We start from the raw sequence: 225,857 nt of genomic DNA, 5'->3' as shown, positions 1-225,857 counted from the left end.
CAGCTCGCGCAGAGCTTCGACACGCTGTCGCAGACGCTGTCCGGCACGCCCGACTCCGTCAAGGGCGCGCTGTCGGGCCTGCAGCAGCTGTCGGACACCATCGCCAAACGCGACAGCCAGCTGTCCCAGCTGCTCGCGAACACCCGCCAGATCAGCCAGACGCTGGCCGACCGCGACGCCGAGCTGACCAAGCTGCTCGCGGACGGCAACCAGCTGCTGGACGAGATCGCCAAGCGGGAGCAGGCGATCTCCACGCTGCTGACCGGCTCACAGGAGCTGTCCAGGCAGCTCAAGGGCCTCATCGACGACAACGACAAGCAGCTGACCCCCGTGCTGGACTCGCTCGACCAGCTCACCTCGATGCTCCAGCGCAACCAGGACTCGCTCGCGCAGGGCATCGCGCGCTTCGCGCCCTACATCCGGGTGTTCACCAACACCGTCGGCAACGGGCACTGGTTCGACAACTACATCTGCGGGCTGCTGCTGCCGTCGATCGGCCCGCTGAACCAGGAGGGGTGCAACCAGAAATGACGGACACCCGCTTCGGACAGTCGCTCGCGCGCGGCGTCGCCATCGCGTGCGTGCTGGGGCTCGTCGTCGCCGGGGTGCTGTGGTGGACCCTCAAGGACGCCAACAAGAAGCACCTCACCGCGTACTTCCCGAGCGCCGTCGGCCTCTACGTCGGCAACAGCGTGCGTGTGCTCGGCGTCGAAATGGGCACGATCACGAGCGTCCAGCCGATGGGCAACGAGGTGCGCGTCGACATGGAGTACGACCGGTCGGTCGCGATCCCGGCCGACGCGCAGGCCGCGATCATCGCGCCCTCCCTGGTCAGCGACCGGTACGTGCAGCTCGCGCCCGCCTACACCGGCGGGAAGGTCATCGCCGAGGGCGCCACGATCCCGCTCGACCGCACCGCGGTGCCGATCGAGGTCGACGACCTGTACGCGAGCCTCAACAAGATCAGCCAGGACCTCGGGCCCAACGGCCTCAACGCCAACGGCTCGCTGTCGGACCTGCTGACCACGCTGGCGAAGAACTTCGACGGCAACGGCCAGTCCCTGCACGACACGATTACCAAGCTGAGCCAGCTGTCCACCACGTTGTCCGGCAACAAAAACGACCTGTTCGCGACGATCACCAACCTCGCGGACTTCTCGCAGACGCTGGCGAACAGCGACACCCAGGTGCGGCAGTTCGAGTCGAAGCTGGCCGACGTCAGCGGCTACCTGGCGGGGGAGAAGGACAACCTCGCCGCGACGGTGCAGCAGCTCGGCACGACGCTGGGCATGGTGCAGCAGTTCATCGACTCCCACCACGACAAGCTGCGCACCAACGTGGACAACCTGGCGAGCGTGACGAAGGTGCTCGTCGACCAGCGCAGCGCGCTCGCGCAGATCCTCGACGTCGCACCGGTCGGCCTCGGCAACGTGATCAACGCGTACAACGGTTCCTCGGGCACGCTCGACGCGCGGCCGAACCTCAACGAGCTGACCCAGCCGCCGCTGGTGATGATCTGCGGGCTCCTCAAGCAGGCCGGGCAGGTCGGTCCCGCGATCGGCCAGCTGTGCGACCCGGTCGCCGGGATCCTCGATGGCACGCTGAAGCTGCCGTCGCTGGCGCAGACGGCGTACGCGCTGCAGCACGGCGAACTGCTGCCGCTGCCGCTGCCGTTCGTCGACCTGGTCGGATCGGGGGCGTCGCAGTGAAGCGCTTCGCACTCCTCGCCACGGGTGTGGCCGCCACGCTGACCCTCACCGGCTGCGGGTTCGGCGGGATCTACGACGTCCCGCTGCCGGGCGGCGCCGACCTCGGCGAGCACCCGTACACGGTGAAGGCCCAGTTCCAGGACGTGCTGGACCTCGTGCCCAAGTCCGGCGTGAAGGTCAACGAGGTCGCCGTCGGCCGCGTCGAGTCGATCGGGCTCACACCGGACGGCTGGCACGCCGAGGTGACCATGCAGATCAACGGCGACGTCAAGCTGCCCGCCAACGCACTGGCCAACATCCGCCAGTCGAGCCTGCTCGGCGAGAAGTACGTCGAGCTGTCCTCGCCCGGTGAGGACCTCGCGCAGGGCACGCTCGCGGACAACGCCGAGATCCCGCTCGCGCGCACCAACCGCAGCGTCGACGTGGAGGAGGTGCTCGGCGCGCTGTCGATGCTGCTCAACGGCGGCGGGGTCGAGCAGCTCAACACCATCACCAAGGAGCTCAACTCCGCGACCGAGGGCCGCGAGCCCGACATCCGCAACCTGCTCGACAACGCCAACCAGCTGGTCACGACGCTGGACAAGCAGTCGGGCGACATCACCCGCGCGCTGGACGGGCTCAACCGGCTGTCGGCCACCCTCGTCACGCAGAAGGACCGGCTCGCGGGCGCGATCGACAACCTCGGCCCCGGGCTCGCCGTGCTGGAGCAGCAGCGCACCCAGCTCGTCACGATGCTGCAGGCGCTGCAGAACCTGTCCGGCGTCACGGTCGACACGATCAACAAGAGCCAGGAGGACCTGGTCGCGGACCTGCGGGCGCTGCTGCCGACGCTGCAGAAGCTCGGCGAGGCGGGCGCGGACCTGCCGAAGTCGCTGGAGCTGCTGCTGACCTACCCGTTCACCGACTCGGCGGTGCAGGGCGCGAAGGGCGACTACTTCAACCTGTACGCGAAGATCGACCTGAACCTGCAGAACGTGCTGCAGAACCTCGGCCGCAGCCGGGACAACCCGCTGTCCGGGATCCTGCCGCAGAACCTCGCCGGCGGTAGCCCCTCGTCGGGCAACGCGCCGCTGCCGCTGCCACTCGACCTGGGCACGTCGTCCGGTACCACGGGTACGAGCGGTACCACCGGGAACACGGGCAGCAGCCAGCAGTCGCAGGGCGGCCTCGCCGGTCTCTTCGGCCTGCTGTCGGGAGGGGGTGCCTGATGCTGGTCCGCAGCACGAAGATCAAGCTCGTCGCGTTCCTGGTGATCTCGGTCGTCGCGGTGGTGTACGCGCTGATCCGCTTCGCCGGCCTTGGCCAGGTGTTCGGGCAGGAGGGGTACACGGTCAAGCTCGAACTCAACTCCTCGGGCGGGATCTTCACCGGAGCCGAGGTCACCTACCGCGGCTACAACATCGGGAAGGTCGGGCAGCTGCGCCTCACCGCGAGCGGGCTGGAGGCCGACCTGAACATCGACCCCAGCGCCCCCGACGTGCCCGCCGACCTGCAGGCCGTGATCGCCGACCGGTCCGCCGTCGGTGAGCAGTTCGTCGACCTCCGGCCCACCGGCACCGGCGGGCCGTACCTGCGGGCCGGCTCGGTCATCCCGGCGGAGAAGACCAAGACGCCGATCGCGACCGAACAGGTGATCGGCGACCTCGACGCGCTCGCCCGGTCGGTGCCCACCGACGCGCTGCGAACCGTCGTCGACGAGTCGTACAACGCCTTCAACGGCACCGGTGGCGACCTGCAGGTGCTGCTGGACACCCTGCGTGACTTCACGAAGTCCGCGCAGGAGAACCTGCCCCAGACCGTGCAGCTGCTCGACGCCGGCGGCAAGGTGCTCGACACCCAGAACGCCGAGGCGTCGAACATGGCCGAGTTCAGCCGCAACCTCAACCAGCTGTCGGCCACGCTCAAGTCCTCGGACGGGGACCTGCGCAAGCTGATCGAGGCCGCGCCGGGTGCGGCGCAGTCGCTCAACCAGCTCGTCACGGACACCGGCCCCGGTCTCGGTGCGCTGTTCGCGAACCTGCTCACCACGTCCAACCTGCTGCTGACCAGGCAGAACGGCATCGAGCAGGTGCTGGTGAGCTACCCGGTGCTGGCCGTGGGCGCCCGGTCCGTGGTGCCCGGCGACGGCACGGCGCACCTCGGGCTCGTGCTGAACCTGTTCGACCCGCCGGCGTGCACCAAGGGCTACCAGGACCCGGGCAAGTACCGGACGGGCGCGGACACGACCCCGCGCCAGCCGGACTGGAACGCCTACTGCGCCGAGCCGACCGGCAGCCCGATCGACGTCCGCGGCTCGCAGAACGCGCCCTACAACGGCGTGCCGGTGATCCCCACCGACCAGCAGGTCGCCGCCAACGCCGACCGGCCGGAGCAGCAGCTCGCCGAGCTGGCGGGTACGCCGGGGGTCGCGGGCTCGCCCGCGGTGTCCATCACCAGCCTGTCCTCCCTGCTCGGCCTGCCCGGCTGACCGGAACCGCACACCCGCTGTCTACTCTGGAGAGATATGAGTTCCGAGGACCAGGAGGCACCCGAGACCGGCGCCGAGGAGACCGGCGAGCCGGCCTCGCGGGACGCCGTGCCGGCCCGCTACCTGCTGTGGGGCTCGGCGGCGCTGGCCGCCGCGGCCCTGATCGTGGCCGCGGTCTTCGGCATCCAGTGGTGGTCGGCCTCCGGGGACGACGACGTCGCGCTCGCCAAGGCCCGTGACGACGTGAGCAGGCAGGGCGCGGTCGCGGTGAAGGCGTTCACCGAGCTGGACTACACGAACCCGGACGCCTACTTCCAGCGGCAGCTGGACGTTTCGACCCCGGAGTACCAGACCCAGATCAAGAACACCGAGCAGACCTACCGGCAGGCGATGACCGACGCCAAGACCAAGGTCACCACGACGGTGCAGGACATCGGCGTGGAGGAGCTCGACAACCACCAGGGCAAGGCCAGCTTCCTGGCGGCCATCGTCACGCAGGTCACCAAGGAGGGGCAGCAGCCGGTCGCCAAGCCGCTGCGGCTCGAGGTGCAGCTGACCAGGGTCGGGCAGGACTGGAAGGTGTCCCAGATCGGTTCGGTGCCGCTCGTGAGCAGCGGGCAGTAGGCAGGACCAGCAGGAACGGAGTTCGTAGTGCCATCCAGCAACCCCGGCCGTCCGCAGCCGGTGCGGCGACCCAAGGTGGCGGGCCTGCGTCGTCCTTCGCCGACCCCGCGCCCGCAGCAGGACACGCCCGAGCCCGAGGTGACGGGGCAGGAGGAGCAGGTCCGGCCCAGCCCGCGCCCGAAGGCGCGTGACGAGGGCGAGCCGAAGCCCGCCGACTACGCGCAGGCCGAGGCGGCCGTCGCGGAGCCGGAGGAACCCGAGGAACCCGAGCCCGCGCGCCGGAGCCGCAACCCGTTCGTCGTCGCCGGTGCGCTGTTCGGGCTGGCGATCGTGCTGGCCGGGTTCGCGGCGTGGTTCCGGATCGAGGACAACCGCCTGGAGGCCGTGACGGCCAACACCGCGCTGGTGGACGTGGCCCGCACCGCCCAGGTCAACCAGGCCGCCACGAACGCGGCCGAGACGCTGTTCTCCTACGACTTCAACGACATCGCGAAGACCCAGAACGCGGCGAAGGACCTGCTGATCACCGACGAGGTCCGCGCCAGGTACAACTCGCTCATGGGCGAGGTGCAGCGCCTCGCGCCGCAGCAGAAGATCGTCGTCACGGTGAAGGTGACCCGCAGCGCGGTGATCAGCCTGGAGGGCGACCGCGCGAGGGTCATGGTGTTCGTCGACCAGACCGCGACGCGCACCGACCAGAACCAGACCTCCAGCGGCAGCGCCCAGCTGTGGATGAACCTGCAGGACGTCGACGGCAAGTGGAAGGTGTCCTCGCTGGACACCTACAACTCCGAGAACCCCGCGGCGACCAGCCCGGCCCCGAGCACCTCGCCGGCACCCCCGTCACCCTCGCGCTGACGGCGGAACCGCGCCGCGCGCCGCCGCGTCGGTGATCATCGGGGCTCCGCCCGGGGCCCCGTCACCGACGAGGGGAACCTGAATGCGCACTCGCGTGCTGGGAATGCTGGGAGCGGCCGTCTTCGCCGCGGGCTTCACGGTGGTGGGGGTGGCCGCACCGGCCGCCAGTGCCGACGACTGCCGGTACCAGGCGGCGGAGTCGATCAAGATCCGCACCGCTCCGCGGACCAGCGCCACGGCCGTCGGGCTGCTGACGAAGGGCACGCACGTGTGCGTGCAGTCACTGGTCACCGGCGGCGGCTACACGGCGTGCGGCCGCACCGACGACCGCTGGATGAAGCTCGGCACCAACCGCTACGTGGCGGCCATGTGCCTCGACTTCACCGGCTGAGCCACCCCTTGCCGTGCGCCGCGTCCCGACGCGGCGCACGGCCCCGGACGGGGGCACCGGTCCTGCCCCGAACGGCCCTCGTGAGGCGTCGAATCCGCGCCCCGGGTCCCGGTCGCACCCCGCCGCCGCGTGCCGGGCGTCCCGCGAACCCGCAGCTCACCGCGACGACCTCACCCCCTGTGCACATGCCGACCACATTGCGCCAACCGGCGGGTTGAGGGCGTGGCATCTTGACTGAACGGCGCCGGGGGGTCACGCTTACTGGCGACGGCGACGCCCTGCGGGAGGGCGAGGCTGGGAGGCATACCTGAAGACGGTGTGATCGAGATCTGGGCCCCATCGGGAGCGCCCCTCGACAGAACACGTCATTCGGGCTAGACTGCTTCTTTGCGCTGCCCTCTTTCAGGCTGCCCGGGCACGGCAGTTAGGATAGTGGGCACCACGGCACCCTTGACAGTCGCAATAGTTGACGCTATGGCGGCTGCTCACCGCTCATTGTCCCCGGAAGGACGCATCTTGGCAGTCTCTCCCGCGAACCAGGCCACTGCTGCGACCACCTCTGCTGTATCCGACCCGAACCCGACGGGAATCCCCGGAGCCCCGAAGCGCGTCTCCTTCGCGAAGATCCGCGAACCGCTCGCCACGCCCAATCTGCTCGACGTGCAGATCCAGTCGTTCCAGTGGTTCACCGGTGACGAGAAGTGGTTCCAGCGCCGGGTCGAAGAGGGCGAGGAGAACCCGGTCGGCGGCCTCGAAGAGGTCTTGAACGAGATCTCACCCATCGAGGACTTCCAGGGCTCGATGTCGCTGTCCTTCTCCGACCCGCGCTTCGACGAGGTCAAGGCCTCCGTTGAGGAGTGCAAGGACAAGGACATGACCTACGCGGCTCCGCTGTTCGTCACGGCGGAGTTCGTCAACAACAACACCGGCGAGATCAAGAGCCAGACGGTCTTCATGGGTGACTTCCCCGTGATGACCGACAAGGGCACCTTCATCATCAACGGCACCGAGCGTGTCGTGGTGTCCCAGCTCGTCCGCTCGCCCGGCGTCTACTTCGACCAGGCGATCGACAAGACGACCGACAAGGACGTCTTCAGCGTCAAGATCATCCCGAGCCGCGGTGCCTGGCTGGAGTTCGACGTCGACAAGCGCGACACCGTCGGTGTCCGCATCGACCGCAAGCGCCGTCAGCCCGTCACCGTGCTGCTGAAGGCCCTCGGCTGGTCCACCGAGCAGATCCGCGAGCGCTTCTCGTTCTCCGAGACCCTGCTCGCGACGCTCGAGAAGGACCACACGGCCGGCACCGACGAGGCGCTGCTCGACATCTACCGCAAGCTGCGCCCGGGCGAGCCGCCGACGAAGGAGAGCGCCCAGGCCCTGCTGGAGAACCTGTTCTTCAAGGACAAGCGCTACGACCTGGCCAAGGTCGGCCGCTACAAGGTCAACAAGAAGCTGGGTCTCGACCTGCCGTACGAGACCGGCACGCTGACCGAAGAGGACATCGTCACCACCATCGAGTACCTGGTCCGGCTGCACGCCGGCGAGGACAAGATGGAGATCAACGGCCAGACCATCCCGGTCGAGGTCGACGACATCGACCACTTCGGCAACCGGCGCCTGCGCACCGTGGGTGAGCTGATCCAGAACCAGATCCGGGTCGGCCTCTCCCGCATGGAGCGCGTGGTCAAGGAGCGGATGACCACCCAGGACGTCGAGGCGATCACGCCGCAGACCCTGATCAACATCCGCCCCGTCGTGGCGGCGATCAAGGAGTTCTTCGGCACCTCGCAGCTGTCGCAGTTCATGGACCAGAACAACCCGCTGTCGGGCCTGACCCACAAGCGCCGCCTCTCGGCGCTCGGCCCCGGTGGTCTGTCCCGTGAGCGCGCCGGCATGGAGGTCCGCGACGTCCACCCGTCGCACTACGGCCGCATGTGCCCGATCGAGACGCCGGAAGGCCCGAACATCGGCCTCATCGGCTCGCTGTGCTCCTACGCGCGGGTCAACCCGTTCGGCTTCATCGAGACGCCGTACCGCAAGGTCGTCGAGGGCCGGGTCACCGACCAGATCGACTACCTGACGGCCGACGAGGAGGACCGGTTCGTCAAGGCGCAGGCCAACGCGCCGCTGACCGACGACGGCCACTTCGCCGAGGACCGCGTGCTGGTCCGCCGGAAGGGCGGCGAGGTCGAGCTGATCGACCCGATGGACGTGGACTACATGGACGTGTCGCCGCGCCAGATGGTGTCGGTCGCCACGGCGATGATCCCGTTCCTCGAGCACGACGACGCCAACCGCGCGCTGATGGGTGCGAACATGCAGCGCCAGGCCGTGCCGCTGCTGCGCAACTCGGCGCCGCTGGTCGGCACCGGCATGGAGCTGCGTGCCGCGATCGACGCCGGTGACGTGATCGTCGCCGAGCAGGCCGGTGTGGTGGAGGAGCTCTCCGCCGACCTGATCACGATCATGCACGACGACGGCACGCGGAAGAGCTACGGGCTGTACAAGTTCCGCCGCACCAACCACGGCACGTGCTTCAACCACCGGCCGATCGTCAACGAGGGCGACCGGGTCGAGGCGGGCCAGGTCATCGCGGACGGGCCGTCCACCGAGAACGGCGAGATGGCGCTGGGCAAGAACCTGCTCGTCGCGATCATGCCGTGGGAGGGCCACAACTACGAGGACGCGATCATCCTCTCCGAGCGGCTCGTGCAGGACGACGTGCTCACCTCGATCCACATCGAGGAGCACGAGATCGACGCGCGCGACACCAAGCTCGGTGCCGAGGAGATCACCCGGGACATCCCGAACGTCTCCGAAGAGGTGCTGGCCGACCTGGACGAGCGCGGCATCATCCGCATCGGTGCCGAGGTCCGCGACGGCGACATCCTGGTCGGCAAGGTCACGCCGAAGGGCGAGACCGAGCTGACCCCGGAGGAGCGCCTGCTCCGCGCGATCTTCGGCGAGAAGGCCCGCGAGGTCCGCGACACCTCGCTGAAGGTGCCGCACGGCGAGACCGGCAAGGTCATCGGCATCCGCGTGTTCTCCCGCGAGGACGACGACGAGCTGCCCCCGGGCGTCAACGAGCTGGTCCGCGTCTACGTGGCCCAGAAGCGGAAGATCCAGCCGGGCGACAAGCTCGCCGGCCGGCACGGCAACAAGGGTGTCATCGGCAAGATCCTGCCGGTCGAGGACATGCCGTTCATGGAGGACGGCACCCCGGTCGACATCGTGCTGAACACCCACGGTGTGCCGCGACGCATGAACATCGGCCAGATCCTCGAGCTGCACCTGGGCTGGCTGGCGTCGCAGGGCTGGAAGGTCGAGGGCAACCCCGAGTGGGCGCAGAACCTGCCCGAGGAGCTCTACGACGTCGACCCCGGCACCAACACCGCGACCCCGGTGTTCGACGGCGCGAAGGAGGAGGAGCTGACGGGCCTGCTGGCCTCGACCAAGCCGAACCGCGACGGTGAGCGCCTGGTCCAGCCGGACGGCAAGGCGGTGCTGCTGGACGGACGTTCCGGCGAGCCGTTCCCGTACCCGGTGGCGGTCGGCTACATGTACATCCTCAAGCTGCACCACCTGGTCGACGACAAGATCCACGCCCGGTCCACCGGCCCGTACTCGATGATCACCCAGCAGCCGCTGGGTGGTAAGGCGCAGTTCGGTGGCCAGCGCTTCGGTGAGATGGAGTGCTGGGCGATGCAGGCCTACGGCGCCGCCTACACGCTGCAGGAGCTGCTGACGATCAAGTCGGACGACGTGGTCGGCCGCGTGAAGGTGTACGAGGCGATCGTCAAGGGCGAGAACATCCCGGACCCGGGGATCCCGGAGTCGTTCAAGGTGCTGTTGAAGGAGCTGCAGTCGCTCTGCCTCAACGTGGAGGTCCTGTCCTCCGACGGTGCGGCGATCGAGATGCGCGACTCCGACGACGAGGACCTCGAGCGCGCCGCGGCGAACCTCGGCATCAACCTGTCCCGCAACGAGTCGCCCTCGGTGGACGACATCGCGCAATGACCCAGCCGCCTGGGGCGGGAGACACCTCCCGCGTCTCCCGCCCCAGGTAGCCGACCCCTCTAGCCACATCTACCCCAAGGGGATGCAAGGACGTGCTGGACGTCAATTTCTTCGATGAGCTCCGGATCGGCCTGGCCACCGCGGATGACATCCGCCAGTGGTCCTTCGGCGAGGTGAAGAAGCCGGAGACCATCAACTACCGCACGCTCAAGCCCGAGAAGGACGGCCTCTTCTGCGAGAAGATCTTCGGCCCCACCCGGGACTGGGAGTGCTACTGCGGTAAGTACAAGCGGGTCCGCTTCAAGGGCATCATCTGCGAGCGCTGCGGTGTCGAGGTCACCCGTGCCAAGGTGCGCCGTGAGCGGATGGGCCACATCGAGCTGGCCGCCCCGGTCACCCACATCTGGTACTTCAAGGGCGTGCCGTCGCGGCTGGGCTACCTGCTCGACCTGGCCCCGAAGGACCTCGAGAAGATCATCTACTTCGCGGCCTACGTGATCACCGGGGTGAACACGGAGCTGCGGCACAACGACCTGCCGACGCTCGAGAACGAGATCGGGGTCGAGCGCAAGAACATCGAGACCAAGCGCGACGCCGACATCGAGGCGCGGGCGCAGAAGCTCGAGGCCGACCTGGCGCAGCTCGAGGCCGAGGGCGCCAAGTCCGACGTGCGCCGCAAGGTCAAGGAGGGCGGCGAGCGTGAGATGCGCCAGCTCCGCGACCGGGCCCAGCGCGAGCTGGACCGGCTCGAGGAGATCTGGACGACCTTCACCAAGCTCGAGCCGCGGCAGCTGATCGCGGACGAGATGCTCTACCGCGAGCTGTACGACCGCTACGGCGAGTACTTCACCGGCGGCATGGGCGCGGAGGCCATCCAGAAGCTGGCCACCGAGTTCGACGTCAACGCCGAGGCCGAGAGCCTGCGCGAGACGATCCGCAGCGGCAAGGGGCAGAAGAAGCTCCGCGCCCTCAAGCGGCTCAAGGTCGTGGCGGCCTTCCAGGCCACCGGCAACGACCCGCGTGGCATGGTGCTCGACGCCGTCCCGGTGATCCCGCCGGACCTGCGCCCGATGGTGCAGCTCGACGGTGGCCGGTTCGCCACGTCCGACCTGAACGACCTGTACCGCCGGGTCATCAACCGGAACAACCGCCTCAAGAGGCTGATCGACCTCGGCGCGCCCGAGATCATCGTCAACAACGAGAAGCGGATGCTGCAGGAGGCCGTCGACGCGCTGTTCGACAACGGCCGCCGCGGCCGTCCGGTCACCGGCCCTGGCAACCGGCCGCTGAAGTCGCTGTCCGACCTGCTCAAGGGCAAGCAGGGCCGGTTCCGCCAGAACCTGCTCGGCAAGCGCGTCGACTACTCGGGCCGTTCGGTCATCATCGTCGGCCCGCAGCTGAAGCTGCACCAGTGCGGTCTGCCCAAGGACATGGCGCTGGAGCTGTTCAAGCCGTTCGTGATGAAGCGGCTGGTCGACCTGAACCACGCGCAGAACATCAAGTCCGCGAAGCGGATGGTCGAGCGGGCCCGCCCGGCCGTGTGGGACGTGCTGGAAGAGGTCATCACCGGGCACCCGGTGCTGCTCAACCGCGCGCCGACGCTGCACCGCCTCGGTATCCAGGCCTTCGAGCCGCAGCTGGTCGAGGGCAAGGCCATCCAGCTGCACCCGCTGGTCTGCGAGGCGTTCAACGCGGACTTCGACGGTGACCAGATGGCGGTGCACCTGCCGCTGTCGGCCGAGGCGCAGGCCGAGGCCCGGATCCTGATGCTGTCGGCGAACAACATCCTGTCGCCGGCGTCGGGCCGCCCGCTCGCCATGCCGCGTCTGGACATGGTCACGGGTCTGTTCCACCTGACGCGTCTCGACGAGAACGCGACCGGTGCCGGGCAGGCGTACTCCTCGCCGGCCGAGGCGATCATGGCCTTCGACCGCAAGGCGCTGGGTCTGCACGCCCCGATCAAGATCCGGATCAACGACCGGCAGCCGGGCAAGGAGGACGCCGCCAAGCTCGCCGAGTCCGGCTGGGAGCCCGGTCAGCCGTGGCTGGCCGAGACCACCCTGGGCCGGGTGCTGTTCAACGAGCTGCTGCCCGCGGACTACCCGTTCGTGAACGAGCCGATGCCGAAGAAGCGGCAGGCCGCGATCGTGAACGACCTCGCGGAGCGGTACTCGATGACGCAGGTGGCGCAGACCCTGGACCGGCTCAAGGACGCCGGCTTCTACTGGGCGACGCGGTCCGGCGTGACGGTGTCGATCACCGACGTCGTGGTGCCCAAGGAGAAGAAGGAGATCCTCGACCAGTACGAGGCCAAGGCCGACCAGGTCGAGAAGCGCTACCAGCGCGGTCAGCTCTCGCACGCCGAGCGCAACAACGAGCTGGTCAAGGTGTGGAGCCAGGCGACCGACGACGTCGCCAAGGTCATGGAGGACGCCTTCCCCGAGGACAACCCGATCTCGATGATCGTGAAGTCCGGTGCGGCGGGCAACATGACCCAGGTCCGGTCGCTCGCCGGGATGCGTGGTCTGGTGTCGAACCCGAAGGGTGAGTACATCCCGCGCCCCATCAAGGCGAACTTCCGCGAGGGCCTGTCGGTGGCCGAGTACTTCATCGCCACCCACGGTGCCCGGAAGGGTCTGGCCGACACCGCGCTGCGGACCGCCGACTCGGGTTACCTGACCCGTCGTCTGGTGGACGTCTCGCAGGACGTCATCGTCCGCGAGGTCGACTGCGGTACCCGCCGCGGCATCAACATGCCGATCGGTGAGGACCTCGGCGACGGCCGGATCGTGCGTGCCCAGCACGTCGAGACCAGCGCCTACGCCCGCACCCTTGCCACGGACGCCAAGGACGCCCAGGGCAACGTCGTGCTCAACGCCGGCGACGACCTCGGCGACCCGGCCATCGAGAAGCTGCTGTCCAGCGGCATCACGACGGTCAAGGTCCGCAGCGTGCTGACCTGCGAGTCGGCCGTCGGGGTGTGTGCGACCTGCTACGGCCGCTCGATGGCGACCGGCAAGCTGGTGGACGTGGGTGAGGCCGTCGGTATCGTCGCCGCCCAGTCGATCGGTGAGCCGGGTACGCAGCTGACGATGCGTACGTTCCACCAGGGTGGTGTCGCCGGTGACGACATCACGACGGGTCTGCCGCGTGTCACGGAGCTGTTCGAGGCCCGTGTGCCGAAGGGCAAGGCGCCGATCGCCGACGTCGATGGCCGCGTGCGCATCGAGGAGAGTGAGCGGTTCTGGAAGATCACGCTGATCCCGGACGACGGCAGCGAGGAGATCGTCTTCGACAAGCTGTCGAAGCGCCAGCGCCTCGCGAACACGCCGACCGGCCCGCTGGCGGACGGTGACCACGTCGCCGTCGGGCAGCCGCTGCTCGAGGGCACGCCGGACCCGCACGAGGTCCTGCGGGTCATGGGGCCGCGTGAGGCGCAGATGCACCTGGTGGACGAGGTCCAGAAGGTGTACCGGGCGCAGGGTGTGTCGATCCACGACAAGCACATCGAGGTCATCGTCCGGCAGATGCTGCGCCGGGTGACGATCATCGACTCCGGTTCGACGGACTTCCTGCCGGGCGAGCTGCCCGAGCGGACGAAGTTCGAGGCGACGAACCGGCAGGTCGTGGCCGAGGGCGGGCAGCCGGCCTCGGGTCGTCCGGTGCTGATGGGTATCACGAAGGCCTCGCTGACCACGGACTCGTGGCTGTCGGCGGCGTCGTTCCAGGAGACCACGCGGGTGCTGACCGATGCGGCGATCAACGGCCGCAGCGACAAGCTCGTGGGCCTCAAGGAGAACGTGATCATCGGTAAGCTGATCCCGGCCGGTACGGGCATCAACCGCTACCGCAACATCCAGGTGCAGCCGACCGAGGAGGCCAGGGTGGCGGCGTACGCCATCCCGTCCTACGACGACGGCTACTACACCCCGGACGTGTTCGGCAGCGGCACGGGTGCCGCCGTCCCGCTGGACGACTACGACTTCGGTCGCGACTTCCGCTGATCCTGTCGTAACGCGAAGCCCCCGGTTCCTGCGAAGGAGCCGGGGGCTTCGCTTTTTTACGCCCGGCGGGCGCCGGGGATGCGGTCGAGGAGCCCGAGGATGGCGTCGACGGTGGTGAGCAGGGTTCGCGGGTCGATGCGGGTGGGCCAGGTGGTGTACAGCAGTCCCGCCTCGAACGTGAGGCCCCACGGCAGGCGGCCGATGTTCTGGGAGAGCCAGTCGAGCGCCTCTGGGGTGAGCGGTGCGTCGGCGGGATCACTCGCGAACGCGACCCAGTCCGTGCTGGCGGGGTGCGGGAGGTCTACTTCCAGCCAAGGGCCTTCTCTGACCGTCGCGGGCGCTTCTCGCACCGGCTTGCCGCCGAAGGCCAGAACGCTGCCCGGTTTCACCGGGCGGCCGAGGAAGTCCGTGTGCAAGCGGCGGTGGAGTTTCATCGGCGGCAGTGGGCCGGTGGCCACGTCGATGCGGTGTTCGTAGGACGTGATCGTGCCGTTGGAGACGGCCTTACGCATCGAGGCCTCGCTGACCCGGACCGGCCAGCCGCCGTGCCGGAAGTCCAGGGCCGTCTCGAAGCGTGGCTTCCGCACGGTGCCCAGCCAGTTGATCAGGCCTGGAGTGTCGGCCTTGAATGGCGGCTGAAGTGCGGCGGACCACGCCGTGGCCTCCTCTCGTCCGGCCACCGCACCGCCGAGGGAGGCGGCGAGGGTGGCCAGCGCGTCGGCCTGCTCACGGTTCTCGCGCTGTTCCTTGCGGCGGAACCACCAGAACAAGGAGCCAAGCGGCAGCACGAGGAGAACCAGCACCGCCAGCGCGGCCCGCAGCTCGAACTCACCCACGATCAGATGTCCAGGTAGCCCTCGGTCTCACCCTTGGACTGGTCGTCTCCGACGTTGTCGACCTCCGCGGCCTTCTGCCCGCCGCTGATGTTCCGCAGCGGTTTGTCGATCCCCGCGTTCTGGCCCTTGCCCAGCCCGGCCTCCGACACCGCTGTATCGCGCGTCGTGTTCCACAGGGACTTGCCGATGCCGTCCTGCAGCCTGCCGCCGAGCAGGCCGTCCTTGCTCCACAGCTTCGTCAGCGCCGACTTGTCGCCCAGGCCCTTGCTGGCGTCGGCGAAGACGCTGCCGACCTGCTTGTTGACCATCGCCCGCTGGAAGGCCGTGCGCACGTTGCCGACCCGCGTGGCGAGGTTGCGCAGGAAGGCCATGATCTTGTCGAGGAACTCCCGCAGCTTCGCGATGATCCGCGACACCCGGCTGCCGGTCTGCGCCGCACGCACCCCGGTCGCCGTACCGGCCGCCGCCGTGGAGGCCCCGAAGCTGGGGATCGCGGCCGCGAGCGCGGGGATCCAGATCATGATCAGCCAGGTGATCAGCTCGGTGAGGATCGCCTTGATGAAGTCCTCGATCACGGTCATGATCATGCTGGAGATCTGGAGCATCCGCGCCAGCTCGCCCGCCTGCCCGGCGACGCCCTCGATGCCGTTCGCGAACTCGCCCAGCTTCGTGCTCGCCGCCTCGGCCGCGGGGCCGCCCCAGCTCGTCACCGAGTCCGCCAGCTCCTGCTCGAACCGATTGCCGAGGTCGGCGACACCCTTGCCGATCGCGTTGAAGTTCTCCGCCGCCTGCGACAGCGCGGGCCCGTCGCCGCTGACGAAGTGGATCGCGTCCTCCAGCGGCTGCACCACGCTGATCAGGAAGTTCAGCCCCTGCCCGACGAGCCAGCCGATCGGGTCGGTCGCGATGCCGTACGCGCTGGTGCCGACCGCGCCGAGCAGCGCCGTGCCCTCGGAGGCCAGGTTCGACACCTCGGAACCGTCGGCGCCGTCGCTGAACTTGCCGATCGCGTCCTTGGTCTTGAGGTAGTTCCCGTAGAAGGGGATGGCCTCCTGGACCTTCTGGCCCGTGTCCTTCTCCCCGGTGGTGATCTCGACACCACCGGCCTTCGTCTTGGTCTCAGCCATCGCGGTGCCCCTACCGGTTCTCGATCTCGATCTTCAGGCCGTCGAGGAGCTTCTTCACGGCGTCCTCCTGGGCCTGGTAGCCCTCGGCGGCGCCGCGGAACTTCTCCGCGCCCGACTGCAGCCCCTCCTGCAGGTCGCCGAACAGGTCGTTCAGGTCGCCCAGCATCTGCGTGTACTGGTTCTTCACGAACAGGCCGACCACGCCCCACGACTTGTCACCCACGTCGGCCTTGCCGACCAGGCCGGCGATCTCGCCCGCGGTGCCGTGCTGCGCGTCGAGCTTGCCGGCGTACTGCCGCAGCTCGTCGGCGTTGACGTCGAAGCCCACCGGAGTCCTCCTCGTCCTCGTCTTCCCCGTTCGACCACGCGGAGGCCGACTTGGTTCCGGACAAAGTACCTAATCGCGGCGTGACCAGGGGGAGTCTCATCCCCGGCGCCCGTTCTCGGTAGCGTGTCCGAGGAGGGGTTCACACCAGCGGAACGAGGAGGGCGCTGTGAACACTGACGAGAACGGGAGCCCGCAGGAGGCTCCGTCGACAGGGCGCCACGCGGCGCCCGAGGGGGCACCACGGCACCCCGCGATCGACCTGTCCCGGGACCCGAACCCCGGCAAGCCGGACCACGCGAAGCCGGACGAGGACTGAGGAGCGGAGGGCCCCGGACGCGAAGTCCGGGGCCCTCCGCTCACACCGGTTCCTCGCTCCGTTTCCGTTCCCGGAGCGCGAAGGCCATCAGGGCCCCGCCCGCGGCGAGACCGAAGGCCCCGAACCCGACGATCACCCAGGCGGCGGAGGTGGTCTCGATCATCACCGTCGGCCACAGCCGGGAAAGGGTGACCCGGATGGTGTCGCCCTCCTTCGGCAGCGGGGTCAGCGACATCCAGGCGCTGTCCTCGAGGTGCTCGACCTTCCCGTCGAGGACGTAGTCCCCGTCGATGGTGTCGGTGAAGCCGCGGCGGTCGCCGGGCCGCGCGTCCCGGTCGATCACCTCGGTGACCTTCAGCTCTACGGGCTGGGCGAGGCCCGTGAGGTGCATGAGCCCATCGGCGGTGGCGACCGTGCCGGGCAGCAGGCAGGCCAGCGCGAACGCGCCGATCAGGACGACGTGCCAGACCGGCTCCGTCTTCCCGCGCCGTTCCCGCAGCTTGCCGAGGCGCAGCCCGACGAAGCACACCACGAATGGCAGGAACACGAACAGGAAGACGAACATGAACACGCCGCCGGCCAGTCCACCCGACAGGGCGGCGGGCAGCAGCCACGACGTCGTGGTGACGGTGCTGACGAGCCCGGCCGAGATCCGCAGCGCGACCCCGAAGCGACGGCGTCCGCGCGACCCCGTGCGGTAGAGCCGCATCCCGGCGGCCTGCAGCACGGCGGCCAGCACGTACCCGCAGACGGCGACGACGAAGTGTTCGAGGACGCTCACGCCGCCGCCTCCGCGAGCTTGTCCAACGCGCGCACCAGCCGCCGCCGGGACAGGTGCCCGAACCAGCTCACCGACCGCATCCCCGCGTCGGACTGCACCACGTCACCGGTGTCCAGCAGCTTCCGGTTCCGCGCCCACTCGACGAAGTCCGGGTAGAACGCCATCGGGTCCCCGTTGAGCACCCTGCCGCGCCGCTCCGCGTTGAAGCCCGAGAACGGCTGGTCGGACACGGCCATGGTGACGACGGAGTAGTACCGCACCCGCCGGCGCGGCACCTGGCCGGGCAGCCGCCGCAGCCAGTACGTCACCGAGACCTCGACCCCGTGCACGGGCCGCCCGGCGTGGGTGCCGACGAACTCGCACAGCATGCCCGGCAGCGGGGTTTCCCAGTCCTGGCTGCCGTCGCCGGGCAGCTCGTCCTCCGCCTCGTACCCGGTGAACCGCCCGCGTGCCCGCCAGCCGCGCTCGCGGGCGAACGCGGGCAGCACGACGAGCCGGAACACGACGGGCCCGAGGACGGCCCACAGGGCCCACACCAGCAGCGGGACCACCACGACCAGGCCGGCGACGGCGCTCGCGTCGAAGGTCATCGGTCAGAAGTCCAGGTTCTCTTTGGTTTCCTCCGTCGAGGCCTCCTCGCCGGTGTCCCCGTACTCGACGGCCTTGCTGACGCCGTCGAAGTACCCGGGGACCTTCGACGGCTTGACCTGGTCCTTCGCGGTGTCGACGACGTTGTTCCGCAGCGACTTGCCGAGCCCGTCGGTGACGCGGCTGCCCACCATGCCCTCGGCCGAGTCGTACAGCCGGGCCGACCGGCTCGCGGTGCGGCCCGCGGCCTGCGCCGACTCGACCTCCAGGTGTGCGAGGCTCGCGTTCATCTTCTTGGTGTCCATGACCCGGCTGAAGTTCGTCCTCAGGTTCGTCATGAAGGACTTCAGGTTCGCCAGGACCTGGCGGATCTTGTCCAGCAGCTGCTGCAGCTTGCTGACCTGCCGCGTCGCGCGCGAGCCGGTCTGCGCCGCCCGCACGCCGGTCGCGGCGCCGGCCGCCGCCGTGGACCCGCCGCACGTCGGCACCGCGGCCGCGAGCGCGGGGATCCAGATCATGATCAGCCAGGTGATCAGCTCGGTGAGCAGGCCTTTGATGAACTCCTCGATGACTGTCATGATCATGCTGGAGATCTGCAGCAGCTGCGCGATGTCGCCGGCCTTCGCGGCCACCCCGTCGATCCCGCCGGCGAACTGGCCCAGCTTGTCCGCCGCGGTCTCGGCGGCCTGGCCCTCCCACTTGGCCAGCGCCTCCTGCGCGTGCCGGCCGAACTGCTCGCCGAAGTCGGCGAGGCCCTGCCCGATGTTGCCGAAGTTGCCCGCGGCGCGGGACAGCTCCTCACCGTCGCCGCTGACGAAGTGGATGGCGTCCTGCAGCGGCTGGCAGATGGCGATCAGGAAGTCGAGGCCCTTGCCGACGAGCCAGCCGATCGGGTCGGTGGCGATCTCCGTGACGTCCATGCACGACTGCACGAACCCGCCGCCCTCCGCGGCGACGCTGCGGACGTCCTCGAAGCTGACGCTGCCGTCGGCCAGCGCGTCCTTGCCGGCCTGGAACACCTTCCAGCCATCACCCGCGATGGGGATCGACTCGACGACCTGGTCGCCGTAGCTCTTCTCGTCCTCGATCTCGATGGAACCCAGTGGGTCCGACACGACTGCCCCCTCAGGCGTTCAGGTCCCTGACGACGACGTCGTCGAGTTGTTTCACGATGTCGGCCAGGCTCTGTTTGTGCTCGTCGTCCTTGTCCCGGTACGCCTTGGCCGCGCCGCCGATCTTGTCCGAGGCCGACTCGAGGCCGTCCTCCATCTCCTTCAGCAGGTCCTTGAGGTCGTTCAGCATGTCGGAGTACTTCTGCTTCACGAACAGCCCGACGATGCCCCACGACTTGTCGCTGACGTCGGTCTCGCCGACCTGCTCGGTGACCTTCGCGACGGCCTCCTTGTTGCCCTTGAGGTCGCCCGAGTACTTCGTCAGCGCGGCGATGTCGACCGCGTACCCGTCCTTCGGCGCCATCACTGGTCCTCGTTGTCGTAGAGGTTGAGGTAGCCGCCGCCCTCAGGCCGCTGCTGGGACCGCGGCGGCGGGGGAGGGGTCTGCTGCTGGTCGCGGCGCAGGAAGTTCTCCTGCGAGAAGTCGTCGGGCTCGGGCGCGGGGCGCTGCGGCCGCGGGCGCGGCCCCGCCGCGGGCGGTGCGGGCGGCTGCGGGGGCATCGGCGGGCGGCCCGCGGGCGGGGGCGGCGGTGGCACGGCGGGCCGGCCGGCGGGCGGGGGCGGCGGCGTGTCCTGCTGCGCGAGGGTGGCCTTCAGCTCCTCCGGCGTGGTGCCGAACAGCTGGGCCTGCGTCTCCAGCACCTGGTCGGTGAGGTGCATGTCGTCGCCGATGGCCTCCTCGACGATCCCCGCCTGCCGCCGCGCGGCCTCGGCGACCGCCTGCCGGAGGGTGGTCATCAGCGTGGCGGACAGCGCCTGCGGCGACTGGCGCAGCGCGAGGTCGGTCAGCCGGATGTCCTTGATCGCCCCCGACGGGCCGGCGACCACGGTCACGGCCCGGTCGGGTGAGGTGGCGACCGCCTCCAGCGCCGCCAGCTCCTGCTGCATCTGCCCGATGCTCGCGAACTGGTCGTCGACGCGCTTGAGCTTCGCCTGGAACTGTTCGAACTGGGCGACGAGCTGGTCGAACTCGGCTGACACGAGGGGACCTCCCCGGTTTGGACGACTTGAGCGGCCCCATCCTGACCGAACGAGGACCGCCGGTGGGCCGAACGGCGCAATTGACCATAAAGGCCACTCGACCGGGCCATGCGGGCGGGAATGACCTGGGCCCGGGGCGCGTTGTAACCCACGCGGGTGGCCTGCGGCTCCCCGTGTCGAAGCGCCCACACCCGCGGGTGGATCGGCTAGGGTGGAACGACGAGCCCCCGCGCCCGTTCCCCGCGTCCCGAAGCCACCCCCGATGTGACCGGTCTCGGACGGGGCGGGTATCTTTGACGACTGTGCCCGGCACGTGCTGGGCCGCTCTGCGTGCCGTCAGGCCTCGTCAGGGTGTTCCGACACCCCGGCAGGCGCCGCGGTGAAGCGGAGCTCCGCGGAAATCCGAGGAAACGTTATCGGCCGCAAGGCCTAGACGCGGGCCGACACGCCCGACCTCGGGGGCCGGGGACGGAAGACGGAACAAGCAAGACGCGACAGAAAGCTGGTCCATTGCCCACGATCCAGCAGCTGGTCCGCAAGGGCCGCCAGGACAAGGCTGCCAAGCAGAAGACCGCGGCGCTCAAGGGGAGCCCGCAGCGGCGTGGCGTGTGCACCCGCGTGTACACCACCACCCCGAAGAAGCCGAACTCGGCGCTGCGCAAGGTCGCGCGTGTGAAGCTGACCAGCGGCATCGAGGTCACCGCCTACATTCCCGGCGAGGGCCACAACCTGCAGGAGCACTCGATGGTGCTCGTGCGTGGTGGTCGTGTGAAGGACCTCCCCGGCGTCCGCTACAAGATCATCCGCGGTTCCCTGGACACCCAGGGCGTGAAGAACCGCAAGCAGGCGCGCAGCCGGTACGGCGCGAAGAAGGAGAAGAGCTGATGCCCCGCAAGGGACCGGCCCCGAAGCGGCCGTTGATCTCCGACCCGGTCTACGGCTCCCCGCTGGTCACCCAGCTGGTGAACAAGGTGCTGACCGACGGGAAGCGGTCGCTGGCCGAGCGGATCGTGTACGGCGCGCTGGAAGGCGCCCGCGAGAAGACCGGCACCGACCCGGTCGTCACCCTCAAGCGCGCGCTCGACAACGTCAAGCCCGCGATCGAGGTGAAGAGCCGCCGCGTCGGTGGTGCCACCTACCAGGTGCCGATCGAGGTCAAGCCCGGCCGCTCGACCACCCTTGCGCTGCGCTGGATCGTCGCCTTCTCCCGGCAGCGTCGTGAGAAGACCATGATCGAGCGCCTGCAGAACGAGCTGCTCGACGCGAGCAACGGCCTCGGGGCCAGCGTGAAGCGCCGCGAGGACACCCACAAGATGGCCGAGTCCAACAAGGCGTTCGCCCACTACCGGTGGTGAACGCAGCCCGGCTGCCGACGAAAGCCTGGCCGGGCCCCACGCTTCTAGACAGGGGATTTGTGCAGTGGCACGCGAAGTGCTGACCGACCTGAACAAGGTCCGCAACATCGGCATCATGGCCCACATCGACGCCGGTAAGACCACCACCACCGAGCGGATCCTGTTCTACACCGGGATCAACTACAAGATCGGCGAGGTGCACGACGGCGCCGCGACGATGGACTGGATGGAGGAGGAGCAGAAGCGGGGTATCACCATCACCTCGGCTGCGACCACCACCTTCTGGAACGACTACCAGATCAACCTGATCGACACGCCCGGTCACGTCGACTTCACCGTCGAGGTGGAGCGCAACCTGCGCGTGCTCGACGGTGCCGTCGCGGTGTTCGACGGCAAGGAAGGTGTCGAGCCCCAGTCCGAGCAGGTCTGGCGCCAGGCCGACAAGTACGACGTCCCGCGCATCTGCTTCGTCAACAAGATGGACAAGCTGGGCGCGGACTTCTACTTCACCGTCCGCACCATCTCCGACCGCCTGGGTGTCCGGCCGCTGCCCATCCAGCTGCCGATCGGCGCCGAGAACGAGTTCGAGGGTGTCATCGACCTGGTCCGGATGAAGGCCCTGGTCTGGCGCGGTGAGGTCAAGAAGGGTGACGACTACACCGTCGAGGACATCCCGGCCGAGCTCGCCGACCGCGCCGCGGAGTACCGCGAGAAGCTGGTCGAGGCCGTCGCCGAGACCGACGACACGCTGATGGAGAAGTTCCTCGAGGGCGAGGAGCTGACGGAGGCCGAGATCAAGGCCGGTATCCGCAAGCTCGTCATCACCCGCGAGGCGTTCCCGGTGCTCGCCGGTTCCGCGTTCAAGAACAAGGGCGTGCAGCCCATGCTCGACGCGGTGATCGACTACCTGCCGTCGCCGCTGGACGTGCCGGACGTCGAGGGCACGCTGCCCGACGGCGAGACCCCGGCCTCCCGCAAGGCGTCGACCTCGGAGCCGTTCTCCGCGCTCGCGTTCAAGATCGCCGCGCACCCGTTCTTCGGCAAGCTCACCTACATCCGGGTCTACTCGGGCAAGGTTTCCGCGGGCGCCCAGGTCATCAACTCGACCAAGGAGCGCAAGGAGCGCATCGGGAAGATCTTCCAGATGCACTCCAACAAGGAAAACCCGATGGACGAGGCCCAGGCCGGCCACATCTACGCGGTCATCGGCCTCAAGGACACCACCACGGGTGACACCTTGAGCGACCCGCAGCACCCCATCGTGCTCGAGTCGATGACCTTCCCGGAGCCGGTCATCAAGGTGGCCATCGAGCCGAAGACGAAGGCCGACCAGGAGAAGCTCTCCAACGCGATCCAGAAGCTCGCCGAGGAGGACCCGACCTTCCGGGTCAGCCAGGACGAGGAGACCGGCCAGACGATCATCGAGGGTATGGGCGAGCTGCACCTCGAGGTGCTGGTGAACCGCATGAAGTCCGACTACAAGGTCGAGGCGAACATCGGTAAGCCGCAGGTCGCCTACCGCGAGACGATCCGCAACGCGGTCGAGAAGTACGAGTACACGCACAAGAAGCAGACCGGTGGCTCCGGTCAGTTCGCGAAGGTGATCATCGCGCTGGAGCCGCTCGCGACTACGGACGGTGCTCTCTACGAGTTCGACAACAAGGTCACGGGTGGCCGCATCCCCCGGGAGTACATCCCCTCGGTGGACGCGGGTGCCCAGGACGCCATGCAGTACGGCGTGCTGGCCGGATACCCGCTCGTCGGGTTGAAGGTGACCCTGTTGGACGGTGCGTACCACGAGGTCGACTCTTCGGAAATGGCCTTCAAGATCGCCGGTTCGATGGCGCTCAAGGAGGCCGCGAGGAAGGCCCACCCGGTACTGCTGGAGCCGATGATGGCGGTCGAGGTGACCACGCCCGAGGACTACATGGGTGACGTCATCGGTGACCTCAACTCCCGCCGTGGCCAGATCCAGGCCATGGAGGAGCGGGCGGGCACCCGCGTCGTGAAGGCGCTGGTTCCGCTCTCGGAGATGTTCGGGTATGTCGGTGACCTGCGGTCTCGCACCCAGGGTCGCGCGAACTACACGATGACCTTCGACTCCTACGCCGAGGTTCCGGCGAACGTCGCGAAGGAGATCATCGCGAAGGCGACGGGGGAGTAATCCCTTAAGCACCCAACGCGGGCGCCGTCGGGGGACTCCCCTAAGGTCCGCACAACGAACCAGATCGAGTCGCTGTCCGACTAAGCCACGTCGGCCGGTGAGCAAGCAACAGTCCAGGAGGACATTCCAGTGGCGAAGGCGAAGTTCGAGCGGAGCAAGCCGCACGTCAACATCGGAACCATCGGTCACGTCGACCACGGGAAGACCACTCTGACCGCGGCGATCACCAAGGTTCTGCACGACAAGTACCCGGACCTGAACGAGTCCCGGGCGTTCGACCAGATCGACAACGCGCCGGAAGAGAAGCAGCGCGGTATCACGATCAACATCTCGCACGTCGAGTACCAGACCGAGAAGCGCCACTACGCGCACGTGGACGCCCCCGGTCACGCGGACTACATCAAGAACATGATCACCGGTGCCGCCCAGATGGACGGCGCGATCCTGGTGGTCGCCGCGACCGACGGCCCGATGCCGCAGACCCGTGAGCACGTGCTGCTCGCCCGCCAGGTCGGTGTGCCCTACATCGTCGTGGCGCTGAACAAGGCCGACATGGTCGACGACGAGGAGATCCTCGAGCTCGTCGAGCTGGAGGTCCGCGAGCTGCTGTCCTCGCAGGAGTTCCCCGGCGACGACGCCCCCGTGGTCAAGGTCTCCGGCCTCAAGGCCCTCGAGGGTGACCCGAAGTGGGCGGAGTCGGTCCTGGAGCTCATGCAGGCCGTCGACGACAACGTGCCGGACCCGGTGCGTGACCTCGACAAGCCCTTCCTGATGCCGATCGAGGACGTCTTCACCATCACCGGCCGCGGCACCGTCGTGACCGGTCGTGTGGAGCGCGGCCAGATCAACGTCAACGAAGAGGTCGAGATCGTCGGCATCAAGGAGAAGTCGCAGAAGACGACTGTCACCGGTGTCGAGATGTTCCGCAAGCTGCTCGACTCGGGCCAGGCCGGTGACAACGTCGGCCTGCTGCTGCGTGGCATCAAGCGTGAGGACGTCGAGCGCGGCCAGGTCGTCGTGAAGCCCGGCACCACGACTCCGCACACGGAGTTCGAGGGTTCGGTCTACATCCTGTCCAAGGACGAGGGTGGCCGTCACACGCCGTTCTTCAACAACTACCGCCCGCAGTTCTACTTCCGCACCACCGACGTGACCGGCGTCGTGACCCTCCCCGAGGGCACCGAGATGGTCATGCCGGGCGACAACACCGAGATCAAGGTGCAGCTGATCCAGCCGGTCGCCATGGACGAGGGTCTGCGGTTCGCCATCCGTGAGGGTGGCCGGACCGTCGGCGCGGGCCAGGTCACCAAGATCATCAAGTGATTCCCTCCCGGCCCCGGGGCGCTTATAGCACCCCGGGGCCGGGTTGCGAAATCACGTGTGCGACACTATTCGGGTTGCTCGTCGCAGGGCGGCCGATTCTCGTTGAGGATCCGGCCGCCCTTGCGTGAGCGGCCTGGGGCCGGCTAGCCCGGCGAAGACTCAGACCAACCGGCACGACAACTCTTCCTACGGGATCAGTCTGCGTTCGGCAGGGCGACACGCCCGACCGCGTGGACCGGGCGAAAGCCAGTTGACGTGCGGAAATAGCGGCACAAGACGGTAAGGACGAGCTGCAACCATGGCGGGACAGAAGATCCGCATCAGGCTCAAGGCCTATGACCACGAGGCGATCGACGCCAGCGCGCGCAAGATCGTGGAGACGGTGACGCGCACCGGAGCCTCGGTCGTCGGACCTGTGCCGCTGCCCACCGAGAAGAACGTTTACTGCGTCATCCGCTCGCCGCACAAGTACAAGGACTCGCGCGAGCACTTCGAGATGCGCACGCACAAGCGTCTGATCGACATCCTCGACCCGACGCCGAAGACGGTCGACGCGCTCATGCGCATCGACCTGCCGGCGAGCGTCGACGTCAACATCCAGTAAGCGTTGGGCGAGCGGCGGAGATAAGAGACTCATGTCTGACAGGGAAGTGAAGGGCATCCTGGGCACCAAGCTCGGCATGACCCAGGTCTTCGGCGAGGACAACCGGATCATCCCGGTGACCGTCGTGCAGGCCGGGCCGAATGTCGTCACCCAGGTGCGCACCAAGGACAACGACGGTTACGAGGCCGTGCAGCTGGCGTTCGGCGCCATCGACCCGCGCAAGGTCAACAAGCCGCGCACCGGGCACTTCGACAAGGCCGGCGTGACCCCGCGCCGCCACCTCGTCGAGCTGCGCACGGCCGACGCCGGCAGCTACGAGGTCGGCCAGGAGATCACCGCCGAGGTGTTCTCCGCCGGTTCGCGCGTCGACGTCACCGGCACCAGCAAGGGCAAGGGCTACGCCGGTGTCATGAAGCGCCACGGCTTCAAGGGCCAGGGCGCGAGCCACGGTAACCAGGCCAAGCACCGCGCGCCGGGCTCGATCGGTGGCTGCGCCACCCCGGGCCGCGTGTTCAAGGGGCTGCGCATGGCCGGCCGGATGGGTGGCGTCCGCACCACGACGCAGGGCCTGACCGTGCACGACGTGCGCGCCGAGGACGGCCTGCTGCTCATCAAGGGTGCCGTTCCCGGCCCCAAGGGCAGCCTCGTGTTCGTCAAGACCGCCGCGAAGGGTGGTGCGACCGCATGACCGCGACGATCGAGCTGAAGACCCCCGAGGGCAGCGCTCAGGGCACCGTCGAGCTCCCCGCGGAGATCTTCGACGTGCAGGCCAACGTGCCGCTGATGCACCAGGTCGTGGTGGCCCAGCAGGCCGCCGCCCGCCAGGGCACGCACGACACCAAGACCCGCGGTGAGGTCTCCGGTGGCGGCAAGAAGCCGTACCGGCAGAAGGGCACCGGCCGCGCCCGCCAGGGTTCGACCCGTGCGCCGCAGTTCGCCGGTGGTGGCACCGTCCACGGCCCCACGCCGCGCGACTACGCCCAGCGCACCCCGAAGAAGATGAAGGCCGCCGCCCTGCGTGGCGCCCTCTCCGACCGGGCGCGCGCGGGCCAGGTGCACGTGGTGACCGAGCTGGTGACCGGCGAGAAGCCGTCCACCAAGGCGGCGCTGAAGACGCTGGCCGCGGTGACGCAGGCCAAGCGCATCCTCGTGGTGCTGCACCGCGGCGACGACGTGGCGTGGCTGTCGGCCCGCAACCTGCCGAACGTGCACCTGCTCTGGTTCGACCAGCTGAACACGTACGACGTGCTGGTCAACGACGACGTGGTGTTCACGAAGGCCGCGTACGACGCCTTCGTCGAGGGCCCCGCGAAGGGCAAGTCCGTCAAGGCGTCCGCGACGTCGAGCGAGCTGGAAGGGAGTGACCAGTGAGCAGCGTGGCGATTCCCGACCCGCGTGACATCCTGCTCGCGCCGGTGATCTCCGAGAAGTCCTACGGGCTGCTCGAGGACCACAAGTACACGTTCATCGTCCGGCCGGACGCCAACAAGACCCAGATCAAGATCGCGGTCGAGCAGGTCTTCGGCGTCAAGGTGGTCAGCGTGAACACGCTGAACCGGACCGGCAAGCGCAAGCGGACCCGCACTGGCTTTGGCAAGCGCAAGGACACCAAGCGCGCCATCGTGACGCTGTCCGCCGAGAGCAAGCCGATCGAGATCTTCGGCGGACCCGCCGCGTAAGGGACGGAAGCTGTCATGGGTATTCGTAAGTACAAGCCGACGACCCCGGGCCGTCGTGGCTCGAGCGTCTCGGACTTCGCCGAGATCACCCGGTCGACCCCGGAGAAGTCGCTGCTGCGCCCGCTGAGCAAGAGCGGTGGCCGCAACGCCTCCGGCAAGATCACCACCCGGCACAAGGGCGGCGGTCACAAGCGTGCGTACCGGCTGATCGACTTCCGGCGCAACGACAAGGACGGCATCCCGGCCAAGGTCGCGCACATCGAGTACGACCCGAACCGGTCCGCCCGCATCGCGCTACTGCACTACGTCGACGGCGAGAAGCGCTACATCATCGCCCCCGACAAGCTCCGCCAGGGCGACACGGTGGAGTCCGGCCCGCGTGCCGACATCAAGCCGGGCAACAACCTGCCGCTGCGCAACATCCCGGTCGGCACCGTGGTGCACGCGATCGAGCTCCGTCCCGGTGGCGGCGCGAAGATCGCCCGCTCCGCCGGTGCCCGCGTGCAGCTCGTCGCCAAGGACGGCCCGTACGCCCAGCTGCGGATGCCCTCGGGCGAAATCCGCAACGTGGACGTGCGCAACCGCGCCACCGTCGGCGAGGTCGGCAACTCCGAGCACCAGAACATCAACTGGGGCAAGGCGGGCCGCAACCGCTGGCGTGGCAAGCGCCCGACCGTCCGTGGTGTCGTGATGAACCCGGTCGACCACCCGCACGGTGGTGGTGAGGGCAAGACGTCCGGTGGTCGCCACCCGGTGAACCCGAACGGCAAGCCCGAGGGCCGCACGCGTCGCCGCAAGCCGTCCGACCAACTGATCGTCCGCCGCCGGCGTACCGGCAAGAAGCGCTGAGCAGGGAGGTAGAAGCACATGCCGCGCAGCCTGAAGAAGGGCCCGTTCGTGGACGACCACCTGCTCAAGAAGGTGGACGCGCTCAACGAGTCCGGTAAGAAGACGGTGATCAAGACGTGGTCCCGCCGGTCCACGATCATCCCCGACATGCTGGGGCACACGATCGCCGTGCACGACGGCCGCAAGCACGTCCCGGTGTTCGTCACCGAGGCGATGGTGGGTCACAAGCTGGGCGAGTTCGCCCCGACGCGGACCTTCAAGGGCCACATCAAGGACGACCGCAAGTCGCGCCGCCGCTGAGCGCGCACCGAGAAGAGGAACTAACGAATGAGTGCCCAGACTGACGCTACGGCCGAGGCTTTGCCGACGGCTTACGCGCGGGCTCGCTTCGTCCGGGACTCGCCGATGAAGGTGCGCCGGGTGATCGAGCTGATCAAGGGTCGCAACGCCCAGGAGGCGCTGGCGATCCTGCGGTTCGCCCCGCAGGCGGCGAGCCAGCCGGTGGCGAAGGTGCTCGCGAGCGCCATCGCCAACGCGGAGAACAACCTGGACCTGGACCCCGAGACGCTGTGGGTGAAGAACGCCTACGCCGACGAGGGCCCGACGCTCAAGCGCATCCGCCCGCGGGCCCAGGGCCGCGCGTACCGGATCCGCAAGCGGACCAGCCACATCACGGTCGAGGTCGAGTCCCGGCCTGAGAAGAAGAGCGGTAAGAAGAAGGGTGGCCGGTAGTGGGCCAGAAGATCAACCCGCACGGCTTCCGGCTCGGGATCACCACGGACTGGAAGTCCCGCTGGTACGCCGACAAGCAGTACGCGGAGTACGTGGCCGAGGACGTCAAGATCCGCAAGCTGCTGTCCACCGGCATGGAGCGCGCCGGCATCTCCAAGGTCGAGATCGAGCGCACCCGTGACCGCGTCCGCGTCGACATCCACACCGCCCGGCCCGGCATCGTCATCGGCCGCCGCGGCGCGGAGGCCGACCGGATCCGCGGCGCGCTGGAGAAGCTGACCGGCAAGCAGGTCCAGCTGAACATCCTCGAGGTCAAGAACCCCGAGGCCGACGCCCAGCTCGTCGCGCAGAGCGTCGCGGAGCAGCTGTCCAACCGCGTGGCGTTCCGCCGTGCGATGCGGAAGGCGATCCAGACCTCGATGCGCTCGCCGCAGGTCAAGGGCATCCGCGTGCAGTGCGGTGGCCGCCTCGGCGGTGCCGAGATGTCGCGCTCGGAGCACTACCGCGACGGCCGCGTGCCGCTGCACACGCTGCGTGCCGACATCGACTACGGCTTCTTCGAGGCCCGCACCACCTTCGGCCGCATCGGCGTCAAGGTGTGGATCTACAAGGGCGACATCGTCGGTGGCCTGAAGGCCAAGAACGAGCGGGACGCCGCCGCGGCCGCCGAGCGCGCGCCGCGTCGCGACCGTCCGTCCCGTCCGCGCCGCTCCGGCGCGTCGGGCACCACGCCGACCTCCACCGAGGCCGGCCGGGCCGCGGCTCAGGAGCGCAGCGGTGGCGCCAAGACTGACATGGACGTCGCGACCAGCGAGGCCCCTGCGCAGGGCAAGCCGGACGCGGCCGAGAAGACGGAGGGCTGAGGCGTGCTCGTCCCACGCAAGGTCAAGCACCGCAAGCAGCACCACCCGAAGCGCACCGGTGCCGCCAGTGGCGGCACGAAGGTGACCTTCGGCGAGTACGGCATTCAGGCGCTTGAACCCGCTTACGTGACCAACCGGCAGATCGAGTCCGCTCGTATCGCCATGACCCGGCACATCAAGCGTGGCGGCAAGATCTGGATCAACATCTTCCCGGACCGCCCGCTGACCAAGAAGCCCGCCGAAACCCGCATGGGTTCCGGTAAGGGTTCGCCGGAGTGGTGGGTCGCCAACGTCAAGCCGGGCCGCGTCATGTTCGAGATGAGCTTCCCGAACGAGGCGACCGCCCGCGAGGCGCTCCGCCGCGCGATCCACAAGCTGCCGATGAAGTGCCGAATCGTGACCCGTGAAGGTGGTGAGTTCTGATGGCGAAAGCCGGAGTCGCTCCCTCGGAGCTGCGTGAGCTCACCAACGAGGAGCTGGTGCTGCGTCTGAAGGAGGCCAAGGAGGAGCTGTTCAACCTCCGCTTCCAGATGGCCACCGGGCAGCTGGACAACAACCGTCGGCTGCGCACCGTGCGCACCGACATCGCGCGGATCTACACGATCATGCGCGAGCGGGAGCTGGGCCTGTCGGTCGCTCCCGACGGTGAGAACGAGGAAGGTGCGGCATGAGCGAGACCGAACAGCTCGCGGCGCAGCCGGTGCAGAAGCGGGACTCGGGTCGTAACTACCGCAAGGTTCGCGAGGGTTACGTCGTCTCGGACAAGATGGACAAGACCATCGTGGTCGAGCTCGAGGACCGCAAGAAGCACCCGAAGTACCCGAAGGTCGTCCGCACCACCAGCAAGGTGAAGGCGCACGACGAGGAGAACAGCGCCGGCATCGGCGACCGCGTGATTCTCATGGAGACCCGCCCGCTGTCGGCCACCAAGCGGTGGCGGCTCGTGCGGATCGTGGAGAAGGCCAAGTAAGTAGGGGTTCGCGCCCCTATCCGTTCCGCCAGGCTCGCGCGAGCGAGAACCGGCGAGACATACAGGAGTTGACGTGATCCAGCAGGAGTCGCGGCTGCGAGTCGCCGACAACACGGGTGCCAAGGAGATCCTCTGCATCCGCGTGCTCGGTGGATCGGGGCGGCGCTACGCGGGCATCGGCGACATCATCGTCGCCACCGTTAAGGACGCCATCCCGGCTGCCGGGGTGAAGAAGGGTGACGTGGTCAAGGCCGTCGTCGTCCGCACGGTGAAGGAGCGGCGTCGCCCGGACGGCTCCTACATCCGGTTCGACGAGAACGCCGCGGTGCTCATCAAGAACGACAACGAGCCGCGGGGTACCCGCATCTTCGGCCCGGTCGGCCGTGAGCTGCGCGACCGCAAGTTCATGAAGATCATCTCGCTGGCTCCGGAGGTGCTCTGACATGAAGGTCAAGAAGGGTGACACGGTCGTCGTCATCTCGGGCAAGGACAAGGGCGCCAAGGGCAAGGTCATCCAGGCCTACCCGGACCGCCAGCGCGTGCTGGTCGAGGGCGTGAACCGGATCAAGAAGCACACCCGGATCACCCAGACCCAGCGCGGCGCCCAGTCCGGCGGCATCGTCACGCAGGAAGCGCCCATCCACGTCTCGAACGTGATGGTCGTGGACTCGGACGGCAAGCCGACCCGGGTGGGCTACCGCATCGGCGAGGACGGCAAGAAGGTTCGCATCTCGCGCCGGACCGGTAAGGACATCTGATGACGACCGCAGAGAAGATCCAGCCGCGGTTGAAGACCCGCTACCGCGAGCAGATCAAGAACGAGCTCCAGCAGGAGTTCACCTACGCCAACGTGCACCAGATCCCGGGCGTGGTGAAGGTCGTCGTCAACATGGGTGTCGGCGACGCCGCGCGGGACAGCAAGCTCATCGAGGGCGCCGTCCGCGACCTGACGCTCATCACCGGGCAGAAGCCCGAGGTGCGCAGGGCGCGCAAGTCCATCGCGCAGTTCAAGCTGCGCGAGGGTCAGCCGATCGGCGCCCGCGTGACGCTGCGCGGTGACCGCATGTGGGAGTTCCTGGACCGGCTGCTGAGCATCGCGCTGCCGCGCATCCGGGACTTCCGCGGGCTTTCGCCCAAGCAGTTCGACGGCAACGGCAACTACACGTTCGGTCTCAACGAGCAGTCGATGTTCCACGAGATCGACCCCGACTCCATCGACCGCCCCCGCGGCATGGACGTCACCGTTGTCACCACCGCTACCACCGATGACGAGGGCCGCGCGCTGCTCCGCAAGCTCGGCTTCCCGTTCAAGGAGGCGTAAGCCATGGCCAAGAAGGCTCTCATCGCCAAGGCCGCGCGCAAGCCGAAGTTCAAGGTGCGCGCCTACACCCGCTGCAACCGCTGCGGCCGGCCGCACTCGGTCTTCCGCAAGTTCGGCCTGTGCCGGGTGTGCCTGCGCGAGATGGCGCACGCGGGCGAACTGCCGGGCGTGTCCAAGTCCAGCTGGTAATACCGGAATCAGGCTCCCACTTCGCCACAGGCCCTCGCGATCGTCGGGGGAACCAGGCGAGAAAGGTTGACAGGTCACCATGACGATGACCGACCCCATCGCAGACTTCTTGACTCGTCTGCGCAACGCCAACTCGGCGTACCACGACGAGGTCGTGCTGCCCCACTCGAAGCTCAAGCAGAACATCGCGGAGATCCTCAAGCGCGAGGGTTACATCGCGGGTTACCGCTCCGAGCCGGGTGAGAAGCACAAGAACCTCGTCGTCGAACTGAAGTACGGCCGCAACCGCGAGCGCAGCATCGCGGGTCTGCGCCGTGTGTCGAAGCCTGGTTTGCGGGTGTACGCCAAGTCGACCGAGCTGCCCAGCGTGCTCGGCGGCCTCGGCATCGCGATCATCTCGACGTCGGGCGGTCTCCAGACCGACCGGCAGGCCAAGCGCAACGGAGTGGGCGGGGAAGTCCTCGCCTACGTCTGGTGAGGAAGGGAGTTCAGGCATGTCGCGTATCGGAAAGCTGCCGATTCCCGTCCCGGCCGGGGTCGAGGTGACCATCGACGGCCAGACCATCTCGGTCAAGGGCCCCAAGGGCACGCTGTCGCACACCATCGCCGAGCCGATCACCGTCGAGCGCGGTGAGGACGGCGTCCTGCAGGTCAAGCGCCCCGACGACGAGCGGGAGAGCAAGGCGCTGCACGGTCTCACCCGGACCCTGGTGAACAACCTGGTGGTCGGCGTGACCGAGGGCTACGAGAAGAAGCTCGAAATCCACGGCGTCGGTTACCGCGTGCAGGCCAAGGGCAAGGACCTCGAGTTCGCCCTCGGCTACAGCCACCCGGTGCTGATCGAGGCCCCGGACGGCATCACCTTCAAGGTGGAGACCCCGACCCGGTTCTCGGTGTCCGGCATCGACAAGCAGAAGGTCGGCCAGACGGCCGCGGTGATCCGTCGCCTGCGTCGCCCTGACCCGTACAAGGGCAAGGGGCTGCGTTACGAGGGTGAGCGCATCCGTCGCAAGGTCGGAAAGACGGGTAAGTGATCATGAGCGAAACTGCTACGAAGCGGAAGCCGATCGGCAAGGACGTGTCGACCCGGCGCCGCGTCGCGAAGACGCGCCGTCACTTCCGGCTCCGCAAGAAGATCAGCGGCACCGCGCAGCGCCCGCGGATGTCGGTGAAGCGGTCCTCCCGGCACATCTACGTCCAGGTGATCGACGACCTGACGGGCCACACGCTGGCCGCGGCGTCCACCATGGAGGCGGACGTGCGCGCGCTGGAGGGCGACAAGAAGGCCAAGGCCGCCAAGGTCGGCGAGCTGGTGGCCGCCCGCGCCAAGAACGCGGGCATCTCGGGTGTCGTCTTCGACCACGGTGGCAACGGCTACCACGGTCGCATCGCGGCGCTCGCCGACGCCGCCCGCGAGGGTGGGTTGGAGTTCTAGTGATGCACAACCTCGAGAACGGAAGGAACGCCTGATGCCGGGACGTACACGGCAATTCGGCGGCGGACAGGGCGGACCGGGTGGCCAGGGCGGCAACGACCGCGGCGACCGTCGTGACCGCAGGGACCGCCGCGACGGTGGCCGTGGCGGGGCCGGCCAGGAGAAGACCCCGCACCTCGAAAAGGTCGTGACGATCAACCGCGTCGCCAAGGTCGTCAAGGGTGGTCGTCGCTTCAGCTTCACCGCTCTCGTCGTCGTCGGTGACGGTGACGGCCAGGTCGGCGTCGGCTACGGCAAGGCCAAGGAGGTGCCCGCGGCGATCGCCAAGGGTGTCGAGGAGGCGAAGAAGAACTTCTTCCGCGTGCCTCGGATCGCCGGCACCATCCCGCACCCGGTCCAGGGTGAGGACGCCGCCGGTGTGGTCCTGCTCCGCCCCGCCAGCTCCGGTACCGGTGTCATCGCCGGTGGCCCGGTGCGTGCGGTGCTGGAGTGCGCGGGTGTGCACGACGTGCTGTCGAAGTCCCTGGGCTCCGACAACGCGATCAACATCGTGCACGCGACCGTGGCGGCGCTGAAGGCCCTGCAGCGTCCGGAGGAGGTGGCGGCCCGCCGTGGCCTGCCGCTCGAGGACGTGGCGCCGGCTCGCATGCTCCGCCAGCGCGCGGGACAGGGGGTCTGACATGGCTCAGCTGAAGGTCACCCAGGTCAAGAGCAAGATCGGCACCAAGCGGAACCACCGGGACTCGCTGCGGACCCTCGGTCTGCGCAAGATCCGGCAGTCCGTGGTGCGGGAGGACACTCCTGAGGTGCGTGGCCTGATCCACACGGTCCGCCACCTCGTGAGCGTCGAGGAGGTCCAGTCATGACCGCCATCAAGATCCACCACCTCCGGCCGGCTCCTGGCGCCAAGCGCGACAAGATCCGCGTCGGCCGTGGTGAGGGCTCGAAGGGCAAGACCGCGGGCCGCGGTACCAAGGGCACCAAGGCCCGGAAGAACGTGCCCGCCGGGTTCGAGGGTGGGCAGATGCCCATCCACATGCGGCTGCCGAAGCTGCGTGGCTTCAAGAACCGGTTCCGCACGGAGTACCAGCCGGTGAACGTGGGCGACATCGCCCGCGTGTTCACCGACGGTGGCAGCGTGTCGAAGGAGGACCTGGCCGCCCGCGGTCTCGTCCGCAAGGGCAAGCTGGTGAAGGTGCTGGGCAACGGCGACGTCAGCGTCAAGCTGGACGTCACCGCCGACGCCTTCTCCAACTCGGCCAAGGAGAAGCTCGAAGCCGCGGGTGGTTCCGCCACCACGGCCTGACGCTTTCCCCCAGGAACGGCCCGCCGGATCACCGGCGGGCCGTTTCGCCGTTTTCGTGACCTCAGCCTGTCACCATCGACGGATGGCGGCTGGGGAGCTGGAACAGCCCGGCTGGGACCGGCGACGGCTGCTGGGCGCCCTGCTGTGCCTGGTCGCCTCGGTCGCGGCCTTCACCGCGCCGTTCCTCACGCTCTACTCGTCCGGGGTGCTGTCGGTCACCGGCTGGGGCGCGGAGCCCTCCTCCACCGGGGTGGCCCGCAACGGTTTCCCCCTCGCCGTCGCGGGCGCTCTGCTGGCCGTGGCGGCCCTGTTCGCCGTCGTCGCGGCTCCCCGCCCGGCTCCCGCCGTCGTGCGCTGGGCCGCCGTGCTCGCCGCCGCTGTCGCCGCGGCCTTCCTGGCCGGGGTGCTGGTCACCGCCGCCGCGCAGACCGTGCGGGCGACGCCGGGGCCGGGGTTCTGGCTCGTGCTGGCGGCGGCCGTGCTGGCACTCGCGGGGACCGTACTGGCCGCTCTGCCCGCCGAAGGTCGGGTAAAGGCCACCTGACGTGTAGCGCCACCCTGCGTGGCTGTTAGAGTCGGCAGCACGCTGCGGGACAAGTCTGTCCTGGAGCGCTCCTGGCTTGCCCAGGAGGTTGTGTTCCCGCCGGCCCCGTGCCGGCCAAGCCGATCGCCGGCGACAAGCGCCGGCGACGCCGAGGAGGTCCCCCGCGTGCTCAGCGCCTTCCGCTCGGCTCTCGCCACGCCGGACCTGCGCAAGAAGATCCTGTTCACGCTGTTGATCGTGGCCGTCTACCGGATCGGTGCGGTCACTCCGGCGCCCGGGGTCTCCTACCCGAACGTGCAGACGTGCGGTGCGCAGGCCGACTCATCGGGCATCTACTCGCTGCTGAACCTGTTCAGCGGCGGTGCGCTCCTGCAGCTGTCGATCTTCTCGACCGGCATCATGCCGTACATCACCGCGAGCATCATCATCCAGCTGCTCACGGTGGTGATCCCGCGGTTCGAGGAGCTGAAGAAGGAAGGCCAGTCCGGCCAGAACAAGCTGACGCAGTACACCCGGTACCTGACGATCGCGCTGGCGATCCTGCAGGCGACCGGTGTGGTGGCGCTCGCCGACCGCGGTCAGCTGTTCCCGAACTGCACCGAGTCGATCATCCCGGACAACAGCATCTTCTCGCTGGCGATCATCGTCATCACCATGACCGCCGGTACCGCCGTGATGATGTGGCTGGGCGAGCTGATCACCGAGCGCGGCGTCGGCAACGGCATGTCCGTGCTGATCTTCCTGAACATCGCGGCCCGCATCCCCGCCGAGGGCATGAACATCCTGAACAGCCAGGGTGGCCTCGTGTTCGCGCTGGTGTGCGTGTTCGGCCTCGTCATCATCGCGAGCGTCATCTTCGTCGAGCAGGGCCAGCGCCGGATCCCCGTGCAGTACGCCAAGCGCATGATCGGCAGGCGGATGTACGGCGGGACGTCGACCTACCTGCCGATCAAGGTCAACCAGGCCGGTGTCATCCCGGTCATCTTCGCCTCTTCGCTGCTGTACCTGCCCGACCTCATCAGCCGGCTCATCGGCAACCCCACGAGCGCGTCGGGCTGGCAGGTTTTCCTGCAGAACTACGTGGTCAACCAGGGCAGCTGGGTGCACATCCTGCTGTACTTCGCCCTGATCATCTTCTTCACGTACTTCTACATCACGATCACGTTCAACGTGGACGAGCGTGCGGAGGAGATGAAGAAGTTCGGCGGCTTCATCCCGGGCATCCGCCCGGGCAGGCCGACGGCCGAGTACCTGAGCTTCGTGCTGGGCCGGATCACCCTGCCGGGGTCGATCTACCTCGGCATCATCGCGATCCTGCCGAACTTCTTCCTGTCGATGACCCAGCAGGGGAACAACCAGAGCTTCCCGTTCGGGGGGACGGCTGTGCTGATCATGGTCGGTGTCGGTCTCGACACCGTCAAGCAGATCGAAAGCCAGCTGATGCAGCGTAACTACGAAGGGTTCTTGCGATGACTCGCCTGGTTCTTGTCGGTCCCCCAGGAGCGGGGAAGGGTACCCAGGCGACGGCGCTCTCGCAGAAGCTCTCCGTGCCGCACATCTCGACGGGTGAGCTGTTCCGCGCCCACGTCTCCGAGCGCACCCCGCTCGGCGAGGAGGCCAAGCGCTACCTGGACTCGGGCGAGCTGGTGCCGGACAAGGTGACCAACGAGATGGTGCGTGAGCGCCTCGCCGAGGCCGACACGAAGGCCGGTTTCCTGCTCGACGGTTTCCCGCGCAACACCAAGCAGGCCGAGGTGCTGGGCGAGCTGCTCGCCGAGTCGGACCAGGCGCTCGACGCGGTCATCCAGCTCGAGGTGCCCGAGGACGTCGTCGTGGCCCGGCTGCTGTCGCGCGGCCGCACGGACGACACCGAGGAGGTCATCCGGCGGCGCCAGCAGGTGTACCTGTCGGAGACGGCTCCGCTGCTGGAGTACTACGCGGACATCCTGATCAAGGTCGACGGCGTCGGCGACGTCGACGAGGTCTCGGGCCGCGTGCTCGCGGCGTTGCGCGAGCGGCAGTGAGCCGGGAAGCGGTCGGATTTTGAGGTTGCGGAAGCGCAGCTCGATCGAGCTGAAGAGCCCCGGTGAGCTGCAGGCGATGCGTGCCGCCGGGCTCGTCGTGCGGCGCTCGCTGGGGCTGCTGGCGGAGGCCGCGAAGCCGGGTGTGAGCACGGGTGAGCTCGACGAGCTGGCCGAGCAGACGATCCGGGAGGCCGGGGCGGTGCCCTCGTTCAAGGGCTACCACGGCTTCCCGGGCTCGATCTGCGCGTCGGTGAACGAGCAGATCGTCCACGGCATCCCCTCGCCGCAGACGGTGCTCGCCGATGGCGACCTCATCTCGATCGACTGCGGCGCGATCCTCGACGGCTGGCACGGCGACTCGGCCGTGACGCTGGCCATCGGCGAGGTCTCGGAGGCCGACCGCAAGCTGTCGGCGGCCACCGAGGCCGCCATGTGGGCCGGGATCAAGGCGGCCGTGGCCGGCGCGAAGCTGACCGACATCTCGTTCGCGGTGCAGAGCGCCGCCGACGCCGCCTCGGTGGCCGACGGGGTGTCCTACGGGCAGATCGTGGAGTACGGCGGGCACGGCATCGGCCGTGAGATGCACATGGACCCGTTCCTGCCCAACGTCGGCAAGCCGGGCAAGGGCCCGCGGCTGGAGGTCGGCATGGCGCTGGCCATCGAGCCCATGCTGACCGGCGGCACCAGCGAGACCGTCGAGCTGGAGGACGGCTGGACGGTCGTCACCGCCGACGGTTCGCGCGCCGCCCACTGGGAGCACACGGTCGCCATCACCGGCGACGGCCCCTGGGTGCTGACCGGCCCCGAAGAGGCCTGACCGACCGCGCCGGCGGCCTCGAGTGGCCGCCTGGTGGCGAGACGCTTAACACACCTCCCCCCGCCTCGCACGACGCGACACGGGGTGCGTACACTGTCTAGTCGGCGTACTCATCACGCCGGGTCCAGCGTGCTCGTGAAACTTTTTGCGGCTTTGGAGTCGGGGTGGCGTGTGTGCCGGCACCACCAAGGCAGGCATTCGGTGCTCAACCAATATCACGAAACGCGGAGGACATGGCTAAGAAAGACGGGGCCATCGAGGTCGAGGGTCGCGTGGTCGAGCCACTCCCCAACGCGATGTTTCGAGTCGAGTTGGAGAACGGCCACAAGGTCCTGGCGCACATCAGCGGCAAGATGCGGCAGCACTACATCCGCATCCTGCCGGAGGACCGGGTCGTCGTGGAGCTTTCGCCCTACGACTTGTCCCGTGGTCGCATCGTCTACCGCTACAAGTGATGACGGTGAGCAACGCATAAGGAAGCAGGAGACGTGAAGGTTCAGCCGAGCGTCAAGAAGATCTGCGACAAGTGCAAGGTGATCCGCCGCCACGGCCGGATCATGGTGATCTGCGAGAACCTGCGGCACAAGCAGCGTCAGGGCTGATCGCGCGCACTCCGCGCAGGGCGGATTGACAGCGAGATAACCCTCCCCGCGCCTGCGGGACCGCGGACAGCGGTTCCGCCCACCCCCGGATTCCAGGCCGGGGCCGGGACACCAGCCGCGCAAGCGGGTGGCACGACAGCGAGTCGGTCCCGGAACCGGGCGGGGAGAAACCTGGAGCGGAAGAAACCACTGAAGGAGCACCAGCCGACATGGCACGACTCGCCGGCGTAGACCTCCCCCGCGAAAAGCGGTTGGAGATCGCGCTGACCTACATCTACGGGATCGGCCGTACCCGGTCCAAGGAGCTGATCGCGGCCGCGGCCCTGAACCCGGACACCCGGGTGCGGGACCTGACCGACGACGACCTCGTCAAGCTCCGCGACTACATCGAAGAGAACTACAAGGTCGAGGGTGACCTCCGCCGCGAGGTGAACGCCGACATCCGGCGCAAGATCGAGATCGGCACCTACCAGGGTCTGCGGTGGCGCCGCGGGCTGCCGGTCCGCGGTCAGCGGACCAAGACCAACGCCCGTACCCGCAAGGGCCCGAAGAAGACGGTCGCCGGCAAGAAGAAGGCTGGCAAGAAGTGAGCGTCCAGGGCAGGAAGGTCGTGCGGATGGGCGGTCAGCGCCTGGTCCGCACGTCGTGCGTGTCGCCGAAGGCTCTCTACGCCCGTCCGATGGCCCTCCGCCAGCTGTACACCGACGCCGGTTCGCTGATCCGGCGCGGCCAGCAGGAGGCCCGCATCGCCGCCGCCGCGGCTGCCGCCGAGCAGCCCGAAAACTCGCGCTAAGAGGAGAAACACCCCCACATGCCACCGAAGTCTCGTACCGCCGGGGCCAAGAAGGTCCGGCGGAAGGAAAAGAAGAACGTCGCGCACGGTCACGCGCACATCAAGAGCACGTTCAACAACACCATCGTGTCGATCACCGACCCGACCGGCGCCGTGATCTCGTGGGCGTCGTCCGGGCACGTCGGGTTCAAGGGCTCCCGCAAGTCCACCCCGTTCGCCGCCCAGATGGCCGCCGAGAACGCCGCCCGCAAGGCCGCCGAGCACGGCATGAAGAAGGTCGACGTGTTCGTCAAGGGCCCGGGCTCCGGCCGTGAGACGGCGATCCGCTCGCTGCAGGCCGCCGGGCTCGAGGTCGGCACCATCCAGGACGTGACCCCGCAGCCCCACAACGGCTGCCGCCCGCCCAAGCGGCGCCGGGTCTGAGGAACGGGGAGGAGTAAGAACACATGGCTCGCTACACCGGCCCCGCGACTCGTATCTCGCGGCGTCTCAAGGTCGACCTCATCGGCGGCGACCAGGCTTTCGAGCGTCGCCCCTACCCGCCCGGCCAGCACGGCCGCGGCCGGGTCAAGGAGTCCGAGTACCTGCTCCAGCTGCAGGAGAAGCAGAAGGCTCGCCACACCTACGGCATCCTCGAGCGGCAGTTCAGCCGCTACTACAAGGAGGCTGCGCGCCGTCAGGGCAAGACCGGTGAGAACCTGCTGCAGATCCTCGAGTCCCGGCTGGACAACGTGATCTACCGCGCCGGCATCGCCCGCACGCGCCGTCAGGCGCGCCAGCTGGTCAGCCACGGGCACTTCCTGGTCAACGGCCAGAAGGTGAACATCCCCAGCTACCAGGTGGAGAAGTGGGACATCATCGATGTCCGGCCGAAGTCGCTGCAGATGCTGCCCTTCGTGGCCGCCAAGGAGGAGTTCGGGCAGCGCCCCGTCCCCGCCTGGCTGCAGGTCGTGCCGTCCAACCTCCGTGTCCTGGTGCACCAGCTCCCCGAGCGGGCCCAGATCGAGGTTCCGGTGCAGGAACAGCTGATCGTCGAGTTCTACTCGAAGTGATCGACGGCGGGGGCCGCATCCCGGCGGCCCCCGCTTCGCCACCCCTTTCGGCGTCATATGGCGGGCGCCGGCAGGAAAGGAAACCCAGAAAGTGCTGATTTCACAGCGACCGGCCCTCGGCGAGGAGCCGATCAACGAGACCCGGTCCCGGTTCACCATCGAGCCGCTGGAGCCGGGCTTCGGCTACACCCTCGGCAACTCGCTGCGGCGCACGCTGCTGTCGTCCATCCCGGGCGCGGCGGTCACCAGCATCCGCATCGACGGGGTGCTGCACGAGTTCACCACCGTCCCCGGGGTGAAGGAAGACGTCACCGACATCATCCTGAACCTCAAGGAGCTCGTCGTCTCCTCCGAGGAGGACGAGCCGGTCACCATGTACCTGCGCAAGCAGGGCCCTGGTGAGGTCACCGCGGCCGACATCGTGCCGCCGGCCGGTGTCACCGTGCACAACCCCGATCTGCACATCGCCTCGCTGAACGGCAAGGGCAAGCTGGAGATCGAGCTGGTCGTCGAGCGCGGCCGCGGCTACGTGCCCGCCCTGCAGAACAAGCAGGCGGGTGCGGAGATCGGCCGGATCCCGGTCGACTCGATCTACTCGCCGGTCCTCAAGGTCACCTACAAGGTCGAGGCGACCCGTGTCGAGCAGCGCACCGACTTCGACAAGCTGATCCTGGACGTGGAGACCAAGCCGTCGATCACGCCCCGGGACGCCGTCGCTTCGGCGGGCAAGACGCTGGTGGAGCTGTTCGGTCTCGCCCGCGAGCTGAACGTCGACGCGGAGGGCATCGAGATCGGCCCGTCGCCGCAGGAGGCGGACACCATCGCCGCCTACGCGATGCCGATCGAGGACCTGGACCTGACCGTCCGGTCGTACAACTGCCTCAAGCGCGAGGGCATCCACACGGTGGGCGAGCTGGTTTCGCGCAGCGAGGCCGACCTGCTGGACATCCGCAACTTCGGCGCCAAGTCGATCGACGAGGTCAAGCTGAAGCTGGTCGGTCTGGGCCTGTCCCTCAAGGACAGCCCGCCCGGGTTCGACCCGACCGCTGCCGCCGCCAGCTACGACGGTGAGGGCTGGTCCTCGCCCGAGGGTGTCGACGGCATTTCCGACGCTGGCCACGACGACGGCCAGGACTACGCAGAGACGGAGCAGCTGTAGGCGGTTGACGGCTGGTCCACTGTGGACCAGCCGCCGTCGTCAGCTGTGAAGCTGAACGAGGAGAAGCAATGCCCACCCCCACGAAGGGCCCCCGTCTCGGTGGATCGCCGGCCCACGAGCGGCTGATTCTGGCGAACCTGGCCACGTCGCTCTTCGAGCACGGCAAGATCACCACCACCGAGGCCAAGGCTCGCCGGGTCCGTCCGCTCGCCGAGAAGCTGATCACCAAGGCGAAGCGCGGCGACCTGCACAACCGGCGCCAGATCCAGCGGGTCATCCGCGACAAGGATGTGGTGCACAAGCTGATCGCCGAGATCGGCCCGTTCTTCGAGGACCGTCCGGGCGGCTACGTCCGGATCACCAAGACGATCCCGCGCAAGGGCGACAACGCCCCGATGGCGGTCATCGAACTGGTGTCGGAGAAGACGGTGACGTCGGAGGCCGAGCGCGCCCGCAAGAGCCGCTTCGCCAAGGACGAGGCCAAGACCGAGGCTCCCGCCGAGACCACGGACGCCGCCGAGGTCGCCGACCAGGACGCCGAGGCCCCGGCTTCGGCGACCAAGGAGGCCACCGCGGAGCCCGCCGAGGGCGCGGCGGAGGAGACCCCGCAGGCCGAGGCGAAGTCCGAGGAGGCTGCCGAGGAGTCCGCGGACGAGTCCAAGAAGGACGAGTCCTGACGACCGGATCCCCGCGACGCGACGAGCCCGCTTTCCCCACCGGGGAGGGCGGGCTCGTTCGTCTGCGCCTGGACGTCAGCTACGACGGCACGGACTTCTCCGGCTGGGCGCGGCAGCCAGGCCGCCGCACCGTACAGGGGCTGCTGGAAGACGCGCTGGCGAAGCAGCCGCCGGGTGCGGAGGTGCCGCGTTCGGTCGTGGTTGCCGGGCGGACGGACGCGGGGGTGCACGCCACGGGTCAGGTCGTGCACGTCGACGTCGTCCCGTTGCGCGGGCCGTCCGGGCGGCTGCCGGTGGACGAGCACGGGATCCCGGACCTGGAGCGGATGTGCCACCGCTGGAACCGGTACCTGCCGGGTGACGTCCGGGTGCTGTCCGCGCGCGTGGCGCCTGCCGGGTTCGACGCGCGCTTCTCGGCGGTGCGCAGGCACTACCGTTACCGGGTCTCAGACGCTCGTTGGGGCGTGGATCCGTTGCTGCGGCGGGACACACTGGCCTGGGGGCGTCCGCTGTCCGTGACGGCGCTGAACGAGGCGTCAGAGGCTTTGCTGGGGCTGCGGGACTTCGCGTCGTTCTGCAAGTTCCGCGAGGGCAGCACGACGATCCGGGAGCTGCAGCAGTTCGCGTGGCAGCGGCTCGACGCGCACCTCATCGAAGCCCGCGTGTCCGCGGACGCGTTCTGCCACTCGATGGTCCGCAGCCTGGTCGGTGCCCTGCTGCTGGTCGGCGACGGCCGTCGCCCCATCGGCTGGCCCGCCGAGGTGCTGCGCAGCAAGACGCGGGACAGCGCCGTCGCCCCGGCACACGGCCTCACGCTGATCGGCGTGGACTACCCGCCGGACGACGAGCTGGCGGCGCGAGCCGAGCAGACCCGCGCCCTCCGCCAGCCCACGGAAGCTTCCTAGCCCCGCTCAGTCGCCGCGGCGGACGGGGCCGAGGAGCTGCTGCTCCTTGGCCGTCGTGACGAGCCGGAGCGGCCGCCACAGGTTCGCGCCCAGCGCGACCACCTGGTCGTCCTTCAGCGTGGTCAGCTGCCGCATCATCTGCGGCGGCAGCCGCCAGATGCGTGCGGCCAGCTCGGCCTGGCCCACGGGCAGCCGCTGCATCAGCACGATGTCCGCCGCGTTCGCGATCGTCGTCGCCTGCGGGTGCAGGTACGGCAGCACGTACACGGTCGTCTGCCAGGGGGAGCGCGGCGGGAACAGGTCCTGCGGCGTCGGGCCGCCGTCCGTCACCACGAGCAGCGGCGCGTCCTCCGACGGCCGCGGCAGCTCGACGGGCGACAGGCGGCGGATCTGCGCCAGCGGCGAGGGCTGCCCGTTCGGGCCGGTGCCCGCGGCCTTCGGCAGCACCTGCCACGCGGCGGGACGCCCGGTCGCGATGACCACCCACGCACCCACCGCCATGGCCCGCAACGCCACCTGCCGGGCGAGGTACAGCCCGCCGACGAGCACGATGCGCGTCGGCACCGCCCGCAGCGCCGAGATCGTCAGGGGTTCCCCGTTGAGCCCGGAACCGACCACGATGCCGCCGCGGTCGCCGGAGGGGCTGATCGCGTCCAGCAGTTTCGGGTCCACGGTGAACTCCGGGGCCACCCCGTTGTTCCGCCCCGGATCACGCAGTCGCAGGCTCACGCCGTTCCTCCCATCGGCAGGGTCGCCGCCAGGCCCTCGATCTGCAGGCCCCGTAACGGCGTCAGCGACACGCCCACCTTGTCGGCCAAAGTGGACAGCCGGTCGTCGGCCGCGTCGAGCTCACGCGGGTTGCGCGCGCTCATCCGGACGACGCCACGCAGCCCGATCTGGCCCTCGTCGTCGGCGGGGGAGATCGACAGCGCGACGGTCGCCGACAGCGCACGCACGCTCGTCAACGCGTTGAGGCTGTTGGTGATCCGGCCCTTCGGCCAGCTCGTGATCGCGTAGCTGGCGTGCCCGATGCCGGCGGCGGTGACGCTCGTCCAGTGCTCCCGCATGCTCGTCCGCGCGTCGCTGCCGGCGACGGCGGTGAGCTCCGCGGCGGAGATCCCGGCCCGCAGCAGCTCGTCCGGGTCCAGCGGCCGCGTCGGCACGCCCTGCGACTCGAGTGCGTTGCGCACCCGGGACAGGGCACCGATCAGCGCCCGGTGCGCACCGACGACGCCGCCCCCGCGTTCCCGCACCGCCGTGGGGCAGCGACGGGGGTCGAGCCGGATGGCGACCCACGTCGTGCGCCGCGCGGCGGCGGGCAGCGGGCCCAGGACCTCCATGTAGGACGTCAGCGCGGGCGACTCGGACGGCAGCGCGGCGCTGCCCGGGTACGTGTGCCAGATGACCTGGATGGAGTCGAGCACGACGCCGCGGTCCTCCAGCGTGGACGCGAGCGCCGACAGCGGGAGGCTCGGCGCGCCACCGGCCTGGGTGATCAACGCGGGGGTGGGCTCGACGAGCAGCACGGCGGTCCAGGTGCCGTCGTGCCAGGCGAGGCCGACCTGCTGGCGTTCGTGGTCGATGCTGTGGGCCACGACGAGGTCCGGGACGACGAGCCGCAGCAGGCTGACGCGGGCGTCCTCGGGGCCGGTGACCGCCTCGTCCTGGTTGGGTTCCACGTTCGGCGGGGGCGGGGTCGCCACCCGGTCGTGTGAGCGGAACGAGTAGCGCAGCGTCAGGCCGAACCACTGCGTGAACCACTTGCCACGCCACCGGATGATCGCGACGAGCAGCGCCGCGCCGACCACCCCGACGGCGACGTACAGCATCGAGGTGTTGATCGCGAGCAGGACCAGCCCGATCGCGAGCCCCACCTCGAGCACGACGAGGTTCGCGACGGGGAACGGGCCGAGGCTCGCGTTGGCGCGCCGGGGCCGCGCGGGCGGCGCGACGGGCGCCGGAGTGGCGCCGCCGGAGGGCGGGCCCTGCCGTCCAGGGGGAGGACCGCCGGGGCCACCGCCACCGGGTCCACCGGGGCCGCCGGGGCCCCCGCCGCCGGGGCCGCCAGGTCCACCGCCGCCAGGTCCACCCGGGCCGCCGGGGCCACCACCCCCGGGGCCACCAGGCCCGCCTGGACCACCGGGGCCGCCACCGCCCGGACCACCCGGGCCGCCGGGACCGCCGGGACCGCCAGGCCCGGGGCCACCAGGCCCACCGGGTCGACCGCTACCGGGCCCGCCAGGACCCCCCGGACCGCCGGGCACAGGGCCCACAGGCCCGCCGGGCACAGGACCGCCGGGCCCGGGAGCGGGCACGCCGGGCCCACCCGGTCCGGGCACACCCGGCCCGCCCGGGCCGGTGGGGACGAGGGGCGGCTGGCCCGGCCTTCCGTGCCGGGGCGGCGGACCCGCCGGGCGCCGGGGCGGCGGCGAGCCAGGAGGCCCACCCGGTCGTGGCGGCGTGGTGACGGACATCCGCGCTTTCTCTTCCCCTCGTCGTACTGCTGCCGAAAGCGAACCCGACCCTAGCGCGGTCGGCCCAGCTCCAGTTGCCCGAAACCCGCACCAGTACGGTTCTCCTACGGTTATCCTGCGGAACCGTACCGCGACTCGGGGAGCTGTAGGTCCAGAATGCCGTCAACACCGACAACCAAATCTCAGGTCCAGGCGTACCGCTTCGTGCTGCGCCGGATGCAGTCGGCCCTGGTACGGCGTGACTCGGTCATGCTGCACGACCCGATGCGCACGCACGGGCGCGCGACGATCGTCGGGTTCATCCTCGGGCTGCTCGGCATCGTCGGGTTCGTGATCTACGGCCTGATCAGCCCGTCCCCCGCGGTCCCGGATTCGGGCATCGTGATCGGGAAGGACTCCGGCACCATCTACGTGGTTTCGGGCAACCCCAAGTCGCTGACGCCCACGTTCAACCTCGCCTCGGCGCGGCTGCTGCTGCTCGCCCAGTCCAAGGGTGCGGCGGGGCAGGTCGTGGAACCGACTGTGGTACCGGACAATTCCCTGAAGGACATCCCGCACAACCGCCGCACCGGCATCGTGGACGGGCCGCAGTTGCTGCCGACCGCGGACCAGCGCATCAGCGACGCGTGGGGCGTCTGCGACAACCTGATCATCAACACCAAGCTGCCGGAGTCGCTCCAGCTGCAGCAGGCCGGGCGGGAGACCACCGTCTTCGCGGGGGTTTCCGATCTGGGCAAGGAACTCGCGCTCGACTCGGCGGTGTACGCCAAGGCGGACAACGGGAAGTACTACCTGATCTACCGCCTGCCCAACAACCCGAACGACCCCAACGCCAACACCGTCCGCGCGCAGGTCGACCCGAACGACCCCGCGGTCGCGTCGCTGTTCCGGCTCGCCACTCCGGCCCGGCAGATGTCGATCGGCCTGCTGGGCGCGATCCCGGAGGTGCCGAGGCTCACCGCTCCCACGATTCCGGGACTGGGCACCGGGTCGAACTTCCCGCAACTGGCCGGTGAAGGTCTGCGGAACGGCAGTGTGTTCGCGGTGAACAGCGTGACCGGGGCGCGGGACGTGTACGTGCTGCTGCCGACCGGCATCCAGAAGGTCGAACCCGCGGTCGGCGACCTGATCCGCGCCGCGCAGTCCAGCAGCCGCGACATCCCCGAGGTCAGCCCCAACGAGATCAACGGCATCCACCAGATCCAGCCGGCCGACCCGGACGCGCTGCCGGTGACCACCATGCCGTCGGTGGTCCCGACCATCCTCGACCCGACGAAGTTCCCGTCGACGTGTCTGAGTTGGACGGTCGTGAACAACCAGCCGCACACGGTCGTCTCGGTCGGGGAGACGCTGCCCAAGCCCGCCGACGCCAAGCTGATCGACATCGGCAAGCCCGACCCGGACGGGCTCAAGATCGACCACTTCTACATGCCGCCGGGCCGCGCCGCGGTGGTCCAGTCCGCGACGGGGGCGGACTCGTTCGGCAAGGGCCCGATGAGCCTGGTGACCGACAACGGCCTGCGGTACGGCATCCCGGACGCCAACACGCTCAAGGCGCTGGGGCTCGACAACCCGGCTCCGCGCCCCGCGCCCGAGACGATCCTGAAGCTGCTGCCCGCGGGCACGTCCCTCAACGTCAGCGACGCACAGCGCAGTTACGACGACATCCCGGTGAGCCCCAACGCCGGCACGTTCCCGACGCAGCAGGGTGACGCGGCCGCGGGCAGCGGCCAGTCCAACGGCGGGAACTGACCGAACGCGCGACGACAACGGGCCCGGCAGCCAGGGAGGCTGCCGGGCCCGTTGTTCGTGAGGGAGGTTCAGACCGGTACAAGCCGGACCGGCGACCCGGGTGAGGTAGCCGCCGGGCGCTGTTCTTCGCGCGATCCGGGCCGCATGCGGACGGGCACGGCGACCTCGCGATCGAGGCTGCCGGGCCCGTTCCCGCCGGAGGACTACCTACTGCGCCGGGCGGTTGCGCCGGATGGTGTGGACCACGAACAACGTGATCAGCAGGACGAGGATCCCGCCGCCGGTGCCGGCGAGCGCCACCGCCGCGGGCGTCCAGTTCCTGTGCGCCGCGGGCGGCAGACCGGACGGCAGCTGCTCTGCCCGCGCGGGCGTGATGCCTTCCTCCGAGGGCACGATCGCGGTCAGCGCCGCCACCGGGTTCACCACGCCGAAGCCGATGTAGTTGTCCCGGCCGCCGGGCGCACCGGGGTGCTGCGCGGTCGCCTCGATGCGGTGCATGACCTGCCGCGCGTTCAGGTTCGGGTACTGCGCCCGCACCAGCGCCGCGACCCCGGCGACGTACGGCGCCGCGAAGCTCGTGCCCTGGATGTCCTGCAGCTTCCCGTCTTCGACGACCTGGTTCGCCAGCGCGCTCGTGCCCTTCGACGGGTCGAGCGAGGTGATCTTCGTGCCCGGCGCGGCCACGCTCACCCACGGCCCGTTCATGCTGAACGACGCCACCCCGCCGGTCTCGTCGATCGCTGCGACCGAGAGCACGTCGTCGGCGAACCACGGCGGGCTCACGATCGACTGGGGCCGGTTCGGGTCGGGCTGGTTGTTCTGCTTGCAGCTCTCCGAGGTGTTCCCCGCGGCAGCGACGACCACGACGTCCTTCACCGTCACGGCGTAGTGGATCGCGGCCTGCAGCTCCCGCTCACCCGAGTTGATCGTGCCGTCGGCCGGACGGCAGTTGTCCACCGACATGTTGATGACGTCGACGCCGAGGTTCGCGGCCCGCACGACCGCCTGCGCCAGCGTGTGCGTGTTCCCCGCGCCCTGCCCCTGTTCACGGCTGCCGCCGCCGGTCTGCCCGCCACCACCGGAGCCCGAGGGCTGGCTGGGCTGCGAGTAGTTCTGGCTGGACTGCCGGATGGACACGATCTGCGCGTCCGGCGCGACGCCCTTGAAACCCGTGTCCGCCGGGGTGTTCGCGGCGATGATGCCGGCGACCTCGGTGCCGTGGCCGTCGCAGTCCTCGAGGCCCTGGTTGGCGGCGTTGACGTAGTCGCCGCCGCCCTGCACCGGGAACCGGAAGTACGGGTGCTCCGTGACGCCGGTGTCGATGACCGCGACCTTCATGCCGCCACCCGCGCTGCCGCGGGCGGAGACCGCGAGCTTCTGCGCCTGCTCGATCTGCAGGTACTGCTGGCCCCACGGCTTTTCCCGCAGCACGATGTTGTTGTCGAGGTCGCGCGTCACGCACTCCTTCGACTTCTGGTACGGGATGTCGCTCTGCTGCCCGTTGCCGTCACCCGGCGGCGAGACGCTCACCGGCGGCGGCGCCCACGGCTGCCCGGCGGTGGCAGGCGTCTCCTGCGCGGACGCGCTCAGCGGGCCGAAGACCCCGAGGGCCCCCGCCAGGAGCACGACCGCGGACCGGCCGGGAACCCCCAAGGTACGCACGGAACCCCTCTCAGCCGAACGAGACGTGGCGCAGCGTCGTGTACAGGTCCATTACCGCGAGCGCGAGCGGCAGCACCGTCGCGATGCAGATCGCCTCGAACACCTCGACCGTCCGCCGCAGCGGCGGCGAGAAGCGCTGGTTCGGGAAGATCACGCCGACGACGAGCGAGCCCGCCGCGACGAGCACCAGCGCCCCGAAGACCCACATCAGCCGTCCGGTCGGGCTCTGCGTGAAGATCCAGCCGATCAGGATCCCCGCGCCCGACACCATGCCGGTGGTCAGCAGGGCAACGGCCTGCGCGCCGTTGGCGTAGGACCGGGCGCGCAGCAGCAGGACCAGCGTCGCCACCACCGCGGTGATGATGCCGAAGACACCAGGGGCGGCCGCGGTGATGATCGCCGCCACCGCCGTCGCGCTGCCGCAACCGATGAGCAGGCCGGTCATGTAGTTGTGCGCCACCGCGGTGCGCCGCTCGATGGCGGTGTAGTCCGGGTAGGAATCGTCCTCTTTGAGCTCCTCCGCCGTGCCCGGCACGTGCGGCAGCGGGAGTTTCGCCAGCCAGATCGTGGCCCTCGGCAGCACCGAGATCGCCGCCAGCGACACCGCCGCGGTCCCCGCCGCGATGCCGGGCGCGGGGTGCGCGATGAGGGTGGCGACGGTGAACGCCAGCACGCCGATGACCCCGGCGGTGGCGGCCGCGATGAACGTCGTGATGCCCGCGCCCATGACCAGGATCGCGACGGCTGCGAGGATCACCACGAGACCGCTGCCCAGCAACAGGTTCGCCCGCAGGGTCAGCCCCGGCACCGCGTAGAACCCCGCGACGAACGCGAACGGCAGCCCGCCCGCGGCGGCGATCACGACGCCCGTGCTCTCGGCCTGGTAGGCGTTGGCGATGGTGGCGCCGACCGCGAGGCACGCGATGGCGGCGACCCCGGCGGCGACGGCGGTGGCCAGCCCGTTGCCGCCGAACAGCGGGCCCGCGGTGAACAGGGCCACGGCGGCGGTGATCAGCGCGAGCCCGCCCGCGATGTGGCCGATGCGCTGCGCGGTCTCCTTCGTCCACGGCCGGAAGCTGTCCGGGTCGGCGTCGGCGATCGCGTCCACGACGTCGTCGTACAGCGGCGGGGGCGGGTTCTCGTTGCGGCGGCGCAGCTGGAGCAGCTCACCGTCCACAACGCCCAGTGAGGCGAGGGTGCGGCTGGGGTCCAGCGGGGCGTCGCCGAGCTTGGCCAGCGCCCAGCCGCCGTGGCGGGCGCCGCCGTCGGGCGACGTCTCCTTCGCCATCTCCAGCAGCATCGGCAGCAGGTCGGCGACCGCGACGTCGGCAGGCAGTGCGACGTCGATCCGGGTGCGCGGTGCGACCACCGTGACCCTGCTGAATACCGTCGTGCCCGTTGCCACGTGCGTGCCCCCTAAGAAAGAGAATGGTGCGGGCTACTTATACCCGGCCGGCGCCGCTGCTCGTACCCCGCCACCCGCCGGAGAAGTCCCGGACTGTCGGTGGCCGGTCCTAGTATGGGCGCACCTGGGGTCGCCGTGGGGCGTTTTCAGCGGAAACGGGTCCGGTTCGCGCGGTATCGCCCCGCCGGAGGGCCGGGGTTCGCTAACGTGTGGGACGGCCCTGGACCTGGCAGGAAGTCCGGGCGTCGAGTTGAAGAGGGGTCCTTCGGTGAGCACGCTGCAGTTCCGGAAAACGCCGCGCATGGCGGCGCCGCGCCCACCGGGTGGAGAGGTGCACCTCGAACCGCCGCCCGAGGTGCCGCGCACGATCCCGGGCAACATCGTGCAGAAGATGATGCCCGTCGTCATGATCGTGGCCACGATGGGCATGGTCGTGCTGCTGTTCACCACCGGCGGCTCGGCGGCCCGCAACCCGCTGACCCTGATGTTCCCGCTGATGATGGTCATGTCGATGGGCGGCATGTTCGCCGGCGGCGGGAAGTCCGGCGGGGCCAAGAAGGCCGAGATGAACGAGGACCGCAAGGACTACCTGCGGTACCTCGGCCAGATGCGTGAGCGCGCCCGCGAGGCGATGGCGGAGCAGCGCGCGTCGCTGGAGTGGGTGCACCCGGACCCGCAGGCGCTGTGGTCGCTGGCCGCGAGTCGCCGGATGTGGGAGCGCCGCCAGAACGACCAGGACTTCCTGCACCTGCGCGTGGGCCGCAGCTCGCACCGGCTGGCGACGCGGCTGGTGCCGCCGCAGACCGGCCCGGTCGACGAGCTGGAGCCGATCGCGACGCTGGCGCTGCGCCGGTTCGTGCGCGCGCACTCGATCGTGCCGGACCTGCCGACGCAGATCACGTTGCGCGGGTTCGCCGCGGTGAGCCTGCAGGGCGACCGCGAGCTGACGCGCGGGCTGACGCGCGCGATGCTGGCACAGCTGGTCACGTTCCACAGCTGTGACGACGTGCTGATCGCCGTCGCCACCGCGGGCCGGGCGAAGGCCGAGTGGGAGTGGGCGAAGTGGCTGCCGCACGTGCAGCACCCGGAGTTGTCCGACGGCATCGGCCAGATGCGGATGATGGCGGGGTCGCTCGCGCAGATCGAGCAGTGGCTGGACGCCGAGCTGCGGGACCGGCCGCGGTTCTCGCGCAACGCGACGCCCAACCCGGACCAGCCGCACGTGGTGATCGTGATCGACGACGCGGAGGTCACGCGTGAGGAGCAGATCATCCTGGAGGAGGGGCTGGTCGGGGTCACGCTGATCGACCTGTCCGACTCGCTGGGCAACCTGGCCGCCCGCCGTGGTCTGCGGCTGGTGGTGGAGGAGACGCGGGTCGGCGCGCGCAGCGCGGGTGGCGTGGAGTGGTTCGGCAAGCCGGACTTCCTGAGCGTGGTCGAGGCGGAAGCGCTGGCCCGCAAGATTTCGCCCTATCGGGTCGGTTCCGCGGCCGAAGAGGCCAGTTCGGACGAACCGCTGCTGTCGAACCCGACGTTGCTGGAGCTGCTGGGGATCCCCGGCGACCCGATGACGTTCGACGTGCAGCAGGCGTGGCGGCCGCGGCCGGTGCGCGACCGCTACCGCGTGCCCTTCGGGGTCGGCGAGTTCGGGCAGCCGGTGGAGCTGGACATCAAGGAAGCCGCGATGGAGGGCATGGGCCCGCACGGCCTGTGCATCGGGGCGACCGGTTCCGGTAAGTCGGAGTTCCTGCGCACGCTCGTCCTGGGACTGCTGGCCACGCACTCGTCCACCACGTTGAACATGATCCTGGTGGACTTCAAGGGTGGCGCGACGTTCCTCGGTCTGGACAAGGCGCCGCACGTCGCCGCGACGATCACCAACCTGGCCGGCGACCTGACACTGGTCGACCGCATGAAGGACGCGATCGCCGGCGAGGTCGCCCGGCGCCAGGAGGTGCTGGCGAAGGGCAACTACAAGAACGTCTGGGACTACGAGAAGGCGCGGGAGAACGGCGCCGACCTCGACCCGCTGCCGGCGTTGTTCATCTGCATCGACGAGTTCTCCGAGATGCTGACGGCGAAGCCGGACTTCATCGACATCTTCCTCCAGATCGGCCGTGTCGGCCGGTCGCTGCAGATGCACATGCTGCTGGCCTCGCAGCGCCTGGAGGAGGGCAAGCTGCGTGGTCTGGACACGTTCCTGTCCTACCGGATCGGTCTGAAGACGTTCTCCGCGGCGGAGTCCCGCGCGGCGATCGGCGTGCCGGACGCGTTCGAGCTGCCGTCGATCCCGGGTTCGGGCTACCTCAAGTACGACACGTCGACGATGGTGCGGTTCAAGGCGTCCTACGTGTCCGGTCCGTACCGGCCGGCCGGCATCAAGACGGCGGGCCCGGTGTCCACGGTGGTGCGCGCGGACAAACGCCCGCAGCTGTTCGTGCCCGACTTCGTGGAGTTGCCGCCGGAGCCGGAACCCGAGCCGGAGCCCGTCGCGGCGGCGCCGGTGAAGGAGTCCGACGAGGCCACCGAGCCCACCGAGCTGGAGGTGATCGTCGACCGGCTGGTCGGGCAGGGCCCGCCCGCGCACGAGGTGTGGCTGCCGCCGCTGGACGAGCCGAACTCGCTGGACACCTTGCTGCCCAACCTGAACCCGACCGAGGACCGCGGCCTGTCGCCGGTCGGCTTCTTCGGCAACGGGAAGCTGCAGGTGCCGATCGGGATCGTGGACCGGCCCTTCGAGCAGCGGCGTGACCCGCTGTGGGCGGACTTCTCCGGTGCGGCGGGGCACGGTGTCGTGGTGGGCGGTCCGCAGTCGGGCAAGTCGACGCTGCTGCGGACGCTGATCATGTCGCTGTCGCTGGCGAACACCCCGGAGGAGGTGCAGTTCTACTGCGTCGACCTCGGTGGTGGCACGCTCGCCGGGCTCTCCGGCCTGCCGCACGTCGGCGGGGTCGCGGTCGCGCGGCGCGAGCCGGACAAGGCCCGCCGCATCATCGCCGAGCTGAACACCCTCGCGAACGAGCGCGAAGGCCGGTTCGGGGCGATGGGCATCGACTCGATGGCCGACTTCCGCAACCGCAAGCGCCGCGGTGAGATCACCGCGGAGCAGGACCCGTTCGGTGACGCGTTCCTGATCGTGGACGGCTGGCGTGCCATCCGTGACGACTTCGAGGAGCTGGAGCCGCAGATCACCGCGCTCGCGCAGCGCGGTCTGGCGTACGGCATCCACGTGATCATCTCCGCGAACCGGTGGGCCGACATCCGCCCCGCGATCAAGGACATGCTGGGTACCCGGTTCGAGCTGCGGCTGGGTGACCCGAGCGAGTCCGACATCGACCGCCGGGTCGCGGTGAACGTGCCCGAAGGCCGCCCCGGCCGCGGGCTGACGCGGGACCGGCTGCACATGCTCACCGGGCTGCCGCGCATCGACGGCAGCAGTGACACCGAAACGCTCGCGCAGGGTGTGGCGGACGCGGTGGGCAAGATCGCCTCGGCGTGGCAGGGGCGGATCGCGCCGCAGGTGCGGCTGCTGCCCGAAACCATCACGTACGACGAGATCCTGTCGATGGACAAGCAGCGGCACACGAAGCTGGTCCCGATCGGCATCAACGAGGACGAGCTGGCGCCGGTGTACCTGGACTTCGACGCCGACCCGCACTTCCTCGCCTTCGCCGACGGCGAGTCCGGCAAGACGAACCTGCTGCGGCAGATCGCCCGCGGGATCACCGAGCGCTACACCGCCAAGGAAGCCGTCATCGTGCTGGTGGACTACCGGCGCACCATGCTCGGCTTCATCGAGGGCGCGCACCTGCTCGGGTACGCGGTGTCGTCGAACCAGCTCGAAGGGATGATCAAGGACATCCACGGGTCGATGACCCGCCGGCTGCCGGGTCCCGACGTCACGCAGGAGCAGCTGCGCAACCGGTCCTGGTGGAAGGGGCCGGAGCTGTTCGTCCTGGTCGACGACTACGACCTGGTGGCCACCCAGACCAGCAACCCGCTCAAGCCGCTGTCGGAGTTCCTCGCGCAGGCCAAGGACGTCGGCCTGCACCTGGTCGTCGTGCGGCGCACGGGTGGCGCGTCGCGGGCGTCGTACGACCCGATCATCGGCAAGCTGAAGGAGATCGCGGCGCCGGGCATCGTGATGAACGGCAGCAAGGACGAAGGCCAGCTGCTGGGCAACGTCAAGCCGGGCCCGATGCCGCCCGGCCGCGGCATCCTGGTCAGCCGCAAGGTCGGCAAGCAGCTCATGCAGGTGTCGTGGATCCAGCCGGAGTGAGCCCCGCGGCCCCGACCGCGCAGCCGCGCCCAGCGCCCGCCCCCGTGCGGCCGCTGGGCGTCGGCCGTGCCGGGGTGGCTCTCCGGTGTGGAGGTGGGCGGTGACGCTCCGGGTCGCGGTCGATTTCGGGACCTCCAGCACGTGCGTCGTGGCGGCGCTCAACGGGCGTGAGCCGCAGGTCGCCGTCATCGACGGGCATCCGTTGATGTCCTCGGCCGTCTACGCCGCGGCCGACGGCACGCTGTTCGTCGGGCAGGAGGCCGAGCGCCAGGCGGCGGTGGACCCGTCCCGCTACGAGCCCCACCCGAAGCGCCGGATCGACGAGGGCGAGCTGCTGCTCGGCGACACGGTCCTGCGGGTGACCGACGTGGTCCGGGCCGTCCTGTCCCGTGCGGTGTCCGAAGCCCGGCGCCTGGCGAGCGGTGCCGAGGTCGACCTGCTCGTGCTGACCCACCCCGCCGACTGGGGCGCGGTGCGCACGCGCCTGCTGCGGCAGGCCGCCGGCGGGCTCGCCCGCGAGGTCACCCTCGTGCCGGAACCCGTGGCGGCGGCGGTGTTCCACGCCGCGACGTTCCCGCCGCTGGAGGTCAACCGCGACCGCACGGTGGAGATGAGCAAACGGCCGGGGGAGACGCTGGCCGTGCTCGACCTGGGCGGCGGGACGGTCGACGTGAGCGTCGTCAGCCGTCCCCCGGCGAACGGCAACCGCGGCCGGTTCCAGGTGCTCGCGACCCGGGGCGATCCGAGTTTCGGCGGCGCGGACGTGGACCAGGCACTGCTGGAACACGTCGGGAGCCTGGTGTCCTCGGCGGACCCGGCCGCCTGGCGGGAGCTCGTGGAGGGCCGCGAGCTGGTGGACCGGCGCCGCCGCCGGGTGTTGCGGCAGGACGTGCGGGGCGCCAAGGAAACGCTCTCCCGGCACGCGTACACCGACATCCCGCTGCCCCCGCCGTTCCCCGACGCGCACGTGACGCGTGAGGACCTGGAAAAGCTGATCGCCGCACCGTTGAGCCGCACGGTCGAGCTGACGTGCGCCGCGATCGAGGAGGCGGGGTTGCGGCCGAAGCAGCTCACCGCGATCTTCCTCGTCGGCGGGTCTAGCCGGATCCCGATGATCTCCCGGCTCGTGCACGAACGCACCGGGGTCGTACCGACCACTTTGGACCAACCGGAAACCGTCGTGGCCCGCGGTGCGCTGCTCGCCGTCCGGCAGGAGCCGGCACGCCCGCCCGCGCCGCGCCCGCTGGCAGAGCAGCGCACGGAACTCGTGCGGGGGCCGAACGCGCCGCGTCCCGGGTTCGCCTCGCGGCCGCCGGTGCGCCCGCCCGCCGCGTTCGCCCCGCCCCGCCCGCCGGCGCCGCCGGTGTCGCCGCCGCACGGCATCCCGGCCGCGCAGGCCCCGGAAGCGCCACGCCGCAAGCGGAAGCTCCTGTGGCTCGGCGGCGGCGCGGTGGTCGTCGTCGCGGCCGTGGTGGCGGGGTTGCTGGTGTGGCTGGGCGGCGGGGACGAGCCGCCGCAGGGCAAGGTCGTCGCGCAGTACCACTACCAGTTCTCCGCGCCGCAGGACTGGACGCAGACCGGCGGGCAGCCGCAGTTCCGCGAGACGCTGATCAAACCGGCCGACGCCACCACGCAGAACGACGCGATTTCGGTGCAGGAGTACGAACTCGCCTACGACGCGACGGCGGATCCCCGCCAGCTCGCGGACAACCTGCGGAAGCAGGCCGAACAGGCGGGGGATGAGTACTCCGGTTTCGACGCCGCCGCGACGTTCGGCGGGCGCCAGGTCATCTACTACCGGCAGGCGGGGAAGTTCGGCCCGATCGACTGGTACGTGCTCGCGCAGGGGCGCGTCCAGGTGAACGTCGCGTGCCAGTACGCCGGCCAGCAGGTGCACGATCGGGTGGCGGCGGCGTGCGACCAGGTCGTGCGCTCACTGCAGATCACCGGTTAGCAGCTGCGAATCCGCGCTGTTTTCCGAGGTGGGGGACGGTTTTCCGAATCGGTTGCCCGTTCGGGCATTCACTCTCGCAACTACTTCGGGGCAATCCGCGACAAGCGGGAACCGATTCTGGCAAGGTCTTCGTCGTAGGTTCGTACCCACCAAGCAGTACGGACAAACCACGAGCGAAGGGGGCACCCTCTCATGGCAGGCGGTTTCACTGGGGATCCGGCACAGTTCGCGGACGCCCACACGAAGGTGAACGAGACCAAGCTTCAGATGGACCAGAACCTGAAGCAGCTGGCGAGCAACATCGAGGCCACGCGCGCGGGCTGGGACGGTCCGGCGGCCAAGGTTTTCCAGCAGGTCATGGACGCTTTCGGGGAGAAGTCCATGAAGCTGAACGACGCGCTCGAGCACATCGCCGAGATGCTGAAGTCCTCCGGTGTCCAGTACGAGACGCAGGACCAGGACGTGCAGCAGCAGATCAGCTCGCTGCAGGCCGCCCTCGAAGGCCTGTAAGTCGTTTCCGGAAATCCACAGAACTTTTTAGACTCGGAGGGAAGAAATGCCTGACGGCGCCATGAAGGTCGATTACGCCACGATTCACCAGGCGGCGGACGACTGCAAGAAGACCGGTGGGGAGATCGAGTCGCTGTTCGACAAGCTCAAGTCGGACATCGCCCCGCTGACCGACAGCTGGACCGGTGACGCGCAGGAAGCGTGGCGCCAGCGCCAGGACGAGTGGAACCGCGCGCTCGAGGACATGAAGGGCCTGCTGGCTCGCATCGCGACCGCGCTGCCGCAGATCGCCGACGGTTACCAGTCCACGGACCAGGGCATCACCAAGATGTTCGGCGGCTGACCTTTCCGGTCTGTCCGAAAAAGGGTCCCGGTATCGCACCGGGACCCTTTTTTCGTGCTCTATTTCGGCGCGCCGACCTCGTACTGGGCTTCGTCGTTGAGCACCCGCACGGTGATCTTCTTCGGCTGCCCCGCGACGGTGGCGGAACAGTCGAACGTCGTTCCGGTGCGGACCGGCTGGTCCTCGGGGCAGCTCACGTTCGCGACGTCACGCTCGCCGAAGTCGTCGCGCAGCACGCGGGCGACACCGTCCTGAACGGACTGCCGGTCCAGCGTGGGCCCGTCGAACACCCCGAGCCCCCACGCCGCCCCCGCACCCCCGGCCACCACGAGCACGACGACCGCCCCGATGAGCCACGGCTTGCGGGAACGGCGGGTCTTCGGCTCGAACGCGCCGAAGCCCCCGTACGTCGCCCCCGGCACCCCGTACTGCGCCGCGGGCGGTGTGGGCGGTGCGGAGGGGTAGGCCGGGGCTGGGGCGGTGGGCTGGGGTCCGGTGGCGTGGGCTTGCTGGCCGGTGAAGGGCTGGGCTGGCTGGCTTCCGAAGGGCTGGACCGGCTGGGGTCCGGTGGCGTGCGCCGGGTGCGGCCCGGAGGGCTGGGCTTGCGGGCCGGTGAGGTGCTGGACCGGCTGGGGTCCGGTGGCGTGCGCCGGTTGCGGCCCGGAGTGCTGCGCTTGCGGACCAGTGAAGGGCTGGACCGGCTGGGGGCCGGAGGCCTGCACGGGGTGCGATCCCGGGGGCTGTGCCGGTCGGGCACCGGTTGCGTTTCCCGGCTGCGTCCAGGGCTGTGCCGGAGGAGGCCAACCCTGGGAAGTCCATCCTTGCCGAGGGTCCGGCTGCCCCGGCCATCCAGGGCCGCCGGGTGCTCGTCCCTGCCACGGTCCGGCGGGCTGGCCTGACGGGGGAGCGGCGAACGGTGCGCTCTGCTGCGTCGTCGCTCCGCCGGGCTGCCACCACCCTGCCTGGCGAATGGGCGGCTGTCCGGTCGGAGGCGCCGACGGCACGGCCTGCGCGGACCCCGGCTGCCCCTGCTGAGTTCCCGACGCCACGCTGAACCCCGGCTGGTGGCCCGGCGCCACGTCACCTCCCGTCCGCCCCGACCCGACGGCCGGTGCGGCTTCGGCCGCAAACTGACCCGGCGCCGCTCCGGGGGCGGAACCTTCCTCCTGCCGCACCGCGCCTTCCGGCTCCGATGCTGCCGCCCTCTGCGGCTCCGGCGTTGCCGCGCCGGGCGCCGCACTCGGCACCGACCCCGCCCGCTCCGCCGCTACCGTGCCCGGCGCTGTCCCGCCCGGCTCCGCTGCCGCGCCTGGCCGCGGCATCGCGCTCTCCGGCTCCGGCGCTACCGCGCCCGGCTCCGCTGCCCTGCCGGGCACCGCGCCCTCCGGCGCTGTCGCGCCCCGCTCCGCGCCCTTCGGCCGCGCCCCATCCCCGGGCAACCGCTCCTCCGCCATCCGCCTCACCGGCCCTGGATCTCGCCCATGCGGGCGTAGAAGTCGCTCACCGCGGTGCTGTCCGCGAGGACCGTCACATCGGCCGGGTCCGGGGGCTTCGGCAGGTCGTTCTCCGTCGGGGTGCCGTCTAGGCGGTAGTGCGTCCTCAGCTCGACCTCGTGCCCGCCGCCCGCCACGGTGCCCTCCAGCCGCAGCTCCGCCAGCTTCCCCCGCGCGTCGATCACGATCCGGGCCCGCAGGGTCTGCGCCTTCATCTCCGGCCCGATCTGGTCGAGGATCGACTCCGGGAACACCACCACCCGGTTCTGCAGCACTGCGTCGAGCGTCACATCCGCCGTCAGCTCGACCCCGCCGTCCGCCTTGCTCGTCGCCGTCTTGGCCCGGCCCTGGTCGACCGAGTCGGACACCGCCCCCAGCAGCTTGCACACCCCCTGCCCGCCGGCCCAGAAGCACTCGTTCAAATCACCCGCCGTATACGGCATCGACACCCAGTGTGTGGGCGCGAGGCTCGCGTACACCGGCCCCAGCAGCATGTACTCCACGGGACTGTTCGCCGGGTGGTACATGTCCAGGTACTCGTTGGAGTCGAGGTTCGAGTGGTTCTTCGCGAGCCTCGCCGGCGGATCACCGAGCTGCACGGCGCTCACGGTGCTGTTGATCTTCTTCGTGTCGAACCGGGCGAACGTGTCGAGCACGCTCTTGCGGCTGTCGGTCCCGTCGAGCCGGTCGGCGAGCTTGTCGAGCGTCGACGAGAACTTGGCGCTCACGTAGGCCGCGGCCTCGGCGCCGTTGGGCACCGCGGTCCCCGCCTTCGCGCCACCGCACGCGCTCACGAGCAGCGCCACCGCCGCCACGAGAGCGGCCATCTTCGTCCTCGGTGGGCAGGCGGTCACCGGCTCACAGTAGTATGGGCCAGGCTCGGGTACCCCCGCTTTCCAGAGCACCGGAGTGAGGGGGTATCTTCATATGTCGTTGTGCGCTGCGGCGCTATAAGCGCTCGGCCCGCACTCGACCCCACACGCAAGTTGACGACGAGGTAGACCCTTGCCCACGTACAGCCCCAAGCCTGGCGATGTCACCCGTGCCTGGCACGTGATCGACGCCGAGAATGTCGTGCTCGGCCGGCTCGCGACCGAGGTCGCCACGCTGCTGCGCGGCAAGCACAAGCCGACCTTTGCCCCTCATGTGGACACCGGTGACTTCGTCATCATCGTGAACGCCGAGAAGGTCGCTCTCACCGGTAACAAGCGCGAGCAGAAGTTCGCGTACCGGCACAGCGGCTACCCCGGTGGTCTGCGCAAGCGCTCGTTCGGCGAGCTGCTGGACACCCGGCCCGAGCGGCTGCTGGAGAAGGTCGTCAAGGGCATGCTGCCGAAGAACAAGCTCGGCCGCGCGCAGGCGAAGAAGCTCAAGGTCTACGCAGGCCCGGAGCACCCGCACAGCGCCCAGCAGCCGCAGCCGTACGAGATCACCAAGATCGCGCAGGTCGCCCAGTGAGTGAGGAAACGTTCGTGACCAGCACCGAGACCGAGGCCACGGACGTCGAGGCCCCCGAGGCCGTCGACGGCGTCGTGACCAGCGAGACCCCGGCCGCCCCGCGCCCGTCGCGCGCCGCCGGCGGGTCCGCCCAGACGGTCGGCCGCCGCAAGGAGGCCGTCGTCCGCGTGCGGCTCGTCCCCGGCACCGGCGAGTTCAAGCTCAACGGCCGCAGCCTCGAGGAGTACTTCCCCAACAAGGTGCACCAGCAGCTCATCCGTGAGCCCCTGGTGACCGTCGACAAGCCGGACTCGTTCGACATCTTCGGCAACCTCAAGGGTGGCGGCATCTCCGGCCAGGCCGGTGCGCTGCGCCTGGCGATCGCCCGCGCGCTCGTCGAGGTCGACGCCGACGACCGGCCCGCGCTGAAGAAGGCTGGCTTCCTGACCCGGGACGCCCGGGCCACCGAGCGCAAGAAGTACGGCCTCAAGAAGGCCCGCAAGGCTCCGCAGTACAGCAAGCGCTGATTGCCGCTGCCTCCGCGAAGGCGCCCGTCCACACCAGGATGGGCGCCTTCGTTGTTTTCCGCGCCGGCGACGTCAGGTCCCGGCCCTCGCGCAGGTCCGGTGGGGCAGAAGGCACTCCCCACGGCACTGCCCGAGCCAGGGGTTAACGTCGGAAGCGGGGGCGCTAGGTTGTCCGCGTCGCACAGAGGTTCGAGGAGAGAAAACACATGGCTCGCCTGTTCGGCACCGACGGGGTTCGTGGTCTCGCGAACGGGGACCTGACGCCGGAACTGGCGCTCTCCGTCGCGGCCAGCGCCGCCAGGGTGCTCGCCGCGCACGACCGCTCGCACCGCCCCGTCGCCGTCGTCGGCCGGGACCCGCGGGCGAGCGGCGAGATGCTGGAGGCGGCCGTCGTCGCGGGGCTCGCCTCCGCGGGCGCCGACGTGCTGCGGGTCGGCGTGCAGCCGACGCCCGCCGTGGCGCACCTCGTGGGCGCGCTGGACGCCGACCTCGGCGTGATGATCTCCGCGTCGCACAACCCCATGCCCGACAACGGGATCAAGCTGTTCGCCGCGGGCGGGCACAAGCTGCCCGACGGCATCGAGGACGAGATCGAGGCGGGCCTGTCCGGCAACGGCAGCCGCCCCACCGGCGCCGGGATCGGCCGCGTCACCGACGTGCCCGACGCGCTCGACCGCTACACCCAGCACCTGCTCGACTCCCTGCCGCACCCGCTGACCGGGCTGCGGATCGTGGTCGACTGCGCCAACGGCGCCGCCTCCTTCGCCGCGCCCGAGGTGTACCGCAAGGCCGGGGCCGAGGTGGTCGCGATCTCCGCGGAGCCCGACGGCATCAACATCAACGAGGACTGCGGCTCCACGCACATGGACAAGCTGCAGGCCGCCGTCCGCGAGCACGGCGCGGACCTCGGCATCGCGCACGACGGCGACGCCGACCGCTGCCTCGCCGTCGACGCCTCCGGCGAGCTCGTCGACGGGGACCAGATCATGGCCGTCCTCGCGCTCGCGATGGCCGAGGCGGGTGAGCTGACGCACGGCACCCTCGTCGCGACCGTGATGAGCAACCTGGGCCTGCACCTGGCGATGCGCGAACACGGCGTGCAGCTGCGCACCACCGCCGTCGGTGACCGCTACGTGCTGGAGGAGCTGCGGGCCGGCGGGTTCGCGCTGGGCGGCGAGCAGTCCGGGCACGTCGTGTTCCCCGCGCTCGCCACCACCGGCGACGGCCTGCTGACCGCGCTGCGCCTGATGAGCAGGGTCGCCGCCACCGGGAAGCCGCTCGCCGACCTGGCGTCGGTCATGCGGCGGCTGCCGCAGGTCCTGATCAACGTGCGCGTCGCGGACAAGGCGGCCGTGGTGAACTCGGACGCGGTCCGTGACGCCGTGCAGGCCGTCGAGACCGAGCTGGGTGAGCAGGGCCGCGTGCTGCTGCGGCAGTCCGGCACCGAGCAGCTGGTGCGGGTCATGGTCGAGGCGCCGACGCACGACGTCGCGCAGACCGCCGCCGACCGGCTCGCCGGCGTGGTTTCGTCAGTTTCCTAGCCGCACCACAGCCCGTTCGAGGCCGTGGAACACCGGGTGTGTGCTGTATTCCACTTCACGCACCCGGTGCCCGGGCCGCAGGACCCGCGCGAGCGCGGACAGCGCCACGTCGGCTTCGGCGAGCGCGACACCCGCGCCGGGGCAGGTGTGCGGACCGGCGCCGAACGGCAGGCCGTCGTCGAGCCGGACGGCGACCGTCTGCCCGGCACGCACCGGGTGCCCGGCCAGCTCGACGTCCTCCGTGGGCCGCCGGTAGACCAGCCGGGCCGGGACGATTTCGTTCGCGAGCGACCGCGCGTCCTCCGGCCGGCGTTCCACGACGAGCCGCAACCCGGCCAGCGCCAGGAAGTTCCGCGAGTTCTCGAACGCCGCGTGCGCCAGCACCACCGGGGTGACGAGGCGCTCCTCCTCGGTCACGTCCGCCTCCGGCAACACCCCGGCACGCGCGAAGAACATCGCCAGCCGCAACGCCGCGGTGTCGGCGGCACCGCCCCGGCCGAACCACGCGTCGAGGTTCGCCGTCACGGCCTCGATGTCGTCGATCACCCGCGGCGGCAGGTCGACCCCCAGCACCACGGCCGTCACCGCAGCGGCGACGGGGCGCGCGAAGTCCGCGACGAGGTCGAACTCGTCGCCGAGCCCACCGGCGATGCCCTCGATCCGTGCACGCACGTCCGGCGGCAGCGGTTCGGCGCGCGCGATCATGCCACGCACCACCTCGCGCAGCCGCGTGTGCGCGGGGCCGTCCATGAACAGCAGGTTCGCCTGCGCCGAGCCCGGGTTCGAGCTGAGTGCGGAACTTCGCAGAGCGGCCAGACAGGCGGCCCGCGTGCTCAGTACCGTGTGGTCATGTGCCATGGCGGATCCCACGGTAGAACGCGATGACCGTGCCCGAGGACGTTTTGCGCGGCTCACTGCTCGATCGGCTGTTCGCGAAGGCTGGGGACGACCGGCCGGTGTTCACGTTCCTCGACTACCGGGGCGGCGGTGAGCACAGCCTGACGTGGGCGCAGCTCGCCGAACGCGTGCGGGTGGTGGCGCACCGGCTGCGGGAGATCGCGGAGCCGGGTGACCGCGTCGCGATCGTCGCGCCGCAGGACCTCACGTATCCGGTGGCGTTCTACGGCGTGCTCGCCGCCGGGATGGTGGCGGTGCCGCTGTTCGACCCGTCGCTGCGCGCCCACCGCGGCAGGCTGCTCGGCGCGCTGGAGGACTGCGGGGCGGAGGTCTGGCTGACGTCGTCGTCCACGCTCGAGCGCGTGCGGGAACTCGGCGAGCCGCGGCACCTGCTGGCGGTCGACGAGCTGGACGGTCCCGGCGCCGATCCGGTCCCCGTCGACCCCGAAGCGCCCGCGTACCTGCAGTACACCTCCGGCTCCACGCGGAAACCCGCCGGGGCGATCATCCCGCACCGGGCCGTGGTCGCGAGCTGCTGGCAGGCGAGCCTGGCGTACGAAGTGGACAGTGGGACGACGTGTGCGGGCTGGATCCCGTTCTTCCACGACATGGGGCTCGTCCAGCTGGTGTGCCTGCCGGTGTTCCTGGGGTCGCGGTCGGTGTTCATGGCGCCCGTGGAGTTCGTGCGGCGGCCCGAGCGGTGGCTGCGGCAGCTGTCGGACTACCCCGACGTCTTCACCGCCGCGCCGAACTTCGCCTACGACCTGGCCGTCGAGGCGGCGCCCCGCGAAGGTCTGGACCTGTCGGGTGTGCGGATCGCGCTCAACGGAGCCGAAACCGTGCGCCCGCAGACCGTCGAGGAGTTCCAGAAGGCGTTCGGGCCGTACGGGTTCCGCCGCGAGGCGCACCGTCCGTCGTACGGTCTCGCCGAAGCCACGGTGTACGTGACGAGCGCCGGTCCCGAAGGGCCGACGATCACCGCGTTCGACCGCGACGCACTCGCGGAGGGACGGGCGGTCGAAGTGGGGCCGGACTTCCCGCAGCGGCGGGAGCTGGTGTCCGTGGGCAGGCCGGTGGGGCAGCTGGTCCGGATCGTCCACGACGGGCGCGTGCAGCCGGACGGGGTGCTGGGCGAGGTGTGGGTGCACGGTCCCCACGTCGCGGCCGGGTACTGGCGGCGCGAGAACGACGCGTTCGGCAACCACCTCGAAGGGCTCGACGGGTGGCTGCGGACGGGGGACCTCGGCGTGCTGCACCGCGGCGACCTGTACCTCACCGGGCGGCTCAAGGACCTCATCGTCATCGACGGCCGCAACCACTACCCGCAGGACATCGAGGGCACAGTGGCGCAGGCGCATCCCGCGATCCGCCGGGACCGCGTCGCCGCGTTCGCCGTCGAGGACGACCGCGGTGAAGGTGTCGCCGTCGTGGCGGAGCGGGTGCGGGACGCGGAGCCGGACGAGGCGGAGGTGGCGCGGGCGGTGCGGCGCGCGGTGTCGCAGGAGCACGACCTCGCCCTGCGTGCGTTCCACCTGGTCGGGCCCGGTGAGCTGCCGCGCACTTCCAGCGGGAAGGTGTCCAGGTCGGCGGCCAGGGCGCAGTACGGTGGTCCCCATGTCTGATCACGTCGCCGAGGTCCGCAAGCTCGTGTGCGACACCTTCCTGCTCGACCCCGAACGCGTGCGGCCGGACACCCCGCTGGAGGAGCTGGGCATCGACTCCAAGGGGCGCATCCGGCTGCTCGCCACGCTGGAGGTCTTCTTCGAGGTCACCATCGACCTCGACGAGCGCGACCAGCTGACCGACGTCGAGTCCGTCGCGCGGATCCTGACCGAGGCACTGCGGAACAAACCAGGTGAAACGGCTGCGCGGTGACGCGGCGGGTGAGTACATTCTTTGCACGGGCAACGGCACCGCGCGCCGGGGACGTGCGTCGGAACTGCCGTAAGCACACCTGGTGAGGGGGACTCGGACATGAGCGGCGGCTACACCGCGAGCACCGACGCGATGGCCTCGGCGTCGAAGAAGATCACGCAGGTGGCCGAGGACCTGCCGGACAAGAACACCGACCTCGCCAGCTCGCCCGTGACGGCGCAGGGCTTCGGCCAGGCCCACGGCGACCACGCCCAGAAGTACACCACCGGCGTGCAGACCCTGTGGCAGGCCGTGAGCGGGTACAGCAACACGCTCAACGCGTTCGGCGCCAACATCGGCTCCGGCGGCCGCAGCTACGCCGAGAACGACCACGCGCAGGGCAACGCGATCTCGAATGCGGGGACCGTCTGATGGCCAAGAAGTGGTCCGAGGTCAAGGCGCTGCTCGACGACCCGAGCGTGCCGCCCGAGCAGAAGACGATGCTGATCAGCGCGTGGCAGCAGGAGAACCAGGCGCCGCTGTTCGAGGGCATGCCGTCGTCCTCCACGAAGGAGGAGCGTGACGAGGCGGCGCGGTACGCGGAGGCGTACAACGCGACCCCGATGCTCGGGTTCCAGGGCACCGACGCGGCCTACGACGCCGCGAAGAAGGCCGGGGACCAGGCGAGCTACAACGAGCGTGAAGAAAAGAAGGCCGTCGACGAGGGCAAGACGCAGCTCGACGGCAAGCAGGCGCCCGCGCCGGGCGGCACCGGCACCAAGACGTCGGACGAGCTGTTCGACGCGGCCGAGCCCGCGCTCAAGGTGTTCCAGACCTTCGGCTCGCTGCTCGCGAAGATCCCGGACGACTGCCGGGGCAACACGCGGCCGCTGGACTTCAACAACGACATCAAGAAGCGCTTCGACGAGCAGCGCGGCATCAGCTTCGAGAACTTCCTCGCCGACGCCGACCACTTCAAGACCGGTGCCACCACGGTGGACCAGGCCGTCAAGGACACCGGCACCACGCTGAGCACCCTGTTCCAGACGTGGAGCGGTGCGGGCGCGGACGCCGCGTCGGACCACTACAACGACCAGATCCTGCCCAAGGCGAACAAGCTGGCGCAGACCCTCGAGGACGCGCACGAGGCGACCACGACGGCGGTGCACACTGTCTTCCAGCTGTGCAAGGGCAAGGCCGACGCGGTCGTCGCGATGTACACCGACCAGGTCGGCAAGGCCGACTACAACATGGCGCAGAAGGTCGTCGCGGTCGCGAACGGCGAGCACGCCGAGAAGGACGACCTGAAGGCGATCGCCGGCTGGATGGACGTCAACTTCGGCACCAACCTCGTCGAGACGCTCAACGACGACGGCTGCTGCGACGACGACGACATCAAGAAGCAGGGCCAGGACCTGGCCAAGCAGTGGGTCCAGAACCAGTTCAACCCGGACATGTGGGACCGGCTGTACAAGGGGTTCGACAAGACCTGCAAGGACACGCTGGACCTGGTGAACCAGGCCTACGACGCCCTCGACGACGTCATGGGCAAGATCAAGAACGAGTTCGAGGGCGCCAAGCAGCCCACCGGTGAGACGAAGCCGAGCGGTACCGGCGACCACAACGGGAACACCGGTGGCGGCGGCACCGGGACCGGTGGTGGGGGAACGGGAAGCGGCGGTGGCGGGAGCACGACGCCGCCGTCCGCCACGGTGCCGTCCACACCGTCGACACCGTCCACACCGGACCCGTCGGCGACCGCGGACGCGGCGAAGCAGGAGGCGCAGCAGGGGATCAACCCGTACACGGGCAAGCCGATGGAGGTCGACCCGGAGACCGGCGAGCCGTACCCGATCGACCCGAAGACGGGCGAGGCGATCAAGGACGCGGGCGACGAGCCGGAGACGCTGACCGTCGAGCAGGGCGACAAGAAGATCGAGATGTCCGAGCCGGGCGCCGACGGCAAGATGGGCATCTCGGTCGACGACGGCACCGGGAAGCCGAAGGACTACCAGCTCGACTGGGGCGACGGCAAGGAAACCGGGACCGGGCAGCCGTCTTTCGGCCCGCAGGGTCCTGGTGTGGCGCCGGGTCAGCCGGGGCCGGACGGCGCGTACCGGCCGGGGCCCGACGGCAAGATCCACATCGAGGACGGCAACCTCAAGATCACCGCGGAACGTCCGGAGGGGCCGGACGGCCCGACCGTCGTCACGATCGACGACGGCACCGGCGAGCCGACGAAGTACACCCTCGGCGAGGAGAAGCCGGGGGCGGAGAGCCTGGTCGGGAAGGACGACGGCTCGGCGCCACGGCCCGTCAGCGGCGACGTGCCGCAGGGTTCGGGTGCTTCCGTCGGTGGTGGTGCTTCCGTCGGCGGTGCGCACTCGGACGTCTCGATCCAGCCTGCCGCGGCTTCGGGTCCCGTGCCGGACGGCGGTTTCGGTGGCGGGCAGTCGGACGTTTCGATCCAGCCTGCGGCGGCTTCGGGACCTGTGCCGGACGGCGCGGGTGGTTTCGAGCAGACGGTGCCCGCCACGAGCGAGCCGATCGGTGCCGGGGTCGCGGGCGTGACGAGCGGTGGTTCGCTGGGTGACGCGTCCTCGCTGGCGCCGGGGGAGCAGACCGGTGCGTCGATGCAGCAGCACGCGGTGCCCGGGGTGCAGCCGATCGGGACCGAGGCGCTGGCGACGCAGCAGCAGGGCGGCGGTGCCGGTGGTGCGGCTGGGTCCGGTGGGCTCGGCAGCCTGGGTTCGCTGGGCGGCATGATGGGTGGCATGGGTGCCGCCGGCGGTGGTGGTGGTGAGGACCAGGAGCGCAGTTCCCGGGCGTACCGCATCGACGGCGGGATCTTCAACTCCGGTGGGGCGGGCGGCCGCATCAGCGGTTCGCTCGACGACGAGGGCGACCGGTCGGTCACCCAGCGGTAGGGCCGCGGGACGAGGAGGGGCGCATGGTCTCGGACGAGATCCGGCGGTTGAAGGCCAGGATGGACGGCCTGGTCCGCGAGCAGGCGGACCGGCGGGCGTTGCTGGACCGGCAGGGGCAGGAGATCCAGGCCCGGTCGCAGGAGTACATGACCAAGCAGGTGAAGGCGGCGGAGCGGTACGTCCAGCACCGCCGCGAGCTGGGCAGGCGGGAGCGCGAGGCCGGGGGCTGGGCCACCGAGAAGGCGCTGGGGGACAAGAGCACGGAGATGAAGTTCGGCCCGCAGGAGGACGACTTCGGCCCGGCGGGAACCGAGTCCTTCACCCCGCGCCAGCCACCCCCCGCCGACCCGCAGCCACGCCGAGGCCGCCACTCCCGAGACGACTTCGACGAGGACGACCTGTCCAACCGCAGCTGGCTGCGCTGACGCCCTTCGCCGGGGCGGTGGGGTTGGTGGGGCCTTGGGGTGGCCGGTTGTCGTGGCTGGCGCTGTGTCGTGGCTGGCCTGGCAGGGGGAGGCTTGGGGCCGGTTGCCGTGGTGGCTCGCCGACGCACCGCTGCGGTCGAGACGGGGAGTGCGCCTGCACCTGGCACATCCCCGGCCACCTGGCACATCTCGGCGGCTTCGCGTGCGGAATCCGCTGCCAGGTCACCGGCGCTGCCTTGTGCAGCAACCGGTCACTCGCTCAGCGCCCGGCCGCCGTGCAGCGCCCGGGCGGTCGCTCAGCATCAGCCACCCCGGACCGCGCCCGGCCGCGCCCCTCAGCCCGCGGTCGCGCGGCACCCGCTCCGCAGTGGCCTCCGGCCGCGCCGGGCCAGCCGCGCCGCTCAGCCCGCGGCCGCGCCGCGCCCGGCAACCCACGGCGCCCGGCCATCCTCGCAGCTCCCGACCGCGCAGCACTCCGCGGCGCCCGGCCGCCTCCGCGGCGCGCACCGGAGCACTCGGCCGCTGTGCAGCGCCCGGCTGCTCAGCTCGCCTCCAGCGGCTCAGCCTGCGGCCGCACCGCTCAGCCCGCGGCCGCGCCGCCCCGCTCCGCAGTGGCCTCTGGCCGCGCCCAGCCAGCCGCGCCGCCCAGCCGCACCGCTGAGCCTGCGGCCGCGCCGCCCGCGGCCGCAGGCCCGCCGCCCAGCCGCGCTGCTCAGCCTGCCTCCGGCCGCTGAGCCGCGGCCGCGCCGCACCCGGCCGCGCCGGGCCCCGCCCCGCCCGAGGGTCAGGCCGCCGCGTCCAGACTCGGGTCGAAATCGATCGTGGCGCGTTTGAGGTCTGTGGTCAGCAGCGGGCGCCACTTGTCGGTGCCTGTGAGGTGCGTCAGGAAGAACGCCGTGAACAGCACGCGCACCAGGCGCTGCGTGCGCCGTTGCGGTTTGCCCTGCAGCAGCCGCTGGCTCCAGTGGCTGCCCTCCGTCACCGCGAGGTGTGTCGACTTGTCGAGAATCCTGAGTTGCACCGGGCCGCCCCAGGCCTTGGCGATCGCTTCGGCGTTGCCCGTTGCCGGGGTCACCAGATCACCCTTCGCGGCGAGGTGCAGGCCCGGGACGGTCAGCTTCCGCGCCGCCTCCGTCGCGGGTGGCAGGGTCTGCGCGGCGGCGAACGTGGCCACCGCCTTCACCCTCTCGTCCCCGGCCGCGGCCAGCACCGCGGCGCCACCACCGACCGAGTGCCCCGCCAGCCCCAGCTTCGCCGGGTCGACGCTGATACCACCCGGCCCCAGCCGCACACCGGTCACGATGTCCAGCGTGGACCGCAGATCCGCGGCGAACATCCGGTGCGACGGCAGCGGCCCGCGCTGCGTCGCCGGGGCCGCCGCGACGATGCCCCAGCTCGCCAGGTGGCTCAGCAACTCCCGGTACCGCCCGGGCGGCTGCAGCCACCCGTGTCCGAACGCGACGCCCGGCAGGCCGAGACCGCTCCGCGGGGTGAACACCACACCGGGCAGCCCGGCGAGCGCGAGGTTGCCGCGCACCACGTCGTGCGGCCCCGGGTGCGACAGCTCCTCGAGCAGTTCCTTCGGCTTGCTGGCCATGGCCTGAAGAATAGGCCAGCCCCGCCCCCGCCCCCAGCCGAGGCGCCACGCGCGCCAGTACCCTCGTCCGGGTGTGTGGAATCGTGGGTTATGTCGGGCACCGCCCGGCGCTCGACGTCGTACTGGGCGGGCTCCGGCGAATGGAGTACCGGGGTTACGACTCCGCCGGGGTCGCCGTGCTCGACGGGGCCGGCGCGCTGACCGTCGAACGCAAGGCCGGCCGCCTCGCCAACCTGGAACAGCAGCTCGACGCCACCGGTCGCGAACGGTTCGCGGGCACGGCCGGGATGGGCCACACGCGCTGGGCGACGCACGGCGCACCCGTGGACCGCAACTCCCACCCCCACCGGGACACGAGCGGCCGCGTCGCCGTGGTGCACAACGGGATCATCGAGAACTTCGCCGTCCTGCGCGCGGAGCTGGAGGCCGACGGGGTCGAGCTGACCAGCGACACCGACACCGAGACCACCGCCCACCTGATCGCCCGCGCCTACGCCGACGGCCCCACCGCGGGTGACCTGCCCGCGAGCGTGCGGACCGTGTGTCGCCGCCTCGAAGGCGCGTTCACCCTGGTCGTCACGCACGCCGACGAGCCGGATCTGATCGTCGCCGCGCGCCGGTCCTCCCCGCTGGTGGTCGGCGTCGGCGAGGGGGAGACGTTCGTCGCCTCCGACGTGGCCGCGTTCATCGAGCACACGCGCGAGGCCGTCGAGCTGGGGCAGGACCAGCTGGTCGCGATCACCCGCGACGGCTACGAGGTCACCGACTTCGCCGGGGAACCCGCGCAGGCCAAGCCCTTCACGGTGGCGTGGGACCTGTCGGCCGCCGAGAAGGGCGGCCACGACTACTTCATGCTCAAGGAGATCGAGGAGCAGCCGGAGGCGCTCGCCAACACGCTGCGCGGGCACTTCGACGGCGGCCGCATCGTGCTCGACGAGCAGCGCCTGACCGACCAGGACCTGCGTGACGTGGACAAGGTGTTCGTCGTCGCGTGCGGCACCGCCTACCACTCCGGGCTGATCGCGAAGTACGCCATCGAGCACTGGACGCGGCTGCCCGTCGAGGTCGAGCTGGCGAGCGAGTTCCGCTACCGCGACCCGGTGCTGGACCGCGACACCCTCGTCGTCGCGATCTCGCAGTCCGGCGAGACGGCCGACACGCTGGAGGCGGTGCGGCACGCGCGCGGGCAGAAGGCGCGGGTGCTCGCGATCTGCAACACCAACGGCGCGCAGATCCCGCGTGAGTCCGACGCGGTGCTCTACACCCACGCCGGCCCGGAGGTCGGCGTCGCGGCGACGAAGACGTTCACCTCGCAGGTCGCGGCGAACTACCTGGTGGGCCTCGCGCTCGCGCAGGCCCGCGGCACGAAGTACCCGGACGAGGTCGCCCGCGAGTTCGCCGAGCTGGAGGCGATGCCCGCCGCCGTCCACAAAGTACTGTCCACTGTGGAGGACGTGCGGGCGCTGGGTCGCCGGATCGCGGATTCGAAGGCCGTGTTGTTCCTGGGCAGGCACGTCGGTTTCCCGGTGGCGCTGGAAGGTGCGCTCAAGCTCAAGGAGCTGGCGTACATGCACGCGGAGGGTTTCGCGGCGGGCGAGCTCAAGCACGGGCCGATCGCGCTGATCGAGGAGGGCCTGCCGGTCGTCGTGGTGATGCCCTCGCCGAAGGGGCGCGCGACGCTGCACGCGAAGCTGGTGTCGAACATCAGCGAGATCCAGGCGCGGGGTGCCCGCACGATCGTCATCGCCGAGGAGGGCGACGACACCGTGCGCCCGTTCGCGGACGAGCTGATCGAGGTGCCCGCCGTGCCGACGCTGTTGCAGCCGCTGGTGTCGAGCGTGCCGTTGCAGGTGCTGGCCGCCGAGATCGCCCGTGCGCGTGGTTACGACGTGGACAAGCCGCGGAACCTGGCGAAGTCGGTGACCGTGGAGTAAGACGGGGCGGGTGCAAGGCATCTGGACCACCGACCGAATCCGCAAGGCCGAAGAACGCCTGCTGGCGAAGACCCCGGAGGGCGCGCTCATGCAGCGCGCCGCCTTCGGTGTCGCCGTGCAGGCGGTGAACATGCTGGAGGCGCACACCGGCCGCGTCGCCGCGAGTCGCGTCGCGTTGCTCGTCGGCGCGGGGAACAACGGCGGTGACGCGCTGTGGGCGGGGAAGTTCCTGCGCCGCCACGGAGTTGCCGTCACGGCAGTGCTGCTCAACCCGGAGAAGGCGCACGCCGCCGGGCTCGCCGGGCTCCGCCGGGCAGGCGGGCGGACCGTCAGCCTCGACGCGGCACCGGCCGTGCTCGAAGCGGCGGACCTGGTGATCGACGGCATCGTCGGGTTGCAGGCACGCGGCCCGCTGCGGGAGAACGCCGCGGGCCTGCTCGACCACATCAGCGCGCCGGTGCTCGCGGTGGACCTGCCCAGCGGGGTCGACCCCGACCACGGGACGGTCGACGGCCCGGCGATCACCGCGGCGCGCACGGTGACGTTCGGCGCGCGCAAACCCGTGCACGTCCTCAACCCCGAGCGCTGCGGCGAGGTCGTGCTGATCGACATCGGGCTGGGGCCGGAGCTGGGTGCCCCCGATCTCCAGCAGCTGGACGCGGTGGACGTCGGCGCCGCCTGGCCGGTGCCGGGGCCGCGGGACGACAAGTACAGCCAGGGTGTCACGGGCGTCGCCGCCGGTTCGGCGACCTACCCGGGTGCGGCGGTGCTCGCGACCGGCTCGGCCGTGCTCGCGACCTCCGGCATGGTGCGCTACGCCGGTCCGGCGGCGGACGTCGTGCGGTCCCGCTGGCCGGAGGTCGTCGCCACGGGCTCGGTGACCGACGCGGGCCGCGTGCAGGCGTGGGTCGTCGGGCCGGGGATCGGCACCGGGAACGAGGGGCGCCGGGTGCTGGAGCACGTGCTCGCCGCCGGGGTGCCGGTGTGTGCGGACGCCGACGCCACGACGTTGATCGCCCAGCAGCCGAACGTGCTCGACGCGCGGGACCCCGGCACGCCGTTGGTGCTGACGCCGCACGCGGGTGAATTCGAGCGGCTCACGGGTGCCCCGCCCGGGGAAGACCGGGTGGCCGCGGTCAAGGCGGCGGCCCGCCGTTTCGACGCGGTCGTGCTGCTCAAGGGCAACACCACGCTGATCGCCGCTCCCGACGGGCGGGTGCTGGCGAACGTCGCGCGGGGGTCCTGGCTGGCGACCGCGGGTTCCGGTGACGTGCTGTCCGGGCTCGTCGGCGCACTGCTCGCGAGCGGGCTGGACCCGTGGCTCGCGGCGGGGGCGGCGGCGTATGTGCATTCGCTGGCCGCGGACCTCGCGGCGCGAGGGGTGCCGGTGTCCGCGAGCGGGGTCCTGGCCGCGATCCCGGACGCCGTCCGGCACGTGCGCAGCCTCGGAGTTGTGTGAGGTATCCGAGAAGTTATCGAGTTATGTGTTAACAACCCGGGTTTCCTCTGGTAGGAATGGGCTGCCAAGCTCACACGGAGGACTCGATGACAAGAGCGCCCCAATGGCGGGGTCTCAGCAGGCGCAGCGTGCTCGCGGGCGCGCTCGCCGGTGGCGCCGCCCTCGCGCTGAGTGCCTGCGGAACGCGCCAGGACGCCGTGCGCCTCGCCACGGACGACCGCTGGAAGCAGTTCGCGGGCACCACCATCAACCTGGTTTCGGAGAACACCGCCCCGACCGAGGCGATCGCCGCGAACCTCAGGCCCTTCACCGAACTCACCGGCATCAAGGTCAACATCCTGATGCTGGAACTGACCGCGCTCGCCCAGAAGGTCGCGCTCGACCTGGCCGGCGGCGAGTCGCAGTACCACGTGATCTACGCCGACCCGTACCAGGTGCTGGCGCCGTACTCGAAGGGCCTCGTCGACCTGCGGGAGCTCGCGAGCAGGCCCGACCTGCCGCAGCTGCCGGGCGGCTGGGGTGACTTCATCCCGACGCAGCTCGACGCGACCGGCCGCTTCGGCGACCACGACAAGGTCTTCGCCGTGCCCTACGACTGCCCGACGATGATCTGGCAGTACCGCGCGGACCTGTTCGAAAAGCACCACGACCGGATGGCCGACGACCTGGGCTTCGACCCGACGCCGTCCGCCGAGCGGACCTGGGAGGAGTACTTCCGGATCGCGAAGTGGTTCAACGAGAAGACCGACGACGTGCAGTACGGCGCGGGCCACCAGGCCAAGCAGCACGACTCGCTGATGTGCGACTTCTCGAACGTGCTGTGGTCCTACGGCGGCGACTACTTCGACAACGGCAAGGAGATCGGCCTCTACGGCACGACCGATCCCGGCGCCTGCCGCCTGAACAGCGACGCCGCCATCGAGGCCGCCGAGTTCTACCAGCGGCTCATCTCGATCTCCGACCCGTCGTCGAAGACGTGGGACTGGAACGGCCTCGCGCCCGCGCTGCAGTCCGGGCGCATCGCGATGAGCCCGAACTGGCACGAGTACGCCGCCGCGAACGAGCAGGCGATGCCGGGCAAGTTCGGCTACGCGCCGATGCCGCGTGGTCCCGTGCGCAGCGCGAACCACTTCGGTGGCACGGGGATCGGCATCAACGCCAACACCCTGCCGAACGAGCGTGCCGCCGCCTGGCTGTTCGTGCTGTGGGCGACCTCGCCCGAGACGCAGCTGTCCAACCTCAAGAGCGAGGCGGGCGGCGGCACCCCGACGCGGCAGTCGGTGTACGACATGCCGGAGGTCAAGGCCGCGGAGCACCGCCCGTCCGCGATGCCGAACATCCTGACGGCGCCCGCGGTTTCCCAGGCGTGGGAGGCCGACAAGATCGGGCTGCGGCCCAAGATCCCGATGTGGAACGAGTGCGACACGGCGATCTACACGCAGCTGTCGAAGATGCTCGCCGGGGACGCCTCGCCCGCCGACACGATGCGTGAGACGGCGAAGCGGATCGACCGGATCACGGCGAGGGGGTGGGCCGCGTGAGCCTGACACTGGAAGCGCCGAAGACCGAGAAGCAGGCCGGCACGCGGAAAGCCGGGCCGCGCAAGCGGTTCGGCTTCCACGGCGGGATGATGACGCCGGGGCTGCTGCTGCTCGCGGTGCTGTCGTTCGTGCCGCTGTTCACCATCATCGCGATGAGCTTCTCCCGCGTGCACCTGCTCGGCGGGGTGGTCTTCGAGAACGTCGGCTTCACCTACTGGGCAAGGCTTTTCTCCGACCTCGACGTGTGGGCGCAGTGGCTGCGCACGATCGTCTACTTCGTCCTCACGGTCGGGCTGGAGCTGGTGCTGGGCGTGCTGCTCGCGCTGTGCCTGTGGAAGGTCGTGCGGGCCCGCAACCTCGTGCTGACCCTGTTGCTGCTGCCCATGTTCGTCGCGCCGGTGATCGTCGGCCTGCTGGGCCGGTTCCTCACCGACTCGACGTTCGGGCTCTACAGCTGGGTGCTCGGCCTGCTCGGCTACCACGGCGACATCCTCGGTGGCAGCACGTCGGCGTTCCTCGCGGTCGCGGCGATGGACATCTGGGAGTGGACGCCGCTGATCACGCTCATCGTGCTCGCCGGGCTCACGTCCGTGCCGCAGAGCGTGCGCGAGGCGGCGTCGCTCGACGGCGCGAACGGCTGGCAGTCGCTGCGGCACGTGCTGCTGCCGTCGATCTCCGGGGTGCTGCTCGTCGCACTGCTGATCCGCTCGATGGACGCGATCCGCTACTTCGACATCATCTCCGTCACCACCAACGGCGGCCCCGCCGACGCCACGAAGACCGTGCCGATCCGGTTGTACGAAACGGCTTTCCGGTTCTTCGACTTCGGCTACGCCGCCGTGATCGGGCTCGTCATGCTCGTGGTCACCATCGTGATCGCGCGCGTGTTCGTGCGGGTGCTGGACAAGAAGGGACTCACGCGATGACCGTGGTGAGCGCGATCGACCGGTCCCCGCGCCGGGTCCGGATCAGCACGAAGCTCGTGCTGACGATCGGTCTGTTGTGGACACTCGTACCGCTGGCGTGGATGCTGCTGTCGTCGTTCAAGAACTCGACGGACGTCACGTCGGCGAGCCCGAAGGTGCTGTTCGCCCCGACGTTCGACAACTACCGGAAGTTGTTCAGCGGGGCCAACAACCTCGGCAACTACATCCTGCACAGCGTGCTCGCGTCGGGCATCTCCTCGGTGCTCGCGGTGGCGCTCGGCGCCCTCGCGGGCTACGGGCTGGCCGGCACGAAGATGCGCGGCAAGAAGCACGTCGCGTTCTGGATCATCTCCACCCGCATGGCGCCGATCGCCGTCGTGGTGCTGCCGCTGTTCCTGCTGTTCCGCGCGGCGGACCTGATCGACAGCGTGCCGGGCCTGATCATCGCCTACCTCAGCTTCAACCTGCCGTTCGCGATCTGGCTGATGAGCGCGTTCTTCGCCGAGGTGCCGGCGTCGGTGGAGGAGTCGGCGCTGGTCGCGGGCTGCACGCGCTGGCAGGCGTTCTGGCACGTCGTGCTGCCGCTGACGAAGGCGGGCCTGGTCACCACGTTCGTGCTGTGCCTGGTGTTCTCGTGGAACGACTACGCGTTCGCGCTCGTGTTCGGCGGGCCGCATTCGCAGACCCTGCCGATCGCGGCGGACCAGCTGGTGACGCAGTCGGGCATCGACTGGGGCCAGCTGACCGCGATCGGTTCTATCGTGGTGCTACCGATGATCGTCGCCGGGCTCGCCGTCCGGAAGTGGCTGGTGACGGGACTGACCCTGGGAGCGGTGACTGGTGAGTGAGGGCATGAAGGTCTCGGTTCTGCACGGCGTGCACGACGTGCGCACCGAACAGCGGCCGGTGCCGGAGCCGGGCCCGGACGAGGTGCTGATCAAGGTGCTGTCCGTGGGCACCTGCGGCTCGGACGTGCACTACTACGAGCACGGGCGGATCGGCGACTTCGTGGTCGAGCAGCCGCTGGTCCTCGGCCACGAGCCCAGCGGTGTGGTGGTCAAGACCGGCAGCGCGGCGAGGCTGCACGAGGTGGGGCAGCGCGTCGCGCTGGAGCCGGGCGTGCCCTGTTCGGTGTGCGAGCAGTGCAAGGCCGGCCGCTACAACCTGTGCCCGCGCATGCGGTTCTTCGGCACCCCGCCCATCGACGGCGCGTTCTGCGAGTACGTGGTGCTGCGCGAGGACTTCGCGCACCCGGTGCCGGACTCGCTGAGCGACGACGCCGCCGGGCTGCTGGAACCGCTGTCGGTGGGCGTGTGGGCCAACCGGAAGTCGCGCGTCGGACCGGGCAGCCGGGTGCTGATCACCGGCGCCGGCCCGATCGGGCTCGTCGCGACGCAGACGGCGCGCGCGTTCGGCGCGAGCGAGGTCGTGGTGACCGACGTGAACCCGCGGCGGCTGGAGGTCGCGAAGGAGCTGGGCGCGACGGGCACGATCGACGTGTCGCGGGAGAACCTCGCCGAGGCCGACTTCGAGCCGGACGTGCTGCTGGAGTGCTCCGGCGTGCCGGCCGCCGCCGGGCAGGCCATCCGCAAGGTCGGCAGGGCGGGCCGGATCGTGCTGGTCGGCATGGGCGGCGACGAGATCCCGCTGCCGCTGGCCCACGTGCAGAACTTCGAGATCGAAGTGACCGGTACCTTCCGGTACGCCAACACCTGGCCGACGGCGATCGCGCTCGCCGGGGCCGGTGAGGTGGACCTGGACCGGCTGGTGACCCACCGGTTCGGGCTCGACCAGGTCGAAGAGGCCCTGACGATCGCCGGGAAGGACGACTCGGTGATCAAGGCCGTCGTGCTGCCCCAGGAAGGTCGCGTTGGCTAGAACCCGCCCGTCGGACGCCGAAGTCGAGCAGCGCCGCCAGGACATCCTGCGGCACGTGATCGACTCCGGCGAGGTGCGGATCGACCGGTTGCCGGAGCGGTTCGGGGTCAGCCTGATGACCATCCACCGCGATCTGGACGACCTGGCCGAACGGCGGCTGCTGCGCAAACTGCGCGGCAAGGTGGCCGCGTACCCCGCGCTGACGATGGAGACGGCGAAACGTTTCCGTGAAGGTCTGAACCTGCCGTGCAAGGAGGCGCTGGGCGACGCCGCGGTGCGCGAGGTGCGGGCGGGGCAGACGGTGTTCGTCGACGACTCGACGACGTTGTTCCCGCTCGTGCGGCGGTTCGCGGGCGTCGAGCAGCTGGTGGTGATCACCAACTCGCTGGAGATCGCCCGCATCCTCGGCGAGTCCGGCGAGTCCGGGAGCGTCGAGATCCTGCTGCTGGGCGGCCGCTACACCGAGTTCGACTCGTGCATCGGGCCGGACACCATCGAGGCGCTCGGCCGGATGCGCGCCGACGTCGGGTTCGTGTCCGCCACAGCGGTCGCGGGCGGACGTCTGTACCACCCCGACCGCGACTACGCCTCGCTCAAACGAGCGGCGCTGGCCGCGGCGAACCGCAACGTTCTCGTCGTCGACAGCTCGAAGTTCGGCCGTACCGCCACGTACTCCTACGGTGACGTTTCGGCATATGACCTGGTCATCACGGACTCCGGGACGCCGGCGGACGAGCTGACCGCGATGCGGGAGCTCGGGACCCGGGTCGAGCTGGTGGACCTGCCGGGAAAATCCGCCCGAAACACTGGACTGAATCGCGAAAGTGACGGAGGCTCTTCGGTATGACGACAGCGCCGTTGGTCGCCGGTGTCGACTCCTCCACGCAGTCGACGAAGATCGTCGTGTGCGATGCGCTCACCGGAGCGGTCGTGCGCGAGGGCCGGGCCGCCCATCCCGACACCACCGAGGTCGATCCGCGGGTGTGGTGGACGGCGTTCACCGAGGCGTCCGACGGGTTGCTGGACGGCGTCCGCGCGATCGGCGTCGGCGGGCAGCAGCACGGCATGGTCACCCTCGACGAGGGCGACGAGGTGGTGCGTCCCGCCCTGCTGTGGAACGACACCCGCTCCGCGAAGGCGGCCGACAGCCTCGTGACCGAGCTGGGCGGCCCGCGTGCGTGGGCCGAGGCCGTCGGTTCGGTGCCCGTCGCGAGCTTCACCGTCACGAAGCTGCGCTGGATGGCCGAGCACGAACCGGAACTCGCCGACCGCGTGGCGCGTGTGCTGCTGCCGCACGACTACCTGACCTGGCGGCTGCTCGGCGGTGGCGAGCCCGTCACCGACCGCGGCGACGCGTCCGGTACCGGCTACTTCTCGCCCGCGAAGGGCGTCTACCGCGAGGACATCCTGAGCCACGCGTTCGGCGGCCGCACCCCGCAGCTGCCGCGCGTGCTCGGCCCGCGTGAGGCGGCGGGGGAGACGAAGGACGGCGTGCTGGTGTCCGCGGGCACCGGTGACAACATGGCCGCCGCGTTCGCGCTGGGGCTCGGCGAGGGCGACGTCGTCGTGTCGCTCGGCACGAGCGGCACGGTGTTCGGCGTGTGCGAGACCGCGCCCGCCGACCCGACCGGCATCGTCGCCGGGTTCGCCGATGCCACCGGGAAGTTCCTGCCGCTCGCGTGCACCCTCAACGCGGCCCGCGTGCTCACCGCCACCGCCGCGATGCTCGGCGTCGACCTCGCCGGGCTCGACCGGCTCGCGCTCGCCGCCGAACCGGGCGCGGGCGGGCTGACGCTGCTGCCGTACCTCGACGGCGAGCGCACCCCCAACCTGCCCGACGCGGCCGGTTCGCTGCACGGCCTGCGGCGCGCCAACATGACGCCGGAGAACCTCGCCCGCGCCGCCGTCGAAGGCATGCTGTGCGGGCTCGCCGCGGGCCTCGACGCCGTGCAGGCGCACGGCATCACCGCACGCCGGATCCTGCTCATCGGCGGGGCGGCGCAGTCGGCGGCGGTGCGCGGCATCGCGCCCACCGTGTTCGGGCTGCCCGTCACGGTGCCGGAGCCCGCGGAGTTCGTCGCGCTCGGCGCCGCCCGCCAGGCCGCCTGGGTCCTCGCCGGTACGGAGGAGCCGCCGGCGTGGCCGCAGAACACCCGTCAGGAGCTGGCCGCGGGCGATGCCGCCGTGGGCAGGGAGCTGCGCAACCGGCACCTCGACATCCGAGAACTCGTGCACCACGTTTCAGTCCGAACAGGAGAGGACAGCTGATGGCCACGATCACCTACGACAAGGCTTCCCGCCGCTATCCCGGAGCCGACCGCGCCGCGGTTGACGCGCTCGACCTCGAGATCGCCGACGGCGAGTTCCTCGTGCTGGTGGGGCCTTCCGGTTGTGGCAAGTCGACGAGCCTGCGCATGCTCGCCGGGCTGGAGGACGTCGACGAGGGCGCCGTGTACATCGGCGACCGCGACGTGACCCAGCTGCCCCCGCGCTCGCGGGACATCGCGATGGTGTTCCAGAACTACGCGCTGTACCCGCACATGACGGTCGGGCAGAACATGGGCTTCGCGCTGAAGATCGCGGGCAAGCCCAAGCACGAGATCAAGCAGCGGGTCGCCGAGGCCGCGAAGCTGCTGGACCTCGAGGACTACCTCGACCGCAAGCCGAAGGCGCTCTCCGGTGGTCAGCGGCAGCGCGTCGCGATGGGCCGCGCGATCGTGCGTGAGCCGCAGGTGTTCCTCATGGACGAGCCGCTGTCCAACCTGGACGCCAAGCTGCGCGTGTCCACCCGCACGCAGATCGCCGCGCTGCAGCGGCGCCTGGGCACCACCACCGTCTACGTCACGCACGACCAGGTCGAGGCGATGACGATGGGCGACCGCGTGGCGGTGCTCAAGGACGGCCTGCTGCAGCAGTGCGACACCCCGCGTGCGCTGTACGAGCGGCCCGCGAACGTCTTCGTCGCCGGGTTCATCGGCTCGCCCGCCATGAACCTCGCCTCGGCGCGGCTGACCGACGACGGCGCGACCCTCGGCGGCCTGACCGTGCCGCTGTCCCGCGAGACGCTCGCGGCGGCGAACGGCGGCGACGTGACGCTGGGCTTCCGCCCGGAGTCGCTGGAGACGACCACCGACGAGGGCCTCGAGGTGCGCGTCGACCTGGTCGAGGAGCTCGGCTCGGACGCGTACGTCTACGGCAAGCTCGTCTCCGACAGCGGCACGAACGTCGTGGCGCGCGTCGACCCGCGCAAGACCCCGGCCATGGGTGAGACGCTGCGGCTGCGCATCCGCCCGGACGAGCTGCACGTGTTCTCGGGCAGCACGGGCGAGCGCCTCGGCTGACGTCCACCTGCCCGCGACAGCCGGCTTCGCACTGCCGAAGCCGGCTGTCGCGCGTTCTGTGGGAAACTCGAAGCCGATGAGCCCCGAACTGCCGCGCACCGAGGTCGTGGTCGACCTCGCCGCGATCCGCCACAACGTCCGCCTGCTCGCCGAGCGGGCGGCCGGTGCCGCGACGATGGCCGTGGTCAAGGCCGACGGCTACGGCCACGGTGCCGTCCCGGTCGCGAAGGCGGCGCTGGAGGCGGGCGCGACGTGGCTGGGCGCGTGCTCGCTCGCCGAGGGCCTGGCCCTGCGCGAAGCGGGCATCACCGCGCCGGTGTTCACCTGGCTCGACGTGCCCGGCACGGATTTCGAGCCCGGCGTCGCCGCGGACATCGACCTGTCCGCCAGCTCCGCCGAGGAGCTGGCCCGGATCGTGGACGCCGCGCAGCGCGCGGGCAAGCGCGCCCGGGTCCACCTGAAGATCGACACCGGCCTGTCCCGCAGCGGCGCGCCCGCGTACGCGTGGCCCGCGCTGGTGAAGGCCGCCGCGGCCGAGCCGGACATCGAGGTCGTCGCCATCTGGTCCCACCTCGCGTGCGCGGACGAACTGGGGCACCCGTCGATCGACCTGCAGGCGCAGCGGTTCCAGGAGGCCTACGACGTGGCCCGCGAAGCCGGGCTGAACCCGTTGCGGCACCTGGCGAACTCCGCCGCCACGCTCACCAGACCGGACCTGCACTTCGACCTCGTGCGCCCGGGGATCGCGATCTACGGGCTCAACCCCGTGCCACAGCGGGAAGATCTGCGTCCCGCCATGACCTTCCGCTCGCAGGTGGTGCTGACGAAGCGGATCTCCGCCGGCGAATCCGTCTCGTACGGGCAGACGTGGACGGCGGAGCGGGACACGACGCTGGCGCTCGTGCCCGCCGGGTACGCCGACGGCGTCCCGCGCACGCTGTCCGGCCGCATGGACGTGTGGCTGGGCGGGCGGCGGCGGCCCGTCGCCGGGCGCGTCTGCATGGACCAGCTGGTCGTGGACTGCGGCGACGACGAGCCGGCGGTCGGCTCCGAGGTGGTGCTGTTCGGCGCCGGTGCGGCGGGCGAGCCGACCGCGCGGGAGTGGGCGGACACGATCGGCACGATCGACTACGAGATCGTCACCGGCATGTACCGCCCGCGAGTGCGCCGGCGGTACGAGGGGGAGTAGCGATGAGGCCTTCCCGGCGCCTGTATGCGGTCGCCGGTGGCGCTGCCGCGCTCCTGACCGGCACCGCGGCCGCCGCGATCGCGGTGGCGGCACGCCGGGCTCCCGTCCGGGACGACGAGCGGTTGGGCGAGCTGGAGGCCGACCGCGTGTTCACCGTCGCCGCCGACGACGGCACGCCGCTGGCGGTGTCCGAAGTGGACGCTTCCGGCGGTGAGCCGGAGCTGACCGTGGTGGGCGTGCACGGTTTCGCGTTGTCGCAGCGAAGCTGGTACTTCCAGCGGCGGGCGCTGGCTTCGCTGACGCTGCCCCGCGTGCGGCAGGTGTACTACGACCACCGCGGCCACGGGTTGTCGGGCGCCGCGGACGCCGACACGAGCACGATCGAGCAGCTGGCGCGGGACCTCGACGCGGTGCTGCGGGCGGCCGTGCCCGAGGGGCCCATCGTGCTGCTGGGGCATTCGATGGGCGGCATGGTGGTGATGGAGCTGGCCCAGCAGAACCCCGGGTTGTTCGAAGATCGGGTGTGCGGGGTCGCGTTCCTCGCGACGGCGGCGGGTGAGGTCGGCAGCCGCGGGTTGCCGCGGAGCCTGCTGTCGAAGTACAACCCGCTGACACGCGGCGTCGGCGAGCTGGCGGGCTGGCAGCCCGGGCTGGTGGAGTTCGTGCGGGCCGCGGGCGGGCAGCTGACACGCCCGGCGTTGCGGCGGCTGGCTTTCGGGTCGCGTGACGTGCCGTCGGAGGTCGTGGACTTCCTGCTGGAGATGCTGGCCGTGACGCCGGTGCGGGGGCTGGCGAACTTCGTCGACACCCTCGGCAGCCACAACCGGTACGCGGCGCTGGCGGGGCTGAAACACGCGCACGTGCTGGTGCTGGGCGGGGACGCGGACCGGTTCACGCCCTACTCGCACGCGGAACGCATCGCGGCGGAGCTGCCGGACGCGGAGCTGGCGCGCGTGCGCGGGGCGGGCCACATGGTGCAGCTGGAACAACCCGAGCTGGTGAACAGCCACCTGATCGACCTGCTGCAGAAGTGTGCTGGAGTGGATGACATGAGTTCCTCACGACGGGTGTGGCGATGGCTGAACAAGTAGTCGAACTGCCTGCGGAGCAGGACACGGTGGCCTTCGGCGAGCGGCTGGGACGGCAGCTGCGGGCCGGTGACCTGGTGCTGCTCGCGGGGCCGCTCGGTGCCGGGAAGACGGTGCTGACCAGGGGCATCGCGGCCGGGCTCGGGGTGTCGGGGCGGGTCAGCTCGCCGACGTTCGTGCTCGCGCGGGTGCACCCGGCGGGTGCGCGCGGTGTGCCGCTGGTGCACGTGGACGCGTACCGGCTGGGCGGCGACCTCGCGCAGCTCGACGACCTCGACCTGGACACGGACCTGGAGGCGTCGGCGGTCGTGGTCGAGTGGGGCGAAGGCTCTGCGGAGCGGCTGTCGGCGGACTACCTGGTGGTCCGGCTGGAACGCCGCGAGGACGACGTCCGCGTGGCGACGCTGGAGCCGCACGGCGCGTGGAAAGAGCGAGTATGAGCCGCGCGGTGGTGTTGGAGCGGCCGGGTGAGCTGCGTGTGCAGCGGACCGAGCCGCAGGCGCCCGGGTACGGCGAGGCGGTCGTGCGGGTCGCGTGGTCGGGGATCTGCGGGTCCGACCGCGAGGTGTTCGCGGGCACGCGGGCCGAGGGCTACGTGCGTTATCCGGTGACGCCCGGGCACGAGTGGTCGGGCACGGTCGTCGAGCTGGGGCCGGGCACGGACGAGTCGCTGCTCGGGAAACCGGTGGTGGGCGAGGGTTTCCGCAACTGCGGGCGGTGCGCGTCCTGCCGCCGGGGGGACACGAACCTGTGTGAGGCCGCGTACGACGAGACGGGCTTCACGCAGCCGGGTGCCTGGTCGGACGAGCTGCGGCTGCCGGCCCGGCTGCTGCACGAGCTGCCCGAGGGCGCGGACCTGCGTGCGGCGGCGTTGCTGGAACCGGCGGCGTGCATGGCGGCGGCGACGCTGAAGGCGGCGGTCGTCCCCGGCGAACGGGTGGCGGTCGTCGGCGGCGGGACGCTCGGCATGCTGGCGACGCAGTTGCTGGCGGCGAGCGGCCCGGCGGAGCTGGTGGTCGTCGACCCGCGTGCGGACCGGGCCGAGCTGGCGCGGCGCTGGGGTGCGGTCGTGGTGCCGCCGGACGAGGAGCTCGCCCCGTTCGACGCGGTCGTCGAAGCGGCCGGCGCCCCCGGAACGGGTGCACTGGCGGTACGGCTGACCCGGCGCGGTGGCCGGACGGTGCTCACGGGTCTGGCGGGGACGGAGACGTCGCCCATCGCCCCCGCGGACCTGGTGGCCTCGGCGGTCACGGTGCACACGGTCTTCGGTGCGTCGTCGGCGGCGTGGACCCACGCCGTGCGCGCCTTCGCGGCCGGTCTGCTGGACCCGGCACCGTTGATCACGCACGAGTTCCCGCTGGAACAGGCGGAGGAGGCGCTGCACACCGTCGGCGGGAAGGTGCTGCTGCACCCCTGACGAAAGTCGGGGGTCAGCGGTCGCTTTCGACCACTGTTCGCGGGGACGAAGGTCGACCAGTACGTGCCGGGCTACCTCGCGCAGACGGGGCTGCCGCAGGCGCGGGGTCAGATAATCTCCTGTGCCAGGCCGAGTGCGGTGAGGCCGCGCGGGTGTGCCCGGTCAGACGATGCCCTGTGCCAGGCCCAGCGCGACGAGGTCCTGCGGGCGCAGGCGGAGCTGGTCGGCGGTTGCGGGGACTTCCTCCGGTGGGCGTTTCAGGATCGCGGCGGCGGCTTCCGGTGACGTGACCGAGAAGTAGCTGTCCGCCGTCACCCAAGTGTGGCCTGGGGCGGCGAACGCCAGCGCCCCGCCCGAACCGCCCTCGCCGATGACGAGCGTCGTCACCGGGATGGACGCCGACGCGATCGCCGCGAAGGTTTCCGCGATCGCCGGGCCCGCGCCCGCTCGTTCGGCCGCTCCGTCGTTCGCCGCGCCGGGGGTGTCCACCAGCGTCAGGACCGGGATGCCCAGCCGGCCGGCCAGCCGGATCAGCCGCGCCGCCGTCCGGAAGCCCGCGGGCGATGTCGGTGTGCCGCACTGCGCCGCGTACGCGATGGTTCGCCCGCCTCGCGAGCCGAATCCACAAAGGACACCGGGGTCGACGCCACCGCAACGGTCACCGCTGATGTTCTCGCGCCAGTCGAAATACTCGTCCAGGTAGGCCTCCGCGTGGGGACGCCCGGGCGCGCGGGCCGCTCGGACCGCGTCCCAGCCGGTCTCGGGTAGCGGAGTTCCGTGCGGATGCCGAGGTGGTTCGGGGGCGCCGTGCGCGGGCCGGGTCAGCAGGCTCAGCCACCGGCCCAGCTCGGCGGGCAGGTCTTCGACGATGCGGTCGACGTGCCCGTGCGCCAGCTGCGACTCGGCCGTGTACGCGGCGTCGTCACCGGGTGGTCGCACCCGTGAGCCCGCGAAGCCGACCTGCGCACCGCGCAACGCCAGCACCACGTCCGCTCCCGCGCCGAGCGTCGCCCAGCCGCCGCCGGTCGTGGGGTCGCGCAGCACCGACACCTGCGGAAGCCCCGCCGCCCGCGTCAACGCCGCTTCGCGCGCGATGCGCTGCAGTTGCGACAGCGCCGCCATGCCCTCCTGCATCCGGCTGCCACCGGTCGCGATCAGCGACACCACGGGCGTCCGCAGCTCCCGCGCCCGCCGGAACGCCGCCTCGATCCGGTCCCCGGTCCGCCGTCCCACCGAACCGCCCAGGAACCCGAACTCGAAGACGAGCAACGTCGCCTCGACGTCGCCGATCTTGCCCGAACCGCAGACCACCGACTCCCGCTCACCGGTGCGCTCCTCGGCGCGACGGCGTGCTTCGCCGTAACCCGGCCAGCCGATCGGACCGTCCACATCGGACTCCCACGGTGCCGCGTCGAACTCCGTGAAGCCCGTGCAGATCGACTCGATCAGTTCACGCATCCAGCGCCCGCTTCATCACCTTGCCCATCTCGTTGCGGGGCAGCGCGTCGAGGAAACGCACCACCCGCGGCCGTTTGTGCGGCGACAACAGCCTCGCGACGTGGTCGACCAGTTCCTGCTCGGCGGGCGGCTGCCCGGACGGCACGATCCACGCCACGATCCGTTCGCCGAGATCCGGATCCGGCTCGCCCGTCACCGCGGCCTCCGCGACGCCGGGGTGTTCCAGCAGTGCGTTCTCGATCTCGCCCGCGCCGATCTTGTAGCCGCCGCTCTTGATCAGGTCGGTGGCCTTGCGGCCGACGATCCGCAGGTAGCCGTCGGCGTCCCGGGTCGCCATGTCGCCGGTGCGGAACCAGCCTCCCCCGCCGGCTACGCCCTCACTGGCGGGGGTGCCCCCACTGGTGAACACCTCGGCGGTGGCGTCGGGGCGGTTCAGGTACTCGGTGAACAGGTTCGGCCCGCGCACCTGGATCTCGCCGACGGTCTCGCCGTCGTACACGTCGAGCACCGCGCCGGTTTCGTCGACCAGCCGCACCTCGACGCCGCGCAACGGCACGCCGACCGTGCCCGGTTTGCGCTCGCCGTCGGCGCGCACGCTGGTGTTCATCAGAGTTTCGCTCATCCCGTACCGCTCGACGACCTGTTGCCCGGTGGCGGCGGTGATGCGCTGGTGGTCGTGCACGGGCAACGCCGCCGACCCCGAGACGAGCAACCGGGCCTGCCCGAACGCCTTCGCCAGCTCGGGTTTGTCGGCGACCTCACCCGCGATGCGGTGGTACATCGTCGGCACGCCGAACAGCATCGTGGCGCCGTTCGCGAGTTCACGAGCCGCGCCCTCGACCGAGAACCGCCCCAGGTGCCGCACGCTGCCGCCCCTGCGCAGGGGGCCGAGGATGCCGAGGATCAGGCCGTGCACGTGGAACAGCGGCAGACCGTGCACGAGCACGTCGTCGGCGGTCCACTGCCAGGCGTCCTCCAGCGCGTCGAGGGTGGAGGTGATGGCCCGGCGCGGCAGCACGACGCCCTTCGGCGGCCCGGTGGTGCCCGAGGTGTAGACGATCAGCGCCGGCGCCTCCGCGTCCGGTTCCTCCGGCAGCTCGCCCGGCACGCCCGTGAGCGTTACGTCCTTGCGGGGCAGCGTGTCGAGCGCGGGCGGCAGCGCGGCGCCCGCCTCGGCCAGCACGAGGGATGGTGCGCTGTCGGACACGATGTGCCCCAGCTCCCGCTCGCCGATCTTCGGGTTCACCGGCACCGCGGGCACCCCGGCGAGAAGGGCGGCGACCACGGCCACGCTCGTGTGGATCGTGGGCGTCGCCCACACCGCCACCCGAACCGGCGCGGCGTCGCGCAGCTCGCGGGCGAGCGTTCCGGCGACCTCCGCCAGCTCCGCGTAGCCGAGGGCGACGTCGCCGAAGCGCAGCGCTTCCTTCTCCGGTCGTGTCACCAGCGCCGGGAAAATCGGTTCGGGCACCCTCGGGCCTCCTCGCGAAGAAATTGGCTAAGTGGCTGAACCACTTTGCGGCCGCCCAGCGTCCGCTGTCAAGCACGGAGGGCATACCCTGGTACACCGTGCTGGTACTCGCCATCGACACCTCGACGCCTGCGGTCACCGCCGGACTGGCGACGCTGGCGGGCGCCGACGTCTCCGTGCTCGCCGAGCGCGTCACGATCAACCCCCGCGCGCACGGGGAACTGATCACCCCGCACGTGCTCGACGCCGCCCGCGAGGCCGGTGTCACGCTGCGCCAGGTGGACGCGATCGTCTGCGGGGTCGGCCCCGGCCCGTTCACCGGTCTGCGCGCGGGCATGGCCACCGCGGCCGCGCTCGCCCACGGCCTCGGCGTGAACGCGTACCCGGTGTGCAGCCTCGACGCGATCGCCGCAACGGCACAGGCGGGTGAGCCCTTCCTCGCCGTCACGGACGCCCGGCGCCGCGAGGTCTACTGGGCGGCGTACGACGCCGACGGCAACCGCACCGACGGCCCCCACGTGCAGGCTCCGGAGCCGCTCGGGCTGTCCGTCGCCGCGGGTGACGGCGCCCTGCTCTACGCCGAGAAGCTCGCCGTCCGGACCATCGACCCGCGCTACCCGACCGTCGCCGGTCTCGTCGCCGCGGCGCGCCCGGCGTTCGACGCCGAGCCGGCCCCGCTGACGCCGCTGTACCTGCGCCGCCCGGACGCGACGGAGCCCGGCGCGCGGAAGCGGGTGATGGCGTGAGGCTGGTTGCTCCTTTCGCTGGGGTGCGGCCTTCGGCGGGCCGGGTTGGCGTCGGCGGCGGTGAGCCGGGGGTGCGGTGCCTGGCTGCGGGCGGCGCGGAGCCCGGCGCGCGGAAGCGGGTGATGGCGTGAGGCTGGTTGCTCCTTTCGCTGGGGTGCGGCCTTCGGCGGGCCGGGTTGGCGTCGGCGGCGGTGAGCCGGGGGTGCGGTCGCTGGCTGCGGTGGCGCCTGAGGTCGGGGCTGGGCTCGATGTTCGGTCGTGTGTCGTGGATGCTCCTTCCGTGGAGCCGGGCGTGCGACGCCTGGCTGTCGCGGGTACCGGCGGGACGGCCGGGGCCGGGAAGCGGGTGGTGGCGTGAAGATCGCCCCGCTGCGGCGCAAGGACATCCCGCGGTGCGTCGAGATCGAGCGGCAGCTGTTCGCCGGTGACGACCCCTGGAGCGCCCGCGCCTTCCACTCCGAGCTCGACGCCGGCGGCTACTACCTCGGGGCGTACAACGACGACGACGAGCTGGTCGGGTACGCCGGGCTCGCCACCGTCGGCCGTCCCGGCGACTTCGAGTCCAGCGTGCACACCATCGGCGTCGACGAGGCGTATCAGGGCCAGGGCATCGGGACCGCACTCCTGCGTGCCCTGCTGGCCAAGGCCGACGAGCTGCGCGCACCCGTCTTCCTCGAGGTCCGCACTGACAACGACCGCGCGGTCGAGCTGTACACCCGGCACGGGTTCACCCGCATCGGCCTGCGCAAGCGCTACTACCAACCCTCGGGCGCCGACGCCTACACCATGAAGCGCCCCGCCCGTTCCGCACAGGAGGTCGGCTGATGTCCCGGATCATCATGGGCATCGAGAGTTCCTGCGACGAGACCGGCGTCGGCCTGGTCCGGTTGCACGACGACGGCACGGTCGAGCTGCTGGCCGACGAGGTGGCCTCCAGCGTCGACCAGCACGCGCGCTTCGGCGGCGTCGTCCCCGAGGTGGCCAGCCGCGCCCACCTCGAAGCGATGGTGCCCACCGCCAACCGCGCGTTCGAGAAGGCCGACCTCAAGCTGTCCGATGTGGACGCGATCGCCGTCACCGCGGGACCGGGGCTCGCGGGCGCGCTGCTCGTCGGGGTCTCCGCGGCCAAGGCCTACTCGGCCGCGCTCGGCGTGCCGCTCTACGGCGTGAACCACCTCGCGGGGCACATCGCCGTCGACACGCTCCAGCACGGCCCCTTGCCGAAACCGTGCCTGGCGCTGCTGGTCTCCGGCGGGCACACCCAGCTGCTGCGGGTGGACGACATCGCCACGAGCATCACCGAACTCGGCTCCACTGTGGACGACGCCGCGGGCGAGGCCTACGACAAGGTGGCCCGCGTGCTCGGCCTGCCCTACCCCGGCGGCCCGCCCATCGACAAGGCCGCCAAGGAGGGCAACCCGGAGGCCATCGCGTTCCCGCGCGGCATGACCGGGCCGAGGGACGCGAAGTTCGACTTCTCGTTCTCCGGGTTGAAGACCGCCGTCGCCCGGTGGGTCGAGGGCGCAGAGCGCCGCGGCGAGGAGATCCCGGTCAACGACGTCGCGGCGTCTTTCCAGGAGGCCGTGGCCGACGTGCTGACGGCCAAGGCGGTGCGTGCGGCGAAGGAGTCGGGCATCGGCACGCTGGTGATCTCCGGTGGGGTCGCGGCCAACTCCCGCCTGTCCGGACTCGCGCGCGAACGCTGCGAGGCCGCCGGTATCGAGCTGCGCGTGCCGCGGCCGCGGCTGTGCACCGACAACGGCGCGATGATCGCCGCGCTCGGCGCGCACGTGGTGGCCGCCGGAGTCGGTCAGTCCAGTTTGGACATCTCCGCGAACCCGGCGCTGCCTGTCAACATCGTCTCGGTCTGAGTTCCCCTGCATGCCTTAGACGGTCCCACGCGGGCGGACCGGCGCGGAAGTGCCGATCCGCCCGCCTGTGGACAACTGGGGTCCTGTGGACAACTCAGGGGCGCTGGATCACGACGTCCTCGGTCTTGACGTACGCGACCCGGTGCCCGAACTGGATCTGCACGTAGTTCGTCTCCCCGCGCACCACCACGTGCGTGGCCGGGTCGAACGTCGTCGACCAGTAGTACTCCGACGGCAGCACCGGCCCGGCGGCGTACTTCTGCCCCGCCGCGAACGTGTACTGCAGCGGCGTCAGCTCCTGCGGCGTGATGTTCGCCGGGTACGCGGACGCCTCCGGGTACGCCCGCCCGTACACGGGCACGCTCGCCAGCCCCGGCTTCGGCGTCACCACCTGCCCCAGCGCGGGCACCGCCGCCGCGCTGCGGAACCACCCCTTCTGACCCAGGAACCAGATCGCCGTCCACTCGCCACGCACCTCGGCGACCGCGTACTGCTGCCCGGCCGAAGCCCGGCTGCCCACGTCCGAGACGTCCATCGTCGACGCCGAGCCGCCGGGGTGCAGTCCCGGATCCGGCAGCAGCGGGGCGTCGTCCCGCGGTTCGGTGCGCAGGATGACCGCCGAGGACCCCCGCAGCGTGCAGGCCGCGCCCGCGCTGTCGCAGCCGGTGAAGCCGGGCTGGTTGGTGGCGAAGTCCGGCCGGATCGTCACCAGCCCGGTGCTCTGCCGCGCCCAGCTGCGCAGGGGAGCGCCGAGCAGGTCGAAGTAGTGGCTCCAGTCCCAGTAGGGGCCCGGGTCCCAGTGCATCCCGGCGACCGTGGACGGCAGCGTGCCGGGGACGTTGTCGTGCCCGAGGATGTGCTGCCGGTCCAGCGGGATGCGGTACTTGTCGGCGAGGTAGCGCACCAGTTTCGCCGACGTCCGGTACACCGCCTCGGTGTACCAGGTGCCCTGCGCGGCGAAGCCCTCGTGCTCGACGCCGATGGACTTCGCGTTGACGTACCAGTTCCCCGCGTGCCAGCCCACGTCCTTGGTCAGGATGTGCTGCGCGATGTGCCCGTCCGTGGAGCGCAGCGTGTAGTGCCAGCCGAGGTACGTCGGGTCCTGCACCAGGCCCAGCGCCGCGTCGTAGGTGCACTCGGTGTCGTGGATGACGATGTGCGTGATCTGCTGGCTCTGCGGGCGTTCGGCCTTGTCGTAGTTGCCGTAGTCGCCCGCGCCGGAGCCGGTCTGCTGGTAGGGCGCCGGGATCCACTCCGCCGACACGTCCGAGGGCGCCTCGACGTCGCCGCGCGCGCACGCCGGCAGCTCGAGCGAGCGGAGCTGGCCGCGGGCGGGGGAGACCTTGGTGGCGGCGAGCCGGACGGACTGCCCGTCGCCGGTGACCCGGCTCGCGCCGCCGCTGATCGTGCGGAAGACCTCGTCGGCGAAGAACGCCGCCGCGTCGGAGTCGGTCGCGCCGCTGTACCGGGCGACGGCGCCGTACCAGTCCGCCGGGTTCGTGCTGCGGACGCCGAGTTCGCGTTGGTAGTGCGCGAGCACCGCGGCGCCGCCGCGGATGTTCTGCGTGGCGTCCGTGCGCAGGGCCTCCGGGTGCTCGCCGGTCAGCTCGGCGGCGAGGTCGACCGTCTGCAGCGCCGGGACGGGCGTCGCGTGCTGCGGCTCGACGGGACGCAGCACGGCTCGGGCGAGGTCGCCGCGGGGGTCCTCGGTGCCCTTGTCGTGGTGGCTGCCGCCGGCGGCGACGGTGCGGACGTCGGTGAGGTGCATCGGCCCGAACCCGGCGCCCGTGCTGGGCGAGCCGCCGTGGGACTCCCAGCGGGACTGCAGGTACGAGACACCGAGCAGGACCTGCTCCGGCACTCCGAACTCCGCGGCGGCCGCGGCGAACGCCCGCTGGCGCGCCTGGTCGGCGGCGACGTCGGCCCCGGCGGTCCCGGGAGCGGCGGCCGCGAGCCCGGCGGTCCCGGCGGCTGCGGCCCGGAGCACGGTGCGACGGCTGAAGGGGTCCATGAAATCTCCTCGCGTGCGGACGACGCGAGAAACCTACACACCACGCGCGTGGTCGGGCAGAGTCTTTCGGCGAATCGTGCCCGTTGGTTCAGTCGAGAGGGCCGGGTTCGGGACGTTCGCCGAATTCCCGCCGCGCGGCGAGGATGTCGGCGGTCCTCGCCTCCGCCCAGCTGCCGAGCATCGTGCACAGGTCGCCGATCTCCGTGCCCAGCGCGGTGACCGACTACTCGACCCGTGGCGGCACGGTGGGGTAGACGTCCCTGCGCACCAGCCCGTCGCGTTCCAGCAGGCGCAGCTGGTTGAACCGCATCGGTTCCCCGGCGCCGCGCAGCGAACTCAGCACGAGGAGCGTCCACTTGTTCCCCAGCGTCTCGAGCACCGCGCTGGCCGCGAAGCCGCCGAGTCTCGACCACGTGCACGCGGCGGCCCTGCCGTTCGCCGGACTGGTCGAGGCGGGCCGGGTGCGGGTGCACGTGGCGCGGGTGCTGCCGCTGGCCGACGCGGCGAAGGCGCACGAACTCAGCGAGACCGGGCGCGTGCGCGGGAAGATCGTGCTGACGGTGTGAAAGAAGCCCCCGGCCCGAGTGGGTGGGCCAGGGGCTCCTCCGGGCTCAGCAGCCGGTCAGCACTTGCCGCAGCAACCGCACGACGAACCGGAGCACGAGCTGCAGCAGTTGCATCCACTCATGTGGAGAACACCATCCCTTCGGGTCCGACCCGGGCCGCGTTTCAAGGTAGGCAGCGGCCCGGGTGACCTGGAACCGCCCAACGAGTGACGACTCCGTCACTCACAGCAGCTCGGTCCGGCACGACAGCCGCCGCCCCACGTCTTCGAGCGCTTTCGCCAGCGCGTCCCGGCCGTTCTTCCGGTGTCCCCGGCCGACCGTGTAGGGCGCGAGCCAGCCGGACAACCCACGCGCGAGGTTGTACGTGCGGTGCACCACCCGCGCGCCCACCGGGTCCTCGCCGACCTCGAACCTGCCGCACCACCACCACTGCCCGCGTGCCTCGACCCAGCCCTGCTCGCGGTTCACGTCGACGCGGAGCGGGACGGGGGCGTTCGCGAAGGTCGCTTCGACCGCGTCGAGCAGGGTCGTGCGCACCTGCGCCACGGGCGCGTACACCAGGCCGGTGTGTTCGTCGAGGACTCTCACGTCACCTCCGGGACTTCGACCGAGTATGCCCACTTCAGGGCATTATGGGGAGGCGGAGCGCACCCTCCTTGCGCGTCTAGCACTCGCGTGGCTAGAGTGCTAATTGCACGGCACCGCACACGCCCCGGCACCCGCGACGGCGGGGGTGGTAGGCGCCAAGACAGTAAGTACCTGCCAACGCTTTCGACGACCCGTGGAGGTCAACCCGGTGAGCGTGAACATCAAACCGCTCGAGGACAAGATCGTTGTCCAGACGAGCGAGGCCGAGGAGACGACGGCTTCCGGTCTCGTCATCCCCGACACCGCTAAGGAGAAGCCCCAGGAGGGCAAGGTCCTGGCCGTGGGCCCGGGCCGCGTGGACGACAAGGGCAACCGCATTCCGGTGGATGTCAACGTCGGCGACGTGGTCATCTACTCGAAGTACGGCGGCACCGAGGTCAAGTACAACGGTGAGGACTACCTGATCCTGTCCGCTCGCGACGTGCTGGCCGTCGTCAACTGACACCGGCTCAAGCGTCGAACGCCCCGGGCCCCGCACCAAGCCGGGGGCCGGGGCGTTCTGCGGTCTAGAGAGGACCCACATGCCTAAGCAGATCAACTTCGACGAGGACGCTCGTCGAGCGCTCGAGCGCGGGGTGAACAAGCTGGCCGACGCCGTCAAGGTCACCCTTGGCCCGCGTGGGCGGCACGTCGTGCTCGACAAGAAGTTCGGCGGCCCGACCATCACGCTCGACGGCGTCACCGTCGCGCGCGAGATCGAGCTGGAAGACCCGTTCGAGAACCTGGGCGCGCAGCTCGCGAAGAACGTGGCGACCAAGACCAACGACGTCGCCGGCGACGGCACCACCACGGCCACCGTGCTGGCGCAGTCCCTGGTGCGCGTGGGCCTGCGCAACGTCGCCGCGGGCGCGAACCCGACGGCGCTCGGCCGGGGCATCGAGAAGGCGGCCGAGAAGGTCGTCGAGGTGCTCAAGAGCAAGGCGACCCCGGTCAAGGGCCGCGACAACATCGCGCAGGTCGGCACGGTCACCTCGCGGGACGCCACGATCGGCGCCCTGCTGGGCGAGGCCGTGGAGAAGGTCGGCGAGGACGGCGTGATCACCGTGGAGGAGTCCTCCACGCTGGCCACCACGCTCGAGATCACCGAGGGCGTGCAGTTCGACAAGGGCTACATCTCGGCCCACTTCGCGACCAACCCCGAGGAGCAGCGGGCGATCCTGGAGAACGCCCTCGTGCTGCTGCACCGCGAGAAGATCTCCGCGCTCGCGGACCTGCTGCCGGTGCTGGAGAAGGTCGTCGAGGCCAAGCGCCCGCTGCTGATCATCGCCGAGGACGTCGAGGGCGAGGCCCTGTCCACGCTGGTGGTCAACTCGCTGCGCAAGACCATCAGCGCGGTCGCGGTGAAGGCGCCGTTCTTCGGTGACCGCCGCAAGGCGTTCCTGGACGACCTCGGCGTCGTCACCGGTGCCCAGGTCGTGTCCTCCGAGCTCGGCATGAAGCTGTCCGAGGTCGGGCTCGACGCGCTGGGCTCGGCCCGCCGCATCGAGGTCACCAAGGACACCACGACCATCGTGGACGGGGCGGGCACCAAGGCCGACATCGACGCGCGGATCGCCCAGATCCGCAAGGAGATCGAGACCACCGACTCCGACTGGGACCGCGAGAAGCTGCAGGAGCGGCTGGCCAAGCTGGGTGGCGGCGTCGCCGTCGTCAAGGTCGGTGCGGCCACCGAGACCGAGCTGAACGAGCGCAAGCACCGCATCGAGGACGCCGTGGCTTCGACCAAGGCGGCCGTCGAGGAGGGCATCGTGCCCGGCGGTGGCTCGGCGCTGGTGCACGCGGTCAAGGAGCTGGACGACCTCGGGCTGTCCGGTGACGAGGCGACCGGCGTGAAGATCGTCCGCGACGCGCTCACCGCGCCGCTGTTCTGGATCGCCACCAACGCCGGCCTCGAGGGCGCCGTCACGGTGTCCAAGGTGCAGGAGCAGGGCTGGGGCCACGGCCTCAACGCCGCCACCGGCGAGATCACCGACCTGCTCGCCGCCGGCATCGTCGACCCGGTCAAGGTCACCCGCTCCGCGGTGGCCAACGCCGCGTCGATCGCCCGGCTCGTGCTCACGACGGAGAGCTCCGTGGTGGACAAGCCCGCCGAGGAGGACGAGTCCGCGACCGGGCACGGTCACGGGCACGCCCACTGAGACGGAAGTACCGGGAAGGGGCGGTTTACCCGATCGGGTAAACCGCCCCTTTTTCTGCTCACGCTCCGGAAACAGTGCACGCGCGTGCACCGGAAATCGCGGCGCGAAAAAGGGCGGCACCCCGTCGGGTGCCGCCCTTTTTCACTCCCCCTCACTGGCCGGAAAGACTGAACTGCCGCTTGTCGTTCCTGAGGATGCTCTCCCGTTCGGACTCGGAAAGCCCACCCCAGATCCCGTACGGTTCGTGCACGGCCAGCGCGTGCTCGCGGCACATCCGCAGGACCGGACAGGTCTGGCAAATCGCCTTCGCCCTGGCTTCCCGCCGGGCCCTGGCAGGCCCCCGCTCCCCGTCGGGGTGGAAGAAAGCCGCGCTGTCCATCCCTCGGCAGGACCCCTCCAGCTGCCAGTCCCAGATATCGGCGTTCGGGCCTGGAAGCCTCCGCGTGTCTGCCATCGTCACCGCCTCCGCTGTTTCGGTCGGATCCCCTCGGTGTCGCACTCCGACTACTCCATTCGGTGCAACGGCGGTAACGTTAGAAGCGCGCCAATAGTTGTTCAAGGGAAAAGATCGGATTCATCCATTGGATATCCCCCGCTAGCGTGAGAATGGGTTCGGTCGCAGGTCAGGGCGCATAAGTTCCGAGTTGCTGGGTAGCCATGCCTCCCTGATATTGGAACGAATGGACCACGCAGGGGAGACAGAGCCGACGATGCCGGTCGCCGCGGTGGCCCGTCGCCTCGGCGTCGCGCCGGCCACCCTGCGGACCTGGGACCGCCGCTACGGGCTCGGCCCGAGCAGGCACACCGGCGGCAAGCACCGCCGCTACGGTCCCGCCGACATCCGCCGCCTCGAACTGATGCAGCGCGCGCTGCTGCGGGGCGCCTCCACCGCCGAGGCAGCGCGGTTCGCCAGGGAGGCGTCGGTCGAGGACGCACCAGCGGCGGCCGTGCAACCCGCCCGCGCCGAGCCCGACCGGTCGGTGGCGCGGCGGTTGCGGACGGCCGCGCTCGCCATGGACGGGGCGGCGACGCAGCGGCTGCTGGCGGACGCGATCGCGAGCGCCGGCGTGCTGGTCGCGTGGGAGAACGTCATCGAGCCCGTGCTCAGCGCCTTCGGTGCCGGCTGGGCGGGCAACCACGCCGGGGTGGAGGGGGAGTACCTGCTCGCCGAGGCCGTCCTCGGCGCGCTGATCCGGGCAACACCTGTGCTCGGTTCGCCCCGGAACTCCCGCCCCGTCCTGCTGAGCGGCGTTCCCGACGAGCGGACGAACCTGCCGCTGTACGCGCTGGCCGCGTGCCTCGCCGAGCGCGGGATCGCCAGCCAGCTGTTCGGCACCCCGCCGCCCGCGGACGTGCTCGCCGTCGCCGTCCGGCGCAGTTCGCCCGCCGCCGTGGTGCTGCGTGCCCAGCGCAGCACCGTCGCCGACGGGCGGCTGTTCCCCCGCGTCGCGCGGGGACGGCAGCGCAGCCGGGTGTTCGCGTGGGGCCCGGGGTGGGCCCAGACGCCCCTGCCCGAGCAGGTCGAGTTGCTGCCCGACCTGCGTACGGCCGCCGAGCGCATCGAATATGTCCTACTGGGTCGCTAGGGTCTTCCGGCGTGGACGTCGAGGAGCTGCGCCGCGCCGCGTTCGGTGACGCCCCGGTGCTGCCGCCGGGCGTGCCCGGATCGCCGCGCGCGGAGCTGCTGTGCGCGATCGTGCTCGGTGCCCAGGGCCGGTACGCGGCCGCCGCGACGTTGCTCCGCGCGCTCGGCCGCGGCCCTGATCCCGTCCTTTCTTCTCTGGCGTTGTCCACCTTCGCCTCGCACCGGCGGCAGCTGGGTGGGCACCAGGCGGCCTTCGCGTTCGACGGCGCCGCGCTCAGGCTCGTGGCCGGAGTGGCGGGGGAGCCCGATCCGGACGGGCTCGACGCCGACGGGGCGAGGGCGGACGCGCTGCTCGGGCTCGCCGCCGACAACCTCGGTGTCGGCAGGCTGCCCGTCGCCAGGCGGCTGCTGGCCAGGGTGCGCCCGCGCGGCTGGCGGTCGGAGGTGCGGCTGGGCTGGGTCACGGCCGAGATCGAGCTGGCGTCCGGCCGGGCGGCCGAAGCGGTCGCGCCGGCCGAGGCCGCGCTGGCGCTCGCCGCCGCCGCGGGCGCGCTCCGGCACGTCACGAAGTCGCAGCTCGTCCTGGCCGCGGCGCTCGGCGCGACGGGAGAACGGGAACGAGCGCTGCACCTCGTGGTCGAAGCCCTCGGCGTGTCGGAGGAATTCGCACTACGCTCCCTGAGTTGGCCCGCCGGGCTGCTCGCCGCGGAGCACGGCGCGGATGTGCCTGCACGGGATCGATCCAGGGTCGACGCGGTACTGCACGCTGTGTTACTACGAACTGATCCGGACGGGAGGCGGCTGGCGCGTGACTCGCCATGGGTGCCGGCGTGACGCCGGTTGGAGCACTCGAGGCGCCCATACCGACATCCGGGCGAAGATCTTCCAAAAAAAGCCACCGGATCGTGTCAAGGTGCGGCCTAAAGCGTCCGATAGGGGATATGGAAGGTCACCCGGCTGCAGGAAGGAAACCCCGTGACTACGGTCTTGATCTGCGACGACCGACGCAGTGTCCGCGAAGGGCTCACCCGCGTGATGTCTGCTGTCCCCGGCGTCAGTCGCATCGACTGTGTAGCGCACGGTGACGAGTTGCTGGCCAGGTATTCGCGGCAGCCGGTGGACGTCGTCCTCGTCGGCACCCAGCGCGCGATGCCTGCCGGGGTCGAGGCGACTCGGCGGCTGGTGTCCGCCAATCCCCAGGCGAACGTGATCGTCTTCGGCGCTCCCGACGATGCCAGCAGCATCGCGGCGGCGATCGCCGGTGGCGCTCGCGGGTACCTGAGGTGGGACGCCTCTCGCCCCGAGCTCGTGGCCGCACTCGCGCACACCCTCGCCAGCACCTCGGTCCCGGCGCCGCGCCAGCCCGCCGACCCCGGTGTGCAGCTCACCGAGCGCGAGCTGCAGGTGCTCCGCGGGATGAGCCAGGGCAAGAGCAACGGCCAGATCGGCCGTGAGCTGTACCTCTCGGAGGACACCGTGAAGACGCACGCGCGGCGGTTGTTCCGCAAGCTCGGCGTCCGCGACCGCGCTCAGGCGGTGGCTCACGGGTTCCGCCGGGGCCTCGTTTCGTGACCGGTGCTTTCCCGAGCATCTTTCATGTTGTAGGCTTCGCTGGTCGTTGAATTATTGAACACCTTTCAAGCCGCTCGTCGGCGCGTTCCGGGTTTTCGGGGCGCGCCGAAAGCGACCGTGCACGAGCTATGTCGGGGCCGGGCGGTACGGTGGGCATCACCGGTGCGAGGGATGTGGATGCCGCGCGCCGTCATTTTGTACGCCTACACGTAACGCTGGGACTGTTGTCTGCGATGGCCACTGTGGGGGACGGACTGGAGGAGTCGGTCGCCGCTGCCGTCGAGGGAGATCCTCAGGCAGTGGAGCGGCTGCTGGCCGCCATCCGTCCTCTCGTGGTGCGGTATTGCCGCGCCAGGGTAGGCCGGCAGGAGCGTTCGTTCGCTTCTGCGGACGACGTAGCTCAGGAGGTGTGTCTCGCGGTGCTCACGGCCCTGCCTTCGTACCGTGACCAAGGACGCCCGTTCCTGGCCTTCGTCTACGGCATCGCCCAGCACAAGGTGGCCGACGCGCATCGGGCCGCCGTCCGCAACCGGGCCGAGCCGGTGGCCGAGATCCCCGACGAGATCGAGGGGGACATCGGTCCCGAGCAGCATGCCCTGCAGGGGGAGTTGAACGAGCGGATGGCCCAGCTGCTGCGAGTGCTGCCGGACAAACAACGCGAGATCGTGGTGCTGCGAGTGGTCGTGGGCCTGTCCGCGGAGGAGACCGCCGAGGCGGTCGACTCCACGCCGGGCGCCGTCCGCGTCGCCCAGCACCGGGCTCTCGCGCGGCTCCGCAAGGCGCTGGCGTCCGAGGAGGTGGCCTGAGTGACCGACCGCGACAGCCGGGACGAGCTCAGACGCGAGCTGGGCGCGTTCACGTTCGACGACGAGACGATGAGCGCGTCGCAAGCGGCGTTCGAGGCGGACCTGTCCGCTGTGCACGCCGACGACGCGCTGCTGGACGCGCTCGGCGGCTCCGATCCCAAGGTGGCCGACGGGCTCGGCGACCAGGAGCTGAACGCGCTGCTGCTGGCGTGGCGGCGTGACATCGACAGCGAACCGCTCGCCGAGCTGGTGGACACCGAAACCGCCGTGACCACGGTCAAGACGGCGGCGCTGGCGAAGCGGCACGGGCACAAGGCCCGCAAGCGGCGCGTGCTGGTGCCGGTCGCGGTGGCCGCGGCGGTGCTGGCCATCGCCTTCAGCGGGACCGGGCTCGCGGCGCGGGACGCCCAGCCGGGCGATGCGCTGTGGGGCCTGACGAAGGTCCTGTACTCCGACCACGCCCGCTCGGTCGAGGCGGCCTCCGCGGCCCGCACCGACCTGCAGCAGGCGAGCATCGCGTTGTCCCAGGGCCGCATCGCCGAGGCGCAGCAGGCGCTCGCCGAGGCGGCCGCGAAGCTGTCCCAGGTGTCCGCGGAGGACAACCTGGCCCAGCTCATGCGGGAGCACCAGCAGCTGACGCAGCTGCTGCAGAACCCCGGCACCTCGACGGCACCTCCGCCGTCCTCGTCGCAGTCGTCCGTCGCGTCGTCGGCGTCGTCCACGACGCAGCCGCCGAGCAAGCCGAGCAGCACGTCCGTCGTGCCGCCTCCGCCGTCGTCGTCGAGCACGCCGACGTCGTCGGAGACTCCGAGCTCGACGCCGCCGACCACGGAGAGCAGCTCCTCGTCCGCAGGTGGTGACACCGCCGGCGGGTCGACGATCCGTTACGACTCCTCGCCCGACAGCGGCACCGGCGGTCAGCAGCCCGCGGGGGTCGACCCCAGCGGCGGCTGATCCCAGGCACGCGAAGAGGCCCGGCTCGCAGGAGCCGGGCCTCTTCGCGTTTCCGGAGGTCTCAGTACGCGCTTTCGGTGGCGGTCACGCCGTCGGCGAACCCGCGGCAGTAGTCCCAGCTGACGTAGTCGGCGGGGTCGGGGTCGAACGCGGGCTCGTGCGGCCGCATCCGGCCGTCGGCGAGCAGCTGTTCGAGGCTGGCGCGCAGCAGGTGCCAGTCGTGGTAATGCGGTTGGTCACATTCGCCGCAGTCCACGACGATGCCGCGCACCCCGCGCGGCTCCAGCAGCGCCTGGTAGACAGCCAGGTCCGACAGGTCCGCGAGCAGCTCGGTGCGGGCCTGCGAGTCCATGGGTTCCACCAGGTCATCGCCGGGCTCGGCCAGATCCCTCGCGGGGTCGTCCGGGTCGTCGGCGAACGGGTCCGGGGGCAACACGTCGTGCGGCACGGCCTGCACGGTACCGGGCGGGGGTGGGGAGCTGTCCAGATACCATCGACAAGGAGTTCTCCGATCCGCCGAGGAAGGTCTGCCACCAGCCATGACGAGCGAGTTCAACCCGGAAGACAAGTTCGCGATGCTGGGCCTGACCTTCGACGACGTGCTGCTGCTGCCCGCCGAGTCGGACGTCGTGCCGAGCGAGGTGGACACCACCACGCGGCTGTCCCGCAACATCACCCTGCGCATCCCGCTGATCTCGGCGGCGATGGACACCGTCACCGAGGCCAGGATGGCCATCGCGATGGCGCGCCAGGGCGGGATGGGCGTGCTGCACCGCAACCTGCCGATCGACGAGCAGGCCGCCGCTGTCGAGGTCGTGAAGCGGTCCGAGGCCGGGATGGTCACCGATCCGGTGACGTGCTCGCCCGACGACACGCTCGCCGAGGTCGACGCCCTGTGTGCCCGGTTCCGCATCTCCGGCGTCCCCGTCACGGACGCGTCGGGCACGCTGGTGGGCATCATCACCAACCGCGACATGCGGTTCGAGGTGGACTACAGCCGCCCGGTGAGCGAGGTGATGACCAAGCAGCCGCTGGTCACCGCGCAGGTGGGGGTCACCGCGGACGCGGCGCTCGGGCTGCTGCGCCGGCACAAGATCGAGAAGCTGCCGATCGTGGACGGCGCGGGCAAGCTGCGTGGCCTGATCACCGTCAAGGACTTCGTCAAGACCGAGCAGTACCCCAACGCGACCAAGGACCCGGACGGCCGCCTGCTGGTCGGTGCCGCCGTCGGGGTCGGGCCGTCGGGGCACCAGCGCGCGATGGCGCTCGCGGACGCGGGCGTGGACGTGCTGATGGTCGACACCGCGCACGGGCACTCCCGCGCGGTCGTCGAGATGGTCTCGACGCTGAAGAAGGAGCTGGGCGACACCGTCGACATCGTCGGCGGCAACGTCGCGACGCGGGCGGGCGCGCAGGCGCTGGTCGACGCGGGTGCCGACGGCGTGAAGGTGGGCGTCGGGCCGGGCTCGATCTGCACCACCCGCATCGTCGCCGGCGTCGGCGTGCCGCAGATCTCCGCGATCTACGAGGCCGACAAGGCGTGCCGCCCGGCCGGGGTGCCGGTGATCGGCGACGGCGGCATCCAGTACTCCGGTGACATCGCGAAGGCGATCACCGCGGGCGCGTCCAGCGTCATGCTGGGCAGCCTCCTGGCGGGCACCGCCGAATCGCCCGGTGACCTGATCCTGGTCAACGGCAAGCAGTTCAAGGCCTACCGCGGCATGGGCTCGCTCGGCGCCATGCAGTCGAGGGACGGGCGGAAGTCGTACTCGAAGGACCGCTACGCGCAGGACGACGTGCTGAGCGAGGACAAGCTGGTGCCGGAGGGCATCGAGGGGCGCATCCCGTTCCGCGGCCCGCTCGTCAACGTCGTGCACCAGCTCGTCGGCGGGCTGCGCGCGGGGATGGGCTACGCCGGTGCGAACACGGTCGCGGACCTGCAGCAGGCGCAGCTGGTGCGGATCACCTCGGCCGGGCTCAAGGAGAGCCACCCGCACGACATCACGATGACCGTCGAGGCGCCCAACTACACCGCCCGCTGACGGGCGAGCACAGACACGAGAGGGGATCCGCAGGTGCGGGATCTGGTCGAGATCGGCATGGGGCGTACCGCGCGGCGCGCGTACGACCTCGACGACGTGGAGATCGTCCCGTCGCGCCGGACGCGTTCGTCCGCGGTGGTGTCCACCGCATGGCAGATCGACGCCTACCGGTTCGACCTGCCGCTCGTCACGCACCCGACGGACGCGATCGTCTCGCCGGCCACCGCGATCGAGATCGGCAAGCTCGGCGGGCTCGGCGTGCTGAACGCCGAGGGCCTGTGGGCCCGGCACGCCAACGTCGAGCAGGCGATGGCCCGGCTCATCGACACGGTGAAGGACGAGGACCCGACGGCTCTGGTCCGGGTGCTGCAGGAGCTGCACTCGGCACCAGTCCAGCCCGAGCTGCTGGCCGAGGCGCTGGGCAAGGTCCGCGAGTCGGGCGTGACGGTCGCGGCGCGGGTGAGCCCGCAGCGCGCGGCGGAGCTGACCCCGCACCTCATCGCGGCGGGGGTGGAGATCCTCGTCGTGCAGGGCACGATCATCTCGGCCGAGCACGTGTCGGGTGACGCGGACCCGCTCGACCTCAAGGAGTTCATCGGCGGTCTCGACGTGCCGGTGATCGCCGGCGGCACCGCCGACTACCGGACCGCCATGCACCTGATGCGCACGGGCGCGGCGGGCGTGATCGTCGGGCACGGGTACACCCCGGGCATCACGAGCACGGACCGCGTGCTGGGTATCGGCGTGCCGATGGCGACCGCGATCATCGACGCCGCGGCCGCCCGGCGGGACTACCTCGACGAGACCGGCGGCCGGTACGTGCACGTCCTGGCCGACGGCGGGATGACGGCGTCGGGCGACATCGCCAAGGCGATCGCGTGCGGTGCCGACGCGGTGATGCTGGGCGCTCCGCTCGCGGCGGCCGCCGAGGCACCGGGCAACGGCCTGTACTGGACGGCGGCGGCCGCGCACCCGTCGTTGCCGCGCTCGCGCGTGGCCGCGGGCCCGGACTACGAGGTCGATCTCAAGACGCTGCTGTACGGCCCGTCGTCGGACGCCGAGGGTGCGATCAACCTGTTCGGCGCGCTGCGCCGGGCGATGGCGAAGACCGGTTACTCGGACCTCAAGGAGTTCCAGCGCGTCGGACTGACGGTCCGCGGCTGACTCATCGGTAACTTACTCCTGGTCAGGAACGCGGCCCGGCGTTACAGTTTTATGTGTGACCGCGGGTAACAGCAGTGCAGCTGACTATGACGTGATCGTGGTCGGGTCGGGCTTCGGCGGCAGCGTCGCGGCCCTCCGGCTCACCGAGAAGGGCTACCGGGTGGCCGTCGTCGAGGCGGGCCGCCGCTTCGCCGACGACGAGTTCGCCAAGACGTCCTGGGACCTCAAGCGGTACCTGTGGGCGCCCGCGCTGGGGTGCTTCGGCATCCAGCGCATCCACCTGCTCAACGACGTCATGGTGCTCGCTGGAGCCGGGGTCGGCGGCGGTTCGCTGGTCTACGCGAACACGCTGTACCGGCCGCTCAAGCCGTTCTACCGGGACCGGCAGTGGGCGCACATCACCGACTGGGAGAGCGAGCTCGCGCCGCACTACGACCAGGCCAGCCGGATGCTCGGGGTGGTCACGAACCCCACCGTCACCCCGTCCGACGTGGTGATGCGCAAGGTCGCGCGCGACATGGGGGTCGAGGACTCGTTCCACCCGACGCCCGTCGGGGTGTACTTCGGCAAGCCGGGGGAGCGGGCGGCGGACCCGTACTTCGGTGGTGCCGGCCCGGCCCGCACGGGCTGCACCGAATGCGGCTCGTGCATGACCGGTTGCCGCGTCGGTGCGAAGAACACGCTGGTCAAGAACTACCTGTACCTCGCGGAGCAGGGCGGCGCGAAGGTCATCCCGCTGACCACTGTGGACGCGATCCGGCCGCAGGCGGACGGGTCGTGGGTCGTCGACATCCACAAGACCGGCACGAAATCGCGCCGGTTCCGGCACAGCCTCACCGCCGGTCAGGTCGTGCTCGCCGCGGGCACGTGGGGCACGCAGCAGCTGCTGCACCGCATGCGGGACGAGGGTGTGCTGCCGAAGCTCTCGCCCCGCTTCGGCGAGCTGACGCGCACGAACTCCGAGGCGATCATCGGCGCCGGGCGGCTGACCGTCGACCCCGAGCAGGACTTCAGCCGCGGGGTGGCGATCACGTCGTCGATCCACCCCGACGAGAACACCCACATCGAGCCGGTGCGCTACGGCAAGGGCAGCAACGCGATGAGCCTGCTGCAGACGATCGCGACGGACGGCTCGCTCCCGACGCCGCGGTGGCTGCAGGCGATCAAGACCATCGTGCGGAACCCGGTCCAGTCGCTGCGGCTGCTCAACGGCTACCGCTGGAGCGAGCGGACCGTGATCCTGCTGGTGATGCAGAGCCTGGACAACTCGATCACGACGTTCACCAAGCGCGGGCTGTTCGGGCGGCGGAAGTACACCTCGAAGCAGGGGCACGGCGAGCCGAACCCGTCGTTCATCCCCGCCGGGCACGAGGCGAACCTGCGCACGGCGGAGCACATCGGCGGCGTCGCGGGCGGGACGTGGGGCGAGATCTTCGACATCCCGCTGACCGCGCACTTCATCGGCGGCGCGCCGATCGGCACCGACCCCGGGGACGGTGTGATCGACCCGTACCACCGGGTGTTCTCGTACCCGACACTGTCCATCGTGGACGGTACGGCGATCACGGCGAACCTCGGCGTGAACCCGTCGCTGACGATCGCCGCCCAGGCGGAGCGGGCGTTTTCGTTCTGGCCCAACAAGGGCGAGGCCGACCCGCGCCCGCCGCAGGAGGAGGGCTACCGCCGGCTGGAGCGGGTCGCGCCGAAGAACCCCGCCGTCCCGGCGGAAGCCCCTGCCGCGTTGCGGTTGCCGCTGGTGGGTTAGGCCCGGGACGCCGCGCGGCGGACGAGGAACGCGGCCGGGACGAGGGCGAGCGCGCCCGCGATCTGCGTCGCGGCGAACCACAGTGGCAGGGCGCCGGGGATGGCGTCGAGGGCGATGACCGCGATCGGCACGACGACCACGATGATCCGCACCCGCACGTAGGCCCAGCGCGCTCCCCGGCCGGCGAGGACGGTCAGCCAGTACGTGACCGCGGCGCTCGCGACCATCCCGATGGTCCGGCCCCACTCGAACGAACTCGCCTCGTGGCCCATGACCGAGAGGACGACGACCACCACGAGCACGGCGACAGCGAACGCGCCGTAGACGGCGACGAACTTCTTCACGTTTTCCATGGCGTCGACGCTAGGAAGCACGCGGCCACCCCGGTATGGGTCTGGACCTACGGCGGGGTGGGGCTGGACCCACTTCCGCGCCGATCCGCTGGGTTCCGGCTCGCGGGTGCCGCACAGTGGAGACATGCGGAAGTGGTTGGTGAACGCCTGCGCCGGGTTCCTGCGAGCGGGTGCCGTGCTGGTGGTGAGCATGCTGGTGCCCGCCGTGTGGGCGGCCGCCGTGGGCGTGTGGTTGTGGTGGGGCGGCAACCCGTGGTCGTGGATCGGGCCGTTCGTGCTGGCCTGCGTCGCGACGTTCGCCTTGTCCCGCCCGGTTTGCCGGATGTTCCGCGCGCTCGTCGCGCGGTGGACGGGCACGGTCGTCCCCGGCGGGTACCGGGAGGCGCCTCCGGTGGTGCGGTTGTCCACCGGGTACTGGTGGAACGGGTCGTCCTACTCGCGCACCAGCAAGGAGGCGAGGGAGGACCAGGAGCTGCGGCTGCGGTGGACCGACCCGGCGACGTGGCGGGACGTGCGGTTCACCGTCATCGCACCGCTCACGGCCGGGCTGGTCGCGGCCGTGCCGGTGGCGGGGGTCGTGGTGGCGGTGCTCGGGTTCGGCTGGTTCGTGACCATCGCGGGCGTCGTCGTCGCCGTCGCGTCCGCGCCCTACGCCTGGCGGCTCGCCGAGCCCGTGGCCGTGCGCTTCCTCCGCCCGTCACCCGCGATGCGGGTCGACGAGCTGACCGCGCGGCAGGCGGACACGACCGTGGCGCAGGCGGCGGAGATCCGGCGCATCGAACGGGATCTGCACGACGGGGCGCAGGCGCGGCTGGTCGCGCTCGGGTTGTCGCTGGCCACCGCGGAGAAGCTGATGGAGACGGATCCGGAGCAGGCCAAGGCGCTCCTGCGGGACGCGCGCGCAGGCGCCGCGACCTCGTTGAGCGAGCTGCGGGAGCTGGTGAGGGGTATCAGCCCGCCGGTGCTGACCGAGCGGGGACTGGCCGACGCCGTGCGTGCGCTGGCGCTGGACAGCCCCCTCGAAACGGACGTGACGGCCGACGTCCCGCCGCGCCTCGACCCGCCGATCGAGGCCGCCCTCTACTTCGGCGTCGCCGAGCTGATGACGAACGCGGTCAAGCACGCCAAGGCGGACCGGGCGCGGATCTCCCTCAGCGGGGACGACAACGGCATCGTGGTCGAGGTCGAGGACAACGGCCGGGGCGGGGCCGGCGTGGACGCCGGCGGCGGGCTCGCCGGGCTGCGGAGGCGGCTCGCCGTGTTCGGCGGCACGCTCGAGATCACCAGCCCGGCGGGCGGTCCGACGCTGGTGAGGATGATGGTGCCATGCGGATCGTGATCGCCGAGGACCTCTACCTGCTGCGTGATGGGATGGTCCGGCTGGTCGAGGCGTACGGGCACGAGGTGGTCGCGACGGCGAGCACGGGACCGGAAACGCTCGACGCGCTGCTGGAGTGGCGGCCTGATGTGTCCATTGTGGACGTCCGGATGCCGCCGTCGCAGACGGACGAGGGGTTGCGGGCGGCGCTCGCGGCACGCCGGGAGGTGCCGGGGCTGCCGGTCCTGGTCCTGTCGCAGCACGTCGAGCAGCTGTACGCCCGCGAACTCCTCGCCGACGGGTCCGGTGGCGTCGGCTACTTCCTCAAGGAGAGCGTGTTCGAAGCCGACCAGTTCATCGACGCGCTGGAGCGGGTCGCCGGTGGCGGGACCGCGATGGATCCCGCCGTCATCGGCCGGCTGCTCGCCGGCGGGCCGTCGAACCGGCGGCTCGAACGACTCACCGAACGCGAGCACTCCGTGCTGAGCCTGATGGCCGAGGGCCTGTCCAACCAGGCCATCAGCCGCAGGCTCTTCCTCTCCGAAAGCGCCGTCAGCAAGTACACGACCTCGCTGTTCGGCAAGCTCGGCCTCACCGACGACGACAACGGCAACCGCCGCGTCCTGGCCGTCCTCGCCTACCTGAACAGGGCTTAGAGCTCGATGCCGGTGAACACCGTGACGCGCTCCTCGGTGAGGTCGTGCATCGCGGCGAGCACGCCTTCCCGGCCGACCCCGGAGCCCTTCACCCCGCCGTAGGGCATCTGGTCCGCCCGGTACGACGGCACGTCACCGACGATCACGCCGCCGACCTCCAGCTCGGCCGACGCGCGGAAGGCCAGCTGGACGTCGCGGGTGAACACGCCGGCCTGCAGCCCGTAGGCAGAGGCGTTCACCGCCGCGAAGGCCTCGTCCGCACTGTCCACAACGGACACCGCCAGCACCGGGCCGAAGATCTCCTCCGCCCACGCCTTCGCGTTCGCCGGGACGTCGGTGAGTACGGTCGGCTCCACCGTCGCGCCCTTGCGGGAACCACCGGTGAGCACCTTCGCGCCACCCGCGACCGCTTCGTCGACCCACGCGACGATGCGTTCCGCCGCGGCCTCGTCCACCACCGGACCCACATCGACCGTCGCGTCGTACGGGTCGCCGGTCTTGAGCCCGCGCACGGCGTCGAGCAGTGCCGGGACGAACTCGTCGGCCACCGCGCGCTCCACGATCACCCGCTGCACCGCGATGCACGACTGCCCGGCCTGGTAGTTGCCGAACGTCGCGATCCTCGCCGCCGCGCCCGGCAGGTCCGGCCAGTCGGCGAGGACTACGGCCGCGGCGTTGCCGCCCAGCTCCAGCACGACGTGCTTGCGGGGCGCGGCCTCCGCCAACGACCAGCCGACGGGGCCGGAGCCGGTGAACGAGACCACCGGCAGCCGCGGGTCCGCGACCAGCTTCGCGGTGTCCTCGTTGCCCAGCGGCAGCACCGAGAACACGCCCTCCGGCAGGCCCGTCTCGGCGAGCAGCTCACCCAGGATGAGCGAGGACAACGGCGTGCGCGGCGCGGGCTTGACGATGATCGGCGCGCCGACCGCGAGCGACGGCGCGACCTTGTGCGCGACCAGGTTCAGCGGGAAGTTGAACGGCGCGATGCCCAGCACCGGACCACGGGGGACCCGGCGCACGAGCGCGAGCCGTCCTTCGCCGCCCGCGTCGGTGTCGAGCCGCTGGACGTCGCCGGTGAACCGCCGCGCCTCTTCGGCGGCCAGCCGGAACACGGAGATCGCGCGCTTCACCTCGACCTCGGCCCACTTGAACGGCTTGCCGTTCTCCGCGGTGATGACCTCGGCCAGCTCCTCGGCACGTGTCGCGAGCCCCCGCGAGACGTGGTCGAGCGCGGCGGCCCGGACGTGGGCGGGGGAGCGGCGGAACGCGGGGGCGACGGCGGCCGCCGCGGCGACCGCGCGCTCCACCTGGTCCGGCCCCGGCACGGCGACGGTGGCGACCTCGCTGCCGTCGAACGGGTGCGTGACCTCGAGCGTGCCGCTGCCCTGCTCGGCGCGGCCCGCGATCCAGGCGGGCCGGGGCTCCGGCGTGATGGTGTCCATGCGTCCAAGGTAAGCCCGGGGCCCCGGGGCGGGGCCGGGGGCGTCGTGGCGTAGCTCACCTGGGACGATGGGGGTACCGACTTTTCGCCCCGAGGAGGTTCCGGGTGCCCACTCCGAGCGGTCCGGTCATCGTCGTCGACTTCGGCGCGCAGTACGCGCAGCTGATCGCGCGGCGGGTCCGCGAGGCCCAGGTCTACTCCGAGGTCGTGCCGCACACGGCAGGCGTCGAGGAGATCATGGCGAAGGATCCCGCCGCGATCATCCTGTCCGGCGGCCCGGCGAGCGCGTACTCGCCCGACGCGCCCGGCATGGACCCCGAGCTGGCCAAGCAGGGCGTGCCGATCTTCGGCATCTGCTACGGCTTCCAGGTGCTCGCGCAGGCGCTCGGCGGCACGGTCGAGGCCACCGGGTCCCGCGAGTACGGCCGCACCGAGGTCAAGGTGGACGCCGACGGCGGCGTGCTGCACCGCGAGCTGCCCGCCCGGCACCAGGTGTGGATGAGCCACGGCGACAGCGTCACGAAGGCGCCGCCCGGGGCGGCGGTCACCGCTTCCTCCGACCGCACGCCCGTCGCGGCGTTCGAGAACCCGGAGGAGCGCTACGCCGGGGTCCAGTACCACCCCGAGGTGCTGCACTCGCCGCACGGCCAGGAGGTGCTGCGCCGGTTCCTGCGCGACATCGCGGGCATCCGTCCTGAGTGGACGACCGCGTCCATCGTGGACGAGCAGATCACGAAGATCCGCGAGCAGATCGGTGACGGCCGCGCGATCTGCGGCCTGTCCGGCGGGGTCGACTCCGCGGTCGCCGCGGCGCTCGTGCAGCGCGCGATCGGCGACCGGCTCACGTGCGTGTTCGTCGACCACGGCCTGCTGCGGGCGGGCGAGCGGGCGCAGGTGGAGCGGGACTTCGTCGCCGCCACCGGCGTCAACCTGGTGACCGTCGACGCGCGGGAGCGGTTCCTGGACGCGCTGGCCGGGGTGACCGACCCCGAGCAGAAGCGCAAGATCATCGGCCGCGAGTTCATCCGCGTGTTCGAGCAGGCCGAGCGCGACCTCAAGGCCGAGGGGGACTACCGGTTCCTGGTGCAGGGCACGCTGTACCCGGACGTCGTCGAGTCCGGTGGCGGCGCGGGTGCCTCCAACATCAAGAGCCACCACAACGTCGGCGGCCTGCCGGAGGACCTGCAGTTCGAACTGGTCGAGCCGCTGCGGCTGCTGTTCAAGGACGAGGTGCGCCGGGTCGGGCTGGAGCTGGGCCTGCCGGAGACGATCGTGCACCGGCAGCCGTTCCCGGGGCCGGGGCTGGGCATCCGCATCATCGGCGAGGTGACGGCCGACCGGCTGGCGACGCTGCGCGCGGCGGACGCCATCGCCCGCGAGGAGCTGACCGCGGCCGGGCTGGACCGCGACATCTGGCAGTGTCCGGTGGTGCTGCTCGCGGACGTGCGCTCGGTCGGCGTCCAGGGTGACGGGCGGACCTACGGGCACCCGGTGGTGCTGCGTCCGGTGTCCAGCGAGGACGCCATGACCGCGGACTGGACCCGCCTGCCCTACGACGTGCTGGAGCGGATCTCGACGCGCATCACCAACGAGGTGGCGGAGGTCAACCGCGTCGTCCTCGACGTGACGAGCAAGCCCCCGGGCACCATCGAGTGGGAATGAGAAAAGGGCCGGTCCCCCGCGGACCGGCCCTTTTCCCCTCTCCCCGTCAGTCCCTGCGACCCCCGCGCAGGGACGCGCCCAGCATCAGCACCCCGAACAGGATCGCCCCGCCCGCCAGAACCCACCGCAGGTCGAACGACGGCAGCCAGGTCGCGCCGTCGGTCAGCGTGTAGGCCGAAGCCACCAGGGTCGCGAGCCCGATCAGCAGGGTGAACACGTCCACCCCGCGCCGCCGGGGACGCTGTTCCGTCGTCGTCTCGTCGTACTCAGCCACGGCGCACCTCGATGTTTCCCGCTCCCTGCGAAACCTTCAGGTCCAGCTGCAGCCCTCCGGTGCCGTCGGTGCCCAGGTCCTGCCCGATGATGGCGGGACGCCCGAGGCCGTCGCTGTGGCGGCCGAGGCAGTCGACGTTCCCGGCGGAGCTCTCGCACTCGAACTGCACGTCGGCGGTCTCCGGCACGAGGATCGTGCTCTGCCCGGCGCCGAGGCGGACCTCGGTGGTCACCGGCGTGTCCGCGGGCAGCGCGGTCAGGTCGAGCCGCAGGTCACCGGCGGTCTGCTCGTACCGGGGCAGCACCTCGGCCGCGGTCCTGGGCGCGGCGTCGACGTTGCCGAAGCCGCCCGAGTAGTCCGCCACCGGCACCGACGTCAGCACCACCCCGGCGATGGACAGCGGCACCGCGAGCGCGATGAGCCCGCGGCCGCCCCTGGCGAACGCCCCGCTCACCAGGCCGATCCCGAGCACACCCAGCACCAGGCCGATGATGTGCGGCGCCGAGAACCAGCCGATGCCCGCCGCCGCGGCCGCCGCTCCCGCACCGGCGACCAGCAGCGCCACCCCGAAGGTCGCGATGCCGACCTTGGACCGCGGCCGTTTCGGCGCGGGCGGTGCCGGTGGTGGCGGGGTGTAGGCGGGCGCCGGCTCCGGCAGGTCCCACGCGAGCGGGGCCGCGCCGAGCGGGTCCGTGGTGGACGTCGCCGGTGACGGCGTGGACATCGGGTACGTCATGGTCTCCTCCGCGGGTGCGACCGGCCGGTTCTCGTGGCCGCGGCTTCGGTGCAGCAGGTAGAGCGCGGTGACCAGCAGGGCGAGGCCGATGATGCCGCCGCCCTCGAACCAGCCCCAGCTGCCGGAGAACGCCCAGCTCACGACCGGGAAGAACGCGATGACCAGCACGATCGTGAACGCCTTCGACGTCGCGCTGCGGCCCCGCCCGAGCAGCGCCTCGAACGGCGAGACCTGGTCGCCCTCCCCGGGGAACAGCAGCCACCCCAGCAGGTACAACGCCAGGCCGATGCCGCCGAACACGCTCGCCGCGACGAACGCCACCCGCACGACCACCGGATCGAGGCCGTAGCGGTTGCCGATCGCGGCGGCCACTCCCGCCACCTTGCGACCGCGCAACGGCCGCTGCGGCCTGCTGGTCCAGAAGTCCTTCACGGTGTCTTCGAACCCGCTCAGGCCGTGGACCTTGTTCTGGTCTGTCCCGCCACTCATGCCAACGAGCATCCGCCGCGGCCGCCGCCCGCACATCCGGGAACGTCCCTGAGATCCACGCTCAGGGACTTTCCCTGATGAATCGGACTTGCTGCCGTGTGACCATGGGGAAACCATGGAAGACGTGCAGGAGAAGGCCCGCGAGACGGCCGTGACGCGAGTGCCCGCGAGTGCGCTCGCCGAGCCGGAGGGGCCGCCGAAGCTGTACCGGCACCGGGCGGGCCGCGCGGTCGCCGGTGTCGCCGCCGGGCTGGCCGACCACCTCGGCGTCCGGGTGCTGTGGGTGCGTGCGGTGTTCGCCGTGCTCGCGGCGTTCGGCGGCGCTGGGCTGCTGGCCTACGGGTTGCTGTGGGTCTTCGTGCCCCAGCGGTCGGGGGAGGACGCGTCCGAGCCCAGCTCGCCGAAGGAACGCCAGCAGGCCATCGGGCTGCTGGTGCTGGGCATCGGGCTGGCGGTCGGCGGCAGCACCTTCACGGGCGCGATCAGCGGCTGGGTGGCCGTGCCGCTGGCCGTGACCCTCGTCGGTGCCGCCGTGGTGTGGCGCGAGGCGGACGAGTCGCAACGCCGGCGGTGGCGCGCCGGCGCCCGCTCGGGCGTCGCCGGGGTGGTGCTCGGCGGCGGTGGCTGGTCGGCGCTGGTGCGGATCCTCGCCGGGGTCGCGCTGGTGATCACCGGTATCGGCGTGATGGTGCTCCGCAGCGGCAGCTTCGACCAGGTGCAGTTCGCGCTGATCGCGGTGGTGGCCACGCTGGTCGGGGTCGCGGTGCTGACCGTGCCGTTCTGGCTGCGCATGGTGCGTGACCTCGGTGAGGAACGCCGGGCCCGCATCCGCACGGAGGAGCGCGCCGAGATCGCCGCTCACCTGCACGACTCGGTGCTGCAGACGCTCGCGTTGATCCAGAAGCAGGCGGACGCGCCGAAGGAGGTCGCGCGGCTGGCGCGCGGGCAGGAGCGCGAGCTGCGTGGCTGGCTGTACGGGCCCTCGGGCTACGGCGCGAAGAAGGAGATCGCCGAGGGCGGCATGCTGTCGGCGGCCATCGCCGCGGCCTGCGGGGAGGTCGAGGACGCGTTCGCGATCTCGGTGTCCCAGGTCGTGGTGGGCGACGCGCAGCTCGACGACTCGCTCACGGCGCTCGTGCAGGCGGCCAGGGAGGCGATCGTCAACGCGGCGAAGCACGCGGGCGTCGAGGAGGTCAGCGTGTACGCCGAGGTCGAGCCCACGACGGCGACGGTGTTCGTCCGCGACCGCGGCAAGGGCTTCGACCCGGAGGCCGTGTCGGAGGACCGGCATGGCCTCGCGGATTCCATCAGGGGCAGGATGGAGCGCAACGGCGGAACGGTCCGGCTGCGCACCGCGCCGGGGGACGGGACGGAAGTGCAGCTGGAGATGCCGATCAAGACGGGGAGTGCGGCTTCATGAGTGAGACACCGGTGACGGTCTTCCTGGTGGACGACCACGCGTTGTTCCGCGCCGGGGTGCGCACGGAGCTGGACTCGATCACCGACGAGGTTCGGGTGGTCGGCGAGGCGGGGTCCGTGGCGGACGCTGTCGCCGGCATCGCACGGACGAAGCCGCAGGTGGTGCTCCTCGACGTGCACATGCCGGACGGTGGCGGCGCGGAGGTGCTGCGGCGGGTCCGGCCCGAGCTGCCGGACGTCGTGTTCCTCGCGCTGTCGGTGTCCGACGCCGCCGAGGACGTCATCGCGGTCATCCGCGCCGGGGCCCGCGGGTACGTCACCAAGACGATTTCGTCGAAGGAACTGGTCCGCGCCATCACGCGCGTCGCCGACGGGGACGCGGTGTTCTCGCCGCGGCTGGCGGGGTTCGTGCTCGACGCGTTCGCCGACCGGCCCGGTTCGGCGCCGATCAGCGACCCCGAGCTGGACCTGCTCACCCCGCGCGAGCGGGACGTGCTGCGGCTGCTCGCGCGGGGGTACGCCTACAAGGAGATCGCGTCGGAGCTGTTCATCTCCGTCAAGACGGTTGAGACACACGTGTCGAGCGTGCTGCGGAAGACGCAGCTGTCGAACCGGTACGAGCTGTCGCGCTGGGCTTCGGACCGCCGGCTCGTCTGACCCTGGTCAGCGCCACCCCGGCGAGCACCACGACCATCCCGCCGAGCACGCGGAGGTTCAGCGCCTCGTGCAGGAACACCGTGCCCAGCAGCACGGAGACCACGGGCATCAGGTAGCTGACCATCGACACCGCCACCGGCCCCTCGGCCGCGAGCAGCCGGTAGTTCAGCGCGAACGCGATACCGGTGGACAGCACGCCGAGCACGAGGACCGCCGCGACCGCGACCGCGTTCAGGTGCACCGGCTCCGCGCCGCCCGCGGGCAGCATGAACACGAGGTACCCGCTCGCCGCGAGCATCTGGGCTCCGGCGAGCGCCACCGGCGACGCACCGGTGGCGGACAGGAACCGGCTTTCGTAGCCGTTGACGAAGCCGTAGCTCAGCGACGCCGCGACACACGCGAGCGCGCCCCAGCTGAGCAGCCCGTTCGCGTGCCAGGGCGCGAAGATCACGACGACACCCAGCAGGCCGACCAGCAGCCCGGCCAGGCGCGGTCCGCCGAGGGTGCGGTCGACGCCGAACGCGAACGCGAACACGACCGTCCACAGTGGAGTGGTCGAGTTGATGACGCCGGTGATGCCGGAGTCGACCGTCCGCTCGCCGACCGCGAACAGCAGGAACGGCAACGCGTTGTGGAACAGGGCCGCGACCGCGAGGTGCCCCCACAGGCGCCGTCCGGACGGCAGCCGGTCCCGCTGGGCGTAGCAGATCGCCACGAGTACGGCCGCGCCCAGCACGATCCGGATCAGCACGAGCTGCACCGGCGAGAACGCCGTCAGCCCCAGCTTGATCCAGAGGAAGCTCGAACCCCACATCAACGCCAGCGCGCTCAGCCGCAGCAGTGTCTTCGTCTCGCCCACGGCCTTCAGGTTGCCGCCGGTGATCAGTAAGGACAAGCGAAATAAACTACATGCGTCTTTCAGGAATTCTGTAATGTTGGGCCATGCTCGACGTCCGGCGATTGCAGGTCCTGCGGGCCGTGGTCACCAGCGGTTCGATCACGGCGGCCGCCCGCAACCTCGGTTACACCCCCTCGGCGATCAGCCAGCAACTCGCGACCCTCGAACGCGAAGCGGGCACGGAGCTGCTGGAACGCGTCGGGCGTGGGGTGCGGGCGACAGCGGCAGGCGCGCTGCTGTCCGAGCACGCCGAGGTGCTCAGCGGCCAGCTGGCCAAGGCCGAAGCCGAGCTGGCCAACCTGAAGGCCGGTCGCACCGGGCGGCTGGCGATCCGGTACTTCGCGACCGCCGGGGCGGCGCTCGTGCCGCCCGCGGTGGCGGAGATCCGGCGGGAGTTCCCCGGCATCCAGCTGGACCTCAGGCTGCGCGAACCCCACGAGTCCATCCCGGAGGTCGAGTCCGGTGACGTGGACGTGGCGATCGTGGTGTGGCGAGGGGAGTGGCGGGTCCGGACGGCGGAGCTGGTGCATCTGCTCGACGACCCGTACCGCGCGGCGCTGCCCCGCACGCACCCCTTGGTGCGCAAGCGCGTCCTGGACCTGACCGACCTGCGGGACGAACCGTGGGTCGGCACCGAAGGCACGCCGGGTCCGTGCCGCGACACGCTGATCGCGGCGTGCGGGGCGGCGGGGTTCGCCCCGAACTTCGTGCTGGAGTGCGAGGACTACCAGACGGCGCAGGGTTTCGTGGCGGCCGGTCTGGGAGTCAGCCTGGTGCCGGTGCTCGGCCTCGGCGCGCCCCACCCCGGCGTGGTGATCAAGCGGATCCGCCGTCCCGAACCGGTCCGGGCGATCCACGCCGCGGTCGCCACGCGCTCGGCGAGTCAGCCCGTCGTTCGCTACCTGCTGGACAGGTTGCGGCAGGCCGCCCCCGCCGCCGCTTAGAGGAAAAGGACCTGGGTGATCCCGATGCCGATCGCCGCCGCGCACAGGACGGCGAGCACGGTCAGGATCAGCTTCCGGATCCGGTCGGGCGTGAGCTGGATGAGCGGCTGCTTCGTCGCGACGGGCTGCGGCTGCGGCTGGACGGGCCACACGGCGGGCACCGTCGGCAGCGCGGGTGCGGTCGGCGGGATGAACGCGGTCTGCCTGCCCTGGGTGATCGCCAGGAACGACGTGATGCTGTCGGCCAGCGTCGGCCGGGACATCGGGTCCTCACGCAGCAGCTTCATCAGCGCACCGGTCAGCTGCCCCGCCCGCTGCGGCTGCCGCAGGGGACCGGTGCCGTCCTCGCCGTAGGGCGGCACGCCCTCGACCGCCTGGTACAGCGTCGCGCCGAGGGAGAACACGTCGGCCGCGTGATCCGGCGGCGCGCCCCGCGTGACCTCGGGGGCCCGGAACGCCGGGTTCGGCCCGCTGCCCGTGATGCCGATGTCGGTGACCTTCACCCCGCCGTCGTCGGCGAGCAGCACGTTGCCGGGTTCGAGGTTGCGGTGCAGCACCCCGGCCCGGTGGGCGGCCGCCAACGCGGACGCCAGCTGGCTGCCCAGGTACGCCGCCTGCTCCGGGGTGAGGGTGCCGTGCTCGGTGAGGAAGTCCGCCATGTTGCGCGACGGCACGTACTCCATCGTCAGCCACGCGTCCGACCCGTCGCGGACGACGTCGTAGACCGTGAGCACGCAGTTGTGCAGCACCCGCGTCGCGGCGCGGCCCTCCTGCAGCGCCGTGCCGATCGCCTGCTCGGCGCGTGCCGGGTCGAGCCCCGGCTGGATGTACATCCGCTTCGCGGCGACCGTCCGGTGCAGCAGCAGGTCGTAGGCCAGCCACACGATCCCGGCACGGCCACGGCCGATCGGCTGGTCCAACCGGTACCGGCCGCCGACCACTGCGCCCTCAGTACCCAAAACAACCTCTCGTCGCGCCGACGGCCGGAAACTTGCCGACCACCCTACCGGGATTTCTTGTTGGACCTCACTGATCGGGGTTGGAGGAGGACGGCGTGGATGACGGCGGTTCCTCGCTCGAGGTGGGTTTGCTCGGCGAGCTCGTCGTCGGCTTCTTCGAGGGGCTGCTCGACGTGGGCTGCTGCGGCTGCTCGACCGCACTGCTCCGCCGCGGCGTGGAACTCCGCGCCGGCCGGGACGCCGAACTCTCCTCGCTCGACGGCAGGACCGAGGACTCCGTGGGCAGCACCGAGGAGCTCGTCTGCGCGGGCGGCGGGACGACCGGCTGGTTGTCGGTGATGTTGCTGCTGCCGGTGTTCGGCCCGTTGAACAGCCAGATCCCCAGCGCGACGAGCCCCGCCACCACGACGGCACCGATCGCCGCGGGCACCTTCCACTTCCCGGGCCGCTCGTCCTCGTCCTGCTCGGCAGCAGGCTTCTCGTCGTCGTACCCGGCGTACCCCGCCGGCACGGCGCGGGTGCGGCCGTCCTGGTCCTCGGTCGGGTAAGCCGCCGTGGCGCCGTACCCGTCCTCGTCGTACTCGTCCTCGTAGTCGTCGTAGAAGTCGTCCTGCCGGGTCTGGCCGAGGTTGCCGCTGAACGCCCTGGTCGCGGCCGCACCGACCGCCGCGCCCGCGGCAGCGGCGCCGACCGCGCCCGCGACCTGGGTCGCGTCGGCGGGGCCGCCGAGCGGGGTCTCCCCGCGGCCGACGGCGGCCAGCAGCTCCTCGGCCTCCTCGGCGGTCGGGCGGTGCTTCACATCGGGGTGCAGCATGACGGCGAGCACGCTCGCCAGCGGACCGGACTGCCGCGGCGGGTTGATCTGCCCCGCCGCGACGGCGTGCAGCAGGCTCAGGGTGTTCTCGCTGAGCCCGAACGGCGGCTGCCCCTCGCACGCGGCGTACAGGGTCGAGCCGAGGGAGAACACGTCGGACTCGGGCCCCGGGTCGCCACCGATGGCCACTTCAGGCGCCAGGTAGGCGGGGGTACCGGCGATCATGCCGGTCTTGGTCACCGTGACGTCGTCCTTCGCGCGGGAGATGCCGAAGTCGGTGATCTTCACGATGCCGTTGTCACCGAGCAGGATGTTGCCCGGCTTGATGTCGCGGTGCACGATGCCGACCGCGTGGGCCTCCTTGAGCGCCGACGCGATCTGCGCCCCGATCCGCGCCACCTCGACCGGCGGCAGCGTCTTCCGCTCACGCAGCATCTCGGCGAGGCTCGTCGACGGCAGGTACTCCATGACGAGGCAGGGGTGCCCGTTGTCGTCGGTGACGACGTCGAAGACCGTGATGGCGTTCGGGTGGTGCAGCCGGGCCGCGATCCGCCCCTCGCGCATCGTGCGCTGCTTGGCGTCCTCGGCCTCGTGCGGGTCGAGCCCGGGCTGCAGCAGCAGCTGCTTGATCGCGACCGTGCGCGCCAGCACCTCGTCATGTGCCTGCCAGACCGCACCCATGGCACCGGTGCCGATCCGCCGGACCACGCGGTAGCGGCCGGCGACCAGGCGACCTTCGTCGCTCACGCGACCTCCTTCGGGGCTGTCTTGCAGGGCACGCCACACCTTTCGCCTGCCCGAGCGTATGCACATGTCGCGGCCCCGGAGGGCCGGTTCAGCCGAAGCCAGCTCGTGACAAGGCTAGGGCGCTCACTCTGCGCACATACACCTGGCACGCTTCGGGGCGGCCGACGGTTACCTGCTATGGCGGAGACTACAGCTGCTCCGCCGAGAGCAGCACCGCCCGGGAGATCACGTTCTGCTTGCCCTTCGTCACCGTGAGCACCTGGGTGACGCGGAGCTGCGTGCCGTCGTGCTGGTGCACCGTCACCACCGCGCGCACGGTGCCGTCCGGCTGCACCTCGACGCTGTCCACCTCGATCCGGGACATCGAACTCCACGCCCGCACCAGGTCACCCGGCTCTTCGCCGGCCAGGTCGGGGGTGAGCATGGCCAGCGCGTCCTCCGGGTGGGCCGAGACCATGCGCTGGTAGAACTTCTCGACCAGCGCGACCTTGTCGCTGGTCGACGTGTCGGCAGGCGTGGAACTGGTGGCCGGGGCGCTGCTCGCCGCACTGCCGGGGGCCGCCTGCGTCTGGGCGACCGGGACCTGCGAGGTCGGCACGACCGACGGCGCGGTGCGCGGCGTCCGGGACTGGTCCTGGCGGTGGCCAGCGACGTCGGGCACGAACGCGCCGAGCGCGGCCGCCCCCGTGATCTGCGGCGGCACCGGGGCCGCCGCCTCGCCGTTGGCCGGCCGCTGGCGGGTCAGCACCGCCGAAGCCACGACCGCGCCCACGAGCAGGGAGGCGGCGGTGGTGAGGCCGGCGAGCTTGGCGATCTTGGAAACCCTGTTCTCGGGCGCCCGCGGCGGCTGTGGCTCGCGCCTGCCGCGCGCACGCGGGGGCGGCAGGAACTTGCGCGGCTCGTGCGCCGGCTCCGTGAGGTGGGCGTCTTCGACCAGCTCGAAGTCGAACTCCTGCGCCGACAGGAGGTCCTCGACGGTGAGGGCGTCCGGCGTCTGCCGGTACCGCCGCCGATCGTGCACGACTCTCATGGCCTCTGTTCCGGTTGATCGGGTGGTCTGCTCGTTCATCAGCGAACCGTGGCTCGTCGTTACCGGCCACCCCCGATCGGTGGACAGCCCCGATCGCACGACGAACGGCAGTACCTGTCACCCGGGTGGAGTAACGGCAGGTCAGGTGCCGTCGTTCGCGATCTTGGGCCCGTCGAAGGTCAGGGTGCGCTGCTCGGTGCTCGCGCTGCCGTCCTTGCGCACCAGCTTCACCGTGCAGACGGTCTTGCCGTCGTACTGGTGCACCTGCACGTGCTCGACCTGGAAGTAGGCCACGTCGGCGTACTTCTGCTCGATGCCCTGGGTGCCCTCCTGCTGGAGCTCACCCGTCGTCATCGCGTACGCGGCCTGCGGGTCCTCGGTCACGGTGTCGAGGTAGCGCTGGGAGTTCTGCGCCAGCACCTGCGGGTCGCCCTCGGGGATCCGGAACCGCCACGGGTCGGCGTCGTAGGGCGCCGGGGTGGGCGAGGGCTTGACGGGCGGCGCGGTGCTGGTGGACGGCGTGCCGGACTGACCGGGCCCGCCGCCGGACACCGGGGGCAGCCCGTGGCCGCCGGTGACGCCGTGGGAGCTGCTGACGCCGGGGTTCCGGGTGCTGCCGGGTGCCTCCGTCGTCGTCGGTGGCTCCGACGTGCTGGTCTCGCTGCGGAAGTTCCGGGAGCCCGAGGTGGGGTCGCTGGGATAACCACCGCCGCCGGGGGCGGGGACGACGCGCTCACCGCCGAGCGTGGGGAGGCCGCCGCCGAGACCGGGGATCCACGCGTCGCCCGCCTGGTCCGGCGTCGGCTTGCCGACGAGCGCGGAGCCGGCGAACAGCAGGGCGAGGACCACCCCGCCGGAGGAGGCGGTCGCGAACCAGGCCGCCTTGCGCCACGTGCGCGGCGGGGTGACCGACGCGGGCACGGACCCGAGGTCGAAGGAGCCGAGGCCGGTCTCGGGCGGCGCCACGTAGACGCGCACGTCCTCGTCCTCGGCGTTCTCGTCGTGCGGGGTGGGCGGCGTCAGCGTGACCTTCGTCCGCCGGGGCTTCGCGGGCGGCGCCTGCCGCTCGGGCGGTTTCGGCAGCGGCAGCTCACCGCGGGAGGTGGGGAAGACGCCGCCTTCTTCGGGCCCCGGGGGGACCAGCGGCAGGGAGCCGCGGGCGGGCGGGTCGATCGCGGCGGACGCGAACGACGAGTGGCGGCCGCCGGTCGAGCGCTGCGGTACCCGGGGTGTCCAGGTGCCCGCGCCCCGCCGGTGCCGGCCTGTCACAAGAGGAAGTCGGTCGGTCGAATCGGCCCCGCTGGTCATGCCGGGAGGACCCCTCCCCCCGTGTGCCGTGACGCGGGCGGGACCCGGGTTAAGTCGAACGGAGCAACATGCACGCGTGAAGATGCACGTTCATCTGCACGCGCACGGCATGCCGCCGAGCGAGTACCTGTGAGCGTGCGGGATTCCACGCCCCAAGGGTAAAAGGCTTCGGCCACAACGGGAGGGCCGGATCCCAAGTTCACCCTGTCGGGGTCGCGTCGCGGCGGAAGTGCGACTTGCAGTGTGTAACCGCGGTGTGGTGCGGTCCAGGTCTCACCGCAATGCGTGCCCCGGGTTCAGCCTCCGCTGCGGTACTTCTCCTGCGTCGACTGCAGCGCCTTAACGGCCACCGCCCCGCTTCCCGCGGCCAGCAGGATCGCGATGACGTCCATCGTCGGTCCGCCGGCCGTGAGCAACCACGCGAGCAGGGAGGCCGCGGTGGTCCCTCCGGCGACGGCCCACCGGCTGCGCACGTACTGCGCGACGGGGGCGCCGCCCGCCCTCTTGTTGGCGGCGTTGTTGAGCAGCGCCAGGTAGCCGACATGGCCCAGCGCGGCGAGCACACTGGCGATCGCGACCACGACCGCGATGAGGTTAATCATGCGTCCAGTGTGCCCGCCCGCGGCGCCTCCCGGGTCGGGGAAACTCCCTGAAAAAAGCGCTTACCGGCCGAGCCTGCCGCGACCGAGGTTCAGCAGCGCCATCGCCAGCTGGCGCCCGTCGGGGCCGAGGTCGCGGTAGCGGGCGAGCACGTCCATCTCGCGGTTGTAGACGATCCGGGTGCCGCCGGCGGCCATCCGCGCGCGGCCGATCGTCTGCGACACCTCGATCCGGCGTTTGACCAGGCGCAGGATCTCCGAGTCCAGCCAGTCGATCTCCTTGCGCAGCTCGGCGATCTCCTCGGCCGAGGCGATCGGCTCCGCGGAGGAGACCCGGTCTTCTTCCGTCTGTGCGTCCATCTGGACCTCCGGTCGGTCCGGACTCCCACCTGGTCCCAGAGCCGACGAAAGCCCCGGGTCCGTGGACTCCGGGGCTTGGCGGTGATTGCGGTCGGACACTACGCGATCACGGGAGCCGGAGTCCGGTTCCCGTAGAAAAATCGGTACGCGTGGTGCCGCATGCCCTCAGTATGGCACAGCCCGCCACCGGAACGCGGCGTGAGCCACGAGACTCAGCGAAAGCCAGAACAACGGGGCGACCGGCCAGAAGAACGGCGCACCGGAAACCGCCCACACCGTCACGAGCAGCACGGCGAGCACCACGGCCACGGCGGCGTGCACCTGCAGCGGCAGCGGGAACCGCGGTGCGGGCTCCGGTGGCAGGTCGGACAGGAGTGCGGCCAGCTCGTCGACGTAGGTCGCGGCATAAACCGTGCCCAGCCGTCGTTCTGTCTCATCGAGGGGGAGGCGGCCTTCGCCGCTGGCGCGCTGTATCCGGCGAGCGACGCGCTCGCGGTCGGCGTCCGAGGCGCGGATTCGGGTGGGTGTCGTCATAAGCTCGATGCTCCGCACCGGGACGGGGGCCGGCATCGGCTCGTGGGCGACATTCGCGGCTACGTCCGGTGCGGTAGACCGTCAGTCCCCCCGAGTAGCGTGGATCCCCGATGAGCACCCTCTTCGATCTCCCTGCCGAAAAGCCCGCGGCCGTCCCCGCCGGCCGCCACGCCGACCTGCTCGCGGACCTGAACCCCGCCCAGCGCGAAGCCGTCACCCACGCCGGTGTGCCGCTGCTGGTCGTCGCGGGCGCCGGTTCGGGCAAGACCAGGGTGCTGACCAGGCGGATCGCCTGGCTGCTCGCCGAACGCGGCGCGCAGCCGGGGCAGATCATGGCCATCACCTTCACCAACAAGGCCGCCGCCGAGATGCGGGAGCGCGTCTCCGACCTGGTGGGCCGCCGCGCCAACGCGATGTGGGTGTCGACGTTCCACTCGATGTGCGTGCGGCTGCTGCGCCGCGAGGCCAAGACGCTCGGCATGTCGTCGAACTTCTCGATCTACGACTCCGACGACACGAAGCGGCTCATCACGCTCGTGGCGCGCGACCTCGACGTGGACCCGAAGCGGTACCCGGCGCGCACGCTCGCGGTGCACATCTCGAACCTGAAGAACGAGCTGGTCGACCCGGAGAGCGCCAAGGACAAGGCCACCAACGACCTGGAGCGCCGCGTCGCCGAGGTCTACGCCGAGTACCAGCGGCGCCTGTCGCTGGCCAACGCGATGGACTTCGACGACCTGATCATGCGCACGGTCGAGCTGCTGCAGGTGTTCCCCGACGTCGCCGAGCACTACCGGCGCCGGTTCCGGCACGTGCTGGTCGACGAGTACCAGGACACCAACCACGCGCAGTACACGCTGGTCCGCGAGCTGGTCGGCACGGAGCCGACGGAGTCCGGCGTGGAGCCCGCGGAGCTGTGCGTGGTGGGTGACGCGGACCAGTCGATCTACGCCTTCCGCGGCGCGACGATCCGCAACATCGAGGAGTTCGAGCGGGACTTCCCCAACGCCCGCACGATCCTGCTGGAGCAGAACTACCGCTCGACGCAGACCATCCTGTCCGCCGCCAACGCCGTGATCTCGCGGAACCCGAACCGGCGTGACAAGCGGCTGTGGACCGACTCGGGTGACGGCCCGAAGATCGGCGGCTACGTCGCCGACAACGAGCACGACGAGGCGGCGTTCGTCGCGGGCGAGATCGACGCGCTGGCCGACCGCGGCGAAGCGAAGTACTCCGACGTGGCGGTCTTCTACCGCACCAACAACCAGTCGCGCGTGTTCGAGGAGATCTTCATCCGGCTCGGCCTGCCGTACCGGGTGGTCGGCGGCGTCCGCTTCTACGAGCGGCGCGAGGTCCGGGACATGCTGGCGTACCTGCGGGTCATCGCGAACCCGGAGGACACCGTGAGCCTGCGCCGGATCCTCAACGTGCCCAAGCGCGGCATCGGTGACCGCGCGGAGGCGGTGATCGCGACGCACGCGGAGCGGGAGCGGATCTCGTTCAACGCCGCGTTGCGCGAGGCGGTCGAGGGCAAGGTCGCGCTGCTCAACCCGCGCTCGGCGAAGGCGATCACGGGCTTCGTGGAGCTGCTCGACGGGCTGCGTGAGCTGGCCGACGAGGGCGCCGAGGTGGCGGACGTCCTGGAGGCGGTGCTGGACCGCACGGGCTACCGCGCGGAGCTGGAGGAGTCGGACGACCCGCAGGACGCCTCGCGGGTGGAGAACCTGACCGAGCTGGTGACGGTGGCACGGGAGTTCACCGAGGCGGCGGCCGAACAGCCACCGGCGGAGGACGGGCTGCCGGAGCCGGGCTCGCTGCCCGCGTTCCTGGAGCGCGTGTCGCTGGTCGCGGACGCGGACTCGATCCCGTCGCCCGACGGCGAGGACGACGAGGACGACACCGGCGTGGTCACGCTGATGACCGTGCACACCGCGAAGGGCCTCGAGTACCCGGTGGTCTTCTGCACGGGCTGGGAGGACGGCGTCTTCCCGCACCTGAGGGCGCTGGGGGAGCCGGCCGAGCTGGCGGAGGAGCGGCGCCTGGCGTACGTGGCGATCACGCGGGCGCGGGAGCGGCTGTACCTGTCACGGGCGATCACGCGGTCGGCGTGGGGCCAGCCGATGACCAACCCGGCGTCGCGCTTCCTCGACGAGATCCCGGCCGACCTGATCGACTGGCGCCGCGAGGAGCCGGAGTCGTACGGCTCGCCGCGCACCGCCACGACGTGGGGGAGCAGGCGCTCGTTCGGCGGTGACTCGGCGCAGGCCGGGGTCGCGGCGCGCGGCATGCGGACGACGCCGTTCAAGGGCTGGCAGAACACGGTCGCGCTGAAGCTCGACGTGGGTGACCGGGTCAGCCACGACAAGTACGGCCTCGGCACGGTGGTCGAAGCCCAGGGCGAAGGCGCGCGCGCCACCGCGACGATCGACTTCGGCGCGGCGGGCAAGGTCAAGCTGATGCTGATCGGCAGCGTGCCGATGGTGAAGCTGTAGCTGTTTTTCGCCCGGTTTTCGCCGGCGGCCCTCGCGAGGGCCGGAAACTGTCGGACCCCTCCGCTATACCTGTACTCGAACATGAGTTCGAGCGTCAGGAGGGGTTCCGATGGGTTCGTCGAGTGCGGTGCGGTGGGGTGTGCCCGGGCCGGTTCGTGTCCGGTCCCGGGACTGGCAGGCCTGCGTCCCCCGGACGTGCGATAGCGGGGTTTGGCCCGTCGGCGGTAGGGGAACCAGAGGCCCGACGCCGCGCGGACACCTTGCAGCGCCACAGGAGGGAGCAGAAGCCAGCCACGTCATCGCACTCAGCCGAGGCGCGCTTCGAAAGGCGAGGGGGCCTTCGACGGGGCGCCAGGACCACGGAGAGGAGCATCCCCGCCGAGGAGCGGTCAGCGGTTCGCCGCCGGTTGCCTTGTCCCGTAGCGAGGCCGCAGGGCAACCCCGGCAGCACGAGCCGCGGCGCGGGTCTCGGCAGCCAGCGTTGCCCGGGGACGAGCGCCAGCCGAGGTTTCGGCAGCCACCGCAGTCCGGGGCCGACCGACAGCCGAACACGCCAGAGCGCGAACGCCAGCCCTCCGGATGCGAGCCAGGGCGGCCCGCAGGCTGGCGGCTACAGGTACACGCCGCGCGCGGCGAGCCAGGGGCGCGGGTCGATCTTCTTCGTGCCGTTCAGCCAGACCTCGAAGTGCAGGTGCGGACCGGTCGCCTGACCGCGGTCGCCGATCTCGGCGATCTGCTGCCCGCACTTGACCTTCTGGCCCTCGCGCACGGAGAAGGTGTTCATGTGCCCGTACACCTGGATGGTGCCGTCGGCGAGCTGGATCCGGACCCACAGGCCGAAGCCGCTGGCAGGCCCGGCGTCGATCACGACGCCGTCCGAGGCGGCGTAGATCGGGGTGCCGATCGAGTTCGCGATGTCGATGCCGTAGTGGGTCGTGCCCCACCGGGCGCCGAAACCGGACGTGAAGGTGCCGTGCGCGGGCAGGCAGGTCTTCGGCCGGGAGGCTTCCTCGGCGGCGGCTCGGGCGGCCGCGGCGTCGCGGGCCTCGCGGTCCTGCGTGACCTGGAGGCTGGCGTTGAGCTTCTGCACCTCGGCCGAGGCGTCGGTGTAGTGCGCGGCGGGGACCAGCTCGGGAGCGCCCGCGGGGGCGTCACCACCGAGGGCGAACGAAGCACGCGCGTCGGAGGTGTTCGCCAGCGGCGTCACACCTTCGGCCTCGGCGGTGCCGAAGGACGACTGCAGGGTCTGTCCCGCCGCGGCGGCGGCGAAAGCGCCTGCGGCGACTGCGGCGACCACCACGCGCCCACGCAGGGCCGAGGACGGTGCCGGGATCCGGTGTCCACCCCGGACGCGGACGACCGCACCGTCCAGTGCGTCATCGAGTTCCGGGGAAGGGGCTTCGCCGCTGGGGGAGCGGTGTCGAGCCAAAGCGAGGCCTTCCGTTACTCGGGGGAGCCAGATCCGCGAACCCGGGCGGGGGAACCCGGTGAGCCGACCTCGGGGGTGGTTGACTCGCTGTCCGCTTTGTGACCTGACCGTAATGGGGACCGGGGGACAGTAACGAAGGGAGGTCCTTCTGGGCAAGGCGTCGTCGGCGCAAGGGCTGAAAGTGTGAGAGACGCGAGCGTTCTAGCAGCGGTAATGACGCAGTGTGGAGAGAGGATTACACCGTTGGTGTGACGTGGCTAACGTTTGTCGAGGAATAAACCCGGGCACCGTCCGGCGCGGTCCAGGCCGTGAACCACCGCGGTCCTTGCTAGCGTTCCGTGGCAATGATCCGGACTCGCTGGACTGTTCCCGCCCGGCTTTCGCGGAGTGATCCGCGGTCGGCCGAAACCCTCGACGGGCACCCGACCTCGGTGCTGCTCCCTGCCCTCGTGCTCGCCGCGCTCGCGGCGCTGCTGTCGGCGCTCGGCGCGGTCCTGCCGGTGGTCGACGGTGCTGTGCGCGGCTACGCGAGTGCACCCCTGCTGATCGTGCTCGCCGTCGTGCCTCCGGTGCTGGCGATCGCCTTCGTGCTGCGGGGCAGGCCCGCCGCGGGCGCGGGGGTGCTGGCGGGCGTCGCCGCGCTCGCGCCGGGACAGGCGGTGCTCGACCTGCAGTTCCTCGCCGATCCGTCGTCGGTGTCGCGTCCGGAGTTGTACCGGCCGGAGGTGTTCGCCCTGCCCGGGCCGGGTGTCGGCTTCTGGCTGCTGCTCGCCGGGCACGTCGTCGCGGTCGCGGCCGGCGTCGCCGGGGTGCGCGCGCTCGGGCCCCGGCCCGAGTCCGGTGTCGCGGACCGGGGTCTGCTGCCCATCGGGCTGGTGGCCGCGGGTGTCGCGGCGGTCGGCGTCATGATGGCGCCGTTCGCCGGGGACGACGCGTTCCTGCCGGTCGGCAGTGCCTTCGAGCGGCCTGCGCTGGTGCTCGCCGGAAGCCTGCTGCTCGCGTTCGCGCTGCCGGTGGCCGCGGGGCTCGCGATCAGCTCGGGATCGGACGGGCTCAGCACCGGCGGGCTGCTCGGGCTCGGCCTGGCCGCCGCGACCGTCGCACTGCCTGAACTGGGCTCGGGCATCGCGGTCGACGGCATCGGCGTGTCGGCCGGGCCGATCGTGGTCCTGGTCGGTGCTGCCGGGCTCGCGGTCGTCGCCTTCCTGCCCTCGGAAGGGCGGGAAGGGCTGCCGGTGCGCCTCGGCGGCGACGCGACGGGCGAGGCGAGCGCCGACCCCGGTGCCGACGACACGGCGGCCAACTACGCGACGGGCGACTTCGCGGCGGCCAACTATGCGGCGGGCAAGTACGAGGCGGCCCACTACGCGGCGGCCAACTACGCGGCGGACAAGGCGGGCGTGGCGAGGGCCGGTGACGAGGCGGGCGAGGCACGGCTGCCCGGTTCGCCCGGGTTGCGGCGTGCCACCGGCGTGCTGGGCCTGGTGACGATGCTGGCCGCGATCGCGGGCACCTTCACCGATCAGGTGGTGGTGACCGGTGAGCTGGGCGGCCCGCAGAGCCCGTGGCGCTGGTCGCTGCTCGTCGCCGGGCTGCTGGTCGGCGTGCTGGGCGCGGCGATGTTCGTGCCGGTGCTGGCGCCGGTGCTGCGGCCGGTGCTGTCGGTCGCGTGGGCGGGGGTTCCGCTCGCGGCGACGGCCGTGCTCACCACGGCCATCACCGCGACCGAACTGGGCGCCGGCCTGTCCCCGGGGCAGGGCGTGGTGTGGACCTCGGTGGCGACCGTCGCCGCGGCCGCGACCGCGTGCTGTTCCGTCGTGGCCGGCATGGTCGAGCGCGACGACAGTGAAGAGGCCGCCGAGGTGCCCGGCCCCAACCTGATCACGCCGCTGGTCGCGGGCGGGATCCTCGCGATCGGGGGGTTCGGCACCCCGTCGATCGTCTCGCCCGACTACGTCGAGCCCGCGCTGTGGTCGAACTTCGGCACGCCCTCCTGGGGGCTGCTGCTCGCGCTGCTGACGGTGCTCGGGGCGTGCTTCCTCGCCCCGCGCAGCCGGCCCGCCCGCGCCACCGGGCTGCTCGCCGGGGCGACCTGCCTCGCCGTGCTGCGCCTGCTGGCGCTGCCGCTGACGGGCGACCAGATCACCGGCGCGCACGCCGGCGTCGGCTGGTGGCTCGCGCTCGGCTGCGTCGTGGCGCTCGCGATCGCCACCGTCCTGGCCCCGCGTGGGACGATTCACACCCGGAAAACACCCTCTGGATCCATACGGTGACAGAGTTCACCGGGTGCGGCGCCCCGCGCCTCTCCCCAGGTCGCTAGGGTCGTCTCCGTCCGGCAGCATGGTTTGCATCAAGCACGCATCTGGACCCACCTCACGCAGGTCAACGCAGTGGCGTGTGTCGTCAGGAGACTGGAGTAGTGGACCTCTACGAATACCAGGCGAAGGACCTCTTCGCCGCCCACGGTGTGCCGGTTCTTCCCGGCGCCGTAGCGAGCACCCCCGAAGAAGCCCAGGCCGCCGCCGAGAAGATCGGTGGACAGGTCGTCGTCAAGGCGCAGGTCAAGACCGGCGGCCGTGGCAAGGCCGGTGGCGTGAAGCTCGCCAAGGACCCGGCCGAGGCCAAGGAGAAGGCCGAAGCCATCCTCGGCCTCGACATCAAGGGCCACATCACGCACCGCGTGCTGGTGACCGAGGCGTCCGACATCGCGGAGGAGTACTACTTCTCCTTCCTGCTGGACCGCGCCAACCGCACCTTCCTCGCCATGGCCTCGGCCGAGGGCGGCATGGAGATCGAGCAGCTGGCCGTGGAGCGGCCCGAAGCGCTCGCCAAGGTGCCGGTCGACGCGATCGCCGGGGTCGACAAGGCCAAGGCGCTGGAGATCCTGGCCCAGGGCAACTTCCCCGAGGTCATCCGCGACCAGGCGGCCGACGTGGTCGTCAAGCTGTGGGAGACCTTCGTGGCCGAGGATGCCACCCTGGTCGAGGTGAACCCGCTGGTCCGCGACCCGCAGGACAAGATCGTCGCCCTCGACGGCAAGGTCACCCTGGACGAGAACGCCTCCTTCCGGCAGCCGAAGCAGGAGGAGCTCGTCGACAAGCAGGCCGAGGACCCGCTGGAGGCCAAGGCCAAGGCCAAGAACCTCAACTACGTCAAGCTCGACGGCGAGGTCGGCATCATCGGCAACGGCGCGGGCCTGGTCATGTCCACGCTGGACGTCGTGGCCTACGCGGGCGAGAAGCACGGCGGCGTCAAGCCCGCCAACTTCCTCGACATCGGTGGCGGCGCCTCGGCCGAGGTCATGGCCGCCGGCCTGGACGTCATCCTGAACGACCCGGCCGTCAAGTCGGTGTTCGTCAACGTCTTCGGTGGCATCACCGCGTGCGACGCGGTCGCGACCGGCATCGTCGAGGCCCTCAAGATCCTGGGCGACGAGGCCACCAAGCCGCTCGTGGTCCGCCTCGACGGCAACAACGTCGAGGAAGGCCGCCGGATCCTCAACGAGGCCAACCACCCGCTGGTGACGCAGGTGGACACCATGGACAACGCAGCGGACAAGGCTGCCGAGCTGGCCGCGGCAGGAGCGTAAGAGAAATGTCGATCTTCCTCGATTCCAGCAGCAAGATCATCGTTCAGGGCATCACCGGGTCCGAGGGCACCAAGCACGCGACCAAGATGCTGCAGGCCGGCTCCAACATCGTCGGTGGCGTCAACGCCCGCAAGGCCGGGCAGACGGTCACCATCGCCGGCAAGGACCTCACCGTGTTCGGCACGGTCGAGGAGGCCATGAAGGAGACCGGCGCCGACGTGTCGGTCATCTTCGTGCCGCCGAAGTTCGCCAAGGACGCGGTCATCGAGGCCATCGACGCCGAGATCCCGCTCGCCGTGGTGATCACCGAGGGCATCCCGGTGCACGACTCGGCCTACTTCTGGGCCCACGCCGTCGCCAAGGGCAACAAGACCCGCATCATCGGCCCGAACTGCCCCGGCGTCATCTCGCCCGGCAAGTCGAACGCCGGCATCATCCCGGCCAACATCACCGGCCCCGGCAAGATCGGCCTGGTGTCGAAGTCGGGCACGCTGACGTACCAGATGATGTACGAGCTGCGTGACATCGGCTTCTCCACGGCCGTCGGCATCGGTGGTGACCCGATCATCGGCACCACCCACATCGACGCGCTGGAGGCCTTCCAGGCCGACCCGGAGACCGAGGTCATCGTCATGATCGGTGAGATCGGTGGCGACGCCGAGGAGCGGGCCGCGGCCTACATCAAGGAGAACGTGACCAAGCCGGTCGTCGGCTACGTCGCGGGCTTCACCGCGCCCGAGGGCAAGACCATGGGTCACGCGGGTGCGATCGTGTCCGGCTCGGCCGGCACCGCGCAGGCGAAGAAGGAGGCCCTCGAGGCCGCGGGCGTCAAGGTCGGCAAGACGCCGTCCGAGACCGCCGCGCTGGCCAGGGAGCTGTACGAGAACCTGCACTGACCCGAGCACGGTCCGTGGAAACGGCCGGGTCCCCGTCGCGGGGCCCGGCCGTTGCGCTGCCCGGGTTCACAGCGAACTCGACGCAACCGTTTGCCGCGGTGGCACGTCGGATAGCCGAGGGATGGGCCGGACGCCCCCGGTGCGCTAGCGTTTCCGGACATATCGGCCACCCCACCTTTCGGGCAACACGACAGGAGAGCACGGAATGACCTTCCCCAGCGGTGGGCCGGGCTACCCCCAGCAGGGTGGCGGCGCACAACCGAACCCCCAGCCTCCGGGCCCTGGAGGCTTCCCCCACCAGCAGCAGGGCGGGGCGAACCTGTCGGCGGTCAACCTGCCCGTGATCCTCACGCTCGCCATGCTGGTGCTCGGCGTCGTCAGCTACTTCCTCGGTTTCTCGGACGAGGCCAGCGGCTCCGGCCAGGCACTGCTGTTCCTGCTGGTCGGCGGCCTGCTGGCGGGCCTGTCGCTGCTGCCGCGCGCGCCGAAGGTGCTGCCGTTCGCGGTCCTGTTCAGCGTGCTCGGCGGGCTGTACGCGATCCTCTCGGTGGTCCAGGTGCCCTCCGGCGGCGAAACCCCGGGGATCATGACGGTGATCCTGATCCTGGGGCTGTTGCAGCTGCTCGTCGCGGTGGCGGTGCTGCTCGTCGAGTACAACGTGGTCAAGCTGCCGACGCCCGGCCCGCGGCCCCAGTACCAGCCCTACGGCCAGCCCGGCCCGTACGGCCAGGGCCCGGAGAAGCAGGGCGGCCCGCAGGGCACGCAGTTCGCCCCGCCGGTGGCGCCGCAGTCGACGGTCTACGCCCCGCAGCAGGGCCAGTTCTACCAGCCGCAGCAGCCGGAGACCGGCCAGCAGCCCCAGCAGCCCGGCACCGGCACGCCGCCCGGCGGCTTCGGCAACCAGGGCTGAACGACCAGCGAGAAGGGCACCTCGGGGCGGTTTCGAGGTGCCCTTTCGAGCATCCTGGAACAGCACCCCACCGGGTGACGTGTGCGCGGGGACACGCCTCCTGGGCGGCGTGCCTCACCCGACCGGCGCAAACCGGATGCGAGGGTGCGAGACATGCAGCTGCTCACCCCGCGTCCTCCCGCCGAGGAAGAGGTGACCGGCCTGCGCGCGACGGGTGAGCTGAGCGGCGCCACGCGGACGAAGATCGTGTTCGCGGCGGCCTTCGGGCCGCTGGTCGCCGGGTACGCCCTCGTCGTCGCGCTCTTCGCGCTGGTCACCGCGCTCGCGTCGCTCTCGCACTTCTCCGTGCTCGGCGTGCTGCGTGCCGCCGGTCCCGGACTGCTCGCCGCCTACCAGGTCCCGGTCACCGTCACCGGCGGCACCCTGGGCGTCCTGCCGCTGCTCGGCACCGCGGTCGTGGGCACGTTCGTCGCCGGGTCGGCCGCGCACGCCGCCGGGCGGCTCGGTTACCGCGAGCCGGGGCAGGCCGTCAACGTGGTCGCCCCGATCGCGGCGACGCACGCCCTCGCGGGCATCACCATCGCGCTCACCGTCGGCAGCGTGCGCGTCAACGTCGAGCCGCTCACCGCGTTCCTCGTGCCGGGGTTCGTCTCCGCCCTGTGTGCGACGGCGGGTGTCGCGAAGCGGTGCGGGATCCTCGCCGCGGCCCGCGACCACCTCGACCCGCTCGCGCTGCGCGGGCTGCGCGCGGGGGCGCTGGGCCTGGCCGGGCTCCTCGGCGTGGGCGCCGTGGTCTACACGGTCACGCTGGGCGTTTCGGTGCGGACGGTGGGGCACCTGTTCGCGGCGAACGCGCCCGGTTTCGGCAGCGGCGCCGGGATGCTGCTGCTGTCCATCGGTTACCTGCCCAACGCCGTGATCGCGACCCTGTCCTTCGTCGCGGGGCCCGGGTTCTCGATCGGCTCGGTCTCGCTCACCCCGTTCAGCTACCGCGGTGGCACGCTGCCCGGTCTGCCGCTGCTCGCGAACATGCCGGAGCACGCCGCGCGCTGGTGGCCCGCGTTGCTGGTGCTGCCCGCCGCGGTGGGGGTGCTGGTCGGGTGGTCGTTGCGGCGCAGCGACGAGGACCCGCGGGCGCGGCTGCGCACGGTCGGCATCGCGGGTGCCCTCATCGGGTTCGGCTGCGTCCTGCTGGGCACGCTCGCCGGCGGGCAGCTGGGGCACGGGCCGTTCAACCCGGTGTCCGTGCCGGTCGGGCTGCTGTCGGTGGCCGCGTTCGGCTGGATCGCCGTGCCCGGCGGCCTGGTCGCGTGGCTCGCGGGACCGCGCCGTCCGGCGCCCGCACCTGAACCGGTGGTGGTGGAGGAGCCCGAGCCGGAGGCCGAGTCCCAGGACGAAGCCGACGAGCAGCGGGAGCCCGACACGGTCGAGGAGCCGGACGACACCGAAGACACCGAAGACACCGCGGCCGTCGAGGACACCGAAGACACCGAAGACACCGCGGACGTCGAGGACTCTGAAGACACCGAAACCGCCGAGGATGCCGAGGATGCCGAGGAGCCCGCTCAGGCCTCCGACGAGGCGAAAGAGCCCGGCAGCTAGTCTGGGGGAGTAACACCACCAGGCGAAGGAGAGGCGTTGGAGTCCAGTCGAGTGGACCTGCCCACGCCGGTGAAGGTGGTCGTGCTCGCGTCCGGGTCCGGCACGCTGATGCAGGCGCTCATCGAGGCGACGCGACGTCCGGGCTACCCGGCGAAGGTGGTCGCCGTCGGCACGGACCGCGACGGCGCCGAAGCGCTGGCGAAGGCCGAGCGCGCCGGAGTGCCCCACTTCACCGTGCGGGTGAGCGACCACCCCGACCGCGCGGCGTGGGACAAGGCGCTCACCGAAGCGGTCGCCGCCTACCGGCCCGACCTCGTGGTGTCCGCGGGTTTCCTGAAGCTGCTGGGGCCGAGCTTCCTCGACCGGTTCGCGAACCGGGTGATCAACACGCATCCCGCGCTGCTGCCGTCGTTCCCCGGCATGCACGCGGTCGCCGACGCGCTGGCCATGGGGGTCAAGGTGACCGGCTCCACGGTGCACTTCGTGGACGCGGGCATGGACACCGGGCCGATCATCGCGCAGGAGGCCGTCGAGGTCGGCAGCGACGACGACGAGGCCGGGCTGCACGAGCGGATCAAGGTGGTCGAGCGGCGGCTGCTCGTCGAGGTGGTCGAGCGGCTGGGCCGCGGTGGGTGCACTGTGGACGGACGAAAGGTGAGTTTCCGGTGACAGGACGGCGGGCGGTCAAGCGGGCCCTGATCGGTGTTTCGGACAAGTCGGGTCTGCTGGAACTCGGCACCGGCCTGCACGCGGCCGGCGTGGAGATCGTGTCCACCGGCGGCACGGCCAAGGCGCTGGCCGACGCCGGGGTGCCGGTGACGCCGGTCGAGCAGGTCACCGGGTTCCCGGAGTCCTTCGACGGCCGCGTGAAGACGCTGCACCCGCGCGTGCACGCCGGGCTGCTGGCCGACCGGAACCGCCCCGAGCACGTCGAGCAGCTGCGTGAGCTGGACATCGCGCCGTTCGACCTGCTGGTGGTCAACCTGTACCCGTTCCGCGAGACCGTCGCGTCGGGCGCGAGCCCCGAGGACTGCGTCGAGAACATCGACATCGGCGGGCCCGCGATGGTCCGCGCCGCGGCGAAGAACCACGGCAGCGTCGCCGTCGTGGTCGACCCGTCGCGGTACGACTGGGTGCTCGAGCGCGTGCGTGACGGCGGGTTCGACTTCGAGGACCGCAAGCGCCTCGCGGCGCAGGCCTTCGCGCACACCGCGAGCTACGACATGGCCGTCTCGGCGTGGTTCGCCAACGCGTACGCGCCCGCCGACGACTCCGGGTTCCCCGACGTCACCGGCGCGACGTGGGAGCGCGGCGAGATCCTGCGCTACGGCGAGAACCCACACCAGAAGGCCGCGGTGTACAAGCACTGGCGGGACGGGCTGGCGCACGCCGAGCAGCTGCACGGCAAGGCCATGTCCTACAACAACTACGTCGACACCGACGCCGCGCGCCGCGCCGCCGCCGACTTCGCCGAGCCCGCCGTCGCGATCATCAAGCACGCGAACCCGTGCGGGATCGCCGTCGGCGCGGACATCGCCGAGGCGCACCGGAAGGCGCACGCGTGCGACCCGGTGTCGGCCTACGGCGGGGTGATCGCGAGCAACCGGGCGATCACGCTGGAGGCCGCGGAGCAGATCGCCGAGGTGTTCACCGAGGTGGTGCTCGCGCCGTCGTTCGACGACGACGCGCTGGAAGTGCTGCGGCGCAAGAAGAACATCCGCCTGCTGCGGCTGCCGGAGCTGCGCAACCCCGATCCGATCGAGTTCCGGCCGATCTCCGGCGGCATGCTCGTGCAGACCGTGGACCGCATCGACGCTCCCGGTGACGACCCGGCCAACTGGACGCTGGCGACCGGTGAGGCGGCCGACGAGGAGACACTCGCCGACCTGGAGTTCGCCTGGCGGGCCCTGCGTTCGGTGAAGTCGAACGCGATCCTGCTGGCGAACGACCGCGCCACGGTCGGCGTCGGGATGGGCCAGGTCAACCGCGTCGACTCGTCACGGCTGGCGGTGCAGCGGGCCGGTGAGCGGGCGAAGGGCTCGGTCGCGGCGTCGGACGCGTTCTTCCCGTTCCCGGACGGGCTCGAGGTGCTGCTGGAGGCCGGGGTCCGCGCGGTCGTCCAGCCCGGCGGTTCGATCCGCGACACGGAGGTCATCGCGGCGGCCGAGGAGGCCGGCGTGACCCTGTACCTGACGGGAACGCGCCACTTCACGCACTGACCCGGTTTCCCTGACCGCCCACGCCCGGTTCCCGTCCGGGCGTGGGCGGTTTTGTGTTGTGCGGAAAGGAAAGCAGGCCCGTTTTCCCTCGGTCGGGTTAGCTGGTTCCGCCGTGGCTTGACAGGGGTCGGGAGGGGCGGCAGACTGGCCCTAGTCGAACTGGTGTTCGAGTCGCCGTCTTCCCCACGGTGGCTCTCCACCCTCGCACGACGCGAGGGCTGGGTGCTCGTGGGGAGGTGAAGTGCGATGCCGGTGGCAAGCGTGGCCGACGGGGTGGCCGCGGAGTCCGCCGATCGCCCGGCGGTGAGGCAGTCCGCTCCGGGGGCGGCTGCCGACCCGCGAACCCGTGCCACGGTACGGCGCCCGGGTGAGGCCGAGTCGTGGGACAGCTCGGCTTCGTCCGATGTGGACCTGGCTACCGATCCAGGCCGCGCGGCGCGGCGGCCTGGTGCGGTGACCGCTGAGCCGTGGGGCGGCTCGGCGGTCAAGTCCACAGTGGATCTTCCTGCGGAGGCGCGGGGTGCCCGGTCCGCTGTGGGGCTGTCCGCCGAGTCGGGCGGTGAGGTCGAGCGGTGCGGCGTGGTGCCTGCCGAACCGCGGGGTGCCCGGTCGGCGGCGGAGCGGTCCGCCGACCAGGACCGCCCGACTCGGCGGACAGTCGAACCGTGGGGTGATGAGGTCGCGGAGTTGGGCCTTCCAGTGCCACAGTGGGGAAGTGTGACACCGGAGTCCACAGTGGACTGTTCTGTGGGGGTGCGGGGTGCTCGGCCCGCTGATCCGCAGGACCGGCCACCTCTGCCCGACCACGAGGCGGGTGACGGGGCGGTCACTGAGCCCCGGAGCCACCCGGACGCCCACCTGTACTCGCCTCACCCGCACCCAGCTGGCGCTCGCTCGGCTGCCGTGCATCCGCACCCGCCTGGCGTTCCCTCGCACTCGGCCGACGTGCACTTGCACCCGGCTGGCGCTCGCCCGGTTGGCGTGCATCCGCACCCGCCTGGCGTTCCCTCGCACTCGGCCGACGTGCACTTGCACCCGGCTGGCGCTCGCCCGGTTGGCGTGCATCCGCACCCGCCTGGCGTTCCCTCGCACTCGCCCGACGTGTACTCGCACCCAGCTGGCGTGCATCCGCATCCGTCCAACGGGCATCCGCGCTCGGCTGCCGCTTCCTCGCACCCGACCCATGTGCACCCGCACCCATCCGGTGCGCACCTGCCTGCCGCGCCTCCGCACCCGGCCGACGTGCACCCGCACCCATCCGACCCGCACACGCGCCAACCCGATGCGGAAAAGAGCACCAGCCCACGCTCGGGCCTCGCCGTGGTGCCGTCTCCCAGGGGCAGGAACCGGACGGCGGCGGAGCTGGCGGCGCTGCCCGGCGTCAGCACGGCGAGCGGGGTGGCCGACGCGGCGGCGCGGGCGCAGGTCACCGGGCGGCTGCTGCCCGTCCGGCCGGACCTGCGTGACCTGCTGCCCGGCGGCGGCCTCCGGCGGGGCGGCACCGTGGCCGTGCACGGCTCCACGTCGCTGCTGCTCGCGTTGCTGGCCGAGGCCACCGCGACCGGGTCGTGGGCGGCCGCGGTGGGGATGCCGAACCTCGGGCTGGTCGCGGCGGAAGAACTCGGGGTGGAGGTCGGCAGGCTGGCGCTGGTGCCCCGGCCGGGGGTGGAGATCGCCTCGGTGGCCGCAGCGCTGCTCGACGGTGTCGACCTGGTCGCAGTCGCCCCGGGCGGTGTGGCTCCCTCGGTGGCGCGCAGGCTCTCCGCCCGTGCGCGACACCGGGGAGCCGTGCTGCTGTCGCTGGGCCCGTGGCCGGGCGCTGAGCTGGAACTCACCTGCGTCACCGCCCAGTGGACGGGGCTCGATTCCGGCGCGGGCCACCTCCGCAGCCGCCGGCTCGAAGTCCGGGTCTCGGGCCGCGGTGCGGCGGCCAGGGCGCGGCACGCTGAACTGACGCTGCCCGGCGCCGCCCTCGAGCGGGTGGAGCCGTTCGTCGTGCAGTGGGCCGCGGAGGAGGTCGGATGACCGCCTGTCTGGGAACTGGCCCTGCCTGGCATCACCCTCGAGTGGGTGGAGCCGCAGCGGGCCGTGGTGTGGCGGCACACCGAACTGGCCATGCCTGGCGCCGCCCCTGGGGTGGAGCTGCTCGCGGTGCAGCGGGCCGCGGAGGAAGTCGGATGACCGTCGCCTGTCTGGGAAGTGGCCCTGCCTGGCATCACCCTCGAGTGGGTGGAGCCGCAGCGGGCCGTGGTGTGGCGGCACGCCGAAGTGGCCCTGCCTGGCGCCACCCTCGAGCGGGTGGCGCGGCAGCGGACCGCCGTGCGGCGGCCAGAGCGCGGCGCGCCGAACTGCCCCTGCCCAACACCATCCCCGGGCGGGTGTGGACAGCGGAGGACGTCGGATGACCACCCCCGTCCGGATGCTCGTCGTGTGGTGTCCCGACTGGCCCGCGGTCGCGGCGGCGCTCGCGGCGGGGGTGCCCGCGCACCTGCCCGCCGCGGTGTTCGCCGCCAACCGGGTCGTCGCCTGCTCCGCCGTCGCTCGCACTGCCGGGGTGCGCCGCGGCATGCGGCGGCGGGAAGCGCAGTCCCGCTGCCCCGAACTGACGGTCTTCGCCACCGACGAAGGGCGTGACGCGCGGCTGTTCGAACCCGTCGCGGCGGCCGTCGAGGAACTGGTCGTCGGCGTGGAGGTGGTGCGGCCGGGGCTCGTCGCGGTCCCCGCCGACGGGGCCGCCGGCTACTTCGGCGGTGAGCAGGCGCTGGCCGAACTCCTCCTCGACCAGGTGTCCACCCGCGCCGGGGTGGAGTGCCAGATCGGCATCGCCGACGGGCTGTTCGCCGCGACGCTCGCCGCGCACCGGTCGGCCATCGTCGACCGCGGGGCGGCCAAGGAGTTCCTCGCCCCACTGGGCGTCCACGAACTCGACCAGCCGGACGCCGACCGCGCCGAACTCGTGGACCTCCTGCGGCGACTGGGATTGCGCACCCTCGGCGCCTTCGCCGCGCTCACCGAGCGCGACGTGGTGTCCCGGTTCGGCCACCCCGGCCTGCTCGCGCACCGCCTCGCCAACGGCCGCGTCGAACGCCCGCCCCACCGGCGCCGCCCACCGCCGGAGCTGTCCGTGCCCGAGGAGTTCGACCCACCGCTGGACCGCGTCGACGCCGCCGCGTTCATGGCGCGCACCCTCGCCGAACGGTTCCACGCCGGGCTCGCCGCGCACGGCCTGGCCTGCACGCGGCTGGGCATCTACGCCACCACCGAGCACGGCCAGGAACTCAGCCGGGTGTGGCGCTGCGCCGAACCCCTGACGCCACAAGGGATCGCCGACCGCGTCCGCTGGCAGTTCGAAGGCTGGCTGCGGGCCGACGAGCGGGACCGGCCCACGGCCGGTGTCGTGCGGCTGCGGCTGGAACCGGAGGAAACCGTCGAAGGGCGGTCACTCCAGCTCGGCCTCTGGCGCGGCGGCTCGCCCGGCATGTCCGGCGAGCAGGACGAGAAAGCGGGCCGCGCACTGGTCCGGGTGCAGGGGCTGCTGGGCCCGGACAGCGTGTTCACCGCGGTCCTCGACGGCGGCCGCGGCCCCGCCGAACGGGTCCGGCTGGTGCCGTGGGGTGACCAGCGGGCCACCACGAGCCCACCGGACGCCACCTGGCCCGGCCGCCTGCCGGAGCCGTCCCCGGCGACGGTGCTCGCCACGCCCACACCCGCCAAGGTGCGGGACGCCTCGGGCGAGGAGGTCGCCCTCACCCCGCGGCGAAGGCTCACCGCACCACCCGCCGAGGTGGTCCTGCCCGGCGGGGGCGGCCCGCGCCCGGTGCTGGACTGGGCCGGGCCGTGGCGGGTCGAACCGCGGTGGGGTGGCACGGGCGGGTGCACGCGCATCCAGGTGCTGCTGGCGGGCGAACCGGAACTGGCGCTGCTGCTGACCCGAACCGACGAAGAAAGTCCGAAGTGGACAGTTGAAGGAGTGTACGACTGATGGACGACGAGTTTCTCCGCAGCGTGCGGCAATGGCTGGTGCGAGCGGAACTCCGGCGGATGGAACAGGCGCTGGAGCAGGACGAGCCCCTCATCCCGCTGCCCCGGACCCCGCAGGACTGAAAAAGCATGGGCTGGAACAACCCCGTCGTCCCGTGGCGGAACCTGGAACGGACGCTGAACGGCGACCCGGTCCCACTCGACGGCGGCGATTCCCCCGCGTGGAGCCGAAAACGCGAGGGCTACCTGAAACCGGCCGACTTCCCGGCCCGCCGGGCGGACGACCTGTCCGGCGGCCGGAAGCGCGTGCCCTACGCCGAGCTGCACTGCCACTCCAACTTCAGCTTCCTCGACGGCGCGAGCGACCCCGAGGAGCTGGTGGAACAGGCCGCGCGGCTGGAGCTGGACGCGATCGCGCTCACCGACCACGACGGCATGTACGGCGTGGTCCGCTTCGCCGACGCGGCGAGGGAACTGGGCGTGCGCACGGTGTTCGGCACCGAGCTGAGCTTCGGGCTTTCCGGCCCGCAGAACGGGATTCCCGACCCCGAGGGCGAGCACCTCCTCCTGCTGGCCAAGCAGACCGACGGGTACGCGGCGCTGTGCCGGGCGATCACCGCGGGTCAGCTGCACGGCCACGACGTCGAACTGCCCAAGGCGGAACGCGCCGAGAAGGGCCGCCCGGTGTACGACCTGGAGGCCGTGGCTTCCGAGGTGCACGGCAAGGTCGTGGTGCTCACCGGCTGCCGCAAGGGTCCCGTGCGCCGCGCGCTGCACCGGGAGGGGCCCGCCGGTGCGGCGAGGGAGATCCGCCGCCTGATGGACCTGTTCGGCAGGGAGCAGGTGTTCGTCGAACTGCTCGACCACGGCCACCCCGGGGACAGCACGCACAACGACGTCCTCGCCGCGGTCGCCGAGCGGCTGGGGGTGCTGACGGTGGCGACCAACGCGGTGCACTACGCCACCCCGGGCCGGGACCGGCTCGCCGGGGCCATGGCGGCCATCCGGGCCCGCCGCAGCATCGACGAGCTGGAGGGCTGGCTGCCCGCCGCCGGCACGGCCTTCCTGCACTCCGGCGCCGAGATGGCGGAACGCTTCGCCCGCTACCCCGGCGCGGTGCAACGCGCCGCGTTGCTGGGCCTGGAATGCGCGTTCGACCTGAAGCTGATGGCGCCGAAACTGCCGCCGTTCGACATCCCCGAGGGGTACACCGAGGCGAAGTTCCTGCGGGAGAAGGTGTTCGAGGGCGCGCGGAAGGAGTACGGCACCCGAAAGGAACGCCCGGACGCGTACGCGCAGATCGACCACGAGCTGGAGATCATCGAGCGGCTGGGGTTCCCCGGCTACTTCCTCATCGTCTGGGACATCGCGAAGTTCTGCCGCGAGGAGGGAATCCTGTGCCAGGGCCGGGGTTCTGCCGCGAACTCCGCGGTCTGCTACGCGCTGGGCATCACGAAGGTCGACTCGGTGAAGTGGCACCTGCTGTTCGAACGGTTCCTCGCCCCCGACCGCGACGGCTACCCCGACATCGACCTCGACATCGAGTCCGACCGGCGTGAGGAGGTCATCCAGTACGTCTACGCCAAGCACGGGCGGCTGCGGGCGGCACAGGTGGCGAACGTGATCACCTACCGCGCCAAGTCCGCCGTGCGCGACGCGGCACGCGCGCTCGGCTACTCGCCGGGGCAGCAGGACGCGTGGAGCAAGCAGATCGACCGCTGGGGCCCGCTGCGGACCACCAAGGACGACCACGACCACGACATCCCCGCGCCGGTGCTGGAACTGGCGGGCGCGCTGGAGGACTTCCCGCGCCACCTCGGCATCCACTCCGGCGGCATGGTGATCTGCGACCGCCCGGTGAGCGAGGTGTGCCCGATCGAGTGGGCCCGCATGGAGAACCGCAGCGTGCTGCAGTGGGAGAAGGACGACTGCGCGTCCGCGGGGCTGGTCAAGTTCGACCTGCTCGGGCTGGGCATGCTCTCCGCGCTGCGGTACATGATCGAGCTGGTGCGCGACCACAAGGGCATCGAGGTCGAACTCGGCAAGCTCGACCTGGAGGACGCCAACATCTACGAGATGCTGCAGCGGGCCGACGCCGTCGGGGTGTTCCAGGTGGAGAGCCGGGCGCAGATGGCGACGCTGCCGCGGCTCAAGCCCACGGAGTTCTACGACCTGGCGATCGAGGTGGCCCTCATCCGCCCCGGCCCCATCCAGGGCGGCTCGGTGCACCCCTACATCCGGCGCCGGAAGGAGGGACGGGAACGGGAGGAGTGGTACGACCACCCGCTGCTGAAGAACGCGCTCGGCAAGACCAAGGGCGTGCCGCTGTTCCAGGAACAGCTGATGCAGATCGCGCTGGACCTCGCCGACTTCACCGCCGCCGAGGCCGACGAGCTGCGGCACGCCATGGGCGCCAAGCGGTCCACGAAGAAGATGGAGCGGCTGCGCCGCCGGTTCTACGACGGCGCGGCGAAGAAGGGCATCGGCGAGGAGCTCGCCGGACGCATCTTCGAGAAGATGAAGGCGTTCTCCAACTTCGGGTTCCCCGAGAGCCACGCGCTGAGCTTCGCGTACCTCGTGTTCGCCAGCGCGTACTTCAAGTACTACCACCCGGACGCGTTCTGCGCGGGCCTGCTGCGGGCGCAGCCGATGGGGTTCTACTCGCCGCAGTCCCTCGTCGCCGACGCGCGGCGGCACGGGGTCACCGTGCACGGCCCGGACGTCAACGCCAGCGAACCGCACGCCACGCTCGAACCCCACGGTGACGGGCACGCGGTGCGCGCAGGGCTCGGGACCGTGCGGCTGATCGGGCAGGCGCTGGCCGAAAAACTGGTCGAGGAAAGGAAAAACGGCGGGCCGTACCAGCACATGGCGGACGTGGCGCGGCGCGTGCGGCTGACCAGACCGCAGGTCGAGGCACTCGCGACGGCGGGTGCGTTCGGCTGCTTCCCGGAGATCGGCGGGGACCGGCGCCGGGCGTTGTGGGCGGCCGGGGCGGTGGCCGAGGAACGGCCGGAGAAGCTGCCGGGCAGCGTCGTCGGCACGGACGCGCCCGCATTGCCGGGCATGGACGAAGTGGACCTGGCGGTCGCCGACGTGTGGGCCACCGGCATGTCCCCCGGCAGCTTCCCCACGGAGTTCATCCGCGACCGGCTCGACGCGCTGGGCGTGGTGCCGGCGGCGAAGCTGGCCGACGTCGAAAGCGGCAAACGGGTGCTCATCGGCGGGGCGGTCACCCACCGGCAGCGCCCGGCGACGGCGGGCGGCATCACGTTCCTCAACATCGAGGACGAGACGGGCATGGTGAACGTCATCTGCACGGCCGGGCTGTGGCACCGCTACCACCGGATCGCGCGGGGCAGCCCGGCGCTGCTGATCCGCGGGGTCGTGGAGCGGGCGGACGGGGTGGTGAGCGTCCTGGCCGACCGCCTGCAGCACCTGCCGATGCGGATCCCGTCGAAGTCGCGGGATTTCCGGTGAGCTCAGGACATCCGGAACGTGAAGTACTCGACGCGCCGGCCCTCCCGGGTCAGTTCCTGGCTCGCGACGACCTCCGTGGTGAAGCCCGCCTCGTCGGCCAGCCGCCGCAGGAACGGCAAATCACCGCTGGTGCCGAAGAAGACGAGCAGGCGGCCGCGATCGGTCAGGTGGGCGCGGGCGCCCGCGAAGAAGGCCCTGAGCGCGCGGTAGTCCTCGTCGGTGATCGCGGCCTCGAACAGGTCGCGTGGCGCGAACCAGCGGAACGGCGGGTCGAACACGATGAGGTCGAACCGGCCCTCGACGGCCTCGAACACGTCGCTCCGCAGCACGGTGATCCGGTCGCCGACGCCGTTGCGCTCGGCGTTCTCCCGGGCGGCGGCCAGCGCGTGCGGGTTGATGTCCACGGCCACCACGTCCTGAGACTTCGACGCGGCGAGGATCGCGTTGACCCCGCTGCCGGTGCCCACGTCGAGCACGCGGTCGTCCTCGCGGACCTCCTCCAGCACCGCGTCGCCGAGCAGCGCGGACGTGCCGGAGATCGGCATCACCTCCGGCGGCACGACGATCGTGTGGCCGAGGTAGGAGAAGGTGCGTGGCGTGTCGCTGCGGATGCCCTCGTTGGCCTCTTCGTGCCAGCGGTGGATCCGGTCGACGTCCTCGGGGGACAGCATCGGCTCGTGGGCCATGTCCCCGATTGTGGCAGGCTCCGGGCATGGACGAAGCCGAAATCGGGGAGGACTACCGGGACGCGGTGCTGCCGGGGGCGCGCTGGGAGAAGCGGCGGTTCGTGCGCTGCGACTTCAGCGAGGCGGACCTGCGGGGGCTCGTCACGCAGGGCTGCACGTTCGACGAGTGCGACTTCACGCGTGCCGACCTCGGGGAGTCGCGGCACGAGACGTCGGCGTTCCGGTCCTGCACCTTCGACCGGACGGTGCTCGCCTCGGTCTCGTGGCGTGGCTGCTCCCTGCTCGGGTCGTCCTTTGTGGACTGCCGCATGCGGTCGATTTCGGCGCGGGACACCGACTTCACCCTCGTCAGCCTCGGCCGCGCGGACCTGCGCAAGCTCGACCTGTCGGGGCTGCGGTTCCGCGAGGCGAACCTCGTCGAGTCGAACCTGACCGGTGTGAACCTGCGTGACGCGGACCTGCGGGGCGCGCGGCTGCTCGGCACCGACTTCTCGGACGCGGACCTGCGGGGCGCCAAACTCGACGCGAACGGGTTCGTCCAGGCGAAGTTCAGCGGCGCGCGGATCGATGTCGACATGGCGATCACGTTCGCGGCCGCGCACGGACTCGTGGTGTCGTAACGGAAAACGGCCGGCTCCCCGGGTGGGGAGCCGGCCGTTGCCGGTCATTCGATGGGTGGTTCGCCCGGGTCGAGTTCGATGAGGTCGCCCTCGGCGAGCAGTTCCTCGATCGACGCGGGCAGCAGGTAGGCCGCGCCGCCACCGGGCTGGTTGAACCACGGGATCGCGACGCCGGCGAGCGCCTCGATGGGCCGCTGCACGCGGTACACGTGGTATGGCCTGCTGACCCACTCGGGCACGAGCGAGCGCTCCTCGAACGGCGTGCCCGCGGCGTACGTCAGGTTGCCGTCGGGGTTGCCGAAGCGGTCGAGTTCACTGCCGGCGGGCAGTTCGCGCATTTCCTTGCCGCGGAACAGGGTCAGCGGGGGTTCGCCGGGCAGCGGCTGGACGGGCCACTGCCCGCCGTTCTGCGCGGCGGCAGGCCGTGCCTCGCGGCGCGGCTGCTGCGGCGCCGGCTCGCGACGCGCGGGAGGCGGCACCGGGGCGGCCACCATGGTGGGCGGCGCCTCGACGACGGTCTCCTCCAGCCCCGCGTCCCCGGGGGACGGGCGCGGAGCCTCCTCGGCACGCCCTTCACGGAACCCCGGATGCGGCTCCCGCCCCGCGGCCGGCTGCTCCTCCCCGCGGAAGCCGGGCTGTTCCTCGCGGAAGTCCGGTTCGTCCCCGCGGTTCCGGAACCCGGGCGGCTGTTCCTCGCCGTGCGGGGTTTGGAAGCCGGGGCGTGCGGGGTCTTCGGTGTGGGGGGTTTGGAAGCCGGGGCGTCCCGGGTCTTCGCCGTGAGGGCTTTGGAAGCCGGGGCGTGCCGGGTCCTCGGCGTGAGGGCCCTGGAACGCGGAGCGTGCGGGTTCTTCGGCGTGAGGGCTTTGGAACCCTGGGCGTCCCGGGTCCTCACCCCGGCTGCCCTGGAAGCCCGCGGGTTGCTCGTCGGGATGTCCTTCGCGGAAGCCAGGTGGCTCCTCGCCGCGGCCGTTCCGGAATCCCGGCGGCTGTTCTTGGCCGCGGGCGCCCTGGAAGCCCGGTTCCCCGCGGCCGCCCTGGAAGGCGGCGGGCGGTTGCTCCTCGCCGCGGCCCTCGCGGAAGCCCGGGTGGGGGTGCTCGTCGCCGCGGGCGCCCTGGAATGCCGCGTGTTCTTCGCGAGCGCCCTGGAAAGCGGCGTGTTCCTCGCCTCGTCCGCCCTGGAACGCGGCGTGCTGTTCCTCGCCGCGGAAGCCCGGGTGTGGCGGCTCCTCGGCGGCACCCTGGAAGCCGGGGGCGGCCTGGTCCTCGCGGGCGCCCTGGAAGCCGGGGGCGGCCTGCTCCTCACCGCGGAAACCCGCGTGGGCGGCGGCGTGCTCCTCACGCTGCCCGAGGCGACCGGCAGGCGACGGCTCCTCCGCACGGTTGCCACGGAAAGCGGGGATTTCCCGGCCTGGGAGCGGCTGTTCCTCGTTCCGCCCGTTCCGGAACGGGGCGGGCTGCTCCTCACCCCGGAAGCCCGACGACGGCTGCTCCTCGCGCCGGCCGCCCTGCGTTCCGGGGCGCCCTGCCTGCTCTTCGCCGCGGTTCTCGCGGAAGCCTGGCTCCTCGCCGCGGCCGCCACGGAAGCCCGGAGGTGCCTGCTCCTCGCCGCGGCCCTCGCGGAAGCCCGGCTCCTCGCCGCGGTTCTCACGGAACCCTGGCTCCTCACCGCGCCCGCTGCGGAAGCCCGGGGGCGGCTGCTCTTCGCCCCGCTCATCGCGGAAGCCCGGAGGTGCCTGCTGCTCGCCCCGCTCATCGCGGAAGCCTGTGGGGGCCTGGCCCTCACGGAAGCCGGGGCGCGCGTCGCCGCCGCGGAAGTCTGGCTGGGGGTCCCGGCCCTCGGCGGCCGACCTGGCATCGTCCGGACGGAAGGCTGGGTGGGCGCCACCGGCCGCGGGAGTCTCGCCCCGCCCATCGCGGAACGCGGGCTGCTGCTCGGGCCCGCGCGAGCCTGGCTGCGCCTCGGCGCCACGGAAGCCGGGCTGCGCCTCCGTCCCGCGCAGGTCGGGCTGCTCGGCTCCGTGCAAGCCCGTCTGCGGTTCGGACGCCTGCGCCTCGACTCCACGGAAGCCCGCTTGCGCCCCAGGCACGCCCGGCGCTTCGGACCCGCGCGAGCCTGCCTGCGCCTCGGGCGCATGGGAGCCTGCCTCGGCACCTCGCGAACCTGCCTGCGACTCGGCTCCATGCAAGCCGGACTGCTCGGATCCGCGCAAGCCCAGCTGCTCGGATCCACGGAAGCCCGCCTGCTCAGACCCCCGCAAGCCCGCCTGCTCGGACCCAGGCGGGCCTACCTGCGGCTCGCGCCCGCGCAAGCCCGCCTGCTCGGACCCATGCGCGCCTGCCTGCGGCTCGCGCCCACGCAATCCCGCCTGCGCCGAGGCCCCGTGCAAGCCCGGCGCCTCGGCTCCACGCGAGCCAGCCTCGTGCCCGCGCCCCTCGGCCCCACGTGGGCCTGCCTGCGGCTCGCCTCGGCGGAAGCCGCCTGCGGCATCCAGGGCCGCGGCGCCGAACTCCGCCGCTCCTTCCTGCGGGGGCGCGTGGAAGGCGGTCGCCTCGGGGCCGGTCCGGAAACCACCGGCAGCCGCGCCCTCCTGGACCGGGGCGTGAAGAGCAGTCGCCTCGGGGTTGGCGGCCTCGAAATCAGGCCCCTCCGCCGGGACCTCCTCGGCGGACACGGCCGACACAGCCGACCCAGCCGCGGCCTCCCGCGGCTCCGGGCCACCCTCGGCCGCCTCGCCGAAACCGCGACGCGAAGCCCGCGCGCGGTCCGCGCTCGGGCCGCCGTTGACGGGGGCCGTGTCATCCGGCTGGGGCGGCGGCGCCGGCGCTAACACCACTTCCTGCCCACGCCGGTCGAGCAGCAGCTTGCCCAGCATGAACGCCGCCGCGTCCTCGGCGTCACCGAAGACGGCGGGGTTCTTCAACTCCCCGTCGTACCAGCCGACGCGCCAGCCGGACTCCACCTGCTCGATGCTCCAGCCGCGCTCGGCGGGCTCACCCAGCCGGTACGCCGACTCGGGCACACCCAGCTCCCGCAACCGGCTCCGCAACGTCTCCAGCGCGGGCTCCGGCTTCTCGTCCACGACGGGCGGCTGCACCATCGTGGGCGGCCCGTCGTCCAGCTTCGGCGCCGGGGCGAACGTCGTGGCGGGCTGCGCCTCCTGCTCCGGCACCGGCGGCCGGGGCGCGCGCGGCGGGGGAGGCGGCGGCTGGTTGCCGCGGGTCAGGTGGGCCGCGGCCGCCTGCCGGGTCTGCTCGGGCACGTCGCCCAGCCGGAACCCGGCCTGCTGGATGTGCGCGACCAGCTCGCCCTCCGGGGCGATGCCGTACTCCTGCAGGTAGTAGTTGACCGCGGCGGGCCAGATCCACGTGCCGTCCGTGTGGAACGCCACCGGCACCTTCGGGGTGGGCGGCGACGCGAGCCGGTCGAGGTCGAGGCCGCGTTCGGACAGCACCACCGGCGCCGTGCTCAGGTACTCGTACAGCCGGTCCAGCTCGTCGGCGTCCAGCTCCGGGCGGTTGAGCACCGGGCGGCCGTCGGGGCCCTGGCCGTCGAAGATGCGGGCGATGCGGAACCGCGGCCCCGGCTGCTCCGGGCCGAGGCCGGACATCCGCCGCATCAGCCACTCCGGCACGTTCTCCTCGGAACGCGGGAACATGCGCAGCTCGTCGGCGTACGCCTGCGGGGGCGGCTGGAGGTCCCAGTGCGGCTCGTCGCGGTCGTACTCCAGGTTGTAGCTCGATGGGTGGTCAAGCTGGTAGCGGGCGTTGAACCAGGTGCCGCGACCCTCGCGGTACATACCGGCGCGCAGGCGCCCGAACAGCGTCGCGATGTCGTGGGTCGCCATCCACTCGCCGACGCTGCCGTCCTCCGAGACGACCTCCCCGGTCAGCTCGTGGTACCGGCCCACCGCCCGGTAGTGCGCCGTCACGCGGCGCCAGTCGCGTGGGGCCGCCCGGAGCAGGGCCAGTCCGATCTGCTTGACCAGAGTGTCCTGCTCGGTCGCGTTCAGCTGCGTCGTCGGTTGAGCCACCAGCTCATTTTGACGGGTGGGCTGGACGAATGCACACCACCCGCACCATTACCTCGGTTGACCTGTATTTATACCTCCACCGAGGTACGCAGCGTCTGACCGGAGCTACTCGGAGTGTCCTCTGCCAGAATGGGGGCCGTGACGGCGAAGGTTCTCGACGGCAAAGCGACCAAGGACGCCATCTACGCGGAACTCAAGCCGCGGGTGGCCGCACTGGCCGAGCAGGGCGTCACGCCCGGCCTCGGCACGGTGCTCGTCGGGGACGACCCCGGCTCGCACTCGTACGTGAAGATGAAGCACGCGGACAGCGCCAAGGTGGGGGTCAACTCCATCCGGCGTGACCTGCCCGGCGACATCACCCAGGAAAAGCTGGAAGCCGTCATCGACGAGCTGAACGCCGACCCGGCCTGCCACGGGTACATCGTGCAGCTGCCGCTGCCCAAGCACCTCGACACCGGCCGGATCCTGGAGCGCATCGACCCGGCGAAGGACGCCGACGGCCTGGCCCCGGTCAGCCTCGGCAGGCTCGTGCTCAACCAGCCCGGCCCGCTGCCGTGCACGCCGTACGGCATCGTGGAGCTGTTGCGCCGCTACGAAATCCCGATCGCGGGCGCGAACGTCACCGTGGTCGGCCGCGGGATCACCGTCGGCCGCGCGCTGGGCCTGCTGCTGACGCGCCGCAGCGAGAACGCGACCGTGACGCTGTGCCACACGGGCACGCGTGACCTGGCGGCCGAGGTGCGGCGCGCGGACATCGTCGTCGCCGCGGCCGGGGTGCCGGGGATCATCACGCCGGACATGGTCAAGCCCGGTGCCGCAGTGCTCGACGTCGGTGTTTCGCACGTCGACGGCAAGCTGACCGGGGACGTGGCGCCCGGGGTCGAGGAGGTCGCCGGCTGGGTTTCGCCGAACCCCGGCGGGGTCGGGCCGATGACCAGGGCGATGCTCGTGACCAACGTCGTGGAGGCGGCCGAGCGTGTCGTTGCCTCGCGGTAGCCGCCGTCCCGCCCTGCTGGAGCAGGTGCCGTTCGCCATCGTGCTCGCGCTGGTGGCGGTCGCCGCGGTGCGCATCCTGCAGTACCACTGGCGGCAGGGCGCCGTCATCGTCGGCGGCGCCCTGCTCGTGGCGGCGGTGTTCCGCGCGGTGCTGCCGAGCGTCCGCGCCGGGCTGCTCGCGGTCCGCGGCCGCCCGGTGGACGTCCTCAGCTACGCCGGGCTCGGCGTGCTGTTGCTGTTCCTGGCGTTCACCATCAGCAACGGCCCGTTCGGCGGCTGAACGCTCAGGCCGCGACCGGTTCCGGTGCCGTGGCCTGCTTCCGGTCGAGCGTGCCCGACACGGCGGCGATGGACAGGCCCAGCACCGACAGGATCGCGCCGACCAGGTTGGGCGCGACCAGGCCGAGGCCGCCCGCGATGACCAGGCCGCCGAGGTAGGCGCCGATCGAGTTGGCGATGTTGAACGCCGACTGCACCGCAGCCGAGACCAGCGACGGCGTGCCGCCGGCCTTCTGCATGATCCGCGTCTGCATCATCGGGCCGATCATGAACCCGGTGACGCCGACGGCGAAGATCGTCACCGCCGCGCCGATCTTGCTGTGCGCGGTGAGGGTGAAGATCGCCAGCACGGCGGCCAGCGCGAACAGCGCGACGTACAGGCTCGGCATCAGCGCGCGGTCCGCGAGCCGCCCGCCCAGCAGGTTGCCGATCGTCATGCCGACGCCGGCCAGCGCCAGCAGCAGCGTGACGTTGTGCGGCGAGTAGCCCGCCACGTCGGTGAGCATCGGCGTCACGTAGGACAGCGAGGCGAACACGCCGCCCATGCCGACGGTGACGATGGCCAGCGCGAGCCACACCTGCGGGCGCCGGAACGCGGCGAGTTCGCTGCGCAGCGACGCCTCCGCCGGGCGGCCCTGGTGCGGCACGAGCTTCGCGATCGCGGCGAGCGCGAGCACCCCGATCAACGCGACCACGCCGAAGGTCGCGCGCCAGCCGACCTGCTGGCCGAGCAGGGTGCCCAGCGGCACGCCCACCACGTTGGCCAGCGTCAGGCCGAGGAACATCATCGACACGGCCTTGGCGCGGTCACCGGGCTTGACGAGGCTCGACGCGACCACGGCCCCGGCGCCGAAGAACGCGCCGTGCGGCAGCCCGGCGAGGAAGCGGAACAGGACCCCGAACTCCTGGTTCGGCGACAGCGCGAACAGCAGGTTGCCCAGGGTGAACAGGGCCATCATGGCCAGCAACATGGTCTTGCGCGGCAGCCGGACGGCGACCGCGGTGAGCAGGGGTGCGCCGACGACCACGCCGAGCGCGTACCCCGTGATCAGGTAGCCCGCCGAGGGGATGGAGACCCCGAAGTCGGCGGCCGCCTGCGGGAGCACACCCATCATGACGAACTCGGTGGTGCCGATTCCGAAGGCACCGATGGCCAGCGCGAGTAGCGCGATGGGCACGGTTCTCCTTTCCAGGACTGGAACTGCATCGATACAGACCGGGGACAAGAAATAAGGACAGCCACCGGGCGCGTCGCAGCGCGCGGAACTGTCCCGCACTCAGTCTGAACGGCGTGGGGGCGCGCTGTCATCCCGCCGCCGGGGTGATGCTTCTTACGTGACGCTCAGTCGTGGGCCGGCGTGATTTCGCAGTCGGAGCCGGGGAAGACGAGCCCCTCGTGGCCATCCGCGAAGCGGACGAGGTACGGCGGCCCGCCGTCCTCACCCCGCACCTCGACGATCTCGCCCTGCTGCTCGGCCGCGCCGACCGTCCGGCCGTGCACGAGGATCCGGTCTCCCACGGTTGCGTGCATCGTCGACACCTCCGCGGGAACCAGGATAGTTTCGCGCGCCGGAGGCGTCGAGGGCCTCGCTAGGACTTCGCCGCGGCCTTGGCCGCCTTCTTGAACGCCCTGACCTCGGCGAGCGTCTCGGCGCTGGTGACGTCCGCGATCGACCGCCGGGAGCCCTCCTCGCCGTACGCGCCCGCCGCTTCACGCCAGCCCTCCGGCTGCACGCCGCGCTGCTTTCCCAGCAGGGCGAGGAAGATCCGGGCCTTCTGGTCGCCGTAACCCGGCAACGCCTTGAGGCGCTTGAGGACTTCCTTGCCGTCCGGCTTGCCCGCCTTCCAGATCCGGTCCGCCTTGCCGTCGTAGTGCTCCAGGACGTGGTGCGCCAGAGCGTGGACCCGGCGGGCCATCGAACCCCCGTAGCGGTGGATGGCGGGCGGCTGCACGCACAGCTCCACGAACTCGTCCACCGGGGTCTCGGCGATCTTGGTGATGCTGAACCCGCCCATCCGGTCGGCGATCTTCTTCGGCCCCATGAACGCGTGTTCCATCGGGAACTGCTGGTCCAGGAGGAGCCCGGTGAGGAGGGCGAACGGGTCAGCCGAGAGGAGCTTGTCGGCCTCGGCGTCGCCGGTCAGGCGCAGCGTCTTGGGCATGGGGCATTTTGACACGCGGTCCGCCCGCGAAGCACCAGATGGCGATGACCGGATCGCAGATCGCGCAGCCGAGTGACGAGGTGTGGGCGAACGGCAGGATCGGCGCGCCCTTGAGGTGGTGGACGATGTCGGTCGCCGTGTGCAGCAGCCACGCGATGCCGATGAACGTCCACGAGTCCAGTCCCCGGTAGGCGCAGTAGGTGATCAGGGCCGTGACGGCGATCTCCCACGGGCCCAGCGCGCCGCTGCTGAGGTAGGCGGCACCGGCGCCGCCGACCATGAGCGCGTTGAAACGGCGCCGGGAAACGGGATCGCGGATGAGCGAGTTCAACAAGGCGTACAGGATGCCGATGAGAATCGGGGCAACGATGATCACGGCTGGACGCTATGCCCGGCCGCCGCGCCCCGGAACGGGCTGGATTGCCAGGTTGCGACGGATTTTCGCCAGCTACGGTCGTGGCATGCACACGGTGGCGGTCCTGGCGCTCGAAGACGTGATCCCGTTCGACCTGTCGACCCCGATCGAGGTGTTCAGCCGGACCCGCCTGCCCGGCGGCGGCCCCGCCTACCGCGTGCTGGTGTGCGGCGCGTCGCCGAGCGTCGCGGCCGGCGCGTTCACCTTGCAACCGGGCCACGGCCTGGAGGCGCTCGCCGAGGCGGACACGATCATCCTGCCGGGCACCGCCAATCCGGCCAGACCCGTGCCCGACGACGTCCTCGACGCCCTGCGGCAGGCCGCGGCGCGGGGCAGCCGGATCGCCTCGATCTGTTCGGGTGCCTTCATCCTCGCCGCCACAGGCCTCCTCGACGGGCTGCGCGCGACGACGCACTGGTTCGCCGCAGGCGTTTTCGCGCAGCGGTATCCGGCCGTCGACCTCGACCCGGACGTGCTCTACGTCGACAACGGCCAGTTCCTCACGTCGGCGGGTGCCGCGGCGGGGCTGGACCTGTGCCTGCACCTCATCCGCCGGGACCACGGTTCCGCCGTCGCTGCCGAGGCCGCGCGGCTGTCCGTGATGCCGCTGGAACGCGAGGGTGGGCAGGCGCAGTTCATCGTCCACGACCAGCCGCCGGTGCCCCGCGGCTCGGTGCTGGAACCACTGTTGCGGTGGCTGGAGGACAACGCGGAGCGAGACCTCGCGCTCGAAGACATGGCGGCACACGCGGGGATGAGCACGCGCACCCTCAACCGCCGCTTCCGGGAACAGACCGGCACGACGCCGGTGCAGTGGCTGCACCGGATCCGCGTCCGCCGCGCTCAGCACCTGCTCGAAACCACCGACGACCCGGTCGACCGCATCGCGGGCGCGGTCGGTTTCGGTTCGTCCACGGCGTTCCGCGACCGGTTCAAGCGCGTCGTCGGCACCAGCCCGCAGCGCTACCGCGCCGCGTTCCAGGGTTAGGGCGGGTCACCGGCCGCGCCGGCGCTTGATCGTCCGGCGGATCTCCTCCGAGGCCTCGCGGTAGGCCGGAGCGGCGCGGGCGAAGTAGTCGAACAGGATCTCCTGCTGTTCGGCCGGGTACTGGGCGAGCACCTCGGCGATGTGGCGCCGGGCTGGCGTGACGATCCGCTGGATCTCTGCGAGAGCCTCCGGCACCTGCTCGACCACCACCTTGCGGCGGTCCGCGGGGTCGGCCGCGCGGCGGACGTAGCCGGCGCGTTCGAGGCGGTCGATGAGCCGGGTCGTCGCGCCGGTGGTCAGACCCGTGCGAGTGGACAGCTCTCCCGAGGTCAGCGCGCCCTCGAGCGCGAGCAGGCTGAGCGCGTACCACTCCGAGGGGTTCAGGCCCGCGGCCTCCGCGGCGGCCAGTCCGTGCAGGCCGACTCGCTCGGCGACGCGTGGGCTCGTGGCGACGCCGACGCGTATGCCGCCCACTCACCGAAGACGCCACATACGTCACCTTCGTCGGCACGCACTACCAGGGGCGGCGGGACATCGCGAAGAGCCACCGCGCCCTGTTCGCCGGGTTCCTCAAGGGCGCGAAACTCACGTACGAGCTGCTCGACGTGCGCTTCCTCGGCCCGGACGTGGCCGTCCTGACCACCCGTGGGGACAACTACAAGGGTGCGGCTCCGAAGAAGCTGCCGAAGGTCCAGACCTACACCCTCGTGCGCGAGGGGGAGCGGTGGCTCATCGCGGCGTTCCAGAACACCCGGCGCAAGGCGTTGATGGAACGCCTCACGTTCCGGTTCGCGCCGGAGACCAGGCCCACGGCGCGGCGCTGAAACGCTCTCCGGTGCCGCCTACGCCGACGCCAGCGGCGTGAGCGCCTCGGCGAGCGGCTCCAGGATCTCCGGCTTCGCGCGGTGGGGCAGGTTCATGATCACCAGGTCCACGCCGGCCTCGGCGTAGGCCGCGACCTTGTCCACCGCCGGGCCGATGCCCTGCTCGGGGTCGATCACCACGTTCACCGAGCACACGATCTCCGCCGGGTTGCGGCCCACCTCGTCGCAGCGCACCAGCAGGGTTTCCTTGAGCGCGCGCCAGTCGGCGGGGCTCTGCACGATCGCGTTCCACTGCTGCGCCCACAGCGCCACCGCCCGCAGCGTGCGCCGCGGTCCCCGGCCGCCGATCACGATCGGCGGGTGCGGGCGCTGGAAGCCCTTCGGTTCGCAGCGCGCGTCGGTGAGCCGGAAGTAGCGGCCTTCGAACGTCGTGGTCTCCTGGGACAGCAGCCCGATGAGCACCTGCACGCCCTCGTCGAACTGGTCGAACCGCTCGCGCAACGGGGGCAGCTCGATGCCGTAGGCGTCGCACTCCTGCTGGTTCCAGCCCGCGCCGACGCCGAGGTCGAGACGGCCCTCGGAGATCACGTCGATCGTCGCCGCCATGTTCGCCAGCACCGCGGGGTGCCGGTAGATCATGCCCGTGACCTGGCAGCCGAGCCGGATCCGGCGCGTGGCCTGCGCGAGCGCGGCGAGCATCGTCCAGCCCTCGAAGTTGGGGCCGGCGAGGTCGCCGGTGAGCGGGTAGAAGTGGTCCCAGTTCCACGCCGACTCGAACAGCTCGATGTCGTCCGCGGCGATCCAGACGTCCCGCAGTTCCGGCCACGTCGTGTGTTCCGGCCTGGTCTTTATCCCGAAGCGCATGCGGGAAACCTACGCGCACCCGGTGATCCGGGCCACGGTCCGAAACTGCGAGACTGGGCGTTCGTCACCACTTGGGGCGCTGAGCTCGCGCTAGCAGTACGCTTGTACCGCATACCACAGCGCATCGAACTCAAAACGCGAGGATCCGCGAGAGGAGCACCGCTGCTCATGGCCAAGATCAAGGTCGAGGGCACCGTCGTCGAGCTCGACGGCGACGAGATGACCCGCATCATCTGGCAGTTCATCAAGGACAAGCTCATCCATCCGTACCTGGATGTGAACCTGGCTTACTACGACCTGGGCATCGAGGAGCGGGACCGTACCGACGACCAGGTCACCATCGACGCGGCGAACGCCATCAAGCAGCACGGCGTCGGCGTCAAGTGCGCCACCATCACCCCCGACGAGGCCCGCGTCGAGGAGTTCGGCCTGAAGAAGATGTGGCGGAGCCCCAACGGCACCATCCGCAACATCCTCGGCGGCGTCGTCTTCCGCGAGCCGATCATCATCTCCAACATCCCCCGGCTGGTACCCGGCTGGACCAAGCCGATCATCATCGGCCGCCACGCGCACGGTGACCAGTACAAGGCCACCGACTTCAAGGTGCCCGGCCCCGGCACGGTGACCATCACCTACACGCCGGAGGACGGCTCCGAGCCGATGGAGTTCGAGGTCGCGAAGTTCCCCGAGGGCGGCGGGGTCGCCATGGGGATGTACAACTTCCGCAAGTCGATCGAGGACTTCGCCCGCGCCTCGCTGCAGTACGGCCTCGACCGCGGCTTCCCGGTGTACCTCTCGACCAAGAACACGATCCTCAAGGCCTACGACGGCATGTTCAAGGACGTCTTCGCCGAGGTCTTCGAGAACGAGTTCAAGGCCGACTTCGACGCCAAGGGCCTGACCTACGAGCACCGGCTGATCGACGACATGGTCGCCGCGTCGCTGAAGTGGGAGGGCGGCTACGTCTGGGCCACCAAGAACTACGACGGTGACGTCCAGTCCGACACGGTCGCGCAGGGCTTCGGTTCGCTCGGCCTGATGACGTCGGTGCTGCGCACGCCGGACGGCAAGACCGTCGAGGCCGAGGCCGCGCACGGCACGGTGACCCGGCACTACCGCCAGCACCAGCAGGGCAAGCCGACCTCCACGAACCCGATCGCGTCGATCTTCGCGTGGACCCGGGGCCTGGAGCACCGCGGCAAGCTGGACGGCAACTCCGAGCTGATCGGCTTCGCCACGAAGCTGGAGCAGGTCGTCATCGAGACCGTCGAGAGCGGCAAGATGACCAAGGACCTGGCCCTGCTCGTCGGCAAGGACCAGCCGTGGCAGACCACGGAGGAGTTCCTCGCGACCCTCGACGAGAACCTGGCGAAGAAGATCAACCAGGCCTGACGGGGTACCTGAGCAGCGGAACGAGGGCGCGCACCGGTTCGCCGGGCGCGCCCTTGTCGCTGTCCGTGACGGGCCGGTCACGCTCGTTGCGGCCTCCGGGTGGTTTCCGCCGTTCGGCCTGTCGCCGGTCAACTTTGTGTGGCTACCCTTACCCGGAGCGTTTTCGCAGACCGGCGAGGAGTTTCCCGTGATCCTGGGCATCCCGAAGAAACGGGTCCTGATGATCGTGGCCGTGCTGGTGGGCATCGGGCTCATCTACGTGATGGGCGCCGACAAGCGGGCGTCGGAAGGGGCGACCGGCGGCAGCGGCGGCTGCCAGGTCACGGTGACCGCCGACGTGCTCAACGTGCGGGCGGCTCCCGACGTGCACGCCGACATCGTGGCCAAGTTCAACCACGACGCGAAGACCGGCGCCGAGCCCGTGGTGCAGAACGGCTTCCGCAAGCTGGCCGAGAACAAGTGGGCCAAGACCGAGTACCTGCAGCCGGTCGCGGGCACCAACTGCGGCTGACGCTTTTCTGTCGGTGGGGCCCGGTAGCCTGCGGAGCGTGCTGACCATCTCCACCGTGAACGTCAACGGCATGCGTGCCGCCGCCAAGAAGGGCTTCGTCGAGTGGCTCGCCGCCAGCGAGGCCGACGTCGTCGCCTGCCAGGAGGTGCGCGCCGAAGCGAGCCAGCTGCCCGAGGAGGTCGTGGCGCCGATGGGCTGGCACGCGCACCACGCGGCGTGCTCGGTCAAGGGGCGCAACGGCGTCTCGGTGTACACGCGCGTCGAGCCGCTGGAGGTGCGTGTGGGCTTCGGCGAGCCGGAGTTCGAGGAGAGCGGGCGGTACCTGGAGGTGCACCTGCCGGGGCTGGTGGTGGCGAGCCTGTACCTGCCGAGCGGGGACGTCGGCACGCCGCGGCAGGAGGAGAAGGAGCGGTTCATGGCCGCGTTCCTGCCGTACCTGGTCGAGCTGCGCGGGAAGGCGGAGGCGGCCGGCGCCGAGGTCGTCGTGATGGGGGACTGGAACATCGCGCACGCCGAGGTCGACCTGAAGAACTGGCGCACCAACCGGAAGAACTCGGGCTTCCTGCCGGAGGAACGCGAGTGGCTCGGCCGGGTGTACTCCGAGGCGGGGTACGTCGACGTGCAGCGCAAGCTCGACCCGGAGGGCCCCGGCCCGTACACGTGGTGGTCCTACCGCGGCAAGGCGTTCGACAACGACGCGGGCTGGCGGATCGACCTCCAGGTCGTGACGCCGGGGCTCGCCGAGCGGGCGGTGTCGGCGCGGGTCGAACGCGCGGAGAGCTACGAAGCCCGCTGGTCCGACCACGCGCCGCTGACCGTCACCTACGACTGGGAGCCGCCACGGTGAGCTGAGTCCGGGCCCCGGCGCGGTCCTCACCGCCGGGGCCGTGCCCGTCACCCGCCGACGGCCTCGGCGAGGCGCTCGAGGAACGGGTGCTGGCTCTTCAGCAGCTTCTCGCGTGCCTCGGGGAGCCGGAACCAGCCGAAGCGGTCCATCTCGGGGAACTCGCACAGCTTGCCGGAACCCTTGGGCCACTCCATCTCGAACGTGCCCGGCACCACCTGCGCCGGATCGAGGTCGCCTTCCAGCGCCCACACGGTGACGACTTTGCCGCCGGACTGCTTGACCGCGCCGAGGTCGACGAGTTCGCCCTCCGGCACCGGGATGCCCAGCTCCTCGGCGAACTCGCGGCGGGCGGCCGCTTCCGGGGTTTCGTCCGGCTCGTACTCGCCCTTCGGCAGCGACCACCCGCCCGCGTCCTTCCGCGCCCAGAACGGGCCGCCCATGTGTCCCAAGAGGACTTCGAGCTCGCCGTCCGTCTTGCGGTACAACAGGATTCCCGCGCTCTGCTTCGGGCTCACGCCGCGAAGACCCCGTTCAGGAACTCTCGCCACGCCTGCTCGACCCGCTTCTCGTCGGCGCCGTCGGCGAACAGGTGCGCGCCCACGTCCACCGTGCTGCCGAAGTTGTTGCGGCCGAAGATGCGGTACATCGCGTCCGCCGTGCGGAGGCCGATGAAGTACTCGTTCAGGTAGTCCACGACCGCGTCGACCGGTGCGAGGCCGGGCAGTTCGAGCCGGACGGTCTCGTCGGCGCGCGAGACGCCGAGGGACTTCTTCACCGACTCGAGCGCGGTCGGCGTCGAGGACGCGGCGGGGCCGTGCACCTCGGCGTAGGTCGCCTTGCGGCCGGGGAAGTGGCGCAGGTACTGGGCGAGCGTGTGGTGGTAGAAGTCGGTGTGCTTGCTCGCGCCGTCGTACTGGGTGTCCCAGTCGTCGGTGAAGATTCCACTGTGGACGTACCGGAGCGCGGCGGTGCCGCCGTCACGCGCCTCGATGATGTAGTCGAGCGCGTTGAACCAGCCGTCCTCGCCGTCCTGCCGCACGGTGTACCTGTGGGGCGGCTCCCAGTTCTTGACCACCGGGTCGGCCGGGTCGGGCTGCGGGGTCGGGAACAGCCAGCCGGCTGTCCCGGTCGTGACGGCGGCGAAGACCTCTTCCGGCGCGGCCGGCAGCACGACTTCCCGTTCGATCTTGAATTCCTTGCCCATTTCAGTGCTCCTTCCTCTTGAGGCTCGGGTGGAGTGCGACGACCAGGCGGTGCTTCCGGCCACCCGGAGCCGTTTCGTCGTGGTACTTCCCGACGAGCTCCTTGACGGTCTCGCCGAGTTCCTCCGCGAACGCCGCCCTGTCGGCGGCGGTGGCGAAGCGGATTTCGGAGTCGATGGCGTACGTGGCGAGACGCTGGCGGGCCGCCGTCGCGCCGGTGATGAGCTCGCCGAGCTCGCGCACCAGCCGGGCGGCCAGCGCGAGGAGCCAGCGCGCGGACAGCTGGTCGGGCGCGCGGTCCGGGTCGGGTGCCACGTCGGCGAGCGCCGTGGGGGAGATGACGTACGACGCGGCGCTCGCCTGCAGGACGCGCTCCGTGACGTTGCCCTTCCGGCGCTCCTCGACCAGCTCGACGAGGCCGTGCCGCTCCAGCGCCCGCAGGTGGTAGTTGACCTTCTGGCGGGGCAGGCCCACCTGCGCGGCGAGCGTAGTGGCCGACCCCGGCACGGCGAGCGCGGCCAGCAGCTTCCGGCGGATCGGGTCGAGCGTCACCTCCGCGGCGGCGGGGTCTTCGATCACGGCGACTTCGAGCATGGGGCAACGATGACACCGAAAAGAAAAGTTGTCAAGACGGGAGAAGTTGTCGGTGCGAGTGGTGATGCGGGGAGGGGAGAAGGTGCGTTTGGTGGCCGCAGAGGCCACGAGAGGCCCCCGCGCCATCGGACTGGAGCGGAATCGATGCGATGGTCACCGGATCTCGGATTGCATCCCGGGTCGGTTCCGGTCAACGGCCGCTGCTGCCTCGGGCGCCGGCGCGGACGCTGGCGCCACTTCGGCCACCGCACGCCCACCTCGGCCGCCCGCCGATCGTTGATGCCGCCCCGTCGCCGGGTGTCGGCCCGTGGTGCGATCTCCGCCGACGGCTGGCGCCACTTCGGCCACCGGTCATGGGTCCCCAGTGCCGCCTCCTCGCCCGCGCCGCGGGCCTGCCTCCGGTGTCCGGCGGCTCGGCTGTCGAGTCAGTGGGAGTGGGCGCCTCGGACCTGCAGCGTGGACAGGAGTTCCTCCGTCGCCTGGGCGATGGTCGCCACTGCGCGCTCGAACGCTTCCGCGTTGTGGGCGGCCGGGGCGCGGAAGCCCGACACCTTGCGGACGTACTGCAGCGCGGCGGCGTGGACGTCCTCGCTGGTCACCTGCTCGGCGTAGGGCGGGCGCAGGGTTTTGATGCTCCGACACATATCCGGCATTCTGCGCGTGCCGAGCGATGATCGACACACCCCTGTGTTGCGGGCACTCGGATGGGCGCTAGGGTCTGGCCCCGAGTTGAGCGTAGACGGTCGGGCTTGACACGCTCGGTAGTTTTCACGCAGGCAACAACCGCCCATTAGGGTGACGGCGTTTTCAGAACGGCATCTCGCTTCAGGAGGGACACCGGTGCGCAACCGAACCACTCCGGCCAGGCGGCTCATGGTCCTGGCGCTGAGCGCGAGCACGCTCTTCGCGGCCCCGGGCGTGGCGAACGCGGCCGAGGCCCAGCTGAACCCCACCAACGAGATGTCCTTCGGGCTGCTCGGCCCCGTCGGCCTGGCCGCCGTGGTCCTCGGCGTCGTGGGGATGGCGCTCGGCGTCGTCCGCCAGCGGCGCAAGGCCGCGCAGCCGCCCGCCGAACCCACCCCCGCCGAGCCGGACACCACCCGGCCCACGCTCACGCCCTACCGGCGCCCGAGCGTCTGAGCCCTCCCGCGGCTCGCGCGGCTCTCGCTCAGCACCCCACCGGGATCCGAGCGCCTAAACGCTTCCGGCACTCGCCGCTCGGCGCCCCCGCGGCGAGCGCAGCACGGTGACCGCGACCCCCGCTCGGCGCCTTACCGGCGTCCAAGCACCTGCACCTCCGGCGTCCCCGCGAACCGGCGCAACTCCACGCGGCCCACGGCCACGACGGTCCGCGCGGTGACAGCGGCCCACAGGCCGACCAGCAGCACGTACAGCGCCACGCCCGCCACGGTGAACAGCTCCGCCCCGGTCACCTCTGCCAGCGCGCACGTCCCGGTCACGCAGGTCCCGAGCGGGAACGTGAAACTCCACCACGTCAACGAAAACGGCGCCCCCGCCCGCACGACCACCGCGATCGCCAGCACCAGCCACAGCATCGCGAACCCCCACGTCGGCACGCCGTACAGCACGCCCAGCCACCGTCCCGCCGCCCCGAACGGTGCGACCCCGCCGAGGAGGTTCGCCGCGGTGATCGACTGGCCCAACGGCCCCAGCACGATCCACACCGTCGGCGCCAGACCCGGGCCGCCGCGCACCAGCCCCGGGCCATCGGACGCCAGACCCGGACCGCCCGGCGCGACACCCGGACCGCCGCGCGCCAGATCCGGGCCATCCGGCGCCAGGCCGGAACCGCCCGGCGCGAGACCCCGACCGCCCGGCGCCAGCCCCGGACCGCCGCGCGCCAGACCCGAACCACCCGGCGCCAGACCCGGACCGCCGCGCACCAGGCGGTGCCAGATCAGCGGCAGCAGCGCGAGCGTGGCGAACAGGCTCACCCCGAACAACGCGTAGCACCCCAGCACCATCGTCAACCGCGCCTGTCCCGCGGGCAGGTGCGGCACCAGCGCGGCACCCGTCGCGGCCGAGACCATCGGCGGGACGACCGGCATGAGCCAGCCGCCGAACGCCTCACCGTCGACCACGCGACCCGTGATCATCCGGTACGGCAGCCCGACCGCCGTCACGAGGCCCAGCGCGGTCCCCGCCACCCACAGCACCCACGCCACCCCGAGGGCGGCGGGCAGGCCGATCCAGTCCCGCCCCAGCGCGAGCGTGCCCGCGCCGACGGTCAGCAGCGCCATCGGCGGCGCTCCCCAGAAATGCGCCAGAACGGGGTCCCGCAGCTGCGCCAACTGGCCGGACGCGTTGCGGCGCCACTCACCGGCCATCACGGCGCACAGCACCACCAGCCACACCGCCGCGATGGCCCAGACCACCGTCGCCGCGCCGCGCAGTCCCGGGAGGTGCAGGGGCAGGACGGGCACGGCGTTGGCGACGATGCCGGTACCCATGACCGAGGCGAACCAGTTCGGGGTGGTCCCCGCGCGCGGCAGGGGAGAAAACGAGGCCATGCCCACACGTTCGGGGTATATCGACGGAAACGGTAGACACCGCATGCCAATCAGCTCATAGCCTGGACTTATGCCCTTGCCGCCACGTGTCACCGAACTGGCCGGGTTCGACCTGCTCCTCTCGGTGGCCAGGCTGGGCGGGATCGGAGCCGCCGCCCGCGCCCACGGCATCTCCCAGCCCGCCGCCAGCGCCCGGATCCAGCAGCTCGAAGCCCGGATCGGCGTCGCGCTCGTCGAACGCTCGCCCCGGGGTTCCCGGCTGAGCAAGGCGGGTGCGCTGGTCGCGGACTGGGCCCGGCCCGTCGTCGAGGCCGCGGCCGACCTGGAGGCCGGGATTGCGGCGCTGCGTGACGAACGAGACAGCCACCTGCACGTCGCCGCGAGTCTCACCGTGGCCGAGTACCTGCTGCCCAAGTGGCTCGCCGCGCTGCACACGCTCGCCCCGGGGACCGCCGTCGCGCTGACGTCGGGGAACTCCTCGGAGGTCGCGAACCGGGTGCTCGCGGGGGAAGCCGACCTCGGTTTCGTCGAGGGGCCGGACCTGCAGACGGGCCTGCGGGCGGAGACGGTGGCCGTCGACGAGCTGCGGCTCGTGGTGGCGCCCGCCCACCCGTGGGCGAGGCGCGCGCGCCGCATCGGCCCCGACGAACTCGCCGCGACCCCGCTCGTCAGCCGTGAGCGGGGGTCGGGCACGCGGCGGGCACTGGAGCTGGCGCTCGCCCCGCACCGGCTCGCCGACCCGCTGCTCGAGCTGTCCTCGACGACCGCGATCAAGGCCGCCGTGATGGAGGGCATCGCACCCGCGGTACTGGGCGCGCACACCGTCGCCGCCGAGCTGGCCGCCGGCACGCTCGTGGGGCTCGACGTCTCCGGCACCGACCTGCGGCGGGCGCTGCGCGTCATCTGGCCCGCCGGGCAGGCGCTGCGGGGACCGGCCGCGGACCTCGCCGCCATCGCGGCACGCGGGGCCTGAAACAATCGAAGCCGTGTCCAGCGCTGAAAAGACCCCGGCCCGGCTGCGCGTGCTGTCCGGCATCCAGCCGACCGCCGACTCGTTCCACCTCGGCAACTACCTCGGGGCCCTGCAGCAGTGGGTGCTGCTGCAGGACACGCACGAGGCCTACTACATGGTCGTCGACCTGCACGCGATCACCGTGGAGCAGGACCCGAAGGTGCTGCGGCAGCGCACCCGGGTCTCGGCGGCCCAGCTGCTCGCGCTCGGCGTCGACCCGGAGCGCAGCGCGCTGTTCGTGCAGAGCCAGGTGCCCGAGCACGCCCAGCTGTCCTGGGTGCTGGAATGCCTGACCGGTTTCGGCGAGGCCAGCCGGATGACGCAGTTCAAGGACAAGGCCGCGCGGCAGGGCACCGACCACGCGAGCGTCGGCCTGTTCACCTACCCGGTGCTGATGGCCGCGGACATCCTGATCTACCAGGCGGACGCGGTGCCGGTGGGCGAGGACCAGCGCCAGCACCTGGAGCTGACCCGCAACCTGGCGCAGCGGTTCAACCAGCGCTTCGGCAAGGCCCTCACGGTGCCGGAGCCGCACATCGTCAAGGGCACCGCGAAGATCTACGACCTGCAGGACCCGGCGGTGAAGATGAGCAAGTCGGCGTCCTCGCCGAACGGCATCATCGAGCTGCTGGACGAGCCGAAGCGGTCCGCGAAGAAGATCCGCTCCGCGGTCACCGACACCGGCCGGGAGATCGTGTTCGACCCGGAGCAGAAGGCGGGCGTGTCGAACCTGCTGACGATCTATTCGGCGCTCGACGGCCGCACCATTCCCGAACTCGAAGCGGCGTACGCCGGAAAGGGTTACGGGGACCTGAAGAAGGACCTCGCCGAGGTGCTCGTCGAGTTCGTCACCCCGTTCCAGGAGCGGGTAAAGTCCTATTTGGACGATCTGGCCGAACTGGACAAGGTGCTGGCGCGCGGTGCGGAACGGGCGCGGAGCGTGGCGGCGGAGACGCTCGCGCTCGTGTACGACCGCGTCGGTTTCCTGCCGCCGGGAAAGTAAAACGCCCTTTACCCCGAATACACAGCTGATACACAGCGAGGAACCGCCTTTTTCTCAGATCCTCCTCAGCATGACCGGTGAAGCTCTTCGCCGTGCTGGGCAGAATTCAGGGAAAACGGCGGTGGGTGTACGGCACCGCCGCCGTCGTCGTGGTGGCGGCGGCGGGGATCACGGTCTGGGTGGTCACCCGCCCCGATCCCGCGCCCTCGTACCGGCTCGTGGCCGCGAACACGACCACGCTGAAACAGACGGTCTCCTCGTCGGGCACGATCGAACCGGCGCAGCGCAGCGACCTGAACTTCGGCGTGTCCGGGCAGGTGACCGCGGTGAACGTGACCGTGGGCCAGCAGGTCACCGCCGGGCAGGCGCTCGCGACGGTGCAGTCCGCGTCGCTGGCGGCGAGCGTGGCGCAGGCCAAGGCCACCCTGGCCTCGGGCCAGTCGAAACTCTCGTCCGACCAGTCGGGCGGGGCGTCCTCGGCGCAGCTCGCGGCCGACGAGGCGTCGATCACCGCGGCCCAGAACCAGCTCGACAACGCGCAGGCCGCACTGGCGCAGGCGACGCTGACCGCACCCATCGACGGCACCGTCGCCGCGGTGAACCTGACTGTGGGACAACAGGTTTCGGCCGGCGGCTCGGGTAACGGCGGCAGCCCGGCGTCGTCGTCGGGGAGCGGTGCCTCCAGCGGCCAGGCCGGTGGGCAGGGCAGCACGGGTTCGGCCGCTTCTTCCTCGTCCAGTTCCAGCTCTACCGCGCAGATCGTGGTGATCTCGACCGGTTCGTACGTCGTGAACGCGAGCGTCGACGACACCGAGGTCGGCCAGGTCAAGGCGGGTGAGCAGGCCGTGATCACGCCGGACGGCGCGACGCAGCCGGTCTACGGCACGGTCAGCACCGTCGCCGTGATGGCGAGCGGTACCACCTCCGTGCCCAGCTATCCGGTGACCATCAGCGTCACGGGTACACCGGCCGGGCTCATCGCCGGTGCGAACGCCACCGTCGCCATCGTGGTCAAGCAGCTGACCGACGTGCTCGCCGTCCCGGCCGGCGCCGTGCACTACAACGGCGGCCAGGCGACCGTCGACGAGCTGGCCGACGGCAAGCGGACCAGCAAGGCGATCCAGGTCGGGCAGACCTCCGGCGGCATGGTCCAAGTCCTCAGTGGACTGTCCGAAGGGGAGCAGGTCGTGGTCGAGACCGGTGGTGCGGCTCCGCGCTCCGGCGGCACCGGTGGCCGCACCGGCGGTACGGGCGGTTTCGGTGGTACCGGTGGGTTCGGTGGCGCCGGCGGGGGCAACCGGACCGGTGGTTTCGGTGGCAGAGGCGGGTTCGGCGGATGAGCGTTCCCGTCATCGACGTCCGGGACGTGCGCAAGGTCTACTCCACCGGAGTGGTGGAGGTCGAGGCGCTGCGCGGGGTTTCGCTGCGTGTCGAGGAGGGTGAGTACGTCGCGATCATGGGGCCGTCCGGCTCCGGCAAGTCGACGCTCATGCACATCCTCGGCTGTCTCGACCTGCTCAGCACCGGCAGTTACGCGCTCGCCGGTGAGGACGTGAGCGGGCTGTCCGAACTGGACCTCGCCGCGATCCGCAACCGCCGCATCGGTTTCGTGTTCCAGCAGTTCAACCTGCTGCCGGGACTGCCGGCGTGGCGGAACGTGGAACTGCCGCTGTGCTACGCCGGGGTCAAGCGCGCCGAGCGGCGGGCACGAGCGGTCGAGCTGCTGGAGCGCGTCGGGCTCGGCGACCGGATCGACCACCGCCCCAACGAGTTGTCCGGCGGGCAGCAGTCCCGCGTCGCGCTGGCGAGGGCGCTGGTCAACCGGCCGTCGATGGTGCTGGCGGACGAACCCACGGGTGCGCTCGACTCGGCGGCCACCGCGGACGTGCTGTCGGTGTTCCGCGAGCTCAACCAGGTCGGCCACACCATCGTGCTGATCACGCACGAGGAGGAGGTCGCGGCACACGCGAACCGCGTGGTGCGGCTGCGTGACGGGCTCATCGAGTCGGACACCGCGCTCGCGGACACGGGGGTCATCCGGTGAGTTGGCTGGAAACCCTGCGCACGAGCCTCGAAGCGATCCGGTCGCACCGGCTGCGGTCGGGGCTGACGATGCTCGGCATCCTGATCGGCATCGCCGCGGTGATCCTCACCGTCGGCCTCGGCGAGGGTGCGCAGGCGCAGGTCGCCTCGGCGATCAACTCGCTGGGCACGAACCTGCTCGTCGTCTCGCCGGGCAGCAGCACGAGCAGCACCGGGGTGCGCGGCGGCAGCGGTTCGGCCACCACGCTCACAGTGCACGACGCGAACGCGCTCGCCGCGCCCGGGGTGGCACCGGACATCGCGGCGGTCGCGCCCACGACGAGCAAGAGCTCCGAGCTGGCCGCGGGTGCCACGACGTGGACGACCACGGTGGTCGGCGCCACTCCCACATGGCTCGGGGTGCGGGCGCGGACGGTCTCCGAAGGCCGGTTCCTCACCGACGCCGACGAGACGGGTGAAGCGGCCGTCGTGGTGCTCGGGCCGGCCACCGCGGAGGAGCTGTTCGGCACGGCAGGCAACGCCGTCGGCCGGACCGTCACCATCGGCACCACGCCGTTCTCCGTGGTCGGTGTGCTGGCCTCCGCCGGAACGTCGGCGGCGCAGAACCAGGACGACACCGCGCTCGTGCCGATCAGCACGGCCGCCGACCGGCTGATCGGCGGCAGCACGCGCACCTCGGTGCAGGCGATCTACCTGGAGGCGACCACCCCGGACACGCTGTCCGCCGCCTACCAGGAGGCGAACCAGGAACTGCTGGCGCTGCACCACATCACCGACCCGGCCGGCGCGGACTTCACCATCGCGAGCCAGGAGTCGCTGCTGTCCACCGCCAGTTCGGTGAGCCAGACGCTGACGCTGCTGCTCGGCGGGGTCGCCGCGATCTCACTGCTCGTCGGCGGGATCGGGGTCATGAACATCATGCTCGTCTCGGTCACCGAACGGATCCGCGAGATCGGCCTGCGCAAGGCCGTCGGCGCGAGCCCGGTGGTGATCCGCAGGCAGTTCATGGTCGAGGCGTCGGTGCTGGGGCTCGCGGGCGGGCTGCTCGGCGCACTGCTGGGCATCGTCGGCGCGCTGGTCCTGCCGCACCTGATCGCGATCCAGATCGCGATCAGCCCGTCCGCGACCCTCGTCGCGATCCTCACCGCGATCGCGATCGGCCTGGTCTTCGGCGTCTACCCCGCGAGCCGCGCGGCCCGGCTCGCCCCGATCGACGCCCTGCGCAGCGAGTAACGGAGGAAACATGGTGCGACGCGGCTTGCTCACCGTCGCGGGCGGTGCGCTCGCGCTCACCCTCGCGGCCTGTGGTTCGGCGGACAGCGGCACGGCCGCACCGGCCAGTCCCGCGCCGCCGTCCAGTAGCGCGGGAGCGAACCGCGGTCCCGCGGCGTCCGGCACGGTGGCACAGGTCAGCGGGTCGAGCATCGAGATGCAGAACCAGACCGACGGCCAGGTGACCGTGAACTTCTCCGGCAGCACCACGGTCACCGACCGGGTGGCGGCCACACTCGCCGACGTCACGGCCGGTTCGTGTGTCGTGGTGACCGGTACCGGGACGCCGGTGACAGCGAAGACCGTCGAGATCAGCGCGCCGGTCGACGGGGCCTGCGACGGCGGCTTCCGCGGCGCCGGCGGGGGTATGCGCCCGCAGAACGGCACCGCGCGCCCGTCGAGGACGAACAGTCAGGGCAACGGGCAGGGGCGCGGTGCCTTCGGCAAGGTCACCGCGGTCAGCGGCACCGGGTTCACCGTCGAGCAGGACAACCGGCAGACCGGTGCCACCACCTCCGTGCAGGTGACGGTCGACGCCGGCACGACGTACACGAAGTCGGAGGCGGCGAACTCCAGCGCGCTCAAGGTCGGCGAATGCGTCGCGGCGACCGGGAAGGCCGACGAAACCGGTGCCGTGACCGCGCAGACGATCTCGATCAGCCAGGCCGGGCCCAACGGCTGTACGACGGGCTTCGGCGGCAGGCGGGAAACCGGAGGCGGCAATGGCTAGGCGCACCAGGCGGATCGTCACCGTCGCGGGGGTGGTGGTCGTCGTCGCGGGCGGCGCGGTCTTCTGGGCCACGTCGGCGTCCTCCGCGCCGGGCTACCGCACGGCGACGGCCCGACCGGCGACCGTCACGGCGACGCTCGACACGACCGGCACCATCGAGCCGGTCGACAGCGCGACCCTGTCGTTCCCGGTCAGCGGCCAGGTCGCGTCGATCCCGGTGCGGGCCGGACAGCAGGTCACGGCCGGGCAAACGCTTGCGCAGCTGGACACCACGTCGTTGCAGGCCCAGCTCGCGTCCGCGCAGTCCACGCTGGCCACGGCGCGGGCGAAGCTCGCGGCGGACCAGTCCGGGCAGACGACGAGCTCCGCCCGGGTCACCCCCGCGCTGTACGTGGCGGCCTCCCCGTCGTCCGGGCTCAAGGCGCAGCAGGACGCGGTGACCTCGGCGCAGCACCAGGTGGACCTCGACCTGACCGCCGCCTCGGCCGCCGTCGCGGCACAGCAGAAGGCGTGCCGCACGGTCGTCGACGGGACGAAGCCGCAGAGCCAGGACACCGTCGACGCGTGCACGACGGCGATCCAGGAGGCGCAGGACGTCCAGCACACCACCGCGGTCGACGAGCAGAAGCTGGCGGACGCGGAGAAAGCGCTTTCCGACGCGCTCGCGAAGAACGCCACGAGCACCGAACCACGCGCCACCGCCACACCCCAGCCGACGTCGAAGGCACCGTCGTCCTCGGGTGGCAAGTCGGCCACGGGCGGCGGCGGCACGAAGACGAGCACCCCGGCGTCGGCCGAGCAGCTCGCCGCGGACCAGGCCGCGATCGACGCGGCGGACGCCCAGGTCGCGGTGGCGCAGCAGAACCTCGCCGCCGCGACGCTCGTGAGCCCGATCAACGGCACCGTCGGCGAGATCGGCTTCACCCAGGGGCAGCAGGCGTCGTCGTCGGAGCACGTGGTCGTGTTCGGGCCGGGGGAGAACCAGGTCACCACCGCGGTCAGCGACCTGCAGGCCGGGCAGGTCAAGCCGGGGCAGCGGGCGACCGTGACCCCGGACGGCAGCGCGCAGCCGATCACCGGGCAGGTCACGTCGATCGGCCTGCTCGCGTCCACGACCTCGGGCGGCTCGCCCAGTTACCCCGTTACGATCTCGCTGCCGGCGGGCGGGCAGCTGTACCCGGGTGCGACCGCGTCGGTCTCGATCGTCACGAGCACTGCGAACGCGGCCGTCACCGTGCCCACGTCCGCCGTGCACCTGACGGGCGCAAACGCTTTCGTCACCGTGCTTTCCGGCGGGAAGACCGAGACGAGGCGGGTCACCGTGGGCGTGGTGGGGCCATCGGCCACGGAGATCAAGTCCGGTGTCGCGGCGGGTGAGCAGGTCGTGCTGGCGAACCTCGACGAGCCGTTGCCCACGTCGAACACCTCCACGCGCGGGCTCGTCGGCGGGCCGCGGCGAGGCTGAGCGTCACCAGTGCCGCCCCGTGGGGAGTTCGGTCAGCGACGGCGTCGACAGGTGCAGCACCTCGTACCGGCCCGGGGCTTCGTCGGCCCACAGCACGAACCGCACCAGCTGCCAGTGCGCCGGGTCGAACGCCAGCGCCGCGCTGTGGACGTGGTCGTGCGCGGTCAGCTCCCGCAGGTCCGCGATCGCCGCGTCGAGGTCCTCGGGCATCGCGGTGACGTCGCGGGTGGCGGTGCGGGCCGCGTCGCCGGGGCCTCGTTCGAACGCGATCCCGGTCCAGTGCCGCACGGGCGGCCGCCCGAAGTCGTCGACGATGCCCTGGAACCCGCCTCCGCCCACCAGGAACCGGCTCATCGCGCCGATGTCGTGCCACAGGTAGAACGGCGCGTACTGGTTGACGGGTGAGCCCGCCGCGCGCTCGCGGATCAGGTACGCCTTGAGGCCCAGCCCCGCGAAGTCGTCGGTGCGGAAACCGCGGGTGGCGACGCGGCGGCGGATGATCGCCATGTCGTAGTCGGCGGGCAGGGGCAGCTCGTACTGCATCGCGTACACGTCAGGCGCCCGGGTACTCGTCGTCACCGACAGGTTCGCCCCAGGACGCGGAATCACCGTGCTCGTCGACGCCCTGCAAGGTCAGGTGCGACAGGCCGGTGGCCGGACCCGCGCCGTGCCAGTGCCACTCGCCCGGTTCCGTCCACACGGTGTCCCCGGCGGTGATCCGCTCGACCGGTCCGCCGCGCCGCTGCACGAGGCCTTCGCCCGCTGTGACGTAGATGAGCTGGCCGCGCGGGTGCCGGTGCCACGCTGTCCGCGCCCCCGGTTCGAATTCGACGTGGAAGTAGGTGAAGCCCTCCGGAGCGCCCGGCACGTTCGCCAGCCTCGTGGTGCCGGTGACCCAGTCGGCGGGGACCGGCAGCGGCGTGGCTTTGGTGATGTCCATGGCCCGTACTGTACATAGCAGTAGGTACAGAACTCGAGAGCGCACGACGAACGCCGCCCCCGGGCGGGGACGGCGTTCGAGGTGTGGCGGGCTCAGTGCGCGCCGGTGTTCTGCTGCTGGTCCTGTTGCTGCTTCTGCTGTTCCTCCTGCCAGGCCTGTTCGGCCTGCTGCTGGATGTCGGTGAGCCCGCGGTCGATCTGCACGATGCTCTTGCCGCCCCAGCCGACGAAGTTCTTGGAGCTCTTGGCGTCCGACAGGGCCTTGAGCATCGGGTAGTAGTCCGGGTGCTTGTTCTTCAGCCAGGTGTCGACCCACTTCATCTTCGCGTAGCTGTCGCCGAACTTGTCCTTGAGCCAGCCCTCGTGCTTCTTGATCATGTCGACGTCGTACTTGCTCAGGTACGACGAGGGACCGGACGGGCGCGGCGTCGGTTCCGGCGTCGGAGTGGGTTCCGGTGTCGGCGGACGGGTGCCGGCCGGGGTGGGCTCCGGCGTGGGCGGCGGGGTGCTGCTGGGGGTGGTGTGGGTGCTGGGGGTGGTGACCGCCGTTCCTGGGCCCAGGGGGAACGGTTCGTCCGTGGTGAACGCCTGTCCGATCCCATCGTTGGGCTTCGGCTGCGAGTTGACCGGCGGCGGGTTGCCGGGTCCGAACGGCCGCGAGAAGTTGGGGACGGGGCCGGGCCTGCCGTTCGCGCCGCTGGACAGCGTGTCCAGCTCGTGCCCGGCGCTGCCCGGACGCGAGGCCGGCTGGACCGACTCCGCGAGCTGGCTCAGCCGGCTCTGCGTGCGGGCGCCGTGGGCGGCGAGCCCGGTGAGCTTCGTCGCCATCTCGCTCACCTTCACGCAGGTCGTGACCACCACCTTCGTGACGCCGACGGCGATCGACGCGCCGAAGGTGAACGCGGCCATGGCGAGCGCGATCAGCATCGTGGCGATGATGTCGCCGAGGACCGTCGTGATGATGTCGCGCAGCAGCGAGCGCACCGCGGAGATCAGGGCACCGGTGGTCTCGACCATGTAGCCCGCGACGTCGGCGGCCTTGGCGTTGGCGTCGATCCAGCCGCGCCGGTCGTTGATCGACTTCACGAAGCTGTCGTGGCCGGCGCCCTCCCACTTCGTGATCTGCGCCTTGAGCGCGGCGTCGAGGTCGGTGGCCGTCATCCGCAGCGACTCGCCGATCTTGTGCAGCTCGTTGGCGAGCTTCGTGACCTCGGACGGGTTGCCCGCGACCTGGTCCAGCGGCCACCGGAGGAACGACACGTGCTCGATCAGCCAGCCCAGGCCCGCCGCGATCAGCTTCGCGAGGGGGTCCATGACGAACGCGACGGTGTCGAGCACGGCGCTGGCGATGTTGACGCCGAGTTCGACGCTGACGGCGGCCAGGTCCGCGCCGTGCGCGTTCTGGACCTTCCCGATGGAGTCGGCCACCATGTGCCAGCTGTCGATGACGCCGGCACCGGTCGTGGAGTTCGACGCGTCGACGGAGAGGGTCACCGGCCCAGCTCCGTGCTGAAGGTGCTCAGGCCCTGCGCCGCGTTCGAGTCCTGGCTCTCGTAGGCGTCCGCGGCCTTGTTCACGTCGGTCGCCGCGCTGCCGATGTCGCCGGCGAGGTTCCTGATCTCCGAGGTGATCACGGCCATCGTGATCCGCGACGGGACGGCGAGCACCTGGGCGAGCAGGATGCCGAAGGCCGCGTTGTCGAAGCCGTTCGCGGCCTGCATGCGGTTCGCGGCGTCCTGCACGGCGGGCTGGGTGGTGTTCGACAGGTACTGGCTGAAGTTCCGCAGCTCGGCCGGATCGACCGAGAACCCTGCTCCGGATACCACTGGTTGTCCTCCCTACCAGGGACTGTTGTCTTCGTCGTCCTCCTCGGGCGCCGGCCGGGACGGACGGCGGCGCGGAGGTGGTGGCTGCTGGGCGCGCGGCGGCGGGGGAGGCTCCTCCACGACGTCGGGCTCGGGGGTGAAGGTGTCGCTGTCGTCCTCGGTTTCGTCGTCCTCGGCGGCGGGCAGGAAGTCGTCGAGCAGCGCACGGGCCGTCGAGTTCTCGCCGACCATCCCGGTGAACGCCTCGGCGACCTCGGCGGACACCTCGCGCTGCGCGCGGCCGATCAGCTCCATGACGAGCCGGGAAAGCGCTTCCGGAGGACGCTGGAAAGCACGCGCCCCGAACCGGATGTCCTGCAGCGCCCCGTTCGGGCCGACGGTCACCGAGACCGCCCCGTCCGGTGCGCTGGCCGTCGCGATGGCGGTGCGGAGCCGTTCCTGCGCTGCCGCGGCCTTGGCCTGGATTTCCTCGAGTTCGGCGGTGAACGCGGCCACCGGGTCGCCGCCGCCGGGAGGTGCTGACTGGGTCACTTCGTCCTCTCGCGGGAGAGTTCAGCAGAGCCCTTGGAGTGAACCAGCGCCTCCTGAACGCCAGGCGACGCGTGCACGGCCGGTAGCTGAACGCGACGAGGAGGGGAGCAGCCGATGGTGCCGGGAATCCATTGTGGACATCTCGAAGTGCGGGTCGCCGCGCAGGTGGTTAGTGTCTTTCCGTGGCGGATGAGAAGGAGAAGCTGGTCCCGCGGCTGCGCAGGCGGCACCCGTGGATCGACCACCTGTTCAGGGCCAACGACGCGTTCGGCGAGCGCTACGGCAACCACTACGCCGCCGCGATCACGTACTTCAGCGTGCTGTCGCTGTTCCCCCTGCTGATGGTCGGGTTCTCGATCGTCGGATTCGTCCTTTCCGACAACCAGACCGCGATCGACGAGCTGCGCCGCGGCATCCTGTCGTCGGCACCGGCCGGGCTCGGGGACCTGTTCAACACCCTGATCCAGGCGGCGATCACCGCTCGCGGCGGCACCGGGATCCTCGGTCTGCTGCTGGCCTTCTACTCCGGCATCGGCTGGATGACGAACCTGCGTGACGCGCTGACCGCGCAGTGGGGGCAGGAGAAGAAGAAGCTCCCCGTGGTGTCCACGACCTTGAAGGACCTCGCGTCGCTGGTGGGGCTGGGGCTCGCGCTCGTGGTGTCGTTCGGCCTGACCGCGATCGGCGGCGGGGTCGGCAAATGGCTGCTGCGGCTGGTCGGCCTGGAGGACCAGGGGTGGGCGCTGTTCCTGCTCACCGTCGCGACCGTGGTGCTGTCGCTGCTGGCGAACATGCTGGTGTTCCTGTGGGTGCTTTCGCGCCTGCCGCGGGAGAAGGTGGCCGTCCGCAGCGCCGTGAAGGGCGCCATCATCGCGGCGATCGGGTTCGAGGTGCTGAAGCAGGTCGGCAGCATCTACCTCGCGAGCGTCGCGTCGTCGCCGAGCAGCGCGGTGTTCGGGCCGATCATCGGTCTGCTGGTGTTCGCGAACCTCGTGTCGCGGTTCCTGCTGTTCGTCACCGCCTGGACGGCGACGGCCAGGGAGAACCTGGTCACGGTGGTGGAACCGCCACCGCCCGCGGTGATCCGCCCGGTCGTCGAGGTCCGGCGCGGCCCCGGTGCCGGCTCGGTCGCGGGGGCGTTCAGCGTCGGCGCGGTGCTCGCGTTGCTGGGGCGGCGGAAGCGCTAGCTGTCGTGACCTGACAGGTTGTGGATGGTCAGGGCAGTCGGGTGATGGGTGGGTGGCCTTGTAGGGCGGAGTGTGGGCGTTCAGTGTTGTAGTGCTGGACGCATGCTGCCGGGTGGTCAGGCGGTGGGTGTTGGAGGTCCAGGGTTGGGCGTAGGCGAATTCGGTGAGCAGGGTGCGGTCGAAGCGTTCGGCTTCGCCGTTGGTCCAGGGGCAGCCGGGTTTGGTGAACCGGCGGCGTAGGCCGAGGGCGGTGCAGACTGCGCGCCAGGTGCTGCCAATGCGGCCGCCGCCGGACCGGCATCCCGGTGATCGGGTCCATTGCTGACAGTGGCGGCACCTGGTGGCGGCGCAGGACACGCCCCACGATGGAGGCCACCAGTCCCAGCCGGCCCGCGATGAACACCGCACCCCGATGGCACCGTTGCCGTAGCGCCAGGATCGCCGCCTCGGTTTCGGCAGAAACGTGGGTGGGGCTGTGGTGCGGGCGCGAGTACCGATCCACCAACCCGGCCTCGCCCTCCTCCCGGTGCCGGGCCAGCCACTTGTACACCGTCGAGCGCGCCCCCCAGCTGTTCAGCGATCCGAGCCGGCGGCCATCCCGCCTCATAGCGCTGCACGATCAACTGCCGGGCAAAGGGTGCCGTGCGTGCATTAGCGTGAACCACGAGGACCTCCAGGATCGAGCGTGAGTGCGTCGCAACACACGCCGTCCACAACCTCACGAGCCACGACAGCTGGCGAGGCTGTGGCGCGTGGTTCGATGGCCGCGCGGGGCGCCCTCAGCGCACCCGGCGCCGGTGGCGGCCGAGGAAGAAGCCGGCCCCGATGAGCAACGCCACGACGAGCGTCACGAGCCAGCCCGTGGTGCCGAACGCGTCCCGCTGGGTGCGGGCGCCCGCCTGGGGCGCGGTGCCCGCGGAGGCCTGCGCCGACTCGTCGCCGGTGGCGGCCTGTGCCTCCGGCTCGACCAGCTGCCCCACCGAACCCTTGCCGGACTTCGCCAGCGCGAAACCGTAGTCCAGCAGCTGCGCCGCCTGCTGCACGACCTGCGTCGGCCGCATCTCGGCCCGCATCATCACCACCGCGAGCCTGCGCCCGCCCTGCGCGGCACCGCCGACGTAGGTGTGCCGGGCATCGTCGGTGAAGCCCGTCTTGCCGCCGAGGAACCCGGGGTACACGCCGAGCAGCTTGTTGTCGTTGATGATCGAGAACGCCGGTTTCCCGTTCTGCGCCGGGAACTGGTACGCCTTCGTGGACACGGCCCCGGCGAAGGCCGGCTGCCGCATCGCGGCGTGGAAGATCAGGCTCAGGTCGTACGCCGACGTCGACATGCCCGGCCCGTCCAGCCCCGACGGCGTGGCCGCGCGGGTGTCCTTCGCGCCCAGCGACGCCGCCATCGCGTTCATCTTCCGCAGCGTCTCGGGCACCCCGCCGAGCGCGGTCGCGAAGGCGTGCGCGACGTCGTTGCCCGAGTGCATCAGCAGCCCGTGCAGCAGCTGGTCGACGGTGTACGAGTCACCGGCGGCCAGGCCGAGGCACGTGCACTCCTGGCTCGCGTCCTCCAGCGTCGGGTGGATGACGTCGCCGGGCTTGAACTCGTCGATCACCACGAGCGCCAGCAGCGTCTTGATGAGGGACGCGGGCCGCTCCCGCGCGTGCGGGTTCTTCGCCGCCAGCACCGCACCCGTGTCGAGGTCCTGCAGCACCCACGACGCCGCCGTGGTCTCCGGCGGGCTGCTCGCACCGGCGGGGTAGACGTACCCGCACTCGCCCAGCCGCGCGCCGCCGACGGGCTCGGCGGGCACCGGCAGCGGCGCGGGGGACGGCTGACCGGGAGGCGGCTGCTCGGAGGTGTCCACCGGGGGCGGCGGCGCCTGCTGGTCGGGGCAGGTCTGGACCGCGGTGGCGGGTCCGGCACCCAACAGCAAACCGGACAACAGGATCAGCACGACACCCAGCACCCCACCGACACGCACCGGAAGAGCCTAGTTCACGGCCGTCTCGGTTCCCCGTGAAAACCCCGAATCCGATCGGGGGATACTCGATCCATGTCTCGACGTGTGGCGCTGTTCCTGCTGGCCTTCGGCGTGTGGTCCTGGATCATCTGGATCACCTTCGTGAAGAACCTGTGGGCCAGCGACAATTCGTGGGCACCGGACGGTTCCGCCACCGCTTTTTTCGTCGTGCACCTGGTTTTGGCGATCGTCTCCTTCGTGCTGGGCACGATCATCGGGGTCCTCGGCTGGCGCGGCCTGCGCGCCGGCCGGAAGGTTTGAGGCCGCGTCAGGGTTTCTTCGCGAGGACGAGCCTTCCCGCCGGGGTCGCGGCGATCCGCGGGTCGGCGAACCCGGCCGCGGACAACTCCTCCGCCAGCGCTTCCGCCGAACGCCCGAAGTCGGTGCCCTGCTGCCGGTGGAACAGCAGGTCGAGGCGAACGCGGACGGTCGGTTCGGCCTGCTGCGGCAGGATCTCCTGCACCAGCAGCAGCCCGCCGGGCCGCAGCGCGTCGAAGATCCGGGCGAGGGTGTCGGCGCGGGCCTCGGTGGCGAAGAACGCCTGAGCCCAGTAGCAGACCGCGAACTCCGACACGTCCTTCAGGTCGCGGGCGTCGATGGCGCGGAGCTCGACCCGGTCGGCCACTCCGGCGTTTTCCGCACGCCGCCGAGTCTCCTCGATGACCTCGGGCACGCTTTCGACGCCGACCGCGCGGAGTCCGGGGAAGGCCGTCAGCGTGGTGAGCAGGGCGCCGCCCTTCCCGCTGCCGACGTCGAGCAGCGGACCGCCTTGTTCGAGGCGGTCCCGGAATTCGGGCAGGGCCTCATAAATCACCCGGTACAGCTGCCGCGCGTCCTCGGTGGGGCCGACACCCCAGTCGCGGGCGAGCACCAGCGCCTCCGCCGGGGTGAAGCCCGGGACCACCGGCTCGGTGGCCAGCGCGATCCGGTTGCTCGCCAGGTCCACGGCCTCGAGCGTCGACGACAGCGTGATGCCTTCGCCCCCCTCGACGAGGGCGTCGAACGCGGGGGTCAGCCGGAACGTGTCCGCCTCGGCCTCCGCCACCCCGGCCGCGACGAGCAGCTCCAGCACCGACCGCACCCGCTCGGCGGGAACGCCCTGCGCCGCCAGTTTCTCCACGGTGGCACCACTTCGCAGCTGGTCCAGCCAGCCGGCCCGGTGCGCCGCCCGGACGAGTTCGACGAGTTCCCTGCCTTCGGCCCAGCTCTTCAGCGTGGCCCGAGCCGTCATCGCGGCCTGCAATCTCTCCACGTGTCCAGCGTTCCAAACGGCCCGGGCGGCGTGGAGATCATGAGGGCGTTCGTGCACGATCGTTGCCCTTGACGAAAAGGGGCCCGGCGGGAGGAAATCCCGCCGGGCCCCTTTCCGGGAAGGTGGTCAGACGCGCTTGAACAGCAGCGCCCGCTTGACCTCCTGGATCGCCTTCGTCACCTGGATGCCGCGGGGGCACGCGTCGGTGCAGTTGAAGGTGGTGCGGCAGCGCCACACGCCCTCGGCGTCGTTCAGGATGTCCAGCCGCTCCTCGGAACCCTCGTCACGGCTGTCGAAGATGAACCGGTGCGCGTTGACGATCGCGGCCGGACCGAAGTACGAGCCGTCGTTCCAGTACACCGGGCAGGACGACGTGCAGGCGGCGCACAGGATGCACTTCGTGGTGTCGTCGAAGCGCTCCCGGTCGGCCTGCGACTGGATCCGCTCGCGCGTGGGCTCGTTGCCGTACGCGATGAGGTACGGCTTCACCGCGCGGTAGGCCTCGAAGAAGGGCTCCATGTCGACGTAGAGGTCCTTCATCGTCGGCAGGCCCTTGATCGGCGCGATGGTCACCGTGGTCTGCTTACCGTCCTTCGCGAGCAGGTCCTTGACCAGCACCTTGCACGCCAGCCGGTTGATGCCGTTGATCTGCATCGCGTCCGAGCCGCAGATGCCGTGCGCACAGGAACGCCGGAACGACAGCGTGCCGTCCACGTAGTTCTTGATGCTCATCAGCACGTTCAGCACGCGGTCGGTCGGCAGCGCCGGGACGTCGTAGGACTCCCAGTGCGCCTCGGTGTCGACCTCCGGGTTGAACCGCAGGATCTTCACCGTGATGGTGACCGAGCCCTCCGGCGCGGGGATCTGCCCCGACAAGCGCTGTGTCGTGTCCTCGCTTATCGCAGTCATCAGTACTTCCGCTCCATCGGCTCGTACCGGGTGAAGACCACCGGCTTGTAGTCAAGCCGGATGTCGGCCGTGAACCCGTTGATCCCCAGCGGGGCGTCCGGGTCCTCCTTCTCCGGCAGCATCTTGTACGACATCGAGTGCCGCATGAAGTTGACGTCGTCGCGGTTCGGGTAGTCCTCGCGGGCGTGGCCGCCACGGGACTCCTTGCGCGCCAGCGCCGCGTTGACGAGCGCCTCGGCCAGGTCGAGCAGGAAGCCCAGCTCGATCGCCTCGAGCAGGTCGGTGTTGTACCGCTTGCCCTTGTCCTGGATGGCGATGCGGCCGTAGCGCTCCTTGAGCCGCTGCACGTCGGTCAGCGCCGTCTTCAGCGTGTCCTCGGTGCGGTAGACCGCGGCGTTGGTGTCCATGGTCTGCTGCAGCTCGGTGCGGATGTCGGCGACCCGCTCACCGCCGTGCGCGGTGCGCAGGTGCTCGACCATGCCCTCGACGAGGCGGGCCGGGTTCTCCGGCAGCTCGACGTGGTCACGGCCCTGCGCGTACTCCGCCGCGGCGATCCCGGCGCGGCGGCCGAACACGTTGATGTCCAGCAGCGAGTTGGTGCCCAGCCGGTTCGCGCCGTGCACGGACACGCAGGCGCACTCGCCGGCGGCGTAGAGCCCGGGGATGACGGTGTCGTTGTCCCGCAACGCCTCGCCGTGCACGTTGGTCGGGATCCCGCCCATCGCGTAGTGCGCGGTCGGGTACACCGGCACCGGCTCCTTCACCGGGTCCACGCCCAGGTACGTGCGGGCGAACTCGGTGATGTCCGGCAGCTTGGTCTCCAGCACCTCGGCACCCAGGTGCGTGCAGTCGAGCAGCACGTAGTCCTTGTGCGGTCCCGCGCCGCGGCCCTCCAGCACCTCCAGCACCATCGACCGGGCGACGATGTCACGCGGCGCGAGGTCCTTGATGGTGGGGGCGTAGCGCTCCATGAACCGCTCGCCGTCGGCGTTGCGCAGGATCGCGCCCTCGCCGCGGGCGCCCTCGGTGAGCAGGATGCCCAGCCCGGCCAGGCCTGTCGGGTGGAACTGGTAGAACTCGATGTCCTCCAGCGGCAGGCCCTTGCGGTAGTAGATGCCCATGCCGTCACCGGTGAGCGTGTGCGCGTTCGACGTGGTCTTGAAGACCTTGCCGAAACCACCGGTGGCGAACACGATCGACTTCGCCTGGAAGACGTGGATCTCACCGGTCGCCAGCTCGTAGGCGATGGCGCCCGAGGCGACCGGGCCGTCCTCGGTGTCGGTCAGCGTGATGTCGAGGACGTAGAACTCGTTGAAGAACTCGATGCCGTGCTTGACGCAGTTCTGGTACAGCGTCTGCAGGATCATGTGGCCGGTGCGGTCCGCGGCGTAGCAGGCCCGGCGCACCGCGGCCTTGCCGTGGTCGCGGGTGTGCCCGCCGAACCGGCGCTGGTCGATCTTGCCCTCGGGCGTCCGGTTGAACGGCAGGCCCATCTTCTCCAGGTCGAGCACCGCGTCGATGGCCTCCTTGGCCATGATCTCCGCGGCGTCCTGGTCGGTGAGGTAGTCACCGCCCTTGACCGTGTCGAAGGTGTGCCACTCCCAGTTGTCCTCTTCGACGTTGGCGAGCGCGGCGCACATCCCGCCCTGCGCGGCACCGGTGTGCGAACGCGTCGGGTAGAGCTTGGTGAGGACCGCGGTGCGGGCCCGCTGCCCCGCCTCGATGGCGGCGCGCATCCCGGCACCACCGGCGCCGACGATCACCACGTCGTACTTGTGGAACTGCATATCCGCTTCCTTGGTGGTGGGGTCAGCTGATGTTCGGGTCGAACGTGAAGATGACCAGGGTGCCGGTGAACAGCACGACGACCATCGAGAAGTAGAGCAGCATCTTCAGCCAGAACCGCGTGGTGTCCTTGCGGGCGTAGTCGTCGATGATCGTCCGCAGCCCGTTGCCACCGTGGATCTCGGCCAGCCACAGCATCAGCAGGTCCCAGACCTGCCAGAACGGCGAGGCCCAGCGGCCGGCGACGAAACCGAAGTTGATGCGGTGCACGCCGCCGTCAAGGATGTTCATGATCAGCAGGTGGCCGAGCACGAGGAAGACCAGCAGGATGCCGGAGATCCGCATGAACAGCCAGCTGTAGAGCTCGAAGTTGTTCCGCCGGGCGGCGGGGCGCCGCGGGGAGCGCGGCTTGTCGAGCGCCAGTGCCTCCTGGCTCATGACGCGTCACCTCCGAACAGGATCGACGCGGTGCGCCAGAGCATCGCGACGGCACCGGGGATCATCACGACCAGCCAGACGACCACGATCGTCCACAGCATCGGCTTCTGGTACTTCGTGCCCTTGGACCAGAAGTCCACGAGGATGACCCTGATGCCGTTGAGCGCGTGGTAGAGCACCGCGCCCACCAGACCGACCTCCATGAGGTTCACGATCGGGGTCTTGTAGGTCTCGATCACCGAGTCGTAGGTCTCCGGCGAGACCCGGACCAATGCGGTGTCGAGCACGTGGACGAAGAGGAAGAAGAAGGTGAGTACCCCGGTGATCCGATGCAGGACCCAGGACCACATGCCGGGGTCGCCCCGGTAGAAGGTCCCCTTCCGGCGTGAGGCACCCGCCCGATCGCTCGCCTCCGCCGCGCTGCTTCCAGCGGCGGGGGTAGCCGTGGTGGACATCGGTGAACGGCCTCCAACGTCGTGGTTGGACTGTGCCCGTGGCAGTGGAACGTCAACGAGCTTGGATAAACGGATGCTAAACCCGCGCGCGGGGGCGCACTCAACGCCGGGTTCCCGGGTGTGATCGACCAGACACCGAGCGCGTGGCCCGCATCACTCCACCTGGTGATCCTCACGCCCCGTAGCAGGACGATCGCCCTGCCGGAGCAGTAACAAACATTTAGGTTACGGGCAGTGGCTTCCGTGCAGGCTTCCGTTCACCGCCCGGTACGGTTCGCCAGTCGAGCCCGGCGAATTCGCCGGGCCGGTCTCGGGACCGTCGTACCACGGCGGGGAGGGAGAAAGAGCGTGCGTAGAACGCGTGCCGCGATGCTGACCGCGACCGCGCTGGCGGGCGTGCTCGCACTGGCCGGATGTGCGAAGGACTCCGGCAGCGGCGGCAGCAGCAACAACAACGCGTCCGGCAACGCCGGGTCCTGCGTCACCGCGACCGCGCCGTCCGCGGCCGCCGCCGCGACGTCCTCGAGCGCCGCGGGCGCCAAGGTCGACGCGAGCGGCCTGCGGATCGGTCTGGCCTACGACATCGGCGGGCGTGGTGACGCCTCGTTCAACGACGCGGCCGCGGCCGGTGTCGACAAGGCGAAGACCGACATGGGCGTGAAGGACGTGCAGGAGAGCACGGCTTCGCCGACCGAGGACGAGGCGGCCAAGGAGCAGCGGCTGACGCAGCTGGCCGGCGGCGGGTACAACCCGATCGTCGCGGTGGGCTTCGCCTACGCGGAGGCCGTCGGCGCCGTCGCGCCGAAGTACCCGAACACCAAGTTCGCGATCATCGACGACGACTCGGTGCAGCAGCCCAACGTGACGCCGCTCGTGTTCGCGGAGGAGCAGGGCTCGTTCCTGGCCGGTGTCGCCGCGGTGTACAAGAGCAAGAACTGCCACATCGGCTTCGTCGGCGGCGTGAACACCCCGCTGATCCAGAAGTTCGAGGCCGGTTACCTGGCCGGTGCGAAGGCCGCGTCGAGCAAGGTCCAGATCGAGGACGAGTACCTGACCCCGGCCGGTGACAACACCGGGTTCCAGGACCCGACCAAGGGCAACGCGAAGGCCGCGGCGGAGATCGCCGCCGGTGCCGACGTGGTCTACCACGCGGCCGGTGCCTCCGGTAAGGGCGTGTTCCAGGCGGCCAAGGCGTCCAACGCGCTGGCCATCGGGGTCGACTCCGACCAGTACAACCAGCAGACGGTGGCCGAGTACAAGGACGTGATCATGACGTCCATGCTCAAGCGGGTCGACGTCGCGGTCTACGACTACATCCAGGCCGTCGCGACGAACAACCTGGCCTCGCTGCCGAAGCGGTTCGACCTCAAGGTCGACGGCGTCGGCTACGCCACGTCGGGCGGCAAGGTCGACGACATCAAGTCGGTGCTGGAGGGCTACAAGCAGGCCATCATCTCCGGCCAGATCACGGTGCCGACGACACCGCAGAAGTAGTTACCACCTCGCGTGCGGGGCTCGGGAGGGCGACCCTCTCCCGAGCCCCAATGGTGTTTTGAAGCGGCGGAGCCGCTTGCGGTGGGCCGCCAACCGGCACCGCCGCGGGTTCTGAGGTGGCTCCTCGCGAGGACAGCGCCGACGTGGTGACCTGGCGGTCATGAGGAGGCGATCCCGGAGCGAGGGGCCACCTCAGGTTCCGCCACCCGCACCGCCAAGCAAATCCCTTCAGAACACTTCTACGCCTTTCGGGGAGTCTCCCAACCATGACTGAGCAACCACCGGTGGTGGAGCTGCGGGGAATCACGAAGCGGTTTCCCGGCGTGGTCGCCAACTCGGACGTGAACCTGACGATTCGCGCCGGTGAGGTGCACGCCGTCTGCGGCGAGAACGGCGCGGGCAAGTCCACCCTCATGAAGATCCTCTACGGGATGCAGCAGCCCGACGAGGGCACGATCGCCGTCAACGGCGAGGAGGTGCGGCTGCGCAACCCGCAGGACGCCATCCGCGCCGGCATCGGCATGGTGCACCAGCACTTCATGCTCGCCGACAACCTGACGGTGAGCGAGAACGTCCTGCTGGGCGCGGAAAACCTGCACGGCATCGGGCGCCGCGCGAAGGCCAGGCTGACCGAGCTGGCCAAGCAGACCGGCCTGAACGCCCCGCTCGGCGCGCTCGTCGAGACGCTCGGCGTCGCCGACCGGCAGCGCGTCGAGATCATCAAGGTGCTGTACCGCGGCGCGAAGATCGTCATCCTCGACGAGCCGACCGCGGTGCTGGTGCCGCAGGAGGTCGAGGCGCTGTTCGACACCGTGCGGTCCATGCGCGAGCAGGGCTTCACGTTCATCTTCATCTCCCACAAGCTCGACGAGGTCCGCGCGATCGCCGACACGGTCACGGTGATCCGCCGCGGTACCACCGTCGGCACGGCGGACCCGAAGCAGATCAGCACGCGTGAGCTGGCCGAGATGATGGTCGGTTCCGAGCTGCCCAGCCCCGAGACCCGCGAGTCCACCGTGACCGAGCGGGCCGTGCTGCGGGTGACCGGGCTCCGGCTCGACGCCGAGGGCAGCGACCGCGCGATCCTCGACGACGTCTCGTTCACCGTGCACGCGGGCGAGGTGCTCGGCATCGCCGGTGTCGAGGGCAACGGCCAGACCGAACTGGTCGAGACCATCATGGGCATGCGGAAGGCGAGCCGCGGCCGCGTCGAGCTCGTCGAGGCCGACGGCACCGCACGTGAGCTGACCAGGCTCGGCACGCTGGCGCGGCGCGAGGCGGGGATCGGCTACATCGCCGAGGACCGCACGCGGCACGGCCTGCTGCTCACGCAACCGTTGTGGGCCAACAGGATCCTCGGGTACCAGACGCGCAAACCGGTCTCGAAAGGACAGTTGCTCGACATCGCGGGCGCGCGCCGGGACACCGGGCGCATCGTCGCCGACTACGACGTCCGCACGCCGGGCATCGACGTGCCGGCCGCCGCGTTGTCTGGTGGGAACCAGCAGAAGCTCATCGTGGGGCGGGAGCTTTCGGGCAACCCCGTGCTGCTCATCGCGTCGCACCCCACGCGGGGTGTGGACGTCGGTGCGCAGGCGCTGATCTGGGAGCAGATCCGCGTGGCGCGCCACGAAGGGCTCGCGGTGCTGCTGATCTCCGCGGACCTGGACGAGCTGATCGGGCTCTCCGACACGATCCGCGTCATGCTGCGCGGCAAGCTGGTGAGCGAAGCCGACCCGGCGACGGTGACGCCGCAGGAACTCGGCTCGGCGATGACGGGGGTGGAGGCGGCGTGACTTCCTGGCGTACCAAGGTTCTCCCGCCGCTGCTGGCGATCGTCTTCTCACTGCTCATCTGCTCGGTCGCGCTGCTGATCTCCGGCTCCGACCCGCTGAGCGCGTACTGGACGATGCTCAAGCAGCTCGGCCAGGGCACCACCGCGGTGGACACGGTGAACCTCGCGACGGTGTACTACCTGTCCGCGCTGGCGGTCGCGATCGGCTTCCAGATGAACCTGTTCAACATCGGGGTCGAGGGCCAGTACCGGTTCGCCGGGGTGTGGGCCGCGATCATCGGCGGCGCCCTCCACCTGCCGCCGGTGCTGCACGCGCTCGTGATCATCGTCGTCGCGGTGGTGGCTGGCGTGGTCTACGCCGCGATCCCGGCGATCCTCAAGGTGACGCGCGGCGTGTCCGAGGTCATCTCGACGATCATGCTGAACGCGGTCGTCGGCGGGATCGTCGCGTTCCTCATCAACCCCGACCAGTTCGGCGTGCTGACCGGAAACAACCTGCGCACGCAGGTCATCGACCCCTCCGGCCGCGTGCCGGGCATCCCGCTCGGCGACGCGAGCCTGTTCGGGTTCGTGATCATCGTCGCGGTGATCGGCGCGGGCTACTGGTTCCTGCTCAACCGCACGCGGTTCGGCTTCGAACTGCGCGCGAGCGGCGAATCGCCGACCGCGGCGGCCGCGGGCGGCGTGAACTCCAAGCGCATGACGCTCATCGCGATGCTGCTCTCCGGTGGTGTGGCGGGGCTCGTCGCGATGCCGGAGCTGCTCGGCCGCGACTTCAGCTACGCCATCACCTCCACCCAGGGCTACGGCTTCACCGGCATCGCGGTCGCGCTGCTGGGCCGCAACCACCCCGGCGGGATCGCGCTCGGCGCCCTGCTGTGGGCGTTCCTGGACAAGTCCGCCGTCTCGCTGGAGACCGTCAACGTGCCGAAGGAGATCGCGACGATCATGCAGGGCGCGATCGTGCTGTCGGTCGTGGTGGCCTACGAGGTCGTGAAGCGGGCCGACCTGGCCGCCGCGCAACGCCGCGTCGGCCGGGCGCTCTCGGGCGGGAAACCGGCTTCGGTCGCGGAAGGCGGTGCGATCTGATGGCGCTCGGAACGGCTCAGGCCGGCGACGCGACGACCGTGCCCGTGCCGCCGAGGCGGCGGCGGGTGCCCGGCTGGGCGCGTGGCGTGCTGTGGGCGGTCGGGATCATCGCGGTGCTGTCCACGGCCTCGTACCTGACCGGGGTCAACACGCTGACCTCGACGAACACCGCGCAGACCGCGCTGCGCCTCGCGCTGCCGATCCTGCTGGCCGCGCTCGGCGGGCTGTGGGCGGAACGCGCCGGCGTGATCAACATCGGGCTCGAGGGCATGATGATCCTCGGCACGTGGGGCGCGGCCTGGGGTGCCTACCACGGCGGCCCGTGGCTGGGCCTGCTCGCGGCGATGGTGTTCGGTGCGCTCGGCGGGCTGCTGCACGCGGTGGCGACGGTGACGTTCAACGTCAACCACATCGTCTCCGGTGTGGCGATCAACCTGCTCGGGCTGGGAATCGCGAAGTACCTCTCGACGCTGATCTTCCAGCCCCTGTCCGGAAACCCGCGGCAGTCGCCGACCGTGCCTGTGTTCGACACGTACTCGGCGACGTTCCTGTCCGACTGGCTGCGTGACCTGGAGAACCAGCAGCGTGTCGGCATCTCCGACGCGGCCGGGCTGGTCGACGGGCTCGTCACGGGGGTTTCGCCGCTGACGATCATCGCGATTCTGCTCGTGCCGGTCAGCTACCTGGTGCTGTGGCGGACGCGGTTCGGGCTGCGGCTGCGCTCGGTCGGGGAGAACCCGGTCGCGGCGGAGTCGCTGGGCGTGAACGTCTACGCGTACAAGTACGTGGGCGTGCTGTTCTCGGGTGCGCTGGCCGGGATGGGCGGCGCGGCGCTGGTGCTGCTGCAGGGCGGCGGCGGGTACCTGGAGAACCAGACCAACGGCCGCGGTTACATCGGCCTGGCCGCGATGATCTTCGGCAACTGGCGGCCGGGCGGCCTGCTCGGCGGTGCCGCGTTGTTCGGGTACGCCGACGGTCTGCAGCTCGCCGGTGGTGGCAAGGCGGTGCTGGCGCTGCTGTACGGCGCGGTGCTGCTGCTGGTCGTGGTCGTGGTGGTGCAGCTGATCCGCCGGCAGTGGATCGCGGCGGCGCTCGGTGTCGTCGGCGCGGGGATCCTGTACTGGATCTACTGGTCGAACGACTCGCTGCCCGGTGACCTGATCCCGTACACCGCGCACGTGGTGACGCTGATCGTGCTGGCGGCGGCTTCGCAGCGGCTGCGGCCGCCGAAGGCCGACGGGGCGCGGTACCGGCGTGGTGAAGGGGATTGACGGGTGTCCACTGTGGACTGGGATGCGCTGCGGGCGGAAGCCGTGCGGGTGGCGGAAAGCGCTTACGCGCCTTACTCGAAGCTCCGGGTGGGCGTGGCGGGCCTGACCGACGACGGGCGGGTCGTGCAGGGCTGCAACGTGGAGAACGCCTCCTACGGGCTCGGCCTGTGCGCCGAGTGCACGATGGTGGGGCAGCTGCGGCTGTCCGGCGGCGGCCGCCTGGTGGCGGTCGCCTGCCGCTCCGGCGACGGGGACCTGCTGATGCCGTGCGGCCGCTGCCGCCAGCTGCTGTACGAACACGGCGGACCGGAGTGCCTGGTGGACACCCCGTCGGGCATCCTGCCGATGTCGTCGGTGCTGCCGGACGCCTTCGGCCCGGACGACCTGCCGTGATCACCGCGGTCGACGTCATCCGCGCGAAGCGGGACGGTGGGCGGCTGTCGGACGAGCAGATCGCGTGGGTGGTGGACGCCTACACGCGCGGAGCCGTGGCCGAGGAGCAGATGGCCGCGCTGGCGATGGCGATCTTCCTGCGGGGCATGGACGCCCGCGAGACCGCCACGTGGACCGGCGCGATGATCGACTCCGGGGAGCGCCTGTCGCTGGCCGTGGACCGGCCGACCGTGGACAAGCATTCGACGGGCGGGGTCGGCGACAAGATCACCCTGCCGCTGGCCCCGCTCGTCGCGGCGTGCGGGGCCGCCGTGCCGCAGCTGTCCGGGCGCGGGCTCGGGCACACGGGCGGCACGCTCGACAAGCTGGAGTCCATCCCCGGCTGGCGGGCGGCGCTGTCCACCGACGAGATCACGCGGCAGCTCAACGACGTCGGCGCCGTGGTGTGCGCGACGACCGAGGGGCTCGCGCCCGCCGACCGGAAGTTGTACGCGCTGCGGGACGTCACGGGCACTGTCGAGTCCATCCCGCTCATCGCGAGTTCGATCATGAGCAAGAAGATCGCCGAGGGCTCGTCGGGGCTGGTGCTGGACGTCAAGTGCGGCTCGGGCGCGTTCATGAAAACCCCGGAGCAGGCGCGGGAGCTGGCGCGCACGCTCGTCGAGATCGGGACCGCGCACGGGGTCGCGACGACGGCGCTGCTGACCGACATGTCCGTGCCGCTGGGCCGGGCCGTGGGCAATGCCGTGGAGGTCGCGGAGTCGGTCGAGGTGCTGCGTGGCGGGGGACCGGCGGACGTCGTCGAGCTGACGGTCGCGCTGGCGCGGGAAATGCTGGCGCTGGCGGGCATCGACGCGGACCCGGCGGCGGTGCTCGCGTCCGGGGAGGCGTACGAGACGTGGTGCCGCATGATCAGCGCCCAGGGCGGCGACCCGGAGGCGCCGTTGCCCGTCGCCGAGCACGTGCACGTGGTGCCCGCGCCACGCGACGGGATCCTGGAGCAGCTGGACGCCTATGCCGTGGGCGTCGCGGCGTGGCGCCTCGGCGCGGGACGGGCACGCCGCGAGGACCCGGTCCAGCACGCGGCAGGCGTTGTCCTGCAAGCGAAACCCGGTGATCGGGTCTCGGCGGGGGAACCGTTGCTGGAGCTGCGAACCGACACGCCGGAGGCAGTGGCGGGAGCTCTGGAGGCGCTGGAAGGGGCCGTCGTCGTCGGCGACGGGCCCGTGTCTCAGCGGCCTTTGGTGCTGGAGACCGTGCGCGCTTAGAGCATCACCGCGCGCTCGACGCACTCGCGGAGCAGCTGACGACGGCGTTCGTGGTCCTCGGCCGGGTCGTCCGGCGTGGCGGCGTGCATCCCGCTGACCGGTGACCACGCGAAGGCCATCGCCAGGACCATGGTGAACAGGTCGAGCGGATCCCCGGGCCGGACGCGACCCGCCGCCTGGGCGGCCGCGATGGCCGAGAGTTTGGCTTCGTCGTTCGCGCCGTCGGAAAGCCTGCCGGTCGGACGGCGCTCCAGCCGCAGCCAGGTCATCAACCGGACCAGTTCGGGGTGGCGCAGGGTCTCGTCGTACATCGCCACCGCCCAGCCGGGCAGGTCGTTCGCGTCGAAGCGGACGGCGTCGACGAGCCGGTCGGCCCGGTCGGCGACGACCGCGTCGAACAACCCGTCCTTGTTGCCGAAGTAGCCGTAGAGCTGCGCCTTGTTGGTCTGGGCCGCCGCGATGATGCGGTCCACCCTGGCGCCGGCGATGCCGCGTTCCGCGAACTCCACCGCGGCGGCGTCGAGGATGCGCCGGCTGGTCGCGGCGCCACGCGGGGTGGTCGGCAGTGCGGGCACGGGAACAACCCTAACAGACGAACCAGTCTGTTTGCGTGTACGCTGGAAACAGACCGAATAGTCTGTCTGGAAGGATTCCCATGCGAACGACCACTGGCTGGCAGAGCGCCGGCGGCACCGAACTGCGGCGGCTCCCGTTCGAGCGTCGCGACCTGCGTGACGACGACATAGCCGTGCGCGTCGACTACTGCGGGGTCTGCCACAGCGACCTGCACGCGCTCCAAGGCCTCACCGGCAAGCCGACCGAGGGGATGGTCCCGGGGCACGAGTTCACCGGCACCGTCACCGAGGTCGGCCCGTCGGTGACGGACTTCGCCGTCGGGGACCGCGTCGCGGTCGGGACCATCGTCGACTCCTGCGGGAAGTGCGCGATGTGCCAGGCGGGGCAGGAGAACTTCTGCCTGGAGGGCGGCGTCAACACCTACGGCGGCACCGACCGCATCGACGGCACGGTGACGAAGGGCGGCTACAGCCGCGAGTACGTGCTGCGCGACAAGTTCGCCTACCGGCTGCCCGACGGGCTCGACCCGGCGGCCGCGGCGCCGTTGCTGTGCGCGGGGATCACGACCTGGGAAGCCATGCGTGCGGCCGGCGTCGGGCCCGGCAGCAAGGTCGCCGTCGCCGGGCTGGGCGGTCTCGGGCACCTCGCCGTGAAGTTCGCCGCCGCGCTCGGTGCCGAGGTCACCGTGCTCAGCCGCACCCCGGACAAGCTCGACGACGCGCGTCGGCTCGGCGCCACCGACCTGGTGGTCACCAGTGATGAAGCGCAGCTGCGCCAGTCGGCTTGGCGGTTCGACCTGGTGCTGGACACCATCCCCGGGCCGCACGAGCTGTCACCGCTGGTCGATCTCCTGACGCTGGACGGGACGCTGAGCGTGCTCGGCTACCCGCTGCAGGAGCCCGCGCCGCTGATCAAGCTGGTCTACGGGCGGAAGAAGGTGACCTCGTCCGGGACCGGCGGGCGGCGGGGCACGGCGGAGATGCTGGCTTTCGCCGCTGAGCGCGGGGTGGTTGCCGACGTCGAGGTGCTGCCGTCCGGGCGGGTCGGGGAGGCCTTGGAGCGGTTGGCTCGGGGGGATGTGCGGTACCGGTTCGTGCTGGATCTGGCTGATTTGGGTTGATCGTCGGGGTGGGGCTTGGGGCTGGGGGTGGGGGTGCGGCTTGTGTGCCCGGCGCTGGCGCGCCTGCTTGAGCGGCCCCACCCCCGCCCACCCTTGACTCGCCGGAGCGGCCGTAAGTGCGGCTGGGGATCGGGGCGGGGGTGGGTGTGGGCGGTGTGGCCGCTCGCGTTGCATCGCCGGGCGGCGGTTGGGTGCTGTGGGCATGAAAAAGGGCCCTCCCGCTCTGTGGAGTAGTGGGAGGGCCCTTGTGCCTAGTTCTCGTTCGACTCGTCGGTGTCCGGCTTCGCCTTGATCTCCGTGCCCTTCGGTGCGCGGCCGTTCCTCGCGCGGCGGGGCTGGCGCGGGGCCGGCGGGGGCGGGGCGATCTGCGGGACAGCGGGACCGCCGCCGAGCATCAGCTCCGCGAACGTCGCCATCGCCTCGTCGAGCTGGCCGCCGATGCGGCGCTCCGACTCCTCGTTGTGCTGGCGCACCAGGTTCGACACGTTGTCCGCGTCCGGACGGCTCGACAGCGTGTTCTCGACCCGTGAGAAACCGCTCTTCACCGAACCGCCGAGGTCGCCGAACTGGGCGTTCACGCCCTCCTCGACCTTGTCGATCCGGCCGGTCAGGTCGTCGAGGCGGTTGGTGATCGTCTCCAGCTTGCTCGACAGGCCGTCCAGCCGCTGGGTCGAGTCCAGCATCTCGCCGGTCTCGTCGATCGCCGTGCGCAGGCCCTGCGCGGTCGCCTCCAGGCGCTCCCGCGTCGCCGTGTCGAGGGTGTCCACCCGCGACCGCAGCTCGGCCTGCCCCGACTCGATCCGCTCACGCAGATCGGCGTCGCCCGCCTCGACGCGCTCGCGCAGCGCCGCCTCCGCACGGTCGAGCCGCTCGTTCACCGGGCCGTGCACCGACTGCGGCAGCGCGTCCAGCTTCGCGTCCTGCTTGTCCAGGTGCCCGTTCAGCTCGTCGAGCCGCCGGTGGATGCTCTCCAGCTTGTCCTCGAGGCCGTCCATGCGCCCCGCGACACCCTCGAAGCGCGCGGCCACGCCGTCCAGCCTGCCGTCGAGCTGCGCGAACGGCTTCGCGAGCTTGTCGACGATGCTCTCGACCGCCCGCGCCAGGTCCGCGATCGCGTTGTCCTGCGCCTCGAGCTTCGACATGGCCTCGTCCAGCCGCTCGGCCAGGACGCTGACCTCGGTGCGGTCGGGCAGTTCGGACAGCCGCTTGCGCACGGCGCCGAGCGAGTCGACGGGCGCGAGCCGCGCGTAGATGTCGTCGAGAGCGTCGAAGATCTGCTGCTGCTCGCTCTCCCGGACTTCGGCCGCACGCACCAGCATGTTGCGCATCCGGTCGAAGGACGGCGCTCCAATGTGATTGTCAGTGGTCACTTCGAGGTCCTTCGTCGGCGGGGAAAGAAGGGACGTTGGGCCGAAGCTTAACCGGGATAAAATTGCTCTGGGTATCGCCCCCGTAAAGGCGGGCCGGTCCCGCGCTACTCACATGGCCCATTCCGCCCGCTGCCTGCGGAGCTGAGGGTGAGGTCGAGGTGGAGAGTTCAGCGGCCATCGGGGTGACGGGGCCGTGGGTACCGTGAGGGCATGTCTGCTGCCGTACCCCCGTTGACCTTGGAAGCGATACGTTCCGTGCCCAAGGTGTTACTCCATGATCACCTGGACGGTGGCCTGCGTCCGGCCACCGTCGTCGAGCTCGCCGCGGCCACCGGCTACGACGCGCTGCCCACGACGGACGCCGACGAGCTGGGCCGCTGGTTCCGCGAGGCCGCCGACTCGGGCTCGCTCGAGTCCTACCTGGAGACCTTCGCCCACACCTGCGGCGTCATGCAGACCGAGGAAGCCCTGGTCAGGGTCGCCGCGGAGTGCGCGGAGGACCTCGCGGCGGACGGGGTGGTCTACGCCGAGGTCCGGTACGCGCCCGAGCTGTTCGCCGAGCGCGGTCTGTCGCTGGACGCCGTCGTGGAGGCCGTCCAGGCGGGGTTTGCGGAGGGTGAGCGCCGGGCCGCCCAACAGGGGAAAAACATCCGAATGGGTACTCTTCTGTGTGCGATGCGTCAGCACGCCCGCGCACAGGAGATAGCGGAAGTCGCGGTGCGTTACCGGGATGCCGGAGTCGTCGGGTTCGACATCGCGGGACCGGAAGCCGGATTTCCGCCGACCCGTAATCTCGACGCTTTCGAATATCTGCGTACGAATAACGCGCATTTCACCATTCACGCCGGTGAGGCGTTCGGGCTCGCGTCCATTTGGGAGGCCATTCAGCACTGCGGCGCCGAGCGGCTCGGGCACGGCGTGCGGATCGTGGACGACATCAAGACCGGTCCCGACGGGTCGGTGGAGCTCGGCAGGCTCGCCGCCTACGTCCGCGACCGCCGGATCCCGCTGGAGATCTGCCCGTCCTCGAACGTGCAGACCGGGGCCGCCGCGTCGATCTCCGACCACCCCATCGGGTTACTGAAGCGGCTCCGCTTCCGGGTGACCGTCAACACCGACAACCGCCTCATGAGCGGCTGCACGGTGTCGAGCGAGTTCGCCGCGCTGGCCGAGGCGTTCGGCTACGGCTGGGCGGATCTCCAGTGGTTCACGATCAACGCGATGAAGTCCGCGTTCATCGATTTCGACCAGCGGCTGGACCTGATCGACAACGTGATCAAACCGGGCTACGCCCACCTGGTGTGACCGTGCGGGAAACCCCTTGCTGTAGTTAGCCTGAGTAAGTAATGTCCAAGATGTAAGAGCTACTTCTCACATTTTGGGATGGCAACGATGGCGGGCACCGCGGTACCGGGCACGGAGAGCAAACGGCGCTGGGGCATCCTCGCGCTCGGGCTCGCCGCCCAGACCGCGAGCTGCGCGTTCCTGTACGGCATCCCGTTCCTGGTCCCGGCCATGCGGGCGGCGGACGGCCTGTCGCTCGCGCAGGCCGGGACCGTGGTCGCGGCACCCAGCGTCGGCCTGCTGTTCACGCTCATCGCGTGGGGCGCCGCCGCCGACCGCTACGGCGAGCGGCTCGTGATGGCGCTGGGGCTGGGCGGCTCGGGGCTGCTGTTGCTGGCCGTCGGGCTGGGCGGTCCGCCGCTGGGCCTGATGATCGCGCTGTTCCTGCTGGCCGGCGCCAGCACGGCGTCGGTCAACGCGGCGAGCGGCCGGGCCGTGATGGGCTGGTTCGCGCCGTCCGAGCGCGGGGTCGCGATGGGCATCCGGCAGACCGCGCAGCCCCTCGGCGTCGGGGTCGCCGCGCTGGGCCTGCCGCCGCTGGCGCAGCACTGGGGTTTCCACGCCGCGATGCTGTTCCCCGCGTGCCTGGCGCTGGTGGTCGCGGCCCTGGTCGCGTGGCTGGTGCTCGACCCGCCGCGCCCGCCGAAGAAGGCGGGCGCGCCGAAGGCGGTTTCGCCGTACCGGCAGCCTGCGCTGTGGCGGCTGCACGGGGCGAGCACGCTGCTGGTGGTGCCGCAGTTCGCGGTGTCGGCGTTCGCGCCGGTGTACCTGGTCAGCGCGCACCACTGGAGCCCGCTGGCCGCCGGGTGGTTCCTCGCGGCGGTGCAGGCGCTGGGCGCCGCGGGACGGCTGGCGTCCGGCTACTGGTCGGACCGCGTCGGCAGCAGGCTCCGCCCGATGCGGCAGCTCGCCGTGGCCAGCGCCGCGGTGATGCTGCTGGTCGCACTCGGCGACGCGACGTGGCCATGGCTGGTGCTGCTGGCGCTGGTGCTCGCCGCGGTGATCACCGTCGCCGACAACGGGCTGGGCTTCACCGCCTCCGCCGAACTCGCCGGGATCGACTGGGCGGGGCGGGCGATGGGCGCGCAGAACACCGCGCAGAACATCGCTTCGTCGCTCACGCCGCCCCTGCTGGGCCTGGTCATCGGCGACTCGCGGTACGCGCTGGCGTTCTGCGTCGCGGCCATCTTCCCGGTGCTGGCCATCGGCCTCACGCCGGTTCAGGCGGAGCGGGCGCTCACTTCAGGTCGAGGCCGCTGACGCGCCAGGAGCCGTCTTGCTGCTTGAGCTTGAGGGTGAGGTGGAAGTTCCCGACCCCTTCGCCGCTCGAGCCGATCAGCATCAGGTCGTGCAGGCTGTGCCCGTCCACGGTGATCGCGGTGTCGGGCACGCTCATCGCGTCGCCCCCGGCAGTGGTGGTGCTCACCTTCACGGGCGCCTGCGGCGGCAGCGTGACGCCCGGCTTCGCCCACGCTTCGTGCAGCGACCTGAACGTCCTCGTCGCGGTGGGGGAGGAGCACTTGCTCAGGTCGTCGCCCGGCGAGGCGGTCAGCTCACACGCCTTCTGGTACTCCTCGCGCAGGACGGCGGTGACCCACGTGCTCACGGCGTCCTCGGGGCCGGCGGCCGCGGCCGACGACGTGGACGCGGCCGCCGAGGACGGGGCCGGCCCGCTCGAGGCGGCCGGGGCGTCGGTGCCGCAGGCGGCCAGGCCGAGTGCGAGGACGGGCAGGGCGGCAAGACATCTGCCGGACGAAGGCATCGAGGAACTCCCGGGGGGATCGGTGAAAACGGTGTGCGTGACCCTAGGGGTAGGCGGCACCGGACGCACCGATCCGGAGTCTTACGGGCAACCCGGAGGGGCCGTCAGTGCGCCCGCAGTCGGTTCTCGAACGCCTCGACGAGCTTGCGCCACTCGCTCTGCTCGGTGTCGAACGGGGCGCTCGGCGCGAGCCGGTTCGGGTCCGGCCGCAGCACGAACGACACCAGCCAGCCCAGACTCTCCGAAGAGGACAGTGCGGCGCCCGCGCTGTCGTCGTCCGCCCAGTCCCCGGCGTCCGTGAGCAGTTCGACCGCCAGCTCCAGCTGCGTCGGGTCGACCGAGTCGGGGCCCTCGCCGAGGTCCTCGGCGAGACCGGCGAGCACGTAGGTGTTGTCGGTGTCGACGTCGAGCTCCAGCTCGCCCGCGGTCGCCTTCGTGAGCACCTCGTCCCAAGTGGACACCTGCGCCAGGTCGGTCTCGGCCAGCTCACCCGGGTCCGCCAGCGCGCGCAGCAGCGCCTTGGGCGAGGTGTAGACGTCGATCCGCCCGTCGCTGCCGAGGAACACCGGCTCGTCGTCGAGGTAGCAGCGGAGCGTGTAGTACTCCTTGTCCGAGGTGACGATCTTGATCGGGTCGATGCCGACCTCGGCCCAGAAGCCCGTCGGCTCGTCGTCCTCCTCGTCGGCCTCGTCGACCGTGGTGTCGAGGTCCTCGTCGTCCTGCGCCTCGACCCCGGCCTCCGCCTCGGCGGACTCCTCCAGGAACGCGGCCAGCTCCTCCGCGGTCTGGTCCAGCGTCGCGGCGTCGACGTCGGGCACCTTCACGAGGCTGTCGATCGCGTCGAGCACGGTGTCCCACTTCTCCGACACCGCCTCGGACAGGTCGGTCCACAGGCGCTCGCCCTCGCGGCCGGTGAACGGCAGCCGCCCCTGGTCCAGCAGCGAGAAGCCCTCGGTGGCGTCGAGCACCTCGTGCACCTCGTCCAGCTCGCACACGTCGGCGAGCGAGCGGACGATGCCGACGATCTCGGCCAGCTCGCTGATGGTCCACGAGTCCGGCTCCTCGGCGACCAGCTCCGGCACGCCCACCAGGTCGTAGGAGTGGTCGTCGTCGGGGATCAGCTCGGGGACGTTCAGCGCGGGCACGACGTGCCACGCCGGGTGGTCGATCAGGTCGTGCTGCTCGGCGGTGCGGACGAAGGCCGCCAGGTGCGCGGCGTCGGGGAAGGCGTACAGGTCCTCGCCGTCGCCGAGGAAGGCCTCCCACTCCTCACCGTCCTCCCGCCAGCGCGGGGCCCAGAGGGTGACCAGGTCCCCCTGCGGCAGTCCCAGTTCGATCGGGACGATGTCCTGTGCCATTGCCAGTCCTCCGGTTCACCACCTGTGTGCAGCGAAGCCTACGGGTTTGCGGGTGTGACCGCGATGGGCCCCATGGCCCCGGCACCGGGGATGGCACGATGGACCCACGATGACTCTCGCAGACCTCCTACCAGCGGATCCCGACCCCGACGCGCTGTTCGAAGCGTTCTCGTCCTGGACGACCGAACGCGGCATCGAGCTGTACCCGGCGCAGGAGGAGGCGTTGATCGAGGTCGTCTCCGGTGCCAACGTCATCCTCTCCACACCGACCGGCTCGGGAAAGAGCCTGGTCGCCGTGGGTGCGCACTTCACCGCGATGGCGCACGGCAGGCGCTCCTACTACACCGCGCCCATCAAGGCGCTGGTGAGCGAGAAGTTCTTCTCGCTCATCGAGATCTTCGGCGCGGACAACGTCGGCATGATGACGGGCGACTCCAGCGTGAACCCGGACGCGCCGATCATCTGCTGCACGGCGGAAATCCTGGCGAACATCGCGTTGCGCTTCGGTGCCGACGCGCCCGTCGGCCAGGTGGTCGCCGACGAGTTCCACTTCTACTCCGAGCCCGACCGCGGCTGGGCGTGGCAGGTGCCGATCGTCGAGCTGCCGCAGGCGCAGTTCGTGCTCATGTCGGCCACGCTCGGCGACGTCTCCTTCTTCGAGAAGGACCTGACGCGGCGCACGGGGCGCAGCACGGCGGTCGTCACGTCCGCGGAGCGGCCGGTGCCGCTGACGTACCGCTACGCGCTCACGCCGTTGCACGAGACGATGTCCGAGCTGCTCAACGGCGGCCAGGCGCCCGTCTACGTCGTGCACTTCTCGCAGGCCGCGGCCGTCGAGCGCGCGCAGGCGCTGATGAGCATCAACGTCACCAACCGCGCGGAGAAGGACGCGATCGCCGAGATGATCGGCGACTTCCGCTTTTCGGCCGGGTTCGGGAAGACGCTGTCCCGGCTCGTGCGCCACGGCATCGGGGTGCACCACGCCGGGATGCTGCCGAAGTACCGGCGGCTCGTCGAGCAGCTGGCCCAGGCCGGCCTGCTCAAGGTGATCTGCGGGACGGACACGCTCGGCGTCGGCATCAACGTGCCGATCAGGACGGTCGTGTTCTCCGCGCTGACGAAGTACGACGGGGTGCGGCAGCGGCACCTGAAGGCACGCGAGTTCCACCAGATCGCCGGCCGCGCGGGGCGTGCCGGGTTCGACACCGACGGGTACGTCGTCGTGCAGGCGCCGGACCACGTGGTCGAGAACGCGAAGCTGCTGGAGAAGGCGGGCGACGACCCGAAGAAGAAGCGCAAGATCGTCCGGAAGAAGGCGCCGGAGGGGTTCGTCAACTGGACCGAGAGCACCTTCGAGCGGTTGATCGCGTCGCCGCCGGAGCCGCTCACGTCGAGCTTCCGCGTCACGCACTCGATGCTGCTGAACGTGATTTCCCGTCCCGGCAACGCGTTCGAGCACATGCGGCACCTGCTGGAAGACAACCACGAGGACCGGCAGGCGCAGCGCAGGCACATCCTGCGCGCCATCGCGATCTACCGCGCGCTGCTCGCGGCCGGGGTCGTCGAGCGGCTGGACGAGCCGGACGAGGAGGGCCGCACCGTCCGGCTGACGGTGGACCTGCAGTTCGACTTCGCGCTCAACCAGCCGCTGTCGCCGTTCGCGCTCGCCGCGATCGAGCTGCTGGACGTGGAGTCGCCGACGTACGCGCTCGACGTGGTGTCCGTCATCGAGTCCACTGTGGACGACCCGCGGCCGGTGCTGTCGCAGCAGCAGTTCAAGGCACGCGGTGAGGCCGTCGCGGCGATGAAGGCCGAGGGCATCGAGTACGACGAGCGGATGGCGTTGCTCGACGAGGTCACGTACCCGAAGCCGCTGGAGGAACTGCTGCACGCGGCGTACGAGACGTACCGGCGCGGGCACCCGTGGGTCGCGGACTACGAGCTGTCGCCGAAATCCGTGGTGCGCGACATGTACGAGCGCGCGATGAACTTCGTGGAGTACGTCAACTTCTACTCGCTCGCGCGGTCGGAAGGCCTGGTCCTGCGGTACCTGGCGGACGTGTTCGACGCGCTGCGCCACACCGTGCCCGACGAGGCGAAGACCGAGCCGTTGCAGGACCTCATCGCGTGGCTCGGCGAGCTGGTGCGTCAGGTGGACTCGAGCCTGCTGGACGAGTGGGAGGCGCTGCGCCACCCGACCGATCCGGCGGCGCACGCGCCGTCGCTGCCGGAGGGCCCGCCCCCGGTCACGCGCAACGAGCGCGCGTTCCGGGTGCTCGTGCGCAACGAGCTGTTCCGCCGCGTGGAGCTGGCGGCGCGGCGGGCGTACGAGGAGCTCGGCGAGCTGGACGCGGCGTCCGGCTGGGACGCGGTCGAATGGGAGGCCGCGCTGGAGGAGTACTACGAGGAGCACGACGAGCTGCTCACCGGCCCGGACGCCCGCGGCCCCGCGCTGCTGATCATCGAGCAGGAGCCCGAGGTGTGGCGGGTGCGCCAGATCTTCGATGACCCCGACGGCAACCACGACTGGGGGATCAGCGCCGAAGTGGACCTCGCGGCCTCCGACGAGGCGGGCTCGGCCGTCCTGCGCATCACGGACGTGAACCGGCTCTGACCGGGATCGTCCGGTCCAGGCCCGCGAGCAGGGTCGAGACCACCCCGATGCCGAGGACGAGCAGGGCCAGCCGGTGGAAGCCGGCGTCGGTGACCTGGCCGCCGAACGTGATGCCGATGAGGCTCGACGAGAAGATCGCGCCGATGTAGCCGGCGGTGCGGAACAGGCCGGCCGCGACGGCGATCGTGTCGCCGGGGGAGCGGGCGTAGAGCGTCGCCTGGTTGGCGAAGTTCGACAGCCCGTTCGTCACCCCGAACAGGCCCGACAGGGCGATCAGTACCGGGACGGGCGAGCCGCGGTGGACGTCGAGCATCAGCGCGCCCGCGGCGATCACGGCGGCGGCGCCCGCGGTGAGTGGCAGCCGGACCCAGCCCCTGGCGGACGTGACGCGGGCGAGCACGATGCTCAGCAGCGACATGGGCAGCAGGAGGAGCCCGGACGCGGAGGCGGAGTACCCGCCCGCCTCCTGCATCCACTGGCTGGTGGCGTACAGCGAGGTGTAGACGCCCAGTCCGACGACGAGCTGACGCAGGTAGGTTCGTTGCAGCGGGCCGTTTCCGGCGAGCATCCGCACGTCGATCAGGGGAGCGGTGGCGCGCCTTTCCCACAGCAGCAGGGCGGCGACGAGCACGACCGCCACGGCGAGCTGCCACCACACGGGATGGGCGAGGCCGCCGAGGAAGAGCAGCAGCACGACGACGGCACCCGCGAACAACGCGATGCCCGGCAGGTCGATCGCGGCGCGGGTGCGGGATCGGGGTTCGTCCTTCTCGACGGCGAAGAAAGCCGAAACCAGCGTGACGGCGGCGAGCGGCACGTTGACCCAGAACAGCCCGCGCCAGCCGAACGCCCCGGCGAGCACCCCGCCGACCGGGAGGCCGAGCACGACGGTGACCTGCGCGGCGATGCTGAAGTCACCGAGCACGCGGCTGGGTACGCCGGTGCCGAGCCGGTCGGCACGCCGGCGCACCAGCGCCATCGCCGCCGGGTAGCAGGCGGAGGTGCCGACGCCGATCAGCGCCCGCGAGACGAGCAGCATGCCGAAGTTCACCGCGAGCCCGCCGAGCGCGCCGCCGACCAGCAGGATCGCCACGCCGGTGAGGAAGATCCGCCGGGGTCCGAACAACGTGGCCAGCTTGCCCATCGTCGGCTGCATCACGGCGCTGCACAGGTACAGCACGGACACCAGCGTCGCCGCCGTGCCGGGGCCGAGTGAGAAGTCGGCCGCGATCCCGGCGAGGCCGGTGGCGATCAGCGAGCTGTTCAGCGGGTTGAGGGTCGTGCCGAGCATCAGCGGGCCGGTGAACCGCAGGCCGAAGGGCTTCTTCTCCACCATCGCCATCCTTAGTAGTACTAAGCGTATTCTTTCGTTATACTAAAGAATCGTGGCGAAGTCAGCGAAGGATGTGCCGATCCCGGAACTGGGTGCGGAGCTGCGCACCGCGGTCGCGCGCGTGTACAGCCGGTTCCGGTCCGAGCGGGCCGATGGCGAGGTGGCCGAGGCCGCCCTGCTCGTGTTGCACCAGTTGCGCAAGCACGGCCCGCTCAGCCTCGGCGAGCTGAGCGACCGTGCGCGGGTGACGCCGGGGTCGATGAGCCAGACCGTGAACCGGCTCGAAGCCGACGGTCAGGTCGTCCGCGAACGGGACTCCGCCGACCGGCGCCGGGTGTTGTTCGTGCTCACCGCGGGCGGGCGGGAGATCGCGGAGAAATCCTTGCGGCACCGGGAGAACTGGCTCAGCTCGCAGCTGGGCGCCCTCACCGCCGACCAGCGCCGCACCCTCGCGGAGGCCGCGCGCCTCCTCCAGGCGATCGCCGACTCCCCCTCGACGGAAGGCTCCTCGTGAAGCTGCTCGAACTCCTGCTGACCCCGCTCGGCTGGCTGCTGCGCCGCGAACGCGCGGACGAGGCACTCAGTGTCACTCGGGCCCCGGAACTGACCACTTCGGACCGGATCGAGGTCACTTCACCCGCTTTCCGCGACGGCGAAACGATTCCGGCCCGGCACTGCGGTCCGGGTATCGGCGTGAACACCTCACCCGCGCTGCGGTGGCGTGGACTTCCCGCGAGGACGCGTGCGCTGCTGTTGATCATCGAAGACGTGGACACGCCGACGGCGAAACCGGGCATCCACACGGTGGCCCTGTTCGACGCGGCGGTGTCCGAACTGGAGGAAGGTGCGCTGGCGGCTGAGGATGGGCGTTTCCGCTACGTGCCGAACCACCGCGGCCGCACCGGTTACGTGGGCCCCCGGCCGCTGCCCGGCCACGGGACGCACCGGTACCGGTTCCACCTGTACGCACTGGACACGGCCGTGGACCCGGGCGGGGGCGGTGCCGTGGACGGCCTGCTGCCGCGGCTGGCGGGGCACGTGCTCGCGGTCGGCACGTTGGAAGGGGTTCGGGCGGCGTGAGCGCTTTCTGGCGAGTGGCTCGTGCGGCGCGTGCTCGCCGTCGGCGCGTTGGCCGGGGCAGTGTCCGGGTAAGCGCTTTCAGGCGGCCGACTGCTGCCGTGGTTGGCCGGGCGCGTGCTCGCCGTCCGCGGGTTGGCGGGGTCAGGGCGGCGAAAGCGCTTTCCCATGGCTGACTCCCGCCCCGGTTGGCCGGGCGCGCGCTTGCCGTCTGCGGCCTGGCCGGGGGTCAGGCAACGTAAGCGCTTTCCCGAGGCTGGCTCATGCGTGCGGTGGTTGGTGGGCGCGTGCTCGCCTTCGGCGGGTTGGCCGGGACAGGGCCCGGGTAAGCGCTTTCTGGCGGCGGGCTCCTGCCCTGGCTGGCTGGGTGCGTGCTTGCCGTCGGCGGGCTGGCGGGGGTCAGGCCCGGGTAAGCGCTTTCTGGCGACCGACGCTTCCGTGGTTGGCCGGGCGAGTGCTTGCGGTCGGTGCCCTGGCGAGGGTCAAGGTCGGGTAAGCGCTTTCCCGACACCCCAAAAAAGAGCCGGCTCCTGCCCCGTCGGGGTGGGGCAGGAGCCGGCATTCTGCCGCTCAGAACCGGCGGCGCCTCCCCTCGGGCGCGGCACCGGTCGGCGGCGCGGTCTGCTCCGGTGGCGGGTAGTTGCCCATGGCACCCTGCTCGCCCACGGGCTGGCGGTAACCCGACTGCTCAGCCGCCGGGTACGCGGTCTGCTCACCCGCCGGCGGCGCATACGCGGGCTGCTCACCAGTCGGCGCGTACACCGGCTGCTCACCCGTCGGCGCCGAATACGCCTGCTGTTCCCCCGTCCCGTAGGCCTGCTGTTCCCCCGTCGCGTACCCAGGGCGTTCTCCCGTCGCGTACGCCGGGCGTTCCCCCGTCGCGTACGCCGGGCGTTCCCCGGTCGCGTACGCCGGGCGTTCCGCGGTCGAGGCGTGGGGCGGATACCCGGCCGCGACGGCGTTCGGGTACACGCCGGAAGCCGTGTCGGCGCGCGGCTCCTCCGGTCGGCGGGCGGGGCGCGGTTCGGGCACGACGTCGGACTTCGGCGTCCTCGGCGAGCGGCGCGTCAGGCCCAGCAGGCCGAGCAACCCGAACAGGCCGAGCAGCCCCCACATCCCGTTGTCGTTGGTCTTGTCGTTGTCGTTCCCCGGCTGGTCGTTGTCGTTCTGCTGCGATCCGGGCTGTGCGTACTGCGCCACGGGCACGGTCGCCGCCGTCGCTTCCGCGGCCGCCGGCGCGAGCGGCACGACCACGCCCAGCGCTGCCGCCGCCAGCCACCTGCCCACGTTCTTCGGCATGCCTACTCCCGTCTCCCGGTTCCGGGGCCCGTCCCCGCCACCTCGCTGCGGCTTACCCTGGCCGCTCCGAGCGGACCCCCTTTCTCACCGGTGTGGGTGCTTTGACTCACCTGGGTGAGTGACAGTGCGCGGGCTGTTACCGCGAAGTGGGGAGGCCGACAAACACGGGCGGAGCTGCGGGTTCCCGCGTGTAGCATCCGGACCATGACCGATCTTCGCTCCCGGGTGATCGGGTGGGCAGGGCGCAAGTACATCCAGCGGAAGCAGAAGAAGGGCGTGGACCTGCTTTCCCTGCTGCCCGAATCCACCCTGATGCCGTTGCGCCGCACCGGCCTCGACCCGGTGCCGGAGTTGGGGCACAAGCGCGGGACGGAACCCATCGCCCGGCTCAAGCTGCCGTTCGGGCTGCGCGCGTGGCTGGTCACCGGCTACGACGAGGCCAAGGAAGTGCTGGCCGCGGCGGGCAAGTTCAGCAACGACTACACCAACCTCGTGGGCACGGCGGGGATGTCCGCGGAGCAGAACCCCGGCGGCCTCGGGTTCGCCGACCCGCCGGACCACACGCGGCTGCGCAAGCTGCTGACGCCCGAGTTCACGATGCGCCGCCTGAGCCGGCTCACGCCGCGCATCGACGAGATCATCGAAGACCAGCTGAAAGCGATGGCGGCGGCCGAGGGTCCGGTCGACCTCATGCAGTCCTACGCGCTGCCGATCCCGTCGCTCACGATCTGCGAGCTGCTCGGCGTCTCCTACGCCGACCGCGCGGACTTCCAGCGGCTGAGCACCGTCCGGTTCGACCTGTTCGCCGGGGCGGGCGCGTCCTTCGGGGCGATTTCGGAGTCCCTGTCGTACCTGATGGAGATCGTCAAGAAGCAGCGCGAGTCGCCGGGGGACGGGCTGCTCGGGATGCTCATCAAGGAGCACGGCGACGAGATCTCCGACGTCGAGCTGGCCGGGCTGGCCGACGGCGTGCTCACCGGTGGGCTGGAGACGACCGCGAGCATGCTGGCGCTGGGCGCGATCGTGCTGCTGCGCGACCGCGAAACGTTCGAGCGCGTGCGGGACGACGACGAGTCGGTGAACCCGTTCGTCGAGGAACTGCTGCGGTACCTGACGGTGGTGCAGGTGGCCTTCCCGCGCTTCGCCAAGGAAGACGTCGAGATCGCGGGCGCGCGCATCGCGAAGGGCGACGTCGTGTTCGTGTCGCTCAGCGGCGCGAACCGGGACGCGAAGCTGGGCGAGGACATGGAAACCTTCGACGCCACGCGTGAGCCGTCGTCGCACCTGGCGTTCGGCTGGGGCGTGCACCGGTGCATCGGCGCGGAGCTGGCGCGGATGGAGCTGCGTGCCGCGTACCCCGCGCTCGTGCGCCGGTTCCCGGACATGCACCTGGCCGTCGCGCCGGACGAGCTCGCGTACCGCCAGACGTCCGTCGTCTACGGCGTCGACACCCTGCCGGTGTCGCTAACCCGCTAGCCGGGGCAGGCGGATGGCGGCCGGGGTGTCCGTGATGAGCGTGGACACCAGGCCCGAGCGCAGCACGGCGTCGATCGCCTCGGCTTTGGGGGCCGTGTAGCCGAGTGCGATGACCTCGGGCACGCGCAGCAGTTCCTCCGTGCTGATCGCGAGGACGTGGTGCGCCAGCCCGGTGTCCATCGGCTTGCCCTCGCCGTCGAACAGCCGCGCCGCGACCTCCGCCTTCGCGCCGCGCTCGGCGATCGCCCTGCGCTCGTCCGGGTGCACGGCGTCGTACACAGTGGACTCACCGGGCAGCCACGCGCCGATGCTCACCACGGCTTTCGTCAGGTTCTTGAACTGGCCGAACGTCTCCGCGATCCCCGGCTGCCGCCGCAGGATCTCCGTCGTGCGCCGGTCGGGCAGCACGAGCGGGCCGTAGATCGGGTACGCCTCGCCGCCCGAGGTCGCGGCCAGCCGGGCCACCGTCTCCACCGAGCGGTCCCGGCTGTCGATGCCCGCCTGCACCCCGCACAGCTGGACCACCGGGACCTTCGGCAGCCTGCGCACGGCCTCCGTCGTGACGTTCACCGAGCGCGCCCACGACAACCCGAGCACGTCGTTCTCCGTGACGATCTCCGACAGCAGCCGCGCCGCGACCGCGCCGATGCGCCGCCGCACCTCCGGCCGCTCGCCCTCGCTCGCGGTGCGGTCGAGCACGAAGCACTGGTCCAGCTCGTAGGCCGCCCGCACCTGGTCCGACAGCTTCACGTCCACCGGCACCGGCAGGTCGAAGTCGATGCGCACCAGCCCGCTCTCGCGCGCCCAGTCGAGCACGCGGGCGACCTTGAAGCGGCTGATGCCGAACTCCTCGGCGATCTCGATCTTGGACCGGCCGCCCACGTAGAACCGGTGGGCGATGACGGCCGAGGTCATCGTGTCCGCGAGATTCCGCTTGACGCTCACTTGAGCACTATAGCGTCCTGCTGGTTGACGAGGTATGGGCGAAAGTCCTCTAATGCTCGGGCATGCATAGGACCACAGTGTCGTGACGCGCTCATTTGAGCGCAGGGAGAGGTGAGCCGGAGTGCGGGCCGCGATCGTTGACCAGCCGGGTTCGATTCGGGTCGGCGAGGTGCCCGACCCCACCCCCGGGGAACGCCAGGTGGTGGTCAAGGTGGGCGCCACCGGGATCTGCGGTACGGACCTGCACATCGCCGACGGCCACTTCCCGCCCACCCCGTACCCGATCGTCCCCGGCCACGAGTTCGCCGGCGAGATCGTCGAGGTCGGGCCGGACGTGCCGGGCGGCTGGCAGGTGGGTGACCGGGTCGCGGTCGACCCGTCGCTGTTCTGCGGGTACTGCGACCCGTGCCGCGCGGGCCACGGCAACCTCTGCGAGAACTGGGGCGCCACCGGCGACACGGTGGACGGCGCCTTCGCCGAGTACGTCGCCGTGCCCTCGGCGAACTGCTACCGCCTGCCCGACCACCTGAGCTGGCAGGAGGGTGCGCTCGTCGAGCCGGTTTCCTGCGCCGTGCACGGCGTGCGCCGGATCGGCGTCGAGGCGGGAGAGCGCTTTCTCGTCGTCGGGGCCGGCACGATGGGCCTGATCATGCAGCAGCTCCTGCAGCGGGCGGGCGCGCGGGTCACGATGGTGGACCGCAACACCAGCCGCCTGCCGCGGGCCAAGGACCTCGGCGCGCACGCCGTCGCCGGTGACGTGTCCGAACTGGACGGTGAGCGGTTCGACGCCTCCGTCGACTGCACCGGTGCCGCGCCCGCGATGGAGGCCGCGTTCGACGCGCTGCGCCGCGGCGGCCGGTTCCTGGTGTTCGGGGTCGCGCCCGCCGAGGCCCGGATAGCGCTTTCTCCCTTCCGTATCTACAACGACGAGATCACGGTGGTGGGTTCGATGGCAGTACTGCACTCCTACGGGGCCGCGCTCGACCTGGTCGCCGGTGGCGCGATCGACACCAGGGCGCTGCTCACCGACGCGCTTCCACTCGAGAAGTTCCCGGAAGCACTGGACCTCATGCGCAGTGGTGCGGGGCTGAAGGTGCAGGTGCTGCCGGGAGGGACCGATGCGTAAGCGCCTCGCCCTGCTGGCGGTCGCCGCACTGCTCGCGCTGACGGGCTGCGCCGGTGCCGGCGCGATCGGCTCGGGCGGGCGGACGCTCGTCATCGCCATCGTGGCCAACCCGCAGATGAACGACGCGATTTCGCTGTCCGGCGAGTTCGAGCGGGCCAACCCCGGCGTGAACCTGAAGTTCGTGTCGCTGCCGGAGAACCAGGCCCGCGCGAAGATCACCGCCTCCACCGCCACGCAGGGCGGCGAGTTCGACGTGGTGATGATCAGCAACTACGAGACCCCCCAGTGGGCGGCGAACGGCTGGCTGGAGAACCTGCAGCCCTACGTCGACCGTACCCCCGGCTACGACCCGGGCGACTTCATCCCGAGCATCAAGGAGTCGTTGTCCTACAACGGTTCCCTGTACGCGGTGCCGTTCTACGGCGAGTCGTCGTTCCTGGCCTACCGCAAGGACCTGTTCGAGAAGGCCGGGCTGACCATGCCCGAGCACCCGACTTGGCAGCAGATCGCCGACTTCGCCGCGAAGCTCGACGACAAGGCGGCCGGGATCTCCGGTATCTGCCTGCGGGGCAAGCCGGGCTGGGGCGAGAACCTCGCCCCGTTCGACACCGTCGCGAACACGTTCGGCGCCTCGTGGTTCGACCAGAACTGGAACGCGCAGCTGACCTCGCCGGAGTTCAAGCAGGCGGCGAACTTCTACGTCGACCTGGTGCGCAACCACGGTGAGGTCGGGGCGTCGAGCGCCGGGTTCTCGGAGTGCGGCACGCGGTACGCCCAGGGGCAGGCCGCGATGTGGTACGACGCCACGGTCATGGCGGGCACCAACGAGGACCCCGAGAACAGCAAGGTCGTCGGCAAGTCCGGTTACGTCGCCGCGCCCGTCGTGCGTACCCAGTCCAGCGGCTGGCTCTACACGTGGTCGCTCGCGATCCCCAAGGTGGCCAAGGACAAGCAGGCCGCGTGGAACTTCCTGAACTGGATGACCGGCAAGGAGTTCGTGCAGCTGGTCGGCAAGACCTACGGCTGGAACCGCGTGCCGCCGGGCTGCCGTCTGTCCACTTACGACATCCCCGAGTACCGCGAAGCCGCGAAGGCCTACGCCCAGCCGACGCTGGACAGCATCGACGCGGCGAAACCGGAGAACGTGCACGTGACGCCGGTGCCCTACACTGGCATCCAGTTCGTCGGCATCCCCGAGTTCCAGGACCTCGGCACGCGCGTCAGCCAGGAGCTGTCCGCCGCCATCGCCGGGCAGGTCTCGGTCGACGAGGCACTGGAGCAGTCCCAGAAGTACGCGCAGACCGTCGGCGAGTCCTACCGGGAGACGAAATGACTGCGGTAGCTCCCTCACTGGAAACCCCCGCCCGCGCCACGACGGCCAGGACCCGCTCGCGCTCCGGCGCGTGGGCCCGCCGGGCGCCGTTGCTGCCCGCGCTGTTGTTCACCATCATCGTGACGCAGATCCCGTTCGTGGTCACGGTGATCTACTCGTTCCAGTCGTGGAACCTCGTCCGCCCCGGCTCGCAGCACTTCGTCGGCCTGCGGAACTACGCCGACGTGTTCACCGACAGCCAGTTCCGCGGCGCGCTGCTCAACACCGTGCTGATCACGGTGGTGTGCGTGTTCGTCGCGCTGGTGCTCGGGCTCGGGCTGGCGCTGCTGCTCGACCGCAAGTTCCTCGGCCGCGGGGTGGTGCGCACGCTGCTCATCACGCCGTTCCTGATCCTGCCCGCCGCCGGGGCGCTGCTGTGGAAGACCACGATGTTCGACCCGACGTACGGGCTGCTGAACTTCGTGTTCGGCGGGGACACGGACTGGTTGTCGGAGTTCCCGCTGGCGTCGGTGATGGCGCAGATCGTGTGGCAGTGGACGCCGTTCATGATGCTGCTGCTCCTGGCCGGGCTGCAGAGCCAGCCGAAGGACGTGCTGGAGGCCGCTTCGGTGGACGGGGCGGGGAAGTGGCGCACGTTCGCGTCGATCACCCTGCCGCACCTGTCGCGCTACATCCAGCTTTCCGTGCTGCTGGGCGCGATCTACATCGTGAACAGCTTCGACGCGATCTTCCTGATGACGCAGGGCGGGCCGGGCACGGCCAGCACGAACCTGCCGTACTACATCTACCAGCGCGCGTTCCAGGGCTTCGACATCGGCCAGTCGTCCGCGATGGGCGTGGTGACGGTCGTGCTGACGCTGATCGTGGCGACGTTCGCGCTGCGGCTGATGTTCCGCACCTTCGACGTGAGCAGGGGTGTGAAATGACGACGCACGCACAACGCCGCGCGGGCGGGATTTCGCTGAGCGTGGTCACCTGGGTCATCGCGATCCTGTTCGTGTTCCCGCTGATCTGGATGGTGCTGACCTCCTTCAAGCAGGAGGCCGACGCCTACACCGATCCGCCGCGCCTGTTCTTCTCGCCGACGCTGTCGCAGTTCGCGAACATCATCGAGCGCGGTTTCCTGCCGTACCTGGCGAACTCCGCGTTCGTGACGGTCGTGTCCACGCTGATCGTGCTGCTGGTGGGCGTGCCCGCGGCGTACGCGCTTTCGCTCGCGCCGGTGCCGAAGACCAGCAACGTGCTGGGCTTCTTCCTATCCACGAAGATGCTGCCGATCGTCGCGGCGATCATCCCGCTGTATGTGATCTCGCAGCGGACGCAGCTGCTGGACAACGTGCTGGTGCTGATCATCCTCTACACCGCGATGAACCTGCCGCTGGCGATCTGGATGCTGCGCTCGTTCTTCCTCGAGGTGCCGACGGAGATGATCGAGGCGGGCCGGGTGGACGGCGCGAAGCTGCCGTTGCTGCTGTACCGGGTGATCCTGCCCGTGGTGGCGCCCGGCATCGCGGCGACCGCGTTGATCTGCGTCATCTTCTCGTGGACGGAGTTCTTCTACGCGGTGAACCTGACCGCGGCCCGCGCCGGCACGGTGCCGGTGTTCCTGGTCGGGTTCATCACGAGCGAGGGCCTGTACTGGGCGCAGCTGTCCGCGGCGGCGCTGCTGGCGTCCCTGCCGGTGATGATCGTCGGCTGGATCGCGCAGAACCACCTCGTCCGCGGCCTGTCGATGGGCGCGGTGAAGTAACGCGCTGAGGAGCGGGGGGCACCGGCGGCGCGCCGCCGACCTGCCTTTGCGGGCTGGTCGCGGCGCGCCGCCCGTACGGAGCGGCTGGACCAGGAACTGCAGGCGGCGTGCGCGGAGTTCGCCGCCTTGGCCGGCCAGGCGCGGCGGCTCGCGGGCGACCGCTGGTACCGCCGCCACGAGGGCGCTGACGAGGCGGTCCAGCTGGCCGCGGCCGACGCCTTCTACGCCGCGAGGACCGAGGCGTGGGCCGCCTACTACCGGATGGTGGACGCCGAGCTGGCGTCGCTGGCCGAGCGGACCATCGCGGTCATCGGGGACGTCGAGGCCGCCGCGGACCAGGCGCAGTTGCGCGAACGGCGCGAGCGGGCCGCCGAGTCGATCACCCGGTTCGCCCGCTCGGCCGCCGCGCGGCTGCGCGCCGACCCTCAAAACCCCGGGTCACTCCTCGATCGACAGGGCCTGGCTCGGGCAGATGTGCACCGCCTCGCGCGCCTTCTGCTCGTCGGCGGGGTGCTCGGCGAGGACGATGACCGTGCCGTCCTCCTCGCTCTGGTCGAAGGTCTTCGGGTCGGTGAGCACGCACTGCCCGGCGCCAACGCAGACATCGGTGTCGGCCACGATTCGCATGGTTTCCCCTTACCAGGTCACGGGAAGTTCGTACACCCCGTAGACGATCCCGTCGTCCTTGTACTGCAGTTCGCCGGACGGGACGGCGAGCCGCAGGCTCGGTGCGCGCTGGAACAACGTCTCGAAGACGACCTGCAGTTCCATCCGCGCGAGGTTCTGGCCGAGGCACTGGTGCGCCCCGAAGCCGAAGGCGATGTGGTGCCGGGCACCGCGTTCGATGTCGAATTCGTCGGGGTTGTCGAACGCTTCCGGGTCGCGGTTGGCGATGGCTCCCAGCGGCAGCACGCCGTCACCGGCGCGGATGCGCACGCCCCCGAGTTCGACGTCCTCGACGGCGACGCGGCGGCTCGCGTACTCCGCGATCGTGAAGTAGCGCAACAACTCCTCGACCGCGTTCGGCACCTTCGCCGGGTCCTCGCGGATCGCGGCGAGCGCCTCGGGGTGCTCCAGCAGCATGATCGTGCCCAGCGAGATCATGTTCGCGGTGGTCTCGTGCCCGGCGACGAGCAGCAGGAAGGCGAGGCCGACCAGTTCCCGCTGGTCGTCGTACCTCGGCAGCTGCCTGGTCAGCAGGTCGTCGCCCGGCTCGCGTTCCTTCCGCTGGACCAGCTCCAGCAGGTACTTCTGCAGCGCGCCGAGCGCCGCCGCGAGTTCCTCGCGCGGAGCTGTGCGCCGGAGCAGTTTCGCCGACTGCTCCTGGAAGAACTCGTGGTCGGCGTAGGGCACGCCGAGCAGTTCGCAGATGATCAACGACGAGACCGGCAGGGACAGCGCCTGCACGAGGTCGGCCGGCTTCGGGCCGGCGAGCATCGCGTCGAGGTGCTCGTCGACGACCTCCTGGATGCGGGGACGCAACGCGGCCACCCGCTTGACCGTGAAGTCGCGGAGCACGGACCGGCGGACGGGCCCGTGTTCCGGCGGGTCCATGCCGATCATGGACACCCGCAGGTTGGTCGTCGTCTGCTGCTGCCCGGTCAGCACCGGGAAGCCGGGGTGGCTCCGGTCGGAGCTGAACCGCGGGTCGGTGAGCATCGTCCGGATGTCCTGGAGCCTGGTCAGCGCCCAGAGCTCACGGCCGTTGGGCAGGACCACCCTGGCCACGGGGGTCTCGTCGCGGAGCGCGCGGTGTTCCTCGCGTGGCGCGAACGGACAGCTCCTGGTGATGGGGAGCGGCGAAGCAGTGGTCACGGTTCCACCCCGATCCGAGACTGGGAATTGCGGACGAACTCCGGCGACGTGCGGGGCCCGACGCTACCGAGCCGGGGCACCGCCGTCCACGAGCCCGTGCCGGGTCTGCCCGCTCGCTCCCCACCACTTACCTTCACCAGGTCACGGGAAGTTCGTACACCCCGTAGACCGCCGCGTCCTCCTTGTACGGCAGCTCGTCCGCCGGTTTCGCCAGCCGGAGCGTCGGCACGCGGCGGAACAGCGTGTCGAACACGATCTGCAGCTCCATCCGCGCGAGGTTCTGGCCGAGGCACTGGTGCGCCCCGAAGCCGAAGGCGATGTGGTGCCGGGCGCCGCGTTCGATGTCGAAGTCGTCAGGGCGCTCGAAGGCCTCCGGATCCCGGTTCGCCGTGTTGCCGAGCGCGATGACGCCCTCGCCCTTGCGGATGAGCACCCCGCCGAGTTCGACGTCCTCGACGGCCACGCGCGAGTTCGCCAGTTCGGCGATCGTGAAGTACCGCAGCAGTTCCTCGACGGCGTCCGGGGTCTTCGCCGGGTCTTCGCGGATCACGGCGAGCGCCTCGGGGTGCTCCAGCAGCGTGATGGTGCCGAGCGAGATCATGTTCGCCGTGGTCTCGTGCCCGGCGATGAGCAGCAGGAACCCGAGGCTGACCAGCTCCTCGCGGTCGTCCTGCTTCGCCAGCTGCCTGCTGAGCAGGTCGTCACCGGGTGCCTGCGCCTTCTTTTCGAGCAGGTCGAACAGGTAGTCCCGCAGCTCGTTGACCGCCGTCGAGCGCTCCTCGGCCGGGGTGGTGCGCCGCAGCAGCTTTGCGGACCGCTCCTGGAAGAACTCGTGGTCGGCGTAGGGCACGCCGAGCAGTTCGCAGATCACCAGCGACGGCACCGGCAGGGACAGCGCCCGCACGAGGTCCGCGGGTTTCGGGCCGGCGAGCATCGCGTCGAGGTGCTCGTCGACGATCTCCTGGATGCGCGGGCGCAACGCGGCCATCCGCTTGACGGTGAACTCCCCGACCACCGCCCGGCGGGCCGGCCCGTGCTCGGGCGGGTCCATCCCGATCAGGGACGCGCGGAAGAGCGGCGGCTGCTGCTGCCGCTCGACCAGGAGCGGGAAGCCCGGGTTGCGCCGGTCGGAGCTGAACCGGGGGTCGGTCAGCATGGTCCGGATGTCCTCGTGCCGGGTGAGCGCCCAGCCTTCGCGGCCGTCGGGCAGCGTCACCCGGGAGATGGGTTCCTCCTCCTGCATCCGGCGGTGTTCCTCGCGTGGCGCGAAGGGACAGGTTCTCGTGATGGGAAGCGGCGAAGCAGTGGTCACGGTTCCACCCCGATCCGTACTGTGAGTATGCGGACGAACACCTTCCACTTCTTTGCCGACGCTACCGAACCGGAAGGACTTCGTCCACCTCCCGTGGGATGCGACAATCGGGACATGACCGCTGACCCGGAGGTCCGCCTGCGTGCCGACGCCCGGCGCAACCGCGACCAGATCGTGGCGGCGGCGAAGGCGATGTTCCTGGAAAAGGGCCTCGACGTACCGATGGAGGAGATCGCCCGCCGGGCCGGGGTCGGCGTCGGCACGCTCTACCGCCGCTTCCCGGACCGGGACGCGCTCATCCGCGCGGTCGCCCAGGACAACTTCGCGCAGATGCTCGCCGAGGCCGAGGCCGCGGCGGCCGAGGAGCCGACGGCGTGGGACGCGCTGGTGCGGCTGCTCAGCGGTTCGCGCCCGCTGCGGTTGAGCATGCACCTCGCCCTGCTGTCCCAGCAGGCGTGGACCGTCGTCCGCGACGACCCGGAGACCCAGCGCTACCGGGATGCGATCCTCGAGATCTTGGAGAACCTCGTCGGCGAGGCGCAGCGTGAGGGCGTGATGCGCGCCGACGTCGGAGCCGGTGACGTGGCGGTGCTCGTGTCGCTGCTGCTCAAGCGGCTGCCCGCGCCCCCGGACGAGGAGCTCCAGGTGCACGACCGCGTCCTGGCGCTCATGCTCGACGCACTGCGCGCCCGGCCGGGCGCGCCGCTGCCCGGCCGTCCCGTGACCGGGGACGATCTCCGCAGGCGCTGACTCCCGCCGGGACTGGCGGATATGCCGATGCGGGCGTTACGGCCGTGACTTATTTTCCGACTCGTCGCGTTCGAGAAAGGAACTGACGTCATGGTCCGCATCACCCGGCTGCTCACGGCGCTCGCCGCCGCCACCTTCGCACTGACCGCCGCCGCGCTCCCGGCCGCCGCGGCGGACGCGAAGGCCACGTGCTCCTCGCTGGAGGTCGTCTTCGCCCGCGGGAGCGGCGAGGTGCCGGGGCTGGGCGTCGTCGGCACTCCGCTGGTGTCCGCCGTGAAGTCGGCGGTCGGCTCGTCCTCGGTCTCGTCGTACGCCGTGAACTACGCGGCCAGCTACGACCAGACGAGCGCCGGCCCCGGCGCGACCGACATGAGCAACCACATCAAGACGACCGCCGCGCAGTGCCCGGACACGAAGTTCGCGATCGGCGGCTACTCGCAGGGCGCGAGCGTCACCGACATCGCGATCGGGATCCGCACCTACCTGGGCACCGGGCAGACCATTCCCACGGACCTGGCCTCCCGCGTGGTGGCGGTCGTCGCGTTCGGCAACCCGCTCGGGCTTTACGGCCAGACCATCAAGACCGCCAGCCCGACGTACGGCCCGAAGTCGCTGGAGTTCTGCAACCGCGGTGACACCGTCTGCGGCGGCACCGGCACGGGCCCCGGCTACGGACACCTGAGCTACCCGAACGACGGCAGCGTGAACACGGCCGCCGCCTTCATCGCGAAGCAGTACAACGCGTCCTGAAGCAGCGGACACCGGCGGCCCCGGGAAAGGGGCCGCCGGTGTCGGCGCCCGGCGGCGGCTGAGGCCGTGCGGTACGAGCGCGAACCGGCTCTCCGGCCGCATGGGGGCTCGCAAGCGGGCGAGTCACTCCGGGGTGCCAAGGTCGCGCGGTGCGAGCGCGAACCGGACCGCGAGGCGATCTTCTCGCTCAGTTCCCCATCGGGTGCCAGACGGTCTTCGCCTCCAGGTAGCGGCGCAGGCGCGTGATGTCCGGCCGCAGCGTCCAGTCCGGCTCCTCGGCGGGCACGTTCAGCACCCGCTTCACCGTGCCCGCGGCGTCGCGCGCCAGGGCGGCCCTGTCCTCCGCGCCCGTCGGGTCCAGCGCGTTCACGTCGGCGTGCGAAGCCAGCCACGGGCCCAGTTCCGCCGCGCGCCCGGTGAGGATGTTCGCCACCCCGCCGGGCAGGTCGGACGTCGCGAGCACCTCGGACAGCGTGATCGCGGGCAACGGCCGTTCCTCGCTGCTCACCACGACCGCCGTGCAGCCCGTCGCGAGCACCGGCGCCAGCACGCTCACCAGCCCCAGCAACGACGACCGCTGCGGCGCCAGCACCCCGACCACCCCGGTCGGCTCCGGCACGGTGAACGAGAAGTACGGCCCCGCAACGGGGTTCGCAGCGCCGAGGACGCTCGCGATCTTGTTGGTCCAGCCCGCGTACCACACCCAGCGGTCGATCGCGGCGTCCACAGTGGACGCCGCATGCCGGGAACCCTCGGACGCCGACACCTCGGCGATGAACTGGTCCCGCCGGCCCTCGAGCATCTCGGCCACCCGGTACAGCACCTGCCCTCGGTTGTACGCCGTGGCGCCGGACCAGCCGGGGAAAGCCTTGCGGGCAGCGGAAACCGCGTCGCGGACGTCCTTGCGGGACGCCTGCGCGGCGTTGGCGAGGAACTTGCCCTTGTCGTCCGTCACCGGGTACACCCGGCCCGACTCCGACCGCGGGAACTTTCCGCCGATGAACAGCTTGTAGGTCTTCGCGACAGCGATCCGGTCAGACATCCAAGTACCCCTCCAGGCCGATGCGGCCACCTTCACGGCCGAAGCCCGACTCCTGGTACCCGCCGAACGGCGCGGCCGGGTCGAAGCGGTTGAACGTGTTCGCCCAGACGACCCCGGCACGCAGCCGGTTCGCGACGGACAGGATCCGCGACCCCTTCTCGGTCCAGATCCCCGCCGACAGCCCGTACGGCGTGTTGTTCGCCTTGGCCACCGCCTCGTCGGGCGTGCGGAACGTGAGCACCGACAGCACCGGCCCGAAGATCTCCTCGCGCGCGATCCGCATCGACTGGTGCACGTCGGAGAACACCGTGGGGGCGAAGAAGAACCCGCGCTCCGGCACCGGGCACGAGCTGGTCCACCGCTGCGCGCCCTCGGCCTCGCCGGAGTCGACGAGCTCGCGGATCTTCGCCAGCTGCTCCGCGGAGTTGATCGCGCCGATGTCGGTGTTCTTGTCCAGCGGGTCGCCCAGCCTCATCGTCGAGACGCGGTACCGCAGCTTCTCCAGCAGTTCGTCCGCAATGGACTCCTGCACGAGCAGCCGCGAGCCCGCGCAGCACACGTGCCCCTGGTTGAAGAAGATCCCGTTCACGATGCCCTCGACGGCCTGGTCCAGCGGCGCGTCGTCGAACACGATGTTCGCCGCCTTGCCGCCCAGCTCCAGCGTCAGCCGTTTCGGCGTGCCCGCGACCTCGCGCTGGATCAGCTTGCCGACCTCGGTGGACCCGGTGAAGGCGATCTTGTCGATGCCCTCGTGCCGCACCAGCCACGAACCGACGTCCCCGGCGCCCGGCAGGATGTTCACCACGCCCGGCGGCAGGTCGGCCTGCTGGCAGATCTCCGCGAACACCAGCGCCGTCAACGGGGTCGTCTCCGCGGGCTTGAGCACCACGGTGTTCCCCGTCGCGAGCGCTGGCGCGATCTTCCACGCCAGCATCAGCAGCGGGAAGTTCCACGGGATGATCTGCCCGGCCACGCCGAGCGGCTTCGGCTCGGGGCCGAAGCCCGCGTACTCGAGCTTGTCCGCCCAGCCCGCGTGGTAGAAGAAGTGCGCCGCGACCGTCGGCAGGTCCGAGTCGCGCGACTCCTTGATCGGCTTGCCGTTGTCGAGCGTCTCCAGCACGGCCAGCTCACGCGACCGCTCCTGGATCAGGCGCGCGATGCGGAACAGGTACTTCGCGCGCTCGGTGCCGGGCATCCGGCCCCACACCTTGTCGTAGGCCCGCCGCGCCGCCTTCACGGCGGTGTCCACATCAGACTCACTCGCCGTGCCGACCTCCGCGAGGATCTCCTCCGTGGCGGGGTTGATGGTCTTGAGCGGCTCGCCGGAGCCGTCGACGAACTCGCCGTCGACGAAAGGCCGGTAGCTGGGTTTGAGGTTCGCCAGGTCGCGCGATTCTGGCGCGGGGGCGTATTCGAATAAAGATTGGCGGCGCAAAGCGTCTCCATCGGGGGTGGTGGTCGGGCGACGGGCGGGCATCTAGTCCACCGTCACGTAGTCAGGGCCGCTGTAGTGGCCGTCGAGCTGGGTGCGCCGCTGCAGCAGCAGGTCGTTGAGGAGGCTGGACGCGCCGAACCGGAACAGCTCCGGCGTGAGCCACTGCTCACCGGCGACCTCGTGCACCGCCACCAGGTACTTGATCGCGTCCTTGGTCGTCCGGATACCACCGGCGGGCTTGACGCCCCGCAGTTCGCCGGTGCTGGTGAACCAGTCGCGGACGGCCTGCAGCATCACGTGCGTGACCGGCAGCGTCGCGGCGGGGGAGACCTTGCCGGTGGAGGTCTTGATGAAGTCACCGCCCGCGAGCAGCGCGAGCCACGACGCCCGGCGCACGTTGTCGTACGTGGCCAGTTCGCCCGTCTCGAGGATGACCTTCAGGTGCGCGTCACCGCAGGCGGCCTTGACCGCCTGGATCTCCTCGAACACCTGCCCGTAGCGGCCTTCGAGGAACGCGCCGCGGTCGATCACCATGTCGACCTCGGTGGCCCCGGCGGCCACGGCGAACTCGACCTCGGCGAGCTTGATCTCCCGGCTGGTCCGCCCGGAGGGGAACGCGGTCGCGACGCTCGCCACGCCGATCCCCGTGCCGCGCAGGCTTTCCACCGCCGTGGCGACGAGGTCGGGGTAGACGCAGACGGCGGCGACCCGCGGGGTGCCGGGCCGCTCGGGGTCGGGCAGCTTGGCCTTCGCGGCCAGCGCGCGGACCTTGCCCCGGGTGTCGGCGCCTTCGAGGGTGGTCAGGTCGACCATCGAGATCGCGGTGTCGATGGCCCAGAGCTTGGCGGCCTTCTTGATGCTGCGCGTGCCCAGCGAAGCGGCCCTGGCCTCGACGCCGACCTGGTCGACGCCGGGCAGGCCGTGCAGGAACCGGCGCAGGCTGGCGTCGTCGCGGGTCGCGTCGTCGAGCCCCGCCGGGAGAGTAGGTGTGCTCACCCCTCGATAGTAGGTTGCTGCTTTCGCGGCTTCCGATGAACTGTGACGCCACCCCAGAAGGCGAAACCCGTGATCTTCACCGTCGGCGCGCCCGGCGGCGGCACGGCGGTGGCGCCCGCGTGGTCCTGGCTCTCGAACGCACCCATGAGCCCGATGCCGTTGACGTCCACCACGATGTCGTCGGGCACCACGATGTCGATCCCGCCCATGATCGCGATCGCCGTGATGGTGGAGTGGCGCTCGGCGAAGCGCGCGCCCCGCAGGTCGAGCTCGACGCCGCCCCAGAACGCGAAGCTCGTGTGGTTCGGCGGCACCACCCAGTTGCCCTTGCGGTTGGCCCCGGACATCACCGCGATGGACGCCTGCGAGCCCGGGATCCCGCCGATGCGCGTGTCCACCGCCTGCGACGGGGCGTGCGCGACGGCCTTGCCCACCGACACGCCCGGCAGGTCCGCGATCGGCGGCTCCAGCTCCACGAGCGTCTTCGCCGCGTACACCGTGTCGAGCCGTTCTTCCAGCTCGGCCACGGTGATCCGGCCTTCGGACAACGCGTTGTGCAGGATCTGCGCCACCCGCTCGCGGTCGGCGTCCGACGCCCGCATCGGTGGTCTTTCCGGGGTCCCCTCCGTCACGCAGGTGAGCGTAGCGGCACCGGCCCGCGCGGCGGGTACCTTTTCCCCATGGACGTCCTGGTAGTCGACCACCCCCTGGCCAAGGACAGGCTCTCGACCATGCGGGACGCCCGCACCGACAGCGCCGCCTTCCGCGCCGCGCTGCACGAGCTGACCGTGATGCTGATCTACGAAGCCACCCGCGAAGCTCCGGTGCGGGCCGAGCGCATCCACACCCCGGTCGCCCGCACCCAGGGGTACCGGCTGGCGAACCCGCCGCTGCTCGTGCCGGTGCTGCGGGCCGGCCTCGGCATGGCCGACCAGGCGCACAAGCTGATCCCCGACGCGCAGATGGGCTTCGTGGGCCTCGCCCGCGACGAGGAGACCCTGCAGCCGACGCCGTACCTGGAGTCGCTGCCGGAAAGCCTCGCCTCCCGGCCGGTGTTCGTGCTCGACCCGATGCTCGCCACGGGCGGTTCGATGGTCTACACGATCCAGCTGCTCGCCGAGCGCGGTGCCACGGACGTGACGGCGATCTGCGCGCTGGCGGCCCCGGAAGGGCTGAAGCGGCTGGAGGAGTCCGGCCTGCCGGTGCGCGTGGTGACGGCGAGCGTGGACGAGCGGCTCAACGACTCGGGCTTCATCGTGCCGGGCCTCGGCGACGCGGGCGACCGGCAGTACGGGCCGCGCTGAGGGCTATTCCCCGGTCTCCCCGTCGACGGCCTCGCGGAGGAGGTCCGCGTGGCCGTTGTGCCGGGCGTACTCCTCGATCATGTGGCAGACGATCCAGCGCAGGTTGGGCACACGCCCGTCCTGCCACGGCTGGACCGCCATCCGGTCGAGCCCGCCGTCCGCGAGCGCCTCGTCGACCAGCTCGCGGGAGCGGGCCACGGTGTCCTGCCACAGCGTGCGGAGTTCCTCCGGGCTGTCGGCGGCGGCCGTCGTCCACTCCCAGTCGGGCTCGGCCTGCCAGTCGATCCCGGTGAACACCGGCAGCGGGTCGTGCCCGAACAGCCGCCGGGAGAACCAGTGGTCCTCGACCCACGCGAGGTGCTTGAGCATCCCGCCGAGCGTCATGGTGGAGGCGCCGACCGTCGCGGTGAGGCCGTCGGCGTCCAGCCCGGCGCACTTCCACTCGAAGGTCGCACGCTGGAACTCCAGGAAGCCCAGCACCGTGGCGGTTTCGCCCGCCGCGACCGGGGGTTCGGGGCGGCCCTGCTCGTCGATGACGGTCACGGCCGGAGTCTAGTGGCGCCGCCACCCCCCGGCGTGTGCGCGCAGCGCGGTTTCGTAGGACGAGGCCACGTCGAAGTCCGGTGGCAGGGTGCCGTTGAGTTCGAGCGAAACGAGCCCGTGCACCAGGCCCCACGCGCTGATGGCGATCGTTTCGGGTGCGACGTCCTCGAACTGGCCCGACTCGACCCCGTTCCGCACGACCTCGACCAGCGGCGCGAGCGCCTCCCGTCCGAGCCGCTGGGCCTCCTCGGTGGGCTCGAAGCCCGGGACGGCGGTCGTGAACATGACCGAGTAGAGGTGCGGGTCGGCGAGCGCGCTCTCCCGGTAGACCAGTCCCAGCCGCACGAGGTCCTCGACGGCGTCCCCGGTCCGCTCGACCGCCCGCATCCGCGCACCGAACCGGTGAAAACCCTCGGCGTACAGCGCGTTGACGAGATCCGGTTTGCTGCCGAACAGGGAGTACACGGCGGTGGTCGACGTGCCGGCGTCGGCGGCGAGCCTGCGCAGGCTGAGCGCCTTGGCGCCCTCCGTGGACAGCAGTTCTCCGGCTCGGTCGAGCAGGCGCAGCCGCAGTGCTTCGTCGTGCGTGCGAGGACGGGGCATGGTCCCAGCGTATCGCAACACTGTTATCAATCCGGCCGCGGGAGTTGACCTGGAGTGCACTCCAGGTCGTACTGTCAGCCACCATGAGCTACTCGATAGCGGAAGCCGCCCGCCGGAGCGGGCTGTCCATCGACACGCTCCGGTACTACGAGCGCATCAAGCTGGTCGACCCGCCGGCGCGCGACACGGCGGGCCGCCGGGCCTACTCGGACGAGGACCTGGCCTGGCTCGAGTTCCTCACCCACCTGCGGACCACCGGCATGCCCATCAAGATGATGCGCGAGTACGCGCAGCTGCGGCGCCACGGCGACGCGAGCGCCGCCCGCCGCATGGGCATCCTGATCGAGCAGCGGAACTCCGTGCGGGCCAGGATCGCCGAGCTGCAGTCCTGTTTGGACATACTCGACTACAAGATCGACAACTACGACCGGATCTGCCGCGACATGGTGGCCGTCGGGGTGACCGTGGAGGAGATGTCGGCGTGATCCCGACGAGGAAGCTCGGTGCGCTGGAAGTGGGCGCGCAGGGCCTGGGCTGCATGGGGATGAGCCACGCCTACGGGGTGCGTGACAACGACGAGGAGTCGATCGCCACCATCCACCGCGCGCTCGACCTCGGCGTGACGCTCATCGACACGGCGAACGTCTACGGCGCCGGGACCAACGAGGAGCTCGTCGGCCGCGCGATCGCCGACCGCCGCGACCGGGTCGTGCTGGCGACGAAGTTCGGCATCGTCTTCGGCGAGGACGGGCAGGGTGTCCGCGGCGACGCGGCGTACGTCCGGCAGTGCTGCGAGGAGTCCCTGCGGCGGCTCGGCCTCGACCACATCGACCTGTACTACCAGCACCGCGTGGCCCCGGACGTGCCGATCGAGGAGACGTGGGGCGCGCTGGCCGAGCTGGTCGAGGAGGGGAAGGTCCGCTACCTCGGCATCTCGGAGGCGTCCGCGGACAGCATCCGCCGCGCCCACGCCGTGCACCCGGTGACGGCGCTGCAGAGCGAGTGGAGCCTGTGGACGCGGGAGCTGGAGGACGAGGTCGTGCCCGTGTGCCGTGAGCTGGGTATCGGCATCGTGCCGTTCTCGCCGCTGGGCCGCGGTTTCCTCACCGGCGCCGTGCGGTCGGTCCAGGACCTGCCGGAGGACGACATGCGGCGCGGCCTGCCGCGGTTCGCGGAGGGGAACTTCGACCGCAACCTCGCGATCGTGGAAGCGCTGCGGGCGCTGGCCGCCGAAAAGGGCGTCACGCCAGGGCAGCTCGCGCTCGCGTGGGTGCAGCACCGCGGCGCCGACGTCGTCCCGATCCCCGGCACGAAGCGCCGCACGTACCTGGAGGAGAACGTCGCGGCGGCGACGCTGGAGCTGTCCGCCGACGACCTCGCCCGCATCGAGGCCGCGGCACCGGAGGACGCCGTGGCCGGCGAACGCTACCCGGCGCACCTGGCCCGCAACGCGGGTCGCTGAAGCCCCCGTGGTCGCGTCTGGGCAGGCGCGACCACGGGTTTTCAGGCCAGCAGCTCCGCGACCGCGGCGGCGGCTTCCGTCAGCGCGACCACGCGCTGCTCCCGCGTCGCCAGCGAGCGGACCGTCACGTTGCCCGCGGCCCAGTCCTCCTGGCCCACGATCACGACCACCTTGGCGCCCGCCTTGTCCGCGCGGCCCAGTTCCTTGCCGAGCTTGCGCAGCTCCAGCGGCGTCGACGTGCGCATCCCGGCGCCCCGCAGCTCGGTGGCGACCTGCCGGGCGGCCCCGGCCAGCTCCTCGGCGACGGGGATGACCACGACGTCGACCTCGCTGCGCGGCTGCGGCGTCAGGCCGTGCGTGCCGAGGAAGTCCATCAGCGTCACGTCACCCATGCCGAAGCCGATGCCCGGGATCTGCTGCGACGTGAACATCCCGGCGAGGTCGCTGTACCGGCCGCCGCCGAAGAGCGCGCGGTTGTTCTCCGGCGAGGTGTCGAAGACCTCGAACACGGTGGACGTGTAGTACGCCAGCCCGCGCACGATCATCGGGTCGAACCGCACCAGGCCCGCGGCCTCGTTGGCCAGCACCTTGACGAGGTTCGACGTCTCCTTGACCTGCTCGGGCAGCTCGTCCAGCAGCGCCGTGCCGGCACCGAGCACGTCACCCAGCTTCTCGAACTGCTTGTCCGGCAGCCCGATCTCCTCGGCCTGCGTGGCCAGGGTCTCGCGGTCGTACTTCTCCCACCGGTCGACCAGCCCGAACACCTGCGGCAGCTGCTCGGCGGTCACCCCGACCAGGTCGGTCAGCGCGCTGGAGAGCAGGTTCCGGTCGTTGGCGCGCACGACGAACATGTCGTCGGTCGCGCCGACGCCCCGCATCAGATCGTGAACCAGCTCGAAGATCTCGATCTCGCAGTTCGCGCTGTCCGAGCCGAAGATGTCGGCGTTGATCTGCCAGTGCTCACGCACGCGGCCCCGCTGCGGCCGCTCGTAGCGGTGGCAGTTCGGGTGGCTGTACCAGCGCACCGGGAACTGCAGCGAGCCCGCGTTCCCGGCGATCATCCGCGCCACCGACGGCGTCATCTCCGGCCGCAACGCCAGCCGGCGGCCACCGCGGTCGGTCAGCGTGTACAGCTGCTGGTCGGCGATCTCCTGCCCGGACTTGCGCTCGTAGATCTCGGCGGATTCGAGGACCGGCCCGTCGTAGCGCTGGTAGCCGTACCGCTCCAGCACGTCGTAGAGATGGCCGAACACCTGCGTCCGGACGGACATTTCCGGGGGCAGGAAATCCCTGGTCCCCCGGTACGGCGCGGTCGGCAGGTACTCGGGCACGACGATCCTCACGGTCGGAAAACTGGTGTGCGCCCAGTTTATCCAGCTAGGCGACGGCCACACCCCAGGCCGTCAGGAGCATCGCCGCCCCCAGCAGCACCGCGCCGCTCACCGTCACCCGGTGGGCGAGCGCCTTGCGGGGGAGCAGGTGCAGGAACAGGCCGCCGGACTGGGCGAGGACGCCGAACAGGAGCAGGAAGCACGTCACCCAGCGGAGTGCTTCGCCGAGCCCGCCCTGACCGAGCAGCTGGAGCGCGACCAGCGCGAGGACGAGCAGCACGCCCGCGTGCGCGTGCCCGGCGCGGAAGAACGCCCGCTGCTCCTCGGTGAGCCTGCGCCTGCGCAGGAGGCCGAGCAGGGAGTAGCCGCCGAACATGACGGTGGGCAGTGACACCAGCGCGATGACGGTGAACAGCTGGACAGGACCGGTGAGCGTCATGCCAGTGACCATAACACTGTTTTAAAAACAGTGTCACGGAACCAGGTGCGCCGCTACTGTCGCGCCCAGCTCCCAGCAGGCCTCCAGGTCGCCCTTGCCCGGCTCGCCGGTGACGGTGACCGCGGCGGCGACCTGCTGCCAGCCCAGCCCGGTCGTGATCGCCTCGATGCCCCGGACGGTCCCGGCGACGTCGCTGCCGCCGTGCACGTAGTAGCCGAACGGCCGTCCGCGGGTGGCGTCGAGGCAGGGGTAGTAGACGGTGTCGAAGAAGTGCTTGAGCGCGCCGGACATGTACCCGAGGTTCGCGGGCGTGCCGAGGAGGAAGCCGTCGGCGGCGAGCACGTCGGGCGCGGTGGCCGCGAGCGCGGGCTTGCGGACGACCGACACCCCTTCGAGCTCGTCGGTGGTCGCTCCGGCCACGACGGCCTCGAACATCGCCTGCACGTTCGGCGAAGGTGTGTGGTGGACGATCAGCAGGGTCGGCATGGCAGCCGAACCTAGTGGCTCACCTGTCCCAGGTCCTGCGTGCCGACGACCTTGAGCAGCTGCAGCGCCTCGTGCCCGGACGTGCCGGGCTCGGTGGTGAACAGCACCAGCTGCTGGTCCCGCTCGGAAACCAGCAGCACCTCGCAGTCGACCTCGAACTCGCCGACCAGCGGGTGCCAGAGTGCCTTGCGCCGGGTGCGCCACGACGTCATGCCGGGACCAGAGCTCCGCGAACTCGTCACTGCCCGCGCGCAGCTCGTCGACGAGTTCCCGCACGTACGTGTCGTCGGGGTACTTCGCCGCCGCGGTGCGCAGCCTGCCGACGGCGGTCCGGCCGAAGTCCGAGTGGTACCAGCGGAAGCCGTCGTCGGGCTGGGGCAGGAAGTGGCGCCGGGCGAGGTTGCGCTCGCGGCGGCCGAACCTCGTCAGGTCACCCATCAGCGCGGAGGCGAGCGGGTTCCACGCCAGCACGTCGAAGGCGATGTCGGTGACGTACGCGACGGCGTCGTCCAGCCGGTCGATCAGGTGCAGCAGACCGGGCGTGACCTCGCGCGACGGCCCAGGGGGCAGGTCCGGCACCTCGCCCGCGAGGTGGAACAGGTGGGCCCGCTCCTCGTCGGACAGCCGCAGCGCCCGCCCGATCCCCGTCAGCACCTGCCGCGAGGGCTGTGGCCCGCGAGCCTGCTCGAGCCGCGTGTAGTAGTCCGTGGAGATCGCGGCCAGGCCTGCCACCTCCTCCCGGCGCAGGCCGGGAGTCCGCCTGCGCAGTCCGGCGGGCAGCCCGACGTCCCGCGGCTGCAGTTTCGCCCGCCTCGTCCGCAGGAAGTCCGCCAGTCCTTTCCGGTCCACGTCCCCAGTCTGCGGCGTGCCGGTGGTTGCTGCCAGGGACCGCCGGTCCCTGGTTGAACGGTCTCTGCCACCGGTGCGCCCCAGCGCCGAGGGTGGAGGCATGAACGAGAAGATCGCCCTGGTCACGGGCGCCAACAAGGGAATCGGCAGGGAGACCGCGCGGCTGTTGCTGGCCGAGGGGGTCACCGTGCTCATCGGCTCGCGGGACGCCGCGCGCGGCCAGGCCGCCGCCGAAGAGCTGGGGGCGAGCGCCCTCACCATCGACGTCACCGACCAGGAATCGGTGGAGGCCGCCGCGAAGGAGGTCGACCAGCGGTACGGCCGGCTCGACATCCTGGTGAACAACGCCGGCATCAACCCCCCGGGGCAGGCGCGGCCGAGCGAGACGACGGCCGAGGTGGTGCGGACCGCCTACGAGACGAACGTCTTCGGCGTCGTCCGGGTGACCAACGCCTTCCTCCCCCTGCTGCGCCGCTCCACCTCGCCGCGGATCGTGAACGTGTCCAGCGAGCTGGGCTCGCTCGCCATCAGCAGCGACCCGGGGTGGTACGCCGACCACCCCATGCTGCTCGCGTACAGCACGTCGAAGTCCGCGGTCAACTCCCTCACCGTCATGTACGCGCACGAGCTCGCGGCCGACGGGATCAAGGTGAACGCCGCCGCGCCCGGCCTGTGCGCGACGGACCTCAACGAGTACCGCGGGTCGCGGACCGCCGCCGACGGTGCCGCGGTGATCGCCCGAGTCGCACTGGCCGCCGACGACGTCCCGTCCGGTCAGTTCCTCGCCGAAGCCGGGATCGTGCCCTGGTAACCGTTCTGACCTGCTGTTTTGTGGTTAACGGACCCCCCTGTTCCAGGGGGGTTCCAGGGTGTGTAATCTTCTCTTCGTCGCCAGGGAGACCGGGCGGCGCGGGGCCACGAACCAAGCTCCCACTGATCGGTGGTAGAGTGGGTGGTCCTGGCCTGGACGGATGTCCACCCCCCGAGGAAATCTCCGGATTACCGGTGGGGTAGAGTCTGGCCCAGACCGAGAAACACAAATTGCGTGTTGTTTGAGAACTCAACAGTGTGCTAGTGAACTAAGCCAGTAGAGCTTTATGTTTGAACCTCGTTTTGGGGTTCCTTTGAGATTGACTA

Annotated in this window: 226 protein-coding genes and 2 pseudogenes (1 of these 228 running past the window's edge); 147 read left to right on the top strand and 81 right to left on the bottom strand. The window is 70.9% G+C overall.

Features of this window, described 5'->3' with window-relative positions:
• The 9 genes from BMZ92_RS07820 to BMZ92_RS07780 all read left to right on the top strand — a co-directional run.
• Positions 1-531, top strand: partial view of an MCE family protein gene (locus BMZ92_RS07820; protein WP_091505051.1) — the 3' portion only. The gene continues 456 nt to the left of window position 1, outside the view; 531 of the gene's 987 nt are visible here — the last part of the coding sequence; its start codon lies beyond the left edge, outside the window; its stop codon occupies positions 529-531.
• Entirely contained in the window at positions 528-1,709 is a 1,182-nt protein-coding gene (locus BMZ92_RS07815; protein WP_091505050.1) for an MCE family protein, read from the top strand. The genes BMZ92_RS07820 and BMZ92_RS07815 overlap by 4 nt, the downstream gene beginning before the upstream one ends.
• Complete coding sequence (locus tag BMZ92_RS07810; protein ID WP_091505049.1) at positions 1,706-2,917, top strand: MCE family protein; 1,212 nt, start codon at positions 1,706-1,708, stop codon at positions 2,915-2,917. The genes BMZ92_RS07815 and BMZ92_RS07810 overlap by 4 nt, the downstream gene beginning before the upstream one ends.
• Complete coding sequence (locus tag BMZ92_RS07805; protein ID WP_091505048.1) at positions 2,917-4,176, top strand: MCE family protein; 1,260 nt, start codon at positions 2,917-2,919, stop codon at positions 4,174-4,176. Before BMZ92_RS07810 ends, BMZ92_RS07805 begins: the two co-directional genes overlap by 1 nt.
• Positions 4,177-4,212: 36 nt before the next feature.
• On the top strand, positions 4,213-4,800 hold the full coding sequence (locus BMZ92_RS07800; RefSeq protein WP_091505047.1) for a hypothetical protein: 588 nt from the start codon (positions 4,213-4,215) through the stop codon (positions 4,798-4,800).
• A gap of 27 nt (positions 4,801-4,827) precedes the next feature.
• A complete protein-coding gene (locus tag BMZ92_RS07795; RefSeq protein ID WP_091505046.1) occupies positions 4,828-5,658 on the top strand; it encodes a hypothetical protein in 831 nt (276 codons plus the stop codon).
• Positions 5,659-5,740: 82 nt separating this feature from the next.
• Positions 5,741-6,049, top strand: coding sequence for a hypothetical protein (locus BMZ92_RS07790; RefSeq protein WP_143249816.1), 309 nt, complete (start codon positions 5,741-5,743; stop codon positions 6,047-6,049).
• 516 nt (positions 6,050-6,565) lie between these two features.
• On the top strand, positions 6,566-10,066 hold the full coding sequence (rpoB, locus tag BMZ92_RS07785; RefSeq protein ID WP_091505044.1) for a DNA-directed RNA polymerase subunit beta: 3,501 nt from the start codon (positions 6,566-6,568) through the stop codon (positions 10,064-10,066).
• Positions 10,067-10,158: 92 nt separating this feature from the next.
• Entirely contained in the window at positions 10,159-14,070 is a 3,912-nt protein-coding gene (locus tag BMZ92_RS07780) for a DNA-directed RNA polymerase subunit beta' (RefSeq protein ID WP_091505043.1), read from the top strand.
• Between the two features lie 56 nt (positions 14,071-14,126).
• On the opposite strand, the gene BMZ92_RS07775 is transcribed toward BMZ92_RS07780, so the two are convergent.
• From BMZ92_RS07775 to BMZ92_RS07765, 3 genes are read right to left on the bottom strand one after another with little or no spacing between them, the layout of a single operon-like run.
• Positions 14,127-14,906, bottom strand: coding sequence for a hypothetical protein (locus BMZ92_RS07775; protein ID WP_245782953.1), 780 nt, complete (start codon positions 14,904-14,906; stop codon positions 14,127-14,129).
• A gap of 2 nt (positions 14,907-14,908) precedes the next feature.
• A complete protein-coding gene (locus tag BMZ92_RS07770) occupies positions 14,909-16,033 on the bottom strand; it encodes a WXG100 family type VII secretion target (RefSeq protein ID WP_091505042.1) in 1,125 nt (374 codons plus the stop codon).
• A 10-nt stretch (positions 16,034-16,043) separates the two neighbouring features.
• Entirely contained in the window at positions 16,044-16,361 is a 318-nt protein-coding gene (locus BMZ92_RS07765) for an ESX-1 secretion-associated protein (protein WP_091505041.1), read from the bottom strand.
• A gap of 166 nt (positions 16,362-16,527) precedes the next feature.
• On the opposite strand from BMZ92_RS07765, the gene BMZ92_RS07760 reads away from it, so the two are divergent.
• Positions 16,528-16,677 carry a hypothetical protein gene (locus BMZ92_RS07760; protein WP_091505040.1) on the top strand — a complete coding sequence of 50 codons (150 nt, stop codon included), beginning with the start codon at positions 16,528-16,530 and terminating at the stop codon, positions 16,675-16,677.
• Positions 16,678-16,717: 40 nt separating this feature from the next.
• Here BMZ92_RS07760 and BMZ92_RS07755 read toward each other — a convergent pair whose 3' ends face one another.
• From BMZ92_RS07755 to BMZ92_RS07735, 5 genes are read right to left on the bottom strand one after another with little or no spacing between them, the layout of a single operon-like run.
• The gene (locus BMZ92_RS07755) at positions 16,718-17,458 is read right to left on the bottom strand and encodes a hypothetical protein (protein WP_091505039.1); all 741 of its coding nucleotides are present in this window, start codon (positions 17,456-17,458) and stop codon (positions 16,718-16,720) included.
• On the bottom strand, positions 17,455-18,048 hold the full coding sequence (locus BMZ92_RS07750) for a hypothetical protein (protein ID WP_091505038.1): 594 nt from the start codon (positions 18,046-18,048) through the stop codon (positions 17,455-17,457). Before BMZ92_RS07750 ends, BMZ92_RS07755 begins: the two co-directional genes overlap by 4 nt.
• A 3-nt stretch (positions 18,049-18,051) precedes the next feature.
• Positions 18,052-19,161, bottom strand: a complete 1,110-nt coding sequence (locus BMZ92_RS07745; protein WP_091505037.1) for a WXG100 family type VII secretion target — start codon at positions 19,159-19,161, stop codon at positions 18,052-18,054.
• Between the two features lie 10 nt (positions 19,162-19,171).
• Positions 19,172-19,522, bottom strand: a complete 351-nt coding sequence (locus tag BMZ92_RS07740) for a hypothetical protein (RefSeq protein WP_091505036.1) — start codon at positions 19,520-19,522, stop codon at positions 19,172-19,174.
• Complete coding sequence (locus BMZ92_RS07735; protein WP_091505035.1) at positions 19,522-20,199, bottom strand: YbaB/EbfC family nucleoid-associated protein; 678 nt, start codon at positions 20,197-20,199, stop codon at positions 19,522-19,524. Before BMZ92_RS07735 ends, BMZ92_RS07740 begins: the two co-directional genes overlap by 1 nt.
• A 510-nt stretch (positions 20,200-20,709) precedes the next feature.
• Here BMZ92_RS07735 and rpsL point away from each other — a divergent pair.
• From rpsL to truA, 38 genes are all read left to right on the top strand, one after another.
• A complete protein-coding gene (gene rpsL, locus BMZ92_RS07730; RefSeq protein WP_003102113.1) occupies positions 20,710-21,084 on the top strand; it encodes a 30S ribosomal protein S12 in 375 nt (124 codons plus the stop codon).
• Positions 21,084-21,554: a 30S ribosomal protein S7 gene (gene rpsG, locus BMZ92_RS07725; RefSeq protein WP_091505034.1), complete on the top strand. Its 471-nt coding sequence runs from the start codon at positions 21,084-21,086 to the stop codon at positions 21,552-21,554. Before rpsL ends, rpsG begins: the two co-directional genes overlap by 1 nt.
• 64 nt (positions 21,555-21,618) lie before the next feature.
• Positions 21,619-23,718, top strand: coding sequence for an elongation factor G (gene fusA / locus BMZ92_RS07720; RefSeq protein WP_091505033.1), 2,100 nt, complete (start codon positions 21,619-21,621; stop codon positions 23,716-23,718).
• A gap of 129 nt (positions 23,719-23,847) precedes the next feature.
• Positions 23,848-25,041, top strand: coding sequence for an elongation factor Tu (gene tuf, locus BMZ92_RS07715; protein WP_091505032.1), 1,194 nt, complete (start codon positions 23,848-23,850; stop codon positions 25,039-25,041).
• 298 nt (positions 25,042-25,339) lie between these two features.
• A complete protein-coding gene (gene rpsJ / locus BMZ92_RS07710) occupies positions 25,340-25,645 on the top strand; it encodes a 30S ribosomal protein S10 (RefSeq protein ID WP_003883485.1) in 306 nt (101 codons plus the stop codon).
• A gap of 31 nt (positions 25,646-25,676) precedes the next feature.
• Positions 25,677-26,333, top strand: coding sequence for a 50S ribosomal protein L3 (rplC, locus tag BMZ92_RS07705; RefSeq protein ID WP_091505031.1), 657 nt, complete (start codon positions 25,677-25,679; stop codon positions 26,331-26,333).
• Positions 26,330-27,016, top strand: a complete 687-nt coding sequence (rplD, locus tag BMZ92_RS07700) for a 50S ribosomal protein L4 (RefSeq protein WP_091505030.1) — start codon at positions 26,330-26,332, stop codon at positions 27,014-27,016. Before rplC ends, rplD begins: the two co-directional genes overlap by 4 nt.
• Positions 27,013-27,324 carry a 50S ribosomal protein L23 gene (gene rplW, locus BMZ92_RS07695; RefSeq protein WP_091505029.1) on the top strand — a complete coding sequence of 104 codons (312 nt, stop codon included), beginning with the start codon at positions 27,013-27,015 and terminating at the stop codon, positions 27,322-27,324. Before rplD ends, rplW begins: the two co-directional genes overlap by 4 nt.
• A 15-nt stretch (positions 27,325-27,339) precedes the next feature.
• Positions 27,340-28,173: a 50S ribosomal protein L2 gene (gene rplB / locus BMZ92_RS07690; RefSeq protein WP_091505028.1), complete on the top strand. Its 834-nt coding sequence runs from the start codon at positions 27,340-27,342 to the stop codon at positions 28,171-28,173.
• 18 nt (positions 28,174-28,191) lie between these two features.
• Positions 28,192-28,473, top strand: a complete 282-nt coding sequence (rpsS, locus tag BMZ92_RS07685; protein WP_027940998.1) for a 30S ribosomal protein S19 — start codon at positions 28,192-28,194, stop codon at positions 28,471-28,473.
• Positions 28,474-28,500: 27 nt separating this feature from the next.
• Positions 28,501-28,905 carry a 50S ribosomal protein L22 gene (gene rplV / locus BMZ92_RS07680; protein ID WP_091505027.1) on the top strand — a complete coding sequence of 135 codons (405 nt, stop codon included), beginning with the start codon at positions 28,501-28,503 and terminating at the stop codon, positions 28,903-28,905.
• Entirely contained in the window at positions 28,905-29,768 is an 864-nt protein-coding gene (gene rpsC / locus BMZ92_RS07675) for a 30S ribosomal protein S3 (RefSeq protein ID WP_091505026.1), read from the top strand. Before rplV ends, rpsC begins: the two co-directional genes overlap by 1 nt.
• Positions 29,769-29,771: 3 nt before the next feature.
• Complete coding sequence (gene rplP, locus BMZ92_RS07670; protein WP_091505025.1) at positions 29,772-30,191, top strand: 50S ribosomal protein L16; 420 nt, start codon at positions 29,772-29,774, stop codon at positions 30,189-30,191.
• Positions 30,191-30,439, top strand: coding sequence for a 50S ribosomal protein L29 (gene rpmC, locus BMZ92_RS07665; protein ID WP_091505024.1), 249 nt, complete (start codon positions 30,191-30,193; stop codon positions 30,437-30,439). Before rplP ends, rpmC begins: the two co-directional genes overlap by 1 nt.
• Positions 30,436-30,738: a 30S ribosomal protein S17 gene (gene rpsQ, locus BMZ92_RS07660; RefSeq protein WP_091505023.1), complete on the top strand. Its 303-nt coding sequence runs from the start codon at positions 30,436-30,438 to the stop codon at positions 30,736-30,738. The genes rpmC and rpsQ overlap by 4 nt, the downstream gene beginning before the upstream one ends.
• Positions 30,739-30,811: 73 nt before the next feature.
• The gene (gene rplN / locus BMZ92_RS07655; RefSeq protein ID WP_091505022.1) at positions 30,812-31,180 is read left to right on the top strand and encodes a 50S ribosomal protein L14; all 369 of its coding nucleotides are present in this window, start codon (positions 30,812-30,814) and stop codon (positions 31,178-31,180) included.
• A gap of 1 nt (position 31,181) precedes the next feature.
• Positions 31,182-31,496 (top strand): 50S ribosomal protein L24, encoded by a 315-nt coding sequence (gene rplX / locus BMZ92_RS07650; RefSeq protein ID WP_091505021.1) that lies wholly within the window; start codon positions 31,182-31,184, stop codon positions 31,494-31,496.
• On the top strand, positions 31,496-32,059 hold the full coding sequence (gene rplE, locus BMZ92_RS07645; protein ID WP_091505020.1) for a 50S ribosomal protein L5: 564 nt from the start codon (positions 31,496-31,498) through the stop codon (positions 32,057-32,059). Before rplX ends, rplE begins: the two co-directional genes overlap by 1 nt.
• A 3-nt stretch (positions 32,060-32,062) precedes the next feature.
• Positions 32,063-32,248, top strand: a complete 186-nt coding sequence (locus BMZ92_RS07640; RefSeq protein WP_091505019.1) for a type Z 30S ribosomal protein S14 — start codon at positions 32,063-32,065, stop codon at positions 32,246-32,248.
• 79 nt (positions 32,249-32,327) lie between these two features.
• Complete coding sequence (gene rpsH, locus BMZ92_RS07635) at positions 32,328-32,726, top strand: 30S ribosomal protein S8 (protein ID WP_091505018.1); 399 nt, start codon at positions 32,328-32,330, stop codon at positions 32,724-32,726.
• Between the two features lie 16 nt (positions 32,727-32,742).
• On the top strand, positions 32,743-33,282 hold the full coding sequence (gene rplF / locus BMZ92_RS07630) for a 50S ribosomal protein L6 (protein ID WP_091505017.1): 540 nt from the start codon (positions 32,743-32,745) through the stop codon (positions 33,280-33,282).
• Positions 33,283-33,284: 2 nt separating this feature from the next.
• Positions 33,285-33,683 carry a 50S ribosomal protein L18 gene (rplR, locus tag BMZ92_RS07625; protein WP_091505211.1) on the top strand — a complete coding sequence of 133 codons (399 nt, stop codon included), beginning with the start codon at positions 33,285-33,287 and terminating at the stop codon, positions 33,681-33,683.
• Positions 33,684-33,717: 34 nt separating this feature from the next.
• The gene (gene rpsE, locus BMZ92_RS07620; protein WP_091505016.1) at positions 33,718-34,362 is read left to right on the top strand and encodes a 30S ribosomal protein S5; all 645 of its coding nucleotides are present in this window, start codon (positions 33,718-33,720) and stop codon (positions 34,360-34,362) included.
• 1 nt (position 34,363) lies between these two features.
• Entirely contained in the window at positions 34,364-34,549 is a 186-nt protein-coding gene (gene rpmD / locus BMZ92_RS07615) for a 50S ribosomal protein L30 (RefSeq protein WP_091505015.1), read from the top strand.
• Entirely contained in the window at positions 34,546-34,989 is a 444-nt protein-coding gene (rplO, locus tag BMZ92_RS07610; RefSeq protein ID WP_091505014.1) for a 50S ribosomal protein L15, read from the top strand. The genes rpmD and rplO overlap by 4 nt, the downstream gene beginning before the upstream one ends.
• Positions 34,990-35,071: 82 nt before the next feature.
• Positions 35,072-35,533: a hypothetical protein gene (locus BMZ92_RS07605; protein ID WP_091505013.1), complete on the top strand. Its 462-nt coding sequence runs from the start codon at positions 35,072-35,074 to the stop codon at positions 35,531-35,533.
• A 165-nt stretch (positions 35,534-35,698) separates the two neighbouring features.
• A complete protein-coding gene (secY, locus tag BMZ92_RS07600) occupies positions 35,699-37,006 on the top strand; it encodes a preprotein translocase subunit SecY (RefSeq protein ID WP_091505012.1) in 1,308 nt (435 codons plus the stop codon).
• Positions 37,003-37,557: an adenylate kinase gene (locus BMZ92_RS07595; RefSeq protein WP_091505011.1), complete on the top strand. Its 555-nt coding sequence runs from the start codon at positions 37,003-37,005 to the stop codon at positions 37,555-37,557. Before secY ends, BMZ92_RS07595 begins: the two co-directional genes overlap by 4 nt.
• Before the next feature lie 25 nt (positions 37,558-37,582).
• Positions 37,583-38,374 (top strand): type I methionyl aminopeptidase, encoded by a 792-nt coding sequence (gene map / locus BMZ92_RS07590; RefSeq protein ID WP_281245151.1) that lies wholly within the window; start codon positions 37,583-37,585, stop codon positions 38,372-38,374.
• Positions 38,375-38,607: 233 nt separating this feature from the next.
• Complete coding sequence (infA, locus tag BMZ92_RS07585; protein ID WP_004558881.1) at positions 38,608-38,829, top strand: translation initiation factor IF-1; 222 nt, start codon at positions 38,608-38,610, stop codon at positions 38,827-38,829.
• 33 nt (positions 38,830-38,862) lie between these two features.
• Positions 38,863-38,976 (top strand): 50S ribosomal protein L36, encoded by a 114-nt coding sequence (gene rpmJ, locus BMZ92_RS07580; RefSeq protein ID WP_004558882.1) that lies wholly within the window; start codon positions 38,863-38,865, stop codon positions 38,974-38,976.
• A 209-nt stretch (positions 38,977-39,185) separates the two neighbouring features.
• Entirely contained in the window at positions 39,186-39,566 is a 381-nt protein-coding gene (rpsM, locus tag BMZ92_RS07575) for a 30S ribosomal protein S13 (RefSeq protein ID WP_091505009.1), read from the top strand.
• Complete coding sequence (locus tag BMZ92_RS07570; RefSeq protein WP_091505008.1) at positions 39,563-39,769, top strand: hypothetical protein; 207 nt, start codon at positions 39,563-39,565, stop codon at positions 39,767-39,769. Before rpsM ends, BMZ92_RS07570 begins: the two co-directional genes overlap by 4 nt.
• An 18-nt stretch (positions 39,770-39,787) precedes the next feature.
• Positions 39,788-40,192: a 30S ribosomal protein S11 gene (rpsK, locus tag BMZ92_RS07565; protein WP_091505007.1), complete on the top strand. Its 405-nt coding sequence runs from the start codon at positions 39,788-39,790 to the stop codon at positions 40,190-40,192.
• A 23-nt stretch (positions 40,193-40,215) separates the two neighbouring features.
• Complete coding sequence (rpsD, locus tag BMZ92_RS07560; RefSeq protein ID WP_091505006.1) at positions 40,216-40,821, top strand: 30S ribosomal protein S4; 606 nt, start codon at positions 40,216-40,218, stop codon at positions 40,819-40,821.
• A gap of 91 nt (positions 40,822-40,912) precedes the next feature.
• A complete protein-coding gene (locus tag BMZ92_RS07555) occupies positions 40,913-41,980 on the top strand; it encodes a DNA-directed RNA polymerase subunit alpha (protein WP_091505005.1) in 1,068 nt (355 codons plus the stop codon).
• A 68-nt stretch (positions 41,981-42,048) separates the two neighbouring features.
• Positions 42,049-42,657, top strand: coding sequence for a 50S ribosomal protein L17 (gene rplQ, locus BMZ92_RS07550; protein WP_091505004.1), 609 nt, complete (start codon positions 42,049-42,051; stop codon positions 42,655-42,657).
• Between the two features lie 68 nt (positions 42,658-42,725).
• Positions 42,726-43,562: a tRNA pseudouridine(38-40) synthase TruA gene (gene truA, locus BMZ92_RS07545; RefSeq protein ID WP_091505003.1), complete on the top strand. Its 837-nt coding sequence runs from the start codon at positions 42,726-42,728 to the stop codon at positions 43,560-43,562.
• Positions 43,563-43,568: 6 nt separating this feature from the next.
• On the opposite strand, the gene BMZ92_RS07540 is transcribed toward truA, so the two are convergent.
• On the bottom strand, positions 43,569-44,291 hold the full coding sequence (locus tag BMZ92_RS07540) for a hypothetical protein (protein WP_091505002.1): 723 nt from the start codon (positions 44,289-44,291) through the stop codon (positions 43,569-43,571).
• Positions 44,288-45,460: pseudogene (gene eccE, locus BMZ92_RS07535) on the bottom strand (type VII secretion protein EccE); the annotation flags it as partial. The gene BMZ92_RS07540 and the pseudogene eccE, both read right to left, overlap by 4 nt.
• Positions 45,461-46,192: 732 nt before the next feature.
• Here eccE and eccB point away from each other — a divergent pair.
• A complete protein-coding gene (eccB, locus tag BMZ92_RS07525) occupies positions 46,193-47,788 on the top strand; it encodes a type VII secretion protein EccB (protein WP_091505000.1) in 1,596 nt (531 codons plus the stop codon).
• A 207-nt stretch (positions 47,789-47,995) separates the two neighbouring features.
• Here eccB and mycP read toward each other — a convergent pair whose 3' ends face one another.
• A complete protein-coding gene (gene mycP / locus BMZ92_RS07520) occupies positions 47,996-49,450 on the bottom strand; it encodes a type VII secretion-associated serine protease mycosin (RefSeq protein WP_091504999.1) in 1,455 nt (484 codons plus the stop codon).
• Positions 49,451-49,460: 10 nt separating this feature from the next.
• Positions 49,461-50,855: a type VII secretion integral membrane protein EccD gene (gene eccD, locus BMZ92_RS07515; protein WP_091504998.1), complete on the bottom strand. Its 1,395-nt coding sequence runs from the start codon at positions 50,853-50,855 to the stop codon at positions 49,461-49,463.
• Positions 50,856-51,123: 268 nt separating this feature from the next.
• Here eccD and eccCa point away from each other — a divergent pair, with 268 nt between their 5' ends.
• The 4 genes from eccCa (at position 51,124) to BMZ92_RS07495 (ending at position 57,941) form a co-directional block, all read left to right on the top strand.
• A complete protein-coding gene (gene eccCa, locus BMZ92_RS07510; RefSeq protein ID WP_091504997.1) occupies positions 51,124-55,134 on the top strand; it encodes a type VII secretion protein EccCa in 4,011 nt (1,336 codons plus the stop codon).
• 100 nt (positions 55,135-55,234) lie between these two features.
• On the top strand, positions 55,235-57,088 hold the full coding sequence (locus tag BMZ92_RS07505) for a type VII secretion-associated protein (RefSeq protein WP_091504996.1): 1,854 nt from the start codon (positions 55,235-55,237) through the stop codon (positions 57,086-57,088).
• 192 nt (positions 57,089-57,280) lie between these two features.
• Positions 57,281-57,598 carry a WXG100 family type VII secretion target gene (locus tag BMZ92_RS07500; protein WP_091504995.1) on the top strand — a complete coding sequence of 106 codons (318 nt, stop codon included), beginning with the start codon at positions 57,281-57,283 and terminating at the stop codon, positions 57,596-57,598.
• 46 nt (positions 57,599-57,644) lie between these two features.
• Entirely contained in the window at positions 57,645-57,941 is a 297-nt protein-coding gene (locus tag BMZ92_RS07495) for a WXG100 family type VII secretion target (protein WP_091504994.1), read from the top strand.
• 59 nt (positions 57,942-58,000) lie between these two features.
• On the opposite strand, the gene BMZ92_RS38065 is transcribed toward BMZ92_RS07495, so the two are convergent.
• Both BMZ92_RS38065 and BMZ92_RS07485 read right to left on the bottom strand, forming a co-directional pair.
• Positions 58,001-58,363: a DUF4333 domain-containing protein gene (locus BMZ92_RS38065; protein ID WP_245782951.1), complete on the bottom strand. Its 363-nt coding sequence runs from the start codon at positions 58,361-58,363 to the stop codon at positions 58,001-58,003.
• Positions 58,364-59,400: 1,037 nt separating this feature from the next.
• Positions 59,401-60,261, bottom strand: coding sequence for a hypothetical protein (locus tag BMZ92_RS07485; RefSeq protein WP_091504993.1), 861 nt, complete (start codon positions 60,259-60,261; stop codon positions 59,401-59,403).
• 178 nt (positions 60,262-60,439) lie between these two features.
• Between BMZ92_RS07485 and rplM the strand changes: the two genes are divergently transcribed.
• The 3 genes from rplM (at position 60,440) to glmM (ending at position 62,939) form a co-directional block, all read left to right on the top strand.
• Entirely contained in the window at positions 60,440-60,892 is a 453-nt protein-coding gene (gene rplM / locus BMZ92_RS07480; RefSeq protein ID WP_091504992.1) for a 50S ribosomal protein L13, read from the top strand.
• 14 nt (positions 60,893-60,906) lie between these two features.
• Positions 60,907-61,398, top strand: a complete 492-nt coding sequence (rpsI, locus tag BMZ92_RS07475; protein ID WP_091505209.1) for a 30S ribosomal protein S9 — start codon at positions 60,907-60,909, stop codon at positions 61,396-61,398.
• 206 nt (positions 61,399-61,604) lie between these two features.
• The gene (gene glmM, locus BMZ92_RS07470) at positions 61,605-62,939 is read left to right on the top strand and encodes a phosphoglucosamine mutase (RefSeq protein WP_091504991.1); all 1,335 of its coding nucleotides are present in this window, start codon (positions 61,605-61,607) and stop codon (positions 62,937-62,939) included.
• On the opposite strand, the gene BMZ92_RS07465 is transcribed toward glmM, so the two are convergent.
• Complete coding sequence (locus tag BMZ92_RS07465; RefSeq protein WP_091504990.1) at positions 62,928-63,797, bottom strand: cytochrome P450 family protein; 870 nt, start codon at positions 63,795-63,797, stop codon at positions 62,928-62,930. The two genes, glmM and BMZ92_RS07465, sit on opposite strands and share 12 nt — an antisense overlap.
• A 23-nt stretch (positions 63,798-63,820) precedes the next feature.
• On the opposite strand from BMZ92_RS07465, the gene BMZ92_RS07460 reads away from it, so the two are divergent.
• The 5 genes from BMZ92_RS07460 (at position 63,821) to BMZ92_RS07440 (ending at position 69,042) form a co-directional block, all read left to right on the top strand.
• On the top strand, positions 63,821-65,458 hold the full coding sequence (locus BMZ92_RS07460) for a fatty acyl-AMP ligase (protein ID WP_091504989.1): 1,638 nt from the start codon (positions 63,821-63,823) through the stop codon (positions 65,456-65,458).
• Complete coding sequence (locus BMZ92_RS07455; RefSeq protein WP_091504988.1) at positions 65,451-65,711, top strand: acyl carrier protein; 261 nt, start codon at positions 65,451-65,453, stop codon at positions 65,709-65,711. The genes BMZ92_RS07460 and BMZ92_RS07455 overlap by 8 nt, the downstream gene beginning before the upstream one ends.
• 99 nt (positions 65,712-65,810) lie before the next feature.
• The gene (locus BMZ92_RS07450) at positions 65,811-66,122 is read left to right on the top strand and encodes a hypothetical protein (protein WP_091504987.1); all 312 of its coding nucleotides are present in this window, start codon (positions 65,811-65,813) and stop codon (positions 66,120-66,122) included.
• Entirely contained in the window at positions 66,122-68,617 is a 2,496-nt protein-coding gene (locus BMZ92_RS07445) for a WXG100 family type VII secretion target (RefSeq protein WP_091504986.1), read from the top strand. The genes BMZ92_RS07450 and BMZ92_RS07445 overlap by 1 nt, the downstream gene beginning before the upstream one ends.
• 23 nt (positions 68,618-68,640) lie before the next feature.
• Positions 68,641-69,042 (top strand): hypothetical protein, encoded by a 402-nt coding sequence (locus tag BMZ92_RS07440; RefSeq protein ID WP_091504985.1) that lies wholly within the window; start codon positions 68,641-68,643, stop codon positions 69,040-69,042.
• A gap of 784 nt (positions 69,043-69,826) precedes the next feature.
• Here BMZ92_RS07440 and BMZ92_RS07435 read toward each other — a convergent pair.
• The gene (locus tag BMZ92_RS07435; protein WP_091504984.1) at positions 69,827-70,639 is read right to left on the bottom strand and encodes a dienelactone hydrolase family protein; all 813 of its coding nucleotides are present in this window, start codon (positions 70,637-70,639) and stop codon (positions 69,827-69,829) included.
• A 71-nt stretch (positions 70,640-70,710) separates the two neighbouring features.
• On the opposite strand from BMZ92_RS07435, the gene glmS reads away from it, so the two are divergent.
• From glmS to BMZ92_RS07370, 13 genes are all read left to right on the top strand, one after another.
• Positions 70,711-72,573 carry a glutamine--fructose-6-phosphate transaminase (isomerizing) gene (glmS, locus tag BMZ92_RS07430; RefSeq protein WP_091504983.1) on the top strand — a complete coding sequence of 621 codons (1,863 nt, stop codon included), beginning with the start codon at positions 70,711-70,713 and terminating at the stop codon, positions 72,571-72,573.
• A gap of 10 nt (positions 72,574-72,583) precedes the next feature.
• Positions 72,584-74,032, top strand: coding sequence for an NAD(P)H-hydrate dehydratase (locus tag BMZ92_RS07425; RefSeq protein WP_091504982.1), 1,449 nt, complete (start codon positions 72,584-72,586; stop codon positions 74,030-74,032).
• Positions 74,033-74,118: 86 nt separating this feature from the next.
• Positions 74,119-75,573: an extracellular solute-binding protein gene (locus tag BMZ92_RS07420; RefSeq protein ID WP_091504981.1), complete on the top strand. Its 1,455-nt coding sequence runs from the start codon at positions 74,119-74,121 to the stop codon at positions 75,571-75,573.
• Complete coding sequence (locus tag BMZ92_RS07415; RefSeq protein ID WP_245782950.1) at positions 75,570-76,499, top strand: carbohydrate ABC transporter permease; 930 nt, start codon at positions 75,570-75,572, stop codon at positions 76,497-76,499. Before BMZ92_RS07420 ends, BMZ92_RS07415 begins: the two co-directional genes overlap by 4 nt.
• On the top strand, positions 76,496-77,347 hold the full coding sequence (locus BMZ92_RS07410; RefSeq protein ID WP_177228579.1) for a carbohydrate ABC transporter permease: 852 nt from the start codon (positions 76,496-76,498) through the stop codon (positions 77,345-77,347). The genes BMZ92_RS07415 and BMZ92_RS07410 overlap by 4 nt, the downstream gene beginning before the upstream one ends.
• Positions 77,348-77,351: 4 nt before the next feature.
• A complete protein-coding gene (locus BMZ92_RS07405) occupies positions 77,352-78,377 on the top strand; it encodes an NAD(P)-dependent alcohol dehydrogenase (protein WP_177228578.1) in 1,026 nt (341 codons plus the stop codon).
• Positions 78,370-79,224 carry a DeoR/GlpR family DNA-binding transcription regulator gene (locus BMZ92_RS07400; RefSeq protein WP_091504978.1) on the top strand — a complete coding sequence of 285 codons (855 nt, stop codon included), beginning with the start codon at positions 78,370-78,372 and terminating at the stop codon, positions 79,222-79,224. Before BMZ92_RS07405 ends, BMZ92_RS07400 begins: the two co-directional genes overlap by 8 nt.
• Positions 79,221-80,645, top strand: a complete 1,425-nt coding sequence (gene xylB / locus BMZ92_RS07395) for a xylulokinase (protein WP_091504977.1) — start codon at positions 79,221-79,223, stop codon at positions 80,643-80,645. Before BMZ92_RS07400 ends, xylB begins: the two co-directional genes overlap by 4 nt.
• On the top strand, positions 80,645-81,718 hold the full coding sequence (locus BMZ92_RS07390; protein WP_091504976.1) for an ABC transporter ATP-binding protein: 1,074 nt from the start codon (positions 80,645-80,647) through the stop codon (positions 81,716-81,718). Before xylB ends, BMZ92_RS07390 begins: the two co-directional genes overlap by 1 nt.
• Positions 81,719-81,794: 76 nt before the next feature.
• Positions 81,795-82,907, top strand: coding sequence for an alanine racemase (gene alr, locus BMZ92_RS07385; protein WP_091504975.1), 1,113 nt, complete (start codon positions 81,795-81,797; stop codon positions 82,905-82,907).
• Between the two features lie 2 nt (positions 82,908-82,909).
• Entirely contained in the window at positions 82,910-83,998 is a 1,089-nt protein-coding gene (locus BMZ92_RS07380; protein ID WP_177228577.1) for an alpha/beta fold hydrolase, read from the top strand.
• Positions 83,983-84,435 (top strand): tRNA (adenosine(37)-N6)-threonylcarbamoyltransferase complex ATPase subunit type 1 TsaE, encoded by a 453-nt coding sequence (gene tsaE / locus BMZ92_RS07375; RefSeq protein ID WP_091505207.1) that lies wholly within the window; start codon positions 83,983-83,985, stop codon positions 84,433-84,435. Before BMZ92_RS07380 ends, tsaE begins: the two co-directional genes overlap by 16 nt.
• Complete coding sequence (locus tag BMZ92_RS07370; protein WP_091504974.1) at positions 84,432-85,412, top strand: zinc-dependent alcohol dehydrogenase; 981 nt, start codon at positions 84,432-84,434, stop codon at positions 85,410-85,412. Before tsaE ends, BMZ92_RS07370 begins: the two co-directional genes overlap by 4 nt.
• A 162-nt stretch (positions 85,413-85,574) precedes the next feature.
• Here the strand turns inward: BMZ92_RS07370 and BMZ92_RS07365 are convergent, their stop codons facing one another.
• Together BMZ92_RS07365 and BMZ92_RS07360 are read right to left on the bottom strand one after the other, a co-directional pair.
• Positions 85,575-86,870 (bottom strand): carboxyl transferase domain-containing protein, encoded by a 1,296-nt coding sequence (locus tag BMZ92_RS07365; protein WP_091504973.1) that lies wholly within the window; start codon positions 86,868-86,870, stop codon positions 85,575-85,577.
• The gene (locus BMZ92_RS07360; protein WP_091504972.1) at positions 86,863-88,341 is read right to left on the bottom strand and encodes an acyl-CoA synthetase; all 1,479 of its coding nucleotides are present in this window, start codon (positions 88,339-88,341) and stop codon (positions 86,863-86,865) included. Before BMZ92_RS07360 ends, BMZ92_RS07365 begins: the two co-directional genes overlap by 8 nt.
• 98 nt (positions 88,342-88,439) lie before the next feature.
• Between BMZ92_RS07360 and tsaB the strand changes: the two genes are divergently transcribed.
• From tsaB to tsaD, 3 genes are all read left to right on the top strand, one after another.
• On the top strand, positions 88,440-89,087 hold the full coding sequence (gene tsaB, locus BMZ92_RS07355; protein ID WP_091504971.1) for a tRNA (adenosine(37)-N6)-threonylcarbamoyltransferase complex dimerization subunit type 1 TsaB: 648 nt from the start codon (positions 88,440-88,442) through the stop codon (positions 89,085-89,087).
• A 354-nt stretch (positions 89,088-89,441) separates the two neighbouring features.
• Positions 89,442-89,912, top strand: a complete 471-nt coding sequence (gene rimI, locus BMZ92_RS07350) for a ribosomal protein S18-alanine N-acetyltransferase (protein ID WP_091504970.1) — start codon at positions 89,442-89,444, stop codon at positions 89,910-89,912.
• On the top strand, positions 89,912-90,958 hold the full coding sequence (gene tsaD / locus BMZ92_RS07345) for a tRNA (adenosine(37)-N6)-threonylcarbamoyltransferase complex transferase subunit TsaD (protein WP_091504969.1): 1,047 nt from the start codon (positions 89,912-89,914) through the stop codon (positions 90,956-90,958). The genes rimI and tsaD overlap by 1 nt, the downstream gene beginning before the upstream one ends.
• Positions 90,959-91,052: 94 nt before the next feature.
• Here the strand turns inward: tsaD and BMZ92_RS07340 are convergent, their stop codons facing one another.
• Both BMZ92_RS07340 and BMZ92_RS38060 read right to left on the bottom strand, forming a co-directional pair.
• Positions 91,053-92,969 carry an N-acetylmuramoyl-L-alanine amidase gene (locus BMZ92_RS07340; protein ID WP_091504968.1) on the bottom strand — a complete coding sequence of 639 codons (1,917 nt, stop codon included), beginning with the start codon at positions 92,967-92,969 and terminating at the stop codon, positions 91,053-91,055.
• 223 nt (positions 92,970-93,192) lie between these two features.
• Positions 93,193-93,312 carry a winged helix-turn-helix transcriptional regulator gene (locus BMZ92_RS38060; RefSeq protein ID WP_245782949.1) on the bottom strand — a complete coding sequence of 40 codons (120 nt, stop codon included), beginning with the start codon at positions 93,310-93,312 and terminating at the stop codon, positions 93,193-93,195.
• Positions 93,313-93,325: 13 nt separating this feature from the next.
• Between BMZ92_RS38060 and BMZ92_RS38780 the strand changes: the two genes are divergently transcribed.
• A complete protein-coding gene (locus BMZ92_RS38780; protein ID WP_143249815.1) occupies positions 93,326-93,535 on the top strand; it encodes a zinc-binding dehydrogenase in 210 nt (69 codons plus the stop codon).
• A 222-nt stretch (positions 93,536-93,757) separates the two neighbouring features.
• Here BMZ92_RS38780 and BMZ92_RS07325 read toward each other — a convergent pair whose 3' ends face one another.
• The gene (locus BMZ92_RS07325; RefSeq protein ID WP_091504967.1) at positions 93,758-94,123 is read right to left on the bottom strand and encodes a hypothetical protein; all 366 of its coding nucleotides are present in this window, start codon (positions 94,121-94,123) and stop codon (positions 93,758-93,760) included.
• Between the two features lie 208 nt (positions 94,124-94,331).
• Here BMZ92_RS07325 and groES point away from each other — a divergent pair, with 208 nt between their 5' ends.
• Positions 94,332-94,625, top strand: coding sequence for a co-chaperone GroES (gene groES, locus BMZ92_RS07320; protein ID WP_026153773.1), 294 nt, complete (start codon positions 94,332-94,334; stop codon positions 94,623-94,625).
• A 79-nt stretch (positions 94,626-94,704) separates the two neighbouring features.
• Positions 94,705-96,321, top strand: coding sequence for a chaperonin GroEL (groL, locus tag BMZ92_RS07315; protein ID WP_091504966.1), 1,617 nt, complete (start codon positions 94,705-94,707; stop codon positions 96,319-96,321).
• A gap of 151 nt (positions 96,322-96,472) precedes the next feature.
• Here the strand turns inward: groL and BMZ92_RS07310 are convergent, their stop codons facing one another.
• On the bottom strand, positions 96,473-96,775 hold the full coding sequence (locus BMZ92_RS07310) for a WhiB family transcriptional regulator (RefSeq protein WP_091505205.1): 303 nt from the start codon (positions 96,773-96,775) through the stop codon (positions 96,473-96,475).
• A 226-nt stretch (positions 96,776-97,001) separates the two neighbouring features.
• Here BMZ92_RS07310 and BMZ92_RS07305 point away from each other — a divergent pair, with 226 nt between their 5' ends.
• From BMZ92_RS07305 to BMZ92_RS07285, 5 genes are all read left to right on the top strand, one after another.
• Entirely contained in the window at positions 97,002-97,907 is a 906-nt protein-coding gene (locus tag BMZ92_RS07305) for a MerR family transcriptional regulator (RefSeq protein ID WP_245782948.1), read from the top strand.
• A gap of 11 nt (positions 97,908-97,918) precedes the next feature.
• Positions 97,919-98,740, top strand: coding sequence for a hypothetical protein (locus BMZ92_RS07300; protein ID WP_091504964.1), 822 nt, complete (start codon positions 97,919-97,921; stop codon positions 98,738-98,740).
• A 141-nt stretch (positions 98,741-98,881) separates the two neighbouring features.
• Entirely contained in the window at positions 98,882-99,478 is a 597-nt protein-coding gene (locus BMZ92_RS07295; protein WP_027940930.1) for a response regulator transcription factor, read from the top strand.
• Between the two features lie 233 nt (positions 99,479-99,711).
• Complete coding sequence (locus tag BMZ92_RS07290; RefSeq protein WP_091504963.1) at positions 99,712-100,284, top strand: sigma-70 family RNA polymerase sigma factor; 573 nt, start codon at positions 99,712-99,714, stop codon at positions 100,282-100,284.
• Positions 100,285-101,238, top strand: coding sequence for an anti-sigma-D factor RsdA (locus BMZ92_RS07285; protein ID WP_245782947.1), 954 nt, complete (start codon positions 100,285-100,287; stop codon positions 101,236-101,238).
• A 61-nt stretch (positions 101,239-101,299) separates the two neighbouring features.
• Here BMZ92_RS07285 and BMZ92_RS07280 read toward each other — a convergent pair whose 3' ends face one another.
• Positions 101,300-101,695 (bottom strand): DUF5319 domain-containing protein, encoded by a 396-nt coding sequence (locus BMZ92_RS07280; protein ID WP_177228575.1) that lies wholly within the window; start codon positions 101,693-101,695, stop codon positions 101,300-101,302.
• Between the two features lie 82 nt (positions 101,696-101,777).
• Between BMZ92_RS07280 and guaB the strand changes: the two genes are divergently transcribed.
• From guaB to BMZ92_RS07265, 3 genes are read left to right on the top strand one after another with little or no spacing between them, the layout of a single operon-like run.
• Positions 101,778-103,280: an IMP dehydrogenase gene (guaB, locus tag BMZ92_RS07275; RefSeq protein ID WP_091504962.1), complete on the top strand. Its 1,503-nt coding sequence runs from the start codon at positions 101,778-101,780 to the stop codon at positions 103,278-103,280.
• Between the two features lie 33 nt (positions 103,281-103,313).
• Positions 103,314-104,444, top strand: coding sequence for a GuaB3 family IMP dehydrogenase-related protein (locus BMZ92_RS07270; protein WP_091504961.1), 1,131 nt, complete (start codon positions 103,314-103,316; stop codon positions 104,442-104,444).
• A 55-nt stretch (positions 104,445-104,499) separates the two neighbouring features.
• Positions 104,500-106,209: an FAD-dependent oxidoreductase gene (locus BMZ92_RS07265; protein WP_091504960.1), complete on the top strand. Its 1,710-nt coding sequence runs from the start codon at positions 104,500-104,502 to the stop codon at positions 106,207-106,209.
• Here the strand turns inward: BMZ92_RS07265 and BMZ92_RS07260 are convergent.
• Positions 106,206-106,562, bottom strand: a complete 357-nt coding sequence (locus BMZ92_RS07260) for a hypothetical protein (RefSeq protein WP_177228574.1) — start codon at positions 106,560-106,562, stop codon at positions 106,206-106,208. The two genes, BMZ92_RS07265 and BMZ92_RS07260, sit on opposite strands and share 4 nt — an antisense overlap.
• Positions 106,563-106,686: 124 nt before the next feature.
• Here BMZ92_RS07260 and BMZ92_RS07255 point away from each other — a divergent pair, with 124 nt between their 5' ends.
• Positions 106,687-107,901 carry a sensor histidine kinase gene (locus BMZ92_RS07255; RefSeq protein WP_091504959.1) on the top strand — a complete coding sequence of 405 codons (1,215 nt, stop codon included), beginning with the start codon at positions 106,687-106,689 and terminating at the stop codon, positions 107,899-107,901.
• Positions 107,889-108,536 (top strand): response regulator transcription factor, encoded by a 648-nt coding sequence (locus BMZ92_RS07250; RefSeq protein WP_091504958.1) that lies wholly within the window; start codon positions 107,889-107,891, stop codon positions 108,534-108,536. The genes BMZ92_RS07255 and BMZ92_RS07250 overlap by 13 nt, the downstream gene beginning before the upstream one ends.
• Here the strand turns inward: BMZ92_RS07250 and BMZ92_RS07245 are convergent.
• On the bottom strand, positions 108,533-109,978 hold the full coding sequence (locus BMZ92_RS07245) for an aldehyde dehydrogenase family protein (RefSeq protein ID WP_091504957.1): 1,446 nt from the start codon (positions 109,976-109,978) through the stop codon (positions 108,533-108,535). The genes BMZ92_RS07250 and BMZ92_RS07245 overlap by 4 nt on opposite strands.
• Before the next feature lie 104 nt (positions 109,979-110,082).
• Here BMZ92_RS07245 and guaA point away from each other — a divergent pair, with 104 nt between their 5' ends.
• Positions 110,083-111,639, top strand: a complete 1,557-nt coding sequence (gene guaA / locus BMZ92_RS07240; protein WP_091504956.1) for a glutamine-hydrolyzing GMP synthase — start codon at positions 110,083-110,085, stop codon at positions 111,637-111,639.
• A 46-nt stretch (positions 111,640-111,685) separates the two neighbouring features.
• Here the strand turns inward: guaA and BMZ92_RS07235 are convergent, their stop codons facing one another.
• Together BMZ92_RS07235 and BMZ92_RS07230 are read right to left on the bottom strand one after the other, a co-directional pair.
• Entirely contained in the window at positions 111,686-111,913 is a 228-nt protein-coding gene (locus BMZ92_RS07235; RefSeq protein WP_091504955.1) for a hypothetical protein, read from the bottom strand.
• Entirely contained in the window at positions 111,906-113,138 is a 1,233-nt protein-coding gene (locus BMZ92_RS07230; RefSeq protein WP_245782946.1) for a PspC domain-containing protein, read from the bottom strand. The genes BMZ92_RS07235 and BMZ92_RS07230 overlap by 8 nt, the downstream gene beginning before the upstream one ends.
• Before the next feature lie 115 nt (positions 113,139-113,253).
• On the opposite strand from BMZ92_RS07230, the gene BMZ92_RS07225 reads away from it, so the two are divergent.
• Together BMZ92_RS07225 and BMZ92_RS07220 are read left to right on the top strand one after the other, a co-directional pair.
• Positions 113,254-114,558: an ATP-binding protein gene (locus BMZ92_RS07225; RefSeq protein ID WP_091504954.1), complete on the top strand. Its 1,305-nt coding sequence runs from the start codon at positions 113,254-113,256 to the stop codon at positions 114,556-114,558.
• A complete protein-coding gene (locus BMZ92_RS07220) occupies positions 114,555-115,214 on the top strand; it encodes a response regulator (RefSeq protein ID WP_091504953.1) in 660 nt (219 codons plus the stop codon). Before BMZ92_RS07225 ends, BMZ92_RS07220 begins: the two co-directional genes overlap by 4 nt.
• Here BMZ92_RS07220 and BMZ92_RS07215 read toward each other — a convergent pair.
• Positions 115,114-116,073 (bottom strand): DMT family transporter, encoded by a 960-nt coding sequence (locus BMZ92_RS07215; protein WP_091505201.1) that lies wholly within the window; start codon positions 116,071-116,073, stop codon positions 115,114-115,116. The two genes, BMZ92_RS07220 and BMZ92_RS07215, sit on opposite strands and share 101 nt — an antisense overlap.
• A gap of 83 nt (positions 116,074-116,156) precedes the next feature.
• Between BMZ92_RS07215 and BMZ92_RS07210 the strand changes: the two genes are divergently transcribed.
• Positions 116,157-117,056 (top strand): LysR family transcriptional regulator, encoded by a 900-nt coding sequence (locus BMZ92_RS07210; RefSeq protein WP_091504952.1) that lies wholly within the window; start codon positions 116,157-116,159, stop codon positions 117,054-117,056.
• Here BMZ92_RS07210 and BMZ92_RS07205 read toward each other — a convergent pair.
• The 7 genes from BMZ92_RS07205 to BMZ92_RS07175 all read right to left on the bottom strand — a co-directional run bounded on the left by BMZ92_RS07205 (position 117,053) and on the right by BMZ92_RS07175 (position 123,407).
• Positions 117,053-118,015, bottom strand: coding sequence for a serine/threonine-protein kinase (locus BMZ92_RS07205; protein ID WP_091504951.1), 963 nt, complete (start codon positions 118,013-118,015; stop codon positions 117,053-117,055). The two genes, BMZ92_RS07210 and BMZ92_RS07205, sit on opposite strands and share 4 nt — an antisense overlap.
• Before the next feature lie 67 nt (positions 118,016-118,082).
• The gene (locus tag BMZ92_RS07200; RefSeq protein ID WP_091504950.1) at positions 118,083-119,576 is read right to left on the bottom strand and encodes a serine/threonine-protein kinase; all 1,494 of its coding nucleotides are present in this window, start codon (positions 119,574-119,576) and stop codon (positions 118,083-118,085) included.
• A 187-nt stretch (positions 119,577-119,763) separates the two neighbouring features.
• Positions 119,764-120,606, bottom strand: coding sequence for a hypothetical protein (locus BMZ92_RS07195; RefSeq protein WP_091504949.1), 843 nt, complete (start codon positions 120,604-120,606; stop codon positions 119,764-119,766).
• 141 nt (positions 120,607-120,747) lie between these two features.
• Complete coding sequence (locus BMZ92_RS07190; protein WP_245782945.1) at positions 120,748-121,875, bottom strand: hypothetical protein; 1,128 nt, start codon at positions 121,873-121,875, stop codon at positions 120,748-120,750.
• Positions 121,876-122,210: 335 nt separating this feature from the next.
• The gene (locus BMZ92_RS07185; protein WP_091504948.1) at positions 122,211-122,516 is read right to left on the bottom strand and encodes a hypothetical protein; all 306 of its coding nucleotides are present in this window, start codon (positions 122,514-122,516) and stop codon (positions 122,211-122,213) included.
• 60 nt (positions 122,517-122,576) lie between these two features.
• Entirely contained in the window at positions 122,577-122,873 is a 297-nt protein-coding gene (locus BMZ92_RS07180; protein ID WP_091504947.1) for a chorismate mutase, read from the bottom strand.
• Between the two features lie 165 nt (positions 122,874-123,038).
• Positions 123,039-123,407: a DUF1707 SHOCT-like domain-containing protein gene (locus tag BMZ92_RS07175; protein ID WP_091504946.1), complete on the bottom strand. Its 369-nt coding sequence runs from the start codon at positions 123,405-123,407 to the stop codon at positions 123,039-123,041.
• A 110-nt stretch (positions 123,408-123,517) separates the two neighbouring features.
• Here BMZ92_RS07175 and pcrA point away from each other — a divergent pair, with 110 nt between their 5' ends.
• On the top strand, positions 123,518-125,899 hold the full coding sequence (gene pcrA, locus BMZ92_RS07170; protein WP_091504945.1) for a DNA helicase PcrA: 2,382 nt from the start codon (positions 123,518-123,520) through the stop codon (positions 125,897-125,899).
• Between the two features lie 610 nt (positions 125,900-126,509).
• Here the strand turns inward: pcrA and BMZ92_RS07165 are convergent.
• The gene (locus tag BMZ92_RS07165; protein ID WP_091505199.1) at positions 126,510-127,196 is read right to left on the bottom strand and encodes a M23 family metallopeptidase; all 687 of its coding nucleotides are present in this window, start codon (positions 127,194-127,196) and stop codon (positions 126,510-126,512) included.
• Positions 127,197-127,759: 563 nt separating this feature from the next.
• Between BMZ92_RS07165 and BMZ92_RS07160 the strand changes: the two genes are divergently transcribed.
• From BMZ92_RS07160 to BMZ92_RS07115, 11 genes are all read left to right on the top strand, one after another.
• Positions 127,760-129,601 carry a hypothetical protein gene (locus BMZ92_RS07160; RefSeq protein ID WP_091504944.1) on the top strand — a complete coding sequence of 614 codons (1,842 nt, stop codon included), beginning with the start codon at positions 127,760-127,762 and terminating at the stop codon, positions 129,599-129,601.
• Between the two features lie 146 nt (positions 129,602-129,747).
• Positions 129,748-130,917 (top strand): ADP-forming succinate--CoA ligase subunit beta, encoded by a 1,170-nt coding sequence (sucC, locus tag BMZ92_RS07155; RefSeq protein WP_091504943.1) that lies wholly within the window; start codon positions 129,748-129,750, stop codon positions 130,915-130,917.
• 5 nt (positions 130,918-130,922) lie between these two features.
• Positions 130,923-131,813, top strand: a complete 891-nt coding sequence (sucD, locus tag BMZ92_RS07150) for a succinate--CoA ligase subunit alpha (protein WP_091504942.1) — start codon at positions 130,923-130,925, stop codon at positions 131,811-131,813.
• 205 nt (positions 131,814-132,018) lie between these two features.
• A complete protein-coding gene (locus BMZ92_RS07145; RefSeq protein ID WP_091504941.1) occupies positions 132,019-132,723 on the top strand; it encodes a DUF5336 domain-containing protein in 705 nt (234 codons plus the stop codon).
• A 153-nt stretch (positions 132,724-132,876) separates the two neighbouring features.
• The gene (locus BMZ92_RS07140; RefSeq protein WP_143249814.1) at positions 132,877-134,325 is read left to right on the top strand and encodes a cell division protein PerM; all 1,449 of its coding nucleotides are present in this window, start codon (positions 132,877-132,879) and stop codon (positions 134,323-134,325) included.
• Between the two features lie 51 nt (positions 134,326-134,376).
• A complete protein-coding gene (purN, locus tag BMZ92_RS07135; protein WP_091504940.1) occupies positions 134,377-134,994 on the top strand; it encodes a phosphoribosylglycinamide formyltransferase in 618 nt (205 codons plus the stop codon).
• Positions 134,991-136,544 carry a bifunctional phosphoribosylaminoimidazolecarboxamide formyltransferase/IMP cyclohydrolase gene (purH, locus tag BMZ92_RS07130; protein ID WP_091504939.1) on the top strand — a complete coding sequence of 518 codons (1,554 nt, stop codon included), beginning with the start codon at positions 134,991-134,993 and terminating at the stop codon, positions 136,542-136,544. The genes purN and purH overlap by 4 nt, the downstream gene beginning before the upstream one ends.
• A gap of 1,323 nt (positions 136,545-137,867) precedes the next feature.
• Positions 137,868-138,569 carry a hypothetical protein gene (locus BMZ92_RS07125; RefSeq protein ID WP_091505197.1) on the top strand — a complete coding sequence of 234 codons (702 nt, stop codon included), beginning with the start codon at positions 137,868-137,870 and terminating at the stop codon, positions 138,567-138,569.
• Positions 138,570-138,963: 394 nt separating this feature from the next.
• Positions 138,964-140,526, top strand: coding sequence for a DNA polymerase Y family protein (locus tag BMZ92_RS07120; RefSeq protein ID WP_091505196.1), 1,563 nt, complete (start codon positions 138,964-138,966; stop codon positions 140,524-140,526).
• Positions 140,526-140,648 carry a hypothetical protein gene (locus BMZ92_RS38555; RefSeq protein ID WP_281245150.1) on the top strand — a complete coding sequence of 41 codons (123 nt, stop codon included), beginning with the start codon at positions 140,526-140,528 and terminating at the stop codon, positions 140,646-140,648. Before BMZ92_RS07120 ends, BMZ92_RS38555 begins: the two co-directional genes overlap by 1 nt.
• A gap of 6 nt (positions 140,649-140,654) precedes the next feature.
• Positions 140,655-144,005: an error-prone DNA polymerase gene (locus tag BMZ92_RS07115; RefSeq protein ID WP_091504938.1), complete on the top strand. Its 3,351-nt coding sequence runs from the start codon at positions 140,655-140,657 to the stop codon at positions 144,003-144,005.
• A 2-nt stretch (positions 144,006-144,007) separates the two neighbouring features.
• Here the strand turns inward: BMZ92_RS07115 and BMZ92_RS07110 are convergent, their stop codons facing one another.
• On the bottom strand, positions 144,008-144,691 hold the full coding sequence (locus BMZ92_RS07110; protein WP_245782944.1) for a methyltransferase: 684 nt from the start codon (positions 144,689-144,691) through the stop codon (positions 144,008-144,010).
• A 26-nt stretch (positions 144,692-144,717) separates the two neighbouring features.
• Here BMZ92_RS07110 and BMZ92_RS07105 point away from each other — a divergent pair, with 26 nt between their 5' ends.
• On the top strand, positions 144,718-145,311 hold the full coding sequence (locus BMZ92_RS07105) for a pentapeptide repeat-containing protein (protein ID WP_091504937.1): 594 nt from the start codon (positions 144,718-144,720) through the stop codon (positions 145,309-145,311).
• A gap of 44 nt (positions 145,312-145,355) precedes the next feature.
• On the opposite strand, the gene BMZ92_RS38055 is transcribed toward BMZ92_RS07105, so the two are convergent.
• A complete protein-coding gene (locus tag BMZ92_RS38055) occupies positions 145,356-149,342 on the bottom strand; it encodes a glycohydrolase toxin TNT-related protein (protein ID WP_245782943.1) in 3,987 nt (1,328 codons plus the stop codon).
• Between the two features lie 138 nt (positions 149,343-149,480).
• Between BMZ92_RS38055 and BMZ92_RS07090 the strand changes: the two genes are divergently transcribed.
• Positions 149,481-150,338: a bifunctional methylenetetrahydrofolate dehydrogenase/methenyltetrahydrofolate cyclohydrolase gene (locus BMZ92_RS07090; protein WP_091505194.1), complete on the top strand. Its 858-nt coding sequence runs from the start codon at positions 149,481-149,483 to the stop codon at positions 150,336-150,338.
• Positions 150,319-150,618, top strand: coding sequence for a DUF3017 domain-containing protein (locus BMZ92_RS07085; RefSeq protein ID WP_091504936.1), 300 nt, complete (start codon positions 150,319-150,321; stop codon positions 150,616-150,618). Before BMZ92_RS07090 ends, BMZ92_RS07085 begins: the two co-directional genes overlap by 20 nt.
• Before the next feature lie 4 nt (positions 150,619-150,622).
• Here the strand turns inward: BMZ92_RS07085 and BMZ92_RS07080 are convergent, their stop codons facing one another.
• The 4 genes from BMZ92_RS07080 to BMZ92_RS07065 all read right to left on the bottom strand — a co-directional run bounded on the left by BMZ92_RS07080 (position 150,623) and on the right by BMZ92_RS07065 (position 153,156).
• On the bottom strand, positions 150,623-151,795 hold the full coding sequence (locus BMZ92_RS07080; RefSeq protein WP_091504935.1) for an MFS transporter: 1,173 nt from the start codon (positions 151,793-151,795) through the stop codon (positions 150,623-150,625).
• A 164-nt stretch (positions 151,796-151,959) separates the two neighbouring features.
• The gene (locus BMZ92_RS07075) at positions 151,960-152,148 is read right to left on the bottom strand and encodes a DUF1918 domain-containing protein (protein WP_091504934.1); all 189 of its coding nucleotides are present in this window, start codon (positions 152,146-152,148) and stop codon (positions 151,960-151,962) included.
• A 59-nt stretch (positions 152,149-152,207) separates the two neighbouring features.
• The gene (locus tag BMZ92_RS07070; protein ID WP_091504933.1) at positions 152,208-152,780 is read right to left on the bottom strand and encodes an HhH-GPD-type base excision DNA repair protein; all 573 of its coding nucleotides are present in this window, start codon (positions 152,778-152,780) and stop codon (positions 152,208-152,210) included.
• Complete coding sequence (locus BMZ92_RS07065; protein WP_245782942.1) at positions 152,722-153,156, bottom strand: DUF6010 family protein; 435 nt, start codon at positions 153,154-153,156, stop codon at positions 152,722-152,724. Before BMZ92_RS07065 ends, BMZ92_RS07070 begins: the two co-directional genes overlap by 59 nt.
• Before the next feature lie 85 nt (positions 153,157-153,241).
• Here BMZ92_RS07065 and BMZ92_RS07060 point away from each other — a divergent pair, with 85 nt between their 5' ends.
• Positions 153,242-154,183, top strand: coding sequence for a GlxA family transcriptional regulator (locus tag BMZ92_RS07060; RefSeq protein WP_091504932.1), 942 nt, complete (start codon positions 153,242-153,244; stop codon positions 154,181-154,183).
• 6 nt (positions 154,184-154,189) lie between these two features.
• Here the strand turns inward: BMZ92_RS07060 and BMZ92_RS07055 are convergent, their stop codons facing one another.
• The gene (locus BMZ92_RS07055; RefSeq protein ID WP_091504931.1) at positions 154,190-154,657 is read right to left on the bottom strand and encodes a MarR family winged helix-turn-helix transcriptional regulator; all 468 of its coding nucleotides are present in this window, start codon (positions 154,655-154,657) and stop codon (positions 154,190-154,192) included.
• Between BMZ92_RS07055 and BMZ92_RS07050 the strand changes: the two genes are divergently transcribed.
• Positions 154,621-155,007, top strand: a complete 387-nt coding sequence (locus BMZ92_RS07050) for an SgcJ/EcaC family oxidoreductase (RefSeq protein WP_091505193.1) — start codon at positions 154,621-154,623, stop codon at positions 155,005-155,007. The two genes, BMZ92_RS07055 and BMZ92_RS07050, sit on opposite strands and share 37 nt — an antisense overlap.
• Before the next feature lie 18 nt (positions 155,008-155,025).
• Here BMZ92_RS07050 and BMZ92_RS07045 read toward each other — a convergent pair whose 3' ends face one another.
• Positions 155,026-155,871, bottom strand: a complete 846-nt coding sequence (locus tag BMZ92_RS07045) for a TIGR03560 family F420-dependent LLM class oxidoreductase (protein WP_091504930.1) — start codon at positions 155,869-155,871, stop codon at positions 155,026-155,028.
• A gap of 168 nt (positions 155,872-156,039) precedes the next feature.
• On the opposite strand from BMZ92_RS07045, the gene BMZ92_RS07040 reads away from it, so the two are divergent.
• The 3 genes from BMZ92_RS07040 to BMZ92_RS07030 all read left to right on the top strand — a co-directional run bounded on the left by BMZ92_RS07040 (position 156,040) and on the right by BMZ92_RS07030 (position 158,621).
• Complete coding sequence (locus BMZ92_RS07040; RefSeq protein ID WP_091504929.1) at positions 156,040-157,263, top strand: NADP-dependent isocitrate dehydrogenase; 1,224 nt, start codon at positions 156,040-156,042, stop codon at positions 157,261-157,263.
• Positions 157,264-157,450: 187 nt separating this feature from the next.
• Positions 157,451-157,774, top strand: a complete 324-nt coding sequence (locus BMZ92_RS07035; protein ID WP_091504928.1) for a hypothetical protein — start codon at positions 157,451-157,453, stop codon at positions 157,772-157,774.
• A 28-nt stretch (positions 157,775-157,802) separates the two neighbouring features.
• Positions 157,803-158,621, top strand: a complete 819-nt coding sequence (locus BMZ92_RS07030; protein ID WP_091505192.1) for an exodeoxyribonuclease III — start codon at positions 157,803-157,805, stop codon at positions 158,619-158,621.
• Between the two features lie 47 nt (positions 158,622-158,668).
• On the opposite strand, the gene BMZ92_RS07025 is transcribed toward BMZ92_RS07030, so the two are convergent.
• The 4 genes from BMZ92_RS07025 to BMZ92_RS07010 form a co-directional block, all read right to left on the bottom strand.
• The gene (locus BMZ92_RS07025; protein ID WP_091504927.1) at positions 158,669-159,136 is read right to left on the bottom strand and encodes an NUDIX hydrolase; all 468 of its coding nucleotides are present in this window, start codon (positions 159,134-159,136) and stop codon (positions 158,669-158,671) included.
• Positions 159,133-159,825: an SRPBCC family protein gene (locus BMZ92_RS07020; protein ID WP_091504926.1), complete on the bottom strand. Its 693-nt coding sequence runs from the start codon at positions 159,823-159,825 to the stop codon at positions 159,133-159,135. Before BMZ92_RS07020 ends, BMZ92_RS07025 begins: the two co-directional genes overlap by 4 nt.
• 1 nt (position 159,826) lies before the next feature.
• The gene (locus BMZ92_RS07015) at positions 159,827-160,417 is read right to left on the bottom strand and encodes an ArsR/SmtB family transcription factor (RefSeq protein WP_091504925.1); all 591 of its coding nucleotides are present in this window, start codon (positions 160,415-160,417) and stop codon (positions 159,827-159,829) included.
• A gap of 425 nt (positions 160,418-160,842) precedes the next feature.
• A complete protein-coding gene (locus BMZ92_RS07010) occupies positions 160,843-161,061 on the bottom strand; it encodes a DUF2277 domain-containing protein (protein WP_091504924.1) in 219 nt (72 codons plus the stop codon).
• Between the two features lie 196 nt (positions 161,062-161,257).
• Between BMZ92_RS07010 and BMZ92_RS07005 the strand changes: the two genes are divergently transcribed.
• Entirely contained in the window at positions 161,258-161,557 is a 300-nt protein-coding gene (locus BMZ92_RS07005; protein ID WP_425425798.1) for a hypothetical protein, read from the top strand.
• Between the two features lie 131 nt (positions 161,558-161,688).
• Here BMZ92_RS07005 and BMZ92_RS07000 read toward each other — a convergent pair whose 3' ends face one another.
• On the bottom strand, positions 161,689-162,948 hold the full coding sequence (locus BMZ92_RS07000; protein ID WP_091504923.1) for a TDT family transporter: 1,260 nt from the start codon (positions 162,946-162,948) through the stop codon (positions 161,689-161,691).
• Positions 162,949-163,024: 76 nt separating this feature from the next.
• On the opposite strand from BMZ92_RS07000, the gene BMZ92_RS06995 reads away from it, so the two are divergent.
• The 7 genes from BMZ92_RS06995 to BMZ92_RS06965 all read left to right on the top strand — a co-directional run bounded on the left by BMZ92_RS06995 (position 163,025) and on the right by BMZ92_RS06965 (position 170,473).
• A complete protein-coding gene (locus tag BMZ92_RS06995; protein ID WP_091505190.1) occupies positions 163,025-163,921 on the top strand; it encodes a LysR family transcriptional regulator in 897 nt (298 codons plus the stop codon).
• Between the two features lie 13 nt (positions 163,922-163,934).
• On the top strand, positions 163,935-164,963 hold the full coding sequence (trpS, locus tag BMZ92_RS06990; protein ID WP_091504922.1) for a tryptophan--tRNA ligase: 1,029 nt from the start codon (positions 163,935-163,937) through the stop codon (positions 164,961-164,963).
• A gap of 77 nt (positions 164,964-165,040) precedes the next feature.
• A complete protein-coding gene (locus BMZ92_RS06985) occupies positions 165,041-166,303 on the top strand; it encodes an efflux RND transporter periplasmic adaptor subunit (RefSeq protein WP_218153414.1) in 1,263 nt (420 codons plus the stop codon).
• Complete coding sequence (locus BMZ92_RS06980) at positions 166,300-167,007, top strand: ABC transporter ATP-binding protein (RefSeq protein ID WP_091504921.1); 708 nt, start codon at positions 166,300-166,302, stop codon at positions 167,005-167,007. Before BMZ92_RS06985 ends, BMZ92_RS06980 begins: the two co-directional genes overlap by 4 nt.
• Complete coding sequence (locus BMZ92_RS06975; protein ID WP_091504920.1) at positions 167,004-168,239, top strand: ABC transporter permease; 1,236 nt, start codon at positions 167,004-167,006, stop codon at positions 168,237-168,239. The genes BMZ92_RS06980 and BMZ92_RS06975 overlap by 4 nt, the downstream gene beginning before the upstream one ends.
• Before the next feature lie 10 nt (positions 168,240-168,249).
• Positions 168,250-169,008, top strand: coding sequence for a DUF5666 domain-containing protein (locus BMZ92_RS06970; RefSeq protein WP_091504919.1), 759 nt, complete (start codon positions 168,250-168,252; stop codon positions 169,006-169,008).
• Positions 169,001-170,473, top strand: a complete 1,473-nt coding sequence (locus tag BMZ92_RS06965; protein WP_091504918.1) for an efflux RND transporter periplasmic adaptor subunit — start codon at positions 169,001-169,003, stop codon at positions 170,471-170,473. The genes BMZ92_RS06970 and BMZ92_RS06965 overlap by 8 nt, the downstream gene beginning before the upstream one ends.
• 3 nt (positions 170,474-170,476) lie before the next feature.
• Here BMZ92_RS06965 and BMZ92_RS06960 read toward each other — a convergent pair whose 3' ends face one another.
• From BMZ92_RS06960 to BMZ92_RS06940, 5 genes are all read right to left on the bottom strand, one after another.
• On the bottom strand, positions 170,477-171,052 hold the full coding sequence (locus tag BMZ92_RS06960; protein WP_342743470.1) for a DUF4865 family protein: 576 nt from the start codon (positions 171,050-171,052) through the stop codon (positions 170,477-170,479).
• Positions 171,027-171,413, bottom strand: a complete 387-nt coding sequence (locus tag BMZ92_RS06955) for a cupin domain-containing protein (protein WP_091504916.1) — start codon at positions 171,411-171,413, stop codon at positions 171,027-171,029. The genes BMZ92_RS06960 and BMZ92_RS06955 overlap by 26 nt, the downstream gene beginning before the upstream one ends.
• A 92-nt stretch (positions 171,414-171,505) precedes the next feature.
• Positions 171,506-172,906, bottom strand: a complete 1,401-nt coding sequence (locus tag BMZ92_RS06950; protein ID WP_091504915.1) for a WXG100-like domain-containing protein — start codon at positions 172,904-172,906, stop codon at positions 171,506-171,508.
• Positions 172,903-173,238, bottom strand: coding sequence for a hypothetical protein (locus tag BMZ92_RS06945; protein ID WP_091504914.1), 336 nt, complete (start codon positions 173,236-173,238; stop codon positions 172,903-172,905). Before BMZ92_RS06945 ends, BMZ92_RS06950 begins: the two co-directional genes overlap by 4 nt.
• Before the next feature lie 12 nt (positions 173,239-173,250).
• Complete coding sequence (locus tag BMZ92_RS06940; RefSeq protein ID WP_091504913.1) at positions 173,251-173,769, bottom strand: YbaB/EbfC family nucleoid-associated protein; 519 nt, start codon at positions 173,767-173,769, stop codon at positions 173,251-173,253.
• Between the two features lie 182 nt (positions 173,770-173,951).
• Between BMZ92_RS06940 and yhjD the strand changes: the two genes are divergently transcribed.
• The gene (gene yhjD / locus BMZ92_RS06935) at positions 173,952-174,956 is read left to right on the top strand and encodes an inner membrane protein YhjD (RefSeq protein WP_091504912.1); all 1,005 of its coding nucleotides are present in this window, start codon (positions 173,952-173,954) and stop codon (positions 174,954-174,956) included.
• Positions 174,957-174,984: 28 nt separating this feature from the next.
• Here the strand turns inward: yhjD and BMZ92_RS06930 are convergent, their stop codons facing one another.
• Both BMZ92_RS06930 and BMZ92_RS06925 read right to left on the bottom strand, forming a co-directional pair.
• Positions 174,985-175,563 (bottom strand): helix-turn-helix domain-containing protein, encoded by a 579-nt coding sequence (locus BMZ92_RS06930; protein ID WP_425425797.1) that lies wholly within the window; start codon positions 175,561-175,563, stop codon positions 174,985-174,987.
• 172 nt (positions 175,564-175,735) lie between these two features.
• Complete coding sequence (locus BMZ92_RS06925; protein ID WP_425425796.1) at positions 175,736-176,932, bottom strand: D-alanyl-D-alanine carboxypeptidase family protein; 1,197 nt, start codon at positions 176,930-176,932, stop codon at positions 175,736-175,738.
• Between the two features lie 72 nt (positions 176,933-177,004).
• Between BMZ92_RS06925 and BMZ92_RS06920 the strand changes: the two genes are divergently transcribed.
• Entirely contained in the window at positions 177,005-177,232 is a 228-nt protein-coding gene (locus tag BMZ92_RS06920; RefSeq protein WP_091504911.1) for an SCO4848 family membrane protein, read from the top strand.
• Between the two features lie 7 nt (positions 177,233-177,239).
• Here the strand turns inward: BMZ92_RS06920 and BMZ92_RS06915 are convergent, their stop codons facing one another.
• The 5 genes from BMZ92_RS06915 to sdhC all read right to left on the bottom strand — a co-directional run bounded on the left by BMZ92_RS06915 (position 177,240) and on the right by sdhC (position 181,810).
• A complete protein-coding gene (locus BMZ92_RS06915; RefSeq protein ID WP_143249813.1) occupies positions 177,240-178,223 on the bottom strand; it encodes an SAM-dependent methyltransferase in 984 nt (327 codons plus the stop codon).
• 126 nt (positions 178,224-178,349) lie between these two features.
• Positions 178,350-179,132, bottom strand: coding sequence for a succinate dehydrogenase iron-sulfur subunit (locus tag BMZ92_RS06910; protein ID WP_091504909.1), 783 nt, complete (start codon positions 179,130-179,132; stop codon positions 178,350-178,352).
• A complete protein-coding gene (gene sdhA, locus BMZ92_RS06905) occupies positions 179,132-180,919 on the bottom strand; it encodes a succinate dehydrogenase flavoprotein subunit (protein WP_091504908.1) in 1,788 nt (595 codons plus the stop codon). The genes BMZ92_RS06910 and sdhA overlap by 1 nt, the downstream gene beginning before the upstream one ends.
• Before the next feature lie 22 nt (positions 180,920-180,941).
• Positions 180,942-181,355, bottom strand: coding sequence for a succinate dehydrogenase hydrophobic membrane anchor subunit (locus tag BMZ92_RS06900; protein ID WP_091504907.1), 414 nt, complete (start codon positions 181,353-181,355; stop codon positions 180,942-180,944).
• Complete coding sequence (gene sdhC / locus BMZ92_RS06895; RefSeq protein ID WP_091504906.1) at positions 181,352-181,810, bottom strand: succinate dehydrogenase, cytochrome b556 subunit; 459 nt, start codon at positions 181,808-181,810, stop codon at positions 181,352-181,354. Before sdhC ends, BMZ92_RS06900 begins: the two co-directional genes overlap by 4 nt.
• A 369-nt stretch (positions 181,811-182,179) precedes the next feature.
• Here sdhC and BMZ92_RS06890 point away from each other — a divergent pair, with 369 nt between their 5' ends.
• The 6 genes from BMZ92_RS06890 (at position 182,180) to BMZ92_RS06865 (ending at position 189,120) form a co-directional block, all read left to right on the top strand.
• The gene (locus BMZ92_RS06890) at positions 182,180-183,304 is read left to right on the top strand and encodes a BMP family lipoprotein (RefSeq protein WP_091504905.1); all 1,125 of its coding nucleotides are present in this window, start codon (positions 182,180-182,182) and stop codon (positions 183,302-183,304) included.
• Between the two features lie 266 nt (positions 183,305-183,570).
• Entirely contained in the window at positions 183,571-185,100 is a 1,530-nt protein-coding gene (locus tag BMZ92_RS06885) for an ABC transporter ATP-binding protein (protein ID WP_091504904.1), read from the top strand.
• Entirely contained in the window at positions 185,097-186,188 is a 1,092-nt protein-coding gene (locus BMZ92_RS06880; RefSeq protein WP_091504903.1) for an ABC transporter permease, read from the top strand. The genes BMZ92_RS06885 and BMZ92_RS06880 overlap by 4 nt, the downstream gene beginning before the upstream one ends.
• Positions 186,188-187,459: an ABC transporter permease gene (locus BMZ92_RS06875; RefSeq protein ID WP_091504902.1), complete on the top strand. Its 1,272-nt coding sequence runs from the start codon at positions 186,188-186,190 to the stop codon at positions 187,457-187,459. Before BMZ92_RS06880 ends, BMZ92_RS06875 begins: the two co-directional genes overlap by 1 nt.
• Before the next feature lie 12 nt (positions 187,460-187,471).
• Entirely contained in the window at positions 187,472-187,852 is a 381-nt protein-coding gene (locus tag BMZ92_RS06870) for a cytidine deaminase (protein WP_091504901.1), read from the top strand.
• On the top strand, positions 187,849-189,120 hold the full coding sequence (locus BMZ92_RS06865; RefSeq protein ID WP_091504900.1) for a thymidine phosphorylase: 1,272 nt from the start codon (positions 187,849-187,851) through the stop codon (positions 189,118-189,120). Before BMZ92_RS06870 ends, BMZ92_RS06865 begins: the two co-directional genes overlap by 4 nt.
• Here the strand turns inward: BMZ92_RS06865 and BMZ92_RS06860 are convergent.
• Entirely contained in the window at positions 189,117-189,695 is a 579-nt protein-coding gene (locus tag BMZ92_RS06860) for a TetR/AcrR family transcriptional regulator (protein ID WP_091504899.1), read from the bottom strand. The two genes, BMZ92_RS06865 and BMZ92_RS06860, sit on opposite strands and share 4 nt — an antisense overlap.
• Positions 189,696-189,775: 80 nt before the next feature.
• Here BMZ92_RS06860 and BMZ92_RS06855 point away from each other — a divergent pair, with 80 nt between their 5' ends.
• A complete protein-coding gene (locus tag BMZ92_RS06855; RefSeq protein ID WP_091504898.1) occupies positions 189,776-190,816 on the top strand; it encodes an NAD(P)-dependent alcohol dehydrogenase in 1,041 nt (346 codons plus the stop codon).
• A gap of 251 nt (positions 190,817-191,067) precedes the next feature.
• On the opposite strand, the gene BMZ92_RS06850 is transcribed toward BMZ92_RS06855, so the two are convergent.
• Complete coding sequence (locus tag BMZ92_RS06850; protein WP_177228569.1) at positions 191,068-192,186, bottom strand: PA containing protein; 1,119 nt, start codon at positions 192,184-192,186, stop codon at positions 191,068-191,070.
• Positions 192,187-192,396: 210 nt separating this feature from the next.
• Here BMZ92_RS06850 and BMZ92_RS06845 point away from each other — a divergent pair, with 210 nt between their 5' ends.
• Together BMZ92_RS06845 and BMZ92_RS06840 are read left to right on the top strand one after the other, a co-directional pair.
• Entirely contained in the window at positions 192,397-193,491 is a 1,095-nt protein-coding gene (locus tag BMZ92_RS06845; RefSeq protein ID WP_091504896.1) for an adenosine deaminase, read from the top strand.
• Positions 193,492-193,569: 78 nt separating this feature from the next.
• Positions 193,570-194,790, top strand: a complete 1,221-nt coding sequence (locus BMZ92_RS06840; RefSeq protein WP_091504895.1) for an MFS transporter — start codon at positions 193,570-193,572, stop codon at positions 194,788-194,790.
• Here the strand turns inward: BMZ92_RS06840 and BMZ92_RS38050 are convergent.
• Positions 194,768-195,292, bottom strand: a complete 525-nt coding sequence (locus tag BMZ92_RS38050; RefSeq protein ID WP_245782941.1) for a hypothetical protein — start codon at positions 195,290-195,292, stop codon at positions 194,768-194,770. The two genes, BMZ92_RS06840 and BMZ92_RS38050, sit on opposite strands and share 23 nt — an antisense overlap.
• Positions 195,293-195,396: 104 nt before the next feature.
• Positions 195,397-196,650: a primosomal protein gene (locus BMZ92_RS06830; protein ID WP_091504894.1), complete on the bottom strand. Its 1,254-nt coding sequence runs from the start codon at positions 196,648-196,650 to the stop codon at positions 195,397-195,399.
• Between the two features lie 109 nt (positions 196,651-196,759).
• On the opposite strand from BMZ92_RS06830, the gene BMZ92_RS06825 reads away from it, so the two are divergent.
• Positions 196,760-199,264 carry a DEAD/DEAH box helicase gene (locus tag BMZ92_RS06825; RefSeq protein ID WP_091504893.1) on the top strand — a complete coding sequence of 835 codons (2,505 nt, stop codon included), beginning with the start codon at positions 196,760-196,762 and terminating at the stop codon, positions 199,262-199,264.
• Here the strand turns inward: BMZ92_RS06825 and BMZ92_RS06820 are convergent.
• Positions 199,242-200,600, bottom strand: coding sequence for an MFS transporter (locus tag BMZ92_RS06820; RefSeq protein WP_218153413.1), 1,359 nt, complete (start codon positions 200,598-200,600; stop codon positions 199,242-199,244). The genes BMZ92_RS06825 and BMZ92_RS06820 overlap by 23 nt on opposite strands.
• Positions 200,601-200,649: 49 nt before the next feature.
• Between BMZ92_RS06820 and BMZ92_RS06815 the strand changes: the two genes are divergently transcribed.
• The gene (locus tag BMZ92_RS06815) at positions 200,650-201,111 is read left to right on the top strand and encodes a MarR family winged helix-turn-helix transcriptional regulator (protein WP_177228568.1); all 462 of its coding nucleotides are present in this window, start codon (positions 200,650-200,652) and stop codon (positions 201,109-201,111) included.
• A complete protein-coding gene (locus tag BMZ92_RS06810) occupies positions 201,108-201,677 on the top strand; it encodes a YbhB/YbcL family Raf kinase inhibitor-like protein (RefSeq protein ID WP_177228567.1) in 570 nt (189 codons plus the stop codon). The genes BMZ92_RS06815 and BMZ92_RS06810 overlap by 4 nt, the downstream gene beginning before the upstream one ends.
• A 567-nt stretch (positions 201,678-202,244) precedes the next feature.
• On the opposite strand, the gene BMZ92_RS36790 is transcribed toward BMZ92_RS06810, so the two are convergent.
• Positions 202,245-202,973: a WGxxGxxG family protein gene (locus tag BMZ92_RS36790; RefSeq protein WP_143249812.1), complete on the bottom strand. Its 729-nt coding sequence runs from the start codon at positions 202,971-202,973 to the stop codon at positions 202,245-202,247.
• Between the two features lie 204 nt (positions 202,974-203,177).
• Between BMZ92_RS36790 and BMZ92_RS06800 the strand changes: the two genes are divergently transcribed.
• The gene (locus tag BMZ92_RS06800; protein ID WP_177228566.1) at positions 203,178-204,449 is read left to right on the top strand and encodes a cytochrome P450; all 1,272 of its coding nucleotides are present in this window, start codon (positions 203,178-203,180) and stop codon (positions 204,447-204,449) included.
• On the opposite strand, the gene BMZ92_RS06795 is transcribed toward BMZ92_RS06800, so the two are convergent.
• Entirely contained in the window at positions 204,438-205,364 is a 927-nt protein-coding gene (locus BMZ92_RS06795; RefSeq protein WP_091505186.1) for a sugar-binding transcriptional regulator, read from the bottom strand. The genes BMZ92_RS06800 and BMZ92_RS06795 overlap by 12 nt on opposite strands.
• Before the next feature lie 151 nt (positions 205,365-205,515).
• Between BMZ92_RS06795 and BMZ92_RS06790 the strand changes: the two genes are divergently transcribed.
• From BMZ92_RS06790 to BMZ92_RS06775, 4 genes are read left to right on the top strand one after another with little or no spacing between them, the layout of a single operon-like run.
• Entirely contained in the window at positions 205,516-206,520 is a 1,005-nt protein-coding gene (locus BMZ92_RS06790; protein ID WP_091504889.1) for a zinc-dependent alcohol dehydrogenase family protein, read from the top strand.
• Positions 206,513-207,853, top strand: coding sequence for an ABC transporter substrate-binding protein (locus BMZ92_RS06785; protein WP_091504888.1), 1,341 nt, complete (start codon positions 206,513-206,515; stop codon positions 207,851-207,853). Before BMZ92_RS06790 ends, BMZ92_RS06785 begins: the two co-directional genes overlap by 8 nt.
• Positions 207,850-208,779, top strand: a complete 930-nt coding sequence (locus BMZ92_RS06780; RefSeq protein ID WP_091504887.1) for a carbohydrate ABC transporter permease — start codon at positions 207,850-207,852, stop codon at positions 208,777-208,779. Before BMZ92_RS06785 ends, BMZ92_RS06780 begins: the two co-directional genes overlap by 4 nt.
• Complete coding sequence (locus BMZ92_RS06775; protein ID WP_091504886.1) at positions 208,776-209,603, top strand: carbohydrate ABC transporter permease; 828 nt, start codon at positions 208,776-208,778, stop codon at positions 209,601-209,603. The genes BMZ92_RS06780 and BMZ92_RS06775 overlap by 4 nt, the downstream gene beginning before the upstream one ends.
• A gap of 438 nt (positions 209,604-210,041) precedes the next feature.
• On the opposite strand, the gene BMZ92_RS06770 is transcribed toward BMZ92_RS06775, so the two are convergent.
• The 3 genes from BMZ92_RS06770 to BMZ92_RS06760 all read right to left on the bottom strand — a co-directional run bounded on the left by BMZ92_RS06770 (position 210,042) and on the right by BMZ92_RS06760 (position 212,661).
• Positions 210,042-210,230 carry a ferredoxin gene (locus BMZ92_RS06770; RefSeq protein ID WP_091504885.1) on the bottom strand — a complete coding sequence of 63 codons (189 nt, stop codon included), beginning with the start codon at positions 210,228-210,230 and terminating at the stop codon, positions 210,042-210,044.
• Positions 210,231-210,239: 9 nt separating this feature from the next.
• Positions 210,240-211,418, bottom strand: coding sequence for a cytochrome P450 (locus BMZ92_RS06765; RefSeq protein ID WP_177228565.1), 1,179 nt, complete (start codon positions 211,416-211,418; stop codon positions 210,240-210,242).
• Between the two features lie 133 nt (positions 211,419-211,551).
• Complete coding sequence (locus BMZ92_RS06760; RefSeq protein WP_091504884.1) at positions 211,552-212,661, bottom strand: cytochrome P450; 1,110 nt, start codon at positions 212,659-212,661, stop codon at positions 211,552-211,554.
• 183 nt (positions 212,662-212,844) lie between these two features.
• Here BMZ92_RS06760 and BMZ92_RS06755 point away from each other — a divergent pair, with 183 nt between their 5' ends.
• Together BMZ92_RS06755 and BMZ92_RS06750 are read left to right on the top strand one after the other, a co-directional pair.
• A complete protein-coding gene (locus BMZ92_RS06755) occupies positions 212,845-213,480 on the top strand; it encodes a TetR/AcrR family transcriptional regulator (RefSeq protein ID WP_091504883.1) in 636 nt (211 codons plus the stop codon).
• 90 nt (positions 213,481-213,570) lie between these two features.
• Positions 213,571-214,230 (top strand): cutinase family protein, encoded by a 660-nt coding sequence (locus BMZ92_RS06750; RefSeq protein ID WP_091504882.1) that lies wholly within the window; start codon positions 213,571-213,573, stop codon positions 214,228-214,230.
• A gap of 187 nt (positions 214,231-214,417) precedes the next feature.
• On the opposite strand, the gene BMZ92_RS06745 is transcribed toward BMZ92_RS06750, so the two are convergent.
• Genes BMZ92_RS06745 through BMZ92_RS06730 form a run of 4 tightly spaced genes read right to left on the bottom strand, consistent with a single transcriptional unit; the run spans position 214,418 to position 218,305 of the window.
• Positions 214,418-215,272 (bottom strand): aldehyde dehydrogenase family protein, encoded by an 855-nt coding sequence (locus BMZ92_RS06745; protein WP_091504881.1) that lies wholly within the window; start codon positions 215,270-215,272, stop codon positions 214,418-214,420.
• The gene (locus BMZ92_RS06740) at positions 215,265-216,749 is read right to left on the bottom strand and encodes an aldehyde dehydrogenase family protein (protein WP_091504880.1); all 1,485 of its coding nucleotides are present in this window, start codon (positions 216,747-216,749) and stop codon (positions 215,265-215,267) included. Before BMZ92_RS06740 ends, BMZ92_RS06745 begins: the two co-directional genes overlap by 8 nt.
• A complete protein-coding gene (gene deoC / locus BMZ92_RS06735; protein ID WP_091504879.1) occupies positions 216,750-217,703 on the bottom strand; it encodes a deoxyribose-phosphate aldolase in 954 nt (317 codons plus the stop codon).
• Positions 217,700-218,305 (bottom strand): DUF1707 SHOCT-like domain-containing protein, encoded by a 606-nt coding sequence (locus tag BMZ92_RS06730; protein ID WP_091504878.1) that lies wholly within the window; start codon positions 218,303-218,305, stop codon positions 217,700-217,702. The genes deoC and BMZ92_RS06730 overlap by 4 nt, the downstream gene beginning before the upstream one ends.
• 78 nt (positions 218,306-218,383) lie before the next feature.
• Between BMZ92_RS06730 and upp the strand changes: the two genes are divergently transcribed.
• Positions 218,384-219,007 carry a uracil phosphoribosyltransferase gene (upp, locus tag BMZ92_RS06725; protein ID WP_091504877.1) on the top strand — a complete coding sequence of 208 codons (624 nt, stop codon included), beginning with the start codon at positions 218,384-218,386 and terminating at the stop codon, positions 219,005-219,007.
• A 3-nt stretch (positions 219,008-219,010) separates the two neighbouring features.
• On the opposite strand, the gene BMZ92_RS06720 is transcribed toward upp, so the two are convergent.
• Both BMZ92_RS06720 and BMZ92_RS06715 read right to left on the bottom strand, forming a co-directional pair.
• Positions 219,011-219,550, bottom strand: coding sequence for a DinB family protein (locus BMZ92_RS06720; protein ID WP_091504876.1), 540 nt, complete (start codon positions 219,548-219,550; stop codon positions 219,011-219,013).
• Positions 219,551-219,559: 9 nt separating this feature from the next.
• Positions 219,560-220,153 (bottom strand): TetR/AcrR family transcriptional regulator, encoded by a 594-nt coding sequence (locus BMZ92_RS06715; RefSeq protein ID WP_091504875.1) that lies wholly within the window; start codon positions 220,151-220,153, stop codon positions 219,560-219,562.
• A gap of 83 nt (positions 220,154-220,236) precedes the next feature.
• On the opposite strand from BMZ92_RS06715, the gene BMZ92_RS06710 reads away from it, so the two are divergent.
• Positions 220,237-220,638 (top strand): MerR family transcriptional regulator, encoded by a 402-nt coding sequence (locus BMZ92_RS06710; protein ID WP_091504874.1) that lies wholly within the window; start codon positions 220,237-220,239, stop codon positions 220,636-220,638.
• Complete coding sequence (locus BMZ92_RS06705; RefSeq protein WP_177228564.1) at positions 220,635-221,615, top strand: aldo/keto reductase; 981 nt, start codon at positions 220,635-220,637, stop codon at positions 221,613-221,615. The genes BMZ92_RS06710 and BMZ92_RS06705 overlap by 4 nt, the downstream gene beginning before the upstream one ends.
• Before the next feature lie 41 nt (positions 221,616-221,656).
• On the opposite strand, the gene hisS is transcribed toward BMZ92_RS06705, so the two are convergent.
• The 4 genes and pseudogenes from hisS to BMZ92_RS06685 form a co-directional block, all read right to left on the bottom strand.
• A complete protein-coding gene (hisS, locus tag BMZ92_RS06700; protein WP_091505182.1) occupies positions 221,657-222,946 on the bottom strand; it encodes a histidine--tRNA ligase in 1,290 nt (429 codons plus the stop codon).
• Positions 222,947-222,992: 46 nt separating this feature from the next.
• Positions 222,993-223,385 carry a hypothetical protein gene (locus BMZ92_RS06695; RefSeq protein WP_091504873.1) on the bottom strand — a complete coding sequence of 131 codons (393 nt, stop codon included), beginning with the start codon at positions 223,383-223,385 and terminating at the stop codon, positions 222,993-222,995.
• Between the two features lie 33 nt (positions 223,386-223,418).
• The gene (locus tag BMZ92_RS06690) at positions 223,419-223,871 is read right to left on the bottom strand and encodes a flavodoxin family protein (RefSeq protein WP_091504872.1); all 453 of its coding nucleotides are present in this window, start codon (positions 223,869-223,871) and stop codon (positions 223,419-223,421) included.
• A 249-nt stretch (positions 223,872-224,120) separates the two neighbouring features.
• Positions 224,121-224,822, bottom strand: a pseudogene (locus tag BMZ92_RS06685) (helix-turn-helix transcriptional regulator); the annotation flags it as partial.
• Here BMZ92_RS06685 and BMZ92_RS06680 point away from each other — a divergent pair.
• Positions 224,821-225,531, top strand: a complete 711-nt coding sequence (locus BMZ92_RS06680) for an SDR family oxidoreductase (protein ID WP_091504871.1) — start codon at positions 224,821-224,823, stop codon at positions 225,529-225,531. The pseudogene BMZ92_RS06685 and the gene BMZ92_RS06680 overlap by 2 nt on opposite strands.
• The last annotated feature ends 326 nt before the right edge of the window (positions 225,532-225,857 follow it).

The sequence above is a fragment of the Amycolatopsis sacchari genome (assembly GCF_900114035.1).
In the GTDB taxonomy this organism is placed as follows: Bacteria; Actinomycetota; Actinomycetes; order Mycobacteriales; family Pseudonocardiaceae; genus Amycolatopsis_E; species Amycolatopsis_E sacchari.
Note: the sequence above shows the minus strand (reverse complement) of the source record. Positions and strands in the feature narration are given on the sequence as shown.

Excerpts from the sequence above, each read along its gene's own strand:
- BMZ92_RS07815 (WP_091505050.1), top strand. The coding sequence starts at position 528 with ATGACGGACACCCGCTTCGGACAGTCGCTCGCGCGCGGCGTCGCCATC.
- BMZ92_RS07805 (WP_091505048.1), top strand. The coding sequence starts at position 2,917 with ATGCTGGTCCGCAGCACGAAGATCAAGCTCGTCGCGTTCCTGGTGATC.
- BMZ92_RS07800 (WP_091505047.1), top strand. The coding sequence starts at position 4,213 with ATGAGTTCCGAGGACCAGGAGGCACCCGAGACCGGCGCCGAGGAGACC.
- BMZ92_RS07790 (WP_143249816.1), top strand. The coding sequence starts at position 5,741 with ATGCGCACTCGCGTGCTGGGAATGCTGGGAGCGGCCGTCTTCGCCGCG.
- BMZ92_RS07770 (WP_091505042.1), bottom strand. The coding sequence starts at position 16,033 with ATGGCTGAGACCAAGACGAAGGCCGGTGGTGTCGAGATCACCACCGGG.
- BMZ92_RS07750 (WP_091505038.1), bottom strand. The coding sequence starts at position 18,048 with ATGACCTTCGACGCGAGCGCCGTCGCCGGCCTGGTCGTGGTGGTCCCG.
- BMZ92_RS07740 (WP_091505036.1), bottom strand. The coding sequence starts at position 19,522 with ATGGCGCCGAAGGACGGGTACGCGGTCGACATCGCCGCGCTGACGAAG.
- rpsG (WP_091505034.1), top strand. The coding sequence starts at position 21,084 with ATGCCCCGCAAGGGACCGGCCCCGAAGCGGCCGTTGATCTCCGACCCG.
- rpsJ (WP_003883485.1), top strand. The coding sequence starts at position 25,340 with ATGGCGGGACAGAAGATCCGCATCAGGCTCAAGGCCTATGACCACGAG.
- rplC (WP_091505031.1), top strand. The coding sequence starts at position 25,677 with ATGTCTGACAGGGAAGTGAAGGGCATCCTGGGCACCAAGCTCGGCATG.
- rplD (WP_091505030.1), top strand. The coding sequence starts at position 26,330 with ATGACCGCGACGATCGAGCTGAAGACCCCCGAGGGCAGCGCTCAGGGC.
- rplB (WP_091505028.1), top strand. The coding sequence starts at position 27,340 with ATGGGTATTCGTAAGTACAAGCCGACGACCCCGGGCCGTCGTGGCTCG.
- rpsS (WP_027940998.1), top strand. The coding sequence starts at position 28,192 with ATGCCGCGCAGCCTGAAGAAGGGCCCGTTCGTGGACGACCACCTGCTC.
- rplV (WP_091505027.1), top strand. The coding sequence starts at position 28,501 with ATGAGTGCCCAGACTGACGCTACGGCCGAGGCTTTGCCGACGGCTTAC.
- rpmC (WP_091505024.1), top strand. The coding sequence starts at position 30,191 with ATGGCGAAAGCCGGAGTCGCTCCCTCGGAGCTGCGTGAGCTCACCAAC.
- rpsQ (WP_091505023.1), top strand. The coding sequence starts at position 30,436 with ATGAGCGAGACCGAACAGCTCGCGGCGCAGCCGGTGCAGAAGCGGGAC.
- rplX (WP_091505021.1), top strand. The coding sequence starts at position 31,182 with ATGAAGGTCAAGAAGGGTGACACGGTCGTCGTCATCTCGGGCAAGGAC.
- rplE (WP_091505020.1), top strand. The coding sequence starts at position 31,496 with ATGACGACCGCAGAGAAGATCCAGCCGCGGTTGAAGACCCGCTACCGC.
- BMZ92_RS07640 (WP_091505019.1), top strand. The coding sequence starts at position 32,063 with ATGGCCAAGAAGGCTCTCATCGCCAAGGCCGCGCGCAAGCCGAAGTTC.
- rpsH (WP_091505018.1), top strand. The coding sequence starts at position 32,328 with ATGACGATGACCGACCCCATCGCAGACTTCTTGACTCGTCTGCGCAAC.
- rplF (WP_091505017.1), top strand. The coding sequence starts at position 32,743 with ATGTCGCGTATCGGAAAGCTGCCGATTCCCGTCCCGGCCGGGGTCGAG.
- rplR (WP_091505211.1), top strand. The coding sequence starts at position 33,285 with ATGAGCGAAACTGCTACGAAGCGGAAGCCGATCGGCAAGGACGTGTCG.
- rpsE (WP_091505016.1), top strand. The coding sequence starts at position 33,718 with ATGCCGGGACGTACACGGCAATTCGGCGGCGGACAGGGCGGACCGGGT.
- rpmD (WP_091505015.1), top strand. The coding sequence starts at position 34,364 with ATGGCTCAGCTGAAGGTCACCCAGGTCAAGAGCAAGATCGGCACCAAG.
- rplO (WP_091505014.1), top strand. The coding sequence starts at position 34,546 with ATGACCGCCATCAAGATCCACCACCTCCGGCCGGCTCCTGGCGCCAAG.
- BMZ92_RS07605 (WP_091505013.1), top strand. The coding sequence starts at position 35,072 with ATGGCGGCTGGGGAGCTGGAACAGCCCGGCTGGGACCGGCGACGGCTG.
- BMZ92_RS07595 (WP_091505011.1), top strand. The coding sequence starts at position 37,003 with ATGACTCGCCTGGTTCTTGTCGGTCCCCCAGGAGCGGGGAAGGGTACC.
- infA (WP_004558881.1), top strand. The coding sequence starts at position 38,608 with ATGGCTAAGAAAGACGGGGCCATCGAGGTCGAGGGTCGCGTGGTCGAG.
- rpsM (WP_091505009.1), top strand. The coding sequence starts at position 39,186 with ATGGCACGACTCGCCGGCGTAGACCTCCCCCGCGAAAAGCGGTTGGAG.
- rpsK (WP_091505007.1), top strand. The coding sequence starts at position 39,788 with ATGCCACCGAAGTCTCGTACCGCCGGGGCCAAGAAGGTCCGGCGGAAG.
- rpsD (WP_091505006.1), top strand. The coding sequence starts at position 40,216 with ATGGCTCGCTACACCGGCCCCGCGACTCGTATCTCGCGGCGTCTCAAG.
- rplQ (WP_091505004.1), top strand. The coding sequence starts at position 42,049 with ATGCCCACCCCCACGAAGGGCCCCCGTCTCGGTGGATCGCCGGCCCAC.
- eccB (WP_091505000.1), top strand. The coding sequence starts at position 46,193 with ATGCCGTCAACACCGACAACCAAATCTCAGGTCCAGGCGTACCGCTTC.
- BMZ92_RS07500 (WP_091504995.1), top strand. The coding sequence starts at position 57,281 with ATGGCAGGCGGTTTCACTGGGGATCCGGCACAGTTCGCGGACGCCCAC.
- BMZ92_RS07495 (WP_091504994.1), top strand. The coding sequence starts at position 57,645 with ATGCCTGACGGCGCCATGAAGGTCGATTACGCCACGATTCACCAGGCG.
- BMZ92_RS07485 (WP_091504993.1), bottom strand. The coding sequence starts at position 60,261 with ATGGCCGCTCTCGTGGCGGCGGTGGCGCTGCTCGTGAGCGCGTGCGGT.
- glmM (WP_091504991.1), top strand. The coding sequence starts at position 61,605 with ATGGCTCGCCTGTTCGGCACCGACGGGGTTCGTGGTCTCGCGAACGGG.
- BMZ92_RS07465 (WP_091504990.1), bottom strand. The coding sequence starts at position 63,797 with ATGGCACATGACCACACGGTACTGAGCACGCGGGCCGCCTGTCTGGCC.
- BMZ92_RS07460 (WP_091504989.1), top strand. The coding sequence starts at position 63,821 with ATGACCGTGCCCGAGGACGTTTTGCGCGGCTCACTGCTCGATCGGCTG.
- BMZ92_RS07455 (WP_091504988.1), top strand. The coding sequence starts at position 65,451 with ATGTCTGATCACGTCGCCGAGGTCCGCAAGCTCGTGTGCGACACCTTC.
- BMZ92_RS07450 (WP_091504987.1), top strand. The coding sequence starts at position 65,811 with ATGAGCGGCGGCTACACCGCGAGCACCGACGCGATGGCCTCGGCGTCG.
- BMZ92_RS07445 (WP_091504986.1), top strand. The coding sequence starts at position 66,122 with ATGGCCAAGAAGTGGTCCGAGGTCAAGGCGCTGCTCGACGACCCGAGC.
- BMZ92_RS07440 (WP_091504985.1), top strand. The coding sequence starts at position 68,641 with ATGGTCTCGGACGAGATCCGGCGGTTGAAGGCCAGGATGGACGGCCTG.
- BMZ92_RS07435 (WP_091504984.1), bottom strand. The coding sequence starts at position 70,639 with ATGGCCAGCAAGCCGAAGGAACTGCTCGAGGAGCTGTCGCACCCGGGG.
- BMZ92_RS07420 (WP_091504981.1), top strand. The coding sequence starts at position 74,119 with ATGACAAGAGCGCCCCAATGGCGGGGTCTCAGCAGGCGCAGCGTGCTC.
- BMZ92_RS07410 (WP_177228579.1), top strand. The coding sequence starts at position 76,496 with ATGACCGTGGTGAGCGCGATCGACCGGTCCCCGCGCCGGGTCCGGATC.
- BMZ92_RS07405 (WP_177228578.1), top strand. The coding sequence starts at position 77,352 with ATGAAGGTCTCGGTTCTGCACGGCGTGCACGACGTGCGCACCGAACAG.
- xylB (WP_091504977.1), top strand. The coding sequence starts at position 79,221 with ATGACGACAGCGCCGTTGGTCGCCGGTGTCGACTCCTCCACGCAGTCG.
- BMZ92_RS07390 (WP_091504976.1), top strand. The coding sequence starts at position 80,645 with ATGGCCACGATCACCTACGACAAGGCTTCCCGCCGCTATCCCGGAGCC.
- alr (WP_091504975.1), top strand. The coding sequence starts at position 81,795 with ATGAGCCCCGAACTGCCGCGCACCGAGGTCGTGGTCGACCTCGCCGCG.
- BMZ92_RS07380 (WP_177228577.1), top strand. The coding sequence starts at position 82,910 with ATGAGGCCTTCCCGGCGCCTGTATGCGGTCGCCGGTGGCGCTGCCGCG.
- tsaE (WP_091505207.1), top strand. The coding sequence starts at position 83,983 with ATGGCTGAACAAGTAGTCGAACTGCCTGCGGAGCAGGACACGGTGGCC.
- BMZ92_RS07370 (WP_091504974.1), top strand. The coding sequence starts at position 84,432 with ATGAGCCGCGCGGTGGTGTTGGAGCGGCCGGGTGAGCTGCGTGTGCAG.
- BMZ92_RS07365 (WP_091504973.1), bottom strand. The coding sequence starts at position 86,870 with ATGCGTGAACTGATCGAGTCGATCTGCACGGGCTTCACGGAGTTCGAC.
- tsaD (WP_091504969.1), top strand. The coding sequence starts at position 89,912 with ATGTCCCGGATCATCATGGGCATCGAGAGTTCCTGCGACGAGACCGGC.
- BMZ92_RS07340 (WP_091504968.1), bottom strand. The coding sequence starts at position 92,969 with ATGGACCCCTTCAGCCGTCGCACCGTGCTCCGGGCCGCAGCCGCCGGG.
- groL (WP_091504966.1), top strand. The coding sequence starts at position 94,705 with ATGCCTAAGCAGATCAACTTCGACGAGGACGCTCGTCGAGCGCTCGAG.
- BMZ92_RS07310 (WP_091505205.1), bottom strand. The coding sequence starts at position 96,775 with ATGGCAGACACGCGGAGGCTTCCAGGCCCGAACGCCGATATCTGGGAC.
- BMZ92_RS07305 (WP_245782948.1), top strand. The coding sequence starts at position 97,002 with ATGGACCACGCAGGGGAGACAGAGCCGACGATGCCGGTCGCCGCGGTG.
- BMZ92_RS07290 (WP_091504963.1), top strand. The coding sequence starts at position 99,712 with ATGGCCACTGTGGGGGACGGACTGGAGGAGTCGGTCGCCGCTGCCGTC.
- guaB (WP_091504962.1), top strand. The coding sequence starts at position 101,778 with ATGACGAGCGAGTTCAACCCGGAAGACAAGTTCGCGATGCTGGGCCTG.
- BMZ92_RS07260 (WP_177228574.1), bottom strand. The coding sequence starts at position 106,562 with ATGGAAAACGTGAAGAAGTTCGTCGCCGTCTACGGCGCGTTCGCTGTC.
- BMZ92_RS07255 (WP_091504959.1), top strand. The coding sequence starts at position 106,687 with ATGCGGAAGTGGTTGGTGAACGCCTGCGCCGGGTTCCTGCGAGCGGGT.
- BMZ92_RS07250 (WP_091504958.1), top strand. The coding sequence starts at position 107,889 with ATGCGGATCGTGATCGCCGAGGACCTCTACCTGCTGCGTGATGGGATG.
- BMZ92_RS07245 (WP_091504957.1), bottom strand. The coding sequence starts at position 109,978 with ATGGACACCATCACGCCGGAGCCCCGGCCCGCCTGGATCGCGGGCCGC.
- BMZ92_RS07230 (WP_245782946.1), bottom strand. The coding sequence starts at position 113,138 with ATGAGTGGCGGGACAGACCAGAACAAGGTCCACGGCCTGAGCGGGTTC.
- BMZ92_RS07225 (WP_091504954.1), top strand. The coding sequence starts at position 113,254 with ATGGAAGACGTGCAGGAGAAGGCCCGCGAGACGGCCGTGACGCGAGTG.
- BMZ92_RS07220 (WP_091504953.1), top strand. The coding sequence starts at position 114,555 with ATGAGTGAGACACCGGTGACGGTCTTCCTGGTGGACGACCACGCGTTG.
- BMZ92_RS07210 (WP_091504952.1), top strand. The coding sequence starts at position 116,157 with ATGCTCGACGTCCGGCGATTGCAGGTCCTGCGGGCCGTGGTCACCAGC.
- BMZ92_RS07195 (WP_091504949.1), bottom strand. The coding sequence starts at position 120,606 with ATGAGAGTCGTGCACGATCGGCGGCGGTACCGGCAGACGCCGGACGCC.
- BMZ92_RS07185 (WP_091504948.1), bottom strand. The coding sequence starts at position 122,516 with ATGATTAACCTCATCGCGGTCGTGGTCGCGATCGCCAGTGTGCTCGCC.
- BMZ92_RS07180 (WP_091504947.1), bottom strand. The coding sequence starts at position 122,873 with ATGGACGCACAGACGGAAGAAGACCGGGTCTCCTCCGCGGAGCCGATC.
- BMZ92_RS07175 (WP_091504946.1), bottom strand. The coding sequence starts at position 123,407 with ATGACGACACCCACCCGAATCCGCGCCTCGGACGCCGACCGCGAGCGC.
- pcrA (WP_091504945.1), top strand. The coding sequence starts at position 123,518 with ATGAGCACCCTCTTCGATCTCCCTGCCGAAAAGCCCGCGGCCGTCCCC.
- sucD (WP_091504942.1), top strand. The coding sequence starts at position 130,923 with ATGTCGATCTTCCTCGATTCCAGCAGCAAGATCATCGTTCAGGGCATC.
- BMZ92_RS07145 (WP_091504941.1), top strand. The coding sequence starts at position 132,019 with ATGACCTTCCCCAGCGGTGGGCCGGGCTACCCCCAGCAGGGTGGCGGC.
- BMZ92_RS07140 (WP_143249814.1), top strand. The coding sequence starts at position 132,877 with ATGCAGCTGCTCACCCCGCGTCCTCCCGCCGAGGAAGAGGTGACCGGC.
- BMZ92_RS07120 (WP_091505196.1), top strand. The coding sequence starts at position 138,964 with ATGCTCGTCGTGTGGTGTCCCGACTGGCCCGCGGTCGCGGCGGCGCTC.
- BMZ92_RS38555 (WP_281245150.1), top strand. The coding sequence starts at position 140,526 with ATGGACGACGAGTTTCTCCGCAGCGTGCGGCAATGGCTGGTGCGAGCG.
- BMZ92_RS07115 (WP_091504938.1), top strand. The coding sequence starts at position 140,655 with ATGGGCTGGAACAACCCCGTCGTCCCGTGGCGGAACCTGGAACGGACG.
- BMZ92_RS07110 (WP_245782944.1), bottom strand. The coding sequence starts at position 144,691 with ATGGCCCACGAGCCGATGCTGTCCCCCGAGGACGTCGACCGGATCCAC.
- BMZ92_RS07105 (WP_091504937.1), top strand. The coding sequence starts at position 144,718 with ATGGACGAAGCCGAAATCGGGGAGGACTACCGGGACGCGGTGCTGCCG.
- BMZ92_RS07075 (WP_091504934.1), bottom strand. The coding sequence starts at position 152,148 with ATGCACGCAACCGTGGGAGACCGGATCCTCGTGCACGGCCGGACGGTC.
- BMZ92_RS07070 (WP_091504933.1), bottom strand. The coding sequence starts at position 152,780 with ATGCCCAAGACGCTGCGCCTGACCGGCGACGCCGAGGCCGACAAGCTC.
- BMZ92_RS07060 (WP_091504932.1), top strand. The coding sequence starts at position 153,242 with ATGCACACGGTGGCGGTCCTGGCGCTCGAAGACGTGATCCCGTTCGAC.
- BMZ92_RS07045 (WP_091504930.1), bottom strand. The coding sequence starts at position 155,871 with ATGCGCTTCGGGATAAAGACCAGGCCGGAACACACGACGTGGCCGGAA.
- BMZ92_RS07040 (WP_091504929.1), top strand. The coding sequence starts at position 156,040 with ATGGCCAAGATCAAGGTCGAGGGCACCGTCGTCGAGCTCGACGGCGAC.
- BMZ92_RS07020 (WP_091504926.1), bottom strand. The coding sequence starts at position 159,825 with ATGGGCAAGGAATTCAAGATCGAACGGGAAGTCGTGCTGCCGGCCGCG.
- BMZ92_RS07015 (WP_091504925.1), bottom strand. The coding sequence starts at position 160,417 with ATGCTCGAAGTCGCCGTGATCGAAGACCCCGCCGCCGCGGAGGTGACG.
- BMZ92_RS07010 (WP_091504924.1), bottom strand. The coding sequence starts at position 161,061 with ATGTGTCGGAGCATCAAAACCCTGCGCCCGCCCTACGCCGAGCAGGTG.
- BMZ92_RS07000 (WP_091504923.1), bottom strand. The coding sequence starts at position 162,948 with ATGGCCTCGTTTTCTCCCCTGCCGCGCGCGGGGACCACCCCGAACTGG.
- BMZ92_RS06980 (WP_091504921.1), top strand. The coding sequence starts at position 166,300 with ATGAGCGTTCCCGTCATCGACGTCCGGGACGTGCGCAAGGTCTACTCC.
- BMZ92_RS06970 (WP_091504919.1), top strand. The coding sequence starts at position 168,250 with ATGGTGCGACGCGGCTTGCTCACCGTCGCGGGCGGTGCGCTCGCGCTC.
- BMZ92_RS06965 (WP_091504918.1), top strand. The coding sequence starts at position 169,001 with ATGGCTAGGCGCACCAGGCGGATCGTCACCGTCGCGGGGGTGGTGGTC.
- BMZ92_RS06955 (WP_091504916.1), bottom strand. The coding sequence starts at position 171,413 with ATGGACATCACCAAAGCCACGCCGCTGCCGGTCCCCGCCGACTGGGTC.
- BMZ92_RS06930 (WP_425425797.1), bottom strand. The coding sequence starts at position 175,563 with ATGAGGCGGGATGGCCGCCGGCTCGGATCGCTGAACAGCTGGGGGGCG.
- BMZ92_RS06920 (WP_091504911.1), top strand. The coding sequence starts at position 177,005 with ATGTCTCGACGTGTGGCGCTGTTCCTGCTGGCCTTCGGCGTGTGGTCC.
- BMZ92_RS06910 (WP_091504909.1), bottom strand. The coding sequence starts at position 179,132 with ATGACTGCGATAAGCGAGGACACGACACAGCGCTTGTCGGGGCAGATC.
- sdhA (WP_091504908.1), bottom strand. The coding sequence starts at position 180,919 with ATGCAGTTCCACAAGTACGACGTGGTGATCGTCGGCGCCGGTGGTGCC.
- BMZ92_RS06900 (WP_091504907.1), bottom strand. The coding sequence starts at position 181,355 with ATGAGCCAGGAGGCACTGGCGCTCGACAAGCCGCGCTCCCCGCGGCGC.
- sdhC (WP_091504906.1), bottom strand. The coding sequence starts at position 181,810 with ATGTCCACCACGGCTACCCCCGCCGCTGGAAGCAGCGCGGCGGAGGCG.
- BMZ92_RS06890 (WP_091504905.1), top strand. The coding sequence starts at position 182,180 with ATGCTGACCGCGACCGCGCTGGCGGGCGTGCTCGCACTGGCCGGATGT.
- BMZ92_RS06885 (WP_091504904.1), top strand. The coding sequence starts at position 183,571 with ATGACTGAGCAACCACCGGTGGTGGAGCTGCGGGGAATCACGAAGCGG.
- BMZ92_RS06875 (WP_091504902.1), top strand. The coding sequence starts at position 186,188 with ATGGCGCTCGGAACGGCTCAGGCCGGCGACGCGACGACCGTGCCCGTG.
- BMZ92_RS06855 (WP_091504898.1), top strand. The coding sequence starts at position 189,776 with ATGCGAACGACCACTGGCTGGCAGAGCGCCGGCGGCACCGAACTGCGG.
- BMZ92_RS06845 (WP_091504896.1), top strand. The coding sequence starts at position 192,397 with ATGTCTGCTGCCGTACCCCCGTTGACCTTGGAAGCGATACGTTCCGTG.
- BMZ92_RS06840 (WP_091504895.1), top strand. The coding sequence starts at position 193,570 with ATGGCAACGATGGCGGGCACCGCGGTACCGGGCACGGAGAGCAAACGG.
- BMZ92_RS38050 (WP_245782941.1), bottom strand. The coding sequence starts at position 195,292 with ATGCCTTCGTCCGGCAGATGTCTTGCCGCCCTGCCCGTCCTCGCACTC.
- BMZ92_RS06830 (WP_091504894.1), bottom strand. The coding sequence starts at position 196,650 with ATGGCACAGGACATCGTCCCGATCGAACTGGGACTGCCGCAGGGGGAC.
- BMZ92_RS06825 (WP_091504893.1), top strand. The coding sequence starts at position 196,760 with ATGACTCTCGCAGACCTCCTACCAGCGGATCCCGACCCCGACGCGCTG.
- BMZ92_RS06820 (WP_218153413.1), bottom strand. The coding sequence starts at position 200,600 with ATGGTGGAGAAGAAGCCCTTCGGCCTGCGGTTCACCGGCCCGCTGATG.
- BMZ92_RS36790 (WP_143249812.1), bottom strand. The coding sequence starts at position 202,973 with ATGCCGAAGAACGTGGGCAGGTGGCTGGCGGCGGCAGCGCTGGGCGTG.
- BMZ92_RS06800 (WP_177228566.1), top strand. The coding sequence starts at position 203,178 with ATGACCGATCTTCGCTCCCGGGTGATCGGGTGGGCAGGGCGCAAGTAC.
- BMZ92_RS06795 (WP_091505186.1), bottom strand. The coding sequence starts at position 205,364 with ATGACCTCGGCCGTCATCGCCCACCGGTTCTACGTGGGCGGCCGGTCC.
- BMZ92_RS06785 (WP_091504888.1), top strand. The coding sequence starts at position 206,513 with ATGCGTAAGCGCCTCGCCCTGCTGGCGGTCGCCGCACTGCTCGCGCTG.
- BMZ92_RS06780 (WP_091504887.1), top strand. The coding sequence starts at position 207,850 with ATGACTGCGGTAGCTCCCTCACTGGAAACCCCCGCCCGCGCCACGACG.
- BMZ92_RS06775 (WP_091504886.1), top strand. The coding sequence starts at position 208,776 with ATGACGACGCACGCACAACGCCGCGCGGGCGGGATTTCGCTGAGCGTG.
- BMZ92_RS06770 (WP_091504885.1), bottom strand. The coding sequence starts at position 210,230 with ATGCGAATCGTGGCCGACACCGATGTCTGCGTTGGCGCCGGGCAGTGC.
- BMZ92_RS06760 (WP_091504884.1), bottom strand. The coding sequence starts at position 212,661 with ATGCAGGAGGAGGAACCCATCTCCCGGGTGACGCTGCCCGACGGCCGC.
- BMZ92_RS06755 (WP_091504883.1), top strand. The coding sequence starts at position 212,845 with ATGACCGCTGACCCGGAGGTCCGCCTGCGTGCCGACGCCCGGCGCAAC.
- BMZ92_RS06750 (WP_091504882.1), top strand. The coding sequence starts at position 213,571 with ATGGTCCGCATCACCCGGCTGCTCACGGCGCTCGCCGCCGCCACCTTC.
- BMZ92_RS06745 (WP_091504881.1), bottom strand. The coding sequence starts at position 215,272 with ATGTCTGACCGGATCGCTGTCGCGAAGACCTACAAGCTGTTCATCGGC.
- BMZ92_RS06740 (WP_091504880.1), bottom strand. The coding sequence starts at position 216,749 with ATGCCCGCCCGTCGCCCGACCACCACCCCCGATGGAGACGCTTTGCGC.
- BMZ92_RS06730 (WP_091504878.1), bottom strand. The coding sequence starts at position 218,305 with ATGCGGGCGTCGGACGCCGACCGCGAGCGGGTGGCGCAGATCCTGCAC.
- upp (WP_091504877.1), top strand. The coding sequence starts at position 218,384 with ATGGACGTCCTGGTAGTCGACCACCCCCTGGCCAAGGACAGGCTCTCG.
- BMZ92_RS06715 (WP_091504875.1), bottom strand. The coding sequence starts at position 220,153 with ATGCCCCGTCCTCGCACGCACGACGAAGCACTGCGGCTGCGCCTGCTC.
- BMZ92_RS06710 (WP_091504874.1), top strand. The coding sequence starts at position 220,237 with ATGAGCTACTCGATAGCGGAAGCCGCCCGCCGGAGCGGGCTGTCCATC.
- BMZ92_RS06695 (WP_091504873.1), bottom strand. The coding sequence starts at position 223,385 with ATGACGCTCACCGGTCCTGTCCAGCTGTTCACCGTCATCGCGCTGGTG.
- BMZ92_RS06690 (WP_091504872.1), bottom strand. The coding sequence starts at position 223,871 with ATGCCGACCCTGCTGATCGTCCACCACACACCTTCGCCGAACGTGCAG.
- BMZ92_RS06680 (WP_091504871.1), top strand. The coding sequence starts at position 224,821 with ATGAACGAGAAGATCGCCCTGGTCACGGGCGCCAACAAGGGAATCGGC.